201 protein-coding genes, 2 tRNA genes and 17 pseudogenes (2 of these 220 running past the window's edge) are annotated in these 229,321 nt (G+C 62.8%); 118 read left to right on the top strand and 102 right to left on the bottom strand.

All coding sequences use genetic code 11. The features are described 5' to 3' along the window. The 4 genes and pseudogenes from tnpC to ACVDG8_RS26735 form a co-directional block, all read right to left on the bottom strand. Window positions 1–209: pseudogene (tnpC, locus tag ACVDG8_RS26750) on the bottom strand (IS66 family transposase); its annotated part reaches 776 nt to the left of the window's first position; the annotation flags it as partial. A 389-nt stretch (window positions 210–598) separates the two neighbouring features. Next, window positions 599–1,843, bottom strand: a complete 1,245-nt coding sequence (locus tag ACVDG8_RS26745; RefSeq protein WP_447251118.1) for a DegT/DnrJ/EryC1/StrS family aminotransferase — start codon at window positions 1,841–1,843, stop codon at window positions 599–601. A 63-nt stretch (window positions 1,844–1,906) separates the two neighbouring features. After that, the gene (locus tag ACVDG8_RS26740) at window positions 1,907–2,722 is read right to left on the bottom strand and encodes a shikimate dehydrogenase family protein (protein ID WP_447251117.1); all 816 of its coding nucleotides are present in this window, start codon (window positions 2,720–2,722) and stop codon (window positions 1,907–1,909) included. Between the two features lie 126 nt (window positions 2,723–2,848). Then, window positions 2,849–3,770 (bottom strand): annotated as a pseudogene (locus ACVDG8_RS26735) (dihydrodipicolinate synthase family protein). A gap of 106 nt (window positions 3,771–3,876) precedes the next feature. On the opposite strand from ACVDG8_RS26735, the gene ACVDG8_RS26730 reads away from it, so the two are divergent. Both ACVDG8_RS26730 and ACVDG8_RS26725 read left to right on the top strand, forming a co-directional pair. Beyond that, window positions 3,877–5,406: a UxaA family hydrolase gene (locus ACVDG8_RS26730; protein WP_447257099.1), complete on the top strand. Its 1,530-nt coding sequence runs from the start codon at window positions 3,877–3,879 to the stop codon at window positions 5,404–5,406. 18 nt (window positions 5,407–5,424) lie between these two features. Continuing rightward, complete coding sequence (locus ACVDG8_RS26725; protein WP_447251115.1) at window positions 5,425–6,390, top strand: GntR family transcriptional regulator; 966 nt, start codon at window positions 5,425–5,427, stop codon at window positions 6,388–6,390. 24 nt (window positions 6,391–6,414) lie between these two features. Here the strand turns inward: ACVDG8_RS26725 and ACVDG8_RS26720 are convergent, their stop codons facing one another. Genes ACVDG8_RS26720 through ACVDG8_RS26695 form a run of 6 tightly spaced genes read right to left on the bottom strand, consistent with a single transcriptional unit; the run spans window position 6,415 to window position 11,900 of the window. Beyond that, a complete protein-coding gene (locus ACVDG8_RS26720; RefSeq protein ID WP_447251114.1) occupies window positions 6,415–7,074 on the bottom strand; it encodes a helix-turn-helix domain-containing protein in 660 nt (219 codons plus the stop codon). Between the two features lie 45 nt (window positions 7,075–7,119). Next, entirely contained in the window at window positions 7,120–7,917 is a 798-nt protein-coding gene (locus ACVDG8_RS26715; RefSeq protein WP_455707278.1) for an ABC transporter permease, read from the bottom strand. Further along, window positions 7,914–8,813 (bottom strand): ABC transporter permease, encoded by a 900-nt coding sequence (locus tag ACVDG8_RS26710; protein WP_447251112.1) that lies wholly within the window; start codon window positions 8,811–8,813, stop codon window positions 7,914–7,916. Before ACVDG8_RS26710 ends, ACVDG8_RS26715 begins: the two co-directional genes overlap by 4 nt. Window positions 8,814–8,817: 4 nt before the next feature. Continuing rightward, window positions 8,818–9,927 (bottom strand): ABC transporter ATP-binding protein, encoded by a 1,110-nt coding sequence (locus ACVDG8_RS26705; RefSeq protein ID WP_447251111.1) that lies wholly within the window; start codon window positions 9,925–9,927, stop codon window positions 8,818–8,820. Further along, on the bottom strand, window positions 9,924–10,970 hold the full coding sequence (locus ACVDG8_RS26700; RefSeq protein ID WP_447251110.1) for an ABC transporter substrate-binding protein: 1,047 nt from the start codon (window positions 10,968–10,970) through the stop codon (window positions 9,924–9,926). The genes ACVDG8_RS26705 and ACVDG8_RS26700 overlap by 4 nt, the downstream gene beginning before the upstream one ends. A gap of 24 nt (window positions 10,971–10,994) precedes the next feature. After that, window positions 10,995–11,900 (bottom strand): aminotransferase class IV, encoded by a 906-nt coding sequence (locus ACVDG8_RS26695; protein WP_447251109.1) that lies wholly within the window; start codon window positions 11,898–11,900, stop codon window positions 10,995–10,997. A 160-nt stretch (window positions 11,901–12,060) separates the two neighbouring features. Between ACVDG8_RS26695 and ACVDG8_RS26690 the strand changes: the two genes are divergently transcribed. Genes ACVDG8_RS26690 through ACVDG8_RS26675 form a run of 4 tightly spaced genes read left to right on the top strand, consistent with a single transcriptional unit; the run spans window position 12,061 to window position 14,980 of the window. Then, a complete protein-coding gene (locus ACVDG8_RS26690) occupies window positions 12,061–13,047 on the top strand; it encodes an aldo/keto reductase (protein WP_447251108.1) in 987 nt (328 codons plus the stop codon). 16 nt (window positions 13,048–13,063) lie between these two features. Continuing rightward, the gene (locus ACVDG8_RS26685; RefSeq protein WP_455707277.1) at window positions 13,064–13,915 is read left to right on the top strand and encodes an amidohydrolase family protein; all 852 of its coding nucleotides are present in this window, start codon (window positions 13,064–13,066) and stop codon (window positions 13,913–13,915) included. A 26-nt stretch (window positions 13,916–13,941) separates the two neighbouring features. Beyond that, window positions 13,942–14,526 (top strand): DUF1349 domain-containing protein, encoded by a 585-nt coding sequence (locus ACVDG8_RS26680; RefSeq protein ID WP_447257098.1) that lies wholly within the window; start codon window positions 13,942–13,944, stop codon window positions 14,524–14,526. Window positions 14,527–14,539: 13 nt separating this feature from the next. Further along, window positions 14,540–14,980: an RbsD/FucU family protein gene (locus ACVDG8_RS26675; protein ID WP_447251106.1), complete on the top strand. Its 441-nt coding sequence runs from the start codon at window positions 14,540–14,542 to the stop codon at window positions 14,978–14,980. A 375-nt stretch (window positions 14,981–15,355) separates the two neighbouring features. Here ACVDG8_RS26675 and ACVDG8_RS26670 read toward each other — a convergent pair. Together ACVDG8_RS26670 and ACVDG8_RS26665 are read right to left on the bottom strand one after the other, a co-directional pair. Then, a pseudogene (locus ACVDG8_RS26670) lies at window positions 15,356–15,733 on the bottom strand (amino acid ABC transporter ATP-binding protein); the annotation flags it as partial. Window positions 15,734–15,944: 211 nt separating this feature from the next. Next, a complete protein-coding gene (locus tag ACVDG8_RS26665) occupies window positions 15,945–16,364 on the bottom strand; it encodes a hypothetical protein (RefSeq protein WP_447257434.1) in 420 nt (139 codons plus the stop codon). Window positions 16,365–16,370: 6 nt separating this feature from the next. Here ACVDG8_RS26665 and ACVDG8_RS26660 point away from each other — a divergent pair. Beyond that, a pseudogene (locus tag ACVDG8_RS26660) lies at window positions 16,371–16,676 on the top strand (amino acid synthesis family protein); the annotation flags it as partial. 304 nt (window positions 16,677–16,980) lie between these two features. Here ACVDG8_RS26660 and ACVDG8_RS26655 read toward each other — a convergent pair. Then, window positions 16,981–17,398 (bottom strand): annotated as a pseudogene (locus tag ACVDG8_RS26655) (IS481 family transposase); the annotation flags it as partial. Between the two features lie 79 nt (window positions 17,399–17,477). Here ACVDG8_RS26655 and ACVDG8_RS26650 point away from each other — a divergent pair. From ACVDG8_RS26650 to ACVDG8_RS26640, 3 genes and pseudogenes are all read left to right on the top strand, one after another. Beyond that, window positions 17,478–18,055, top strand: a pseudogene (locus ACVDG8_RS26650) (TetR/AcrR family transcriptional regulator). A gap of 46 nt (window positions 18,056–18,101) precedes the next feature. Next, window positions 18,102–19,403: a beta-ketoacyl-ACP synthase II gene (gene fabF, locus ACVDG8_RS26645; protein ID WP_447251105.1), complete on the top strand. Its 1,302-nt coding sequence runs from the start codon at window positions 18,102–18,104 to the stop codon at window positions 19,401–19,403. Between the two features lie 70 nt (window positions 19,404–19,473). Further along, window positions 19,474–20,289: an oxidoreductase gene (locus ACVDG8_RS26640; protein ID WP_447251104.1), complete on the top strand. Its 816-nt coding sequence runs from the start codon at window positions 19,474–19,476 to the stop codon at window positions 20,287–20,289. Between the two features lie 174 nt (window positions 20,290–20,463). Here ACVDG8_RS26640 and fghA read toward each other — a convergent pair whose 3' ends face one another. The 3 genes from fghA to ACVDG8_RS26625 form a co-directional block, all read right to left on the bottom strand. Next, window positions 20,464–21,300 carry an S-formylglutathione hydrolase gene (gene fghA, locus ACVDG8_RS26635; protein WP_447251103.1) on the bottom strand — a complete coding sequence of 279 codons (837 nt, stop codon included), beginning with the start codon at window positions 21,298–21,300 and terminating at the stop codon, window positions 20,464–20,466. Window positions 21,301–21,640: 340 nt separating this feature from the next. Next, on the bottom strand, window positions 21,641–21,853 hold the full coding sequence (locus tag ACVDG8_RS26630; RefSeq protein ID WP_447251102.1) for an alkylphosphonate utilization protein: 213 nt from the start codon (window positions 21,851–21,853) through the stop codon (window positions 21,641–21,643). Further along, a complete protein-coding gene (locus ACVDG8_RS26625) occupies window positions 21,850–22,122 on the bottom strand; it encodes a hypothetical protein (RefSeq protein WP_447251101.1) in 273 nt (90 codons plus the stop codon). The genes ACVDG8_RS26630 and ACVDG8_RS26625 overlap by 4 nt, the downstream gene beginning before the upstream one ends. Before the next feature lie 39 nt (window positions 22,123–22,161). Here ACVDG8_RS26625 and ACVDG8_RS26620 point away from each other — a divergent pair, with 39 nt between their 5' ends. Both ACVDG8_RS26620 and ACVDG8_RS26615 read left to right on the top strand, forming a co-directional pair. After that, window positions 22,162–22,422, top strand: coding sequence for a helix-turn-helix domain-containing protein (locus ACVDG8_RS26620; RefSeq protein ID WP_447251100.1), 261 nt, complete (start codon window positions 22,162–22,164; stop codon window positions 22,420–22,422). A 115-nt stretch (window positions 22,423–22,537) separates the two neighbouring features. Next, window positions 22,538–23,305: pseudogene (locus tag ACVDG8_RS26615) on the top strand (YoaK family protein); the annotation flags it as partial. A 59-nt stretch (window positions 23,306–23,364) separates the two neighbouring features. Here ACVDG8_RS26615 and ACVDG8_RS26610 read toward each other — a convergent pair. Next, a complete protein-coding gene (locus tag ACVDG8_RS26610; RefSeq protein WP_447251099.1) occupies window positions 23,365–23,550 on the bottom strand; it encodes a hypothetical protein in 186 nt (61 codons plus the stop codon). Between the two features lie 153 nt (window positions 23,551–23,703). Here ACVDG8_RS26610 and ACVDG8_RS26605 point away from each other — a divergent pair, with 153 nt between their 5' ends. The 7 genes and pseudogenes from ACVDG8_RS26605 to ACVDG8_RS26575 all read left to right on the top strand — a co-directional run bounded on the left by ACVDG8_RS26605 (window position 23,704) and on the right by ACVDG8_RS26575 (window position 31,180). Then, complete coding sequence (locus tag ACVDG8_RS26605) at window positions 23,704–24,018, top strand: helix-turn-helix domain-containing protein (RefSeq protein ID WP_013893336.1); 315 nt, start codon at window positions 23,704–23,706, stop codon at window positions 24,016–24,018. Then, the gene (hyfB, locus tag ACVDG8_RS26600) at window positions 24,015–26,036 is read left to right on the top strand and encodes a hydrogenase 4 subunit B (protein ID WP_447251098.1); all 2,022 of its coding nucleotides are present in this window, start codon (window positions 24,015–24,017) and stop codon (window positions 26,034–26,036) included. The genes ACVDG8_RS26605 and hyfB overlap by 4 nt, the downstream gene beginning before the upstream one ends. Continuing rightward, a complete protein-coding gene (locus tag ACVDG8_RS26595) occupies window positions 26,027–26,983 on the top strand; it encodes a respiratory chain complex I subunit 1 family protein (protein ID WP_447251097.1) in 957 nt (318 codons plus the stop codon). Before hyfB ends, ACVDG8_RS26595 begins: the two co-directional genes overlap by 10 nt. Continuing rightward, the gene (locus ACVDG8_RS26590) at window positions 26,983–27,645 is read left to right on the top strand and encodes a hydrogenase-4 component E (RefSeq protein WP_447251096.1); all 663 of its coding nucleotides are present in this window, start codon (window positions 26,983–26,985) and stop codon (window positions 27,643–27,645) included. The genes ACVDG8_RS26595 and ACVDG8_RS26590 overlap by 1 nt, the downstream gene beginning before the upstream one ends. Beyond that, window positions 27,642–29,093 (top strand): hydrogenase 4 subunit F, encoded by a 1,452-nt coding sequence (locus ACVDG8_RS26585; RefSeq protein ID WP_455707276.1) that lies wholly within the window; start codon window positions 27,642–27,644, stop codon window positions 29,091–29,093. The genes ACVDG8_RS26590 and ACVDG8_RS26585 overlap by 4 nt, the downstream gene beginning before the upstream one ends. Window positions 29,094–29,112: 19 nt before the next feature. Beyond that, window positions 29,113–30,628 (top strand): annotated as a pseudogene (locus ACVDG8_RS26580) (hydrogenase large subunit). 12 nt (window positions 30,629–30,640) lie between these two features. Next, the gene (locus tag ACVDG8_RS26575) at window positions 30,641–31,180 is read left to right on the top strand and encodes an NADH-quinone oxidoreductase subunit B family protein (protein ID WP_447251093.1); all 540 of its coding nucleotides are present in this window, start codon (window positions 30,641–30,643) and stop codon (window positions 31,178–31,180) included. A 275-nt stretch (window positions 31,181–31,455) separates the two neighbouring features. On the opposite strand, the gene ACVDG8_RS26570 is transcribed toward ACVDG8_RS26575, so the two are convergent. The 6 genes and pseudogenes from ACVDG8_RS26570 to ACVDG8_RS26545 form a co-directional block, all read right to left on the bottom strand. Beyond that, complete coding sequence (locus tag ACVDG8_RS26570) at window positions 31,456–32,118, bottom strand: TetR/AcrR family transcriptional regulator (RefSeq protein ID WP_447251092.1); 663 nt, start codon at window positions 32,116–32,118, stop codon at window positions 31,456–31,458. Window positions 32,119–32,169: 51 nt separating this feature from the next. Further along, window positions 32,170–32,694 (bottom strand): hypothetical protein, encoded by a 525-nt coding sequence (locus ACVDG8_RS26565; RefSeq protein WP_447251091.1) that lies wholly within the window; start codon window positions 32,692–32,694, stop codon window positions 32,170–32,172. Further along, window positions 32,687–35,566, bottom strand: a complete 2,880-nt coding sequence (locus tag ACVDG8_RS26560; RefSeq protein ID WP_447251090.1) for a sarcosine oxidase subunit alpha family protein — start codon at window positions 35,564–35,566, stop codon at window positions 32,687–32,689. The genes ACVDG8_RS26565 and ACVDG8_RS26560 overlap by 8 nt, the downstream gene beginning before the upstream one ends. Then, window positions 35,563–35,832, bottom strand: coding sequence for a sarcosine oxidase subunit delta (locus tag ACVDG8_RS26555; protein ID WP_447251089.1), 270 nt, complete (start codon window positions 35,830–35,832; stop codon window positions 35,563–35,565). Before ACVDG8_RS26555 ends, ACVDG8_RS26560 begins: the two co-directional genes overlap by 4 nt. 13 nt (window positions 35,833–35,845) lie before the next feature. Further along, window positions 35,846–37,083 (bottom strand): annotated as a pseudogene (locus tag ACVDG8_RS26550) (sarcosine oxidase subunit beta family protein). A 146-nt stretch (window positions 37,084–37,229) separates the two neighbouring features. Then, complete coding sequence (locus tag ACVDG8_RS26545; RefSeq protein ID WP_447251088.1) at window positions 37,230–38,063, bottom strand: GNAT family N-acetyltransferase; 834 nt, start codon at window positions 38,061–38,063, stop codon at window positions 37,230–37,232. A gap of 526 nt (window positions 38,064–38,589) precedes the next feature. Between ACVDG8_RS26545 and ACVDG8_RS26540 the strand changes: the two genes are divergently transcribed. Further along, window positions 38,590–39,456, top strand: coding sequence for a hypothetical protein (locus ACVDG8_RS26540; RefSeq protein ID WP_447251087.1), 867 nt, complete (start codon window positions 38,590–38,592; stop codon window positions 39,454–39,456). A gap of 111 nt (window positions 39,457–39,567) precedes the next feature. Continuing rightward, complete coding sequence (locus ACVDG8_RS26535) at window positions 39,568–40,107, top strand: hypothetical protein (RefSeq protein WP_447251086.1); 540 nt, start codon at window positions 39,568–39,570, stop codon at window positions 40,105–40,107. 21 nt (window positions 40,108–40,128) lie between these two features. Here the strand turns inward: ACVDG8_RS26535 and ACVDG8_RS26530 are convergent, their stop codons facing one another. After that, window positions 40,129–41,331 carry an ROK family protein gene (locus ACVDG8_RS26530; protein ID WP_447257096.1) on the bottom strand — a complete coding sequence of 401 codons (1,203 nt, stop codon included), beginning with the start codon at window positions 41,329–41,331 and terminating at the stop codon, window positions 40,129–40,131. Window positions 41,332–41,557: 226 nt separating this feature from the next. Between ACVDG8_RS26530 and ACVDG8_RS26525 the strand changes: the two genes are divergently transcribed. The 6 genes from ACVDG8_RS26525 to ACVDG8_RS26500 all read left to right on the top strand — a co-directional run bounded on the left by ACVDG8_RS26525 (window position 41,558) and on the right by ACVDG8_RS26500 (window position 47,625). Further along, the gene (locus ACVDG8_RS26525) at window positions 41,558–42,796 is read left to right on the top strand and encodes an extracellular solute-binding protein (RefSeq protein WP_447251085.1); all 1,239 of its coding nucleotides are present in this window, start codon (window positions 41,558–41,560) and stop codon (window positions 42,794–42,796) included. 79 nt (window positions 42,797–42,875) lie between these two features. Next, window positions 42,876–43,760: a carbohydrate ABC transporter permease gene (locus tag ACVDG8_RS26520; RefSeq protein WP_447251084.1), complete on the top strand. Its 885-nt coding sequence runs from the start codon at window positions 42,876–42,878 to the stop codon at window positions 43,758–43,760. Further along, window positions 43,760–44,605 (top strand): carbohydrate ABC transporter permease, encoded by an 846-nt coding sequence (locus ACVDG8_RS26515; protein WP_447251083.1) that lies wholly within the window; start codon window positions 43,760–43,762, stop codon window positions 44,603–44,605. Before ACVDG8_RS26520 ends, ACVDG8_RS26515 begins: the two co-directional genes overlap by 1 nt. Before the next feature lie 2 nt (window positions 44,606–44,607). Beyond that, window positions 44,608–45,624, top strand: a complete 1,017-nt coding sequence (locus ACVDG8_RS26510) for an SIS domain-containing protein (RefSeq protein ID WP_447257095.1) — start codon at window positions 44,608–44,610, stop codon at window positions 45,622–45,624. Next, the gene (locus tag ACVDG8_RS26505) at window positions 45,624–46,562 is read left to right on the top strand and encodes a PfkB family carbohydrate kinase (protein ID WP_447251082.1); all 939 of its coding nucleotides are present in this window, start codon (window positions 45,624–45,626) and stop codon (window positions 46,560–46,562) included. Before ACVDG8_RS26510 ends, ACVDG8_RS26505 begins: the two co-directional genes overlap by 1 nt. Continuing rightward, window positions 46,549–47,625 (top strand): ABC transporter ATP-binding protein, encoded by a 1,077-nt coding sequence (locus ACVDG8_RS26500; protein WP_447251081.1) that lies wholly within the window; start codon window positions 46,549–46,551, stop codon window positions 47,623–47,625. Before ACVDG8_RS26505 ends, ACVDG8_RS26500 begins: the two co-directional genes overlap by 14 nt. A gap of 243 nt (window positions 47,626–47,868) precedes the next feature. Here the strand turns inward: ACVDG8_RS26500 and amaB are convergent, their stop codons facing one another. The 8 genes from amaB to ACVDG8_RS26460 all read right to left on the bottom strand — a co-directional run bounded on the left by amaB (window position 47,869) and on the right by ACVDG8_RS26460 (window position 60,763). Beyond that, window positions 47,869–49,383 (bottom strand): L-piperidine-6-carboxylate dehydrogenase, encoded by a 1,515-nt coding sequence (gene amaB, locus ACVDG8_RS26495; protein ID WP_447251080.1) that lies wholly within the window; start codon window positions 49,381–49,383, stop codon window positions 47,869–47,871. Window positions 49,384–49,567: 184 nt separating this feature from the next. After that, window positions 49,568–50,842, bottom strand: a complete 1,275-nt coding sequence (locus ACVDG8_RS26490) for an RNA polymerase sigma factor (protein ID WP_447251079.1) — start codon at window positions 50,840–50,842, stop codon at window positions 49,568–49,570. Further along, entirely contained in the window at window positions 50,839–51,213 is a 375-nt protein-coding gene (locus tag ACVDG8_RS26485; protein WP_447251078.1) for a YciI family protein, read from the bottom strand. The genes ACVDG8_RS26490 and ACVDG8_RS26485 overlap by 4 nt, the downstream gene beginning before the upstream one ends. A 110-nt stretch (window positions 51,214–51,323) precedes the next feature. After that, window positions 51,324–52,424, bottom strand: coding sequence for a DNA topoisomerase IB (locus tag ACVDG8_RS26480; RefSeq protein WP_447251077.1), 1,101 nt, complete (start codon window positions 52,422–52,424; stop codon window positions 51,324–51,326). A 131-nt stretch (window positions 52,425–52,555) separates the two neighbouring features. Next, the gene (locus tag ACVDG8_RS26475) at window positions 52,556–53,440 is read right to left on the bottom strand and encodes a transglutaminase family protein (RefSeq protein ID WP_447251076.1); all 885 of its coding nucleotides are present in this window, start codon (window positions 53,438–53,440) and stop codon (window positions 52,556–52,558) included. 1 nt (window position 53,441) lies between these two features. Further along, window positions 53,442–55,853 (bottom strand): circularly permuted type 2 ATP-grasp protein, encoded by a 2,412-nt coding sequence (locus tag ACVDG8_RS26470; RefSeq protein ID WP_447251075.1) that lies wholly within the window; start codon window positions 55,851–55,853, stop codon window positions 53,442–53,444. A gap of 6 nt (window positions 55,854–55,859) precedes the next feature. Continuing rightward, entirely contained in the window at window positions 55,860–59,219 is a 3,360-nt protein-coding gene (locus ACVDG8_RS26465; RefSeq protein ID WP_447251074.1) for a transglutaminase family protein, read from the bottom strand. Between the two features lie 347 nt (window positions 59,220–59,566). Next, the gene (locus ACVDG8_RS26460; protein ID WP_447251073.1) at window positions 59,567–60,763 is read right to left on the bottom strand and encodes an acyl-CoA dehydrogenase; all 1,197 of its coding nucleotides are present in this window, start codon (window positions 60,761–60,763) and stop codon (window positions 59,567–59,569) included. A 161-nt stretch (window positions 60,764–60,924) separates the two neighbouring features. Between ACVDG8_RS26460 and ACVDG8_RS26455 the strand changes: the two genes are divergently transcribed. Continuing rightward, window positions 60,925–61,836 (top strand): LysR family transcriptional regulator, encoded by a 912-nt coding sequence (locus ACVDG8_RS26455; protein ID WP_447251072.1) that lies wholly within the window; start codon window positions 60,925–60,927, stop codon window positions 61,834–61,836. Here ACVDG8_RS26455 and ACVDG8_RS26450 read toward each other — a convergent pair. From ACVDG8_RS26450 to ACVDG8_RS26415, 8 genes and pseudogenes are all read right to left on the bottom strand, one after another. Then, window positions 61,837–64,157: pseudogene (locus ACVDG8_RS26450) on the bottom strand (Tex family protein). Between the two features lie 125 nt (window positions 64,158–64,282). Then, window positions 64,283–65,459, bottom strand: a pseudogene (locus ACVDG8_RS26445) (serine hydrolase domain-containing protein). Between the two features lie 27 nt (window positions 65,460–65,486). Continuing rightward, the gene (locus tag ACVDG8_RS26440; RefSeq protein WP_447251069.1) at window positions 65,487–66,683 is read right to left on the bottom strand and encodes a serine hydrolase domain-containing protein; all 1,197 of its coding nucleotides are present in this window, start codon (window positions 66,681–66,683) and stop codon (window positions 65,487–65,489) included. A gap of 104 nt (window positions 66,684–66,787) precedes the next feature. Continuing rightward, window positions 66,788–67,819, bottom strand: coding sequence for an extracellular solute-binding protein (locus tag ACVDG8_RS26435; protein WP_455707275.1), 1,032 nt, complete (start codon window positions 67,817–67,819; stop codon window positions 66,788–66,790). 41 nt (window positions 67,820–67,860) lie between these two features. Continuing rightward, window positions 67,861–68,673: an ABC transporter permease gene (locus ACVDG8_RS26430; RefSeq protein ID WP_447251067.1), complete on the bottom strand. Its 813-nt coding sequence runs from the start codon at window positions 68,671–68,673 to the stop codon at window positions 67,861–67,863. Continuing rightward, on the bottom strand, window positions 68,666–69,613 hold the full coding sequence (locus ACVDG8_RS26425; RefSeq protein WP_447251066.1) for an ABC transporter permease: 948 nt from the start codon (window positions 69,611–69,613) through the stop codon (window positions 68,666–68,668). Before ACVDG8_RS26425 ends, ACVDG8_RS26430 begins: the two co-directional genes overlap by 8 nt. Continuing rightward, a complete protein-coding gene (locus ACVDG8_RS26420) occupies window positions 69,613–70,716 on the bottom strand; it encodes an ABC transporter ATP-binding protein (RefSeq protein WP_447251065.1) in 1,104 nt (367 codons plus the stop codon). Before ACVDG8_RS26420 ends, ACVDG8_RS26425 begins: the two co-directional genes overlap by 1 nt. Window positions 70,717–70,845: 129 nt before the next feature. Then, window positions 70,846–72,504, bottom strand: a complete 1,659-nt coding sequence (locus ACVDG8_RS26415) for an amidohydrolase (protein ID WP_447257094.1) — start codon at window positions 72,502–72,504, stop codon at window positions 70,846–70,848. Between the two features lie 171 nt (window positions 72,505–72,675). On the opposite strand from ACVDG8_RS26415, the gene ACVDG8_RS26410 reads away from it, so the two are divergent. From ACVDG8_RS26410 to ACVDG8_RS26400, 3 genes are all read left to right on the top strand, one after another. Continuing rightward, entirely contained in the window at window positions 72,676–73,707 is a 1,032-nt protein-coding gene (locus ACVDG8_RS26410) for a histone deacetylase family protein (protein WP_447251064.1), read from the top strand. A 443-nt stretch (window positions 73,708–74,150) separates the two neighbouring features. After that, complete coding sequence (locus ACVDG8_RS26405; protein WP_447251063.1) at window positions 74,151–74,861, top strand: helix-turn-helix transcriptional regulator; 711 nt, start codon at window positions 74,151–74,153, stop codon at window positions 74,859–74,861. Continuing rightward, window positions 74,858–75,631, top strand: a complete 774-nt coding sequence (locus ACVDG8_RS26400) for a helix-turn-helix transcriptional regulator (protein ID WP_447251062.1) — start codon at window positions 74,858–74,860, stop codon at window positions 75,629–75,631. The genes ACVDG8_RS26405 and ACVDG8_RS26400 overlap by 4 nt, the downstream gene beginning before the upstream one ends. Window positions 75,632–75,653: 22 nt before the next feature. Here ACVDG8_RS26400 and ACVDG8_RS26395 read toward each other — a convergent pair whose 3' ends face one another. Genes ACVDG8_RS26395 through motA form a run of 6 tightly spaced genes read right to left on the bottom strand, consistent with a single transcriptional unit; the run spans window position 75,654 to window position 80,556 of the window. Beyond that, window positions 75,654–76,091, bottom strand: coding sequence for a hypothetical protein (locus tag ACVDG8_RS26395; RefSeq protein WP_447251061.1), 438 nt, complete (start codon window positions 76,089–76,091; stop codon window positions 75,654–75,656). 20 nt (window positions 76,092–76,111) lie between these two features. Beyond that, window positions 76,112–77,194 carry a flagellar biosynthesis protein FlhB gene (flhB, locus tag ACVDG8_RS26390; RefSeq protein ID WP_447251060.1) on the bottom strand — a complete coding sequence of 361 codons (1,083 nt, stop codon included), beginning with the start codon at window positions 77,192–77,194 and terminating at the stop codon, window positions 76,112–76,114. 24 nt (window positions 77,195–77,218) lie between these two features. Beyond that, window positions 77,219–78,241: a flagellar motor switch protein FliG gene (locus ACVDG8_RS26385; RefSeq protein ID WP_447251059.1), complete on the bottom strand. Its 1,023-nt coding sequence runs from the start codon at window positions 78,239–78,241 to the stop codon at window positions 77,219–77,221. Window positions 78,242–78,284: 43 nt separating this feature from the next. Then, window positions 78,285–78,659 carry a flagellar motor switch protein FliN gene (gene fliN / locus ACVDG8_RS26380; protein WP_447251058.1) on the bottom strand — a complete coding sequence of 125 codons (375 nt, stop codon included), beginning with the start codon at window positions 78,657–78,659 and terminating at the stop codon, window positions 78,285–78,287. 30 nt (window positions 78,660–78,689) lie between these two features. Then, window positions 78,690–79,628 carry a FliM/FliN family flagellar motor switch protein gene (locus ACVDG8_RS26375; RefSeq protein WP_447251057.1) on the bottom strand — a complete coding sequence of 313 codons (939 nt, stop codon included), beginning with the start codon at window positions 79,626–79,628 and terminating at the stop codon, window positions 78,690–78,692. Window positions 79,629–79,680: 52 nt separating this feature from the next. Further along, entirely contained in the window at window positions 79,681–80,556 is an 876-nt protein-coding gene (gene motA / locus ACVDG8_RS26370) for a flagellar motor stator protein MotA (protein WP_447251056.1), read from the bottom strand. A 147-nt stretch (window positions 80,557–80,703) separates the two neighbouring features. Between motA and ACVDG8_RS26365 the strand changes: the two genes are divergently transcribed. The 33 genes and pseudogenes from ACVDG8_RS26365 to ACVDG8_RS26205 all read left to right on the top strand — a co-directional run bounded on the left by ACVDG8_RS26365 (window position 80,704) and on the right by ACVDG8_RS26205 (window position 110,724). After that, window positions 80,704–81,825, top strand: a complete 1,122-nt coding sequence (locus ACVDG8_RS26365) for a DUF1217 domain-containing protein (RefSeq protein ID WP_447251055.1) — start codon at window positions 80,704–80,706, stop codon at window positions 81,823–81,825. 7 nt (window positions 81,826–81,832) lie between these two features. Beyond that, window positions 81,833–82,555, top strand: coding sequence for a flagellar basal-body rod protein FlgF (flgF, locus tag ACVDG8_RS26360; protein ID WP_447251054.1), 723 nt, complete (start codon window positions 81,833–81,835; stop codon window positions 82,553–82,555). 4 nt (window positions 82,556–82,559) lie between these two features. Continuing rightward, complete coding sequence (gene fliI, locus ACVDG8_RS26355) at window positions 82,560–83,981, top strand: flagellar protein export ATPase FliI (protein WP_447251053.1); 1,422 nt, start codon at window positions 82,560–82,562, stop codon at window positions 83,979–83,981. Further along, the gene (locus ACVDG8_RS26350) at window positions 83,962–84,630 is read left to right on the top strand and encodes a hypothetical protein (protein WP_447251052.1); all 669 of its coding nucleotides are present in this window, start codon (window positions 83,962–83,964) and stop codon (window positions 84,628–84,630) included. Before fliI ends, ACVDG8_RS26350 begins: the two co-directional genes overlap by 20 nt. A gap of 86 nt (window positions 84,631–84,716) precedes the next feature. Then, window positions 84,717–85,097: a flagellar basal body rod protein FlgB gene (gene flgB, locus ACVDG8_RS26345; protein ID WP_447251051.1), complete on the top strand. Its 381-nt coding sequence runs from the start codon at window positions 84,717–84,719 to the stop codon at window positions 85,095–85,097. 2 nt (window positions 85,098–85,099) lie between these two features. Then, a complete protein-coding gene (flgC, locus tag ACVDG8_RS26340; RefSeq protein ID WP_447251050.1) occupies window positions 85,100–85,516 on the top strand; it encodes a flagellar basal body rod protein FlgC in 417 nt (138 codons plus the stop codon). Further along, window positions 85,516–85,845: a flagellar hook-basal body complex protein FliE gene (locus ACVDG8_RS26335; protein ID WP_447251049.1), complete on the top strand. Its 330-nt coding sequence runs from the start codon at window positions 85,516–85,518 to the stop codon at window positions 85,843–85,845. The genes flgC and ACVDG8_RS26335 overlap by 1 nt, the downstream gene beginning before the upstream one ends. A 4-nt stretch (window positions 85,846–85,849) precedes the next feature. Beyond that, window positions 85,850–86,638 (top strand): flagellar basal-body rod protein FlgG, encoded by a 789-nt coding sequence (flgG, locus tag ACVDG8_RS26330; protein WP_447251048.1) that lies wholly within the window; start codon window positions 85,850–85,852, stop codon window positions 86,636–86,638. Window positions 86,639–86,644: 6 nt separating this feature from the next. Next, a complete protein-coding gene (gene flgA, locus ACVDG8_RS26325) occupies window positions 86,645–87,166 on the top strand; it encodes a flagellar basal body P-ring formation chaperone FlgA (protein ID WP_447257093.1) in 522 nt (173 codons plus the stop codon). Further along, on the top strand, window positions 87,163–88,407 hold the full coding sequence (locus ACVDG8_RS26320; protein ID WP_455707274.1) for a flagellar basal body P-ring protein FlgI: 1,245 nt from the start codon (window positions 87,163–87,165) through the stop codon (window positions 88,405–88,407). Before flgA ends, ACVDG8_RS26320 begins: the two co-directional genes overlap by 4 nt. Before the next feature lie 8 nt (window positions 88,408–88,415). Next, complete coding sequence (locus ACVDG8_RS26315; protein ID WP_447251047.1) at window positions 88,416–89,021, top strand: MotE family protein; 606 nt, start codon at window positions 88,416–88,418, stop codon at window positions 89,019–89,021. Continuing rightward, on the top strand, window positions 89,018–89,722 hold the full coding sequence (flgH, locus tag ACVDG8_RS26310; protein ID WP_447251046.1) for a flagellar basal body L-ring protein FlgH: 705 nt from the start codon (window positions 89,018–89,020) through the stop codon (window positions 89,720–89,722). Before ACVDG8_RS26315 ends, flgH begins: the two co-directional genes overlap by 4 nt. Window positions 89,723–89,739: 17 nt before the next feature. Further along, window positions 89,740–90,234, top strand: a complete 495-nt coding sequence (locus tag ACVDG8_RS26305) for a flagellar basal body-associated FliL family protein (RefSeq protein ID WP_447251045.1) — start codon at window positions 89,740–89,742, stop codon at window positions 90,232–90,234. Then, on the top strand, window positions 90,231–90,962 hold the full coding sequence (gene fliP / locus ACVDG8_RS26300) for a flagellar type III secretion system pore protein FliP (RefSeq protein WP_447251044.1): 732 nt from the start codon (window positions 90,231–90,233) through the stop codon (window positions 90,960–90,962). The genes ACVDG8_RS26305 and fliP overlap by 4 nt, the downstream gene beginning before the upstream one ends. Before the next feature lie 224 nt (window positions 90,963–91,186). Further along, window positions 91,187–92,182 carry a flagellin N-terminal helical domain-containing protein gene (locus tag ACVDG8_RS26295; RefSeq protein ID WP_447251043.1) on the top strand — a complete coding sequence of 332 codons (996 nt, stop codon included), beginning with the start codon at window positions 91,187–91,189 and terminating at the stop codon, window positions 92,180–92,182. Window positions 92,183–92,454: 272 nt separating this feature from the next. Then, entirely contained in the window at window positions 92,455–93,525 is a 1,071-nt protein-coding gene (locus ACVDG8_RS26290) for a flagellin N-terminal helical domain-containing protein (protein WP_447251042.1), read from the top strand. A gap of 178 nt (window positions 93,526–93,703) precedes the next feature. Then, the gene (gene fliF, locus ACVDG8_RS26285; protein ID WP_447251041.1) at window positions 93,704–95,356 is read left to right on the top strand and encodes a flagellar basal-body MS-ring/collar protein FliF; all 1,653 of its coding nucleotides are present in this window, start codon (window positions 93,704–93,706) and stop codon (window positions 95,354–95,356) included. A 3-nt stretch (window positions 95,357–95,359) separates the two neighbouring features. Continuing rightward, on the top strand, window positions 95,360–95,977 hold the full coding sequence (locus ACVDG8_RS26280; RefSeq protein ID WP_447251040.1) for a hypothetical protein: 618 nt from the start codon (window positions 95,360–95,362) through the stop codon (window positions 95,975–95,977). Continuing rightward, a complete protein-coding gene (locus ACVDG8_RS26275) occupies window positions 95,974–97,347 on the top strand; it encodes a MotB family protein (RefSeq protein WP_447251039.1) in 1,374 nt (457 codons plus the stop codon). The genes ACVDG8_RS26280 and ACVDG8_RS26275 overlap by 4 nt, the downstream gene beginning before the upstream one ends. Then, a pseudogene (locus ACVDG8_RS26270) lies at window positions 97,344–98,766 on the top strand (chemotaxis protein MotC). The gene ACVDG8_RS26275 and the pseudogene ACVDG8_RS26270 overlap by 4 nt, the downstream one beginning before the upstream one ends. Window positions 98,767–99,139: 373 nt before the next feature. Beyond that, entirely contained in the window at window positions 99,140–100,129 is a 990-nt protein-coding gene (locus ACVDG8_RS26265; protein ID WP_447257091.1) for a flagellar hook-length control protein FliK, read from the top strand. Continuing rightward, a complete protein-coding gene (locus ACVDG8_RS26260) occupies window positions 100,059–100,649 on the top strand; it encodes a transglycosylase SLT domain-containing protein (protein WP_447251037.1) in 591 nt (196 codons plus the stop codon). Before ACVDG8_RS26265 ends, ACVDG8_RS26260 begins: the two co-directional genes overlap by 71 nt. After that, window positions 100,613–100,795, top strand: a complete 183-nt coding sequence (locus ACVDG8_RS26255; protein ID WP_447257433.1) for a hypothetical protein — start codon at window positions 100,613–100,615, stop codon at window positions 100,793–100,795. Before ACVDG8_RS26260 ends, ACVDG8_RS26255 begins: the two co-directional genes overlap by 37 nt. Window positions 100,796–100,868: 73 nt before the next feature. Continuing rightward, window positions 100,869–101,537 carry a response regulator transcription factor gene (locus ACVDG8_RS26250; protein WP_371009236.1) on the top strand — a complete coding sequence of 223 codons (669 nt, stop codon included), beginning with the start codon at window positions 100,869–100,871 and terminating at the stop codon, window positions 101,535–101,537. 91 nt (window positions 101,538–101,628) lie between these two features. Beyond that, window positions 101,629–102,878: pseudogene (locus ACVDG8_RS26245) on the top strand (flagellar hook protein FlgE). A 30-nt stretch (window positions 102,879–102,908) separates the two neighbouring features. After that, window positions 102,909–104,363 carry a flagellar hook-associated protein FlgK gene (gene flgK / locus ACVDG8_RS26240; protein ID WP_455707273.1) on the top strand — a complete coding sequence of 485 codons (1,455 nt, stop codon included), beginning with the start codon at window positions 102,909–102,911 and terminating at the stop codon, window positions 104,361–104,363. 3 nt (window positions 104,364–104,366) lie between these two features. After that, entirely contained in the window at window positions 104,367–105,416 is a 1,050-nt protein-coding gene (locus ACVDG8_RS26235) for a flagellar hook-associated family protein (protein WP_447251035.1), read from the top strand. A gap of 31 nt (window positions 105,417–105,447) precedes the next feature. Further along, the gene (flaF, locus tag ACVDG8_RS26230; RefSeq protein WP_447251034.1) at window positions 105,448–105,795 is read left to right on the top strand and encodes a flagellar biosynthesis regulator FlaF; all 348 of its coding nucleotides are present in this window, start codon (window positions 105,448–105,450) and stop codon (window positions 105,793–105,795) included. Then, window positions 105,792–106,229 carry a flagellar biosynthesis repressor FlbT gene (gene flbT, locus ACVDG8_RS26225; RefSeq protein WP_447251033.1) on the top strand — a complete coding sequence of 146 codons (438 nt, stop codon included), beginning with the start codon at window positions 105,792–105,794 and terminating at the stop codon, window positions 106,227–106,229. The genes flaF and flbT overlap by 4 nt, the downstream gene beginning before the upstream one ends. Before the next feature lies 1 nt (window position 106,230). After that, window positions 106,231–106,638 (top strand): flagellar hook assembly protein FlgD, encoded by a 408-nt coding sequence (flgD, locus tag ACVDG8_RS26220; protein ID WP_447251032.1) that lies wholly within the window; start codon window positions 106,231–106,233, stop codon window positions 106,636–106,638. 13 nt (window positions 106,639–106,651) lie between these two features. Further along, a complete protein-coding gene (gene fliQ, locus ACVDG8_RS26215; protein ID WP_371009243.1) occupies window positions 106,652–106,918 on the top strand; it encodes a flagellar biosynthesis protein FliQ in 267 nt (88 codons plus the stop codon). Between the two features lie 165 nt (window positions 106,919–107,083). After that, entirely contained in the window at window positions 107,084–108,949 is a 1,866-nt protein-coding gene (asnB, locus tag ACVDG8_RS26210; RefSeq protein ID WP_447251031.1) for an asparagine synthase (glutamine-hydrolyzing), read from the top strand. A gap of 131 nt (window positions 108,950–109,080) precedes the next feature. Continuing rightward, window positions 109,081–110,724 carry an MFS transporter gene (locus ACVDG8_RS26205; protein WP_447257090.1) on the top strand — a complete coding sequence of 548 codons (1,644 nt, stop codon included), beginning with the start codon at window positions 109,081–109,083 and terminating at the stop codon, window positions 110,722–110,724. A gap of 15 nt (window positions 110,725–110,739) precedes the next feature. Here ACVDG8_RS26205 and ACVDG8_RS26200 read toward each other — a convergent pair whose 3' ends face one another. The 11 genes from ACVDG8_RS26200 to ACVDG8_RS26150 form a co-directional block, all read right to left on the bottom strand. Beyond that, entirely contained in the window at window positions 110,740–111,807 is a 1,068-nt protein-coding gene (locus tag ACVDG8_RS26200; RefSeq protein ID WP_455707272.1) for a S1 family peptidase, read from the bottom strand. A gap of 250 nt (window positions 111,808–112,057) precedes the next feature. Then, window positions 112,058–112,426 carry a cupin domain-containing protein gene (locus ACVDG8_RS26195; protein ID WP_447257089.1) on the bottom strand — a complete coding sequence of 123 codons (369 nt, stop codon included), beginning with the start codon at window positions 112,424–112,426 and terminating at the stop codon, window positions 112,058–112,060. Between the two features lie 85 nt (window positions 112,427–112,511). Beyond that, complete coding sequence (locus tag ACVDG8_RS26190; protein WP_447251029.1) at window positions 112,512–113,897, bottom strand: NAD(P)/FAD-dependent oxidoreductase; 1,386 nt, start codon at window positions 113,895–113,897, stop codon at window positions 112,512–112,514. An 83-nt stretch (window positions 113,898–113,980) separates the two neighbouring features. After that, on the bottom strand, window positions 113,981–115,093 hold the full coding sequence (locus ACVDG8_RS26185) for an ABC transporter ATP-binding protein (protein WP_447251028.1): 1,113 nt from the start codon (window positions 115,091–115,093) through the stop codon (window positions 113,981–113,983). Further along, window positions 115,090–115,887 (bottom strand): ABC transporter permease, encoded by a 798-nt coding sequence (locus ACVDG8_RS26180; RefSeq protein ID WP_447251027.1) that lies wholly within the window; start codon window positions 115,885–115,887, stop codon window positions 115,090–115,092. The genes ACVDG8_RS26185 and ACVDG8_RS26180 overlap by 4 nt, the downstream gene beginning before the upstream one ends. Continuing rightward, complete coding sequence (locus ACVDG8_RS26175) at window positions 115,887–116,753, bottom strand: ABC transporter permease (RefSeq protein WP_447251026.1); 867 nt, start codon at window positions 116,751–116,753, stop codon at window positions 115,887–115,889. Before ACVDG8_RS26175 ends, ACVDG8_RS26180 begins: the two co-directional genes overlap by 1 nt. A 22-nt stretch (window positions 116,754–116,775) precedes the next feature. Continuing rightward, window positions 116,776–117,852: an extracellular solute-binding protein gene (locus tag ACVDG8_RS26170; RefSeq protein ID WP_447251025.1), complete on the bottom strand. Its 1,077-nt coding sequence runs from the start codon at window positions 117,850–117,852 to the stop codon at window positions 116,776–116,778. A 39-nt stretch (window positions 117,853–117,891) separates the two neighbouring features. Further along, complete coding sequence (locus tag ACVDG8_RS26165; protein WP_447251024.1) at window positions 117,892–118,557, bottom strand: helix-turn-helix domain-containing protein; 666 nt, start codon at window positions 118,555–118,557, stop codon at window positions 117,892–117,894. 122 nt (window positions 118,558–118,679) lie between these two features. After that, entirely contained in the window at window positions 118,680–120,461 is a 1,782-nt protein-coding gene (locus ACVDG8_RS26160) for a chloride channel protein (RefSeq protein ID WP_447251023.1), read from the bottom strand. A 551-nt stretch (window positions 120,462–121,012) separates the two neighbouring features. Beyond that, on the bottom strand, window positions 121,013–121,516 hold the full coding sequence (locus tag ACVDG8_RS26155; protein ID WP_447251022.1) for a cupin domain-containing protein: 504 nt from the start codon (window positions 121,514–121,516) through the stop codon (window positions 121,013–121,015). A gap of 16 nt (window positions 121,517–121,532) precedes the next feature. Then, window positions 121,533–122,261 carry an NAD-dependent epimerase/dehydratase family protein gene (locus ACVDG8_RS26150; protein WP_447251021.1) on the bottom strand — a complete coding sequence of 243 codons (729 nt, stop codon included), beginning with the start codon at window positions 122,259–122,261 and terminating at the stop codon, window positions 121,533–121,535. A gap of 62 nt (window positions 122,262–122,323) precedes the next feature. Between ACVDG8_RS26150 and ACVDG8_RS26145 the strand changes: the two are divergent. Continuing rightward, window positions 122,324–122,572: pseudogene (locus ACVDG8_RS26145) on the top strand (MarR family winged helix-turn-helix transcriptional regulator); the annotation flags it as partial. 228 nt (window positions 122,573–122,800) lie between these two features. On the opposite strand, the gene ACVDG8_RS26140 reads toward ACVDG8_RS26145, so the two are convergent. Beyond that, entirely contained in the window at window positions 122,801–123,100 is a 300-nt protein-coding gene (locus ACVDG8_RS26140) for a putative quinol monooxygenase (protein WP_447251019.1), read from the bottom strand. A 120-nt stretch (window positions 123,101–123,220) separates the two neighbouring features. Between ACVDG8_RS26140 and flhA the strand changes: the two genes are divergently transcribed. The 8 genes from flhA to ACVDG8_RS26100 all read left to right on the top strand — a co-directional run bounded on the left by flhA (window position 123,221) and on the right by ACVDG8_RS26100 (window position 132,203). Continuing rightward, window positions 123,221–125,308 carry a flagellar biosynthesis protein FlhA gene (gene flhA, locus ACVDG8_RS26135; protein ID WP_447251018.1) on the top strand — a complete coding sequence of 696 codons (2,088 nt, stop codon included), beginning with the start codon at window positions 123,221–123,223 and terminating at the stop codon, window positions 125,306–125,308. Then, the gene (gene fliR / locus ACVDG8_RS26130) at window positions 125,305–126,057 is read left to right on the top strand and encodes a flagellar biosynthetic protein FliR (RefSeq protein ID WP_447251017.1); all 753 of its coding nucleotides are present in this window, start codon (window positions 125,305–125,307) and stop codon (window positions 126,055–126,057) included. The genes flhA and fliR overlap by 4 nt, the downstream gene beginning before the upstream one ends. Before the next feature lie 4 nt (window positions 126,058–126,061). Continuing rightward, a complete protein-coding gene (locus ACVDG8_RS26125; protein ID WP_447251016.1) occupies window positions 126,062–126,445 on the top strand; it encodes a hypothetical protein in 384 nt (127 codons plus the stop codon). A gap of 156 nt (window positions 126,446–126,601) precedes the next feature. Then, the gene (locus ACVDG8_RS26120; protein ID WP_447251015.1) at window positions 126,602–129,907 is read left to right on the top strand and encodes a hypothetical protein; all 3,306 of its coding nucleotides are present in this window, start codon (window positions 126,602–126,604) and stop codon (window positions 129,905–129,907) included. Between the two features lie 279 nt (window positions 129,908–130,186). Further along, the gene (locus ACVDG8_RS26115) at window positions 130,187–130,726 is read left to right on the top strand and encodes a rod-binding protein (RefSeq protein WP_447257088.1); all 540 of its coding nucleotides are present in this window, start codon (window positions 130,187–130,189) and stop codon (window positions 130,724–130,726) included. Between the two features lie 8 nt (window positions 130,727–130,734). Continuing rightward, on the top strand, window positions 130,735–131,157 hold the full coding sequence (locus ACVDG8_RS26110; RefSeq protein ID WP_447251014.1) for a hypothetical protein: 423 nt from the start codon (window positions 130,735–130,737) through the stop codon (window positions 131,155–131,157). Window positions 131,158–131,188: 31 nt separating this feature from the next. Beyond that, the gene (locus ACVDG8_RS26105; protein ID WP_447251013.1) at window positions 131,189–131,719 is read left to right on the top strand and encodes a hypothetical protein; all 531 of its coding nucleotides are present in this window, start codon (window positions 131,189–131,191) and stop codon (window positions 131,717–131,719) included. A 199-nt stretch (window positions 131,720–131,918) separates the two neighbouring features. Next, window positions 131,919–132,203, top strand: coding sequence for an SCP2 sterol-binding domain-containing protein (locus ACVDG8_RS26100; protein ID WP_447251012.1), 285 nt, complete (start codon window positions 131,919–131,921; stop codon window positions 132,201–132,203). Between the two features lie 59 nt (window positions 132,204–132,262). Here ACVDG8_RS26100 and ACVDG8_RS26095 read toward each other — a convergent pair whose 3' ends face one another. Beyond that, the gene (locus ACVDG8_RS26095; protein ID WP_447257087.1) at window positions 132,263–132,805 is read right to left on the bottom strand and encodes a GNAT family N-acetyltransferase; all 543 of its coding nucleotides are present in this window, start codon (window positions 132,803–132,805) and stop codon (window positions 132,263–132,265) included. Between the two features lie 286 nt (window positions 132,806–133,091). After that, entirely contained in the window at window positions 133,092–134,225 is a 1,134-nt protein-coding gene (gene odc2 / locus ACVDG8_RS26090; protein WP_447251011.1) for an ornithine/lysine decarboxylase, read from the bottom strand. Between the two features lie 542 nt (window positions 134,226–134,767). On the opposite strand from odc2, the gene ACVDG8_RS26085 reads away from it, so the two are divergent. The 4 genes from ACVDG8_RS26085 to ACVDG8_RS26070 all read left to right on the top strand — a co-directional run bounded on the left by ACVDG8_RS26085 (window position 134,768) and on the right by ACVDG8_RS26070 (window position 138,983). Continuing rightward, window positions 134,768–135,970, top strand: coding sequence for an amidase (locus ACVDG8_RS26085; RefSeq protein ID WP_447251010.1), 1,203 nt, complete (start codon window positions 134,768–134,770; stop codon window positions 135,968–135,970). Between the two features lie 3 nt (window positions 135,971–135,973). Continuing rightward, the gene (locus tag ACVDG8_RS26080; protein WP_447251009.1) at window positions 135,974–136,873 is read left to right on the top strand and encodes a LysR family transcriptional regulator; all 900 of its coding nucleotides are present in this window, start codon (window positions 135,974–135,976) and stop codon (window positions 136,871–136,873) included. A 110-nt stretch (window positions 136,874–136,983) separates the two neighbouring features. Next, entirely contained in the window at window positions 136,984–137,652 is a 669-nt protein-coding gene (locus ACVDG8_RS26075) for a DUF1007 family protein (protein ID WP_447251008.1), read from the top strand. Between the two features lie 158 nt (window positions 137,653–137,810). Then, a complete protein-coding gene (locus ACVDG8_RS26070; RefSeq protein WP_447257086.1) occupies window positions 137,811–138,983 on the top strand; it encodes a nickel/cobalt transporter in 1,173 nt (390 codons plus the stop codon). Between the two features lie 6 nt (window positions 138,984–138,989). Here ACVDG8_RS26070 and denD read toward each other — a convergent pair whose 3' ends face one another. The 4 genes from denD to ACVDG8_RS26050 all read right to left on the bottom strand — a co-directional run bounded on the left by denD (window position 138,990) and on the right by ACVDG8_RS26050 (window position 141,952). Further along, complete coding sequence (denD, locus tag ACVDG8_RS26065) at window positions 138,990–139,964, bottom strand: D-erythronate dehydrogenase (protein WP_447251007.1); 975 nt, start codon at window positions 139,962–139,964, stop codon at window positions 138,990–138,992. A 3-nt stretch (window positions 139,965–139,967) separates the two neighbouring features. Beyond that, window positions 139,968–140,174: a hypothetical protein gene (locus ACVDG8_RS26060; RefSeq protein WP_447251006.1), complete on the bottom strand. Its 207-nt coding sequence runs from the start codon at window positions 140,172–140,174 to the stop codon at window positions 139,968–139,970. A gap of 19 nt (window positions 140,175–140,193) precedes the next feature. Further along, a complete protein-coding gene (locus ACVDG8_RS26055) occupies window positions 140,194–141,195 on the bottom strand; it encodes a cation diffusion facilitator family transporter (RefSeq protein ID WP_447251005.1) in 1,002 nt (333 codons plus the stop codon). A gap of 70 nt (window positions 141,196–141,265) precedes the next feature. After that, window positions 141,266–141,952, bottom strand: coding sequence for a GNAT family N-acetyltransferase (locus ACVDG8_RS26050; protein WP_447251004.1), 687 nt, complete (start codon window positions 141,950–141,952; stop codon window positions 141,266–141,268). A gap of 83 nt (window positions 141,953–142,035) precedes the next feature. Here ACVDG8_RS26050 and ACVDG8_RS26045 point away from each other — a divergent pair, with 83 nt between their 5' ends. After that, window positions 142,036–143,220 (top strand): pyridoxal phosphate-dependent aminotransferase, encoded by a 1,185-nt coding sequence (locus tag ACVDG8_RS26045; RefSeq protein WP_447251003.1) that lies wholly within the window; start codon window positions 142,036–142,038, stop codon window positions 143,218–143,220. Window positions 143,221–143,231: 11 nt separating this feature from the next. Here the strand turns inward: ACVDG8_RS26045 and ACVDG8_RS26040 are convergent, their stop codons facing one another. After that, entirely contained in the window at window positions 143,232–144,002 is a 771-nt protein-coding gene (locus ACVDG8_RS26040; protein WP_447251002.1) for an SDR family oxidoreductase, read from the bottom strand. 238 nt (window positions 144,003–144,240) lie between these two features. Further along, window positions 144,241–144,972: a tellurite resistance TerB family protein gene (locus ACVDG8_RS26035; RefSeq protein WP_447257085.1), complete on the bottom strand. Its 732-nt coding sequence runs from the start codon at window positions 144,970–144,972 to the stop codon at window positions 144,241–144,243. A gap of 197 nt (window positions 144,973–145,169) precedes the next feature. Between ACVDG8_RS26035 and ACVDG8_RS26030 the strand changes: the two genes are divergently transcribed. Next, on the top strand, window positions 145,170–145,532 hold the full coding sequence (locus ACVDG8_RS26030; protein ID WP_447251001.1) for a YybH family protein: 363 nt from the start codon (window positions 145,170–145,172) through the stop codon (window positions 145,530–145,532). Here the strand turns inward: ACVDG8_RS26030 and trhO are convergent. Continuing rightward, entirely contained in the window at window positions 145,529–146,461 is a 933-nt protein-coding gene (trhO, locus tag ACVDG8_RS26025) for an oxygen-dependent tRNA uridine(34) hydroxylase TrhO (RefSeq protein ID WP_447251000.1), read from the bottom strand. The genes ACVDG8_RS26030 and trhO overlap by 4 nt on opposite strands. Before the next feature lie 148 nt (window positions 146,462–146,609). Between trhO and ACVDG8_RS26020 the strand changes: the two genes are divergently transcribed. Beyond that, on the top strand, window positions 146,610–147,245 hold the full coding sequence (locus tag ACVDG8_RS26020; protein ID WP_447250999.1) for a 2-dehydro-3-deoxy-phosphogluconate aldolase: 636 nt from the start codon (window positions 146,610–146,612) through the stop codon (window positions 147,243–147,245). A gap of 62 nt (window positions 147,246–147,307) precedes the next feature. On the opposite strand, the gene ACVDG8_RS26015 is transcribed toward ACVDG8_RS26020, so the two are convergent. Continuing rightward, window positions 147,308–148,033, bottom strand: a complete 726-nt coding sequence (locus ACVDG8_RS26015) for an SDR family NAD(P)-dependent oxidoreductase (RefSeq protein ID WP_455707271.1) — start codon at window positions 148,031–148,033, stop codon at window positions 147,308–147,310. Window positions 148,034–148,227: 194 nt separating this feature from the next. Here ACVDG8_RS26015 and ACVDG8_RS26010 point away from each other — a divergent pair, with 194 nt between their 5' ends. Beyond that, complete coding sequence (locus ACVDG8_RS26010; RefSeq protein ID WP_447257084.1) at window positions 148,228–149,121, top strand: AraC family transcriptional regulator N-terminal domain-containing protein; 894 nt, start codon at window positions 148,228–148,230, stop codon at window positions 149,119–149,121. Between the two features lie 74 nt (window positions 149,122–149,195). On the opposite strand, the gene ACVDG8_RS26005 is transcribed toward ACVDG8_RS26010, so the two are convergent. From ACVDG8_RS26005 to ACVDG8_RS25990, 4 genes are all read right to left on the bottom strand, one after another. After that, entirely contained in the window at window positions 149,196–149,366 is a 171-nt protein-coding gene (locus tag ACVDG8_RS26005) for a hypothetical protein (RefSeq protein WP_455707270.1), read from the bottom strand. Window positions 149,367–149,499: 133 nt separating this feature from the next. Beyond that, a tRNA-Gln gene (locus ACVDG8_RS26000) sits at window positions 149,500–149,573 on the bottom strand. Between the two features lie 74 nt (window positions 149,574–149,647). Continuing rightward, the gene (locus ACVDG8_RS25995; protein ID WP_447250996.1) at window positions 149,648–151,498 is read right to left on the bottom strand and encodes a DUF882 domain-containing protein; all 1,851 of its coding nucleotides are present in this window, start codon (window positions 151,496–151,498) and stop codon (window positions 149,648–149,650) included. A 378-nt stretch (window positions 151,499–151,876) separates the two neighbouring features. Continuing rightward, window positions 151,877–153,421 carry a sigma-54-dependent transcriptional regulator gene (locus tag ACVDG8_RS25990; protein ID WP_447250995.1) on the bottom strand — a complete coding sequence of 515 codons (1,545 nt, stop codon included), beginning with the start codon at window positions 153,419–153,421 and terminating at the stop codon, window positions 151,877–151,879. Window positions 153,422–153,581: 160 nt separating this feature from the next. Between ACVDG8_RS25990 and ACVDG8_RS25985 the strand changes: the two genes are divergently transcribed. From ACVDG8_RS25985 to ACVDG8_RS25935, 11 genes are all read left to right on the top strand, one after another. Next, a complete protein-coding gene (locus ACVDG8_RS25985) occupies window positions 153,582–155,420 on the top strand; it encodes a M3 family oligoendopeptidase (protein WP_447250994.1) in 1,839 nt (612 codons plus the stop codon). A 352-nt stretch (window positions 155,421–155,772) separates the two neighbouring features. Continuing rightward, complete coding sequence (locus ACVDG8_RS25980) at window positions 155,773–156,441, top strand: proton-conducting membrane transporter (RefSeq protein WP_447250993.1); 669 nt, start codon at window positions 155,773–155,775, stop codon at window positions 156,439–156,441. A 161-nt stretch (window positions 156,442–156,602) separates the two neighbouring features. Further along, window positions 156,603–157,748 carry an aminodeoxychorismate synthase component I gene (locus ACVDG8_RS25975; RefSeq protein WP_447250992.1) on the top strand — a complete coding sequence of 382 codons (1,146 nt, stop codon included), beginning with the start codon at window positions 156,603–156,605 and terminating at the stop codon, window positions 157,746–157,748. Next, the gene (locus ACVDG8_RS25970; protein ID WP_447250991.1) at window positions 157,697–158,368 is read left to right on the top strand and encodes an aminotransferase class IV family protein; all 672 of its coding nucleotides are present in this window, start codon (window positions 157,697–157,699) and stop codon (window positions 158,366–158,368) included. The genes ACVDG8_RS25975 and ACVDG8_RS25970 overlap by 52 nt, the downstream gene beginning before the upstream one ends. 7 nt (window positions 158,369–158,375) lie before the next feature. Next, entirely contained in the window at window positions 158,376–159,311 is a 936-nt protein-coding gene (locus ACVDG8_RS25965; protein ID WP_447250990.1) for a heme-dependent oxidative N-demethylase family protein, read from the top strand. 151 nt (window positions 159,312–159,462) lie between these two features. Further along, complete coding sequence (locus tag ACVDG8_RS25960) at window positions 159,463–160,908, top strand: homospermidine synthase (protein WP_447250989.1); 1,446 nt, start codon at window positions 159,463–159,465, stop codon at window positions 160,906–160,908. 189 nt (window positions 160,909–161,097) lie between these two features. Next, window positions 161,098–161,475 carry a hypothetical protein gene (locus ACVDG8_RS25955; RefSeq protein ID WP_447250988.1) on the top strand — a complete coding sequence of 126 codons (378 nt, stop codon included), beginning with the start codon at window positions 161,098–161,100 and terminating at the stop codon, window positions 161,473–161,475. A 189-nt stretch (window positions 161,476–161,664) separates the two neighbouring features. After that, entirely contained in the window at window positions 161,665–163,725 is a 2,061-nt protein-coding gene (locus ACVDG8_RS25950; RefSeq protein ID WP_447250987.1) for a 5'-nucleotidase C-terminal domain-containing protein, read from the top strand. Window positions 163,726–163,866: 141 nt separating this feature from the next. Next, window positions 163,867–164,931: a ferrochelatase gene (hemH, locus tag ACVDG8_RS25945; RefSeq protein WP_447250986.1), complete on the top strand. Its 1,065-nt coding sequence runs from the start codon at window positions 163,867–163,869 to the stop codon at window positions 164,929–164,931. A 118-nt stretch (window positions 164,932–165,049) separates the two neighbouring features. Further along, window positions 165,050–166,000: an SPFH domain-containing protein gene (locus tag ACVDG8_RS25940; protein ID WP_447250985.1), complete on the top strand. Its 951-nt coding sequence runs from the start codon at window positions 165,050–165,052 to the stop codon at window positions 165,998–166,000. 110 nt (window positions 166,001–166,110) lie between these two features. Continuing rightward, window positions 166,111–166,575 (top strand): NfeD family protein, encoded by a 465-nt coding sequence (locus ACVDG8_RS25935; RefSeq protein WP_447250984.1) that lies wholly within the window; start codon window positions 166,111–166,113, stop codon window positions 166,573–166,575. Between the two features lie 171 nt (window positions 166,576–166,746). Here the strand turns inward: ACVDG8_RS25935 and ACVDG8_RS25930 are convergent, their stop codons facing one another. Then, a complete protein-coding gene (locus tag ACVDG8_RS25930; RefSeq protein ID WP_447250983.1) occupies window positions 166,747–167,748 on the bottom strand; it encodes a KpsF/GutQ family sugar-phosphate isomerase in 1,002 nt (333 codons plus the stop codon). 159 nt (window positions 167,749–167,907) lie between these two features. Between ACVDG8_RS25930 and ACVDG8_RS25925 the strand changes: the two genes are divergently transcribed. After that, on the top strand, window positions 167,908–169,704 hold the full coding sequence (locus ACVDG8_RS25925) for an outer membrane beta-barrel protein (protein ID WP_455707859.1): 1,797 nt from the start codon (window positions 167,908–167,910) through the stop codon (window positions 169,702–169,704). A gap of 47 nt (window positions 169,705–169,751) precedes the next feature. Here ACVDG8_RS25925 and galU read toward each other — a convergent pair whose 3' ends face one another. Beyond that, on the bottom strand, window positions 169,752–170,657 hold the full coding sequence (gene galU / locus ACVDG8_RS25920; RefSeq protein WP_447250981.1) for a UTP--glucose-1-phosphate uridylyltransferase GalU: 906 nt from the start codon (window positions 170,655–170,657) through the stop codon (window positions 169,752–169,754). Window positions 170,658–170,880: 223 nt separating this feature from the next. On the opposite strand from galU, the gene ACVDG8_RS25915 reads away from it, so the two are divergent. The 3 genes from ACVDG8_RS25915 (at window position 170,881) to ACVDG8_RS25905 (ending at window position 173,922) form a co-directional block, all read left to right on the top strand. Beyond that, window positions 170,881–172,098 carry a lytic murein transglycosylase gene (locus tag ACVDG8_RS25915; protein WP_447250980.1) on the top strand — a complete coding sequence of 406 codons (1,218 nt, stop codon included), beginning with the start codon at window positions 170,881–170,883 and terminating at the stop codon, window positions 172,096–172,098. 108 nt (window positions 172,099–172,206) lie between these two features. After that, the gene (locus tag ACVDG8_RS25910; RefSeq protein ID WP_447250979.1) at window positions 172,207–173,427 is read left to right on the top strand and encodes an SGNH/GDSL hydrolase family protein; all 1,221 of its coding nucleotides are present in this window, start codon (window positions 172,207–172,209) and stop codon (window positions 173,425–173,427) included. A gap of 150 nt (window positions 173,428–173,577) precedes the next feature. Beyond that, window positions 173,578–173,922 (top strand): MAPEG family protein, encoded by a 345-nt coding sequence (locus ACVDG8_RS25905; RefSeq protein ID WP_455707858.1) that lies wholly within the window; start codon window positions 173,578–173,580, stop codon window positions 173,920–173,922. Between the two features lie 180 nt (window positions 173,923–174,102). On the opposite strand, the gene ACVDG8_RS25900 is transcribed toward ACVDG8_RS25905, so the two are convergent. Both ACVDG8_RS25900 and gltB read right to left on the bottom strand, forming a co-directional pair. After that, on the bottom strand, window positions 174,103–175,557 hold the full coding sequence (locus tag ACVDG8_RS25900) for a glutamate synthase subunit beta (protein ID WP_447250977.1): 1,455 nt from the start codon (window positions 175,555–175,557) through the stop codon (window positions 174,103–174,105). 141 nt (window positions 175,558–175,698) lie between these two features. After that, window positions 175,699–180,435 (bottom strand): glutamate synthase large subunit, encoded by a 4,737-nt coding sequence (gene gltB / locus ACVDG8_RS25895; RefSeq protein ID WP_447250976.1) that lies wholly within the window; start codon window positions 180,433–180,435, stop codon window positions 175,699–175,701. Between the two features lie 493 nt (window positions 180,436–180,928). Here gltB and ACVDG8_RS25890 point away from each other — a divergent pair, with 493 nt between their 5' ends. Then, entirely contained in the window at window positions 180,929–181,978 is a 1,050-nt protein-coding gene (locus ACVDG8_RS25890; protein ID WP_447250975.1) for a threonine aldolase family protein, read from the top strand. Between the two features lie 23 nt (window positions 181,979–182,001). Further along, complete coding sequence (locus ACVDG8_RS25885) at window positions 182,002–182,895, top strand: MBL fold metallo-hydrolase (protein ID WP_447250974.1); 894 nt, start codon at window positions 182,002–182,004, stop codon at window positions 182,893–182,895. 6 nt (window positions 182,896–182,901) lie between these two features. On the opposite strand, the gene ACVDG8_RS25880 is transcribed toward ACVDG8_RS25885, so the two are convergent. Then, on the bottom strand, window positions 182,902–183,654 hold the full coding sequence (locus ACVDG8_RS25880) for a sulfite exporter TauE/SafE family protein (protein WP_447250973.1): 753 nt from the start codon (window positions 183,652–183,654) through the stop codon (window positions 182,902–182,904). Between the two features lie 161 nt (window positions 183,655–183,815). Further along, complete coding sequence (locus tag ACVDG8_RS25875) at window positions 183,816–184,283, bottom strand: Hsp20 family protein (RefSeq protein WP_447250972.1); 468 nt, start codon at window positions 184,281–184,283, stop codon at window positions 183,816–183,818. Window positions 184,284–184,819: 536 nt separating this feature from the next. Between ACVDG8_RS25875 and ACVDG8_RS25870 the strand changes: the two genes are divergently transcribed. The 4 genes from ACVDG8_RS25870 (at window position 184,820) to ACVDG8_RS25855 (ending at window position 187,274) form a co-directional block, all read left to right on the top strand. Next, window positions 184,820–185,776, top strand: coding sequence for an alpha/beta fold hydrolase (locus ACVDG8_RS25870; protein ID WP_447250971.1), 957 nt, complete (start codon window positions 184,820–184,822; stop codon window positions 185,774–185,776). A gap of 164 nt (window positions 185,777–185,940) precedes the next feature. Next, the gene (locus ACVDG8_RS25865; protein WP_447250970.1) at window positions 185,941–186,090 is read left to right on the top strand and encodes a hypothetical protein; all 150 of its coding nucleotides are present in this window, start codon (window positions 185,941–185,943) and stop codon (window positions 186,088–186,090) included. Window positions 186,091–186,093: 3 nt separating this feature from the next. Beyond that, complete coding sequence (locus tag ACVDG8_RS25860) at window positions 186,094–186,348, top strand: DUF1127 domain-containing protein (protein ID WP_447250969.1); 255 nt, start codon at window positions 186,094–186,096, stop codon at window positions 186,346–186,348. 95 nt (window positions 186,349–186,443) lie between these two features. Continuing rightward, complete coding sequence (locus ACVDG8_RS25855) at window positions 186,444–187,274, top strand: helix-turn-helix domain-containing protein (RefSeq protein WP_447250968.1); 831 nt, start codon at window positions 186,444–186,446, stop codon at window positions 187,272–187,274. 14 nt (window positions 187,275–187,288) lie between these two features. On the opposite strand, the gene hisN is transcribed toward ACVDG8_RS25855, so the two are convergent. Both hisN and ACVDG8_RS25845 read right to left on the bottom strand, forming a co-directional pair. After that, the gene (gene hisN / locus ACVDG8_RS25850; RefSeq protein ID WP_447250967.1) at window positions 187,289–188,062 is read right to left on the bottom strand and encodes a histidinol-phosphatase; all 774 of its coding nucleotides are present in this window, start codon (window positions 188,060–188,062) and stop codon (window positions 187,289–187,291) included. Between the two features lie 362 nt (window positions 188,063–188,424). Beyond that, window positions 188,425–189,366 (bottom strand): N-formylglutamate amidohydrolase, encoded by a 942-nt coding sequence (locus tag ACVDG8_RS25845; protein WP_447250965.1) that lies wholly within the window; start codon window positions 189,364–189,366, stop codon window positions 188,425–188,427. A 164-nt stretch (window positions 189,367–189,530) separates the two neighbouring features. Here ACVDG8_RS25845 and cpdR point away from each other — a divergent pair, with 164 nt between their 5' ends. Both cpdR and ACVDG8_RS25835 read left to right on the top strand, forming a co-directional pair. Further along, the gene (cpdR, locus tag ACVDG8_RS25840; protein ID WP_006199474.1) at window positions 189,531–189,893 is read left to right on the top strand and encodes a cell cycle two-component system response regulator CpdR; all 363 of its coding nucleotides are present in this window, start codon (window positions 189,531–189,533) and stop codon (window positions 189,891–189,893) included. 116 nt (window positions 189,894–190,009) lie between these two features. Continuing rightward, a tRNA-Val gene (locus ACVDG8_RS25835) sits at window positions 190,010–190,084 on the top strand. 111 nt (window positions 190,085–190,195) lie between these two features. Here the strand turns inward: ACVDG8_RS25835 and ACVDG8_RS25830 are convergent. From ACVDG8_RS25830 to ACVDG8_RS25800, 7 genes are all read right to left on the bottom strand, one after another. Continuing rightward, window positions 190,196–190,489: a DUF1330 domain-containing protein gene (locus tag ACVDG8_RS25830; protein WP_447250964.1), complete on the bottom strand. Its 294-nt coding sequence runs from the start codon at window positions 190,487–190,489 to the stop codon at window positions 190,196–190,198. A gap of 28 nt (window positions 190,490–190,517) precedes the next feature. Beyond that, the gene (locus ACVDG8_RS25825) at window positions 190,518–191,282 is read right to left on the bottom strand and encodes an SDR family NAD(P)-dependent oxidoreductase (RefSeq protein WP_447250963.1); all 765 of its coding nucleotides are present in this window, start codon (window positions 191,280–191,282) and stop codon (window positions 190,518–190,520) included. 219 nt (window positions 191,283–191,501) lie between these two features. Further along, entirely contained in the window at window positions 191,502–192,950 is a 1,449-nt protein-coding gene (locus ACVDG8_RS25820) for a hypothetical protein (protein WP_447250962.1), read from the bottom strand. 35 nt (window positions 192,951–192,985) lie between these two features. Continuing rightward, entirely contained in the window at window positions 192,986–194,392 is a 1,407-nt protein-coding gene (locus ACVDG8_RS25815; protein ID WP_447250961.1) for a hypothetical protein, read from the bottom strand. Between the two features lie 31 nt (window positions 194,393–194,423). Further along, a complete protein-coding gene (gene fcl / locus ACVDG8_RS25810) occupies window positions 194,424–195,395 on the bottom strand; it encodes a GDP-L-fucose synthase (protein WP_447250960.1) in 972 nt (323 codons plus the stop codon). A gap of 112 nt (window positions 195,396–195,507) precedes the next feature. Next, complete coding sequence (gene gmd, locus ACVDG8_RS25805; protein WP_447250959.1) at window positions 195,508–196,575, bottom strand: GDP-mannose 4,6-dehydratase; 1,068 nt, start codon at window positions 196,573–196,575, stop codon at window positions 195,508–195,510. 102 nt (window positions 196,576–196,677) lie between these two features. Next, window positions 196,678–197,832 (bottom strand): dihydrodipicolinate synthase family protein, encoded by a 1,155-nt coding sequence (locus ACVDG8_RS25800; protein WP_447250958.1) that lies wholly within the window; start codon window positions 197,830–197,832, stop codon window positions 196,678–196,680. 229 nt (window positions 197,833–198,061) lie between these two features. Between ACVDG8_RS25800 and ACVDG8_RS25795 the strand changes: the two genes are divergently transcribed. From ACVDG8_RS25795 to ACVDG8_RS25730, 14 genes and pseudogenes are all read left to right on the top strand, one after another. Continuing rightward, on the top strand, window positions 198,062–199,114 hold the full coding sequence (locus tag ACVDG8_RS25795; RefSeq protein WP_455707269.1) for a LacI family DNA-binding transcriptional regulator: 1,053 nt from the start codon (window positions 198,062–198,064) through the stop codon (window positions 199,112–199,114). Next, on the top strand, window positions 199,111–200,127 hold the full coding sequence (locus ACVDG8_RS25790) for a Gfo/Idh/MocA family protein (RefSeq protein WP_447250956.1): 1,017 nt from the start codon (window positions 199,111–199,113) through the stop codon (window positions 200,125–200,127). The genes ACVDG8_RS25795 and ACVDG8_RS25790 overlap by 4 nt, the downstream gene beginning before the upstream one ends. Before the next feature lie 47 nt (window positions 200,128–200,174). Further along, window positions 200,175–201,725, top strand: coding sequence for an acyl CoA:acetate/3-ketoacid CoA transferase (locus ACVDG8_RS25785; RefSeq protein WP_455707857.1), 1,551 nt, complete (start codon window positions 200,175–200,177; stop codon window positions 201,723–201,725). Beyond that, window positions 201,718–202,494: an enoyl-CoA hydratase/isomerase family protein gene (locus ACVDG8_RS25780; protein ID WP_447250954.1), complete on the top strand. Its 777-nt coding sequence runs from the start codon at window positions 201,718–201,720 to the stop codon at window positions 202,492–202,494. Before ACVDG8_RS25785 ends, ACVDG8_RS25780 begins: the two co-directional genes overlap by 8 nt. A gap of 10 nt (window positions 202,495–202,504) precedes the next feature. Beyond that, window positions 202,505–204,016 carry an aldehyde dehydrogenase family protein gene (locus tag ACVDG8_RS25775; protein ID WP_447257083.1) on the top strand — a complete coding sequence of 504 codons (1,512 nt, stop codon included), beginning with the start codon at window positions 202,505–202,507 and terminating at the stop codon, window positions 204,014–204,016. Window positions 204,017–204,074: 58 nt separating this feature from the next. After that, window positions 204,075–205,328 carry an ABC transporter substrate-binding protein gene (locus ACVDG8_RS25770; protein WP_447250953.1) on the top strand — a complete coding sequence of 418 codons (1,254 nt, stop codon included), beginning with the start codon at window positions 204,075–204,077 and terminating at the stop codon, window positions 205,326–205,328. Window positions 205,329–205,476: 148 nt separating this feature from the next. Next, window positions 205,477–206,427, top strand: coding sequence for a carbohydrate ABC transporter permease (locus tag ACVDG8_RS25765; RefSeq protein ID WP_447250952.1), 951 nt, complete (start codon window positions 205,477–205,479; stop codon window positions 206,425–206,427). Further along, window positions 206,424–207,368 carry a carbohydrate ABC transporter permease gene (locus ACVDG8_RS25760; protein WP_447250951.1) on the top strand — a complete coding sequence of 315 codons (945 nt, stop codon included), beginning with the start codon at window positions 206,424–206,426 and terminating at the stop codon, window positions 207,366–207,368. The genes ACVDG8_RS25765 and ACVDG8_RS25760 overlap by 4 nt, the downstream gene beginning before the upstream one ends. 22 nt (window positions 207,369–207,390) lie before the next feature. Continuing rightward, on the top strand, window positions 207,391–208,506 hold the full coding sequence (locus tag ACVDG8_RS25755; RefSeq protein WP_447250950.1) for an ABC transporter ATP-binding protein: 1,116 nt from the start codon (window positions 207,391–207,393) through the stop codon (window positions 208,504–208,506). 68 nt (window positions 208,507–208,574) lie between these two features. Next, on the top strand, window positions 208,575–210,077 hold the full coding sequence (locus ACVDG8_RS25750; RefSeq protein ID WP_447250949.1) for a GMC oxidoreductase: 1,503 nt from the start codon (window positions 208,575–208,577) through the stop codon (window positions 210,075–210,077). Beyond that, entirely contained in the window at window positions 210,074–210,835 is a 762-nt protein-coding gene (locus ACVDG8_RS25745) for a 3-ketoacyl-ACP reductase (protein ID WP_447250948.1), read from the top strand. The genes ACVDG8_RS25750 and ACVDG8_RS25745 overlap by 4 nt, the downstream gene beginning before the upstream one ends. Before the next feature lie 12 nt (window positions 210,836–210,847). Beyond that, window positions 210,848–212,475 (top strand): annotated as a pseudogene (locus ACVDG8_RS25740) (GMC family oxidoreductase). A gap of 10 nt (window positions 212,476–212,485) precedes the next feature. After that, a complete protein-coding gene (locus ACVDG8_RS25735; protein WP_447250947.1) occupies window positions 212,486–212,803 on the top strand; it encodes a Dabb family protein in 318 nt (105 codons plus the stop codon). A 93-nt stretch (window positions 212,804–212,896) separates the two neighbouring features. Next, a complete protein-coding gene (locus ACVDG8_RS25730; protein WP_447250946.1) occupies window positions 212,897–214,114 on the top strand; it encodes an MFS transporter in 1,218 nt (405 codons plus the stop codon). A 9-nt stretch (window positions 214,115–214,123) separates the two neighbouring features. On the opposite strand, the gene ACVDG8_RS25725 is transcribed toward ACVDG8_RS25730, so the two are convergent. The 15 genes and pseudogenes from ACVDG8_RS25725 to ACVDG8_RS25655 all read right to left on the bottom strand — a co-directional run. Next, window positions 214,124–214,969 (bottom strand): EamA family transporter, encoded by an 846-nt coding sequence (locus tag ACVDG8_RS25725; protein ID WP_447250945.1) that lies wholly within the window; start codon window positions 214,967–214,969, stop codon window positions 214,124–214,126. Further along, window positions 214,966–215,886, bottom strand: coding sequence for an endonuclease/exonuclease/phosphatase family protein (locus ACVDG8_RS25720; protein WP_447250944.1), 921 nt, complete (start codon window positions 215,884–215,886; stop codon window positions 214,966–214,968). The genes ACVDG8_RS25725 and ACVDG8_RS25720 overlap by 4 nt, the downstream gene beginning before the upstream one ends. Window positions 215,887–216,088: 202 nt before the next feature. Next, window positions 216,089–217,641: pseudogene (locus ACVDG8_RS25715) on the bottom strand (cation:proton antiporter). A gap of 86 nt (window positions 217,642–217,727) precedes the next feature. Then, window positions 217,728–218,792, bottom strand: a complete 1,065-nt coding sequence (locus ACVDG8_RS25710) for an ABC transporter ATP-binding protein (protein WP_447250942.1) — start codon at window positions 218,790–218,792, stop codon at window positions 217,728–217,730. A 30-nt stretch (window positions 218,793–218,822) separates the two neighbouring features. Further along, entirely contained in the window at window positions 218,823–219,614 is a 792-nt protein-coding gene (locus ACVDG8_RS25705; protein WP_447250941.1) for an ABC transporter permease, read from the bottom strand. Beyond that, a pseudogene (locus ACVDG8_RS25700) lies at window positions 219,611–220,497 on the bottom strand (ABC transporter permease). Before ACVDG8_RS25700 ends, ACVDG8_RS25705 begins: the two are co-directional and overlap by 4 nt. A 93-nt stretch (window positions 220,498–220,590) precedes the next feature. Further along, window positions 220,591–221,697, bottom strand: coding sequence for an ABC transporter substrate-binding protein (locus tag ACVDG8_RS25695; protein WP_447250940.1), 1,107 nt, complete (start codon window positions 221,695–221,697; stop codon window positions 220,591–220,593). 243 nt (window positions 221,698–221,940) lie between these two features. Further along, window positions 221,941–223,113 (bottom strand): iron-containing alcohol dehydrogenase, encoded by a 1,173-nt coding sequence (locus ACVDG8_RS25690; RefSeq protein ID WP_447250939.1) that lies wholly within the window; start codon window positions 223,111–223,113, stop codon window positions 221,941–221,943. Between the two features lie 18 nt (window positions 223,114–223,131). Beyond that, window positions 223,132–224,517: an aldehyde dehydrogenase family protein gene (locus ACVDG8_RS25685; protein ID WP_455707268.1), complete on the bottom strand. Its 1,386-nt coding sequence runs from the start codon at window positions 224,515–224,517 to the stop codon at window positions 223,132–223,134. A 13-nt stretch (window positions 224,518–224,530) separates the two neighbouring features. Beyond that, window positions 224,531–224,950 carry a type II toxin-antitoxin system VapC family toxin gene (locus ACVDG8_RS25680; RefSeq protein ID WP_447250937.1) on the bottom strand — a complete coding sequence of 140 codons (420 nt, stop codon included), beginning with the start codon at window positions 224,948–224,950 and terminating at the stop codon, window positions 224,531–224,533. Continuing rightward, entirely contained in the window at window positions 224,940–225,389 is a 450-nt protein-coding gene (locus ACVDG8_RS25675; RefSeq protein ID WP_447250936.1) for a helix-turn-helix domain-containing protein, read from the bottom strand. Before ACVDG8_RS25675 ends, ACVDG8_RS25680 begins: the two co-directional genes overlap by 11 nt. A gap of 60 nt (window positions 225,390–225,449) precedes the next feature. Next, the gene (locus tag ACVDG8_RS25670; protein ID WP_447250935.1) at window positions 225,450–226,820 is read right to left on the bottom strand and encodes a glutamine synthetase family protein; all 1,371 of its coding nucleotides are present in this window, start codon (window positions 226,818–226,820) and stop codon (window positions 225,450–225,452) included. A gap of 79 nt (window positions 226,821–226,899) precedes the next feature. Further along, the gene (locus ACVDG8_RS25665) at window positions 226,900–228,456 is read right to left on the bottom strand and encodes an amino acid permease (RefSeq protein WP_447250934.1); all 1,557 of its coding nucleotides are present in this window, start codon (window positions 228,454–228,456) and stop codon (window positions 226,900–226,902) included. Then, window positions 228,453–228,581, bottom strand: coding sequence for a hypothetical protein (locus ACVDG8_RS25660; RefSeq protein ID WP_447250933.1), 129 nt, complete (start codon window positions 228,579–228,581; stop codon window positions 228,453–228,455). The genes ACVDG8_RS25665 and ACVDG8_RS25660 overlap by 4 nt, the downstream gene beginning before the upstream one ends. Before the next feature lie 83 nt (window positions 228,582–228,664). Further along, window positions 228,665–229,321: the final stretch of an amino acid permease gene (locus tag ACVDG8_RS25655; RefSeq protein ID WP_447250932.1), read on the bottom strand. It continues 882 nt past the right edge of the window; only the last 657 of its 1,539 coding nucleotides appear in the window; its start codon lies off the right edge, out of view; its stop codon occupies window positions 228,665–228,667.

Here is a 229,321-nt window from a genome sequence, read left to right as displayed (position 1 = left end):
AAGACCCGCTCGCCCTGCTTGATGCGGGTCAGCGCGTACTCGGCCAGCGGCTCAAGCTCGAAGCCGATCTTGCCCATCCATTGCACCATCTGCGACCGGTCGATCTCGACCTGGTCGCGGGCATAGATCGCTTCCTGCCGATAGAGCGGCAGACCATCGGCATATTTCGACACAGCGATCTGCGCCAGCAGTGCTTCGGTCGGAATGCCAGTTTGTCCCCAGAGCGTCTAAGAGGCAATCCTCAGTTAAACTTAAATTGGGACGTCCGCCGGGGTCGCCCACTCCGGACTCACCCAAGTGCGGCACGTGCTGCATCGGAGGACGAATATGGCCACCAAGCTAAAGCATCTTACTGTGTTCGCGGCGCTTTGGGATCGAAAAATAGCTGATAACCGCATGGACAAGGCGCACGCGGCGCCACGCTGTCAGGCTCTTAGCAAGCGACGGGGGGTTGGCTGCACAGCTCCAGCGGTGCATGGGCACAGGGTGCCGATTTCATCGAGCCAAAGGGGCGCGCGCTACGCAACGGCTGTTTCAATCTCGCGTCGATGAACAGTTTGAAATTTCCCCGCGAACCACGTCGCGTCGCCATGAAATCCTATTTGCGATAAGCCGTGATCACCTTGCGGATCGCATCGGCGATCTGTCCGAGATGACGTTCCTCCATTCTATCCGTCCACCACATGCAGATGGTCTCTCGGCAGGCACGCTCGGCCGCCGGACAAAGTTCGGTGTCGAAGTCGTCCTTGCGAACGCCATCGAGCGTGAACGGCAGGCCGGAATTGCCGAACGTTTTGTGTTCCTTGATCAAGGGATATCGATAGAGCGGGATCTGACCGGGATAGCCAATGAAACCGTCGATGCCCTCGGCCGTCAGGGCTTTCATGATTTCCGAGATCGGACGCGACAATCTTTGGGAATCTAAGCGAAATGAATAGAAGAAATAGACGCCAGCTGTCTCTGGCAATGGTAGGACCGGAATCACATCGGCACCGGAAAGCAGCGTGGTCAGCCTGTCGGCGGCGCCGACCCGCGCCTTGACAAACTGGTCCAGCTTTTTCAGCTGGGCTAGGCCCACCGCTGCCTGCAACTCCGTCATGTGGTAGTTCGGCGCGAGGAACAAATGGTCGCGCCCTCCCCTTTCGCGCGGCCAACCCTTGTCGCTGCAGTGTCTGAGCCCGCGCCCGAAACGCCCGTCTTCATTGCTGATCACCATGCCGCCGTCGCCGGTGGTCATGTGTTTCGACTGCTGGAAACTGAAACAGCCGAGATTACCCAAGGTGCCGCACAGCTTTCCCTTGTACAAGGCAAGATGGGCTTGCGCGCAGTCCTCGATGACGAAGAGGTTGTGTTTTTTCGCGATCGCCATGATCGCATCCATGTCCGCAGGATGACCGTAGACGTGCGTGACGATGATCGCCCGGGTACGCGTGCTGATGTTCCGCTCGATGGACGCCGGGTCGATGTTCTGGGTGTGTGGATCGACATCAGCAAAAACCGGGATGGCGAGCTGGGAAATGATCGGGATGACCGTGCCAACGTCTGTAATGGGAGAGAGGATGATCTCATCGCCAGGCTCGGGGTTGAGGTAGATGACTGCCGTGTGAAGTGCTGCAGTCCCGCTGCTGACGGCTACCGCGTGGCTGACGCCATATCTCGCCGCAAATTGCCTTTCGAACTCACCCGTTTTCGGGCCAACAAGAAAGGAAAGGCTGCCAGACTTGAGGACTTCCGACAACTCTGCCATCTCTTCGTCGCCGAGCGTGCGCCCCGATGCATCGCGAAAGCTCGGAAGGGTCCCCTCGATGGCGCGGGGGCCACCATTGATGGCCAGGTCTTGCATTAGGATGTCTCTCTTCGGGTTCTGGAGCATTTGTTTGCTGGCGGCTTAAGGCCTGATGAATACCTAAAGGCCGAGGAAATTGGCCATGAGTTGAAGCTGATGCTCGAGCATGTGTCGGCCGAGATGGATCCTGCATCCGATTGCGCGCGCGGCATCGAGGAGTGGTGTTATCTCCGGCTCCATGATGACTTCGGCGACCACCATGTCCGCAGTTAGCAGGAGCGTGTCGAGCGGAAGCGGATCGGATGCATTCATGCCCAGCGTCGTTCCGTTCACGATAAGGTCGTGGCCGGTCGGGTTACCGGAACCCAGTTGGACGTCGATCTGACCGTAGGTTGCGATCAGCTTTTCGCGAAGCGCCTCGATCTTGCCTCGCGTGCGGTTGGCGAGGGTTAGACGCCGCACGCCTGCTTCGACAAGTGCAAAGGCAATGGCATTCGCTGCTCCGCCCGCGCCCGCGATGTAGACAGACCTGCCCTCGACCTCGATGCCGGCGTGCCGCAGTCCCTCCACGAAACCGATCCCATCGAGTTGGTCGGCTATGATCCGGCCATCATGATCGCGGCGCAGCACATTGGCGGCGCCGACGGCGCGGGCTTGCGGGCTGACCACATCGCAAAGACGGATGATTGCCTGCTTGTGCGGGACCGTGACGATTGCTCCGTCAAAGCTCTTCAGCACGCGCAGTCCGCCGACAAAGCTCTCCAGATCGGCCGGCGCCACATTCAGAGGCACCATGACGGCGTCGGTGCCCCTCAGCCGCGCAATGCGGTTGATCTCAGGCGGCGCTTTGACATGTTCGGTTGGATGCGCCAGGATTCCAAGAAGGCGTGTCCTACCGGTAATTTCGCCATTTTGGCGCTCAAGACCTGACAGCATTTAAGGTAAGTCCCTTCAAAGGGCAGAGCGGTTCTGCTTCGAAACAGACCAGTCGACTTCCATCCGGCATGCGGTTTCATGCCCTGTCTGTGACGGCGTCATGTGCTTGGACTCTCGCGCCAAGCGTCACTTGCCCCAATGCAGGGCCAGGAGGTCGACGCTGCGGGCAAGTTCGAGCAGACCATCGCGCGTCGACGGATGCAGGGCCTTCAGTGGATGCCTGACATGGTCGGAGTTGATAACCTTGCCTTCGGCCATCACCGTCTTCGTCGCCCGCAATCCGCATTGCCGGTTTTCGTAGTTGATCAGAGGTAGGATGCGCTCGTAAGCCTTCATCGCCTCTTGTCGCCGGCCGGCGCAATGATGCTTGATGACCGGACGAATGAGATCAGGAAGCAATGCGCTCGACATGACGCCGGTTGCGCCGGCGTCGAGATCGGCCATCAAGGTGATCGCTTCTTCTCCATCGAATGGACCCTCGATCGCGTCGCCACCCTTTTCGATCAGGTCGCGCAGCTTGGCGGCCGTGCCCGGCACCTCGATCTTGAAATAACGGACGAGCGGAAGGGTCTGCGCCAGGCGCACGAGAAATTCGACAGAGAGAGACGCCGCTCAATGGAGCGTCCTGGACCATGACCGGCAACTGCGCTGCGTCCGCGACCCTGGCGAAATGCTCATGGATCGACGCTTCGTCGAGCTTGATGCCGGCGCCATGATAGGGAGGCATCAACATGATCAGCTTGGCACCGCGATCAGCCGCGTGGCGCGCGCGCGCACTGGCGATCCCGGTGCTGAAATGGCTGCAGGTGACCATCACCGGCACGCGACCCGCTACGTGCTCCAGGCATAGGTCGGTAAGCTGCGCCCTCTCGTCGTCTGAAAGCAGGAACTGCTCTGAGTAATTGGCCAGAATGCAGATGCCGTCGACCTTCTGATCGATCATGCAATCCAGCACGCGGCGCTGGCCAGCTAGGTCGACTTCCCCGGCCTGCGTGAATGGTGTCGGTGCCACCGGAAACAGGCCCGAATACGGTTGGTCCTTAGCCATTTTCGGAAAATCCCCCAAGAATCTTCGTGATTCAAAGTCTTCTCTTGACTTTCATCTGCCTAGCATGAATGATTTTTGCATGCAATACTCGTTAATGGAGATGACTATGCCAGTTCGTCGATCGGCCCCGGCCATCATCCGGCTGCACGACGCGGACAATGTCGCGGTTGCCACGAGGCGGATTGAAATAGCTGAAGACCTCGGCGTGGTTATCGCTCAAGCCGAGATTCCCAGTGGTCACAAGATTGCCCTGCGAGCGATCGGCGCAGGCGAACCGGTGTCCAAATACGGACAGGTCATTGGCCGCGCGAGCACCAACATCCTTCCCGGCAGCCACGTCCACCTGCACAACCTGGCAATGCTCGACAGCGCCGTTTCGCATGAATTCGCCGTCGACGGCGGACCGACGCCTCTGCTCCCTGAAAACGAACGCAAGACCTTCCAAGGGTACCGGCGCGCATCGGGACTGATCGGCACCAGGAATTATATCGGCATCGTCACCTCGGTGAATTGCTCGGCCACGGTGGCTCGCGCGGTCGCCGATCATTTCAAGACAAACGGCTTCGGCGAATTCACCAATGTCGACGGCGTCGTAGCACTCACTCACGGTACGGGATGTGCGATCCCCACGAACACCGAAGGGTATCAGTATCTGCGCCGAACGTTGAGTGGCTACGCGAGGAACCCGAATTTCGCCGCCATCCTGATGATCGGGCTCGGCTGCGAGACCAACCAGATCAGCCACCTCGTCAAGGCCTTCGACCTGGAGGAAGGGCCCATGCTGCGGACCATGACGATCCAGCAGCTTGGCGGCACGCGCAAGACGATCGAAGAGGCGATTGGCATTATTCGCGGGATACTGCCGGCCATCAACGCCGAGCAAAGGACGACCGTTTCGCTTTCCGGCATCAAGCTGGCGCTTCAGTGCGGCGGATCCGACGGTTACTCCGGCATCACTGCCAATCCGGCACTCGGCCATGCCGCCGACCTTCTGGTCAAGCATGGCGGCACCGCGGTGCTCAGCGAAACGCCCGAAATCTACGGCGCCGAACACTTGCTGACGCGCCGCGCGGCGACGCCTGAGATCGCGCGCAAGCTGATGGCGCGAATTGAATGGTGGCGCGCCTACACCGCGAAGAACGGCGCGGAGCTCAACAACAACCCCTCGCACGGAAACAAGGAGGGCGGCCTCACGACGATCCTCGAGAAATCCCTGGGTGCGGTCGCCAAGGGCGGATCGATGCCGCTGCGGGAAGTCTATGAGTATGCCGAACCGATCCGGGAACCCGGTTTCGTCTTCATGGACACGCCCGGCTACGACCCGGTTGCTGTCACCGGACAGGTCGCGGGCGGCTGCAACCTGATCGTATTCACGACGGGTCGCGGTTCTGTTTCCGGGTTCAAGCCAGCGCCTTGCATCAAGGTTGCGACGAACAATGCCATGTTCGAGCATATGAGCGAGGACATGGACATCAATTGCGGCGGCATCATCGATGGAAGCGACAGCATCACCGAGGCAGGCGAGCGCATTTTCGAAAAGATCGTCGCCATAGCTTCGGGCGAACGCACGCTGAGCGAGGGCTACAATTATGGTGACTCCGAGTTCGTCCCTTGGCAAATAGGGGCGGTAACCTGACGTCTCGGAAGGGGTCGCATGGGGCATCGCCCGCTCGCTTATGAATCCATCGCCGACAACCTCAGAAGGGCTGTCCTTGGCGGATCTGTTCCGGAAGGCACTGTCTTGCTCGAGGGACCGATTGCCGCCCTCTTTGGTTCGAGCCGGTCGCCCGTCAAGCAGGCGCTTGCCACGCTGGAGGCGGAAGGGCTGGTGCGTCGGTTCGAGGGCCGTGGCGTGCTGGCTGGAAAGGGCGGGCCGCCGCTGCGGCTGAAGATAACGGGCGAGATGCTCGATCTTGAAGCGCCGAAGAGCGCCAAGGCCTTCGCCTGGCAATCCTACTATTATGACTTCGAGGAAACGGTCGTCCTGCGCGCCGTGTTTGGAAGCTGCCGCATCAACGAACTTGCCCTGGCGCGCCACTACAAGGTCGGCAGGACTGTTGCCGGCGACATACTGAACCATGCGGCGAAGAACGGCATCGTGATAAGCGACGAGAAATCCCGTTGGTGGATAAATCCGCTCGACGAGCGCCGGTTCCAGGATTTGTATGAAATACGGCTGTTGCTCGAACCGGCGGCTTTGCGCACCGCCATGACCCGCATTCCTTCCGACGCGCTTTCCAAAATGCGCGGGCGCCTGACGCAGGCCTCGGCAAGATTTCCCTTGGTGGAGCCGGCCGAGTTGGATGGGCTCGAGGAGGACCTGCACGTGAACCTGCTGCAGTACAGCTCCAATTCCGACATACTGGAAACTCTTGTCCGTACGCGTGGCATCCTCGTCGCCGGCAAGCACATCCAAAGGGCTGTGCGGGGCGATTTGCCGATCGATGCCTTCATGGACGAGCATCTGGAAATCATGGACGCCATCAATGCAGGCGATCCGGCTTCGGCGCAGGACGCGCTTCGCGAACATCTGCAGCGGTCGAGCGACAAGGCCATTGAGCGCCTGCGGGCGTTTCGCAAAATCAGCGTTGTCTCGCATATGTCTTATCTGCTGGGTTAGCGCCGGACACGCACGCATCGCCGCTCAGTCAGCCTTCGGGCCAGACTGCGTTTCCTGAATGATCTGGTCCTTGATGATCTCCCGCAATGTCTGCGCCAGGTTCGGCGTGGCGCTGGAGCAGCAAACGAGAATGGAACTGGTTGGCTCCTGTAGCGACATGTAGCCGTGTTTCATGGTGCTATCGAGATAGACGCTATCCCCCTGCTCCAGATCCATAGGCTCATAATACTCGCTGTACAGACGCACCTTGCCACTCAGGACGAGCATGAATTCCTCGCCCACATGCGCGGTCAGCGGTCCCATCTCCTCGGGGGTCATCGCCTGCACCTCGATATAGATCGGGATGATGCGCTTGTGCGCCACATCTGCGGACAGATAGCTGTAGCTGTAGTGCTGGCGCTCGAGCCTCTGGCCTTCGAAATTGCGACTGATGCTGCGCCGGGCAACCACAAGCGGTGGCGTGGGCTCGCTGGGCGCTGAATTCAACAGGTCGCCGATCTCGACGCCAAGGCCGTGCGACAGCTTCAATATGGTGTCGAAATTCGGCGAGATATGACCGTTCTCAATTTTCGACAATGTCGAAGTGGCAATGCCAGTCATGGCGCTGACTTCGGCAAGCGTCCATCCATGATAGGCGCGCCGCTCCTTCAGCAGTTTTCCAAGGTCTTTGGTTTTTTTGTTCATATCTTGCCGTCGTTTCCAATTGCCTAGACCACAATCTTCGCCACGCTATGGCTTGCGTTCAATACTTTCGCGAAGCGACATCGCACCCAACGCCGCGAACAACAAGGTTACGCACAGCACGATCGAAACGAGCGCATTTATCTCAGGGGTAAAGCCGGTTCGCATCATTGCCCAGAGCCGCATGGGCAGCGTCGTCTCTCCGCCGACGAGAAAGAACGTGACCAATGTTTCATCGAACGACAGCGCAAAAGCAAGCAGCGAACTGGTCAACAGTGCCGATCGCAACTGCGGCAGAACAACATAGAGGAAGGTTTCGAGACCGTTTGCGCCGAGATCGAGAGATGCCTCTATCTGCGAATTCTCAAGTGTGTCGAGCCTGATTGTGACCATGCGATAGACCACCGCCAGGATCAGTACGACGTGGCCGATTGTGACCGTGATCAGGCTTCGCTCCAGCCCGATTTCTCGGAATGCGACCAGCAGCGAGATTCCGGTGATGATAGCCGGCAGCACGAACGGCAGAAAGATGATGAACTCGACATAGGCGCGGCCGCGCCGCGCACCGGTTTTCATGTAGTAGGCCAGCGCCAATGATATGATCGTCGCGCTGACCACAGCGCAGATCCCGACGACGATCGAATTGTAAAGGGCCGCCAATAGCTGCGAATTGTCCGCCAGCCGTCCGTACCATTCCAGACTGACGTTCGACCAGTCGATCTGATGGTTCTTCATGGCGAAAAATGAAAACAGGATTACGATCAGCGCTGGCGCGTAGAGTACCGCGAAAGTAAGGCCGGCGATGACCCAGAGACACGCGACGGTTAGACGTTCCAGCCTGGTCATTTCACCCTCGCATTTCGCAAGATGAGAGACGCAACGCTAATCAGCGTGACGACGGTAACGAGAAGCACAACAGCCAATGCAGCGCCGAAAGGCCAGTTGAAGGCCATGCCGAACTGGCTCCATATGGCGCGGCCGAAAGTGAAGCCCTCGCTTCCGCCTACCATCTGTGGGGTGAGGTAGTCGCCGAGCGCAAGCACCATCACGAACAGCGCGCCGGCGATCGACCCGGGCAGACTTAGCGGTAGGACAACACTGAGGAATATCTGGCCAGGCTTGGCGCCGAGATCGGCCGCTGCACTCAGAAGCGATTGCGGTATGCGCTCCAGTGCCAGAAAGATCGGAAGGATTCCGAATGGCAGATAGATCACTGCCATCGTTAGCATCACGGCGGTCTGGTTGAAGATGAACAGTTTGCTCGGCGCATCGATGATGCCAGCCGCGAGCAGGAAGGAATTCAGGAAGCCATTGAAGCCGAGAATGCTGCGCATTGCATAGATCTTGACCACATAGTTCATGACCAGCGGCAGTGCACTGAGCAGCAGCAAAAGATAGCGCACTGAGCCTTCCAGCCGCCATATCAGATAGGAGATGATATATCCCAGAATGAGCGCTACCGCCGCGACGACAAAGGCAAGCTTTACCGTTCCGAAGAAAACATAGAGATAGCTGGCACTTTGGAAAAATGCCGTATAATTTGACAGCGTCAGTTGCCCCGTAACCTGGTTGTCCTTCATCTCGAGAAAGCTGTAAGTCAGAAACGACAAAAGCGGCATTAGAATCAGGAGCGTGGGGACACCATAGACCAGTATCCTTGCAGCAAGTCTTCCGAACGACAGGCGCCAATATAGCGGGCCGCCATTGTTGGCGTGCACGATGTCGGCGGTAGACACGGTCATCGCATCATCCTCTCGGCAGAAAGCTGACGTCTGCTTCAGACCATCGAAGCAGCACATCGTCGCCCGAAATCAGATTCTTCCCTGACTGGTCTGTTGGCACCCTGACCTTGATCCTGTGTTCTGCCCCCGCCATGGCAAGCGACAATTGGGTTGTAGCACCGAGGAAGGTGACGTTCTCCAGACGCGCCTTGGAAACACGCTGATCGCCGCGCAATTCGTTGCCGTCGTGGATCGCGAAACTTTCCGGTCTTATGGCGAGCAAGAGGTCAGCGCCACTGTTCGCCAATGCGGGGATGGGATGCCTCCCAAGCGGGCTTTGGACAACGCTCGTAGGACCATCGGTATCGAGCCGCGCGGGCAGCAGATTGTTCTCGCCAAAGAACTTCGCCACGAATTCACTCCGCGGCTTGTAGTAGATTTCTTGAGGCGTGCCGACCTGAACCAGATTGCCGTGGTCCATGACGGCGATGCGATCCGACATTGAGATCGCCTCTTCCTGATCATGGGTAATGAAAACGAATGTCGTGCGGATGCGCCGCTGCAGGTTCTTCAGAAATTCCTGCATCGAACGCCGCAACTCGGCGTCCAGCGCTGCCAGCGGCTCGTCCAGGAGGATGACCTGCGGCTCGCACACGATGGCTCTCGCCAGTGCCACGCGCTGGCGCTGGCCACCGCTCAATTCGTTGGGATAGCGCTCGGCCTTGTCAGTCAGATTGACGGTGTCAAGGACGGCAGAGACCTTTGTCTTGATCTCCTCAGCCGGTCTGCGCCTGATCCGCAACCCGTAAGCCACGTTCTTTGCCACCGTCATATGAGGGAAAAGCGCGTAGTCCTGGAACACCGTATTGAACGGCCGCCTGAAGATCGGCACCTGGGAGATATCGGCGCCGCGCAGCAAGATGCGGCCGGATGTCGGCGGCGTGAAGCCGCCGATCATCCGCAAGATGGTCGTCTTTCCCGATCCGGATGGTCCAAGGATGGTGAGGAACTCACCATCCTTGATGTCGAGATCGACCGGTTTCAGAACGTTGAGGTTCCTATAGGACTTGGTTACGCCAACCAGCTGGATGACGTTCGGTCTGACGACCTCTTCTTCGGAGAGTGCAGCAGTCATTGTTGAACCGGAGTTGCCTTGATCTCGTTCCACAATTCGATGCGACGGCCGAAATCTTCGGGCGCCTGGAGGAAGACAAGCCTGTCGGAATAGGTCAAGCCGATCTTGTCATTGGCGTCACCATTGGTGGTGTTGCCGTAACCGGTCTTTTCGCTGATGTAGGTTCCAATCGCCTTTTCAAGCATGGCGTCGACCCATGCATGAGCGAGTTCGGGATCGCGGGCCTTGGCGCTGATCGCCCAGCAATCGATCCAGCCGATCGCACCTTCCTTCGGAATTGTAAGCCCGACATTGGCGCCACGGCTGCGCAACATCGGCGCCTGAGGCTCACCCATCGACATCATTAGATCGATGCCCCCTTGAGCGAAGATACTGACGCCGTCGTCGAAGCCGGCATAGTAGCTTGCGACATTGGCTTTCTGCTCCAGAAGCTTGGCCTTGACCTGTGAGAACTGGTCGGCAGAGAGGTTGAAGGGATCCTTGATGCCGAGCAAAAGCGCCGTGGTGACGATCGCGTTGTTGGCATCATCCATCACGATGATGCGACCCTTGTATTTCTTGTCCCAAAGAATGTTCCAGCTATCAGGCGCGGTTTTGAACGTGTCGGTGCTGTAGATCAGCGGAATGGAACCCCACGCGAAGGGAACCGCGTATGGCTTGCCGTCGAAAATAATTGCCGACACTGAACGGAACGCCGGCAGAAGATTGCTCGACTGCGGGACTTTGGCGAGATCGACAGGCTGGAGAAGCTTCTCCTGCGTCAGCCGCTTGTAGGATGACGTCTCGATGGCGATGACGTCGAAATCCGCGCCACCCGACGCTGTCATCTTGGCGAAGATCTCATCGACACTGCCCGTATAGCTGATGCTTACGGTCGACCCGGTCTTTTGTTCGAAGGCCTTAACCCACTGGTCGTCGGCATATCCTTCCCAGGTCAGGATGCGCAGCTCCTTGCCGGCCGCTTTGGCTGGCTTGAACGCGGACGATGCCAATGCGCCAGCCGCCATAGTGGTGGTCAGAGACAGAAATTCACGTCTTTTCATTTTGATTCCCCTTCGTTGAGTCGTCTATGCGGAGTAGTTAACTGGTGTCTGGTACCAACCTGCCTTGTGCTGTTCCCAATAGAATGACTTGAGCCGAGCGCTTATTTTTCCTGGTTTGCCGCCGCTCATGATGTGATCGTTGATGCGCGATACGGGCATGACGCCGCCCGCCGTCGTTGTGCAGAACATCTCATCCGCCGACAGCAGATCCTGCTTCCGCAACGGCGCAATCCGCGCCGGAATGGCGAGCATTTCGCAAAGTTCGAGCACAGAGCGGCGCGTGATCCCCTCCAGCGCGCCGCGATCGGGGGTCAGCACTTCGCCGTGGCGCACGATGAAGACGTTGAACCCGGGCCCTTCGGTGACATAACCGTCGCGATCCAGCAGGACTGCGGTGTCGGCTCCTGCATCATGGGCCTCGAAGAGGCCGCGGGTCAGGTCGCCCCAATGGTAGTTCTTGACGGCCGGGTCAATGGAGGCCGGGGGAATCCGTGGCACTGAAGCGATATGGATATGGGCGCCGCGGGCTTGCACATCGAGCGGGATGACGTCGATCCATGGAATGGCATAAACGATAAGCTTGTTGTCGCAGTCCTGCGGCCGCCTTGAGCCGAACACGCGAGGGCGACCTCGGGTGCAGACCATAGCCACATAGGCATCCCGCAACCCAGAAAGGGCAACGCATCGCTCTGCTATCGAAGCAATCTCCGCCATCGAATGAGGTGGAGTCAGCCGGACGCTCAGCATCGATCGCTCGAACCGCGCAAGGTGATCGTCCAAACGAAAGAAACTTCCGTCCCGCACATGCACGACGTCGTAGGTGACATCCGAACGGGAGAAACCCCAATCCAGAACGGATATCCTGGCTTCGCCGGCTGGGACGAACTTGCCATCGCTAAAGGCGACGCCGTTTGCATGCTTAGCGTTCATGGATGCAATCTACACTTCCTGAAATGGCCATACACAAGCTGACAAGAAAATTGCTCGCTTGCAAGATAATTTTCTTTAAAGAAATTTATTGACACACGAGAAAGAGAGTGGGAATTAGCTGCCCAGCGGACTTCAGGGCGCGTTTTGGGACGAATCTTTCATGCAGGAAACATCTGAACGGAGGCCTCTGGGCCGCACCTCGCTCAAGGCCACAGCCTTGGGCCTGGGGACAACGGCGATCGGCGGACTATACTCCGCGACCAGCGAGGCGGCGGCTTTTGAGACAATGGAAGCTGGCTGGAATCTCGGCATACGATTCTTCGACACGGCGCCCCAATACGGTAACGGTATGGCCGAACAACGTCTGGGTTCCTTCCTGAAAACCAAACCGCGCGACAGCTATGTTCTGTGCACCAAGGTGGGCAGGCTGCTGCGGCTTCCCGAAGAACCCGAGGGCGAGGACGCGTACTATAAGGGAACGCCCCCGGAACGCCCAGTCTTCGATTTTAGCTACGACGGGGTCATGACTTCGGTCGAAGAAAGCCTGCTGCGTCTGGGCCTCGACCGCATGGATGTGCTGCACATCCACGATCCGGACGCGCATTATGCGCAGGCGATGGACGGCGCCTACAAGGCATTGGACAAACTGCGCTCGGAAGGCCAGATCGGCGCAGTCGGTGCCGGCATGAACCAGAGCGAAATGCTGGTGGAGTTCGCGCGCGACGGCATCTTCGACTGCTTCCTGCTTGCCGGCCGCTACACGCTGCTCGAACAGGGTGCGCTCGACGAGCTCCTTCCGCTTTGCGTGGAAAAGCAGATATCCATCATCATTGGCGGCGTGTACAACAGCGGCCTTCTCGCAAATCCGGGGGCTGGCGCGAAATTCAATTACCAGGAGGCCGACAAGGCGCTGATCGACCGCGCCCTGGAACTCGAAAGGGTCTGCTTGCGTCATGGCGTGCCGTTGAAGGCCGCCGCCATTCAGTTTCCGACACTGCATCCAGCGGTCGCAAGCGTCCTGACCGGAGCCCGAAGCCGGGAGGAGATCATCGAAAACGACGTGCTTTTCCGGCACCCCATCCCGGCGGCCATGTGGGACGACCTACGATCCGTGGGGCTGATCTCACCCCAAGCCCCCACCGCTTGACCGCATGCGACCGCGCGTGATCGACGCTCACCAGCATTTCTGGAATCTGGCGACAGGCTGCTACCCGTGGATGGCGGGCGACGCCATGCGCCCGCTACGGCGTGATTTCGGCCCCGACGACCTGTTGCCGCTGCTGGCGGAAGCTCACATCGATTCAACCATCTTGGTGCAATGCCGTCATGATCAGGAAGAGACCCGCGACTTTCTCGCGATAGCGCAAAAGCATGCCTTCGTTACCGGCGTTGTCGGATGGATCGATCTTCAGGCGAACGACTGCCTGCGCCAAATCGAGAAGCTGCGTGCTCTTCCCGGCGGGGACCGGCTTATCGGCATCCGCCACAATGTTCACGACGAGCCCGATGCCGATTGGCTGCGACGGCCCGCGGTCCGCGCTGGCGTCTCGGCCGTTTTCGAGGCGGGATTGACCTTCGATCTGCTCGTGCGGACCCGGGAGGTGCCTGCCGCCATCGACCTGGTGCGAGAATTTCCAGGCGGGCGGTTCGTGCTGGATCATATGGCCAAGCCCCCGATCGCGTCCGGGGTCAAGCTCCCCTGGCAATCCCGCCTGAAAAGGCTCGCCGCGCATGGAAATGTCTGGTGCAAGATTTCCGGCCTCGTTACCGAAGCGGAATGGGGATCATGGCGGGCCGAAGATTTCGATCCATACATGCAGTCGGCATTGGATGCTTTCGGGCCGGAGCGCATAATGTTTGGCTCTGATTGGCCGGTTTGCACATTGGCGGCTGGCTACAAGGACGTGAGAGATATCGCAGGCCGGCTGGGCGATGCCAATCCCGAATTGGCCGACCGATTTTTCCATCGCAACGCGATCGATGCCTATCGTCTGCGGCAGGTGGCGGGGCCATGACCATCATTCTCACCAGAGGAAACGGAATGAACGTTAACTTCAAGGACGGCACATGGCTCAACCAGCCGGCAAACTGGTTGGCGGAGGATGCCAGCCTCACCATGACGACTGATGCCAAGACCGATTTCTGGCGAGAAACCCATTACGATTTCACCCGGGACAGCGGTCATTTCCTCGGCTTTCCGGCGACCGATGACTTCACCGCCAGAATTCGCATCCAGGGCGAATCTCGCACCCTGTATGATCAAGCAGGCCTCATGGTCCGTATTGACGAGAAACGCTGGGTCAAGACCGGCGTGGAGTTCACCGATGGCGAACTCTTCCTCAGCACCGTCATCACCGATGGCAAATCCGACTGGTCGGTCTCGCAGCCTTTCAAGGAACTGGAGGACTTCCACATCCGGGTGACGCTTGCCAAGGGCGCCATGCGCATTCAAGCCTCGCGGGACGGTAAATTCTGGCCGCTGTTACGCCTCGCGCCCTTCCCGGCGGCCACCTCTTACGCGGTCGGCCCGACGGCCTGTACACCGGAGCGCAGCGGGCTGAGCGTCCGCTTTTCGGAATTCTCGATCGGTCCGGCCATCACCACCGATCTCCACGACCTGAGCTGAAGGATACTTCATCATGCTGATTGGCATCGACCCTATCCTGAATGCCGACATTCTCCACGCATTGCGTGCCATGGGCCATGGCGACGAAATTGTTATCGCCGATGGGAGCTTCCCCGCACAAACGGTGTCGAAGCGTCTTGTCCGCATGGAAGCGAGCGACTTGCCGCGTATGTTGAAGGCGGTGCTATCGGTGATGCCAGTGGACGATTCCGAGCCGGATCCGGTGATGGGCATGGAAGTCATCGGCGATCCTGACAAGATCGTAGCCGCACATATCTCAATACAGGCGGTGCTCGATGCCTTGCCCGGCCAGCCGACAAAGCTTGCCCGGATTGAGCGTTTCGCATTTTACGAGCGTGCCAAGCAGGCATTCGCCGTCATAGCCACTGGCGAAACCTTGTTCTACGGCAACGTGATTATTCGCAAGGGGACCGTCGACCTGGGCGGGAACTGACCGACATAAACGAATGGACCGACATTAGCCTCCCTCGATTAGATTGAGGGCGCCGGGGCTGGTGGGCCCCGAGGGACGTGGTCTTTTCGGCCAAATCAATACGTTAGCGGCTGGTTCGCCAATCCGTATCCCTCGTATTCCCTCATGTGATCTGGCGAACCAAAGGACCAAGAAGAGGGACTGGTTTTCCATGCACGCGGTGTCTCTGCTGTCCCCACAGAAAGGATCGATGGAGGCACGTTGACCACAAGGGTGTGAGCGCGTTCGGTTTGGGCCGGAACTGGACCGACAGATGTCGGGACGAAGTCGTGTTTACTTGCCTTTCAGCATGCGACCGCGACCATAGAAGATCCGAACAACCTCCTTCTGGATTGGCTAATGCTTCAAAATCTGGCTGAGGAACAACTTCGTCCGATCATGGCGCGGGCCGCTGAAGAAATCGTCGGGCGTGCCCTCTTCGACGATCTGTCCGGCGTCCATGAAGATGACACGGTCGGCGACTGCGCGGGCAAAACCCATCTCATGGGTCACACAAACCATGGTCATGCCGTCGCGGGCCAGCCCCGTCATCGTCTCCAGCACCTCCGAGACCATTTCCGGGTCAAGCGCTGAGGTCGGTTCGTCGAACAGCATGACATCGGGTTTCATGCACAGGCTGCGGGCGATCGCCACCCGCTGCTGCTGGCCGCCGGAAAGCTGGACGGGGAACTTGTTCGCCTGCTCGGGAATGCGCACCCGCTCCACGACTTCCAGAAAGAGTTCCGTCAGGGAGCGCGTCTCGAAGCGGAAGCGGACGAAGCTGCGCATCATCTGCACGCTGAGCGCGAATTTGGCGCTGTCCAGCAGCATCTGATCGAGCTGGCCGGACTGCTGCGGCGTCGGAAAAATCATCAGCGCGCCAACCACTTCGTCATCAATGGTAAGCGGCTCGATACGCACCGAAAGCTTAAGCCGGTGCTTGCCGTCATCGACGAACAGCGTCTCGGCGTGGCGTCCGTCGGACGCTGCGCGCAACCTTGAAGATCTGCCGGCTGAGTGTTCCACTCACGGCCTGCTGCCAGGAAGCGGCATCGAAATGCGCCTCACTTGGGGAACGGCCGGCCACGACCAGATTGGCATGGAAATCGATCACCACCACCGGATTGGGCAACAGCTCGCCGACCTTGTCGGCGAGCGAGATCACCGATCCTTCCGACAGGGCCTGCTGCAGAAGCGAGGTGTGCGCCGAGAGGGCGCGTTGCAAGCGTTGACCGGCCTGCTTCTCCTGGCGCAGACGATGCTGCTTCTCAACCGCAATCTCGCCCAGATGCACGATCATTCCGATGAAGGCGATATCCTCGGCGCTCACTTCGGTGATTTCGCGCGAGACGACGGTCAGCACCATCGGCCGGCCTCGGCCATGATCCACACGCTGCGCTTCAGCAACGTGTTCCGCGACGCCGTCGGCGGCACGACCTACCTCGAATTCTGCAACACGCGCAATGCCCCGGGCGCGCTGCTGTCGCTGCCGATGATGCACAAGAGCGAGAACGGCCGCCGCTCGCATTTCATCACTGCCAACTTCCAGATCGCCGACGGCCCAGCCGCTGACGAGATCGTCGTCGCCATCGGTGCAGCGGATGGCGGCCGAGTCCACCCCCGGATCGCGGACCGCTTTCAGGACATGACAGAGATGGAGCACGAGCACGCTATGTAGTGTCGTGCGCGATACCCCCGCTTGTCGTCGATCTGTCCGCTTTCAGGAACCCAGCAAAGCAATCTCTACAGTCAAGATCGAGGCGCGTTGCAAGCATTCGCTTTGTGGAACTGATATCAGCACCGGCCGGATCCAAACCAGCGTGACCTCCGTCCCTCCGGGGGGCAGGCACTCAAAACCCTTGGCTCAACCGTTGCAGCGAAGTCTGAATTGGCAGTCTGATGAGTGTAGGGAAAGGCGGTTGCGCTCTCCCGCTACCACTGTCTCGATTGTACAGCCCGGAGACATGGGTAACAGTTTGTACCTAAGACATGGGTGACAACCTCGTGCCGAACGGGTTGTCGATGGTCTGCAAGGTCCTCTGTTCCAAGTCGATATATCCCAGATCATAATGCATGAAGCTGACGAGCCAAATGCCATCGTCGACTTCGGTGATGCCGAGCCTCTGGCCGGCGAACATGGTGGAGATGTTTATCTCCTTCCTCATCATGCAGATGCGGCCGCAGGCGGTGACGAGAATGTCCTTGTCGTGGAAGGGATATTCCAGCTCGGGTAGGGCCTTGATAGGCTCTTGAAGAAGCTGCGCAGAGCTCGGCTGGCACCTTCATTTGGATCGCCTCGTGTGGCCTTTCGTCATTGAATTCGCTGATGAAAGCATCGAACCTGGCCTGCTGCTGCAGAGCGTTCATGCAGGGCGGCCGGGTTCTCTTTTTCACGCTCGTCGCCTCATCTCAAAATAGATTGCATTCATGCTCTATATCGATCATAGATTACTGCTGCAATCTAAAAAGGAGATCGATGATGCGCGTGAGTCGAATTCAAGCCGCAGAAAACCGCGAGACCGTCATCAACGTGGCAAGCCGCCTCTTTCGCGAGCGCGGCTTTGACGGCATCGGCCTGAAAGATCTGATGAAGGAGCCGGGCTGACCCAAGGCGCCTTCTACAAGCAATTCGAGTCAAAGGACGATCTGGCGGCGCAAGCGTCCAGGCGGGCGATGGAGAGCGTGGCCCAGCGATGGGCGGAGGCAATTGCGTCGAAACCCGAGGATCCGTTTGGTGCGGTAATCGAGTTTTATCTTAGTACCGGACATCGCGAAGAAAGGATGGACGGCTGCCCGGTCGTTTCGCTCGGCTCGGATGCCGCGAGACAGGGCAGCGATGTCAAAGCGTCATTCGAGGCCGGGATCAGGGAATACCTTGAGATGCTCGGCGGTTGGGTTGGCGAGGCCGATGCCGAGAGGGCCGGCGGCAAAGCCCTGGCCGTTCTCTCGACCATGGTCGGCGCGGTGCTCCTCTCGCGCGTCGTCAACGACCCCGACCTTTCGCAGGCCTTTCTGGATGCGGCGACCGATCGGGTTCGCGAAGCGGTCGCAGCCTGAACCGTCCGGCTAGCGCAGTTCGGGCACCATAACGATAGGAGAGCAGATGCGACGGATTGTCGTCACAGGCATGGGAGCGGTCACGCCCCTGGCCGCCAATGTCGAAGCGTCCTGGTCGCGTCTGCTGGCCGGCCGTTCGGGCATCCGTAGGCTTGCGGACGACATGGTGGGAGACCTGCCGGCGAAGATCGGCGGCGTGGTTCCCTCCTTGGAAGAAGATCCGGACGCTGGTTTCGATCCCGATGTCATCCTGTCTGCGAAGGATCAGCGCAAGGTAGATCGGTTCATTCTCTTTGCACTGGCGGCTGCAGAAGAAGCGCTTGCCCAGGCGAAATGGAAGCCTACCTCGGAAACGGATCGCCTGCGCACGGCCACGATCATCGCTTCAGGTATCGGTGGGTTCCCCGCCATCACCGAGGCGGTGCGCACGGTCGACCTGCGTGGCGCCCGCCGCTTGTCGCCCTTTACGGTGCCGTCCTTCCTGGTGAACCTCGCGGCGGGCCACATCTCGATCCGTCATGGCTTCAAGGGTCCCCTCGGCGCACCGGTGACAGCGTGCGCGGCCGGCATCCAGGCGATCGGCGATGCGGCGCGCCTTATCCGCGCGAACGAAGCCGACATCGCCGTGTGCGGCGGAACAGAAGCGTGCATGAACACCGTCAGTCTCGGTGGTTTCGCCGCGGCTCGCTCTCTTTCCACCGGCTTCAACGAGATGCCTGCTCAAGCCTCACGGCCTTTCGACATGTCGCGGGACGGCTTTGTCATGGGCGAAGGAGCCGGCGTGCTGGTTATCGAGTCGTTGAGCCATGCGCTGGCCCGCGGCGCAAAACCGCTGGCCGAGCTCGTCGGCTACGGCACGACGGCGGACGCCCACCACGTCACCTCCGGTCCCGAGGACGGCGACGGCGCGCTGCGTGCCATGCAGATCGCGATTGCGCAAGCAGGGATTTCACCGCGCGAGGTTCGTCATCTCAATGCGCATGCGACCTCCACGCCAGTCGGCGACCTCGGCGAGATCGAAGCGATCAAGAGCCTGTTCGGACGCGATTTCGCGATAGCGGTCAGTGCGACGAAATCGGCGACCGGACATCTGCTCGGAGCGGCCGGCGGGCTTGGTGCCATCTTCGCGATCCTGGCTCTCCGCGATCAGGTGGCGCCGCCGACACTTAATCTGAACGCTCCCGATCCGGCCGCCGACGGCATCGATTTCGTCGCAAACGAGCCCCGGCCAGTGGAGATGGAGTACGCGCTCGTCAACGGCTTCGGCTTTGGCGGCGTGAATGCCAGCGCCTTGTTCAGGTACTGGACCGCCCCGGTGGCCCGACGGAAGCGCCAGAGCCAGTCATGAGTGACGCCCTGCGCTCCGGACTTTCATGCTTCTCGAACTCCGACCCAACACAAAGAAAGAAATGATTTCCATGAACAAGACCAACCCTGGCGTAGCCCTCGTCACGGGGGCATCCTCCGGCATCGGGCGCGCAACCGCCGACGCCTTGCTGAGAGCCGGCTTTCGCGTATTCGGAACCAGTCGTCGCGCCGGCTCCAAACAATCCGACGGCGTTACCATGCTGACCTGCGATGTGACCGACGACGCCTCCGTTGCGCAAATGGTCGACGACGTTCTGGCCAAGGCCGGACGCATCGACCTGCTTGTCAACAATGCCGGCATGGGTCTGTTTGGCGGCGCGGAGGAGTCCTCGACCGCCCAGGCCCAGGCGCTGTTCGACGTGAACGTCTTCGGCGTTTTCCGCGCGACCAACGCAGTGTTGCCGGCAATGCGACGCCAGGGAAAGGGCAGAATCGTCAATTTGAGTTCGGTACAGGGGTTCATCCCCGCTCCCTATTTCGCGCTCTACTCGTCGACCAAACATGCAATCGAGGGCTATTCCGAATCGCTCGATCACGAATTGCGCCCGTTCGGCATTCGCGTTTCGCTGGTGGAGCCCGCCTATACCCGCACGTCATTCGAGGACAATCTCGCCGCCCCCGATCAGTTGCTTGATATCTATGATTCCGCGCGCGCCGGCATGGCCATGGCCGTGCGCAAAGCAATGGAAAAAGGCGATGCGCCCGAAGTGGTGGCCGAGACCGTTCTGGCCGCTGCGACCGATCCCGCGCCGAAAAGACGCTATGCGGCGGGGAAAATGGCGCGCCAAGTCAGTTTCCTGCGCCGTTTCGTCCCCGCGTCTGCATTCGACAAAAGCCTGCGAAAGCAGCTCGGGCTCCCGGTCTGACGATTTCGGCAGCAGATAAAACGAGATATTGAACCCAGATGCTGGTGTTAGATAACCCCTCTTGTACATTGAGTAGAGTGGGGCAATTCAAAATGAATCCTTGTCCAAGACAACGGAGCACGAACTGTTGAGTGTGGGAAAAGGTGGTAGCGCGCTCCCTGCACATTTCGAGGCCTACGTGGCCAGCCGCGCGGCGTGCCACCACAAATGGTCGTCCATGAAGGTCGAGATGAAGTTGTAGGAATGGTCGTGACCTTCCTGCATGCGCAGCGTGAGATCGATGCCAGCCTGCCTGCAGGCCTCTTCTAGCAGCCACGGGCGAAGACCATCCTGCAGGAACCCGTCCGCCGTGCCCTGGTCGACGAGCAAATCGGGAAAGCGCTTGCCGTCCTCGATCAAAAGCGTCGCGTCATAGGCGCGCCAGCTTTTCTCGTCTGACCCGAGATATTTTTCGAAGGCAGGCCGCGACCAGCCGGCCGTGCTCGGCTGCACGATCGGCGCAAGGGCCGAGCAGCTCTTGAACCGTTCGGGATGTTTCAGTGCGATCGTCAGCGCGCCGTGGCCGCCCATCGAATGGCCGAAGATCGATTGGCGCGACATGTCGACCGGGAAATTGGCGGCGACGAGCGCCGGCAGTTCCTCGGTGATGTAGGAATACATCCGGTAATTCGTGGCATAGGGTTGCTCGGTCGCGTCGAGATAGAAGCCGGCGCCGCAGCCGAACTGCCAATTGTCCTTCTCGTCCGGAACCTCAGCCCCGCGCGGGCTGGTGTCGGGGCAGACGATGATGAGCCCGAGCTCCGATGCCAGACGCCGGTATTCGCCTTTGTCCATCACATTGGCATGGGTGCAGGTGAGGCCAGACAGATACCAGAGAACCGGCACAGAACTGTCCTTGGCCTGGGGCGGCACGAACACCGCGAAGGTCATATCGCAGGCGCAGACCTCGGACGCGTGCGAATAAACGCCCTGGACACCGCCATGCGATTTCGACGTGGAAACGACCTTCATCAATTCTGCCTTCTCGTCAGCATATCTCAATCCGGCATAGCCGCCGGCCAAGCCGCTCGCAACCTGGCGGCTGGCAAAACTGCACCGGCGGCGCGATCGAGCTACGCTGGCTCGACGCACGCCGCCGGTCTTACGCCATTGCTCGGAAGGCACGGTAGTTTGGGAACACAGAACCTTCGGCCTGGCGTATGGCTCAGCTACCGGGACCTTCAATGACATATTTCGACAGTGGCGACATGTCGCCCATGGCGACCCTGCGAGCGCCTATCACGTTTCGGTGCTCTAGATTGCACTCGCGGACAAGCCTCCAGACAACATCGCGATCGAAGCGGTGGCTCTCCTACGCTTTCTTCAGAAATTCCGTTCGCAGAACCAGATTTTTGACCTTTTCAGCCCGACACTCGACCTCATCTTCGTTGCCCGTGAGGTGGATGTTCTTGATCAATGTTCCGCGCTTCAGAGTGACGGAAGTACCCTTGACTTTAAGATCCTTGATGAGCGTGACGGAATCTCCGTCACTCAAAGGGGCGCCATTGCTGTCTTTGACTTTCATGATTTCGCTTCCTGCCGTTGTGCATTCAGCCCATTGAGGAGATCGGCGAGTTCCTCGGCATCGTGCTGGTTCATTCCAACGATGGTTCGGCTGCCCATCTCGGCGGGCCGCCCGGTAAGAGCATCGTTTACGGTCCAGGTGCCGGCCGGCTCCCGGCAAAGTTTGTAGCGTTGAATCATGCAGGCATGGTAATGGCGCCAGTTTGCCATGCCAAGGGTGGGTCCATATTTTTCGGTTTGTATTGATGTTCTGAGCATCAATGATACCATCCAGATTATCATTTCTCATACCCAGACACTGATGCCTCGATGATCCCTTCTTCCCAGCTCCATGCCGACCGCGCCCTCCAGAAAACCCTAGCGGAAATGGCAGGCGTCTCCGCGCCGACAATCCAACGAATGGAGGCCAGCCAAGGCGATGTGCGAGGCGTTGTCGACAGTTTGATGAAAGTGATCAACGCGCTGAACCGTGCCGACGTCGACCTTCTCAGCGAACATGTGAGCAGCAATGATGGCGGCCGTGGCGCCGGGTTCCGGCATCCAGATACGCTGTTGGGCAGGCCGAACTAGATCACACAAAATACGCCCTCGGCGCCACCCATTTACCGTCCTTCGTCTTCCTTTTCTTCCCGAAACACCCAATGAGCCTCTCCCGGCATGTCAGCTTGCGGTCCCGCTTTTCCGCATGGAAAGGCAAGGTTCGCTCATGATCCTGTATCTGCGCCGGTTGACCGGAAAGGAGCGAAGCGAGAGAACCGACCGACACCTCGCTCGCTTTCTGACGTTCATCGCAGGAGCCGCCAATGCGGGCGGCTTTCTGGCAGTTCAGCAGTATACGTCCCACATGTCAGGCATCGTTTCCTCGATGGCTGATCATCTGGCATTCGGCAATGTCGAACTGGTGCTTTCCGGATTGGGAGCCTTCTTGTCGTTTGTTGCCGGGGCCGCCTGTTCGGCGGTCTTGGTCAACTGGGGAAGGCGGCAGGGCCTACAGAGCGAATACGCGTTCCCGCTTGTCCTGGAAGCGATCCTGCTGATCTGTTTCGGTCTACTCGGCAGCCATCTTGCACGTCACGAAGCGCTGTTCGTGCCGATGACCGTGATGCTGCTTTGCTTCATCATGGGGCTGCAGAACGCCATCATCACCAAGCTGTCGGAAGCCAGAATCCGGACGACGCATGTCACTGGCCTGGTGACTGACATGGGCATCGAACTTGGCAAGCTGCTTTATTGGAACATCTTAGGGAATGACTCGGACGGACTGTTCGTGAAGGCGGATCGAAGGAAGCTGAGACTGCTCGCGTCGCTTGTAGCACTGTTCTTTATCGGCGGCGTCATCGGCGCAGTGGGTTTCAAGCACGTCGGCTTTGCCGCAACGCTGTTTCTCGCAGCCATTCTCCTCGTTCTGGCCACCATGCCGGTCCTGGAGGATGTCTCCGTTCGCATGAAGCGGTTCTGGCAGTAGCTCGGCAGTCCTGCCTCAGGACCACCAACCTCCAACGGACGCCCGCCCTAAGCCTTATGGTCGCACTCGCTTTGATAGCAGCCACCCTGGCGATAAATGAACGAACCGGAGTCCTTGATCGGCAGAGCTTCGATGTTGCCGAAATCGGTATGATATTTCGCAATCCGGATCATGACCCTGTCGCCACAGCCAATGTCGAAATCCGCCGCTCGGCTGGCTTCACGTACTTCCATCTGTCAGGGGCCTGCGCGGGGCCGAGAGATACCTCCATCATTGCCGCTCGCCTCGCAGATGCGTCACGCATCATTATTTGAATGCTCCCCATTTTAATATATGCTCCAACGCGCAGAGATAATACCTCAAAGCTGACAAAAGAGGATGCGACCGTGATAACCGCTCCACAGTTGCGTGCCGCGAGGGCGCTCCTTGGCATCGACCAGCGCAGACTTGCCGAATTGTCCGGCCTTTCCGTGCCGACAATTCAACGTATGGAGGCCAGCGAGTCGATTATCCGGGGCAACGTCGATTCCCTCATGAAGTTGATCGGAGCACTTGACCTCGCCGGCGTCGAACTGATCGCCGATGGCGCCTCAAGCCAGATCGGCGGGCGCGGCGTGCGGCTGAAGGCAGACTTTGATCCTGCCAAGGTTCTTGGCCGGGCAGATGCGGACGCCAAATTCCCTGTGAGGAGCGTGGCGTGATCCCGGGGGCCGCGGTCCTTCTGTGGAGCGTTGCCGCGCTCCTGGGGACCGCGGTGCTTGCGGTTTCGGAAAGCCGCAGAGCGGGATCGGCAACACGCCTGATCTACAGCTTGACGCTAGGCATATCGGCGGCCGTGCTCCTGGTTCTCGCGAGCCGCATCGCCGATGACCCAGTCGCCCTGTCGACTGCCGTGCTGCCCCTTGGGTTGCCGTGGATCGGCGCTCATTTCCGCTTGGATGCGCTCTCGACCTTCTTCCTCGTCGTCGTCAATTTCGGCGGCGCCATGGCCAGTCTTTACGGCCTCGGCTACGGCAGGCACGAGTCTGCGCCGCATCGGGTGCTGCCGTTCTTCCCGGCATTCCTGGCCGGAATGAACCTTGTCGTGCTGGCCGACGACGCCTTCACTTTCCTGCTTTCCTGGGAATTCATGTCGCTCGCCTCCTGGGCGCTCGTCATGGCGCATCATCGCGAGCGGGACAATGCGCGGGCGGGCTACATCTATCTCGTGATGGCGAGCTTCGGCACGCTCGCGCTGCTGCTTGCGTTCGGCCTTCTGTCCGGCCCGGGTGGAAACTACACGTTCGAAGCGATGCGTGCCGCCGCCCCCACGCCGCTCGTCACCGCTTTCGTCCTGGCTCTCATGCTGCTGGGAGCAGGCTCCAAGGCTGGCCTCATACCGCTACACGTTTGGCTGCCTCTCGCTCATCCGGCCGCACCAAGCCACGTCTCGGCGCTTATGAGCGGCGTCATGACCAAGGTCGCCGTCTATGGCTTCATACGCGTTATTTTCGACCTGCTCGGCGAGCCGGCATGGTGGTCGGGCGTCGTCGTGCTTTTCCTCGGCGGCCTGACGGCGGTTCTCGGCATCCTCTACGCGCTGATGGAAAAGGACCTGAAGCGGCTTCTTGCCTACAGCACCATTGAAAATGTCGGCGTGATCTTCGTGAGCCTCGGCCTTGCGCTGGCCTTCAAGGCGAACGCCATGCCATCAGCAGCAGCGCTGGCGCTCACCGCCGCGCTGTTCCATGTCCTCAACCATTCCTTTTTCAAGAGCCTGCTGTTTTTCGGTGCCGGCGCCGTACTGACGGCAACTGGCGAGCGGAATATGGAGAATCTGGGCGGCCTCATCCATCGCATGCCCCTTACAAGTTTTGCCTTTCTCGTCGGCTGCGTCGCGATCTCGGCACTTCCTCCCTTTAACGGGTTCGTCTCCGAATGGCTGGCGTTTCAGGCGATATTGCAGAGCCCCGATCTATCGCAATGGGGCTTGAAGGTCATGGTGCCAGCCGTTGGCGGTCTGCTGGCGCTGTCGGCGGCATTGGCTGCAGCCTGCTTTGTAAAGGCGTTCGGGATCACATTCCTCGGCAGGCCACGGACTGTTGCGGTGGAACGCGCGCACGAGGTCGACCGCTACTCGCTGACGGCAATGTTCATCCTCGCCGCCCTTTGTCTCCTTGCCGGCGTTCTGCCGGGTCTTGTGATAGACGGCCTCTCATCGGTGACGCTGCCACTCATTGGCAGCCGGATGCCTGTGCAGATGGCGCAGCCCTGGCTGTCTATCGTGCCGATCGCAGCGAGCCGCAGTTCCTACAACGGCTTGCTGGTGTTTCTGTTCATTGCCTTTTCCGCATCCGCTGCAGCATATGTGATCCACCGCTTCGCGTCGCATGCAATCCGTCGGGGTCCAGCCTGGGCTTGCGGCTTCCCTGATGTAGTCCCAAGCTCGCAATACACGGCCGTCAGCTTCGCGCAGCCTATCCGCCGCGTCTTTGGCACGTTCGTATTCCGTGCGAGGGAAACGGTCGAAATGCCGCCGCCAGGCGAGACCGGCCCAGCTCGCTTGAATGTCGAAATGCATGATGTGATCTGGGAGACACTGTATCTGCCTATCGGCAAGGCCCTCGATTTTGCGACCGACCACCTGAACCACCTGCAGTTCCTGACGATCCGGCGTTACCTGACCCTCGTCTTTCTCTTTCTCATTATCTTGCTCCTGGTGCTCGCACTATGGCCTTGATCATTGAGTTGGCCATTCAAGGTGCGCAGTTGCTGCTGGTGCTCTTGCTGGCGCCTCTCCTGACTGGCTTCGTGCGCAAGGTAAAGGCACGACTGTTGCGCCGCCGGGGTCCTTCCTTGATCCAACCCTACCGCGATCTCCTGCGGCTGATGCGCAAGGAAGTCGTCCTGGCGGACAACGCATCCTGGCTGTTTCGTGTGACACCGTATCTGATCTTTGCCGCTACCTGGGTCGCCGCAGCACTCATCCCTACATTCGCTACCGGCCTCACCTTCAGCTGGACCGCCGATCTGATAGCCATCGTCGCACTGCTTGGAAGCGCCAGGTTCTTTCTGACGCTGGCGGGGATGGACGTCGGCACGAGCTTTGGCGGCATAGGATCGAGCCGCGAGGTCATGATCGCTTCCCTGGCCGAGCCCGCCATGCTGCTGATCGTGTTCAGCCTGGCGCTCGTTGCCGGAGCGACGCAGCTGTCCACGGTCGCCGCCTTCATGGGCTCGCCGCAGGTTGGGCTGCGGGTATCGCTCGGGATGTCGCTCATTGCTCTCGTGATGGTGGCGGTCGCCGAAAACGCGCGCATTCCGGTGGACAATCCATCGACCCATCTGGAACTCACCATGGTTCACGAGGCGATGGTGCTGGAATATTCCGGTCGCCATCTGGCGATGATCGAGTCCGCAGCCTTCCTCAAGCTCCTGCTCTATGTGTCGCTGATTTCCTGCGTCTTCCTGCCTTGGGGACTGGCGAGCGCCGGGGCAGGACCGAAGTCGCTGCTTCTGGGTGCCGTCACCTATCTCGGCAAGCTTGCCGTCTGTGCCATCCTGCTTGCCATATTCGAGACGGCGATTGCCAAGATGCGTGTCTTCCGCGTCCCGGATTTCCTCGGCGCGGCGTTGATGCTGGCCCTGCTCGCCACGCTCCTCCGATTTGTCTCGCGGAGCCTGTGATGAACGGTCTCACCTTCGACATCGCTCATCTGCTCGCCGGCGGCCTGGTGCTGGTCAGTTTCATGATGCTGTATCAGGATCGCCTCTTTGCGCTGATCAACGTTTTTGCGCTTCATGCAATCGTGCTCGCCATGTCCGTAGCTTGGCAGGCATACATTCAGGACGCCCATCATCTCTACGTCACGGCGGCAATCGCCCTCATTTTCAAGGCGATCGTCATTCCCGTCGGGCTTCATCGCATCATTCAGCGACTCGGCATCCATCGCGATATAGAGACTGCCGTCGGGATCGGTCCGACCATGCTTGCCGGAATAGGTCTGGTGACCCTGTCCATGGTCCTGATGCTGCGGGTAACACCCGAAGCCAATCCCCTCGCCCGTGAGGATCTGGCCTTCGCGCTATCCATCATTTTGCTGGGGCTGCTGGTGATGGTCACCCGCCGGAATGCCGTCAGCCAGGTTGTCGGCTTCATGTCGCTCGAGAACGGCCTGGTGCTTGCCGCCACGGGGGCAAAGGGCATGCCGCTGGTCGTCGAGATCAGTGTCGCCTTCTCCATCCTGATCGCATTCATCGTCATCGGCCTCTTCCTGTTCCGCATCCGCGAAAGGTTCGATTCGGTGGATGTCGGTGCGCTCGACGACTACAGGGGAGAACACCATTGACCGCGTTTTCCCTCGATGCGGTGGCCGCCATTTTGCTGATCCCAGTCGGCGCGGCGGCGCTTTTGGCAGTGCTTCCGAACTACCGGATATCGGCAGGTCTCAATGTCGCCGCGAGCTTACTGACCTTGCTCGCCGCACTGTCGCTCTTCGTCGCGGACCGGCCAGAGCCCGGTCAATACCTGCTCGTCGACGATCTTAACATCGTCTTCATCGTGCTCAACGCATTCGTCGGTTTCACGACGAGCGTCTTCAGCGCCTCCTACATTGCGCACGAGCTGGAGACGGGACGGCTGACCGCACCAAACCTGCGATTTTATCACGCGATGTACCAGATCATGATGTTCGGCATGAACCTGGCGTTCGTGTCGAACAATATCGGCTTGATGTGGGTGGCTGTGGAACTCGCCACGCTGACCACAGTGCTCATGGTTGGCATCTATCGCACGCATGAGGCGCTGGAGGCCGCCTGGAAATACTTCATTCTGGGAAGCGTCGGCATAGCGCTCGCGCTCTTCGGCACCATCCTCGTCTACATGGCCGCGCAGCCGGTTGTTGGCGAGGGCACGAATGCCATGGTCTGGACCGTGCTCATCGAACATGCGGCGCGCTTCGACCCGGCTTTGCTCAACGTCGCCTTCGTCTTCCTGCTGCTCGGCTATGGTACGAAGGTCGGCCTTGCGCCCTTGCATGCCTGGCTGCCCGATGCCCACGCGGAAGGCCCGACGCCGATTTCCGCGGTGCTGTCGGGCTTGCTGCTGAACGTCGCGCTCTATGCAGTGCTGCGCTTCAAGTTGCTGCTCGCGGCAAGCCCGGAAGCGATCGCGCCGGGGCCATTGATGATCACGATGGGGCTGACGTCGCTTGTTTTTGCTGCCTTCATGCTCTACCGCCGCCGCGACATCAAACGCCTGTTTGCATACTCCTCGATCGAGCACATGGGCATCATCGTGTTCGCGTTCGGCATGGGAGGTCCACTCGCCAATTTTGCCGGACTGCTGCACATGGTCATGCACAGTCTGACCAAGTCGGCGATCTTTTTCACGGTCGGCCACATTGCCCAGATTAAGGGAACACAGAACATCGCCGAGATCCGGGGTCTGACGGAAACGCATCCGGGGCTTGGCTGGGCGCTCGTCATCGGCGTCGTTGCCATTGCCGGCCTCCCTCCGCTCGGCATCTTCATGAGCGAATTCCTGGTCGTGAGTTCGACATTCGCAAGACACCCCCCTTTGGCGATGCCGCTGGTATTCGGGATTCTGCTGGCTTTCGGAGCCCTGCTACTTCGATTGACCGGCGTCGCTTTCGGCGAACCGCGCGGCAGCACTGCACCCGCCGAGGCGTCCTACATTCCGATGTATTCCCATTTGGCGTTGGTGTTTGCCGCCGGCATCTATCTGCCGCCACCGCTGGTCACCTGGTTCCAGCATGTCGCAAGTATCCTGGGGTGAAGCAGAGGAGAGAAAGAGCATGCCCGCGCTGATCGATCTCATCCTTGCCGGCCAACGTGTCGAAAATCATTTCCCATGGTCGCGCGCCGTGGTGACTCCGAAAAAATGGGGCTTTGCCGCCGAGCAATTGGCCGCGGGCCACTGGAGCCTGCTCGGCCTATGGGGTGAGCCAGGCGCCGTCCACATGGCACTTCTTGACGAAACCGCCGGGGACATCGGCGTTGTCAGCCTGGAATGCCCGAATGGCCGCTACCCATCCGTCGGCAGGCTGCATCCGCCCGCCTTGCGGCTCGAACGTGCGGCTGCTGACCTGTTCGGGCTCCTGCCACAAGGCGCGCCCGATACGAGACGGTGGCTTGATCATGGCTATTGGGGTGTCACCTATCCGCTGAGTACCGTCCGGACGTCTGCTGCGACAGCCTCCCCCTACCCTTTCCTGCCGGCCGAGGGAGAAAGCCTGCACCAGATCCCCGTCGGACCTGTGCATGCCGGCATCATCGAGCCGGGGCATTTTCGATTCACGGCGAGCGGCGAAACGGTCGTCCGGCTGGAGGAACGTCTCGGATACACTCATAAGGGCATAGAAGGGCTGATGGCGGGATCCGATATCGACCGCGCAGCCAAACTGGCGGGCAGAACCTCCGGCGACAGTACTGTGGCATACTCCCTGGCTTTCGCCCGCGCGGTCGAGGTGGCGCTGGGCATCGAGGTTCCCCCACGCGCAGTCTGGTTGCGAGCGCTCATGGCCGAACTGGAGCGCCTGGCCAATCATCTGGGCGACATCGGCGCCATTTGCAATGATGCCGCCTTCGCGCTGATGCATGCCCACTGCGGGGTGCTGCGCGAGCGCGTATTGCGGGCAAGCGATGTTGCCTTCGGCCATCGTTTGATGCGCGACCGCATCATACCCGGAGGCGTGGCAAGCTTCCTGAGCGATGAGGGCACGGCAGCGCTCAGGTCCCTGATCGCTGAGATCAGGCAGCGGTTTCCTGCGCTGGTCGAACTCTACGACAACACGGCGTCGCTGCAGGATCGGACAGTCGCAACTGGCCGGCTGAAAGTGGAACTTGCCCGTCAGTACCGCGCCGGAGGGTATGTCGGCCGGGCCTCCGGCCGGGACTTCGATGCCCGCCGCGATGTCGCCTATCCACCCTATGACGAACTCGCTTTCGATGTGCCTCTCCTCCAGGAAGGCGACGTGAACGCCCGTGTATGGATTCTGCATCCACGAGGTCGAACAAAGCCTGTCCCTCATCGAACAAGTCCTGCGACAACTGCCAGACGGACCGATCCGCGTCGATTTCGCGCAGACAGACCAAGCGCATGAAGGCATGGCGCTGGTCGAAGGTTTCCGCGGCGACATTCTGGCCTGGCTGCGCGTTGGCAGGGGCGGGCTGGTCGAACGCTGTCACCTGCGCGATCCCTCTTGGTTTCAATGGCCGCTGCTTGAAGCCGCTATCGAAGGAAATATCGTTGCCGACTTCCCGCTGTGCAACAAATCGTTCAACTGCAGCTATTCCGGACACGATCTCTAAAGGCACGCCGTCATGCGCAAGCTTCTTTTTGAAAGCCTGATACGCCCCCCTCTCACCGAGCGTCCGCCGTTGGCAAGCGGCACGGCGGTCGACGAACTTGCGCGCGCGCTCGATGGGGCCGCTCGCAAACGATTGGGACGAAGCCTGTCGATCCGGGCGGTCGATGCCGGTTCCTGCAACGGCTGCGAACTTGAGATGCACGCGCTGAACAATGCCTTCTATGACATCGAGCGTTTTGGAATCCGGTTCGTCGCATCGCCGCGCCATGCCGATGTACTGCTCGTTACCGGACCGGTCACAAAAAACATGCGAGAGGCATTGAAGCGGACCTACGACGCAACACCCAACCCAAAATGGGTAGTCGCACTTGGAGATTGCGCAGGCAATGGCGGCTGTTTTGCCGGCAGCTATGCCGTGCTGCGCGGGGTGTCGGAGGCCTTGCCTGTAGATCTGCACATTCCAGGTTGTCCGCCGCCGCCAATCGAAATTCTGAAAGGCCTGCTCGCCTTGCTTGAGGGCGTGAATTCAAAGACCGGTGTTTCCCGAAGGTGACTATCGAAGTAGGGGCTTTGCCAGGGTTGGCCTTGTCGCTGCATCGATCCAACCGCTGCATAGATCCAACCAATGCGTAGCCGTGAGTTAAGGGCATCAGCCAGCCTCGGTCCCAAATTTCGACTGAGCCGAGTGCCACGGCGCATTGGCCGATCGTCTTCCCGGTCCCCGAAAACGCAACGCTTCCGATCCACTGCGCCGGAAGCAGGCTGATCCTGCCGGTGCGCAGGCCGCAGCCGCTCGATACGACACTTGCGGCGTTCGAAGCCCCTTGCTTACTTACGGCTTCTCGGCAGCATCTTTTCGGCAAAGGCCTCCACCTCGCCCGCACCCGGTTCCTCGCCTGTGTGCGTGAGCAGGTAGGATGGCGTGAGGAAGAGACGGTTGCTCACCGGCTCGACGATCTCCAGCGAGTAGTAGCCGATCTGCGTGAAGTAGAGCACGCGCGCCCGCACGAACGCCTCCGTCTCCGCATAACCGTGCCGCGAAAACATCGCGCGAATGGCGTCGACCCGCGCATCGTCCTCCTCATGGACGATCCGATGCACCTTGGCTGACTGGCGCGACCAAGCGCGCACGGCGAAATCCAGCCGCGGGTTGAACAGCGATTCATCCAGCCAGCACTCGAAGATATTGAGCACCGCCTGCGTTATCGTCGCGGCCGGCCGCCCGGCCTGCTCGACGATGAAGCGCGTGTTGTTGTTGCGCCAAAAATCCAGCAGCTGGTCAAGCAGATCCTGGCGGCTCTTGAAATACCAATAGAAACTGGAACGGGAGACGTTCAGTTTCTGCCCGAGCGCCAGCACGCGCACCGCCTCGACGCCCTCGGAGATCAGCGTCTCCAGCGCGAGTTTCATCCAGTCCTCGCGCGTCACCTTGGTGTTGCCGACCAGACCGGACCGCCGCACGACTTCTTCAGCACTGGAATCAGAAAGCATTGCGAGCCGGCCAAGATTGAACGCCGGCTAGATAGACCTGAAACCGCGCGGCTACAATACTGCTGATTGCTGGAACCATTCCCAAAGATATGGCGCAAAACCACGCTCTACATGGAGACGCGCACGATCGACGTTGCCGAACCGATAGAACAGAACGCTGACACCGGCGAACAGCACCGAAGCCGAGCGGCTCGTCTGTGTCGGATCGAGCGACGTGGCTCTTGCGACAAGGGCCGTCAGACCTGGCCCTTCGATCTCGAACACATGCAGCCCGGCATCCACGACCGAGACCGCGAACCCGCCCTCGTGCCAGCCGGCGGCTATGGGAAACGGCTGTTCGCCGACCGCAAGGATGCGATCGCGCGCGATCCGCACCATGTATTTTTCGCCCCTCGCAACCGCGCCGGCTCCCACCCCCTCGCCGGCAAGCCCCGACGCCTTCGACCAGGCCGTCAGGTCACCGCTGACCAGGAGCTGGCTTAGCCCGCCAAGCGTTCGTATGGTCACGCCGTCCTTGTTCAGCGTCGCGGTAGCGAAGTCGGGCGCCGCCGGCCACTTTTCTGCGAGATTACGCATTGAGGCGCCTCCCTTCCGGATCGAAGGCGCAGGGCGCGACGATGGTCGCTTGCCGCACGGCGCCGAGATGTTGAACGTCGATCGTTTCGCCGTGCCGGGCGGCGCCCCTCTCGATGAGCGCCAGGGCAATCGGCCGGCTGAGCGTCGGGCTCTGATAGCTGGAAGTGACGAAGCCGATGCTTCTGAGGCGTTCTTCCTTTTTCTCCACGCCATGCGCGCCCGTCGCCAGTGGCGCCTCGCCCTCGCCTACCGCAAGGCCGACAAGCTGATTGCGATCGGAACCGTTTGCCGCTTCCGTGAACAGCGAGCGCCGGCCGACGAACTCACTCATGCGTTTGGTCCTCGGCCCCGCGACGGCGAGATCCTGCGGCATGGTGGTGCCGTCGGTATCCTTGCCGATGACGATGTAGCCCTTTTCGGCGCGCAGGATCATCAGCGACTCCAGGCCGAGCAGAACGGCGTCGAACGCGTGGCCCTCCTGCTGCATCCTTGCCCACAGCGCTTCGGCCTGATCGGCGCGGATTGAGATTTCGTAGCTCCTGTCGCCGGTGAAGGAGACCCGGGTGATGCGCACCTCGTCTCCGCCAAACCGCCCAGCGGCGACAGCCATGTGCGGCAGGCTGGTATCGTCCAACGCAATACCGAGATCGAGCGCCCCCATCAGCCCCCGCGCGTTTGGCCCTGACACGGTCAAGGTGGCGTATTGCGCCGTGGCATTGTGGATATAGACCGCCTCGCGGCCGAACCGGTCCTGCCGCCACTCTTCCAGCCGGGCGTGGACGGCGGTGACATGCGAGGACGAGCAGGACACGACGAAGCGGTGTTCATCCAGGCGAACCAGCACCCCGTCATCGAAGACAACGCCATTTTCCGACAGCATGAAGCCGTAGCGGCAATGTCCAGGCTTCAGGGTCGACATGGTGTTGTAATAGATGAAGTCGACGAACTCGGCCGCGCGCGGGCCGATCACCTCGATCTTGCCGAGCGTCGAGCCGTCGAAAAGCGCGACGGACTGCCGGGCGCGCCGCACCTCCTCCTGGATTGCGGCGCCGGCTTCGCCGCTTCCGTAAAAGGCAGGCCGCAGCCAGCCACCATATTCCTGGAACACGCCGCCCGCGGCGCGATGGGTCGCCTCCAGCGGCAGGCGGCGGATCGGCGCGTGCATGCTGCCGCGGCGTGCTCCCACAAGGCTCGCGAACGGCACCGGCGTGAATGGGGGTCGGTAGGTCGTGGTGCCGACCTCGGGGATGGCGCGTCCGGTGATATCGGCCAGCAGCGCCAGGCCGTTCAGGTTCGACGTCTTGCCCTGGTCGGTCGCCATGCCGAGCGTCGTGTAGCGCTTCAAATGCTCGACGGAGACAAAATTCTCGCGTGCCGCAAGTTCGACGTCCTTGGCGGTGACGTCGCTCTGGTAATCGATCCACACACGGCCCTTGGCCTTGGGCTTCGGCCACAGGCCGACGACGCCAAGCGATGCCTCGGCCCCCGTGCTGCGGGGCGCCGGCGACGATGCGCCAAACCGACCGAGCGCCGCAACGCCGCCGGCTAAAGTCTCGGAGAGCGCGACCGTCCCAGCCACGGCGCCGGCAACGGCGATCCCGTCAATGGCTTCGCCCGGAACGAAAGCCGCGAGCTTGTCGCTCCAGGCAAGCTTGCCCCTCGCCTGCGAGAACAGATGCACGGTGGGTGTCCAGCCGCCCGAGACGAGCACGCAATCGGCGGTAAGCGCCGTGCCGTCGTCGAGCAGCACACCCTCGACGGCGTTGCTGCCACGCGCCGCAGTAACCGTGCGCCCCGCAAGAACGCGAATGTCGGCACTCGCTGGCGAACTGCCATCATGCCGGCAATCGACCACCGTCACCGACGCGCCGGCTGCCGCGAGCGCCGCCGCAGGTTCGTAGGCGCTGTCATTGTTGGTCGCGATCACGATCTGGCGACCGACCAGCACGCCATGCCGGCGCAGATAGCTGAGCGCCGCATCGGCGGAGAGGATACCCGGAAGATCGTTGTTGGCGAACGGAACCGGTCGCTCGATCGCCCCGGTCGCCAGCACGATGCGGCGCGGCCGTACCCGCCACAACGTGTCCGGCCGGCCATCGCCATGCCGCTGGTTGAGCGCGACCAGATTGTGATCGTAGAGACCGAAGGCGGTGGTATCGCCGAGCACGAGCTGGCCGCCGCTCTTCAGCTTCGCGACAACAGCCTCGACCCAGCCCGCACCCTCCACACCGTCGACTTCGCCGGCGCGATGGCGCAGCGACCCGCCGGGATGCGTCCGCTCATCGACCAGGACAACCGAATGCCCTGCCGCCGCCGCACTTGCAGCCGCGGCGAGGCCGGCCGGTCCGGCGCCGACCACCAGCACGTCGCAGTGATGGTTGATCTGGTCCGAGACACGACGCGGCTTCCAGCCTCTGTCGACGACGCCCAGGCCGGCCATGGCGCGGATGCGCGGCTCGAACAGGTGCCAGTCCGGCCACATGAAGGTCTTGTAGTAGAAGGCTGCCGGCAGGAAGCGGGCAAAGCGGTCGAGCACCGCGTTGCGGTCGGCAACCGCCGTCGGCGATGCGTTGACGCTCTTGACCACGAGACCGTCCGCAGCCGGCACCGTCGTTGCCCGCGCATTCGGTACCCGGCCGTCGGCACTCTCGACATCGACCAGCGCGTTGGGCTCCTCGACGCCGGCGCCCCAGATGCCGCGCGGCCGGTGATATTTGAAGCTGCGGCCGACAACGACCTGGCCGCTGGCAAGCAAAGCCGAGGCGATCGTGTCGCCGGCAAAGCCCTCGACACGCCTGCCGTCGAAAGTGAAGGATAGCGTGCAAGCGCGATCGATGTCGCTGCCGCCGGTGGCAAGACGGGACGCGCTCATGCGCCGTGCTCCGCTTCGCCGAGAACGGAAGAACCCGACACCTGATGATTGACGCTGTCGCGGTTCATCGCGAAGAACTCGCCGCAGGTCAGATGCACCCAGATCTCGCGGGTCGCGCCCTTGGGATTGTCACGCATATGGAGATAGCCGGCCCAGCGTTCGGCCGTCACGTCTGTGCCGTCGGGCCGAAGATTGCCGGCCTCTCCGCCATAGTGAAATTCGCTTTCTTCGCGCGGCCCGCAGAACGGGCAGGGAAAGAGCTGCATCTTCTTTACACCTTCAATGGGCAATGCCGGAGCCGGCGGCTTCGTCGACCAGGCGGCCGCGGGCGAAGCGGTCGAGATCGAAAGGCCGGCTGATGTCGTGGTGTTTGCCGGTGGCAAGCAGATGGGCAAGCAGCGTGCCCCCGGCGGGGATCGCCTTGAAGCCGCCCGTGCCCCAGCCGCAATTGAGGAACAGGCCGGGCAGCGGCGATTCACCGATGATCGGCGAGGAATCCGGGACGACATCGACGATGCCCGCCCATTGCCGCATCATCTTCAGCTGGCCGAAGATCGGAAACATTTCGAGCATGCCGGCGATCACGCCTTCCAGCACCGGCAGATTGCCGCGCTGGCCGTAGGACGGGATGCGGTCGAGCGCGCCGCCGATCACCAGTTCGCCCTTGTCCGACTGGCTGACATAGACTCCGGTGTCCGGCGAGATCACCACCGTGTCGATGATCGGCTTGACCGGTTCGGACACGCAGGCCTGCAGCGCGTAGGAATTGATCGGCAGCCGAAATCCCGCTTTCGCCGCCAGCACGGAGGAATGGCCGGCCACCGCCATTCCCGTGCGCTCGGCGCGGATCGCGCCGCGCGAGGTGACGACGCCGCGGCAGCGTCCGTCCTCGATGATGAAATCCAGGATCTCGCAGTTCTGGATGATGTCGACGCCGAGACGGCCCGCCGCGCGCGCATAGCCCCAGGCGACGGCATCATGCCGGGCGGTGCCGCCGCTCGGCTGCCAGGTGCCGCCGTAGACCGGGAAGCGGGCGTCCGGGCTGAAATTGTAGATCGGCACGACGCGGCGCACATCCTCGACGGAATAAAGCTCGCAGTCGACACCGTTGACCTGGATGGCGTTGACAGATCGCGCCGCGGTTTCCGTCGCCGCTTCACTGTGCGCAAGCGTGAGGACGCCGCGCTGGGAAAGCATCACATTGTAGTTCAGGTCCTTCGACAGCGTCTTATAAAGGCTGTGGGCCAGGCCGTAGATCGCCACGCTTTCGGGGTAGAAATAGTTCGAGCGCACGACGGTCGTGTTGCGGCCGGTGTTGCCGCCGCCGATCCAACCCTTTTCAAGCAGTGCGACGTTGGTGACGCCGTGATTCTTCGCCAGATAGTAGGCGGTGGCAAGGCCGTGGCCGCCACCGCCTATGATGATGGCGTCATAGCGCAGCGCCATGCCTTTTCCCAGCCGGTCTGGCCGGCAAGGCCTTCCTTGAACAGCGAAAGCGCTGAATAATGTCTGGTCATGCCCGCTCCGGACCAACGAACGCCGATCTTGCGGACGTATTTAGCGTGAATGGACATATGTGTCCATTCAACTGCAGTCGTCTTCTGAAAGATATTTATCGGGACCGGGACGTGACTCCTCGCAACTGGTCGCCATGCAGCCGCGATCAGCCCAATTCCAGCGTCGTGATGCCGAAAACTCGCGACGCCTCAAGTCCAGGATCGCCTCCCTTGTACATGCGGGTGGTGGCGAAGCCTGGAACCAGGCCGGCGGCCTGAAGGATGGCGGTGAACCCGGCCTGGCTCGCCGGCACGTCGATATGCAACGTCGCATCGGCGGTCGCGGCGCAGAGATGAGCCATCATCGCCAAGGCCGCGTCAACACCGTCCGCAAACAGCGGCCCGATCTTGAAACCCTCCCGGCAACGGCGCGCCACGCCATAGCCGGTAATGCCGGATGGACCGGCAGACATGATCGCGATCCTCGGCGGCTGCAGCCACTCCCGAAGGAATGCCTCTCGCGGTGCCGCGAAGCACTGGCGATCGTAAGCGAGTATTTCCGCCATGTCGGCTGACGTCACCGGCCGTATGTCGCCATCGCCAGGCAATCCTGCGGGGCGACCGCTGTAGCGGACAGTCTCATAGGCGGGCACGAAGCCCATGCGCTGGTAGTTGGCGCGTTGCTCGGCGACACCGTCCAGACCGATGATGCGGTTGCCGAGGCGTGCCATGCCGGCATACCAGACCGCCTTGCCGTGGCCTTCGCCACGCCGTTCGGGCCGGCAGATGTAGAGGCCGATGAAGCCGAAGCTCGAGCCGTATGCGACGGCCGAAATACCGGTCACCATCTCGCCGTCGGCGAAGGCGCCGATAAACCCTTCCGGATCGGCTGCCCGCAACGCGGCGGCGTCGCCGAGCCCGGGATTCCAGCCTTCACTGGCCGCCCAGTCGACAAGTGTTTCCACTTCGCTGGCCGTCAGTGTCCGGATCGTTCTTGGCATCGTTTGACTCAAGGATGTGTCTTGGTAAGAGACCTCAAGCCGTCAGGATAGGCCACCACTTGCAGGCTGCAAGGCCTCCATTGACGTCCCACTATTGACCGGCACCGGCCGGCTCGGCCGACGCCACGACGCATACGGTGGAAATCATTCCAACGGAGCGGCAGAACGTGGCTTCGTCGAAGCGCGGGTCCTCGGCCATCGTCTGCGGATCGGCGCCGACGTAACTGATCGCCTAGTTGCCGTTGTAGAGCGTTCCTTGCGTGATGCCGTAGCTGTCAACGCCGGATACGTGCCGGGAAAGCGCTCCCCGCGGCCCCGATGGCTAAAACCCTATGCCCGCTCACCGGGACTCGTCAATTTGCCGGCCGGACTATTATTGGGACGGGTTTTGCAAATCGATGCAAAGGGTTAGCCGGGAACATGCCCGATGCTTGGGTGTTGTTCCAATGGGCAACTGGACACGACCGGCGAAGACTGGGAATCTTCCTTTGTCGTTGCTTTGGAATCGCATGGAGTACCGCAGGAAATGCCGCTGAGTGCCGAAAAGATCGCCAGTCATCCAGCCACCCTTCGTGGTGTCCAGGAGCAATCGCGCGCGCTCATCCATATCTATGAAACAAGTCCACGGCTCGCGGCCGTCTTTGCGACCCAGCAGCGCTGGCTGCTCGGTCATGTCGGTCTTGCCATGCACTTTCGGCGCGATCCCAACGACCGCCGCACCGAGCTGACGACCGCGCGCTTCATTGAGGTCGTGCGGCGCAATTCGGTGGCCAGCCGCAACACCGCCGAAGCCTTTCTCAAGGAGATGCTGCACTACAACATCGCCGAATATCTTTCGACGAGCGGGGACGGTCGTGCCCATCCCTTGCGACCGACTTCTGCCACCATCGAGACCTTCACCGGCTGGATTCATGCGCATTTGAGGACGCTCGACCGCGTCGATGGCGGGATCCGGCTGGCAACCTTCCTCGATCGGCCAGAGATGCTATCCACCTTGCAGCCCTTGATCAGCGACGGGCTGTTGACCAGCACCGGGGTACGGGAGCCAAAGCAGACCTTCTCCTTGTTTATCTGGCTAAACAATGGCGGGATTGTCATGGACTGGCTGATGTCCGGCATCGACCCGGAGGACGCCCATCTAGACAAGATTCCGACCAGCGTCATTTCGGTCGGCGAATTCGCGCATTGGCTGAAGCTCTCGCGCACCCATCTGTCGCGAAAACTCCGTGATGCCGAGGCACTCGGCAGCATCGGCTGGGTCGGCCAGCGCGGCCATTCCGTGATGTGGGTTTCGCGCCAGTTCTTCGACGAATACATGGCCGTGCAGTCCGCCAAGCTCGCCGTCGTCGACGTGGCCTTCGAGGCCTGTCTGTCCAGCTTCCCGCAAAGCTGACCGCCGCACTCTACTAATACACGCGAAAAACCAGCGGTTGTGCTGGCGGTTGTGGATCGAACCTGCTATCGGCTTCCCAGCATCATGGGATTTTGGGTTGGATTCTGGAGGATGGTGCTGAACTTCGAAGACATAGCTGGCCATCCCGCACTGCATGCTTGTGTGCGGGCGCAAGCCTTGGCGCTTCTGCAGGCCCTTGAAGCGAACCCGCGGGCATCTGCGGTCTTTGCCACCCAGCAACGCTGGCTGATGGCTCATATCGGCCTTGCGTTGCATTTCCGCCGGGACCCCGGTGACTACCGGAAGGAGATGACGGCGGCGCGTTTCGTCGATGTCACCGTCCAGCATCGGGTGGCGACCCGAAATACGGCCCATGCCTTCATCAAGGAGATGGAGCACTACAATTTCATCGAGGTCGGCCCGAGCGGCGACGATGCACGCATTCGCCCTTTGCTGTTGACCGCCGCGACCCTGGAGGCGTTGACGGGTTGGGTTTATGTCCACCTTGGCACGCTCGGCAGCGTCGGTTGGCTTGGCCAGCGCGGCCATTCGGTCATGTGGATCTCGAATGAGTTCTACGGTGAATATGTGGCCGCGCAGGCGGTGAAGCTCGCCATCATCGACGCGGCATTCGGCGGGTGCCTGGCATAGCCGGCAAACCAATTCCTCAACCTACCCGGCCTTCAGGATGGCCGAGAAGCGCGGGTCGAAGGCCCGGCTGATCGGTTCGGCCGCCGCGCCCACGGCGATCGCCCAAGGGTCGGTGGTGCCGAGTTGCAGGCGCGGCAGGCGCCGCGCAGGACGATCGGCAATCGACGGCAAGAGGGGCTGCATGGCATCCAGCAGGCGGCGCGCCAGGGCTTCCGGCGCGCTGCTGGTGAGAATGACGGTCTGCGGATCGAAGATCGTCTCGATCAGATGCACGCTCCAGCGCAGGTCGCGCGCGGCGTCTTTGATCCAGTCCATGACCTTGGGGTCTTCAGCAATCGCCAATTCGCCGATCTTTTCGTAGAGGTTTGCCCCGGTCGGATCGAGCCCGAGATGCTGATAGAGCGAGGCCAGCGATGCGCGATGTTCGAGCGGCGTCGAGCCGGCACCGGCAGGCGAAAGCAACGCCATGCCGACTTCGCCGGCATTGCCGTTGCCGCCGCTGTAGAGTTCGCCGTTGAGGATGAGCCCCGCCGCGATGCCATACCCGACATAGAGGCAGACGGCGTGGTCGACGCCATGCGCGGCGCCGACGATGCGCTCGGCCGTCGCGCAAGCCGCGGCGTCGTTCTGCAGGCCGACATTCAGCCCGGTTCCGGCCGCGAGCGCCTCGACCAGGGGAAATTGCTGCCAGGCCGGCATCATCCATTTGTTGTCGGAATTCTTCAGGCCGAACGGTCCCGGCATGGCGACGCCGAGCCCGACCAGCCGCGGCTCGGATTGGGCGAACAATCCCGCCAGCTCGCGCCTGACATCGGATATCAGCGCGAGGATGATCGCCACGCCTTCCGACGGTTCGTCGAACGGCAGGCCGGCATCGGCGCGGGCGATGACATTGCCGACGAGATCGACGACCACGACGCGCGTCAGATGCCGGTCGATCTGCAACCCGATCGCAAAGGCGCCCTCGGGCACCAGCCGGTAGGGTGTGAACGGTTGCCCCCTGCCCTTGCGCACCGCGTCCAGCGCCACGACCAGCCCGTCGCGCTCAAGATCCTCGATGATGTTGGAAACAGCCTGCTTGGTGAGCTGCGTCGCCCGCGCCAGGTCGGCACGCGAAAGCGCGCCGTTGAGCCGCAACGCCTCGATCATGACGCGGCGGTTATGTGCGCTTGTGCCTTCCTGGTTGGTGCCGCTCTTGGCGCGGATCGGGCTGACGTCGTGCACCTTCATTTTCCCCTCTTGACTCCATTAAAGGATTGATCGACTAATTAAGTCAAGCGAATTGACTTAATGGTGAAGTCAGGGCGGTTCTGAGAAAAAAAGACGGCGGGGCCAAGCCTCTCGCCGCTGACCGCTCCGGCAGATCCGGTCACACGCGATATGGAAATTCGAGGAAGTGGCAGTACCTTCGCCGCCTCCTGTGAACCTGTCGAAAAATGGGAGAACACAAATGCTGAAATCTATCGGAAAGACACTTCTGGGCGCGGTGTTCGCGGGCGGGCTGCTTGTCCCTCACGCCTTCGCCGACACCACGCTTAACGCGCTGTTCATGGCCCAGGCCGCCTATAGCGAGGCCGACGTGCGCGCCATGACGGAAGCCTTTACCAAGGCCAATCCGGACATCAAGGTCAATCTTGAATTCGTTCCCTATGAGGGCCTGCACGACAAGACAGTGCTCGCCCAGGGCTCCGGCGGTGGCTACGACGTGGTGCTGTTCGACGTCATCTGGCCGGCCGAATACGCCACCAACAAGGTGCTGGTCGATGTCTCGTCCAAGATCACCGACGACATGAAGAAGGGCGTGCTGCCCGGCGCCTGGACCACCGTCCAGTATGACGGCAAATATTACGGCATGCCGTGGATCCTCGATACCAAGTACCTGTTCTACAACAAGGAAATCCTTGAGAAGGCCGGCATCAAGACGCCGCCGAAGACCTGGGAAGAGCTTGGCGAACAGGCCAAGATGATCAAGGACAAGGGCCTGTTGAAGACACCGATCGCCTGGAGCTGGTCGCAGGCCGAGGCCGCTATCTGTGATTACACCACGCTGGTCAGCGCCTATGGCGGCGACTTCCTCAAGGATGGCAAGCCGGACTTCCAGAATGGCGGCGGCGTCTCGGCGCTGAAATACATGGTCGACAGCTACAAGTCGGGCCTTACCAATCCGAACTCCAAGGAATTCCTCGAGGAGGACGTCCGCAAGGTGTTCGAGAACGGCGACGCCGCATTCGCGCTGAACTGGACCTACATGTACAACATGGCCAACGATCCGAAGGACTCCAAGGTCGCCGGCAAGGTCGGCGTCGTGCCGGCGCCCGGCGTTGCCGGCACCAGCGAGGTGTCGGCCGTCAACGGCTCGATGGGCCTCGGCATCACCGCAGTGTCGAAGCACCAGGACGAAGCCTGGAAGTACATCGAGTTCATGACCTCGCAGGCGACGCAGAACCAGTATGCCAAGCTCTCGCTGCCGATCTGGGGATCGTCCTATGACGACCCGGCCGTCACCAAGGGCCAGGAAGAACTGATCGCCGCCGCCAAGCTCGGTCTCGCCGCCATGTATCCGCGGCCGACCACGCCGAAGTACCAGCAGCTGTCGACCGCCCTGCAGCAGGCCATTCAGGAGTCGCTGCTTGGCCAGACGACGCCGGAAGACGCGCTGAAGACGGCGGCGCAGAACAGCGGCCTCTGATCTGCCATTTCCGTATGTGCGGGCGGCTTGATGCCGCCCGTGCTATTTCTGACCCGTCGAAGGAAGAGAGGCGCCCTGCATGTCAGGCACCTGGATGACGACTCGCGCGTGGCTCTTGATGCTGCCGCTCCTGGTGATCATGGTCGCAATTATAGGCTGGCCACTGGTCGATACCGTTCGGCTTTCCTTCACCGATGCCCAACTGGTCGGCACGTCGGGCAATTATGTCGGCTTCGACAATTACACCAACATGCTGGCCAGCTCGAACTTCACCCGCACGCTGGCCACCACCACCTGGTTCGCGGTCGTCTCGGTTGCGGCAGAGATGGTGCTCGGCGTTCTGGCAGCACTGCTGTTGAACCAGCAATTCCGCGGCCGCGCGGTGCTGCGCGGGCTGATGATCCTGCCCTGGGCGCTGCCGACCGTTGTCAACGCGACGCTGTGGCGGCTGATCTACAATCCCGAATATGGCGCGCTGAATGCAGCATTGACGCAGCTTCATATCATTGGCGACTACCGCTCCTGGCTCGGTGAGCCGGGAACGGCGCTGGTGGCGTTGATCGTCGCCGACTGCTGGAAGAATTTTCCGCTCGTAGCGCTGATCGCGCTCGCCGCCCTGCAGGCGGTGCCGCGCGACATCACCGCCGCCGCGCTTGTCGATGGCGCCGGGCCGTTCAACCGCTTCCGCTTTGTCATCCTGCCCTATCTCGCCGGCCCGCTGATGGTGGCATTGGTGCTACGCACCATCGAGGCCTTCAAGGTCTTCGACATCATCTGGGTGATGACGCGCGGCGGTCCGGCCAACAGCACGCGCACCTTGTCGATCCTGGTCTATCAGGAGGCCTTCTCGTTCCAGCGCGCCGGCTCCGGCGCCTCGCTGGCGCTGATCGTCACCTTGCTCGTCACCGTGCTCGCCGTCGCCTATGCGGCGCTGGTGCGCAAGACCGCGGGGAGTGCGGCCTGATGGAACGCCAGAACCCGGTCTTCACCGCTTTCATCTACATCTGCGGCATCCTGCTTGCCGCGCTCATCCTGGCGCCGCTCGCCTGGCTCTTCATCATGAGCATATCGCCGGCGGCCGACCTCGCCGACAAGCCGCTGCGCTGGTGGCCGCAGAGCGTCGACTTCTCGCGCTACGCGCAACTCCTGTCGACGGCCGAGAACAGCGCCGGCGCCGCCTTCACCGCATCGTTGCGCAACAGCCTGGAGATTGCCGGCATGGCGACGCTTGCCGCGATCCTGCTGGCGGTGCCCGCCGGCTGGGCGGTCTCGCGCACGCCTTCGGTCGGCTGGTCGTTGTCGATGGTGATCGCCACCTACATGCTGCCGCCGGTAGCGCTCTCGGTGCCGCTCTATATGGGTCTCTCCTATCTCGGCCTGCTCAACAACGTCTTTGGCCTGGCGCTGATCTATCTGACGATCCTGGCGCCCTTCACCACCTGGCTGATGAAATCGGGCTTCGATTCCATCCCGCGCGAGATCGAGGCCGCCGCCATGATCGACGGCGCCGGATTGCTCCAGACCTGGCGCATCATCACTCTGCCGCTGGCCGCGCCCGTGGTCGCGACATCGGCGCTGTTTGCCGTGCTGCTTGCCTGGGACGAGTTCTTCTATGCCTTGCTCTTCACCTCGGACCAGCGAGCAAAGACGCTGACCGTCGCCATTGCCGATCTCGCCGGTGGCCGCGTCTCCGACTACGGACTGATCGCCACCGCCGGCGTGCTGGCGGCCTTGCCGCCGGTGCTGATCGGCCTCGTCATGCAACGCGCGCTGATCTCGGGCCTCACCAGCGGCGGCGTGAAAGGATAATGATGACTGCAGAACGACCCCGTCCCTCCGGCCTCGTCGCGATCGACCGCGAGATGGCGCGCCAGCATCAGGATGCGCTCGCTTCCTTCGAAAGCAACAAGGATGTCGCCGCTGAAGTTGCCGCCTCGATCAAGCGCAACGGCAAGCTGATCCTGCTCGGCATGGGCGCCTCGCATGCCGTCGCTCGCGCCGTCGAGCCGCTCTATCGCGCGCATGGCATCGAGGCCATCGCCTTGCCGCTCTCGGAACAGCTTGGACAGAAGCTGCCGCTTGAAGGCAAAACGGTGATTGTCAATTCGCAATCCGGCGAAAGCGCCGAAGTCGTGCGCTGGTTCTCTGAAACGGGCCAGCACGCCGACATTTTCGGACTGACATTGGAGGCCGGCTCCTTCCTTGGCCGCACCGTGCCTTGTCTCGTCGGCGCCGGCGGCACCGAGCTTGCCTTTGCCGCGACGCGCAGCCTGACCGTGACCTTCGCCCTCCATCTTGCAATCCTCGCCGCGCTTGGCGAGGATCCTGCCGCGGCGCTGGCGGTACTCACGGCGCCTGAAGCGGCTGAGATCGACGCCGCCTTGGCTGCGTTGGACAAGGTGCAGACTGTCGTCACGTCTGGTCGCCGACTGCAGGGCTTGGCCGAGGCGCTGGCGCTCGGCCTGACGGAGCTGTCGCGCCTGCCGTGCTATTCGCTCGAAGGCGGCCAGTTGCGCCACGGGCCGATGGAAATGCTGGACCCGAAAATCGGCGTCGTGCTGTTCCGCGGCGACGACCCGACCGCCGACCTCGTCACCGCCATGGCCGTTTCCGTGGTCGAGACCGGCGCGCCGCTGATCGTGTTCGACGCTTCGGGCGGGCCGCCGGTCGCGGGCGCGGTCACATTGGCCTTCAGGCCGGCATCCGGACTTGCTGCGATCTTCGCCATGCTGCCGGTCGCCCAGCGCCTGATGATCGCCTTCGCCGACGCTCGCGTCGACAATGCCGGAACGCCGGTGCGCACCACCAAGATCACGCGGAGCGAATGATGCGGCCGCTTGCAGTGATCGGCAACGTCAATGTCGACCTGATCGTCGGCCCGGTCGCGCCATGGCCGAAGGCCGGCACCGAGACCGTCGTCGACCACGACGATCTGCGTGTCGGCGGCCAGGCCGGCAACACAGCGCTGGCCTGGCAGGCGCTGGGTATCGATTTCGAGATCGCGGCCAACATCGGCGACGACCAGTTCGGCCGCTGGCTGAGCGAGGCTTTCGGCGCGCGCGCGCAAAAATGGCCTGTATATCGCGAAGGCACGACCTTATCGGTCGGCATGACTCATCCCGATGGCGAGCGCACCTTTTTCACCACGCGCGGCCACCTGCCGCGTTTCAGCCTGGGCGACGTGGTGTCCGTGCTGGATGGCGATCGGCTTTCCGGCGGCTACGCACTGCTTTGCGGTTCGTTCCTGACCAATGACCTGACCCGTGACTACGATGCCTTCTTCGACTGGGCGGAGGCGCACAGCATCGCTGTTGCGCTCGATACAGGCTGGCCGATCGACGGCTGGACGGAGGCGAGCTGCGCGGCCACCCGCGGCTGGCTGTCGCGCTGTGAACTCGCCCTCTTCAACGAGGTCGAGATGACGACGCTTGCCGGTCTCGAGAACCCGGTGGAAGCCGCGCGCAAGATCCGTGACGGCATGAGGAACGGCGCCACCGCCGTGGTCAAGCGCGGACCCGATGGCGCGATCGCGATCGGCCCCGACGGCGAGCTCATCGAAGCAGCCGCGCCGCGCGTGAAAGTGGTCGACACGATCGGCGCCGGCGATGTCTTCAACGCTGCCTTCCTGGCGGCACTGGCGCGAGAGCAGCCGCTGGACAGCTGTCTCTCCGACGCCATTCGGGTGGCGTCGCGCGCCATCTCAACCCTGCCCCGCGACTATAGCGGGCCGATTGAATTCGAGGACGTTGTCAATGAGCGCGCTTGAAATCCGTGATATCCGCAAGAACTACGGCAGCATCGAGACGCTGAAAGGCATCGACATCACGCTGGAAAGCGGCGAGTTCCTGGTGCTGCTCGGCTCGTCGGGCTGCGGCAAGTCGACCTTGCTCAACATCATCGCCGGCCTCGCCGAAGCGACCAGCGGCGACGTGCTGATCGGTGGCCGCTCGGTGCTTGGCGTGCATCCGAAGAACCGCGACATCGCAATGGTCTTCCAGTCCTATGCGCTTTATCCGAACCTGACCGTGCATCGCAACATCGGCTTCGGCCTGGAAATGCGCAAGGTTCCCGCGGTTGAGCGCGACAAGGCCGTGCACGAGGCGGCACGGCTTCTGCAGATCGAGAACCTGCTCGAGCGCAAGCCCGGCCAGCTTTCCGGCGGCCAGCGCCAGCGCGTCGCCATCGGCCGGGCGCTGGTGCGCAAGCCGCAGGTGTTCCTGTTCGACGAGCCGCTCTCCAACCTCGACGCCAAGCTGCGCCTCGAAATGCGCACTGAGTTGAAGCGCCTGCACGAGATGCTGCACACCACAGTCGTCTACGTAACGCACGACCAGATCGAGGCGATGACGCTGGCGACCCGCATCGCCGTGATGCGTGACGGCCGTATCGAACAGCTCGGTACCCCGGAAGAGATCTACAACAATCCGGCGACGCTCTATGTCGCGGGCTTCGTCGGCGCACCGTCGATGAACATGCTGGAAGCGACCGTCGAGGATGGCAAGCTTGCCATTGCCGGCGCGGATGTGCGGCTGGCAGTCCCTGCGCGTTACGCAAAGGCCGCTCAAAACGGCGCGCCGGTCGTCGTCGGGGTGAGGCCCGAGGCGCTCCGCCTTGGCCAGGGCAACGATGCCGGCCTGTCGCTGCCGGTCGAGATCGACGTCGTCGAACTGACCGGTCCCGAACAGGTCACCACAGCCCGTATCGGCACGCAAAGGTTGACGGCAACCTTGCCGCCGCGGCTCCGTATCGCCAAGGGCGATGCATGCCGCCTCGCCTTCGACGACGACGCGCTTCGCCTGTTCGACCCGGCGACCGGCAACGCCTTCTGAACAACGAAACATCCCCCGTGCGGGAGATGCCTCTATCGGTGCGAAGGCGGTATGACGCCCATGTTGCGCACATTTGGCAACGACGCGCGCGAGGGGCCGCATGAAGAAGACTTATGAAAAGCCGACGCTGGACAAGCGTCGGAAACTGTCCAGCGTCACGGCCTTCTGCACGCCTTCCACCTGCGTGAACTGATACGTATCGGCCAATAGCAGGCGCCGTTTTCCGCCGGCGCCTTGCCGCGTTCAGTCGATGTCGAACGACACGCCTTGCGCCAGGGGCAGTGCCTTGGAGAAGTTCACCGTGTTGGTGGCGCGGCGCATATAGGCCTTCCAGGCATCCGAGCCGCTCTCGCGGCCGCCGCCAGTTTCCTTCTCGCCGCCGAACGCGCCGCCGATCTCGGCGCCCGACGTACCGATGTTGACATTGGCGATGCCGCAATCCGAACCGTCGACGCCGAGGAAACGCTCCGACTCCTGCAGGTCGCGGGTGAAGATCGACGACGACAGCCCGGCGCCTACCGCGTTGTGCTCGTCGAGCACCGCGTCGAAGTCGGAATATTTCATCACGTAAAGGATCGGCGCGAAGGTCTCCTCAGTGACAGGAGCCACCTGCTTGGGCATTTCGACCAGTGCCGGATGCACGTAATAGGCGTCCGGATGGCCGTTCTCGACGCGCGCGCCGCCCGTCACCTTGCCGCCATGGGCGCTGGCTTCCTTCAGCGCCTTCTGCATGTTGTCGAAGGCTGCCTTGTCGATCAGCGGACCGACCAGCGCCTTGCCTTCGAGCGGATTGCCGACCGAAACACTCTGATAGGCCTTCTTCAGGCGTGGCAGCAAAGCGTCATAGACGCTGTCATGCACGAACAGCCGCCGCAGCGTCGTGCAGCGCTGGCCGGCGGTGCCCATGGCGCCGAAGGCGATGGCGCGCAGCGCCATGTCGAGATCGGCGGTCGGGCAGACGATGCCGGCATTGTTGCCGCCGAGCTCAAGCACCGCGCGCGCGAACCGCTTGGCAAGCCGAGGGCCGACCTCGCGGCCCATGCGGGTCGAACCGGTGGCCGAAACCAGCGGCACCTTCGGATGGTCGACCATCACTTCGCCGACGACGCGGTCGCCGATCAGCACCTGCAGCAGGCCATCGGGCGCATCGGCGCCAAAGCGCTTGGCGGCGCGCTTGAAGATCGCCTCGCAGGCAAGTGCGGTCAGCGGCGTCTTTTCCGACGGCTTCCACACCACGGCGTCGCCGCAGACGAAGGCGAGCGCCGAATTCCACGACCACACCGCGACCGGGAAGTTGAAGGCCGAGATGACGCCGACGACGCCAAGCGGGTGCCAGGTCTCCATCATGCGATGTCCGGGACGCTCGGTGGCGATGGTCAGGCCATACAATTGCCGGGAGAGACCGACGGCGAAATCGCAGATGTCGATCATCTCTTGCACTTCGCCGAGGCCTTCGGACGGGATCTTGCCGACCTCGATCGACACCAGCCGGCCGAGCTCGTCCTTGTGGGCGCGCAATTCCTCGCCGAGCAGGCGCACCAGCTCGCCGCGCTTTGGACCCGGCACTAGCCGCCAGGCCTGGAACGCCTTGTGCGCGGCATCGATGGCCTTGCCGGCATCGGCGGCCGAGATCGACTTCAGCGCCGCGATCTGTTCGCCGGTCACCGGGCTGCGCACGATGAGGTCGCCGCCGGTCAGCGCATCCTTGGCCACGCCCAGTTTCGCCAGAAGTTCAGCCGTTTCCATCGCTATCGTCATTTTTATCCCTTTCAGATCCCGCCTCTCATAGGGCGGGCGTGGACGCCACGCGCCATGTCCTGTCCGTGCCGCGGGGCACGCTTGGGCGCTTTCATGGCGTGGCATTACTCGTTTCAAGGAAAAACCGCCACCCCGGCATGGTCCAAGGCCGGAGCGCGAAATTAGGCCAGGCAGCGCAAACGGCTCAATGTGCCTTCTCGATCGAGGACTTCCCGGCGCTTTCCTTGATCAGCCGGTCGATATGCATGCGGATATGCGCGGCCTCGGCGGCGGTATTGGCCAAGGCGATGGCGCGGTCGAAGGCGACGCGCGCCTCCTCGTTGCGGCCGAGTTGCATCAACAGTCCGCCGCGCAGGCCGAAGAAGTGGAAATAGCCCGAAAGCCGGTCTTCCAGCGGTTCGATCATGGCAAGCGCCGCTTCCGGACCACGCACCTTGCTCACCGCGACCGCACGGTTCAGCGTCACCACCGGTGACGGCTGCATCTGCTCGAGCAGGCTGTAAAGCAGGTCGATCTCGGTCCAATCGGTGTCCTCGGGCTTCGGCGCCCGCGCATGCAGTGCCGCGATCGCTGCCTGCACCTGGTAAGGGCCAGGTTTGCGGTGGCGCAGCGCCTTGTCGACCAGCGCCAGCCCCTCGTCGATCATCTTGCGGCTCCACAGCGACCGGTCCTGGTCGTCGAGCAGGATGATCTCGCCATTTGCGTCGAAGCGCGCCGGCGCCCGCGCATGCTGCAGCAGAAGCAACGCTGTCAGCCCCATGATCTCTGGCTCCGCCTGGAACAGCCTGAGCAGCAGGCGGGCCAGCCGGATCGCCTCCTCGCAGAGTGGCGCGCGGGCCGGCGCCTCGCCGCTGTTGGTCGAATAGCCTTCGTTGAAGATCAAATAGACCATGGCGGCAACCGCCGCGAGCCGCTCGGAGCGCTCGACCGCGCCCGGCGTCTCGAACGGCACGCCGGCGTCGGCAATGCGCGCCTTGGCCCGCGTGATGCGCTGTTCCATGGCGCTCTCGCCGACCAGGAAGGCGCGCGCGATCTGTTTGACGGTGAGGCCGGAGACGATGCGCAGCGCCACCGCGATCTGCTGCGTTGCCGGCAGGTCCGGATGGCAGCAGATGAACAGCAGTCGCAGGATGTCGTCGCGGTAATGCGCTCCATCCAGCCGCTCAACCATGTCGCCCTCGGCATCCTCCAGATCGGAGATCTGGTCCTCTTCCGGCATCGGCGCCTGTTTGGCGCCCTTGCGCACCGCGTCGATGCCGCTGTTGCGGCCGACGAAGATCAGCCAGGCCGCTGGGTCACGCGGCGGCCCGTTCTTCGGCCAATTCTTGAGCGCCCTGAGGCACGCGTCCTGGAAAGCCTCTTCCGCCGCGTCGAGGTTGCGGAAGTAGCGCAGCAGCGCGCCCATCGCCTGCGGGCGGGCGTTGCTGATCGCGGTGCTTATCCAGGCAAGCTCGGTCATACTGCAACTTTTGTCGGATTGAAGACCGAAACCGGTCGGATTTCATAGGAGCCGCCGCTCGGATTGACCTCGGAAAGCTCGCGGGCAAACTCGACCGCTTCGTCGAGGTGGTTGCATTCCAGCGTGTAGAAACCGAGAAACTGCTCCTTGGTCTCGGCGAAGGGGCCGTCGAGCACGATCGACTCACCCTTGACCTTGCGCAGTGTCGTCGCCGCCGTCGTCGGCAACAGCCGCGCTACTGGTCCGAGACGGCCGGCCTTGGCGTATTTTTCCTGCACATCGAGGATCTTCGCCATGACCTCGTCGTCCTGTTCCTTGCTCCAGGAGCTGACGACGTCTTCGGAGGCATAGCAGAGGATGGCGTAGAGCATTGGCGGGTCCTTTCCATATCAAAGGACGCGACAGTAGGGCCCTTCCCGACACCAGGTCGATAAAAAAGTTTGGTTGGCGATCACCGGCCCGGCTGCATTCTTTTCTGTCTTCAGGCGCCGTGCGCCTGCAACCATCTGAGAACCAGCGTTTCCTCCTCGTCGAGGCCGGCTATCAGCCGCTTTCGCTTGTTGGCCTCGGCCATTTCGCTCAGCAACCGCCCCTCGGACCACGCGTCGAAAACGAGCGGGTGGATGTAGCATTTGCGGCAAACCGCGCGGGTGTTGCCAAGTCGCTCGGCCACCTTGTCGATGATGCTGTTGATGACCCGCTTTTGCTGGGCCTTGCTTTCGGGAAGCTCGGTTTCGGCAAACAGAGACGCCGCGTGGATGGTGCCGCCCCAGGTGCGGAAATGCTTGGAGCTGAATTCGGCGCCGATGGCATCGCGTATGTAACGGTTGACGTCGTCGGAGCGCAGCTTGCGCCTCTCGCCGTCCTCGTCGAGATACTGGAACAGCTGCTGTCCGGGAATGTCCTGGGCGCCGCGCACGATCCGGGCGATGCGCCGGTCGACCAATTTCAGCTTCCATTCCTTGCCGGACTTGCCCTTGAAGGCAAACCGCAAGCTCGACCCTTTGATGTCGACATGGCGGTCACGCAGCGTGGTGAGCCCAAAACTCTTGTTGTCGCGCGCATAGGCGGCGTTGCCGACACGGATCATCGTGTTGTCGAGCAGCCAGACGACCGCCGCGACGACGCGTTCGAACGGCAGGCCGTGGCGGCGCAGATCGGCATCGATGCGGCGGCGCAATTCCGGCAGGCTCTCCGCAAAAGCGACCAGGCTCGAATATTTGGCGCCGTCGCGCTCGGCGGCCCAAAGTGCATGGTAGCGATACTGCTTGCGTCCACGCTGGTCGCGTCCGGTCGCCTGGATATGGCCGGCTGGATCGGGTGAAATCCAGACATCCGTCCACGCCGGCGGAATTGCCAGCGCCTTGATACGGGCGATCGCCGAAGCGCTGACAGCCTGTCCTTTTGCCCCTTTGTAGGAAAACCCCTCGCCTGCCTTGAGACGGCGGATACCTGGCTCGCTGTCGCTGACATAAATCAGCGAGGCTTGGTCGGCCGAGGTCTGGGCGCCGTTCTTCGGCGCACCATTGCATGCCTGCCCGGCAGACGATCGGCCGGATGGCGTCCGGGATCTGTCCAGCATGCCCCCTCCACGAGAATTTCTCAGAGATAAGCGCCGGACTCGCCACTGGTTCCGTCACGCCCTTCAGAATGGCGTCAGGCCACAAGCAGGCTTCGCGAGATCGCAGCCGCCGCACAACGGATTCATGGCCGTCAGGCCTTTTCCAGCGCGACTGGAATGACATCGACCGCCTGTTCGCCGACCTGGCCGCCCGTCGTCTTCAGCACGCCGACGATCGGCGCCACATCGGAATAGTCGCGGCCGTAGCCGACGGTGATATGGTCGTTGCTCGCCCGTATGCCGTTGGTCGGGTCGAATTCCTGCCAGCCGGCATCGCGCCCGCACCAGGCTTTCACCCAGGCATGCATGGCATCGGCGCCTTCGAGTCGTGGCTTGCCCTTGGGTGGAATGGTGCGCAGGAAGCCGCTGACATAACCGGCCGGAATGCCAAGTCCGCGCAGGCCGGCGATCATGATGTGCGAGAAATCCTGGCAGACGCCGCGCTTCAGGGCAAAGGCGTCGCTGGCCCGGGTCTGCACGGTCGTCGCTTTGCCGTCATAGCTGAAATCCCGGTGGATGCGGTTGCACAGGTCCATGACCGTGGCGGTGGTCGAACCGGCAAGGCTCTGCCGCGCATAGGCGGTGATCGCGGCATCGATGCCGACATGATCGCTGGCGGCGAGAAAGTGGTGCGGCGTATCCGGCGCCAGCGACTGCACCGCACCGAGTTCTTCCCTCAGGCGCTGCAGATCGGGCGACACATCGAGCCCAGGCTCCGGACGCGATACCGATACGCGCGCGCTCATCCTTATGTCGAGCCCGTCATGGACATCGCGAAAGGCGATCGCCGTGACATTGTTGCCGAAGAAATCGGAAAAATCGGTGCGCTCCGAAGGAGTCGGTACAAACGAAAGCGAGGCGGCGATCACACGCTGCACGCCCGCGATGGTCGGCGGCAACACACGCACCTGATGTCGGCTGCCACCGGCCGCCGCGTCATAATCGTAGCTGAGATGAAGCCTGATATCGTACAGCATGTTAGCTAAAATACGCTTTGGCGAGGCTGCTGTAGAGGTTGCCGATCTCCGTGGCGAGATCGTCCAGCACGTCCGCCGACATCTGCGACGGCTCCATGACGGCAATTGCCGTGTTGAGCTGCAGGATTTCCTTGGCCGCCACCGACATCTGCCCCTCAGGACCGACAGATGGCAACAGCCCGATTTCCGCCTTCAGCCGCTCAAGCTGGAACAGGATCGAGCGCGGATTGAGCGGATCGAGCGCCAAGAGGTCGATCACCGTGCGCCGCCCGGCCCGCACCGGATATTGCCGGCGGTGGGTCATGACGCTGTCGCCGATCTCCAGCATCATGTCGAGTGCGCCATCGGGTGCTTTCGCCCTGGTCAGCCAAGCAAGCGTGCGCGCGATCTGGATGCCGCGCTCGATGCGCCGGCCGATTTCGAGGAAGCGCCAGCCGGTGAAACGGTACATGTTCTCGTGCAGCAGGCCGGAAAAACCGGCGAGCTTGCGCAGCATCACAGTCATCGCCCGCGTCGCATCGTCGCCCGGCGCCACTGTCGTTGCGAATTTGTGGACTGTCTTCGACAGATCTTTCAGCGCCAGCCAGCCGTCGGGCGAAAAGCGATCGCGGATCTGCCCGGCGCTATAGACGGCGCTGTCCAGCGTGCCGATCAATCCGGGTGGAATGGCGGCTTCGAGGTCGATGCCGAACGGCTCGAGATAATCCCTGATATCGGCGAGCAACGGCATGTCCGGGTCGGACGTTTCGGCCAGCCGCACATGATAGGCGCGCAGGATGCGCACCGTGTCTTCCGAGCGCTCGATATAGCGGCCGAGCCATGTCAGGTTTTCCGCCGCGCGGCTTGGCAGGCTGCCCGGCATGGTGCGGGCAAAGCTGTCGTGCTCCTGCGGCAGCAGCGTCTCGCGCTCGACAGGCTTGTCGCTGACCACCCAGACGTCAGCCGCCTGGCCGCCGCGTTGCATGGCGATCGCCGTCGGATCGAGCGACAGGCCGACACGAGCGAAACCGCCCGGCATCACCGTCCAGCCATCCGGCGTGCGCGCCAGATAGACGCGCAGGCTTGCCGGCCGCGGCTCCAGCCAGCCGCCGACATAGACCGGCGTCGTCGACAGCGTCACCGCCTCCTGGCCAACGAAACCGCCGCCATCGCTTTCGATGCGCGCGGCCAGCGCGGTCCGTTCCTCCGGCGTCAGTGCCGAACCGAGCCTGGTCTGGTCGTCATCCTCGAAGGCAAGCCGCGTCGACAGCGCCGGGCCGACGACCATGCGGTCGAGATTGGCGAGCACATGCTGGCGTTCGCTGTCCTGCCCGCACCACCAGGTGGCGACGCTTGGCAATAGAAGTTCCTCGCCCCGCAATTCGCGCGAAATCTTCGGCAGGAAGGCGAGCAGCGCCCGCGTTTCCATCAGGCCCGAACCCAGCGCATTGACTGTCGAAACAGTACCCCGGCGGATCGCCTCGACCAGGCCGGGCGTGCCGATCTGAGAGTCTGGCCGCAGCTCCAGCGGGTCGGCGAAGGCGGCGTCGAGCCGGCGCCACAGCACGCTGATCGGCATCAGCCCGGACACGGTGCGCACCATCAGCTTGCCACCGGAGACGGTCAGATCCTCGCCCTCGAGCAGCATGATGCCGAGATAGCGCGCGATATAGGCGTGTTCGTAATAGGTCTCGTTGAGCGGTCCGGGCGTCAGGATGGCGACCCGGCCGTCATTTTCCCTGGCCATGCCGATCAGCGCGTCACGAAAGCGGCGGAAGAAGCCGGCCAGGCGATGCACATGCATCTCACCATAGATGTCGGACAGCGCGCGCGTGGTGGCGACGCGGTTTTCCAGCGCAAAGCCGGCGCCCGATGGCGCCTGGGTGCGGTCGCCCAGGACCCACCAGCTTCCATCCGGTCCACGGCCGAGCTCGAAGGCCAGCATATGCAGGAAATGGCCGCCGGCCGACACGGTGCCGACGACGGGGCGCAGATATTCGGGGCTTGCCGCGATCAGGCCGGCGGGCAGGATGCCTTTCTCGATCAGTCGGTTTGGCCCGTAAATGTCGGCGATGGTTTCTTCGAACAGATCGGCGCGCTGGACGAGGCCGGCGCTGATCTCGGCCCATTCCTTGTCCTCGATCAGCAGCGGGATATGCGCCAGCGGCCATTCGCGCTCATTGGCGCCGGCCTTGTCGTAGACGCGGTAATAGACGCCGGCATCGCGCAGATACTGGTCGGCGCGGGCGAAGCGCTGGCCGAGCTTTTCCGGGCCCAGTTCCTCCAGCGCCTCGATGAAGGGCGCCCAGGCCGGACGCGGATTGCCCGAGGCATCGACCATTTCGTCGACGACGCCGTCAATCGGCTGGTAGTGCTCCAGCAGACTGTGCCTCAGCGGCTTGCCGCGCAGCTTTTTCTGATTCCCCTTTGCCATTGCTGATCAGAGTCTTGCTGGCCGCCTGAGGTCAAGGGTCATCGGGAAGTCTTCAGAGGCTTCTTCGTTGCGCAGCACGTAGCTGCCGGCCGTATGGCCACGCGGCTCGAAGCGGGCGAGCCTTCGCGCCTCGGCCTCATTGCCGTTGACCGGGAACGTGTCATAGCTGCGCCCGCCGGGATGCGCGACATGGTAGACGCAGCCGCCCACCGCCCGCCCCGACCAGCGATCGTAGATATCGAAGACCAGCGGCGTGTTGACCGGCAGCGCGGGATGCAGGCCCGACGCCGGCTGCCAGGCCTTGAAGCGCACGCCCGCCACCGCCACTTCCCTGTTGTCGGTGACCTTCATCGGCACGACGCGGCCGTTGCAGACGATGGCGTGACGTTCCGGGTTCAAGCCTTCGGTCTTGACCTGTAGCCGTTCGACCGAGGAATCGACAAAGCGCACAGTTCCGCCAATCGCGCCCTGCTCGCCCATTACGTGCCACGGCTCCAACGCTTGCCGCAGTTCCAGCTTGATGCCGGCATGCTGCACGTCGCCGCAGAAAGGAAAGCGGAACTCGAGCTGGGCGTCGAACCATTCCGGCCGGAACTCGAAACCGTTGAGCTTCAAGTCCTCCAGCACATCGAGAAAATCCGCCCAGACATAATGCGGCAGCATGAAGCGGTCGTGCAGCGAAGTGCCCCAGCGCACGAAGCGGCCGTCGAGCGGGTTCTTCCAGGCACGGGCGATGATCGCCCTGACAAGCAATTGCTGCGCGAGGCTCATGCGCGCATTGGGCGGCATCTCGAAGCCGCGGAATTCGACCAGGCCGAGACGACCCGTCGGCCCGTCCGGCGAAAACAACTTGTCGATGCAGATTTCCGAGCGATGCGTGTTGCCGGTGACATCGGTCAAAAGGTTGCGGAACAGCCGGTCGACCAGCCAAGGCAACGGTGAATTGCCCTGATCCGGGTGCGGCACCTGCGCCATCGCGATTTCGAGCTCATAGAGCGAATCGTGCCGCGCCTCGTCGAAGCGCGGCGCCTGGCTCGTCGGGCCGATGAACAGGCCGGAGAACAGATAGGACAGCGACGGACGCCGCTGCCACTGCAGCACCAAGCTTTTCAGCAGGTCGGGCCGGCGCAGGAAGGGGCTGTCGTTTGGCGTCGCGCCACCAACGACGACGTGGTTGCCGCCGCCGGTGCCGGTGTGGCGGCCGTCGATCATGAACTTGTCGGCGCCGAGCCGCGTCTGCCGCGCCTCCTCGTAGATCGCCGTGGTCGTCGCCACGCAGTCCTGCCAATTCGAGGCCGGGTGGATGTTGACCTCGATGACGCCGGGATCGGGCGCGACGCGGATGACGTTGAGGCGCGGATCGTGCGGCGGGCCATAGCCTTCGATATGCACCGGCAAGCCGATCGCCTTTGCCGCGTTTTCGGCGGCCGCGATCAATTCGAGATAGTCCTCCAGCGCCTCGACCGGCGGCATGAACACGCAGAGCCGCCCATCGCGCGGCTCGACGGAGAGCGCCGTGCGCACCGCGCCGCCGATCTCGGTGATTTCTTGCTCAACGCGGTCTTGCTGGCCCGTGGTAGCGGTAAAGGATACCGCCTGCTGGCGCCGCGCCATTTCGTCGGCGCCTTCGCGTTCTGCCGGTGCCGCTGTGGGCAAGATCGCCTCACGCGCCGGCAACGCACCGCGCGGCAGCGATGGATCGACCGGTACAATGTAAGGAAATTGCGCCGGCGGCACATAGGGCAGCGTTCCGAGCGGCAGGCGATAGCCGACCGGGGAATCCCCCGGCACCAGGAACAGCCGCCCGCGCCGTGTCTTCCACTTCTCAGAGCGCCAGCGCGGATCCGACGCCTGGCTGTTCCAGCGCTGGACCGGCAGCACATAGCCGGACGGCTTGGTCAGCCCGCGCTCGAACACTTTCGCCATGCGGCTGCGCTCTTCCGGGTCTTCCAGCTTGGAGTTGGAAGGATCGACATTGTCCGGCAGCTTGCCTTCCTTGAGCAGCCATTCGGCCGGGTCCTCATAGGCTTCGCTGACCATCGCCTTGTCGATGCCGAGTTCGCCGGCGATCGCCGTCAGCAGGCTCTCGGCCTGCTGCGGACCAACCTTGGCCTCGCTCTTTTCGCGCGCGATCAGCGACGGATCGCTCCACACCGGCTCGCCATCGGTGCGCCAGTAGAGCGAGAAGGTCCAGCGCGGCAGGCTTTCGCCTGGATACCATTTACCCTGGCCATAATGCAGAAAGCCGCCCGGCGCGAAGCGTTCGCGCAGCCGTCGGATCAGAACGTCGGCCTTTTCGCGCTTAGTCGGGCCGACGGCGGCGGTGTTCCACTCGGCCGATTCGAAATCGTCGATGGAGACAAAGGTCGGCTCGCCGCCCATGGTCAGCCTGACGTCGCCGGCTTGAAGCGCGGCATCGACCTTGTTGCCCAGCGCATCGAGCGCTTGCCAGCTTTCATCCGAGAAGGGCTTGGTGATGCGCGGATGCTCGGCGATGCGGTCGACCCGCATGTCGAAGCCGAACTCGACATTGGCAAAGCTAGCCATGCCGGAGATCGGCGCGGCGTTGCGGAAATGCGGCGTTGCCGCCAGCGGCACATGGCTTTCGCCGGTAAGCAGGCCCGAGGTCGGATCGAAGCCGATCCAGCCGGCGCCGGGAAGATAGACCTCGCACCAGGCATGCAGATCGGTGAAGTCGACCGCAGTTCCAGCCGGGCCATCGAGCGCCACCAGATCGGGCTTCAACTGGATCAGATAGCCGGAGACGAAACGCGCCGCGATGCCGAGGTTGCGCAGGATCTGCACCAGCAGCCAGCTCGAATCCCGGCAGGATCCCTTCTTCGCCGCCAGCGTCTCTTCCGGCGAGAACACACCGGTCTCCATGCGCACGATATAGGCGATCTCGCGCTGCAGCCGCGCATTCAGGTCGACGAGAAAATCGACCGTGTTTTTCGCCCTGGTCTCGACTGTTTTCAGGAAGGCCGAGAGCAGCGGACCTGCCGGCTCCGGTGTGCGGTAGATGGCGAGATCGTCGCGTATCTCTTCGGGGTACTCGAACGGAAACGCCTCCACCGACGGCTCGACGAAAAAATCGAACGGATTATAGACCGTCATGTCGGCGACGAGATCGACCTCGATCTTCAGTTCCGTCACCGGCTCCGGGAAGACGAAGCGGGCGAGGAAATTGCCGTAAGGATCCTGCTGCAGATTGACGAAGTGGTTGGCCGGCTCGACCTTCAGCGAATGGCTGAGCACCTTGGTGCGCGAATGCGGCGCCGGCTGCAGCCTGATCACCTGGGGCCCAAGAACGACCGGCCGGTCATATTTGTAATGGGTCAGATGGTAGACGGCTGCCAGAATTGCCATGGGGCCTCGGAGATCGGCGTTTCAAGAACGCTGGACCCTGACACAGATAGTAGCCGATCTCCAAGCGGATGTTGCGGTGCACCACCCAATCGAACGCCTTGTTTCGTCTCCCCGAGCAGGTCGACCCCCACTCCGTCTCGGCTTCGCCGAGCCACCTCTCCCCGGTCGACGGGGAGAGGAAGGGCACGAACCTCTCCCTTCCTCTCCCTCCGGAGGGCTCCGGAGGGGAGAGGTGGCGCTGCGAAGCAGCGACGGAGTGGGGGAAGGCGGTTCTCGGTCGCGCGGCCCTTGATAGCGCGATCAGCAATCCATTCAGGCGCGCACATTGTCTGCATGCGCCGCCCGGCTTAAAAGAACGCCTGAATACCCGTCTGCGCCCGTCCCAGGATCAGCGCGTGCACGTCATGCGTGCCCTCATAGGTGTTGACCGTCTCCAGGTTTTGCGCGTGGCGCATGACGTGGTAGCCGATCTGGATGCCGTTGCCGCCATGCATGTCGCGGGCCTGGCGCGCGATGTCGAGCGCCTTGCCGCAATTGTTGCGCTTGACGATCGAGATCATCTCCGGCGCCATCTTGCCTTCGTCCATCAGCCGGCCGACGCGCAGCGAGCCTTGCAGGCCAAGCGCGATCTCGGTTTGCATGTCGGCGAGCTTCTTCTGGAACAATTGCGTGCCGGCGAGCGGCTTGCCGAACTGTTTTCTGTCGAGGCCGTACTGCCGGGCGCGGTGCCAGCAATCCTCGGCAGCGCCCATCGCGCCCCAGGAAATGCCATAGCGCGCCCGGTTGAGACATCCGAACGGGCCACCGAGACCCCTGGCGTTGGGCAATAGCGCGTCTTCGCCGACCTCGACGCCTTCCATCACCACTTCGCCGGTGATCGAGGCCCGTAGCGACAGCTTGCCGCCGATCTTCGGCGCAGACAGCCCCTTCATGCCCTTTTCCAGCACGAAGCCTCGGATCTCGTCCTTGCCGTTGTCACCCTTCAGCTTCGCCCAGACGACGAACACATCGGCGATCGGCGCATTGGAGATCCACATTTTCGAACCGGAAATCTTGTAACCGTTCGCCGTCTTCTCAGCGCGCGTCTTCATGCCGCCCGGATCGGAGCCGGCATCCGGCTCGGTCAGGCCGAAGCAGCCAATCCATTCCCCCGACGCCAGCTTTGGCAGGTATTTCTTGCGCTGCTCCTCCGAGCCATAGGCATGGATCGGATACATCACCAACGACGACTGCACGCTCATCATCGAGCGGTAGCCGGAATCGATGCGCTCGACCTCACGTGCCACCAAGCCGTATGTGACGTAATTGGCGCCGAGCCCGCCATATGCCTCGGGAATGGTGATGCCGAGCAGGCCCGCCTCGCCCATTTCGCGAAAGATGCCGGGATCCGTCTTCTCATCGAGATAGGCTTCCTCGATGCGTGGCGCGAGCTTGTCGGCGGCAAAAGCCGTGGCGCCGTCGCGCACCATGCGCTCGTCCTCGGAAAGCTGGTCCTCGATCAGGAAGGGATCCTCCCAGACGAACGCGTTCTTGTCGGCGGCCATGGCTCTCGGTCTCTCCCAACTGCATGTCGCCCAAAGTGTTCAGCGGTTTTGGGACACGACATGCGCAAACAAAAAATCTTGGATGCCGCGGCTTATCCGCCTCCGCCTCGAAAAAATCAAACGAAATTGCATCATTGATCAATGAGGTTTAGTAATGGATCATGAATGTCCAGCGCCGCCTTTTGCCCAATATCGGAGCCCTTGCAGCTTTCGAAGCGGTGGCGCGCCTCGGCTCCTTTACCGCCGCAGCCCGCGAACTCGATCTGACCCAGGGCGCGGTCAGTCGGCAGATCGGCCTTTTGGAAGATCAGTTCGGCCGCCGGCTCTTCGAACGCGACAGCCGCAATGTCAGGCTGTCCACGGCGGGCGAGATCTATGCGGAAGCGGTCCGCTCGGCACTTGGCCAATTGCGCGACGCCGCTCTTGGATTGATGAGCAATCGGCATAGTGGCTCTTTGAACCTTGCCATCCTGCCAACCTTCGGCACACGCTGGCTGATGCCGCTGATCCCCGATTTCGTCGCCCGCCACCCCGACATCACCATCAACTTCGCCACTCGCATCGGCCGCTTCGACTTCACCCGCGAACGGCTCGACGCCGCGATCCACCACGGCATGCCCGATTGGCCGGATGCCGACTGCACGCTCCTGATGCATGAGACCGTGATGCCGGTGGCTTCACCCGAATTCCTCGCCAGCCGCGCCATCGCCGCGCCGGCCGATATCGGTCGACTGCCGCTGCTGCATATGGCGACGCGCCCCGGCGCCTGGAGCGAATGGTTCGAAGCGCAAGGCCTCAGCGCGCCGACCGGGCCCGGCATGCAGTTCGAACAGTTCGGCACCGTCGCCCAGGCCTGCATGGCCGGACTTGGCGTCGCGCTCCTGCCGCAGGTTCTGATCGCAGGAGAATTGCAGCGCGGCCAGTTGGTGCCGGCGCCCGGCACGCCGATGCAGAGCCGCAGCGCCTATTACCTCGTCGTGCCGCACGACAAGCGCGGCCATCCGCCGGTCGCGAGTTTCCGCGAGTGGCTGCTGGACCAGGTCGAGAAGGAGCCGGCCTTCCTGGCCTGGTAGCTACTTGCGCTTCATCGCCTCGGCGAGTGCTGCGCCGAATGCGCCCTGCGACGGCCGTTCCGGCTGGCGCTGCGGCGCCGGCGAGCGCGGCGCCGGCTTGTTGCCGCCATTATCGCGCGGCCCGCTGCGTGGTGCGCCACCCTCGCCGCCATCCTTGCGCATCGACAGCCCGATGCGCTTGCGCTTGATGTCGACCTCGACGACGCGCACTTTCACCACGTCGCCGGCCTTCACCACCTCGTGCGCGTCCTTGATGAAGCGATCGGCGAGTTGCGAGACATGCACCAGCCCGTCCTGGTGCACGCCGATATCGACAAAGGCGCCGAAGGCGGCGACGTTGGTGACGGTGCCTTCGAGCAGCATTCCAGGCTTCAAATCTTTGATGTCGTCGACGCCGTCGGCAAGGTCGCCGTCTTGAAGCCGGGGCGCGGATCGCGTCCGGGCTTTTCCAGTTCGGCGATGATGTCGCGCACCGTCGGCAGGCCGAAGCGCTCATCGACGAAGACGCGCGGATCGAGCGCCTTGAGTGCAGCACTGTCGCCCATCAGCGAGCGCACATCACGGCCGCAAGCGGCGACGATCTTCTTGGCCACGCCATAGGCTTCTGGATGCACCGATGACGCATCGAGCGGCTCGCTGCCATTGGCAATGCGCAGGAAGCCGGCGGATTGTTCGAACGCGCGCGGCCCGAGCCGCGCCACCTTGAGCAGCTCCTTGCGGCTGGCGAACGGCCCAGTCGCGTCGCGATGCGCCACGATTGCCTCGGCGAGCGACGCGCCAAGGCCCGAGACCCGTGCCAGGAGCGGCGCAGACGCCGTGTTGAGATCCACGCCGACGGCGTTCACCGCATCCTCGACCACCGCTTCCAGCGAACGGCCGAGGCGGTACTGGTCGACATCGTGCTGGTATTGGCCGACGCCGATCGACTTCGGCTCGATCTTCACCAGTTCGGCCAGGGGATCCTGCAGGCGCCTGGCGATCGACACAGCACCCCGCAGCGACACGTCGAGACCAGGGAACTCGGCCGCCGCCGTTGCCGAGGCGGAATAAACCGAGGCGCCCGCTTCGCTGAGTATGACCTTGAGCGGCTTCGGGCCTGAACCTGCGGGCATATCGGACAGCATGTCGGCGACCAGCTTCTCTGTCTCGCGGCTGCCCGTGCCGTTGCCGATCGAGATCAACTCGACCTTGTGCTGCCGGATGAGCGCCGCAAGTTCGACTTGCGTGCCGCGTACATCGTTCCGCGGTGGAAACGGATAGACAGTCGTCGTTGTCAGCACCTTGCCGGTGCCGTCGACCACCGCCACCTTGACGCCGGTGCGGATGCCGGGGTCGAGCCCCATCGTCGGCCGCGAGCCGGCGGGCGCCGCCAGCAGCAGATCCTTCAAATTGCGGGCAAAGACATGGATCGCCTCTTCCTCCGCCCGCTCGCGCAGGTCGCGCATCAGGTCGAGCGTCAGGTGCAGCGAAAGCTTGATGCGCCAGGTCCAGCCGGCAACCTCCATCAGCCAGCGGTCGCCGGGCAGAGTGCCGCCGATCGCATAGGCATTGGCGATCATGCGCTCGACCGGCTTCACCGGCGATTGATCGTCGGCATCGACCTCGATGTCGAGCGACAGCACCTCTTCGTTGCGGCCGCGCAGCATGGCCAGTGCACGATGGCTGGGCACGCCCGACCAGCGCTCGACATGGTCGAAATAGTCGGAGAATTTCGCGCCGGCCTCCTGCTTGCCGTCGACGACCTTGGCGCGCAGGAAAGCGCGCTCCTTCATATAGCCGCGCAGCTTGCCGACCAGATCCGCATTCTCGGCAAATTGTTCGGACAGGATGTCGCGCGCGCCTTCAAGTGCGGCCTTGGCATCGGCCACCTCTGCGGTCACATAGGCCAGCGCCAGTTCGGCGGGCACGAGTGAACGGTTCGCAAGAATGGCCTCGGCCAGAGGCCCCAGCCCACGCTCGCGAGCAATCTCGGCCTTGGTGCGGCGCTTCGGCTTGTAGGGCAGATAGATATCCTCGAGCTCCGCCTTGGTGGCCACCGCCGCGATCTTGGCCTCGAGCTCCTCCGTCAGCTTGCCCTGCTCGCGGATCGAGCCGAGGATGGTGTCGCGGCGCGCGTCGAGCTCACGCAGATAGGCCAGCCGCTCGGCAAGGTCGCGCAATTGCGTGTCGTCTAGCCCGCCGGTGACTTCCTTGCGGTAGCGCGCCACGAACGGCACCGTGGCGCCCTCGTCGAGCAGCCCGATCGCCGCCGCTGCCTGTTCCGGCCGCGAACCGATCTCGGCCGCGATGATTGCTGCGATGCGCTTGATATCCGATGCCATGCCGATCCCTGTCGAAAAGAGCGGCGACCATAGGCCGTGAGACCCGCTCCGCCAACAGCGGTGTTTTCATCCGGCAGTGAAGGTCCACAGGAAACAGCGGCACAAATCGCGAGGCGGCCGCCGGCTCAAACCATCGCGCTCAGCGCATCGAGGAAGGCCACGATATCGCCGTCGAGCTTGTCGTCCACCGGCTCGGGCTGCGACGACATCTTGGAGATCACCACTTCGGTCTTCGGATTGACGTAGAGCCATTGGCCATGGATGCCGATGCCGCAGAAGGCGCCGCTGTCGTGCCCGGTCTGGTACCATTTGTTGCGGTAGCGCCCCTTCGGGAACAGGAACACCATGGTGCCGCGCTGCCAGGCCTCGTGGCTGCCGCCGGTGGCGATCGTGTCGCGCACCCAGGCTTCCGGCAGGATGCGGCGGCCATCGACTATCCCGCCCTGCCGCATCATCTCGCCGATGCGGGCAAGATCACGCGGCGTCATCGACATGCCGCCGGCGGTGCGCGCCGTGCCTTCCATATCAACGGTCAGAGACATCTCGCTGGCCGCACCCAACGGTAGCCAGAGTTTCTCGCTGAGCAACTCGCTGACCCGTTTGCCGGAGGCGCACTCGACCAGGATGCCCAGCATGTCCGAATTGGGCGAGCGATAGCGGTAGGTCTGGCCATGCGGCTCGGCGAGACGCTGGATCGTCATGAGGAATGCCGTGAGCGTTTCCGAGCCGCCGCCCGGGTTCCACAGCGTCGAGCGGCGATAGCGGGCAAAAGCGCTTTCAGGATCGAGATAGGCCTCCTCGAAATCGAGGCTGACGGTCATGTCGAGCACATGGCGCACGCTGGCATCGCCATAGGCCGAACCCTTGGCTTCCGGGATGTAGTGCATCACCGGTGCTTGCGGGTCGAACACCCCCTCGCCTTCCAGAATGCCGGCCAGGATTGCCGTGACGGATTTGCTGATCGAGAAGATGATGTGGCGGGCGCCGAACGCCATGTGCGGCGCCGACCAGTCGCCAACCGGCTTGCCGGCTTTCAGCACCGTCAGCGCGTCGGTGTCGGATCGCTTGAGGAAGGCCTCGACGGTTTCCGGGCCATTGGCGAAGGTCAGCTTCTCGCCGAGCAGGCCGCCAAGCGGTTTCGCCGGCTCCTCGCCGCCGGACGCGGCGGCGATGTGCGCTCGGCACCAACTCACCGACATTCTGGAACGCCCATCGGTTGAACGGCGTCTGCCGCCAGGTTTCGAGCCGCACATCCTTGCGGGCAAAGCCATATTTGGTTTCGAACGCGGTCTTGCCGGTCACGATAGTCTCTCCGATATCTCGATGAGGTCAAGCCAGCGCGGCGGCGATGGCGTGCACGGCCTTCAGCGTCGCCACCGAATAGGCCGAGTTGAGGAAATCCGGATAGGTCGAGAGCTTGACCACGACCATCCGGTGTTCCCAGCTGATGTGGATCATCTGGCCGAACACGCCTCGGCACATCAGCGAGCGCGAGCGCGCATCCTCGATCCAGAACTGGTTGCGATAGCTGCCGTCCGGCAGGCTGGGATTGAAATTCGGCGTGTGCTTGCCGGTGCGCGTCGCCTCGATCCAGTCGGCGGGGATGACGCCGCCGCCATTGTCGAGGATCAATTGGCCGAAGCGACCATAGTCGCGCAGCGTCGCGTTGAAGCCGCCATCGGCCAGCGCATAGCCGGCGCTGTCGACGGTGAAGCAGGCGCTCTCGTCGGCGCCGAGTTTCTGCCAGAGCTCTTCCGAGACGAGCTGCGCCAGCCGCTTGCCGCTCACACGCTCCATGATGAAGGCGAGCACATCGGTCTCGATCGAGCGGTATTCGAAGGCCGCGCCATGCGGGCGCACCTTGTCCTTCAGCCGCAGGATCAGCTCGAACAGATGCGACGGCCACGGGAAATCCGGATCGCTGCCCGGCGGGATCGGCTTCCAGCCGGTGGCGACATCGACCTGGCCAATCTCGGAGTAGCGGTCGGTGTATTCTTCCGAGAAGCGCACGCCGGTCGTCATGTCGAGCGCGTGCTGCACGGTGGCGCCGGCCCAGCCGGTTTCGCCGAGTTCGGGAAGATAATCCGTCACCAGCCTGGCCGGATCGATCAGGCCGCGCCCGACCAGAATGCCGCACACCGACCCGGTGACCGATTTCGCCATCGACTGCGACAGATGCAGCGTGCGCTCGTCCATGCCGTTGAAGTAGCGCTCATAGGCAATTCTGCCGTCCTTGAGCACCAGGAAGCCATCGGCATAAGTCTCGTCGAGCAAGCCGGCGAGCGTCGTCGCCCCACCCTTGCTGTCCACCACCGGCAGACCGTCAAGATCGACCTCCGCGCGTTCGAGACGATGACGATGGCCGTTGCCGCGCCAGACTTCGACCGTCGGCAGGAACTCGCGGATATGCTGGAAGGCCCAGCGGTTCCACGGCGGCCGGTCCCAATCGAGCTTCGGCGGCACAAGCTTCGGCGGCGAGCCCTGCATGATCGGCGGGCGCGGCTCGGAATTGCGATAGGACGTCAAGGCTTCCTCCCGAATGCATGCCGTGGCCATTTAAAAACGACATGCACAGAACGAACACGAAGGGGAGGCCGGAGCCTCCCCTCCCTTCATGCGTTCCCGCGGATTTACTTGCGCAGGTTGGTCCAGATCTTGTTGTAGATCTCCACCACATCCGGCGGGCATGGCGGCACGAATTCCGGCGTCGGCGAACCGGCTGGCGGATTGATTTCCGGCGAGTTGGCGAAATCAGCCGACAGGAATTTATGGCTGCCGGCAATGCCGTTGTCGTAGCCGGCAAACTCCGAGATCAGCGCGGCGTTTTCCGGTGCCATCAGGAAGTCCTGGAACAGCTTGGCATTGTCAAGGTTCTTGGCGCCTTTGAGCACCGCGACATTGTCCATCCAGCCCTCGATGCCTTCCTTCGGATAGGCGTATTTGATCGCCGGGATTTTCTGCCGCGAACGGTAGGTCGCTCCGTTCCACTGTTCGGTCACGATCACGTCGCCGGAGGTGATCTTGGTGATGGTGTCGTAGCTGAACGTCTTCCACGACGGCTTGGCGGCCATCAGGATGTCGTTGACCTTCTTCAGATTGGCCTTGTCGGCGCCGCAGCGCGGCACGCCGGCATAACGCTCGGCCGCATGCATGACGGTGTTGACGTCGTCGAGCACGTTGATCTGGCCCTTCAGTTCATCCGGCGGGTTGAACAGGATGGCCAACGTGTCGATGTCGCCCTTGAACTTGTCGGTGTTGACGGCGAATGTCGTGGTGCCGAACTGCCACGGCACGGTGTAGTGGCGGCCCGGATCCCAGTAGATGTTGAGGAAGCGCGGATCGATATTCTTGCCGTTCGGCATCGCATTGGGCTCGGTCTTTTCGAGCAGGCCCTCATCGATCATGATCTTCACGGTGTAGTCGGACGGCACCACGATGTCGTAGCCGGAATTGCCGGCGCGCACCTTGGACAGCATCGTTTCGTTGGAATCGTAGTCGTCCAGCGTCACCTTGATGTTGTACTGCTTTTGGAACTTATCGATCAGCTTTGGATTGGTGTAGTCACCCCAATTGTAGATGTGCAGTTCACCGTCGGCGAGTGCCGGAACGGCCCATAGCAGCACGGCCGTCGAAACGGCCGCCATCAGTTTTTCTCTAGACATTTTATGTTTCTCCTTGCCTTCCCATTGTTGTGTCTTGGAGCTCATTTGGCGCGTCGGCGCGCAATCAGGAACGAGACCGAGACGAACAGGATCGACACCATGAGCAGGATGGTGGAGATCGCGTTGATCTCCGGTGTCATCGGTCGCCGGATCTGGTTCCAGATATACAGCGGCAGCGTCGTCTGGCCGGGGCCGGCGACGAGCTGCGTGATGGTGAAATCGTCGAAAGAGACGATGAAGGCGAGCGCCGCGCCCGACATGATGCCGGGCACCAGCAGCGGCAGGGTGATGCGCCGGAACGCGTTCCACGGCGTCGCGTAGAGATCGGCCGCGGCATATTCCAGCGTCAGGTCCATATCCTCCAGCCGCGCCCGGATCGGCATATAGGCAAAGGGGATGCAGAACACGGTGTGGGCAAGGATCAGATTGCCGATGCCGAAATTCAGCCCGAACGTGCCGGCGATCAGCGCGAAGAAGGACAGTGTCGCCACCGCCGTGATGATCTCCGGCACCATCAGCGGCAGGTTGATGACCATGAAGGCCGCGGCGAGCCCGCGCCACGGCTTGACCCGCGTCATGCCGATCGCGGCAAGCGTGGCGCAGATGGTCGAGACGATCGTCGCCGTCACCGAGATGATCATCGTGTTCTTGGCGGCGCTGTGGAACTCTTCGTTGAGCAGCGCAGTGCCGTACCAGCCGAGCGTGACGCCTTCCCAATGCGTGACCAGCGAACCGCTGTTCAGCGAGAAGATCATCAGGATCAGCACCGGCACGTAGAGCACCAGCAAGCAGATGATGGCGATGGTGCGAAAGCCGGGCTGGTCCTTGATGTCCATGATGCGAGGCTCAGCCATGCTGCACCTTGCCCGACGTGTTACGGACATAGAAGTAGAGCGCGACCAGCACCGCGGCCATCAGGATCAGCGCCTGCGCACAGCCCAACGGCCAATTGCGCCCCGAGCCGAACTGCTGCGCGATCAGGTCGCCGATCATCAGGTGGATGCCGCCGCCCAGGATCAGCGGCGTCACATAGGCGCCCAGCGCCGGGATGAAGACCAGCAGGCAGCCGGCGATGATGCCAGGCTTCGACAGCGGAATGATCACCCGCCACAGCACCTGGCGGCGCGTCGCATAGAGATCATAGCCCGCTTCGATCAGCCGGAAATCCAGCTTCTCCAGGCTCGAATAAAGCGGCAGCACCATGAACGGCAGGAAGGCATAGAGCAGGCCGAGCTGGATGGCGAAATTGGTGTAGAGCATGGTGATCGGCTTATCGATCACGCCAAGCCCGATCAGCGCGTTGTTGATCAGGCCTTCGTCGCGGATGATGAACATGATCGCCAGCGTGCGCACCAGAAGGTTCGACCAGAACGGGATGGTGATCATAAGCACCCACCAATTGCGCTGCGCCGGCGGCCGTGTCGCCATGAAATAGGCGGTCGGGAAGCCGAGCAGCAGGCAGATGACCGTCGTCACCACCGCAAACAGGAACGAGCGCAGATAGATGATCAGGAAGTCGGGCGTGAACTGCAGCGTGTCGTCGAAAATGTCGCGCTGGAACAGGAAGTTCAGATAGGCGTCGGCCGAGAAGTGCCATTGCACGCCGCCATAGGGCGCGGCGACAAGGAACGAATAGACGCAGATGATGAGGAGCGGCAGCACGCCGAAGATGCCGATGATGACCAGCGCCGGCAGCGACAACAGCCGGTTGCGCCGCGCGCCGGTCTTGGCCGCCTGAGCCTCGAACAATGCGGCCTTGGAAATCGTGGTTGGGGAGAGGGTTGCTGTCGCCATCAGTCTTTCAGGACGCGGGCGGCGTCCTCCTCGAACTGGATGCCGACCTTGGCGCCGGTCTGATAAGTCACCGCGCTCGAGCGGCTGTTTTGATGGCGCACGATGAAATCCTCGCCGCCGCCGTCGAGCTTGACGTGGTAGTGCGTGTCGGTGCCGAAATAGACGATGTTGGATAGCGTGCCGGCGATCGTGCCCTTGCTCGGATCGGGCACGAGATCGGCATGTTCGGGGCGCATCACCACAGTGACCTCACCCGACGGATCGAACCCCTCCGGATAACCGGCATTGATCGTTGCATCGCCGCCAAGTTTGACGGTCGCAACACCCGGTTTCTTCGACACCACCGTGCCCGGCAGGAAATTGGTCTCGCCGATGAAGTCGGCGACGAAACGCTCGGCCGGCCGGTCGTAGATGTCGCGCGGTGAGCCGACCTGCAGGATCTTGCCGGCCGACATCACCGCGATGCGGTCCGACATGGTCAGCGCTTCTTCCTGGTCGTGGGTGACGAAGATGAAGGTGATGCCGGTCTCGTGCTGCAGGCGTTTGAGCTCGATCTGCATTTCCTTGCGCAGCTTGTAGTCGAGCGCCGATAAAGGCTCGTCGAGCAGAAGCACCTTGGGCTGCGGCGCCAGCGCCCGGGCAAGCGCCACGCGCTGCTGCTGGCCGCCGGAGATCTGGCTGGTGCGGCGGGCCTTGAGCGCCTCCATCTTGACCAGCTTCAGCATCTGGGCGACGCGCGCCTCGATCTCCGCCTTCGGCTTGCCCAGCATCTCCAGCCCGAAGCCGATGTTCTGCGCCACCGTCATGTGCGGGAACAGCGCGTAGCTCTGGAAGACCGTGTTGACCGGGCGTTTGAAGGGCGGCAGCGGCGCGATATCCTGGCCGTGCAGCAGGATTTCGCCGGCGGTCGGGAAATCGAAGCCGGCAATCAACCTGAGAAGCGTCGTCTTCCCGCATCCGGAGGGGCCGAGCAGCGTGAAAAACTCATTCTCCCGGATCGACACCGACACCGTGTCGAGGGCGGCTACCTGGCTTTCGCCCGTTCCAAAAACCTTACGTACGCCGCGAACTTCGATCGCGTTCTTACCCGGTTGTTCCGGCACGATTACCCCATTGAGAAAGCCTGCTCTTGGCGGCAGGTGTGTTCCTGTTTGATTGTCACCACAAGCCAACCGGCTTGGCAACTGCGGAGCTGTATTAGCTTGACTTGAAAAGCAATTCCCATGCCATCGTCAGGCCTGATAGGTAACCTTTCCGCCACAGATGGTGGTCACCGGGCGCACCGTATGCAGTGCTTCCGGCGCCGTCGCCTCGATATCAGCCGACAAAACGACGATGTCGGCGAGGTACCCGGTCTTCAGGCGACCTTTGCGATGCTCCATGAATTCCGCATAGGCGCCCTCGACCGTATAGCCCTCGATCGCTTCCTGCAGCGAAAAGCTGTGGTCCGGCATGCCTTCTGCCCAAGGTTTGCGCATGACTGCCGCCTGGATGCTCAGGATCGGATCAACCGGCGAAACCGGCCAGTCGGAGGCAAACACCACCCGTGCGCCGGCATTTTTCAGCGTGCGCCAGGCATAGCTCAGTGGCCATTTCTCGCGGCCAATGCGCGAGAGCGTCGGCTCCAGTGGGAAGTTCAAAGCCCCCGGCGGATGCGCCGGCTGCATGGAGGCCAGCACGCCGAGCTCGGCGAAGCGCGGCACGTCGGACGGCGTGGTCACTTCTATGTGTTCGACGCGGTGGCGGCTGTCGCGCCTGCCATTCTTCTTCAGCGCCGCCTGGTAACCGTCGAGCACTGCCCGCACCGCGCCATCGCCGATCGAATGCACGGCGATCTGCAGGCCGCGCCGGTCGGCCTCGACCGCCACTTCGGCAAAATGCTCCGGCGAGAACAGCGGCTCGCCGCGCCAGCCCGGGCGGTCGGCATAGTCGTCGACCATCACCGCCGTCCAGGAATCCAGCACGCCGTCATAAAAGACCTTGACCAGTCCCGACGACAGAAACTCGGAATTGTAGCTCGCCGCCATGTGCGAGGCTTTTTCCAGCATGTCCAGCTTCATGAAATTCTTGAAGTGGAACGGGATCTTGGTGCGGCAGAGAAGCCTTCCCTCTTTCTCGAGCCCGGCCAGCAACTCGAGCTGGTAGAGGTTGCCGTCCATGTTCTGGATCGAGGTGATGCCGTGTTTGGCGCACCATTGCAGCCCGCGATGCATAAGGTCGCGGTCAGCCGCAAGCTCGGCCGCTGACGGATAGGGATCGGGCTCCGCGCCTTCGAGGCCGAGCCGCGTCCGGTTTGCGCCGAAATGGTCAAGGACGGGACCGAAGGCCTCGCCTTCGCGCAATTCGCCGGCCGCAAGCCCATCCGCGCCCATGACGATCTCGTTGCCTGGCCCGACCTGCCTGCCATGCAGCAGGCCGGCTTCCTCCAGCGCCTTGGTGTTCGCCCACATCGTGTGGTGGTCGGACGCCGACATGGCGAACGGCCGGTCGGGGATGATGCGGTCGAGATGGTGGCGCGTCACCGGCTCCGGCAGGATTGCGTAGTCGACGCCGGCGCCGATCAGCAACCTGGCGTCCGGACGGTTGGCGGCGAAACCCTGGATCGCGTCGCGCAGCGCGTCGAAACCATGCACGCCGGCCAGATGCAGATTGTCGAGCTCGGCCGCGCCACCGAAGAGATGCATATGCGCTTCGATGAAACCCGGCAGGACAGAGCCGCCCTGGGCATCGATCACACGCGTGCCCGGACCTTTGTAATCGCGCACGCTGTCGCGATCTGCGATCGCAATTATCTGGTCGCCCTTGATGGCGATCGCCTGGGCGCGAGGGGTATCCGGATCAATCGTCAATATGCTGGCGTTCTCGACGATCAGATCGGCCGTTAGCGGCATCATTTTCTCCCATTTGCGCCTAGGCTAGCAGAGTATTGGCGTCTGGCAAGCCGTCCCATGCTGGCCCCAGACAACAATTTGCGATGCCTCTTGGCGCAACCGAAAACCTCTGCCACAAAGCTGTTTGACACCTGCAGAGACGCAAACTCGAAGAGCGAGCCAACTCCCAAAATGAAAACAGTTTTCTCTCCTCTCCACGCCGGTCACTCTGGGCAGATGGAACTGATCACCGCGGCGATCGTGCCGGGTTTCGAGAAGCCGTCGCGAGCCGAATTCATCAGGGCGCGGGTGGAAAGCGAGAAGCTCGGGCCGATCATCGCGCCGGTCGAGCACGACGTCGCTGCGGCCAAGCGCGTGCATGAAGCTCACTACATCGACTTCCTGCCGACGGTGTGGCCGCAATGGGTCGCTGCTGGCTTCAAGGGTTCGGCCATGGGCTTCACCTGGCCGACGCGCGGCCTGCGCGGCGACGTGCCGCCGAAGCGTGTCGATGCCCTGCTCGGCTATTATTCCTTCGATGCCGGCGCCACCTTCGTCGAAGGCACGTGGGCGGCGATCAAGTCGTCCTATGACGTCGCGCTGACCGGTGCTGCCCTGGTCAAGGGCGGCGAGCGCAGCGCCTTCGCGCTTTGCCGCCCGCCCGGCCACCATGCGGGCGCCGCCTTCATGGGCGGCTACTGCTTCATCAACAACGCCGCCGTCGTCGCGCAATGGTTCCGCGACCAGGGCGCCAAACGCGTCTCGATCCTCGATGTCGACTACCATCACGGCAACGGCACGCAGGAGATCTTCTATCGCCGCGGCGACGTCCAGGTGCTCAATCTGCATGGCGACCCGATGGTCGAATACCCCTTCTTCCTCGGCCATGCCGATGAGCGAGGCGAAGGTGAAGGCGAAGGCTTCAATATCAATTATCCGATGCCGTTCGGCACCAATTGGGATGCCTGGAATGCCTCGCTCGAAGACGCCTGCGACAGACTTGCCGCTTACGCGCCCGACGTCGTCGTGGTGTCGCTTGGCGTCGACACCTTCGAGAAGGACCCGATCAGCCAGTTCAAGCTGAAGAGCGAGGACTATCCGAAGATCGGCGGCCGCATCGCCAAGCTTGGGCTGCCGACTTTGTTCGTCATGGAAGGCGGCTACGCCGTTGAAGAGATCGGCATCAACGCCGTCGGTGTGCTGACCGGTTTCGAGGGGCGCTGAGGCGCCGAAACGCCCAAGAAAGAGCGCCGCCCGACCGCTCAAAGGACGCATTTTCCGATGATCCCGCCCCGGGATCATCGGCTTAACTCAGGCCGGACATCATCTTCAAATAACGCCAGGAACGGCAACTGAGTCGCAAAGCGAGTCCGCCAGATTCGATTTTGTCAAATCGCGTTTGATGTCGGATTCATCTGCGGGTAGATTAGACCCGAATCAGCCGGTCCTCGGGGGGCACGGCGACCACCCAGAGTCTCAAGTTCCGGCATTTGGCCGGTGCCAGACGCGGACGGCTTCGCGTTCCCTGAATGGATTCGGCGATCCGCGCGACCTCGCGCTGTGCGTGTGCTTCGTAAACGTGATGCGTATTCAAGCTCGGCCGCTGGCGACGTCAGCATCCGGGCTCAAGAAAAGATTCCGGCCATGACATACAACCAAAGCATCCAATGAGCAGCTCCGCCGCGCTCCTGCAATCAGACATTTTGGGCGCCCGCCTGACGTCGCGCGGCGATCTCACCACTTTCTTCATGCAGCTTGCCGCCGATATCGGCGCCGACAACTATATGCTGGTCGCCATCGTGCATGACCAGGACCGCAACGATGCCCGCATCGTGTCCTCGAACTGGATCTTCGACGGCATCGAGTTGATCGGCAAAAGGCTGATCGCCAGTTTGGCGCTGGGTCCCCTGACGACAGCCCCCGGCGTTCGCCCCACGCCCTTGGTGACGGCGCACGCGCCTGACGCCGGCGCGCTGCTGACCGGCGAAGAGGCCCGCCTGCTCGACGTGCTCGGCCATGCCGAGATTTATTCCCTGCGGCTGAATGTCGGCCGCCAGCGCTTGTTCGTGTTGTTTTCCGCCAACGAGCCGGACAAGATCGAGCTGACCGCCTTGATGAAGGCGCAGCTCAAATGCTGCTACGCCCTTTCCAGCATTCCGCAGCTGATCGCGGCGGCGTCCATGCAGGATCCGTTGTCGGACCGGGAGCGGCAATGCCTGTTCTGGGTTTCGGAAGGCAAGACCACCGATGAGGTGGCCGTCATCCTTGGCGTCTCGTCCAACACCGTCAACAGCTACATCACGCACGCCATCCAGAAGTTCGCGGCCAGCAACCGCGCGATGGCGATCGCAACGGCGATCAGGAGCGGCATCATTTGAAGCATGCACAGATAAGAGAGGCGGCGGCCGCCCTTTTCAACGATCAGCGCAATCCGTTCGGCGCTTTCTCGCTCGGCTCGGAGACGCATCACGCCGCCACGATTCCGGATGCCGTGCGCCGTTGCCGCTGGATCGCCGTCGACATCAACGCCTCGGCGTTTGGCCTCTATTTCGTCAGCCCTTCGCCGGAACGCGCGCGTCTCGTCGCCGGTTTCGATTCCGACTATCCCGGCACCGCCGTCGCGACCAAATTCATCTCCGGCGCCAATGGCGAGGATATGGTGCGTCACGCCAGCATTTCGACGGCGCCGCGCTGGTGGGCCGACGACGGCGTTCCCGGTTCCAGGCAGGCCTTTCAGTCACTCGCCTGGGCCGAACCGACCGCGCCGCTGGCGCCCGGCACCAATGGCATCGCCTTTCCGGTGCATGCCGATCGCGGCCAATGCGGACTGGTCGTTTTCCTGGGCTCGGAAATCACGCTTTCGGACGAAATGCTCTGCGAAATCCACGCCCGTTGCTTTGCGCTGTTCGCGGCGGTCGCGCGCATCCGCCCCGGCGACAACACCGGCCGGACACGCTCGATCTCTAAGCGCGAGCTCGAATGCCTGAAGCTGACCGCGAACGGCAACACCAGCGAGGAGATCGCCAAGCTCCTCAAGCTCTCGGTGCACACCGCCAACCAGTACCTGACCCAGTCGACGCAGAAGCTCAACGCCACCAACCGCAACCAGGCGGTGGCCAAGGCGTTGCGGCTCGGCCTGATCGAATAATCGAACGCTCCGAAAAGCACCCTCAGGAAAAGGCGAGTGGCTCAGGCTTGCGGATACGGGCCTCGTCGATCGCATCCTTGAGCAAGGCGGTGTTGTGCTCGGGCGTCTCGCCAGGCTTCTCGAACGACACGTAGTTGACCACAACGGATGTGCCCAGGCCGGTCAACGTCAGTTGGAAATAGATATTGACGCCGCGCGGCCGAAGCTCGAGATCGAGCACGATACGCGGGCTGCCACCCCAGTCGACATGCGCTTCCCCGCCATGGCCGAGCCGCAGCGTGCCGGGATGAAAGTAAAGTTCGGCGGCCGAATCCACCAGGTCCGACAGGCAGGCGATATGCTCCAGCCGGATAAAGGCGATGTAGTCGGCCACCTCTATCAGTCTGAGTTCGCCCACCACCGGCTCGATGGCCTCGCCGACGATCAGCTCACGGGAATTAGCGTGTGGTTGCCGGTCCATGGATTATAAGCCGCGTCCGTTCATTGAGTTACTTTGCGCCCGGTCTTCTTCGAGTAGACGATCCGCACCAGCTCGGCGACCGCCTGGTAAAATTGCGACGGGATCACGCTATCAACCGAAACTTGCTTGTACATGGAGCGTGCAAGCGCCACGTCCTCGAAGATCGGGATGTTATTCTCCCTGGCGATCTCGCGGATCTTGAGAGCGACAAGGTCCTGGCCCTTGGCGAGCACCACCGGAGCGGAGTCCTCCTCGCGCACATATTTCAGCGCGATCGAATAGTGCGTCGGGTTGGCGATGATCAGCGTAGCGCGCGGCACCGCCGTCATCATGCGTTTGCGCGCCCGGTCGCGCGCCAGCGAGCGCAGCCGCGACTTGACGATCGGATCGCCTTCCGACTGCTTCATCTCGTCCTTGACTTCCTGCTTGCTCATGCGCAGGTCGCTGCGCCAGTGGAAGCGCGACCAGACGATGTCGATCACCGCGATCAGCCCCATGACGAAGACGATCGCCACCAGTATGTCGACAAAGATGCCGCGGATGACCATGCCGAAGGCCATCGGATTGGTGATCATGCCGGCGAGCAGCTTGCGATGGTCCTGTGACAGCGTGAAGGTCAGCACCGCGATGGCGAAGCCGAGCTTGGCCAGCGACTTCAGGAACTCGACCCAGCCCTGTACGCCGAACAGCCGGCTCCAGCCCTTGGCGATCGAAATGCGCGACAGCTGCGGCCTGATGCGCTCGCCGACGATCTGCGGCATGTTCTGGAACACCGAGGCGCCGACGCCCGCCACCACCAGAAGCACCAGCAGGCTGAGGACAGCGCTGCCGATTTCGGTCATCACCTGTTTGTAGAGCGAGATGACGTCGGTCTCGGTCTCCATCGGCCAGGCCTCGGGTTTCTCCAGAAATGACGACAGGAACACGCCGAGATCGACGATGGTGTCCTTGGCGTAGAAGACGGTGAAGACCAGGATGGCGAGGAAGGATGCAAAGAGTGCGGTCTCACGCGAAAGCGGCAGCTTGCCCTGTTCGATCGTGTCGCGGATTTTCTTTTCTGTGGGTTCCTCGGTTTTGGAATCCTTGTCGACCGCGTCAGCCATGGTGCCCTGACCGTCTTTCTATCGTCAGGCGGCTTCGGCGGCGAGCGTCTGCGTCGAAGGCAGATCGAACGCCCCTTCGCGCGACAGCCGGATAGTCGCGACCGATATCGTCTTGCGGGCTGCCATGATGTCGGCCAGCGCGATGCCTTCCGACCCTTGCCCCAGTTCGGATTCGATCATGCGGCGCGAACGTGCGCCGATCGCCGACAGCACCGCTTCGGCAAGCTCCGGCGGCGCGCCGCGCAACGACAGCGTGACCAGCTCGGTCGACAGTCCGTCGAACAGGAGCACCCTGGCCTTCTGCGGCAGCAGCGGCAGATCGTCGAAGGCGAACAGCCGAGACTTGACGCCGGCGAGATCGGGTGTGCCGGCGTCCTCCAGATCCTGCATGAGCTCGTCGAGTTCGGGCTTGGCCATTTCGTTGAGCATGCTGGCGACCCGCTCCTGGCCGGCCGAAGTGTCCTTGGTCGCTTTTTGCGACAATACGCTTGCGCGCAGCTGGTTCTCGACGATCCTGGCCGCGGCATCCGGGATGTTGGCCATCGTGACCATGCGCTTGATGATCTGGCCGCGCATCGACTTGTCCATGGTGAGCAAGACATTCGCGGCCGTCTGCGGCGCGAGTTTCGACAGCACCATGGCCGACGTCTGCGGATGCTCGCCGGCAAGGAAGGCGCCGAGCCGCGAGGGCTCAAGCTTTTCGAGGTCCGGCCAGATCGGCGGCGGCCCTTCCTGGACCGGCTCGAACTTCCTGTCGCCCATGATGGCGCTCATTTCCTCGGGCGAGAGCGACTCGTTGAGGATCGTATCCATCCGGTCGGCCGAATCGAGCAGGCCGGCGCCCTCGGTGAACTCGGCCTCGAATTCGGCGACGATGCGCTCCAGGTCTGCCTGTGGGATCGTGCGCAACAGACGAGCGCCCTCGATCAGCGCCTTCAACTCATCCTGCTTGAAGAATTTGAGCAGGCGGCTCGCGGCGGGCTTGCCCATCGCCACCAGTATGGCGGCCGCCTTTTGCGGACGTGTCAGCGCCAAAGCTGTCGTCATGCGTGTTGCCCTCGCTGCCGATTGGTCCGCCCGCTCATCACCTTCAGGCGCTCTTCGTCGCCGCGATGATTTCGGTCAGCCTGATGCCGAAGCGCGTCGGGTCGCTCTCCAGCACCGTGATCTCGCCGCGTGCGATTTTGCGGCCGTTGACCACGACATCGACCGGTTCGCCGATACGGCGATTGAGCGCGACTGTCGAACCCTTCTGCAGCGCCATCAAGTCCGAGACCGGCATCTCCGTGCTGCCAAGGATGATCTGCACGTCGACCGGGATGGTCATGATGATCGAGGAATTGGCGCCCAGGGCGACATCGGGGCGGCTCTCCTCTTCCCGCAGCACACCGCGCAATTCCTCGATGGCGCGATCGAGCTGTTCTTCGGGCTGATCAGGTTCGGCTTCCACCTTGGTCTTTGCCATTTGTCGTCTCCATAAATCCCGGACCTGGCGTCAGCCTGGTATCAGTCCGTCGATGAAATCCTGCCCGGCATCATGAGGGTGGCTGATGCGGACGGTGTAATTCTGCCCGAGCTTGCCGAACTCGCAAACGAACAGGGTCTTGTCGCGCGCGCTGAGCCTGGCGTTGATCTGGGCGTTTTCCTCGAATTCGATGATCTGGCCAGGTTGGAAACCCGCAAGCTCGCCCAGTGTCAGCCGGGCAAGCGGCATGGTGGCTTCAAGGCGCACGGTCGAGCGCATTACCTCTTCGGAAAAGCGGGCTCGCCAGTCGAATTCGGTGGTCTTGTCATCCTCGCCCTTATCGGCGACGGCGCCACGCGTGGACAGGAGAATTCGCTGCGGGATCATCACCGTGATCGTACCGCTGTCGGACGGTGTCGACACGCCGTAGACGATGCGCACCGCAGCGCCATCACGCAGCACACGCCGCCTCGCATCGCTGCCGGCCATTGCCTTCGGCACCGGCAGGCGCAGGTCGAGCGAGCGCTTGCCCGATCCGTTGAGCGCCGCTGCGACCTCCTGGAACACGCGGGTCGCGACATCGGCCTCGATCTGCGACAGGTCGCGTTCGATCGGCGAGACCGGCTGGTCGGGATCGCCGCCGAACAGCGCGCACACCATGACGGCAACGGCCTGCGCGTCCATGACCAGGGTCATGGCGTCGGCCGAGGCCGGCGATGCCACGATGCTCAGCGCAAAAGCCTCGCCGGCGTGCGATCGCGCATCGGGAACGCGGCCGACCTCCACCGTTTGCAGGTCGACCGTAACCGGCGCGCCAAGCTCGCCGGCAAGCGCCTTCTGTAAGAGCGGCAAAGCACGCTCGGCCATGCCGCGGCCGACGCCGATCACCTGCGCGGCCTCGCCGCTGTCGCCGACGAGGCGTTCGATGATCAAGGCCCGGGTCTGCGACGGATTACCCGGACTGGTCATGACGGCAAGCGGTCCAGTCTGTCTTTGCGCATGTCTTTGTCTTCACGCATGCTTACGCCGCCTTCTTCTCGGCGTTGCCGGTGTTCATCGTGCTCTGCTCGACGGCATCGATCGTCGGGCGCTCATAGGAGGAGATGGTCTTGCGGCCGAACTCGATCGCCACCTGCGGCAAGGCGCCGTTCATGTAGGCAAGCAGCGTCTGCTTGACGATGATGTAGAGCCGGTTCTTCTTTTCGCGCACCGTCTTGATCTTGGTCGCGACCGGGCCGACCACGGCATAGGACAGGAAAATGCCAAGGAAGGTTCCGACAAGGGCTGCGCCGATCAGGCCGCCGAGGATTTCGGGCGACTGGTCGAGCGCGCCCATCGCCTTCACCACGCCGAGCACGGCGGCGACGATGCCGAGCGCCGGCAGGCCGTCGCCGACCGCGACCATGGCGTGATAGGCCTTCATCTTGTCGGTGCGGATGGTCTGGATCTCTTCATCCATCAGCGCCTCGATCTCGTGCGAGCGGGCATTGCCGATAATGATGATGCGGCAGTAGTCGCAGATGAAGTTCATCAGATCGTGGTTCTTGAGCACGGTCGGAAAGGCCTGGAAGATGGCGGACTCTTCCGGATTGTCGATATGCGCCTCGACCTCGCTGCGCGACTTCGAGCGCAGCTCGCGCATCAGGCTATGCAGCACGCCCAGCGTCTCAAGATAATCGCGTTCCTTCGGCACGGCCTGCTTGAAGGCTTCAAGGATGCCCTTGCCGGTGTCCTTGACCGTCTTCATCGGGTTGGCGACGAGGAAGGTGCCGAGCGCGGCGCCGCAGATGACAACAGCTTCCCATGGCTGCATCAGCACGTGCAGATGGCCGCCCATGGCCATGAAGCCGCCGAGAACGCAGCCGAGCGTTACCACAAGTCCAATCAGAATACCCACGACAGGTCCTTCCGCATGTCACATCGTGGATCAGGGATAGTCCTCGTGCCTTGTGTGAGGCTTGAATCGAAACCGGCGGATGCGATTCAGTTTCGCGCAAGGAAGTAAGTTTATTGTGCCGGGATAGCTTCGGCCGGAGGCGTATCCTTGCTCAGTACCTATCTCAGCTACCAGTTGATCACCAAAGATATCAACAAATCGATCGACCGCGTCGAGCAACAGCCGACGGTCGATCGGGATACCCAATATTATCTGGCCAACATCGGTAAGGCGAAAACGATTGACGATTTCGTCAACAACGACCGCCTGTTCAAATACGCCATGAAGGCCTACGGGCTGGAGGACATGGACTACGCCAAGGCCTTCATGGTCAAGGCGCTCAAGGAAGGCGTTACCGACCCCGACAGTTTCGCCAACAAACTGACCGACAAACGTTACGCCGCCTTCGTCAGCGCCTTCAATTTCGCCGCGGATGGCGCGGATGCGACGGTTTATAATCCGGCGCAGCAGTTGGTCACGAAGAACTATGCCACGCAGGCCCAGATCGCCGGACTCGACCCGAATTCGGACTATGTGAAGGGCGAGACGACCTACTATCTCGCTAATATAACCAAGGTGAAATCGGTCGACGACCTGATGTCGAATGACCGCCTCTACACGTATGCGCTGGCTGCGTACGGCCTGGATTCAACGACCGAGGACAAGGACCTAATCAAGTCGGTCCTGCAAGGCGGCATCCGCGACCCCAACAGCGTCGCCAACAAGATGACCAACAAGGCCTATGCCGGGCTCGCCGTCGCCTTCAACTTCGAACAATATGGCGAGGCGGCCACCACCATCAATCCGGCGCAGCAGCCGACCGTCGACATGTATATGCGCCAGACCCTCGAGGAAGATGCCGGCAAGACCAATGAGGGCGTCCGGCTGGCGCTGTATTTTCAACGCAAGGCGCCCGACATCACCAGCTGGTACGATGTGCTGGCCGATACCGCGCTCGCCAGCGTGGTCCGTACCGCGCTCGGTCTGCCCGATTCCTTCGCCACGGCCGATATCGACAAGCAGGCGCAGCTGTTCGGGCAGAAGCTCGACATCACCGATTTCACCGACCCCGCCAAGCTCAGCAAATTCCTGACCCGTTTCACCAGCATGTATGAGATCAACCATCCGACCTCGACAGCCGTCTCGTCCGTCGCCGTGCTCTTCGCGCAACCGACCAGTGTCGGCATCTCCACCGACCTGATGATGGCCATGCAGCAGCTGAAGTTTTGAGAAGATCATGCAGGACAGTCTTTACGTCGCCCTTTCCTCGCAGATCGCGCTCGAGCGTCGCCTCGACACCATTGCCGACAACGTCGCCAATGCCTCGACCATCGGCTTTCGCGCCACCGGCGTGAAGTTCGAGGACGTTGTCTCCGGCACCGGGCAGAAATCGGTGTCCTTCGCCTCCTCCGGCAAGACCTATCTTTCCACCGCGCACGGCGCGATGACCCAGACCGGCAATCCCTTCGACTTCGCCATCCAGGGCGACGCCTGGTTCGCCATCGAGACGCCCGCCGGCACGGTGATGACACGCGACGGCCGTTTCTCCATGACCGAGAATGGCGAGTTGATGTCGATCGAGGGCTATCCGGTCCTCGACAGCGGCGGGGCGCCGATCCAGCTCGATCCGCGCAGTGGCCCGCCCAAGGCTGGCGCCGACGGCTCGCTCAGGCAGAACGGTCAGTTGGCCGGCGCCATCGGCCTCTATAATTTCGACCCCGGCGAGAATTTCGTCCGCTACGGCAATTCGGGCGTCGTCCCGGCGCGAACGCCCGAACCCGTCACCGATCGCTCCGACGTCGGTATCGCGCAGGGATTTCTCGAAGAGTCCAACGTCAACCCGGTGCTCGAAATGACCAAGCTGATCCAGGTGCAGCGAGCCTTCGAAAATACCGCGGCGCTGATGAAGAAGGCCGATTCCTCCACCGACGACGCGATCAAGACCCTCGGCTCGAAGTAACGGCATGGCGACCGGCTCGTCCCTGCTGCGCGCTTCCGAGGCTCCGGCGGACACCGGGCAGACGGACCGACTGGCCGCGCTCGAACGCGTCTGCCAGCGTTTCGTGGATCCGGAAATGCTGCTGTCGCGCGGCGGCCGGATCGTCGAGATATCGCCGACGCATTACAAGGTCCGCGGCCTGTCCGAGATTGCCAGGTTGGGCGATATCGTCGAGCAGCGCGGCAACACCGGCACCCGTCGCGGCGAGATCGTCAAGATCGGCAGCGATGAAGTGGTGGTCGCGCCGTTCGAGCGCAGCGCCGATGCCGGCATTGGCGACGCCGTCTTTCGCCGGGGTCCGCTTGCGGTGACGCCGCATGTCTCCTGGCGCGGACGCGCCATCGATGCCTTGACCCGCGCCATCGACGGTGGCCCGCCTTTGATCAGGCCGAATGCCGCCGACAGTGCCGCCACGGTCACGCCCGGCGCCATGTCGCGTCAGCGCGTCGACACCGGCTTCATGACCGGTGTGCGTGTCATCGACATTTTCACTCCGCTCTGCCTCGGCCAGCGGCTCGGCATCTTCGCCGGCTCCGGCGTCGGCAAGTCGACGCTGCTTGCCATGCTCGCCGGCGCCGAAGCCTTCGACACGGTGGTCGTCGCGCTGATCGGCGAGCGCGGCCGCGAGGTGCGTGAGTTCCTCGAGGATACGATCGGCGTCGAGAGCATGGCCAAGACCGTCGCCGTCGTCGCCACCAGCGACGAAAGCGCCATGATGCGCCGGCGCGCGCCCGACACCGCCATGCGCGTCGCCGAACATTTCCGCGACCAGGGCCACCGCGTGCTGCTGGTGCTCGATTCCATCACGCGCTTCGCGCATGCCTTGCGTGAGGTGGCGACCGGAACCGGCGAGCCGCCGGTGGCGCGCGGCTATCCGGCCTCGGTCTTCACCGATCTGCCGAAGCTGCTTGAACGAGCCGGGCCGGGCGCGGAAGGCCCGGGTGTCAAGGGCATGGGCTCGATCACCGCAATCATTTCCGTGCTGGTCGACGGCGACGATCACAACGATCCAGTCGCCGACTCGGTGCGCGGCATCCTCGACGGCCATGTCGTGCTCGATCGCGCGCTTGCAGAGCAGGGCCGCTATCCGCCAGTCAATCCGCTGTCGTCGATTTCGCGTCTGGCCGACAAGGCCTGGAGCGCGGAGCAGCGCATGCTGGTGACCAAGCTGAAGTCGATGATCGCGCGCTTCGAGGATACGCGCGACATCCGCCTGCTGGGTGCCTACCAAAGCGGCGCCGATGCCGAACTGGACATCGCGGTGCGCCAGGTGCCGCTGATCTACGAAGCGCTGACGCAGTCGCCGAGGGACCGTGCCTCCGCCGATCCTTTCGCCGATCTTGCCCGCCACCTCAAGGGGAAGCCGAATGGCGATCAAGGAAACTGAACTGCAGCAGACCGAGCGCTTGCTGCACGAGATGATCGCCGAAGCCAAGGCCGCTGAGGAGGCTGACGCCAGCCGGGATTCGCTCATGGACGGCCTGTTCCCGAAAGTGGAGTGGCCACAGCCGCCAAAAGCCCAGTTCCCGCGCCTGATCGACAAGAAAGCCGATCGGCGCAGTGATTTCGTCATCGCTGCGCTCGGCATCACGCTTGGCCTGATCTGCGCGCTGTTTCCCTGGTACATCTTCTTCAACCAGGAGCAGTTCGGCGTGCAGACCATCAAATTCGGCGGCAGCGGCAGCAATGACGGCCGTGTCGTCGGCGGCACTCAGATGGAAAATCCAGGCGCGACGGCGACCGCCAAGACCGTTCCCGATCTCGACCTGTTCGCCACCGGAACCTTGCCGGACGGACCAGAGGACCCCGACAAGACGCCCGGGCTCGACCAGCAGCCTTTCCCAGCCGCCACTTCGGACTTCAAGATGGTGCACGTCGCCAATGGCCGCGCCATGATCGAGGACGATACCGGGCTGTGGATCGTCCAGCGCGGCTCAGTACTGCCTGATTCCAGCCGCGTTGCCTCGATCGAGCAGCGTGGCGGTAAATGGGTGATCGTCACCAGCGCCGAGAAGGTTATCCAGCTTTCTAAGTAACACCTGCGGCGACATAGCCCCTGCCCGCGCAAGGTCCGCGCAAGACTGGCCGCCTAGTCTTATGCGTACTTGCCCGGGAGATTCCCATGGAACCCGTAAATCTTTTTGATCTCGCCACGCGGCAGTCGCAGTGGCTGGCCGTGCGCCAGTCGGCGATCGCCTCCAACATCGCCAATGCCAACACGCCAGGCTACACGGCCAACGACGTCGAGCCTTTCGAGAAGGTTCTAGACCGCACCGCCGTGACGCTGGCGGCGACAGCGCCCGGCCACCTTGGCGCCGAGGCGGCCAATGCCGGCTTCAACGTAAAGCCGGAGGATCCCACCGGCGCGATCATGCCGTCGAAGAACACCGTGGTTCTCGAGGACCAGCTGATGAAGGCTGGCGAGGTCCGCCGCTCTTTCGAGCTCAACACAGCGATCGTCAAGGCCTTCCATTCGATGATGTCAATGGTGGTGAAGAGCTGACCATGGACGCCCTTGCAGCAGCCCTCAAAGTCGCGGCATCCGGCCTTGGCGCCCAGTCAGAACGCATGCGCGTGGTCTCGGAAAACCTCGCCAACGCTCAGTCGACCGGCAACACGCCGGGCGCCGATCCCTACCGCCGCAAGACGATCACATTCCAGTCCGAGGTCGACCGCGCCAGCGGCGGCTCGCTGGTCGAGGTCAGCTCGATCGCCCACGATCCGTCGGACTTCCCGGTCGAGTTCCAGCCCGGCAACGAGGCCGCCGACGGCAAGGGCTACGTGAAGATGCCGAACGTCAACACGTTGGTCGAAATGTCCGACATGAGCGAGGCGAACCGCTCCTATGAAGCCAACCTGCAGGTGATCAAGCAGGCTCGCGATCTGATTTCCATGACCATCGACCTGATGAGGAACCAGTAATGATCGGCGGTATCGGGGCAATACAATTCAAGACAGCAGTTGATGGCGCCGAATCGGCGTCACCCAATCTGCTGCAGGGCGGGCTCGGCACGCAGGCCAGCGAAAGCGTCGGCAGCAGCTTCGCCGACGTTCTCAGCCAGGCGGCGACCAAGACCGTCAATACGTTGCAAGGGGCCGAGCAGGCGTCGATTCAGGCGCTGAAAGGCGACGCCGACACCCGCCAGGTGGTCGATGCCGTGATGAGCGCCCAGCAGGCGCTGCAGACCACCATCGCCATCCGCGACAAGGTTGTCTCGGCCTATCTCGAAATCAGCCGCATGAGTATCTAGCGTCATGAAAGCACTCGCCATCGCCGCCACCGGCATGAATGCCCAGCAGACCAACCTGGAAGTCATCGCCAACAACATCGCCAACATCAACACCACCGGTTACAAGCGGGCACGGGCCGAATTTTCCGACCTGCTCTACCAGGTCGACCGTACGCAAGGCGTGCCCAACCGCGCCAACAGCTCGATTGTGCCCGAAGGCGTCTCGATCGGCCTCGGCGTCAAGACGACCGCGGTGCGCAACGTCCACACGCAAGGCGAGCTCGCCAGCACCGGCAACAGCTTCGACATGGCGCTGACCGGCAGGGGCTGGTTCCAGATCGAGGGCGCCGACGGCGGCACGCTCTATACCCGAGCCGGCGCTTTCAACACCAATGCCACCGGACAGTTGGTCACGGTAGACGGCGCCAATGTCATTCCGGCCATCACCGTGCCAACCAACGCCGTCGAGGTCATCGTCAACAAGACCGGCCAGGTCTTTGCCCGCATCGACGGTCAGACCAACCTGCAGCAGCTTGGCCAACTCCAGATCGCCAACTTCGCCAATGAGGCGGGGCTGGCGCCGCTTGGCGACAACCTCTTCCAGGAAACACCGGCTTCCGGCCCGGCCAATGTCGGCGTGCCCGGAGACCCGGGTTTCGCAACCATCCAGCAGGGCTATCTGGAGTCCTCCAATGTCGATCCGGTCAAGGAAATCACCGAACTGATCTCGGCGCAGCGCGCCTATGAAATGAACTCCAAGGTCATCCAGGCCGCCGACGACATGGCCTCGGTGGTCTCCAAGAACATGAGCTAACGGATGATGGCGATGCCGATCTCCCGCTCCGCATTCCGCCGCGCCGCACTGGCCATCGCGCTGGTGGCCGGCGGCACGCCGGCATTGGCGCAGGAGACGGGCCAATCGGCGGCCGATATCGCCGCCAGCCAGGCCGTCGGCGAGGCGGTACTGATCCCCAACCGGGTCATCTATCCCGGCGAGACCATCGAGAGCGCCTCGCTCAAGCAGGTGACGCTCATTCCCGGCAAGCACAAGCCGGACGGCATGGCGACCAGCCTTGAAGAACTCCAGGGCAAGGTCGCCAAGCGCACGCTGGTGCCTGGCCGCTATATCCCGATCGCCGCCATCCGCGACGCCTGGCTGGTCGAACAGGGCGCGTCCGTGCAGGTCTATTTCACCGCCGGCGCGCTGACCATTTCGGCCGCCTGTATCACGCTGCAGCCGGGTGCCGCCGGCGATCTCATCAAGATCCGCAACGTCGACAGCGGCAAGATCATTTCCGGCACGGTGATGGCCGACGGCACTATCCAGGTCGGCGCATCGTGATGCGTGCCTTTGCCCTTTTGCTAGCGATTGTAGTCGCCGGCGTTCAACCGGCATCGGCCGATGGGTTGACGCCCAAGGCTAAGCGCGATCTCGCCGCCAAGAACGGCGGCGTCTATGACGATCCGCAATACGACCCAGCCACCACCACGCGCATGTTCCGCGTGTCGACCGGACCAAGCACGCTGCCGCCCGGCCAGGTCGCCGCGCGCATCAAGGACATCGCCCAGTTGCAGGCATCGCGCGACAACCAGCTTGTCGGCTACGGCCTGGTCATCGGCCTTGCCGGAACCGGCGACAGCCTGCGCAATTCGCCGTTCACCGAACAATCGATCCGCGCCATGTTGGAAAATCTCGGCATCGCCACCGAAGGCGGCAGCGCACGCGCCAAGAATGTCGCCGCCGTCATTGTCACCGCCAACATGCCGCCCTTCGTCCAGTCGGGCAGCCGTATCGACATCGACGTCTCCTCGATGGGCGACGCCACCTCGCTTGCCGGCGGCACGCTGGTGATGACGCCGTTGAAAGCGGCCGATGGCGAAATCTATGCCGTCGGCCAAGGCTCGGTGATCGTCGGCGGTTTCGTTGCCAAGGGCCAGGCCGAGCAGTTGACACAAGGCGTGCCGACCGCCGGCCGCGTGCCGAACGGCGCCATTGTCGAGCGTTCCGTGCCGGCCGAGTTCGACGACCAGAACGTGCTGACGCTGCAGCTGCGCAATCCCGATTTCTCGACCGCCATCCGCATCGCCGACGCCATCAACGACTACACCTCGCAGCGCTTCGGGGCGCGCGTGGCCGCCGAGCGCGATGCCCGCACCGTTCAGATTAGGCGGCCGAAGAATATCTCCGCTGCGCGTTTCTACGCCGAGATCGAGAACCTCGTGGTCGAGTCGGATGCCCCTGCCCGCGTCGTCATCGACGAGCGCACCGGCACCATCGTCATCGGCAGCAATGTCAGGATTTCGCGCGTGGCGATCAGCCATGGCACGCTCACCGTGCGCATCACCGAGGCGCCGCGGGTCGTCCAGCCTGAGCCCTTCTCCAAGGGCGAGACCGCGGTGGAGCCATCCACCGCCATCGAGGCGACCCGGCCCAACGCGCGCGTCGCCGTGCTCGACGGCCCCGACCTCGAAACCCTTGTCTCCGGCCTCAACCGCCTCGGCGTGAAGCCCGACGGCATCATAGCCATCCTGCAAGGCATCAAGTCGGCCGGCGCCCTGCAGGCCGACCTGGTCCTCCAATAGGCACGCCGATGATTGAGCTCTTCTCCTCAAGACCGCATCATCACCTCAGCCTCTGCGCCGCCGGGGCGATCGTTGCTTTGCTGAGCGGCACCGCCGGCCACGCGGACGAGGTCCGCCAGGTGCTGCCCGGCGGCCAGGCGCCGCTTGAGCAGGCGCAGCTGACGCGCGAAAGCCAACCGGCCCAACCGGCCGCGCTCGCAGGCGGGAAGGCGCCGGACGAAAGCGAGATCCAGCGCTTCTGCTCCAACATCGCCGACGCCGCGCGCGACAGGCGCTACGCGCTGCAGGCTGAGGAATTGAAACAACTGCAGGCCGGCATCGACGAGCGCATGAAAGCGTTGGATGCAAAACGGGCCGAATACGAGGAATGGCTTAAGCGCCGCGAAGTGTTCCTGGCGCGCGCCGAGGACGGCGTCGTCAAGATCTATGCCCGCATGAAGCCCGATGCCGCGGCCGAGCGGCTGGCGATGGTCAATGCCGAGCTCGCGGCGGCCATCCTGATGAAGCTCGATTCGCGCAAGGCCAGTGTCATCCTCAATGAAATGGACCAGAAGGCGGCGGCGACGCTCACCGGCATCATGGCCAGCGCGGCGCGAAGGGTTGATCCGTCATGAAGTTGAAATTGCCGACCCTTATCGCGCTTGCGGCCCTGACCGGCTGCGGCACCAACTTCAAGGAGATCGGCAGGGAACCATCCTTGTCGCCGGTCGGATCCGGGCTCGGCAATGGCGGCTCTGGCCCCTACAGCTATCCCGAGCCGCCGTCAGCGCGACCGAAGAAGTTTTCGCTGTGGGACGATCGTCAGAGCAGGCTGTTCACCGATCCGCGCGCGTTGAGCGCCGGCGACATCCTGACCGTTAACATCAAGCTCAACGACAAGGCCAATTTCAAGAACCAGAACGATCGCAGCCGCACCGCCGCGCGCAAGCTCGGTTACGACATTTCGCTCGGCTGGGAAAAGGCGACCACCAGCGGCAAGGGGGATGCCGGCCTGAGCTCCAGCACCGAGACCAATGCCGACGGCGAGATCAAGCGCTCGGAGGATATCGAGCTCAATGTCGCGGCCGTCGTTACCGACGTGCTGCCCAACGGCAATCTGATGATCAGGGGCTCGCAGGAAGTGCGCGTCAATTACGAGCTTCGCGTGCTCACCATCGCCGGCATGGTGCGTCCATCCGACATCGGCGCCGAGAACACCATCCCCTACGAACGCATCGCCGAGGCGCGCATCTCTTACGGCGGGCGAGGTCGTGTGAGCGAGGTCCAGCAGCCTGCCTATGGCCAGCAGGTCCTCGACCAGGTTCTTCCTTTCTAGGATAGAGATACGCCGCCGTGGCCAATGTCGAGCAGGCACGACCCAAGAAGGGACCGTCACTGGTCATCCAGCTCGCCATGCTTTTGGCGGTGACGGGCGCGGCCATCGGCATGGGCTGGGTTTCCGGCGGCTATCTCAAGCAAGGCGACGCGCCGGCGCCGGTGCCCGCCGCCCCTGAAAACTCAGGCACCGCCGAAAAGCCCGCCCAAGACGGCAAGCCGGTGCCCGGGCCGACCGTGGTCCAGATGGCGCCGATCACCACCAATCTCGCTTCACCGTCGGATATCTGGATCAGGCTGGAGGCGTCGCTGCTCTATGATGCCCCGCAACCGCCGGAAATGACGGAACAGATCCAGCAGGATCTGCTGGCCTTCGTGCGCACGCTCAAGATGCATCAGATCGAAGGCGCCAGCGGCTACCAACATCTCAAGGCCGATCTCGAAGAGCGCGCGGCGTTGCGCAGCGGCGGTCATGTCAAACAGGTTCTCGTCAGGACGATGCTGCTCGAATGAGAAAATTCCTCGTCGCCACCACGCTCATCATCGCCACCACCTCGGTCGCCGCGGCCCAGCAGCTCGACCTCGGCGGCATCGGCAAGGCTGACGGCACCACCGTCGGCTATCTCATCCAAATGTTCGGCCTGCTCACCGTGCTCTCGGTGGCGCCGGGCCTTTTGATCATGGTGACGAGCTTCACCCGCTTCGTCATCGCGTTCTCGATCCTGCGCGCCGGCATCGGCCTGCAATCGACACCCGCCAATTTGATCCTGATTTCGTTGTCGCTGTTCATGACCTTCTATGTCATGGCGCCGACCTTCGACCAGGCCTGGAACACCGGCGTCAAGCCGCTGATGGACAACCAGATCACCCAGGCCCAGGCGTTCGAGAAGATCTCCGACCCGTTCCGCGCCTTCATGCTGCACAATGTGCGCGACAAGGATTTCGATCTCTTCGCCGACCTCGCCCGCGAACGCGGCCAGGTCGTTGCAAAAGAAACCGTCGACCTGCGCATTCTGGTCCCGGCCTTCATGATCTCGGAAATCCGGCGCGGCTTCGAGATCGGCTTTCTCATCGTGTTGCCTTTCTTGGTCATCGACCTCATCGTCGCCACCGTCACCATGGCCATGGGCATGATGATGCTGCCGCCGACGGTGGTGTCGCTGCCGTTCAAGATCCTGTTCTTCGTGCTGATCGACGGCTGGAACCTGTTGGTCGGCAGCCTGGTGCGGTCCTTCACCTGACGGCGCCGAAATAGCCGCCGGACGTCGCTATTATTCCGCTCAGATTTTACACAATATATTTTCGATTAACCGTCCGATTTAGCCCTTTGGTAGGGACTTGCCGCCATAGTCGCTCGCAGATGGCGGGTGACCCAACGCAACGGTCATTGGCATGATGCCGCTCCGTCATACCGGACATGCCGGTATGTCAAAAAAATCCGTGTAAAAACAAGGTACGAGTAGCCATGTCCAGTATCATGACGAACAGCGCAGCGCTGACTGCACTGCAGAGCCTTAACAATACCCAGAACCAGCTCCAGACCACCCAGACCCGCATCTCGACGGGCTATCGCGTCTCCCAGGCTTCCGACAACGCCGCCTACTGGTCAATCGCTACCACGATGCGTTCCGACAACCAGGCCATGTCCACCGTCTCGGACGCTCTCGGCCTCGGCGCCTCGAAGGTCGACACCGCCTATACCGGCATGGACAGCGCGATCTCCACCATCAACCAGATCCAGCAGAAGCTGACTGGCTCCTATGGCCAGACCGACGCCGCCAAGGAAAAGACCCAGGTCGAAATCGCCGCGCTTCAGGCGCAGTTGAAGGGTTACGCCGATGGCGCCACCTTCTCCGGCACCAACATGCTGTCGGTCGACAGCGGCGCGACCGCCACGACTGCGGCCGACGTGAAGATCGTTTCGGCCTTTAACCGTAGCTCCGCCGGCGCGGTTTCGATCTCCACGATCGACGTCAACGTGGACAGCATCAAGTTGTATGAAGCCGGCACCGCTGCAGGCGTATCGAAGGGCATCCTCGACGCCGACCGTCTCGGCGCCGATGGCAGCGTTGTGGCGGCGGCCTCGAACCCGACCCTGGGCGCTGCCGCAGCGGCTACCGACACATATTCGGTCGCCAGCTTGAAGATCTTCTCGGGCACCACCGCTGCCAGCGACAGCCAGATCGCGCAGATGATGAACGTCGTCGATGCCGCGCTCAAGGGCATGACGACCGCCGCCACCAAGCTCGGCGCCGCCAAGAGCTCGATCGACCTGCAGAAGACCTTCACCTCGAGCCTGATGGACTCCATCGATCGCGGCGTCGGCCAGCTCGTCGATGCAGACATGAACAAGGAATCGACCCGCCTCCAGGCGCTGCAGGTTCAGCAGCAGCTCGGCGTCCAGGCGCTGTCGATCGCCAACGGCTCGTCGCAGTCGATCCTGTCGCTCTTCCGCGGCTGATCGCTCTAGACCGACCAAACCAAGCAAACGGGCCGCGCCAAAAGCGCGGCCCGTTTTGCGCTTGTTCTTGCGTTGGCTCAAGGCTCGCGCAACCCTCATTTCTTAACCTCTCGAAAGCCCACTTTTAACAGGCCATTAACCATATCGAGCTAGGTATGGTTAACCAATGACTTACGACAGGTTGTCGATCGGCCCGACCGGCACGATGGCAACCCGATGGGCAGGCCAATCCGGCCTGAGTGGCACGCCGGCTTAGAGAAGGAGCGAGTTTCTTGGCGAGCATCATGACGAACGCTGCGGCGTTGACGGCACTTCAGAGTCTCAACGCCACCAACAAATCGCTCCAGCAGACGCAGGCCCGGATCTCGACCGGCTATCGCGTCTCCGAGGCTTCCGACAACGCTGCCTACTGGTCGATCGCCACCACCATGCGCTCCGACAATCAGGCGCTCTCGACCGTGCAGGATGCGCTCGGCCTCGGCGCCTCGAAAGTCGACACCGCCTATACCGGCATGAACAACGTTTTGACGACGATCGGCAACCTCAAGACCAAGCTGCTGTCGACCATCGGCCAGACGGACGCCAGCAAGGCAAAGACGCAGACCGAGATCACCTCGCTTCAGGCGCAGATGAAGTCGTTTGCCGATGCGGCCACTTTCTCCGGCTCGAACTATCTGTCGGTGACATCCAAGCAGGTCGCCGCCGCCAATGACGGCGTCCAACCTGACTCCCAGATCGTGTCCTCGTTCAATCGCTCTTCGTCGGGCGCGATCTCGCTCGGCACGATCGATATCAATGTCGAGAGCACCAAGCTTTTCGACAGCGGGCTTCCCACCGCGGTCAAGAACCAGGGCATTATCGATCGTGCAACCTCGGTCTACGCCACGGCCGCGGCCCAGGACCTTTACGATACCGCCTATGCCGCCTCGATCGCCAGCGGCAGCACCGACATCGCGGCCAACACCGCCGGCCAGACCGCCGCCGGCACGACGGTTGCCAGGATCGACAACGTCTCGGCCTTCAATCTCGACATCACGGCGCCTGGCGTGACCGACGACATCATCACGCAGATGGTCAACAAGATCGACAAGGTGATGAGCCAGCTCACCGACTCCGCCACCATCCTTGGCGCCGCCAAGAGCTCAATCGACCTGCAAAAGACGTTCACGCAGAGCCTGATGGACTCCATTGACCGTGGCGTCGGCCAACTCGTCGATGCCGACATGAACAAGGAATCGACCCGCCTCCAGGCGCTGCAGGTCCAGCAGCAGCTCGGCATCCAGTCGTTGTCGATCGCCAACAGCTCCTCGCAGTCGATCTTGTCGCTGTTCAAGGGCGGTTAAGCCGCCACCTTCCTCGACAAACGAAAAGGCCGCGCTTCAGACGCGGCCTTTTTCATTAAAGGTCGCAGGTTTACCGGTTCGGTACTTACCGGTTCCTTCGGCGGCACGACCTATCATCCTCGCACAAGCTTCGCAGTCTAGTCTCCCGGCGGACAGTCATGCTGGGGCCAGTTGAATCGTGCCGGAACAGATCCAAAGCATCATCGCGAATTTGAAGGGCTTCGGCGTCAGGCGCCTGGCGCTCATGGGCGGCATCGCGGCCCTGGTCATGGCCGTCATCGGCATCACCTCGATCTATCTCAACCGCCCGGCCTATGAGACGCTCTATGTCGGCCTCGATCGCTCCGACGTCAACCAGATCGGCCTGGTGCTGGGTGATGCCGGCATCGGCTTCGATGTCGGTTCGGACGGAACCTCGGTGCTGGTGCCCGCCGGCACCACCGCCCAGGCGCGCATGCTGCTTGCCGAAAAAGGTCTGCCGACCAGCGCCAATGCCGGCTACGAGTTGTTCGACAATGTCGGCTCGCTCGGCCTGACCTCCTTCATGCAGCAGATCACCCGCGTGCGCGCCTTGGAGGGCGAGATCGCGCGCACCATCCAGTCGATATCCGGCGTCAAGGCGGCACGCGTCCATATCGTCATGTCCGAGCGCGCCAATTTCCGCCGCGACGAGCAGCAGCCTTCCGCATCGGTGGTCATCCGCTATGCCGGCAACGACGCCGAAAAAAGCGCCATGTCGATCCGCCACCTGGTTGCGGCGGCGGTTCCGGGCCTCTCGGCCGACAAGGTCACGGTGCTCGATTCCAACGGCAATCTGCTGGCGGCCGGCGACGACCCCTCCAACACCAGCGCCGCGCGCACTTTGGGCGTCGAGCAGACCGTCGAAACGCAGATCGGCGACAACATCCGCCGGGCGCTGGCCCCCTATCTCGGCCCCGACAATTTCCGCGCCTCAGTCAAGGCCGACGTCAACACCGACACGCGCCAGACCGAGGAAACCATCTTCGATCCGGAATCGCGTGTCGAACGTTCGGTGCAGTCCGTGCGCACCAACGAAGCCAGCAACCAGAAACAGGCCTCGACCCCGACCAGCGTCGAGCAGAACCTGCCGGAGACACAGACGACCAGCACGGAAGGTCCGCAGTCCACCTCGCAGAACGACCGCAAGGAAGAGATCACCAATTACGAGATCAACTCGAAGAAGATCGCCACCGTCTCCAACGGCTACACGGTCAACAAGATGTCGATCGCCGTCGTCGTCAACCAGGATCGTCTGAAGACCATCCTGGGCAAGGACGCCACACCGGAGCAGATCGCCAAGCGCGTTGCCGACATCCAGAAGATGGTGGCCTCGGCGACCGGCTTCGACGACAAGCGCGGCGACGTCATCGATGTCTCGGCGGTCGAGTTCATCGGCGGCCTCGACGGCGAGCCGGTCGACCAGCCGGGCATCCTCGCCTCGATCGGCACCTATACCGGCACGCTGATCAATGCCGGCGCCTTCATCGTCGTCGTTTTCCTGGTTGCCTTCTTCGGCCTGAAGCCGATGGCTGCCGCGCTGACCGCGCAGGCCAAGCCCGCGGCCATCGCTGGCCCGAGCTTCGACGATGTCCAGCGCTCGCTGCCAATGCCCGACCCGGTCGCCGCAATTACCGCGGAGACGTCGGCCGGCGCGGCGTTGCCTGGCGCCCGCACCAACCCGCTCGACGATCTGCGCCAGAAGATTCGACCGGCGCCGCAGGAACGGCTGGCGCGCATGGTCGACCTCAACGAGGAGCGCACCGCGCAGATCCTGCGCAAATGGGCAGCCGTTCCGGAGGCCGTGGGTTAGGCCATGGTCTCGGCAGCCCTCTTCGATCTCTTGCCTGATTTCGCTTCGCGCGCCTCGCCCGCTGCCCAGGCGCCGGCCGCCGAGCAAATGCCGGCCGCACCGGCGCCACAGGCCGATATCGGCGCGCTGATCGCCGAGGCCGTGGCCGATGCCGAAGCCGCGCTCGCAGCGCGCCTTGCGCTTGCCCATCAGGCGGCGCTGGAAGCCGAACGTCAGGCCAATGACGATGCGGCGAAGGCTTTCCTCGAAAGCTTCGGCGGCGACCTCGGCACCGCGGTGGCGGCGCGTATCGACGCCATGGAAGCACAGGTTGCCGAGTTCACCGCCGCTGCCGTTGCCCGTATCGTTGGCGGCATTGTCAGCGATGATCTGCAGAAGCGCTCGCTCTCGGCTCTTGCCCGCGCCATCAGCGCGGCGGTTGCCGACAGCGAAGCCGTGCGCATCGGCGTTCGAGGGCCACCGTCGCTCTTCGAGCCGCTCAAGGCGGCTCTCGGACCGCGCTCAGTCAATCTCGATTTCGCCGAAGCGCCGGGCCTCGACCTGACCGTGACCATCGACGAAACGGTATTCGAGACGCGTGTCGCCGAATGGTCGGCTTCGCTGTCGGAGGTCTTGTCGTGAGCGCTGTCGATCACGCCGAACCGCGGCACGAAATCATCATCGTCAGGCGCAACCATGGCGATCACGACGACGCCCATCACGGTGGTGTCTGGAAGATCGCCTTCGCCGACTTCATGACCGCGATGATGTGTTTCTTCCTCGTCATGTGGCTGATCAACGCCGCCAACGAGCAGACCAAGGCAGCCGTCGCCAGCTATTTCAATCCGGTCGAGCTCATCGATCGCAACTCGAGCCGCAAGGGCCTGGAAGATCTCGGCGACGGCCCGAGTAAGGTCGGGCTGACCGCCGACAATCCGCGGGATGGCGCGACCAAGGCGGGCGACGACGGCAAGGGCGGCGCGGGGTCCTCCGAGCGCAGGCAGACCAAGGAAGGCAAGCAGGACGCTGATCTTTCCGATGAGCATCTGTTTGCCGATCCTTACGCGGTGCTGGCGGAGATCGCCTCCGATACCGGGGTGATGCAGAATGTCAGCGCCAAGGGCGATGGCGGCGCGCAGACTGCAGGTCCGGCGACCGGCGCCTCCGGTGGCGAGTCCTATCGTGATCCATTCGCGCCCGACTTCTGGTCGCAGCAAGTGGCCGCACCCGGCGCCGAGGCCACGGCCGAACGCGCCAAGATCGATGGCGAGCCGGTCAAGCCGGGCGACAAGGTCGCCACAGCCGCGGTGCCGAAAGTACAGGCGGTTCCGGCTGCTCCCGCGCTGGAAGCAGCACCGCTGGAGCCCCTGGCGGCACCGGACAAGACCGACGCCAAGAACAAGCAGGCGGCAACCGAAGGCAAAGCCGGCAAGCCGCAAGGCGAACAGAGCAAGAGCGAAAAAGCCGAAAGCAAAACGGCCGACGCCGAGACGGCAACGGCCGAGCCCGCGCAAGCCCCTGACAAAACCGACAGGGCGCCGAGCAAAGCCGTTGTCCAGGAAGCCGCGCAGATCAAGCAGGAGCTCGCAAAAGCCTTCCTGCCCGGCGAGAAGCTCGCCGATGGCGTCTCCGTCGAGGCGACCGACAAAGGCGTCGTCATTTCGATCACCGACCAGCTCGACTTCGGCATGTTCGAGATCGGCTCGGCTTTGCCGCGCCGCGAACTGGTGCTGGCGATGGAAAAGATCGGCCGCATCATCAACGAGAAGAAGGGCACCATCACCATCAGCGGCCATACCGACGCACGGCCGTTCCGCAGCGACACTTATGACAACTGGCGGCTTTCAACGGCTCGTGCCCATTCCGCCTATTACATGCTGGTGCGCGGTGGCGTCGACGAGAGCCGCATCACCGAGGTCGCGGGCTTTGCCGACCGGCAACCCAAGATCGCGTCCGATCCGATGGCGGCCGCCAATCGCCGTATCGAAATCCTGATGGCGGCCGGCGGATGAGAGGCAGAGGCGTCATCGGTGGGGCGATAGCACTGCTGTTGCTCGCTGCGGGGCCGCCATCGGCGGCCTTGGCGCAAGACGCGCTGCAGCCCTATCAGCTGGTGCGTTCGCTGCAGCTGATGCAGGACCGCATCGCCGCCGGCGACCATGCCGCTTTGCCGATGCAGGCCAAGTTGCTCGAAATGATCGACGCCCGACTGCGCGATGCCAGTGCCGAGGATTTCAAGGAACCTAAGAATTTCCGCGCTTTGCTCGTCTATGGCATGAGCGGCGGCAATCCCGTGACGGTCGAGATCGGCGGCTTCGCGCGCGACCAGCGACCCGCAAAACCTTGCCATAGCCAAAGGCATCGTCGCCTATTTGAACGGGCAACCCGCCGCGGCAATCGAAATCCTGAAGCCGATCGATCCGATGACCGTGCCGAGCGACCTCGGCGCCTTCCTCGCGCTGGTCAAGGGCTCGCTGCTTGCCGCCGATCAGCCAGCCGCCGCGCTCGTTCTCCTGGATCAGGCGCGCCTGCTCAGCCCGGGCACATTGGTCGACGAGGCAGCGCTTCGCCGATCGGTCGGCATCGCGGCCGCGCAAGGCGACGGCGCCCGCTTCGCGCTGGCCTCGACCCAATATGTCGCGTCCTATCTCTATTCGCCCTATGCCAGCCAGTTCGCCGATGCCTTTGTTTCCGGCATCATTACGCTGCATATGGCGATCAGCCAGGACAAGATCGCCGACATCACCTCGATGATGGACCCCGAGCGTGAGAAGGTGATCTATCTGCGCATCGCCCGCCGCGCTGCGATCGACGGTTTGGCCGAGCTCTCGGCTTTCGCCTCGGCCAAGGCGGAACAGGGCCGCGACGGTAACGGTAACCAGGACGACCCACGCGCACAGCTCTATTCCAGCCTGTCGACGGTGACCTCGGCCACCATAGACGACGTGCGCGCCAAGCTCGGCAAAATCGATCGCGGCAAGCTCTCGCAGAGCGACCGCGACTTGCTTGACGCGGCGCAGGCTGTCGCCGGCGAAGTGGTGGCGCCGGTGAAGCCGGCGGCCAAGCAAAAGACTGCGCCGGTAGCCAAAGCCAAAGGCGACAAGACGAAAACCGAGGTCAATGCGTCCGCCAATGCAGACCTGCCGCCAGTCGAGGGCGCGATGCCCGAGCAGCCGGCGATCGCCACACCAGCCAAACCCGCGGCGGGCGGACAGGCAGCAGTGCCGCCGGCAACAGCGCAGCAATCCGGCCAGGCGCCGGCCACAACTCCAGCATCGGCCGTCGCAACCGCTGCCGCACCCGTGCTGCCTGCGTCGGCGCCGGCGTCGAGCCCGGGCGTCGACGCCCACGACCCCGTCGATGCGGCGATGACCAACACACGCCGTCAACTCGACGAGATCGACCAGCTACTGGGAGCCGCACCGAAATGACCAGCGTCAGCCCGGCCCTGCCGGGGTTGCTTCGACCCAATCCCAGCCCAGGCAGAACGCCGCCGGTGGCAATGATAAGGATCGAGATTTTGGCGAGATGGTGCATGGCAGCGAGAAGCCCGACCGTGCGCATGACAGGCACACGACCGCGCCGGTCCCGCCTGACGCGCATCCGTCCAAGCGTACATCCGCCAATGCTGGCAAACAGGAGGCGGATCAGGGCGCGCAGGGCAGACCCGCCTCACTGAAAGCGACCACCGGCAAGTCGGCAAAGGGCAACGCCCAAGCCGAGCATGGCAAAGCGGCGACTGCTGCGGACACATCTCCACAAGCCGACAATTCGGCGCCGCTGCAGGATCGCCTGCCGTTGCTGATGGCGTTGAGCGACATGAAGCATTTTGCTGCATCGGCCGCTGGCGGCAAGGACACCGCCGCCGGCGAACAGGCCGATGGGGTCAGCCAACCCGGATCGCTCGAACTGCGGCTGCGTCAGGGAAAAGGCGCGGCGATCGACAATTCCACCGAGCTGCCGGCGCGATCCGGCCGCTCAACCGCCGCGCAAGAAGCAGGGCCCGATTTCGGGCAGAAGCCGGTAAAGGCGGCCGCGGATCTCAAACTGCCGGGCCGCTCCGCCGGCGACGGTTTGTCCGCGCAAGGAGATCAGGCGCAAGCCGACAGTGTGCCGCCGCAAGGCTGGCGCCCGGTCTTGGCCAAGGTCTCGCAGCAGCCCCAATCCGCGACGCAGCAGGCTCAGGGCAAACCGCCTGCCTCTGCCAGCCGCACGGAAGTCGTCAGCCAGCAGAGCTTCCCCGCCCCGGCGCAAAACCCGATGAGCCAGACCGCATCGGTCCTGGTTGACGCGATTGCCTCGGACAAGGGCGTCCAGCAGAGCTTCTCAAGCACCCCGGCGGGTTCACAAACGAACAATTCTGTTGCCGTTCCGACACATGTCCTGAAGATCGAGCTCCACCCGGCGGAGCTTGGCGCGGTCACCGCCAGCCTGCGACTCTCGGGTGAGCAACTTTCCATTGAGATGAAGCCGGAAACGCACGAGGCATATCGGCGTCTCACCACCGACAGCGATGCCATCATCAAGTCGATGCGCAGTCTCGGTTTCGACGTCGACAAGGTGACCATCCTGCAACCCTCGATAGCAGCGCATGCAGCCAGCCGTGCTGATTCAAACAGTGCGATGCCGATGTCGACAGGTCGTGACCAGCCCTCGTTCCAGCCGGGAAACTCGGGCGGCAGCAACGCCGGCGGCGGCCGGCAATCGGGAAGGAACGACGGCAATGGCGCACAGGAATTCGGCCGCGCCGCTTCGCCTCTGCGCGAGCGTGCTGGCGACGATATTTATATCTAGCTTCGCCGCCAACTTCGCGAACGCCGCCGCCAATCCTTGCGAGCCGGAAATCCTGCGCGCCGCCGATCGCTACGGCGTGCCCGCCGGAATTCTCTACGCGGTCGGCCTGACCGAAACCGGGAAGAAAGGCAGCCTTCAGCCTAACGCATTGAATATAGAGGGGAAAGCTGTCTTTCCGCGCAGTCGTGGCGAAGCCCTTGCCACATTCGAAAATGCCCGTCGCGAGGGCAAGACATTGATCGATCTCGGCTGCATGCAGATCAACCATCACTATCATGGCGACCATTTCCGCAGTGTCCAGGACATGCTCGACCCGCATCAGAACGTCGACTACGCGGCACGCTTCCTGGCGAGCCTGCATGCCCGTCACATGACCTGGTCGATGGCTGTCGCGCGCTACCACGCCGGCCCCGACAATGACCCGGCGCAGAAGATCTATGTCTGCCGCGTAATTGCCAACATGGTCGCCTCTGGCTTCGGCAAATGGACGCCGAACGCCAGCGCTTTTTGCAATCAATAGTTGTGCACCGTCCGATCGCTGAACGCCACCTTGCCGACGCATCTGCCGGCATCAATGCGGTCTGCACGTTGCTATCGAAATACACCCGCACACCCTTTTATTACGCCTCCCAAAAAAACTCCCAAGAAAATAGCTACAAGAAATGACGGTTTTTCAGGATTCGCCGCGCCGGGTACCCCTTTTCGCACGGGGCAGATGAGCTGATTCGGGGGCGGGTCGATGATCGTGATTGTTGATGAGCGAGAGCTCGTAACGGAGGGCTACAGCTCGCTGTTCGATCGCGAAGGCGTCGCCACCGCGGGCTTCGCTCCAGGCGAATTCGGCGAGTGGGTCAGCTCCGCCGCAGATACCGATCTCAGGTCCGTCAGGGCATTCCTCATCGGCGACTGTCGCGAAGGCAGCGTGTCGCCACGCCAGATCCGCGACCGCACCGGCGCGCCGGTGATCGCGCTGAGCGAACAGCATTCGCTCGAGCACACGCTGCGCCTGTTCGAGAGCGGCGTCGACGACGTCGTGCGCAAACCGGTCCACATCCGCGAGATTCTCGCCCGCATCTCCGCCATCCGCCGCCGCGCCCATGAGGAGGCGGCCTTCACCGAGGTCGGCGCGATGCGCATCTTCATGGACGGTCGCGATCCTGAGATCAACGGCGAGCCGCTGCCGCTGCCGCGCCGTGAGCGGCGCATCCTGGAATATTTGGCCAGCAACCGCGGCCGGCGCGTGACCAAGACGCAGGTGTTCAACGCCATCTACGGGATCTTCGACGAAGAGGTCGAGGAGAACGTGGTGGAAAGCCACATCTCGAAGCTGCGCAAGAAGCTGCGCGAGAAGCTTGGCCACGATCCGATCGATTCAAAGCGGTTCCTCGGCTACCGGCTGGTGTTTTGATGACCATCGCCGACGCATGTCGCGCCAGCCTCGCGCAAGACACGAGGCATAGCTTTAAGGCCTCCTATCCAGGCACTGCGGAGATCAATCGATGAGCCTCTATGGAATGATGCGGACCGGCGTTTCCGGTATGAACGCGCAGGCCAACCGCTTGTCCACCACGGCCGACAACATCGCCAATTCGGACACCACCGGCTACAAGCGCTCTTCAGCCGAGTTTTCGACGCTGATCATGCCGGGCACCGGCGGCGCCTACAATTCCGGCGGCGTGACGACGACGATCCGCTCCGCGATCAGCTCGCAAGGCGTCATGCAGTACACGACCTCGGTCTCCGACCTCGCCGTCAATGGCGACGGTTTCTTCGTCGTGCAGGATGCCGGCGGCACGCCCTATCTAACGCGCGCCGGCTCGTTCGTTCCGGATGCCCAGGGCAGGCTGGTCAACGCCGCCGGCTACCAGCTGATGGCCTACAGCTACGCCAATGGCGAGCCGGCCGCGACTGCCAACGGCTTCGAGGGCCTGGTGCCGGTGCAGATCTCCGACCAGCAAATGACGGCGACGCCGAGCACCGCGGGCAATTTCGCCGGCAACCTGCCGGCAGGCGCGACCCCGCCTTCCGGCCCGCTGCCCTCCAGCAACGCTGCGAACGCGCAGTACACGTCGAAAACCTCGCTGGTTGCCTATGACAATCTCGGCAACAAGAAGCTGCTCGACGTCTATTTCACCAACACCGGCGCCGGCACATGGGAGGTCTCGGTCTTCGATCAGTCGAAGGCTACCGCAGGCACCTCCTTCCCCTATACGGGCGGCGCGCTGGCATCGCAGACCCTCACCTTCGACACCGCCCGGGCAAGCTCACCGGCACCGGCAACATCTCCTTTACGGTGCCGGGCGGCTCGGCCCTCACCCTCGATCTTTCCAAGCTGACCCAGCTCGGCACCGGCTTCACTGTCGCCGACGCCAAGGTCAACGGCAACGCGCCGAGCTCGATCCAGAAGGTGCAGATCGGACAGGACGGCGTCATTTACGCGCAGTTCGAGGACGGCTCGACCAAGGCGCTCTTCAAGATCCCGCTGGCCGACGTTCAGAGCCCCGACAACCTCACCGCAATGCCGGGCAACGTCTATGTGCAGAGCACCGATTCCGGCGCCGTCCGGATCGGCTTCGCCAATGAGGGCAAGCTCGGCTCCATCGTCTCCGGAGCGCTTGAAAATTCCAACGTCGATATCGCCGAGGAACTGACCAACATGATTGCGGCGCAGCGCAGCTACACCGCCAATTCGAAAGTCTTCCAGACCGGTTCCGACCTGATGGACGTCCTTGTCAACCTGAAGAGATAAACGACGGGCGCCGGCCCGTGAAAGATCCGCATGTCGCTTTCCTCCGCACTAAGCATTGCCCAGTCGGCGTTGCTGGCCACGTCCAAGCAGACCAGCATCGTGTCGCGCAATGTGGCCGACGCCTCCAATCCGGACTACACCCGCCGCATCGCCGTCGTCACCAGCACGTCGCCCGGCGCCCGGGCGGTGGACATCCAGCGCGCCGCGAACGATCTTCTGTTTCGTCAGAACCTGTCGGCGCTTTCAGCATGGAGCGGGCAGAGCACGCTCTATAACGGCATGGATCAGCTCGGTGTGTCGGTCAACGGGGTCGACAATGCGTCTTCCCCGTCGAGTGCCATCACCGATCTGCAAAAAGCGCTGCAGCTCTATGCCACCACCCCGTCGAACCAGAACCTCGCCACCAGCGTCATCGACGCCGCCAAGCAGGTGGTGAATTCGCTGAACAGCGGCACCCAGGCGATCCAGGACTTCAGGACCCAGACCGACAGCCAGATTTCCGCCGCCGTCAGCGATCTCAACTCGCTGCTCAGCCAGTTCCAGGACGCCAACAAGGCTGTCATCTCCGGCACCCGATCGGGCACCGACGTATCCGACGCGCTCGACCAGCGCGATGCCCTTCTGAAGAAGATATCGGAATACGTGCCGGTCTCGACTTTCACGCGCGGCGACAACGATATGGTCGTCACCACCAAGGACGGCTCGACGCTGTTCGAGACGGTGCCGCGTTCAGTCACGTTCGCACCGTCGGCGGGCTACAGCGCCGGCGCCCCTGGCAACTCGGTCTATATCGATAATGTGCCGGTTTCGGCCGGCACCAGCGACAACACCACCGCGGACGGCAAGCTGGCCGGCTTGCTCAAGCTGCGTGACGGCGTTGCCTCGACCATGCAGAGCCAGCTCGACGAGACCGCGCGTGGTCTGATCACGGCCTTCGCCGAAACCGCGCCGTCGCAGCCCAACGCGACGGGCCTCTTCACCTGGTCAGGTGCGCCGGCAATTCCCGCTGCCGGCACCTTGGTCAATGGCCTCGCCGGCTCGATCAAAGTCAACGCGGCCATGGATCCAAGCGCCGGCGGCAACCCGTCGCTGCTGCGCGACGGCGGCGCCAACGGCGCTGCCTATGTCGCCAACACCACCGGCGGCGCCTCCTATTCGGACCTGTTGATCGCCTATGGCAACAAGCTGGATCAGCCGATGACCTTCGACACTTCGGCCGGCATCGCCGTCAACGCGAGTGTCTCCGACTACGCCGCCAATTCCATCGGCTGGTTCGAAGGCGTGCGCCAGCAGGCGTCGACCAATTCCGACGCCAAGGAGGCGCTGGCCTCGCGCACGGCCGAGGCTCTGTCCAACGACACCGGCGTCAATGTCGACCAGGAAATGTCGCTGCTTCTCGACCTCGAACACACATATCAGGCCTCCGCCCATATGATGAAAACGGTCAGCGACATGCTGGACTCCCTATTGGCCGCAGTAGGATAAACCATGAAAGCGACAGGCGTTTCCTCAGCCGCCATTTCCAACGCACTGCGCTATCAGCAGGCCAAGATGCAGGCCGACCTCATCAACGCGACGAAGGAATCCCAGACCGGCAAGGTCGCCGATGTCGGGCTGGCGCTTGGCAACCGCACCACACAGGCAGTGACCTTCCAGCGCGACCTCGACCGGCTGAACGGCATCGTCGATTCCAATGCCTTGGTCGCGGCCCGCCTGACGTCCACGCAGGATTCGCTTAGCCAGCTCTCCACCACCGCGCAGAAGTTCCTATCGGCGCTGACCACTGGCGTATCGGGCGATTCCTCCACCAATATCCTGCAGACCGCCGGCTCCACGGCGCTGCAGCAGATGACCGGCATCCTCAACACCAGTGTCAACGGCGAATATCTGTTTGCCGGCACCAACACCGACGTCAAGCCGATGGACGATTTCAGCGCCGCCGGCTCGCCGGCCAAGGCGGCCTTCGACACCGCTTTCACCGGCTATTTCGGCTTCGCCCAGACAGACCCTGCCGCCGCAAACATCACGGCCGCGCAAATGGACGACTTCATCACCACCACGGTCGAGCCGCAATTCCTTGGCGCCGGCTGGCAAGCCAACTGGTCGAGCGCCACCGACGAACAGATCACCAGCCGCATCTCCTTGAACGAAACCACCCAGACCTCGGTCAGTGCCAACGAGCAGGGCATCCGCAAGCTCGCCATGGCGGCCGCCATGGTCAGCACGCTCGCCACCGGCAACATCAGCCAAGCCGCTCAAAGCACGCTGATCGACCGCGCGCAAAAGATGGTCGGCGAGGCGATCGGCGGCCTTACCCAGGTGCAGTCCGAGACCGGCCTTGCCCAGCAGCGCGTTACCGACGCCAGCGATCGCATGAAGACGCAGGTCGACCTGTTCGAGAAGCACATCCTCGACCTCGAAGGCGTCGATCCCGCCGAAGCTGCGACCCGCGTCGCCGACCTGACGCAGCATATCGAAACGTCCTTCGCCTTGACCGCGCGCATACAGCAGCTCAGCCTGCTGAAATACCTGACCTGAATACTTTCACCGGAACGTTAGAGCGCCGACGATGTATCAATTCTCCTACGCAGACGTCCAGACCGACTCCGTCGCCGATGCCAAGGACAGGGAGCGGCAGCTTCTCACGCGCTCGATCGACATGCTGGCGGCGGCCGCCGCCGTCGGCCCCGAATCGATGGAAGCGATCGAAGCGTTGCACTTCACCAACCGCGTCTGGACCACCTTCGTTGAGGACCTGGGCTCCAGCGACAACGCCTTGCCGAAAGAGCTGCGCGCCAATCTCATCTCCATCGGCCTGTGGCTGCTGCGTGAAACGGAAGACGTCCGCCAGGGCCGCACCAACAATTTCGAAGGGTTGATCGAGGTCTCGCAGATCATCCGAGACGGCATCCAATGACCAACACGCTGAAGATCTCGCTCAAGCCGAACGAGAAGATCTACATCAACGGCGCCGTCATCCGCGTCGACCGCAAGGTCACCATCGAGCTGATGAACGACGTGCAGTTCCTGCTCGAAAGCCATGTCATCCAGGCAGAGCAGGCCTCGACGCCGCTCAAGCAGCTTTATTTCATCGTGCAGATCATGCTGGTCAATCCGGCCGGCGCCGCGGAAGCCCGCGACATGTTCCGCCGCTCGCTGCCGATGTTGATTGCAAGCTTCGACAATGAGGCCATCTGCAAAGCTTTGAAGCAGATCGACCGCATGGTCGGCGAGGATGACATCTACGAGGCGCTGAAGGCAATCCGGGCGCTTTATCCGCTCGAGCGCAAGGCGCTCGAGGACAATGACGATAGTCCTGAAGCGCCGCGCGCATTGGCTGTAGGAGCATGACATGACCGTGGACATGACAACGACGATCCCGGTTGGCGCCAACCAGGCCAGCCAGCAGACCTCCAAGACGGCGGTCGACTACCAGTCGTTCCTGAAGCTGCTAATCGCCGAGATGAAGAACCAGGACCCGACCAAGCCGATGGATTCGACGGCTTATGTGGCCCAGCTCGCCACCTTCTCGCAGGTCGAGCAATCGGTGCAGACCAACACCAAGCTCGACCAGATCATGTCATCGTCGGCGCTATCGCAGGCCGATGCGATTATCGGCCGCTCAATCACGTCGGCCGACGGCAAGACCACCGGAATTGTGGCTTCGGTGACGCTCGCCAGCAGCGGACTGATCGCCGTGCTGCAGGATGGCACCCAGGTCCCCGTCGGCGCAGGCGTGTCGATCAAGCCGGCAAGCTAGGCCAAGCACTCGCATGAATGAGGCCGACGCCCTCGATATCGTCCAATATGCGGTGTGGACGGTGCTCGTCGCTTCCGCCCCGGTGGTGCTGGTGGCGATGGCCGTCGGCATCGGCATCGCGCTTATCCAGGCGCTGACGCAGATCCAGGAAATCACCCTCACTTTCGTGCCGAAGATCGTCGCCATCATGCTGGTGGTGGCGCTGACCGGCCCGTTCATCGGCAGCCAGATCTCGGCCTTCAGCAACGTCATCTTCGAGCGTATCGAGCACGGTTTCTGAGGCCTGGCAGCGGCAAGTGCGGAAGCGGCATCCGTGCGAGCCGCAAGATCGCTTGCGGCCGAGCCTGTTGCGGCTAGATTGTAGATCGGGCTGTTATCAGCCGGCATCTTGGATTTCAGGCGCTCCTCGGGAAACGATGGATCAGGCAAAAGCGGCCGGCGGGTCATGTGCGGAATAGCCGGCGTCTGGCGAAAGCGCGATCCGATCGGCACGGGTGATCTTTCCGATGTTGCCCGCATGATGCAGGCGCTGGCGCATCGCGGCCCCGACGATCACGGCAACTGGAACAATGCCCGCCTGGCGCTCGGCCACCGACGGCTGACCATCATCGACCCGTCGCCTGCCGCGCGCGAGCCGATGCTGACCGCCGCTGGCGATGGCGTGCTGTGCTACAATGGCGAGGTCTACAATTACCGCGCGCTGCGCAAGGCGCTCGAAGCGGAAGGCCTGACCTTCCACACGGTTTCCGACACCGAGGTGATGCTGCAGGCGCTGCATCGTTGGGGACCGGAAAAAGCGGTGCCGTTGTTCGACGGCATGTTCGCATTCGCCTACTTCGATGTGCGCGATGGCGCCTTGTGGCTTGCCCGCGACAGGCTGGGCATCAAGCCGATGTCGGTTGCCGAGACAGGCGACAGGCTGCTGTTCGCATCCGAGGACAAGGCGATCCTGGCCTGCACCGATTTTCCGCGCCGGATGGACACGCGCGAGCTCACCTTGCGGCTTGCCTGGCAAAGCCGCGATTCCAGCTACAGCGTGTTCGACGGCATCGAACGGCTGCCGCCGGCCGGCCTCTGGAAGATCAACGGCGATGGCATCGAGAAGCGTTGTTATTGGCACGTGCTCGATGTGCTGGAAACAGAGCGTATTGTCAGCGACAAGGCTTCCGACGCCGACCATATGGCGAGCCTTCAGACCTTGCTCGAGGAAAGCGTCGAGATGCATTGCATCGCCGATGCCAGTCTCGCCACGGCGTGCAGCGGCGGCATCGATTCTGGCATGATCACAGCACTTGCCAAACGCTTCCGGCCCGAGATGCACGGCTATGTCGTCGACCCGAAGCTCGGCCACAGCGAGGCCGCGGATGCCGAGCGGACCGGCCGCCACGTCGGCGTCAGCCTGCGCCGGGTGCCTGTCGATCGGGACCGTTTCTTCGAGCTTTGGCCGCGCGCGGTGTGGCACCTTGAGACCGACGGCTGGCATCCCAGCCATTCCGGGCTGCTCGCGCTTGCCGAGCAATGCCGAGCCGACGGCGTCAAGGTGCTGCTCACCGGCGAGGGTTCCGACGAGCTCTTCGGTGGCTACAAATGGCAGGCCTCGACGATGAAACTGTGGCGCCAGTCGTGGCTGCGACGGCTGTTCCGATCGAAGGCCAGGAACGACCGAAAATTTGCCGAGCTTCGTCGCGCACCGTTCCGCAATTCGCTCGGCCGCGCCTCGTCCTGGGACCGCAACGTCGTGCTGCGGTCGCTGTCGCCGGAGCTGAACTTCCTGCAGACCAAGCTGTTCGACAGGTTGGACGGCGTCGCGCCGCCAGGCGACCGCGCCTTTCTTGCAAGCTGTTTTTACGACCTCTATTCGCACCTGCAGGACCTGTTGCACCGACACGACCGGCTGAGCATGGCGGCATCGGTCGAGCTCAGGGTGCCGTTCCTCGAGAACCGGCTTATCGACTTTGCCATCCACCTGCCGAGGCGGCACAAATATCGTGGCGGAACGAGCAAATGGCTGCTGAAAAGGGTCGCCGAAACGCACCTGCCGGGCGAAAACATCCGCGCGGCAAAGAACGGTTTTGAGATGTCGGAAGCCTTCTCGGCCGGCACCCAGGGTCTGCTGCGTGGCGGCCTGCTGCGTGACGCGATGCGATGGTCCTCTTCCGAAGTGGAAGACCTCGTCGCGATGGCGCGGAGCCAGGAGCCGACAAGGCTGCGTCTCGTCGGCATGGAAATGCTGCTCAGGCTCTATCTGGGCGGCGAGACGCCGGACCGCCTCACCGAGGAGCTGCACGCCGAAGCGGCAAGCGTAAAATAAGTTGGTCCAGACCGGCGAGATGCTTGGTTTAAAGCTTCGCCGACGCATTTTCGCCTTTGCCTTCCTGTTGTTGGGCCGCACTCTTTGACGACTCGCCTAAGGCGAGGCAGGCAGAAGGCGAAGCAGCAGTGATGATAGACGACGAGCCGGAAAGCGAACGCGTTTCGGCGCTGGCGCCATTCCGGCACGGCATCTTCCGCGCCGTCTGGTCGGCCAGCCTGGTGTCGAATTTCGGCGGCCTGATCCAGGGCGTCGGCGCCGCCTGGATGATGACGACGATCGCTACGTCGTCTTATCAGGTCGCGCTCGTCCAGGCCTCGACGACCTTGCCGATCATGCTGTTCGCCCTGGTGGCCGGCGCCGTTGCCGACAGCTTCAACCGACGCAAGGTCATGCTGGTGGCGCAGACCTTCATGCTGGTCGTCTCGGCGCTGCTCACGGTCTTCACCTGGTATGGCTGGATGACGCCGTGGACGCTGCTTGCCTTCACCTTCCTGATCGACAGTGGCACGGCGCTGAACAGCCCGGCCTGGCAGGCGTCGGTCGGCGACATGGTGCCACGCGCCAAGGTGCCGGCGGCGGTCGCGCTGAACTCGCTGGGCTTCAACATCACGCGCAGCGTCGGCCCGGCCATCGGCGGCGTCATCGTCGCCACGGCGGGTGCCGCGGCTGCCTTCGCGGCCAACGCCATCAGCTATATCGGCCTGATCGTCGTGCTCGCCCGCTGGAAGCCCGAAGAGCCGGCGCAGACCTTGCCGCGCGAGTCGCTGGGCGCCGCCATGGGCGCCGGCCTGCGCTACGTCGCCATGTCGCCCAACATCGCCAAGGTCCTGGTCAGAGGATCGGCCTTCGGCTTCAGCGCCGGTGCCGTGCTGGCGCTGCTGCCGCTGGTGGCGCGCGACGTCGTCAAGGGCGATGCGCTGACCTACGGCATCATGCTGGGCGCTTTCGGCATCGGCGCGGTCGGCGGCGCGCTGATCAGCGTCAGGCTGAGGCAATTGCTGTCCAGCGAGACGATGGTGCGCATGGCCTTTGCCGGCTTCGCCGTCTGCGCCTTCAATGCCGCCGTCAGCCACAATGCCTGGCAGACAGCGGCTGGCCTGCTCATCGGCGGTGCCTGCTGGGTGATCGCGCTGTCGCACTTCAACGTGACGGTGCAGATGTCGACGCCGCGCTGGGTCGTCGGCCGCGTGCTGTCGATCTACCAGACGGCGACCTTCGGCGGCATCGCGCTGGGCAGCTGGATCTGGGGCGTCGTTGCCGACGCGCATGGCGCCGAGACAGCGCTCACCGCGGCGTCGATCGCGATGCTGGCCGGCGGCGCCATCGGCCTCGTCCTGCCGTTGCCGCGCCAGACGGTGCTCAACCTCGACCCGCTCAACCGCTTCAAGGAGCCGATGCTGGCGCTCGATCTGAAGCCACGCAGTGGGCCGATCGCCATCATGATCGAATACTTCATCCGCGAGGAGGACGTGCCGGAGTTTCTCGCCACCATGGCCGAGCGCGGCCGTATCCGCCGCCGCGACGGCGCGCGCAACTGGACGCTTGCGCGCGACCTCGAAAATCCCGGCATCTGGATCGAGCACTATCATACGCCGACCTGGGTCGAGTATATCCGCCACAACCGGCGCGCCACCCATGCCGATGCCGTTGTCGGCGAGCGCATCCGCGCGCTGCACAGCGGCGACGACCCGCCGCGCGTGCGGCGCATGATCGAGCGCCCAACGATGGCCGGCACAACCCTTGTCTCGCCAAAAGGCCCGATCGACCACTGACCATAGCGGGAACTGCTACCTACGGTAGATCAGTCTACTGTTCCAGCAAATCGATGACTGAGATCGGCATGATCGAATGGTCTTCAGTCGACTGAGCCGTTGCCAGCTTTTTGCGCCATGAGTTAGTATGCCCATCACTTCGCCGCTTCCGGATATCGCTGGCCCACCGCTCATTCCCGCAACAATGGGTGCATTAGTCAGGAACCGACGTACCCCGCTTACTACCCTATGAGCGACCACAAGACCTGGAGAAAGAAAGCAAGAATCCCCTTTACGGAAGTTAGGGTAGCCACAAACAGCGACATGAGCGAGAATTGGAAAATCGTCGTTTGCCGATCGAACCAAACTCCCTTCGGGCTTTGCGTCCGACTGAAATACTGCGAGATCCAGGAATCGATGTAGCCTAAAATCCTTTAAGCTATATTCTGCAGATGTTTGCGTGGGGTGAAACAATTTTATGTCGGTCGCTATACTGTCTTGATCACCCAGAACGACATGCGCGCATGTCACGAAGCCAACTCCTTCAAGAAAGAACGCTGTGCCTTGGCTCAGCGTAGTTTCGTTTTCTACAACCCAACAACTATCTTGGATGCACCCAACGTCGAAAGCGGGTGGGGTCGGTATTGCTCTTTGGATCCGAGCGCGGTTCGCCGCCTCAGCACCGGGAAGAGCATATTGATAAAACCATTCGGCAACTTGATTTGCCAGAAATTGTAAGTTTATGGAATTATTTCTGACTTCCGTAAATATCAATAGTTTTTTAGTAGAGAAATAATTTGATAAAAAAATGTCTTCCATCATCTCTTTATAGGTGGAATGCCTTCCAGAGTCATATTTAGCCCTATAAAAAATTTCCTCTTTCATGCTTCCAAAAGTGTCAACCCTCGACGTGTGGCTGGATTCCTCCCAAGTAAACGCCAGGAAATCACTATCGTGTAAACCGTGCGCGACATATGGCAGTCGGCCCGGAAAATCACTTGCCAAGTCTTGCATGTTGTTTGAGTTGACAAGCTGCGCAATCCAGGTGCGAATTGTGCGGCTAATAGCACCAACCCAGTCTTCGGCTAATGTGTATTCGGTCAATGCTCACTCATCCATAGGGTGCCGACGAACGGAATTCCTAGGCGTTACCCCTAGCACTGCCGCCGCCAATAGCGAAGCGGACGAACCGCGCTGAGCTTGAGCGCGCCCACGCCGATGCCGTTGTCGGCGAACGGGTGCAGGCACTGCACAGCGGCGAGGGTCCGCCGCGCGTAAGGCGAATGATCGAACGTCCGACGACGGCGGGCACGACCCTCGTGTCACCGAAGGGCCCGATCGACCACTGAGACAGTCAGTTTCCCGACTGGATCATATAAAGTTTGCGCGTCGTCTCGTGGATCCGCCACTCGCCCTTCCAGCCCTGCGGCAACACGAGAAGATCGCCGGGTCCGAGCTCGCGCATCTCGCCATCGGCGCGGCTCACTTCGAGGCGGCCGGAAATGATGTGGCAGATTTCGGACGAGTCCGAGCGGTCGGCGGTGAAACGGCCGGGCGAGCATTCCCAGATGCCGATATCGACGCTGCCGTCCGGCGACTGGAAGAAGGACCGCACCGCCTCGACCTGATCGCCCTCGATCGAGGTCGGCTTGCGCGAAAAGGCGCCGATGTCGGTCTTGGCAAGGTCATGGAAAGTCGAAAGGTCGATCAAGCTGGTCTCCATCAATCAGGTGCAATTCCACAAAGGATGCTTGTCCTTTCGGAATCGCGCGTGAGAAAAATTGAGGCGGCCCGGCGAACGCCGGCCGCTAGTGGCCCGTGATGCTGTCGGCCAGGGCGGCAAGCTTCGAGGTGTGCGCAAGCCCGGCGGCTTCGCGAGAGTCGGCGATGCGATAGAGCTGGTACATCGAATGCACGCCAAGCCAGCGGAAGGGCTCCGGCTCCCACGGCCTGACCTTGCGGTTGACCCAGGGCAGGCGCGTGAGCTCGGTGTTCTGACCAAGCACCAGATCGGCAAGCGTGCGCCCCGACAAATTGGAGCTCGACACGCCGAGCCCGACATAGCCGCCGGCCCAGCCGATGCGGGTGGCAGGATCGAGGCCGACCGTCGTGCACCAGTCGCGCGGCACGCCGAGCACGCCGCACCAGGCATGCTCGATACGGCTTGCCGCCGTCTGCGGCAACAGCGTCGTCAGGATGGTGTGCAGTTGGTCGATCGTTGCCTGCTGCGTCTGGCCGTTGACGTCGGTGCGCGAACCATAGCGGTAAGGCACGCCGCGCCCGCCCATCGTGATGCGCCCTTCGCGCGTGCGCTGCGCATAGCAATAGGCGTGCGCCGCATTGCCGAGCAACTCATGGCCGTCCCAGCCGATCTGCCGCCACAAATCTTCGGACAAAGGCTCGGTGACGATCTGCGCGCTGTTCAAGGCCAGCCAGGTGCGCTCCTCGCCCGGAATGCCGGCGGTGAAACCTTCGGTGGCGCGGATGATGGTTTCGGCGCGAACCGTGCCGCGATCCGTGGTGACGTTGCCCTTGGCAATCGCCGTCACCGTCGTCTTTTCATAGATCGTCACGCCGAGACGTTCGACCGCTTCCGCCAGACCGCGTACCAGCTTGGCCGGCTGCACCCGCGCCTGGCCATGGATGACGAAGCCGCCCAGGACATTGTCGATGTTGATGCGGGCGCGTGTCGCCGCGGCATCGAGCAGTTCGATGCGGTCAGGGTTGACATCCCAGGCGCGGATCGTCTCGCATTCCTCGCGCACGCGCTCCAGCTGGGCCGGGTTGGTGGCGACCGTCAGATTGTCGACGCGGCGGATGTCGGCGTCGATACCTTCCTCGGCCGCCACCCGGATCACTTCGTCGACGCAGCCGGCCATCGCCTGCTGCATGTCGACGACGCCCTGCCTTGTCGAGGTCTTGAGATATTTCTCGCGCGACCAGCCGAACCCGCCCGACAACCAGCCGCCATTGCGCCCCGAGCCACCGAAACCGGCGAACTCGCGCTCGACGAGCACAATGCGCAGCGCGGGTTTTGCCTTCTTCAGGTAATAAGCGGTCCAAAGCCCGGTATAACCAGCGCCGACGATTGCGACATCGGCCTCGATGTCGCCGGGCAGAGACGGACGTGGGGCTGGAACCGCACCGAGATCCGCATACCAGAACGAGATGTCGCCGTTGCGCTTGACTTGCATGGGGATGATTCCGGCAGAGCAATTCCAGGAAAAAATGTGAAGCGGTTTTCCGTCCGGGGATTGCGTTAAAACAAAGAGATGGATCAGGTGAGTGTCGTGTCGGCCGTGCTGTCATCGGCCAGAAGCTTGGCGTCGGCGCCGTCGAAACAGAGCTCGACCTTGTCGCCGAGACCAAAGCTCTCGCCGGTCAGCGGCGAGCGCACGATCGCAATCGAGCCGTCGCCAAGCTTCACTTCGTATTTCGATCCAGAGCCAAGATAGATCACCTCGGCGATGGTGCCCGACAGCTGGTTGGCGCCGGCAGCGCCTTGCCCCGGCCGGCGGATGGCGAGCTTCTCCGGTCGCAGCAGCATCACCGGACCGGCCTCGCCATTGAGGCGGCGCGGCGCGGTGACGGTCTCGCCGGCGATGGTGAGCGCGGTGCTGGTGCCGTCGCTTCTCGCCTCGCCGCGCAGCACGGTGGAATCGCCGACGAAGCGGCCGACGAACAGCGTCGCCGGCTCGTCATAGAGCTGGCGACCGGTGCCGACCTGCTCGATGCGACCGCGGTTGAAGACGGCGATGCGGTCCGATAGCACCAGCGCCTCTTCCTGATCGTGCGTGACATAGACGAAGGTTGTGCCGAGCTCGCGATGGATGCGCTTGATCTCGAGCTGCAGCCATTCGCGCAGCTTCTTGTCGAGCGCGCCAAGCGGCTCGTCCATCAACAGCAGCGGCGGATCGAAGACGATGGAACGGGCGAGCGCGACGCGCTGCTGCTGGCCACCTGACAGCTCGCTTGGATAGCGATGCGCGAAATCGCCCATCTTGACCATGTCGAGCGCTCTCGCCACGCGCGCCTTGCGCTCGTCCTGCCTGATGCCGCGCAGCGTCAGCGGATAAGCGACGTTGCGGCCGACCGTCATGTGCGGGAACAGCGCATAATGCTGGAACACCACGCCGATGTTGCGCTTATGCGCCGGCACGCCGACGACACTTTTTTCGCCAACCAGCAGGCTGCCGCTGGTCACATCGGTAAAGCCTGCGATCACGTTGAGCGTCGTCGTCTTGCCCGACCCGCTGGGACCGAGCAGCGTCATGAATTCGCCGGGCTCGATGCGCAGCGACACGCCGTCCAATGCCTTGAACGTTCCATAGGCCTTGCTGACCGTGGCGAGGTCGATCGCGGCGCCCCGATTTTGCGGTCTCGGGCTCATAGAAGTCCTTTCCGCTCGCGACCAAGGAGAAGCATGCCGCCGCCGATCAGCAGTGTCGTGGCGAACAACAGGATGGTGCCGACCGCGGCCACTGTCGGATCGGCATCGCGCGTGATCGACGAGAAAATCTGCACCGGCAGCGTCTTGAGATAGGGGTTGGTGATGAACAGCGACACCACGATCTCGTCGAAGGACGTGGCGAAGGCAAAGAGCAGGCCGGAAAGGATGCCGGGCAGGATCAATGGCAGCGTCACCGTCCGGAAGGTGGTGAGCGCACCGGCGCCGAGACTTGCCGCCGCCGTCTCCAGCCGCCTGTCGAACACTTCGAGATTGGCCGAGACCGCGATCAGCACGAAAGGCAACGCCAGGATGGTGTGCGCAAGCACGAAGCCTGTCAGCGTTCCGACCAGGTGGGTGTCGAGATAAACGGCGTAGATGCCGATCGCCAGCACCACGCCCGGCACCACCATGGGTGTCAGCATCAGCATGCGTAGAAGGTTCGCCGGCCGCGCCTTCATGCGGTCGAGACCGAAGGCGGCAAGCGTGCCCAACACCGTCGCCAGCACCGCCACGATCGAGGCGACCTTGAGCGAGTTGAGGAAGCTCGACGACCAGTCCGGATTGGTGAAGAAGTTCTGGTACCACTGCCAGGAAAAGCCTTGCGGCGGGAAGGCGAGCGACTTGTTCCCGTTGAACGACATCGGCACCACGACCAGCGTCGGCGCCACCAGCCAGATCGCGACCAGCAGGCAGACGAGGCCGAGGATGACGCGGGTGAGCGGTTTCATTTCCATCAGCGCCGCCCCGTTTCCCGATAGCGTGAGCGCATCACGGGTGCCGCCAGTGCCAGGAGCACGAAGGTGGTGATCAAAAGCACCACGCCCATGGCGCCGCCGCGGCCCCATTGCAGGAGGCTCAGCACCTGCGTCTGCACCAGCGTCGACAGCATGGTCGAGCGCGGCCCGCCGAGCAGCGCCGGCGTGATGTAGAAGCCCAGCGCCAGGATGAAGACGATGATCGCGCCGGCATAGACGCCCGGCAGCGACAGCGGCAGGTAGACCGTGAAGAACGCGCGCGAAGGCCGGGCGCCCAGGCTCTGCGCCGCCCGCATCAGCCTGAGGTCGATGCCCTTCATCACCGAATAGAGCGGTAGGATCATGAAGGGCAAAAGCACCTGCGCCATGCCGATGACCACGCCGGTCTGGGTGCGGATCAGCCGGATGCCGTCAAAACCCGCCGATCTGAGCAGCGAATTGATGACGCCGGAATCCTGCAGCAGAATCACCCAGGAAAGCGTGCGCACGACGCCGCTTACCCAGAACGGGATCAGCACGCAAAGTATCAGGACAAGCCGCACGCGCGGCCCGACGGCGGTCATCAGATAGGCGTAAGGGTAGGCGCAGACCACGCAAACCACCGTCACCCAGGCCGAGATCACAAAGGTGCGCTGCAGCACAGTGAGATTGACGGGCGCGCCGAAGAACCAGAGGTAATTCTGCGCGCCCCATTGCGGCTCCGACAAGCTGCGCAACACGATGGTGAGCAGCGGATAACCGATCACCGCCGCCAGCAGGATGAGCGCCGGCAGCGTGAGCGCGAGCGGCCGCCAGGCCCAACCCCGTTTCGGGACGGAAGGCGTTGTCGGTTCGAGCGCGCTCACTGGTTTTGCCTCTGTCAGCCGATCAGTTGCCGGCCATCAGCGCCGCCCACTTTTCCTGCGCCACCGCAAAGTTCGGCACCCAGAACTTGAAGTTCTGCTTGTAGCCCTGCTTCTGGCGTTCCGGCGTGTTGGTCAAGAAGGCGGCGACGGAAGCGTCGACCTTGGGCTGCGCGTCGTTGTTGATCGGCGTGTAGGAGGTCTTCTCTGCCAGGATTTCCTGCGACTGCTTGCCGAGATAGGCATTGAGCAGCGCATAGGACGCGTCCGTATCCTTGACGCCGACCGGGATCGTCATCTGGTCCATCACCACCAGCCAATCCTGCCATGCAGGCGCGTATTTGGCGCCGTTCTTGACTGCGGTCATGGCGCGGCCCGTCCACATCATCAGCATGTCTGCCTCGCCGGACTCGGCGAGCTGCTGCGATTCAGCGCCCGTCTTCCAGAAGATGGTATCAGGGCCGAGCTTGCGGACCACGTCGATGGCCTTGTCGATATCGGCCACCGTCATGGCTTTCGGGTCGCCGCCGGCGACCTTGAACGCCTGTTCGAGCAGGCCGCCGGTCGGGCTGCCCGAGCCGTCGATGCCGCGCACACCGGGGAATTTCTGCGTGTCGAAGAAGTCGGCCCAGCTCTTTGGCGGGTTATCCTTGTACTTCTCCTTGTTGTACATCAGCACGACGCCGTAGTTCATGGCCGGCACCGAGCATTCGCCAACCTGGCCTTCCGGGATTTTCGAGACGTCGAGCTTCGTCAGGTCGAGCTTCTGGAACAGTTTGCCGCAATAGACGTAAGGCGGCAGGTCGTCGGTATCGACAACGTCCCAGGTGACATTGCCGGACTCGACCTGCGCCTGCAGCTTGGCGATCTCCGTCGGGCCGTCATTGAGCAGCTTGACGCCGGACTTGTCGACGAACTCCTTGAGCGCCGCCGCCTGGCCGTCCTGGTAGATACCGCCATAGGACACCAGCGTCAGGGTCTTGCCCTTGAGCGAGCCTTCCTTCACATCGCCAGCCACCGGCTTGTCCTGCGCGAACGCCACGCCGGCCACAACGCCGAGCGCCAGGACAGCGCCAAGGCCTGCATATCTCGATTTAAACATCACGCTAACTCTCCCATTCATGCCCGCGTGTTTGATCTGTTACCTGGCCGCGAGCGGTTTCCAGGCCGTGTATTGATCGAGCTCGGCGCGTACCGATGTCGGCGGCGCGATGACCCACATCACCTCGGCCCGGCCGCTGCCGACGTTCTCGGTACGATGCGGGGTCGATGTCGTGTATTCGACGCTGTCGCCCTCTTCCAGGATATGGCGCGCCTCGCCCAGCCAGACCTCGACGACGCCGCGCAGCACGATCAGCATCTCATGCGCGTCGCCATGCGTGTATTGTTCGGGGCCGGTGGAGCCGCCAATGTCGAACTCGCCGACATAGACTTCCATGTCGCTGAGCGGCGGTCGCGACAAAAGCATCTTACGGCAGCCGTCGCCGGGCGGCAGGCTTGGCCGCTCGCTGCGCCGCAGAACGCCATGGCTTTGCGCGGTGCTTTCGGCAAACAGCATTGCCACGCTGACCCCCAGCGCCGAGGCCATCTGGTTGAGCGAAGCGGTGCTCGCGCCCGTCAGCCCGCGCTCAAGCTGGCTGATGAAGCTGGCGCTGGTCCCGGTCGCCTCGGCGAGATCGCGCAGTGACAGCCGGCGGGCAAGGCGAAGGCTCTTGAGCCGCATGCCCAGCACCTGTTGCGCAAGCGTGGCGGCCGAAGCCGTTCCATGTGCTGACTGCGCCTGGCCGTTGCCGGAAGCCTTGGGCATCTCATTTCTCCCACTGAACAGTTTGTACAGTGGCACTGTACAGATGACAAGCAATAAGAATCCACCCGCGGCGGCTGTCGCCCGCCTCAGGTCGATCCATAGTCACAGGAGGAAAGCCGCGGCTAGCCTTCGCCGGCCAGATCCCGGCGCGCCTTGTCGAGCTCCTCGGCATAGCGGCGCATCAGATGGCTTTCGGTGAGCAGGCCGAGAACGATGCGCTCGTCGAAATCCTCGACCACCGCCAGCTCTTCGGCGCCCGCACGCTGGAAGGTTTCAGCGGCGGACTGGACGTTCATCGACGGCACCAGCACCGAATCCTTGAACTGGGCCAATGCCTCGACCGGCGTTTCGCCATCGGACCGGTCGCTGTGGAGTTCAGCCACCAGCAGCACGCCGACATAGCGATCCTCCTGCTCGACGGCGATGACGCGCTGCGCCGAGCCGAGCGGGATCTGCCTGCGGAATTCGTCCAGCGTCGTCGAGGCATCGATCATTCGGATGTCGCTGCGCATCATCGAGCCGACCGTGAGGCTACGCATCCAGCCGACGTCATGGGCGCTGCGGATCGTCTCGCCACGCAGATGGAAGCGCCAGGTCGAGAACGAGTAGCCGAAGGTTTCGCGCACCAGGATCGCCGACATGATCGACGCCGCCAGCACCACGCCGGTCAGCGTCAGGTCGCGGGTGGATTCCAGCGCCAGGAAGGTCATGGTCAGCGGGCCGCCGACGACGCCGACGGCAAGCGATGTCATGCCGACGACGGCGGCGACCGACGGGTCGAGGCCGGTCGACGGCGCCGCCAAAACCATGACGCCGGCAAAAAGCTTGCCGAGCAAGGCTCCGAGGAACAGCGAGGCAAAGAACAGGCCGCCGCGGAAGCCGGAGCCGAGCGAGATGGCCGAGGCCGCCAACTTCAGCACGAAGACGCTCGCCACCACCGGCAGCGCGTAGTTCATCGCAAACTCGCGGTGCAGCGCGCCATGGCCGCTGGAAAGCACCTGCGGCGTGACCAGCCCCAAGAGCCCGACAAGGATGCCGCCGATGAACGGACGGACCGACGCATCGATCGACAGCCGCACGAAGAGGCGCTCGATGAGGCTCACCAATTGCATGATGGCGATCGATGCCGCGCCGCCGAGCAAGCCGAGCAGCAGGAACGGCACATACTGGCTGGCGGTCAGCGCCGGCAGCCCGGCAAGTTCCAGCGGAAACGGCACGCCGCCGAAGACTTCCGCCGTCAGCGAGGCGGCGATCGCCGCTGTCATCACCGGCGCCACATTGGCCACCGAATAGATGCCGATGACCAGTTCGAAGCCATAGAAGGCGCCGGTCAGCGGCGCGTCGAAGGCGGCAGCGATGGCGCCGGCAGCGCCGCAGCCGACCAGGATGCGGACATCGTTGCGGCGCAGGTGGAAGGCGCGGGCGAGCCGGGACGCTATGCCGGAGCCGATCTGCGTGTAGCCGGCTTCCAGACCGACGGAGGCGCCGAAGCCGCTGGAGATCATCGTCTGCGCGACGATGATGAAGGTATCGGTGAGCGACATGCGCCCGCCATAGAGCGCATTGGCCTCGATCGGATCGACCGGGGTGCGGAATTTGTAGCGCCGTAGCCAAATCACCGAAAGGCCGAGCAGCAGGCCGCCGATGGCCGGAAACATCGCCTGCACCGGGTTGGCCAGTGCAAACATCGCCGAAAGCCGGCCGCCCGGCTGCACGTCGAAGAGCAGATAATGCATGCCCTGAACCAGCGCGCTCATGCCAGTGACCAGCAGGCCGGCAATCACGCCAACCACGCCAGCCATCAACACGATCACGATGCCCCGCGCCTCGAGCACGGGGATCGAGTTGATCAGCACCGCGCGAAGCCGGCGGGCGTAGACTTGCGGTTCGTTTCTGGCAGGCAACGGATCGGCTCGCCGATGTGCAGAGGAATGGAAGCTGCCGTGCCTGATACGCCCGGCGGCATTGCGTGGCAATCGCAATGCCGACCGCTTGTGGCGCCATTTTGGCTATCGCTTACGCAATCGACGCAACGCATCGACCGTGGTATTTTAGCACGATCTTATTTTCTATCACGAAGGGGGAAACCATGAGTGCGCGAGAGTTCTTTTCGCTGGCTGCCTGCGCGATCTTTTTTGAGCTCATCCGCAATGAGCAATTCAAGTGTGGATCTTCCAGCTAGGCTGAGCAATTTTTTGGGAAGAAACGTCGAAAACCAAAGCCGACCGACAAGAGGGTTTCTTCAAACCGCTCAGCAGCAGGATGTCTGCTGCCCTGGTGGTTACCCATGGTACCGTAACTCAACAAACACATGTTACGGAAACTATGAAGATTGCCACGATACCGATGGCGGCGGTTGGTCCTGCAGACAGGTCAACGCCTGCTAGGCCTTCTTGGCTATCATTACCGAGTCCGATGGGACGGCAGAAGTACTGCCGCAACGCCGGCGAAAGCCTCAGTCCGGAACAGGGATCGTCAGCGGGCCGCAATCATCTTCGGCGACGAAGATCGCCAGCAGCTCGGCCGGCTCGGTCGCGCTGGCATTCTCGGCGAAGGCGTGGATCGCGCCCGGTGCTTCGAACCAAGTCTGACCCGTTGTGTAGGTCACGGCCGGTCCGCCGTCCATCTGCGAGCGCAAGGCTCCCTTGATGACGAAGGCGGTGACCGAGCCAGGATGCTTGTGTCTCGGCGTATAAGCGTTCGGTGGGAATTCGACCAGCGCTGTGGTGATCGAATGCCCTGGAACGTTCGGCAGCTTTTCGCAGGACAGCGGCTTGACCGTTGTGGTCGGGCGCGCCGCGGCCCCGACATCAGCCGCCATCATGTGAACATGCGCATCCAGCCCGACGGGAGCGGTGATTGCGAAATTGCCGTGGACGATGACCATGCCAAGCAGCCCGGAGACGATTGCGGCGACGCCGAGCAGCGCCAGGTTTCGGGAAGAAGCGATTTCGATCATGGCGGCAGCTCCTTGCTCACTTGCCCAACCGAAAGTCGGCGCGCCAGCCGAGCTCACTGGCGGCCTTGTCGGTCGTGACATGACTATTGGGCTCCGCGACATTGAACGCGCCCTGCGACCCCTTCTCCACGGCAAGCAGTGCCGCGAAGGCCGCCGCGTCGACATGCAACGCCGGATCGGCGCCGGTCTCAGTGCCGGTGCCCGGTCCGTAGAGATGTCCGTAGCGCAGCACGATGCCGGTGATCGGCGAGGCTTCCAGCACATGCCGTTCAAGTGCGATGACGCCGCCAACGCTGACGGCGCGGCCGCCTTCGGCATTGCTGTCGAGCGGATCGGTCTCCGCATGCGGCTCGGCTCCGGGCGCATAGGCCCAGGCGATACTCTGCGCGATCAGCCGCTGGACGCCCGCCGCCTTCGCGGCGTCGATCAGGTTGCGGGTGCCCTCATTGCGGATGCGCGCATTCCGCGCAATCGCCTCGCCCATACGCGACGGATCGAGCCCGGCCGGCAGGTCGGTGAGCTGATGGATGACGATCTGAGGCCTGGCGGCCACCACCGCGTCGCGCAGCCCTCCGGCATCGAAGACGTCGACCACCACCGGATCGGCGCCGAGCGTACGCAGCTCTTCGGCCGTCGCCGCCTGCCTTGTCGAGGCGGTCACCTGATGGCCTGCCGCCAGAAGCTGCGGTATCAGGCGGCGGCCGATCGCGCCCGAGGCTCCAGCAAGAAAAATACGCTTGCCCATCGTCTTTCGTTCCTTGTTGCGGTAATATCAGTGTACGAACAACATATAAGAGCACTGACATCATGCGCAAGGGGAATCCGCCTGTTCCAGCTCCCGGAGAAGGCAAGCGCGGCGAGCAGGGCTATCTCGGTTATCTGCTGCGACAGGCGGCCGGCGCCTATCGGCTGAGGGTGGAACGGGCACTTGACGAGTTCGGGGTCACGCAGGCGCAGTTTGCAGCCCTGACCATGATTTCGGCTTATCCCGGTCTGTCCAACGCCGACCTTGCCCGGCTCGCGGTGCTGACGCCGCAGACAGTGAGCGTGATCGTCGGCAATCTGGAGAAGGCCGGCTCTCTCGTTCGCACGCCTCATGCCGTCCACGGCCGCATCCAGCATCTCGACCTGTCCGACGGCGGTCGCGCCTTGCTGAAAAAATGCCGTGAGCGGGTCTACAGACTGGAGGAGACCTGGCTGCGGAGCTTTCCGCCGACGATGAACGCGCAGTGCGGCGTTGGCTGGTCAACGTTGCGACCGCGGAGGCGACGCAGACGTAGTCTGTCAGGTCGGCGCGCCGCCATCCGTTTCGTGGAGCGTGAGCTTGCGATCGCCGATCCCAAGCGCCGCCCAGCTCGCGCGCCATTCGGCGATATGCGCCGACTTGAAATGCGCTTTGAGCGCGGCGCGATCGCTCCACGCTTCCGAAACACGGATAAGCCCGGGGTCCAGCACGTCTTGCGCATAGGAATAATCGAGACAGCCGGGCTCAGCACGGCTTGCCGAAATCATCCGTTCCATCGCCGGCTTTGCCTGTTCGATCCTGTCGGGCGGCAGCCTGACCGTGCCGATGAGCAGCAGCATGCGAATTCCTTTCAGGTGGCCAGCTCAAAGTCCCGTAACCACTCTCCCACCTTCGCGCAAGCTTGGCCGGTTACGGTTGAGGGCCTGCCATGCCGTGGCGGCTGTGGATTTGGGGACGATATGGCGATCAGCGAAACACTTGCGCCCGGCGCGGTAGCCAAGAACGGCCGCGACGTCTTCTTCGCGCTCGGCATCGTCATCATCCTGGCTGTGCTGTTCCTGCCGATCCCGGCCTTTCTCATCGATATCGGCCTCGCCTTCTCGATCGCGCTGTCGGTGCTGATCCTGATGGTGGCGCTCTGGATCCAGCGCCCGCTGGATTTCTCGTCCTTTCCGACGGTGCTGCTGATTGCCACCATGCTCAGGCTATCGCTCAACATCGCCACCACGCGCATGATCCTGTCGCATGGCAATGAGGGCACGCATGCCGCCGGCTATGTCATCAGCGGGTTCTCCAAGCTGGTGATGTCGAGCGATTTCGTCATCGGCCTCATCGTCTTCATGATCCTGATCGTGGTGAATTTCATCGTCATCACCAAGGGCGCCACCCGTATCGCCGAGGTCGGCGCGCGCTTCACCCTCGACGCCATCCCCGGCAAGCAGATGTCGATCGATGCCGACCTTTCCGCCGGCATGATCGACGACAAGACGGCGCAGCTGCGCCGCCGCGAGCTGGAGGAAGAATCCTCCTTCTTCGGCTCGATGGACGGCGCCTCGAAATTTGTGCGCGGCGACGCCATCGCCGGCCTCATCATCACCGCCATCAACATCGTCGGCGGCATCGCCATCGGCTACATCAGGCACGGCATGGGCCTCGGTCAGGCGGCCGACGTCTTCATCAAGCTGTCGGTCGGCGACGGCCTCGTCACCCAGATCCCGGCGCTGATCGTCTCGCTCGCCGCCGGCATGCTCGTCTCCAAGGGCGGGACGCGCGGCTCGACCAACCAGGCGGTGTTCGGCCAGCTTGGCGCGCATCCGCGCGCGCTCTATGTCGCGGCCTCGCTGCTGGTTATCCTGGGCCTGATGCCTGGCCTGCCGTTGTTTCCGTTTTTCGCGCTTGCCGGCGGCATGGCCGCTCTCGGCTACATCATTCCGCTGCGTGCCAACCGCGCGTTGGCCGCCGCCGAGGCTGTGAAAACCCAGGAGAAGGCAAACAAGGTCGAAGAGGAAAAGAACTCGGTCAAGGCATCGCTCGCCACTGCCGAGATCGAGCTCCTGATCGGCAAGCAGCTCTCGACCAGGCTTCTGGTGGCGCATCAGGAGCTGGTGTTCCGCATGTCGAAGATGCGCAAGAAATTCGCCCAGCAATATGGTTTCGTGGTGCCCGAAATCCGCGTCGCCGACGACTACGCCATTCCGCCGAAGAGCTACCAGATCAAGGTCCACGGCACGGTGGTCGCCGAATATCAGATGCGCGTTGGCGAGATCATGGTGCTGCTTGGAACGCGCGGCGTGCCGGAGATCCCCGGCGAGGAGATCCGCGAGCCGGCCTTCGGCATGCGCGCCTATTCCGTGCTCGAAACCTTCTCCGAGGATCTGAAGCGCGAGAACTTCACCTTCGCCGACAACATGTCGGTGCTGCTCACCCATCTGTCGGAGGTCATCCGCAACAACCTGCCGCAGCTTCTGTCTTACAAGGACATGAAGGCGCTGCTCGAGCGGTTGGACCCGGAATACCGCAAGCTCGCCGACGAAATCTGCACCTCGCATATCTCCTATCCTGGCCTGCAGGCGGTGCTGAAGCTTTTGCTGGCCGAGCGCGTCTCGATCCGCAATCTGCATCTGATCATCGAGGCCATCGCCGAGATCGCGCCGCATGTGCGCCGCACCGAGCAGATCGTCGAGCATGTGCGCATCCGCATGGCGCAGCAGATCTGCGGCGATCTTTCCGAAGGCGGCATGCTCAAGGTGCTGCGCCTCGGCAACCGCTGGGACCTCGCCTTCCATCAGAGCCTCAAGCGCGACGCCAAGGGCGAGGTGCGCGAGTTCGACATCGACCCGCGCCAGCTCGAGGAATTCGGCCAGGACGCGACCAAGGCGATCCGCAAGCATCTCGAGGCCGGCGAACGCTTCGTGCTGGTGACGGCGCCCGACGCGCGGCCTTATGTGCGCATGATCATCGAGCGGCTGTTCACCACGCTGCCGGTGCTCAGCCACGTCGAAATCGCCAAGGGCGTCGAGATCAAGGTGCTCGGGACGATCTCGTGAACGCACTCTCGCAAGGCGTCGTCATCGCCGCCTTCCTCGCCTTCTGCCGCATCGGCGCCTGCTTCATGCTGATGCCTGGACTGTCGAGCGCGCGCGTGCCGCTGCAGATCCGCCTGTTTGTCTCGATCGCCGCGACCGGCGGCCTGCTCGCCTTCCTGTGGGACAAGATCTTCCCCTACGTCGATACACGCCCGCAGATCCTGGCGCCGATGATCGTCTCCGAGCTGCTGGTCGGCGGCCTGATCGGCGCCATGACCAGGCTTTACATGGAAGCACTGCGCTTCATGGGCTCGGCGATCGCCATGCTGATCGGTTATGGCGGCTCAGGCGGGCCGGCGATCGAAGAGCCGGAACCGCAGGCCGCCCTTGCCGCCATCGTCTCATTTTCGGCGCTGCTTTTGCTGTTCGTCTTCGACTTCGACCACGAGATCATCCGGGCTCTCGTCGCATCTTACACGGTCGCGCCGGTCAACGTGTTCTTCAATCCGCAGGCCGCCCTCGTCGACGTCACCGACACCGTCTCCGACGCCTTCTTCCTGGTCATCCGTCTCGGCAGTCCGTTCGTCGCCTATGCCATCCTGGTCAACATGACCATCGGCTTCGTCAACAAGCTGACGCCGCAGATCCCGGTCTATTTCATCTCGCTGCCCTTCGTCATCGCCGGCGGCCTGATCATGTTCTATTTTGCCGTCGGCACCTTGTTGTCGCTGTTCGTCGACGGCTTCGTCGATCTCACGCTGGCGAGATAGGCCAATGACCGCGCGCAAGGACCGCCTGAAGAAACTGGTCAAGGTGCAGGAGCAGTTGCAGGCGCTGCACGAGACCCGGCACGCCGGCTTCCTCGCCGGCGCCGCCAAGGCGGAATCAGAGGCCAAGGACATGATCGAGCACTTCGACACCGAAAGCTCGCTGGGGAGTCTTTTCCCGGAAATCTATCATCGCCGCATCACCGACGCGCTCGGCCGCCAGAAGAAGAACCTGGACGACGCCCAGCAGGAAGCAACGCTGGTCGCCACCGCGACGGCGCGCACCAACATGGTCGAGCGTGCCTACAAGGACGTGCGCCGCCGCGACGAGCGCGAACGCTCCGACCGCGAACGGCTCGACCTGATCATGCAGAAGCGGGCCGAAGACTAGTTCGGTAATTCTGCCTGTAACCCGAAGTTGACTCACGGACTGCACCACGTGAACGGCCACTTCGCGCCGCTAGTCTGCCGTTCCGGGGCCGTGGCGGACGTATGTTTTGCGACTTGCCGTAGGCTAAGAGAGATGTGCAATAACCGGACTGCAATCATGGAGTTAGGGCAAGGGAATCTGCTATGCTTTCAGGTAGAGGAAGCAAAGATGAGTCGATTCCCCACACCGTCTGAAATGATGCGGGCCACGCGCCCGTATCTTTATTCAGATAGTGAATGCACTGACGCCTATAGGCTGAGCGAATCCGAGCTGAGCCACCATCTGGACACGCTCACCGATCGCAACCAGCACAAGGATTTCGAAATCTTCTGCCGCAAATTGAGCGAGCGGGAACTTTGCCCCAACTTGCGCCCCCAAACAGGGCCGGAAGGCGGGGGAGATGGCAAGGTGGACACCGAGACCTATCCGGTTGATGAGCGAATTTCAGAACGTTGGTATGTTGGCGACGGGAAAAGCGGCACAGAGCGATGGGGATTTGCATTCAGCGCAAAGAAAGCCTGGTCCGACAAGGTGCGTTCCGATGTCAAAGGGATCGTTGGAACAGAGCGTAGCTATGACCGGATCATCTTCTTTACAAACCGCCCGGCACGGCAGCGTGATCGTCTTCGAGTAGAAGACGAATTGCATCAGGAACATGGCGTTAAGGTCACAATTCTCGACCGGGAGTGGATTGTTGACCGAATATTTTCCCACGGTCATAAAGACCTCGCCTATGAGCACTTGAAAGCCGGAGAACATCAACCCGACAACATCAAGCTCGGACCGAGAGATTTCAAGCGCCAGCAGGCACTGGATGAACTGGAAGCCGGCCTGAAAAAACTGGGCTCAACCGCTCAAGAGCAGACGCAGGCGGTCTCTGATACGTTTGAAACTGCACGGCTCTCAAGAGAACTCGAAAGGCCTCGGTTTGAAACAGAAGGCCGCTTTAAGCGAGCAATTGACCACGCAAAGAAATACGGCGCGAGCTACCAGCATCTACGCGCAGTGTATGAGCATGCTTGGACGGCGTTTTGGTGGTTCGATGATATCGAGACCATGCAGGATAAATACGAACAGGTCGAGGCCATTGCCTTTGCGAGCGGGCACGCCGTCCACATCAGCAAAGTCTGCAATCTCCATCAGCTTTTGGTGGGCAGGATCTTCCAAGGTCATGAAACACCCGAAGAATTATCCTTTGCCGATAGGTCAAAACGGCTGAAGGAAAAACTCTTAAAACTGACTGCCGATAAATCCCGACCCAACAATGCCTTGCATGCGGAGACGCTGCTTATCTTTCACCGTATGAGTGAAATGTCGATTTCCGGGGAGCGGGAAAATCTGGACGAAATTTGGCAGGCCCTTTGCGGGATTATCGATAGAGCAGGGGGCTTGGGAGAGTTTCCGGCTGATATGCTGGAAACCATGGTCGAGGCAATTGGCGAAAGCGCACCCGATAGCCAAGCTTTCGATACTTTGGTCGAAAAGCTTGCGGAATTCATGGCCGAGCGCAGCAAAGAGATTAAGGCCGGAAGCCTTTATTTGCAGCAAGGTGAACGCAAGCTCGATGCTGAAAAGCCTATCGACGCTATAAAATGGCTTGGCCGTGCCGTCATACATCTTTCGAAAGACGAAAGCAGGGAGGATCAGGCCAAGGCGCTTTACTACCTGGCGGTAGGCTATCGCGGAGCCGGTCTTCGTTGGGCGGCCCGCGCTACTGCTCTGGCATCAGTCATCCAGTATCTGGCGATGTCAGAAACTGAAGGGGATTTGCGGGTCGAAACGATCCCGGCGCTGAATCTGTTTGCAATGCTGTCTTTGCAACTAGGCCATATCCTGGATGTCCTCAGCGCCATTCGTTTTCTACAGGCTATCGGAAGCAATGCTCCGCTGGATGATGAAAGCGGGGAGAGGCTGAAGAACCAGGTCACCCAGTTTGATCAGTTGCTCGCTTGCCTGCTTATAATTCAGCCGCCCGGAGAAATCCGCAGATTGGCAAGCTTGCCCGATGTTCTGGACGGGTTGACACTGTTTTCAGCACGTATGGCTCTGCTTTACCGCCTCGGACACATTGATGAACTGAAGGCGGACGGTTCAATTCCCGAGGAGACAGACGATCGCGAAATCCATGAAATGATGACGTTCCTGGCTTCACAGCCCGCATGCGGCAGCCTTCCGAACAAAGTCGTACTCTTTGATGAGGCGTTCAGCGGCGTCGGAACCAAAATACTGGGTGTGGAGATTGAAATTGAGGCCTCGAACACGCTTGAAGGGGTTCTACAAGCCGAAACGTATGCCGCAGCATTTGAGGGATTTGCGGCAACGCTGCTCAATGCCGGGGCATTTCCGCATACAGAAAGGTTCACGGTTCGGATTCGGCAGCTTGATGACATTCAGGAAGCATCGGTCGCCGAAGACGATGATTTCATGATGGAGGTTCGTGTTCCGGTGAATTGGCAGCTTGCTGAAGTAGGCCATATTGGGAAATACAACGAGCACCTCATTTTCTCCTGCATTCATGCTTTGGCGAGCGTGGCTATGCTGCGTGATGCTACCGAGACTATCGGAGAATTGGTCAGAACCGAGAACGTCTTCGAGCGCGCCACATTGTTTTGCCGAGCCGGCATTTCCAGAAACAGGGTGTTCGGTACCCATGCAGGTCGTATTTCCGATTGGGGTGACTGCATCAATCAGAATTTTCCAATGGCACCGAACGCATCTGCGAGGCCAGCAGCAATGGACCTACCGGCGCTCCCAGGCGACGATGAAGAAGAGATGCCGCAGGTTTTCGGTGAAATTCGCAGCCACAGGGATGTGATTGTTCGAGCAATCATCAATCCACGGCTTTGGGACGCTGCCGAGTGGAAAGGTATGATGTACGGCGTTACAATGCCGGGCCAACCACCGTTTCTAGGCTTGATGTTCGCAAATGCATCAAAGGGCGAAGCAATTTTCAAGGACTGGCATGCCCGTTTTGGCAGAGAAGACAGCCAAGATGAAATTCATATTTCTGTCATCAAAGGCATAGATCGCCAGAACCCGTTTCATTACAGAGGGCACGTAACAAAAGACTTCGACACGCTGTCAGAGCAACACGGTAAGGTATTCGTCAATACGTCCCGTATGAATACGATGATGGCGGATAATCATCGGAATCTTGAGATGTTCTTGGAACACCTGAAGGCCTGCGGAGCCTATTTTCTCGTTCCCGCTTTTTTTGGTGAGTCAGGCCTACCGGAACTTCGCTTGGAACTTGCGATCCTCAAGAAAAAATTTCATGTGCGGGAAGCCTGGCAGATCGGTCCGCATGATGTCGATATGATGGCGGTACGGCCCGACGACGACGTTATCATACCGGAAGGGGAAACCGCTCCACCTGTTCACGAGCTTGCCAAAATCCGTGAGAAACGGCGTCGGAAAAGGTGAGATTGAAGCTTTGCTTCTTTGCCCTCGGGGAAGGTTGAATAACAGCTATCTGCCACACTCTGCCAGATAGCGGACCTTGACCTCCCGGCCCCAAAACCCGACATCAGAACACCCGCTCGGGCTCCCCTCGTGGCGCGAAGCAGGCAACCGACCCACACATCCGCATTCCGCCTCCTCTTTTCGCGCAAGCCTGCCACAAGCTTGTTCAGTCATTGTGCGGACGACAAAACCGGTAAAGGACGGACTTTCTTGGCCATTTCCCCACCCAGCGACATCGTCATGGACGTTGCCCGCGCGGCGGAGCCGGCCGATGTCGAGGCCGCACGGGCAGCGCTTGCCAAACGAGCAAATGGCGCCGCGGTGCCCTTCTCGGTCGATCCATCCGCCACGGTCGATGCCGGTTCCGTGCTGTCACGCGCCACGGCCGACAAGGCGGAAGCGGCAAATCCGGCAAAGAAGTTCCAGCGCTTCGAGGCGATGGTGCTGACGACCTTCATCCAGAACATGATGCCCAAGGATACCGAAGGCGTTTACGGCACGGGGCTGTCCGGCGACATGTGGAAGTCGCAGCTGGCCGAGAAGGTTGCCGATGTCATGGCTTCCCACGGCGGCATCGGCATCGCAAAATCGATGCTGGCCGACCATTATCTCGACGGCGAGCGCAAGGTGCCGGTCGGCCCTGCCGGCGGCGGGCCGCAGAAAACGGAGATCGATCAGCAGACGCGGCTTTCGACCTCCATGGTCGAGGAGCTTGAGCGCAAGGCCGCCCGGTCGATGACCGGCGACGATACGACCATAAAAACGGATATCAAGATCTAGGGACCTACATGGCCGACCAAACGGACCTTTCCAAACTGCCTGCACCGACCCCCGCAACGGAGGCGCCGGTCGTATCCGCACGCCCCGGCAACCTCGCCGCCATCATCGGCCGCATCGAGGAAGTGGTGGAGGAGGAAACCGCCGGTATCCGCAACGGTGTCGGCTACGACCTCAAGGCCTCGAACGCCCGCAAGAGCCGGTATCTCTATGAGCTGAACCGCGCGTTGAGGGGTGCCAACGAGATCGAATTCCTCGAGCAGCACCGCGAAGGTCTGCTGCGGCTGCGCCAGAAGCTGGCGAAGAACGAGGCGGCGATCCTTGCCCACCTCAACGCCGTCAACGAGGTCGCCACGCTTTTGAAGAACGCCATCCAGCGCGCCGATACCGACGGCACCTATTCGGCGGGCGAATTCGGCATGGCCCGGGCCTGATCGAGATGACCGAGGCGCAAGGAAAGCTCAGGTGATCAAGTTCATCGCCGCCGCGCTGTGGATCTGCGCCGTGACGCTGGGCGCGGTGTTCTACTCTTTCCAGGCGGCGGGCGAGCGCGGCGTCGGCGAAACGCCGAAGCCGATGCTGGGCGGCCTCGACTATGTCAAGACCGATATGATTTCGGTACCGCTGCTGCGCAACGGCACCATCGACGGCTATTTCCTGACCAAGCTCGTCTACACGGTGGAACCGGAACAGATAAAGAAGCTGTCGATCCCGGCGCAAGCGCTGATGACCGACCAAGTCTATTCCTATCTCTACGCCAACCCGCAGATCGATTTCACCAAGAAGGAATCGATCGATCTCGACGCTTTCCGCAAATCGATCCGCGACACCATCAACACCCGGGTCGGGGTCGAGCTGGTGCATGAAGTGCTGATCGACCAGGTCAATTTCCTGTCCAAGGACGAAATCCGCGACAACGCGCTTCGCCGCCGCAAGAATGCCGGCGAGACTGCGGCAGCGATGACCAAGGCTTTTGAGCCGGCGCCAGAGCATTGATTGCCTGGCTGTCGTCCGGCCATGCGGTTTCCGAGACCCTACCCCTACCGCAATATGACGCATCGTCACCGCGTTGACGTTAACGTCAACTCACAGCTATATGCGCCGGTGACCTGTGACCGCGCGCTCGCGCGGCGCACCCTCGCCCAGCGGCTCGACAAGCCGGTGCGCGTCAACGCAACCAACGAGGAGAACCGCCATGGGCGTTCAGGAGATTGCCGACAAGATCAAGTCGCGCGTGGCAAGCGCGGGCTTCGAGCACTCGGTCAAATTCGATACCGGCAGCGACGGCGTCATCGTCATCGACGGCGCGACCGTCTCGACCAACGACGCGCCGACCGATTGCACCGTCAAGCTGTCGCTCGACGATCTGGATTCGCTGATTGCCGGCGAGCTCAACCCGACCATGGCCTTCATGGCCGGCAAGCTGAAGGTCGAGGGTGACATGACCGTCGCCATGGCGCTCGGCCAACTGCTCGGCTGATCCTTCGCAAAAACACAACGCCCGATGGGCGGCGTTGTGTTTCTTGTCGAACCGAAGGCTCAGGCGACAAACCCGAGCGCCTGCCCCTTGAGCTTGCGGCCGGCGGCCTTGATCGTGCCTTTGGCGCCATCCAGCGCGCCGTCCTTCAACTCCAATGCCAGCAGCCGGTGCCGCTCATAGGGTCCCGGCATGGCGAGCGCGCCGGTGCGATCGGCCGAAAAGCCGAAGCGACCGTAATAGGGCGCGTCGCCGACGAGCAGGACCGCGCCATGACCAAGCCGCGCGGCTTCGCCAATCGCATGCCGCATCAGCGCCGAACCGATGCCGCCGTCCTTCAATCCTGGGTCGACCGCGAGCGGGCCAAGCAGCAGTGCCGCCGGACCGCCCTCGCCCAGCCTCACATCCCACAGCCGCACCGTGCCGACGAGCGCGCCGGAAGCGTCGCGCGCGACGAAGGCCAGGCCTTCCGAAGGCCGGCGGCCGCGCCGCAGCTTCTCGGACGACTTGGTCCTGCGCTTCGGCCCCATGGCCTGGTCGAGCAGCGTTTCACGCGCCTCGACATCACCGGCGCCTTCGCCAACGATGACGAAGGCGCGGGCGATCTCCCCTCGAGGGGGAGATGTCGCCGAAGGCGACAGAGGGGGTCATAGCGCGTGAAGCGCCAACATCTTTCTGGCGCACGAGGCCAAGTCCAGTCGAACCGACCCCCTCTGGCCTGCCGGCCATCTCCCCTCGAGGGGGAGATTCCGCGCGCAGCGCCGTCAACGATGAAATTTGCCATATCCATGTCCGCGATCCTTCACGAGCGGAGATCTGTTCCACAAGCGAGCCGAGGCGGGCGATCAGCATCGCCCGCGCCGGATGATCTGGCCAACTCTTGCGAGCCGGTCAGATCACGTAGGATCGGAGGGGCTCGAAGCCGTTGAAGGCGACCGCCGAATAGGTGGTCGTGTAGGCGCCGGTGCCTTCGATCAGCACCTCGTCGCCGATGGTCAGCGACAAAGGCAGCGGATAAGGCGTCTTCTCGTACATGACGTCGGCAGAATCGCAGGTCGGACCGGCGAGCACGCACGGCGCGGTCTCCGAACCGTCATGCCGGGTCACCAGCGGGTAGCGGATCGCCTCGTCCATGGTCTCGGCAAGACCACCGAACTTGCCGATGTCGAGGAACACCCAGCGCACATTGTCGTTGTCGGCCTTCTTGGAGATCAGCACAACTTCAGACTTGATGACGCCGGCATTGCCGACCATGCCACGGCCCGGCTCGATGATCGTCTCCGGGATCGCGTTGCCGAAATGCTTGCGCAGCGCCGAGAAGATCGCCTGGCCATAGGCCTGCGCCACCGGCACGTCCTTCAGGTAACGGGTCGGGAAACCGCCGCCCATATTGACCATCTTCAAGACGATGCCTTCGTCGGCAAGCGTCGCGAACACCGTCTTGGCATCGCCCAGCGCGCGGTCCCAGGCCGACAGGTCGGTCTGCTGCGAGCCGACATGGAACGACACGCCATAGGCATCGAGGCCGAGCCCCTTGGCATGGCGCAGCACGTCGACGGCCATCGCCGGCACGCAACCGAACTTGCGCGACAGCGGCCATTCGGCGCCCTCGCCGTCGGTCAGCACGCGGCAGAACACGCGCGCGCCAGGGGCGGCCCGGGCGATCTTCTCGACCTCCTCGACGCAGTCCACCGCAAACAGGCGGATGCCGAGCTGATAGGCGCGTGCGATATCACGCTCCTTCTTGATGGTATTGCCGAAGGAGATGCGGTCCGCCGGCGCACCGGCGTCCATCGCCATCTCGACTTCGGCAACGGAGGCGGTGTCGAAGGACGAGCCCATCGCAGCAAGCAGGCGCAGGATTTCCGGCGCCGGATTTGCTTTCACCGCATAGTAGATCCTGGAATCGGGCAGCGCCTTCTCGAAGGCGCGGAAATTGTCGCGCACCACGTCGAGATCGACGACGAGGCAAGGGCCGTTCGGACGTCGGGTGGCGAGGAAGTCAAGGATGCGCTGGGTGGCCATCGGGGTCTCTCCATAAACGCCTTGCGGCGCGCAATAAGGCTGCGGGACGCGGGCTGTCGGCCTCGCGAACTCGCGGTGGACAAAGGCGGGACGTCAAATTCATGGAACCAGCCGGTGGAGACCCCGGAACCATGAAACGCCGTCTCGCGGCGGTGAACCTTGGCCTTGCCCGGCCTCGGTTCGCTTTGTCTGCCTTGGCTTGGATGGGAGACCCGTCCGCACTGCCGGCAATGAAGGTGTGCCTCTTTAGTAACCCCGGTCTTTGGACAACCGGAAGAGAACCAGAAAGGCCCGCACCGTCGTTGCTTCAAGGTGTCCTCGGGCTGGCGGTTGGCCGCTAGACCGACTGGAGGGGTTGGCTCCAGTTACCTTACCGATTGCCCTCACCATTCGAGGATCGGCGGACACCCACAGGCACGTGCGACTTTGGGCAAGCGCGATATAGGAGCGAAGAGTTTCACAATCAATAAAAATCGTAAGCGCAGGTTGTAAAATTTCCGGCATCGAACAATGTACGCATCACCGTATCCGGATATCGAACGATGCCAGGCACCCAGGGTCCACTCAACGCCTTCCTCGATCTGCGCCAAATGCCTGTGGCGAATGCACAATTAGGCCCGCTGGCCGGCCTGCGCCTGGCCGTCAAGGATATCTACGACGTCGCCGGCTACCGCACCGGCTGCGGCAACCTGCAAAAGTTCGAGGAAGCGCATGCCGCCTCGCGGACGGCTGAGGCCGTGCAGATGATTCTCGATGCCGGCGCGCGTTTCGTCGGCAAGACGCAGACAGACGAGCTTGCCTTCTCGCTGTTCGGCCAGAACGCGCATTTCCCTTTTCCGGTCAATCCCGCAGCGCCCGATCGTGTCACCGGCGGCTCGTCGTCGGGCTCGGCGGCGGCGGTTGCCGGCGGCCTTGCCGATATCGCCACCGGCTCAGACACCGGCGGCTCGATCCGAGCGCCTGCAAGCTTCTGCGGCCTGATCGGACTGCGCACCACGCATGGCCGCATCTCGCTCGAGGGTGCAATGAAGCTGGCGTCGAGCTTCGACACCTTTGGCTGGTTTGCCGACGACATCGAGACCTATGAGACGGTCGGCAAGATCCTGCTTGGTCGCGATCCGCACCAGCACCCGCTCAACCGGCCGCTATCCATCCGCTGGCTCGATGCGTTCGTCACCGGCCCGGCGGAAGCCGCGGCGTATGCCCGCATGAAGGCGCTGGCCGCCTCTATCATTGGTCAACCGGCGGAGACCGAATACACCTTCGCCTCGTTTCCCGACGAGCTCTATTGGTGCTTCCGCCGCTTGCAGGCCTTTGAGGCCTGGCGCGAGCATGGCGGCTGGATTTCGGCCGGCGGCGGCCCCCACCTCAACCCGGGCGTCGAGGAACGCTTCGGCTTCGGCCGCACCATCGACGCCAGGGTGGCCGCAACCGAGGCAACGCGGCGGCTGGCGTTCCGGGCCGAATTGGGCGCTTTGCTCGGTAACAACGGCTTTCTGGTCCTGCCGACCGTTCCCGGAGCGGCCCCGCTGGCCACCGGCACGCCGGAGCAGTTCCAGGCCTATCGCGAACGCGCTCTGCATTTGCTTTGCCTTTCCGGCCTGTCCGGCTTCCCGCAAATCACCTTGCCGATCGGCTCGGTCGATGGCGCTCCCTTCGGTCTCTCGCTGCTCGGCCCTTCCGGCAGCGACGTTGCCCTGATACGGCTCGGCCGCAAGATTCTCGACGCGGCTCGAAAGGTCTGACCGATGGATACACTGACCCGCATGCGCGCCTTCATCGACGTCGTCGAGGCCGAGGGCTTTTCGGCCGCCGCGCGCAAAATCGGCCGCTCCAAGGCGCTGCTGTCGAAATATGTGCGCGAGCTGGAGGACGAGCTCGGCGCGCTGCTTTTGAACCGCACCACCAGGCAGTTTTCGATGACCGAGTCGGGCCACACCTATTATCAACGGGCCTCCGAGATCGTACGCGAGGTCGACAGCCTGGCCGACGCGGTGCGCGAATCCTCCGGCGATGTGCGTGGCAGGATCAAGCTTTCGGCGGCGCGCACCTTCGCCGACGCGCCGATCGGCCAGTCGTTGATCGATTTCGCCAAGCAGTATCCCGACATCGTGCTCGACGTCCATCTCGACGACCGTTTCGTCGATCTGGTCGAGGAGGGTTTCGACCTTGCCGTACGCATCTCGCGGCTCGAGAACTCCTCGCTGATCGCGAGGCGCCTGGCGCCGTTTTCGGTCAGGCTTTGCGCATCGCCTGAGCTGATCGCCAAACATGGCGCGCCGACGCGTCCGCAGGACCTCGCCAACATGCCCTGCATCGTCGACACCAACGGCCGGTCTTTGGCCAACTGGCGTTTCAAGGGGGAAGGCGAAGAGTCCATGAGCGTCACCGTTTCAGGCCCGATCGAGGTCAACAGTCCGATCGTGGCAAGAGCCGCGGCACTCTCCGGACTGGGCTTCGCCATGCTGCCGGACTTCATTGCCGCCCCCGACATCGCCTCGGGCCGCCTGGTCACCGCGCTGGACGACCGCTTGCTATCGGGCACCGGCATCTTCGCAGTCTATCCGCATCGCCGCTATCTGCCGGCGAAGGTGCGCGTCTTTGTCGATTTCCTGGTGCAATGGTTCAGGACGCGCGACACTGTCTGATCCTTGTTGCCCGGACGTACGCGGCGGTTGAATCCGAGGCACGTCCCAATTTCGCCCCCTTTCTGTTAACTCTCAGGTTCGCTCCCGAGTGGATGGAATCGCGGCTCAGAATGCACCTTAAACGGCAAGCAACCATGCTGGCTTCGGCCCTTGCGGCGACATTCGCCGCGGTCGAGCCGGCCGAGGTGCATCCGCACGTTTTTGCCGAGGCCCGTCTCGACGTCATCCTGAGCAAGGATCACCAAAGTGTGACGGCGCTGCGCCACCTTTGGCGCTTCGATGACCTGTTTTCGAGTACAGTGATGATGGAGTTCGATAAGAATTCCGATCTGAAGCTTGACGACAATGAGCTCAAGGAAGTGGCCGACACCGTCCATTCCTCGCTGGCCGAGTTCAACTATTTCCAGCTGGTCACGCAGGACGGCAAGGACGTGCCCATGATCCCGCCGCCGCATCTGATGGCGAACTTCGACAACGATCAGTTGATCATCCTGTTCGAATCGCAGCCGAAAACACCGATCAAGCTCACCGGCAAGATCGATATCGGCGTCTATGATCCGACCTTCTACACCGCGATCGACTTCACCGAGGATTCCAACATCACCGTCGAAGGCCTGCCCTCGAACTGCACCAGCAAGGTCATCCGGCCCGACCCGGACGAGGCGATCAAGGAAAACCAGAAGACCCTGACGGACGCGTTCTTCAACGACCCTACAGGCACCGACATGAGCAAGATCTTCGCCACAAAGCTCGAACTGAATTGCTCGCCGGAAGGATAATTTTGGTGATGAAACCGTCGCTGCGCGCAAGCAGGTTCCGCAAAAGTGTCCCATGGTTTTGCGATCGGAACCTGCGACAAACAAAGGAATCTAAGCGAATATTCGTGGGACATCGCACGAATATTCGCTTAGCGCTCGGCCTGTTGGCCGCCACCTTGATGATCATCCACCTGCCCGTCGCGGCGCACGCCCAGAGTTCGCTCGGCATCGGCGTCAATGACGGCATGGCGCCCACCACCGGCCCATTTGCCCATATCCTGATGTGGATCAATCTGCGCCAGCAGGAATTCTACCATGCGCTGGCCGCGGCGATGAAGGCGATGCGCCAGGACGGCAGCAAGCTCTGGGTGCTGATCGGCTTGTCCTTCGCCTATGGCATTTTCCACGCCGCCGGCCCCGGCCACGGCAAGGCGGTGATCTCCTCCTACATGGTCGCCAACGAAGTGGCGCTGCGGCGCGGTATCATGCTCTCCTTCGTCTCGGCGCTGCTGCAGGGCCTGACCGCGGTCATCGTCATGATGCTTGCCTATTTCGTGCTGCGCGGCACCGCCATCTCGATGACCGACGCGGCATGGTTCCTCGAAATCTCGAGTTATGTGCTGGTGACCCTATTCGGCGCCTGGCTGTTGTGGCGCAAACTCGGTCCATCGATCCTGCGCCTGCTCGGCAGGGCCCCTGCCTACAGCCTGTCGGCGGCGCACGCCGGCCATTCGCATGGGGGCCACTCGCATGCCCATGCGCATTCCCATGTAGGCCACGCGCGTTCGCATTCCGCGGCGCATTCCCATGCGCTGCAGGTGCATGACGATCATGATCACGATCATCATGACCATTCGCACGCGCATGGCCACGATCACGGCGCGCACGATCACCGCGATCACGGCGCGCACGATCACCGCGATCACGCCGGGCATGATCACGCTCAGCACGACCATGGCGCCGGCGAAGTCTGCGAGACCTGCGGCCATTCGCATGCGCCGGATCCAGCGATGCTTTCAGGCGATCGCTTCGACTGGAAAACCGCCTGGTCGGCGGTGGCCGCCGTCGGCATCCGCCCCTGCTCCGGCGCGCTGATCGTGCTGAGCTTCGCGCTGCTCAATGGCCTCTGGGTGGGCGGCCTGCTGTCGGTGCTCGCCATGTCGATCGGCACCGCGATCACCGTCTCGACGCTGGCGACGATCGCGGTGCTGGCCAAGAACTGGGCGGTCTATTTCGCCGGCGACGGCCGCATCGGTAACAGCATCCATTCCATCGTCGAGATCGGCGGCGCCGCCTTCATCTTCCTGGTCGGCCTGCTGCTGCTGTCGGCCAGCCTGTCGGGCACCGTCTGACGTCGATCAGGAGATCTTTCCGCTCAGTTCGTCCTCGATATGCGCGCGGATGATCTCGTCGAAGCTGCTCTCGGCTGTAAAGCCTAGCTCCCTCGCCCGCTTGGCCTCGAAGCGCGTCGGCCAGCCCTTGACGATCGCCCAGATGGTTTCGTCGGGCTGCTCGCGGATCCGTTTCGCGACATCGGTGCCGGCAAGGCGCTCGAGCGCTTCGATCTGCTCGCCAACGGTGACGGCAACGCCCGGCATGGTGAGGTTGCGACGCGGCCCGATCGTGTCGCCGTCGATTTCGGCCGCATGGATGAGGAAGCCGACCGCCGAGCGCGGGCTGGCATGCGTGTGCAGCACCGAGCGCGGCACCGGCAGGATCGCTTCCTGGCCGGCGAGCGGCTCGCGGATGATGCCCGAGAAGAAGCTTGAGGCCGCCTTGTTCGGCTTGCCGGGGCGCACGCAGATGGTCGGCAGACGGATGCCGACGCCGTCGAAGAAGCCACGCCGAGTATAGTCGGCCAGCAGCGCCTCGCTCATCTGCTTCTGCGTGCCGTAGGAGGTCAGCGGCGTCGGGTGGAAGTCGTCGGGGATGACATCGGGGAACGGCGCTCCGAACACCGCGATCGACGAGGTGAAGACCAGGCGCGGCGCAAATGCCGCCAGACGCACGGCGTCGAACAGCGCACGCGTGCCGTCGAGATTGACCCGGTAGCCGAGATCGAAATTGGCCTCCGCTTCGCCCGAGACGATGCCGGCCAGATGGAAGATCACATTCGGCCGCGCAGCGACGAGCTTTGCTGCCGCGCCGGGTTCGGAAAGATCGCCGGTATGGATCGCGACATCGACGCCCGCCAATGCGGGTGCTTGCGGCGGCACGATGTCGTGCAGGTCGAGCGCCTTTATCTTGCGCCCGCGCAGTGACCCGTCCTTGGCCAGCCGCGCGATCAGCTTGCGGCCAACCATTCCCGCCGCGCCCGTAATCAGAATTCGCATGCTCTACAGACCCTTCTTGCGCTGGCTGCGCCCGCGCAGCCACAGGACGACAAACAGCCCAAGTACAAAGACGATCGCGACCAGCGCGGCAAGCACCGTCGACACCTGGCCGACGGCGAGCATGATGGTCGGCAGGTAATAGGCCGCAAACCCGAACACCAACAGCACGCAGGCTGCTGCGATCGCCGCGTTGCGTGTTTCGCTATCCATGTTTATCCATTCAACGCGGTCAATGAAGATGACGGCGATCGCGCGGCGCGTCATGCGCGTGATCATGATCATGGTGATGGTCGTGCTCGTCGTGACTGTCTGCGCACTGGCCGAACTCGGGTTCGACCGTCGTATGCTCGATACCGTGCTTGACCGCCAGCCGCTTCTTGATGGCGCTCACCGCCATGTGCTGATCGACGCCGTCGTTCAGGCAGGCGTGCAGCGTCGCCATGTTGGAGGTGCCGTCGAGCGACCAGACATGCATGTGATGCACCTCGCGCACGCCCTTGACCGTAGCCTGGATATCCTTGGCGATGAGGTCTCGGTCCAAGCTCGCCGGCACGCCTTCGAGCAGCACATGGGCGGCCGCGCGCATCAGCGACCAAGCGGTGGACAGGATAAGCAGCGACACCAGAACCGAGAGGATCGGATCGATCGGCGTCCAGCCGGTGGCAAGGATGATGATCGCCGCCGCGATCGCCGCCGCCGAGCCGAGCAGGTCGCCAAGCACATGCAGGATGGCGCCGCGCATGTTCAGGCTTTCGCGGTCGCCGCCATGCAGCACGAAGAAGGAGGCGATGTTGACCAGGAACCCGACCACGGCAACCACCAGCATCGGACCGCCAAGCACCGGCGCCGGGTTCATCAGCCGCCCCCAGGCCTCGTAGACGATCCAAAGCGCGATGACGAATATGGCGATGCCGTTGGTGTAGGCGACCAGCGTCTTCACCCGGGCAAAGCCGTAGGTAAGGCGGCCGGTGGCCGGACGTCCGGCGAGATGGAAGGCGTACCAGGCGAGGCCGAGCGCGATCGCATCCGCCAGCATGTGGCCGGCGTCGGCGACCAGCGCCAGCGATCCGGTCAGCCAGCCGCCGAGCGCCTCGGCGACCATGAAGCCGGCGGTCAGCAAGGTCGCGATCAGCACCCGCTTCTTGTCGGTCGAGCCATGCACATGGCCAGGACCATGGCTATGACCGGCCGCGTGTGAGCCATGGTCATGCGAACCGTGGTCATGCGCCATCGCTGAACTCCTCGTTACTGACCATGATCTGTCCGAATACCGGTTTCCCACACTTTTTCGGGATCATGATCTATGCGCCAAAGTCGGCGCGGAAATCCTCGAGCCGTCGCTTCTGGCCGCCTTCACTATCGAAATTCGCCGGATCGAGCCAGGCCTCATAGGCTTTGCGCAGTGCGGGCCATTCCTTGTCGATGATCGAATACCACGCGGTATCGCGGTTTTCGCCTTTTACCACAAGATGCTGGCGGAAGATGCCTTCGAACTTGAAACCGAAGCGATCTGCCGCGCGCTTCGACGGCTCGTTGCGGTTGTTGCACTTCCACTCGTAGCGGCGGTAGCCGAGATCGTCGAACAGATATTTTGCAAACAGGAATTGCGCTTCGGTCGCGGCTGGCTTGCGCGAGATCAGCGGACCCCAATAGATGTTGCCGATCTCGCCGACCCCGTTGTTGGCGTCGATGCGCATCAGCGTCTGCCGTCCCGCGATCTTGCCGCTCGCCTTGTCGAAGACGGTGAAGAACAGCGGATCCTCGCTGGCCTCGGCCTTGTCCAGCCAGGGTTGGAAGGCGGCGCGCGTCTCCGGCGGATAGTCGGGCAGCCAGGCGAAGCGGCCGCCGGCGTCCGCCACCGACGAGGCTTCGTAGAGCCCATCGCCATGCCTGGCCGCGCTCAGCGGCTCGAGCCAGACCGTGCGCCCCTCGATCGCCTTGCGTTCCGGACGCGGGCGCGGCTGCCAATTCTTCAGATTTTCCGACACGCAAAGCTCCAATCCGTTTGACATTTCCTGGCGGACGTTCACAAAAACGCTCGCTTACAGAAAGAACCACAGGAACGGGAAAAATGCTCCACACCATCGCGGCCTTCGACCGGCTCGGCGAGGAAAACGCCTTCGCGGTGCTCGCGAGAGCGACATCGCTGGCGCAACAGGGTCGCGACATCGTCAATCTCGGCATCGGCCAGCCGGACTTCAAGACGCCGCAGCATATCGTCGAAGCGGCGATCAAGGCGCTGCGCGACGGCCATCATGGCTATACGCCGGCAAACGGCCTGCTAGCCACCCGCGAGGCGGTGGTACGCCGCACGCTGACCACCACCGGCATCGAGGTCTCGCCGGAAAACGTCATGATCTTGCCCGGCGGCAAGCCGACGATGTTCGCCGCGATCCTGATGTTCGGCGAGCCAGGCGCCGAAATCCTCTATCCGGATCCCGGTTTCCCGATCTATCGCTCGATGATCGAATTCACGGGTGCTACGCCAATCCCGGTGCCGATCCGCGAGGAGAACGGCTTTGCCTTCTCGGCCGAAGAGACGCTGGCGCTGATCACCCCGAAGACGAGGCTGTTGATCCTCAATTCCCCGGCCAATCCGACCGGAGGCGTCACACCCCGCGCCGAAATCGAGAAGCTGGTCAAGGGCCTGGAGAAGCACCCCCAGGTCGCGATCATGTCCGACGAGATCTACGACGTCATGACCTATGACGGCGAGACGCATTTTTCGCTGCTCAATTTCCCCGAAATCCGCGACCGGCTGATCGTGCTCAATGGCTGGTCGAAGACCTGGGCGATGACCGGCTGGCGCATGGGCTGGTCGATCTGGCCGAACGGCGACAAGGGCGCGCATCTCTATGACAAGGTGCGCAAGCTCGCGGTCAACTGTTGGTCCTGCGTCAACGCGCCAAGTCAGTTCGCCGGCATCGCGGCGATCGACGGCCCGCAGGACGATGTTGCAAAGATGATGCGCGCCTTCGACAACCGTCGCAAGATCGTCGTCGAGGGCCTGAATGCGTTGCCAGGCATTTCCTGCATCACGCCGAAGGGCGCTTTCTACGCCTTCCCCAACGTTTCGAAGACCGGTTGGAAGGCGAAGAAGCTTGCCTCGGCATTGCTCGAGGATGCCGGCGTGGCGCTGATCGGCGGCCCGGATTTCGGCATCCTCGGCGAAGGCTATATCAGGCTCTCCTACGCCAACTCCGAGGAGAACATCCTGCGCGCGCTGGAGCGCATCGAGGCTTTCCTGAAGAAGTGACCGTCGGGCGTTCAGCCGCGCCCGACAAACGGCATCTTCGTCGCCATCACCGTCATGAACAGCACATTGGCGTCGAGCGGCAGGCTGGCCATATGGAGGACGGCGTCGGCGACGCGCTGCACGTCCATCACCGCTTCGGCGGCGATCGAGCCATTGGCCTGCGGCACCCCCACGGTCATCGGCTGCGCCATCTCGGTCAGCGCATTGCCGATGTCGATCTGGCCGCAGGCGATGTCGAAGGACCGGCCGTCGAGCGCCAGCGTCTTGGTCAGCCCGGTGATGGCATGCTTGGTCGCCGTATAGGGCGACGATCCCGGGCGCGGCGCATAAGCCGACACCGAGCCGTTGTTGATGATGCGGCCACCCATCGGCTTTTGCCGGCGCATGGCGCCGAAGGCAGCGCGGGCGCACAGGAACGATCCGGTCAGGTTGACGCCGACGACATCGTTCCAGACCTCGACCGGGATCTCGTCGATCAGCGTCGATTTGTAACCCATGCCGGCATTGTTGAAGAGCAGGTCGACACGGCCGAAAGCCTCGACCACCGTCTCGAACATGTCCTCGACTTCATTGGCCTTGCTGATGTCGCAGGCGACGGCCAGCGCCTTGGCCTCGGTCCGGCCGGCATCAGCGATCGCCTCATCCAGCACGTTCTTGCGGCGGCCGCAGAAAACCGTGTTCCAGCCGGCCTTGAGCAGCGCCGTGGCGACGCTCTTGCCGATGCCGGTCCCGGCGCCGGTAACGATGGCGGTCTTCTCTGTGATGGCTGTGATGGCTGTCATCGCCGTCCTCCCGGTCATGGATGGAAAGACGTGGCATCGCAAATGGCGCAGATGATGGCAAGCGACTGTCGGCGGTAAAGATTGGCCGACAAAAAGGGCGGCCATTGGCGACCGCCCCGATCTGAACCGCGCTTGGGAGGAGGATAAGCCGGCCCGACTGTTTAGAATCATGCGCTTCCTGGGTTAACGAAGGATTGACGGTCAGCAACGCGGCTCGGCCTCAGTTTACCAACCGGATCTACCAGCGCGGGTTGGGTGCAGTCCCGACCGGCGCCTTCGCCGCCGAGACGGTCGCTTCGACATGGTCGACCAGCGCATCCGGCAGGCCGAGGCGCCCGGCGAGCAGATCGAGATAGCCGCGCTCGGTGCGGGTGTCAGGATCGATGGTCAGGCGCGAGGCCGTGTAGAGCTCGAGCTTCTGCGCGTCGGTCTTGGCGCCGGCGACCAGCGTATCGAGATCGAGCGGGCTTTCGAGTTCGGCAAGCAGGAACTTTTCCGCCTCGACGCCGATGCCGGCAAGCTTCAGCTTATCGGCGATCTTCTTGCGTTCCTCGTCATCGACATGGCCGTCGGCTTTCGCCGCCGAGATCATGGCCCGCACCAGCGTGAGCGTGAATTCAGCCTCGCCTTGCGGCGCCTGCGAGGGATGGAACGCCGTGTCCGCCGGCGGCGGCAGCAATTCCGGCTCGCTGGCTGGCGGCGCCTGCTCCGGCGCGTTGCCGGCCTTGTAGTTCTGGTAGGCCTTGTAGGCGAGGCCGCCAATCGCTGCCAGGCCACCGAGCTTGATGGCGGTGCCGGTCACCTGCCGTCCGGTGCCGGTGCCGAGCAGCACCGCCGCCAGCGCGCCGGCGGCGAGTGGATTGTCCTTTGCCATCTGCACCGCTTGTCCCGCCTTGTCGCGGACAGTCGAGCCGGTCCCAGGGATTTGCGAGCCGAGAAGGTCGTCGAGCAGCTTCTTGGGGTCGAGCATCATGCCTCCAGAATTGGCCCGGCCGAATGCGCGCGGGCAAGGTTTCGGACGGGCAAGAGGTAGGCCCGGCGCCTTGACATTACAATGACGAGGGACATTTCGCCGCCCGATCAAGGCAGCGAAAACAGGCTCGTCAGGTGTCGAAACGGCGGATCGCTTCGGCTAGGATCCCGCCGATTTCCGAAGGGGACGATCAGATGACCAATGCAGAAAACCGCGAGCCGGCGCTCGACCCGCAGGATCTCGAGCGTTTGCTGATCGACCGCCAATGGGCCGGCGATATCGAGGGAATGCTGGCGTTGTTCGAACCCGATGCCGTCGTCGACAGCGGCGGTGGCGAATTCACGCGCGGCAGGCAGGCAATCCGTGTGCTTTTCGAGCAGGGTCTCGCGGCGGGACGCAAATTCCAGCGCGGCGAACAGCGCCCTGCCCTCATCAATAGCGACCTGGCGCTGACCTCCACCAAGCTGCCCGACGGCAGCATCACCAGCGAGGTCGCCCGTCGGCAGAGCGACGGCACCTGGCTTTGGGCGATCGACCGTTATTCAGTATCGTTTTAGCTGCCGATGTGGCGCTTGCCGCCTCGCACCTGCGCCAGTTCAACCTGGCGATGGCGCTCGGCATAGCGGGCGCGGTCCTCTTCCGAGCGAACCTCGAAGCAATGCGGACATGAGACGCCGGCGGTGAATTGCGGCGACAGGCGGTCTTCGGCCATCAGCGGATGCCGGCAAGCGCGGCAGAGTTCCGCCTCGCCCTCGGCCAGGCCATGCGACACCGACACGCGCTCGTCGAAGACGAAACACTCGCCTTGCCACAGGCTGTCTTCAGCCGACACCTCTTCGAGATATTTCAGAATGCCGCCCTTCAGGTGGAAGACGTCCTTCAAGCCGAGCGACTTCACATAGGCGGTCGCCTTTTCGCAGCGTATGCCGCCGGTGCAGAACATCGCCACCTTGCGGCCCTCGAGCTCCTCGCGGTGCTCTTCGACCCAGGCCGGAAACTCGCGAAAGCTGGCCGTCTGCGGATCGACGGCGCCCTGGAAGGTACCGATCGAGACTTCATAGGCGTTGCGGGTGTCGATGACGATGGTGTCGGCGTTCGAGATCAGCGCGTTCCAGTCGGCCGGCGCGACATAAGTGCCGGCGCTGTTCGCCGGATCGATGTCCTCGACGCCCAAGGTGACGATCTCGCGCTTCAACCGCACCTTCATGCGATGGAACGGCATTTCGGCAGCGATGCTGTACTTCACCTCCAGCCCGGCAAGGCCTTCGATCGCCTGGAGATGGTCGATCAGCCCGACGATCGCCTCTTCGCTGCCGGCGACCGTGCCGTTGACGCCCTCATGGGCGAGAAGCAGCGTTCCCTTGATGCCGCGCCCGCAGCAGAACGCCGCGAGCGGCGCGCGCAATGCTTCGTATGCGTCGAGCCGCGCGAATTTGTAGAGTGCGGCGACGCGAACAGGCTGCTGGGTTACTTTGGTCGTTGTCATAGCAATGCCACTAGACCGTGCTGAAAGCGGTTTCAAGGCGGAGCAAACGAACGGGGTGGGCGCGTGACATCGCGACACGCCTGCTTTCGTGGACTCGGCATACCCCTTCTGCTAATCGGTTGAAATCGACCGCAACGGAGACAGCCCCATGACCAGCAAGACCGAAAAGCTCCTGTCGCTTCTCAACGGTCAACCGGTCATCCCGGTGCTGAAGATCGCCAATGTCGCTGATGCCGTGCCGCTTGCCCGCGCGCTGGCGCGTGGCGGCCTCGGGGCTATCGAGATCACGCTGCGCACCGCCGACGCGCTGGAAGCGATCCGCCGTGTCGCGGCCGAGGTCGAGGACGCAATCGTCGGCGCCGGCACCATTCTCGATGCAAAACAGTTCGACGAAGCGGCCGCCGCCGGCTCGAAATTCATCGTCAGCCCCGGCATCACCAGCCAGCTTCTCGATGCGGCCAAGGGCAGCCCGGTGCCCTTGCTGCCGGGCGCCATCACGCCCGGCGAGATCATGGCCGCGCGCGAGGCCGGCCTGCGCTTCCTGAAATTCTTCCCGGCCGAGCAGTCCGGCGGCATCGCCTCGCTGAAAGCTTTCGCCTCGCCGCTCGCCGACGTGAAATTCTGCCCGACCGGCGGCATCACGGCCAAAAATGCCGCCGACTATCTTAGCCTGCCCAATGTCATCTGCGTCGGCGGCTCGTGGGTCGCGCCGGACGATCTGATCAAGGCGGGCAAGTGGGACGAGATCGAAGCGCTCGCGCGCGAAGCGAGCAAGCTCACATAAAGCAATTCCAGGAAAGTGGACGCCGGTTTTCCGTCCGGAATTGCGTCGAAAAACACCCCTGCCTACCAGGCCAACGGACCGTTCTCGTCGAAATAGCCGCCGGTGGGTCCGCCGGGCTCCAGCGTCGCCAGGCGCACGATGACCTCGGCCGCCTGTTGCACCGTGCGGCCACCCTTGTGCGCATTGAGGTCCGTCGCGGTGTAGCCAGGCGCCGCGGCGTTGACCATGATGCCGCGCGGCGAAAGCTCCCTGGCGAAGGCGATCGTGATGGCATTGAGCGCAGTCTTCGAGCTGCCATAGCCCATGACATTGGGCGACTGGCTGTTGCCGGCCGCGCGCGCCATCGAACCGAGATAGCTGCTGACCATGACGATGCGGGCGGCGGGCGCCGCCAAGAGCAGCGGCAGCAACGCCTGAGTGACACGGACCGGGCCGAAGACATTGACGTCATAGGTCGCTTTCATGTCCGCGACATCCTCCCGGCTTGGCGGCCGCTCATAGCGGCCGTCCGGGCCGAGCGCGTCGACATAGCCGGGGGCTATGCCGGCATTGTTGACCAGCACATCGAGGCTCGATGTCCGCGCCGCCAGGGTACTGGCGGCAGCCGCCACGCTGTTATCGCTGGCGACGTCGAGCTCCAGCCATTCGACGTCGAGACCATCGTTGCGCAACGCCTGTGCCGCGGCCTCGCCGCGCTTGGCATCCCGCGCCCCGAGCCAGGTCTTGTATCCCATCGTTGCCAGCCGCCGGGCGGTCTCGAGGCCGATACCTTTGTTGGCGCCGGTCACCAGCGCGTTCTTTGCGTTGTCATGTCCATGTCTCCTTTGGTGACTTAGACATGACGTGCGTAGAGCAACCGCGCGCGCCTGATTCTCGCGCCTTCTTGCCTATTCCTCTCAACCACGTGTTTGCTCGCCAACGGCGTATGCGCCTCCGCGTTGCCCTGCTTGCGCAGCCAGCATGGATCGGCAATGCTGGAGCGATGGACGAAGCCTTGCAGGAATTGATCACGATCGCCGGCCGCCACGCGCACGGACGGCGGACGAAGACGGCCATCCCGCGCGTTACCATTGGCCGCAGCGAGGTTCCGATGCCGCCACTGCCCGAGCTTTGCCAACCGACCGTGCTGTTCGTGCTGCAGGGCACCAAGACGGTGCTGATCGGCGACCGCACGCTGGCCTACAGCGCCGGCAGCTACTTCGTCTATGCGCTGGAAACGCCGGCCACCAGCCAGCTGATAGAGGCGAGCAGCGCCCGTCCCTACGTGGCCATCGCTTTCGCTCTCGATATCGAGCTGATCGCCACCTTGATCATCGACCACAAGTCGGCGGTGGGCGGCGACAGTTTCGTGACCAATCGGGCCGATGACGAGCTTCTCGACGCATGGCGCCGGATGCTGCGCCTGCTCGACCGGCCGGCCGAGATTCCCGTGCTGGCGCCGATGCTTGAACGCGAGATCGCATTCCGGCTGCTGCAGGGCCCGCAAGGCGGCAAGCTGCGCCAGCTCGCGCGCGCCGATGGTCGCCTGTCGCAGATCCGCCGCGCCACCACCTGGATCCGCCGGCACTACAACGAGCCGATCGACGTGGCGGAACTGGCGGCGCTCGCGCATATGAGCAACGCTTCGTTTCACCGCCACTTCGAGGCGGCCACCGCCATGAGTCCGATCCAGTACCAAAAACAGGTGCGCCTGCTCGAAGCGCGCCACCTGTTGATCGCGGAGCCGGGCAACGCCGCGCGCGTCGCTTTCACGGTCGGCTATGAAAGCGCTTCCCAGTTCAGCCGCGAATATGCGCGCCAATTCGGATTGCCGCCCGGGCGTGATGCCGCGCGGCTTCTGGCAAGAGGCGAACCGCCAGCGCTGGAAGTGGACTAAGCCACATCAGGAATTTGGCTATGAAAAAACCCGGCCGGCTTGCGCCGACCGGGTGGTTCTGCATGAAACGCGATTTACTTGCAGACCGTGACCTTCTCGGAGACCTTGCGGTGGTTCTTCCAATGCGTGACCCAGGTGGTCTTGCAATGCTTTCTCATATGCATGTGATCATGCATATGGCCGTTGGTCTTCACGACGACCATGGCCGCCTGTGAAGGCGCGATGGCCGCGGAAACCGTTGCCAATGCGATAGCGGATGCCAGTAGAATTTTTTCATGAATATCCCGGGTTGGAACGGACCGACCTTAACCCGGGAAAGTGCGACCTGCTCCGTCTTCACGAGAAGTTCAGGACCGCGTGAACGTTTGACGACGGACCTGGTTCCCGCTCATGGATTCGAACCACGATTCACGCCTTCAAAGGGCGCTGTCCTACCTTTAGACGAAGCGGGAGAGCCTAGCGAACAGCGCAGCCTATCAAACAAAAGGCCGCGCGCCAGCATGGCCCTTGGACGAAGTTGAGTTTCCTACTTCGTCTGGAAGCGGGCGACCGACAGGAACTTTACGGCATTGCCGGTGAAGCGGCTGGCGTCGGGCGCCTGGGCATCCGATTGGAAGCCGGCTGTATAGACCTCGCTCGGCGGCGTGTGCACGATGTTATAGGCATAGCGCGGCGCCGTCGTCGGGCTGGAAACGGTGGCGATGGTCTCGCCGCTGCCCAGTGCCCAGCGCGCGGCCTGCGGGGGTGCGGCCACCACCATGGCCTTCGGCCCTGGCTTCAAGTCACGCGTCGAAGCCCTGGCTTCCTTGGCTGTCGTCTTCACGCCGGCGCCGATCGCCTGTGCGGGATCGCTGCCTGCCGGCAGGGCGGCGATGGCCTGGCGCGGCGACGCGGCATCGACGCCCGACGGGTCGTTGAAGGCCGAGCGCGGTTCCGGTTGCGTCAGCGACGCGAGCTGATACTGCGCGCCGCCGGCGTCGGTCGTGGCGCTGACCTGTTCGAGCACGGCCTTGATCTCATCCTGCTTGGCCGGTTGCGGCCTTGCCGTCGGCAGCACCGAGAAGGCGTCGGTAGCATTGTTGTTCTGCTGAGCCGTGTCCGCCAGCGCCAAAAGCACATTCTGGTCCTTCGACGCCAGCTCCGCCGGCGTCGTGCGGTCGGGACGCCAGGTCGGCAGCGGAATGTTGTTGACGGCAACCTGAGCCGGATCGGCTGAAGCGGCCTCTGCCGCGCTGGCCGTGCCGAACGGCACCTTATCCGGCGCCGGAGCCTGCGCGGTCGAAACCGCCTGCTCGGTCGTCGCCGAGGCATCGGCCATGGCAAACGGCACGTTCTGCGGCGCCTGCTGGCCGACATCGGCCTTCGGACGCGGCGCGAAATCAGGCAGCGGAACTTCCTTCGGCGGCAAGGCGGCGATGATCGTCTCCGGCGTGTCCTGCTGCGGCTGCGAATCGTCGGCGCTGTCATCCGCGACCTGCGGGATGTCGGCGCGCTTGGCATCCTTCGGCGACACGATCGCGATGCCTGGAAGATTGCTGCTGCGGGACGTGGCGGCGGAAGCGACCTGAACCTGCTTCACGGTCTTGGCCTGCGGCGTCGGGTTGCTGTCGTCGGCCTCGTCGTCCGCCTCGTCAGAGCCGCCACCGAACCAGGCGGCCAGCAGTCCGCCGGACCGTTTGGTCGAGCCGCCGGCGCTGGCCACTTCGATATTGGGCGTGCCGGAGCCCTTGCGCGATTGATAGGCGGCCAGCGCCTGGTCATAGCCCGGCAGCGGCCGGCCGTCGCTCGGCACATGCAGCGTCTTGCCGTTCGGGAACAGGCTGACCAGTTCCTGGCGGCTGATGCCCGGCCAGTGGCGCACATTGCCGACATCCATATGGACGAACGGCGAACCGGAAGTCGGATAATAACCGACGCCGCCGCCTTGCATCTTGAGGCCGATGTTGCGCAACTTCTTCAGCGGCACGCCAGGGATGTAGAAGTCCATGGCCTTGCCGAGCATATGCTGGCTTTTCTCGGCGACGCCGCGGCTGCGCGAGCGCAGCATCGCATTGGTCGACGGCGAGCGATAACCGCAGACGACCTGGATGTAGTCGGTCGCGCCGGCTTCGCGATAGGCTTCCCAGACGAGATCGAGCAACCGCGGATCCATCTTGGTCGGCTCGTTGCGGCGCCAGTCGCGCAGGATGATGTTGATTTTGCGGAGGCCTTCCGGATCGTAGCGACCGTTGCGCTTGTAGACGATCTCGGCCTTCTCATGCGTGTGCAGGTGATAGAGCTTCAGCGTACGAACTTCGGCCCTGGCGCCCGACATGGCCGCCGACAAGAACCCGACAGCCAAAATCACGAACGCCAGCCACCTCGGCCAGACGCTCATGTGAAAATGCCGCCCGTTTTTATGTCGTTCGACTTTGTTCAAATCAAATGGCCTTGCAGGCTGCCGTTTGTCCCCGGATTTGACCAACGGATGTCTGATTTTCACATCCGAGTATCAATCCTAATGGTTAATCATCGTTTATTGAAGCCGAAATGCGGTAACACCGTGGCGATATCCCGTCAAAAATGATCCCGAACATTTCGTGGTAAACCGCTGGTTTAGATCAGGAATCCGACTTCGGCCAGAACACGATCTGTTACCGTTGGCCGCAAAGCGTGATCTATGGTCGCGATAGCCCGCGAAAACCGGCAATCCTGAACCGGAAAGCGACAATTTGACTCGGATTTTAAGCCTGCAAGCTGGCTCGAAGCTTGTCTGTCACGACGCCAGCCGGTCGACGCGGCCAGCTTCGGGATCAATGCCATATTCCTTCAACTTGCGGTAGAGCGTCGAGCGCCCGATGCCCAGGCGACGCGCGACCTCGCTCATCTGGCCGTTGTAATGGTCGATGGCGAGCTTGATCATTTCGAACTCGACCTCGGCCAACGCCCGCACATTGCCGCGTTCGTCGAGCGCCCTGAGCGTTCCAAAACGAGGCTGCAGCCTGGCCGGCGCCTCGCCGTCCCGCAAGGCGGCCCCTGCTCCATCGGGAGCCATTTCGTCCGTGGGTTGGGAGAGATCCAAAGCCGTCTCAGCAGCTGCCGATGCCGGTTCCGCGTCAAGACTGACCGTTCCTTCCACCTGCGCCCGGATCTGCGGGAATTCCTCCTCGGTGAGCAGGTCCTCCTCGGCCAGGACCGAGGCTCTGAACACCGCATTCTCCAGCTGGCGGATGTTGCCCGGCCAATCATAGGCCTCAAGCATGGCCAGCGCCCTGGCGGAAATGCCGGTGGGACGGCGACGCGGATCGGCCGACGCCACCTTCTCCATGAAATGGCGGACCAGGTAGGGGATGTCGTCGCGGCGCTCGCGCAGCGGCGGCACGAAGATCGGATAGACGTTCAGCCGGTAGAACAGGTCCTCGCGGAACTTGCCGTCCTTGACCTGCTGCAAAAGATTGCGGTGCGTCGCCGAGATCAGCCGGATGTCGACCTTGACGGTCGAACGGCCGCCGACCGGATCGACCTCGCCTTCCTGGACGGCGCGCAGCAGCTTCACCTGCACGTCGAGCGGCAGGTCGCCGATCTCGTCAAGGAACAGCGTGCCTGAATTTGCCTCGACGAACTTGCCGGTATGCTTGTCGCTGGCGCCGGTAAAAGATCCTTTTTCATGGCCGAACAGGATCGACTCGACCAGGTTCTCGGGAATGGCGCCGCAATTGACGGTGACGAATGGCTTCGAGCGGCGGTCGCCGCTGCCCTGGATGGCACGCGCCACCAATTCCTTGCCGACGCCGGATTCGCCTTCGATCAGGATCGGGATGTTGGAAGCGGCTGCCTTTTGCCCGAGGCGTATCACCCGGTCCATCGCCGGGCTGCGGGTGATCAGGTCCTTGAAGCTGAGATGGCCGCCGCGGCGCCGCGCCGTCCGCTTGACCTCGTCCTCGACCGCCTCGACCTTCAACGCGTTGGAAATCGCGGTTTGCAGCCTGTCGGGCGATGCCGGTTTGACGACGAAGTCGAAAGCCCCATGACGCATCGCCGAGACGACGGTCTCGATACCGCCTTGCGCCGTTTGCACGATGACGGGGATGTTGATGGCACGCTCGCGCATCGCCTTCAGCACGCCAATGCCATCCAGGCCAGGCATGACGAGATCGAGAATGACCACCGACACGTCGCGCGTATTGGGTCCATCGAGCACATCGAGGCCCGCCTCGCCGCCATCCGTGACGATCGCGGCATGGCCGAATTTCGTCACCGCGGCCTCGAGCAGCCTGCGCTGCACCGGATCGTCATCGACTATGAGTATGGAACCTGTCATGAGTGTTTGAAGTTGCCTGCCCGAGAAAATCCCCGTGGATCATCTTGGCACAGGGTTCTAAATAAGGTTTCAAAAAACCCGGTGAACGAATTCCTTAGGATTTGACCGGCTTGTTTTTTCCCCTTCGATTTTGGCGACCTCACTCAAAAAAGGATTGTCGATGCGCATGATGGTTGATCAGCGGCTTGCGGCGGTGGCGTCCGGTCAGGGCGCGGCCGGGCTTGGCGATCTGCCGGAATGGAACCTCGCCGACCTCTATGCCGGCATGGAAGCGCCCGAACTCAAGCGCGACATCGCCAAGGCCGCCAATGACGCCATCGCCTTCGAGACCCGTTGGAAAGGCACGCTCGCGGCCGAGGCCGGGCGCGGCAGCTCCGGCAAGCTCGGCGAAGCCCTGAAAGCCTATGAGGCTCTGGAGGAGCTCATCGGTCGCATCGTCTCCTATGCGGGCCTCGTCTATGCCGGTAACACCGCCGATCCGCAGCGCGCCAAGCTCTATGGCGACGTCCAGGAGAAGATGACCGACGCCAGCGCGCATCTTTTGTTCTTCGCGCTCGAGCTCAATCTGATCGACGATGCCGCGATCGAAGGCGCTCTGGCCGCCGATCCGGCCTTCGGCCACTACCAGCCCTGGGTGCTCGATCTCCGCAAGGACAAGCCCTACCAGCTCGAGGACCGCGTCGAGCAGCTGTTCCATGAAAAATCGGTCACCGGACGCGGCGCCTGGAACCGCCTGTTCGACGAGACGATGACCGACCTGCGTTTCGATATCGACGGCGAGGAGCTGACGCTGGAGCCTGCGCTCAATCGTCTTCAGGATGCCAATGGCGAGGTGCGTCACCAGGCCTCCGAAGCGCTGGCCGCGACCTTCCGCAAGAGCCTGCGCACCTTCACGCTGATCACCAACACGCTGGCCAAGGACAAGGAAATCTCCGATCGCTGGCGCGGTTTCCAGGACATCGCCGATTCGCGCCATCTCGCCAATCGCGTCGAGCGCAGCGTGGTCGACGCGCTGGCGGCCGCAGTGCGCGAGGCCTACCCGCGGCTGTCGCACCGCTATTACGCGATGAAGGCGCGCTGGCTCGGCATGGAGGTGATGAACCACTGGGACCGCAACGCGCCATTGCCCGAGACCCCGCAGGCGGTGATCCGCTGGGACGACGCCAGGGACACGGTGCTGTCGGCCTACCAGCGCTTCGCGCCTGAGATGGCCGAGATCGCGCGCGGCTTTTTCGATCACAACTGGATTGACGCGCCTGTGCGTCCAGGCAAGTCGCCCGGCGCCTTCGCTCATCCCACGGTGCCGTCGGCCCATCCTTACGTGCTCCTCAACTATATGGGCAAACCGCGCGACGTGATGACGTTGGCGCATGAGCTTGGCCACGGTGTGCACCAGGTGCTGGCCGCGGGCCAGGGCGCGCTCATGGCGTCCACGCCGTTGACACTGGCCGAGACCGCTTCCGTCTTCGGCGAGATGCTGACCTTCCGCTCGCTGCTCGACCAGACCACCGACAAGCGCGAGCGCAAAGCCATGCTGGCGCAGAAGGTCGAGGACATGATCAACACGGTCGTGCGCCAGATCGCCTTCTACGAGTTCGAGCGCAAGGTCCATGCCGAGCGCAAGAACGGCGAGCTGACCTCGGACAGGCTGGGCGAGTTCTGGCTGGAAGTGCAGGCCGAGAGCCTGGGGCCGGCGATCAAGCTTCGCGAGGGTTACGAGGTCTTCTGGACCTATATCCCGCACTTCATCCATTCGCCCTTCTACGTCTACGCCTATGCCTTCGGCGACTGCCTGGTGAACTCGCTTTACGCCGTCTACCAGAACGCCGAGCGCGGCTTTCAGGAGAAGTATTTCGAGATGCTGCGCGCCGGCGGCACCAAGCATCATTCCGAGCTGCTGGCGCCCTTCGGCCTCGACGCCACCGACCCTGCCTTCTGGCAGATCGGCCTGGGCGTCATCAGCGCCCTGATCGACGAGCTGGAGGCACTCGACAAGTGACGGGCGCTTCGGCGGTCAGCAGGACCAGAACAGTTTAGCTGGAATGCATATTCGCGACTACGCTATTCTTGGTCTAAATATCTGTTCCTGAATAACTCTCCGCCCACATTTTTCAATTAGCTTTCGCAAGGCCATATGATAGCGTCCCGCCTCAAGCTCAGCCGGCGCCAAGGCCATAGACGGCCAGTGTGGCGCTTCGGCGAATGCGATGATGGCTGCCGGTCACGGACGCAAAGCCGCAGCCGATAGCCCGATTGAGGCCGGCAGTTCCGCGACAGCGGAATGATTGACGATCCTTGGCGGTAGGCTCGCCACTCCGGGCCGCGGCCGACAGATCGGACTGGAGAGAGAAATGAGCACTTTCTTCTACATCCTCCTGGCGTTCATTGTGGGTGTTCTGGTTGGCTGGTTCATCTGGGGCCGCCTGCGCGGTGAGCTCGACAGCCTGCGCGGCGATCTCGACCGCACGCGCAGCGAACGCGACAGGCTGCGCGCCGATACCGATCGCCTCAAGGGCGAACTCGACGCCTGCGGCCGCGCCCGAGCCGACCTCGAGAGCAAGCTTCGCGCAACGCCAGCCGGGGCCGGAACAAGCAAGGCCGCCGCGCCTGCTTCGGCTGCGCTGACGTCGACGTCGTCGTCCGCCGGTTCGACGGCCGCCAAACCGGCGCCGAAGGCTGCTGCCGCCAAGAAGCCGCCAGCGGCCAAAACCGCGGCGCCAAAGCCGGCGGCCAAGAAAGCAGCGGCGCCCAAGGCAGCTGCCGACAAGGCCGACAATCTGCGCCGCCTGATCGGCATCGGGCCGGTCAATGAGAAGTTGCTCAAGGGCCAGGGTGTTACGACTTACGCCCAGATCGCCGCCTGGACCGAGGCCGACGTCAAGCGCATCGAGGAGGTGCTCAATTTCGACGGCCGTATCGCGCGCGAAAAATGGATCGAGCAGGCGAAGCTGCTTGCTGCCGGCAACGAGACGGAATTTGCCAGGCAGTTTCCGACAGCCGGCACCGCCAGCAACACCTGAACCATCCGCCATCGCGACCGGCTGCAAGGCGGCGCCCGCCACGGGCGCCGTCTTTGTTTTGGGCCACAGTCAGCTTTGCGCCGCCCGACGCCGCTCCCTCGATTGCGCCTCGCCGAACCCCCATATAGAGCGGTCGACGTTATCGACCGCATCCGAGGCTCATGTCCCTTCCCGCAGCCATCTTCCGCAACGACGACACAGCTCGGCAGCTGGTCTTCGACCGGCCGCGCGAGGTCATCGTGGCGCGCGACGCGGAGGAATTCACACCCGCGCTTGAGAGAGCGCAGGCGGCTTCCGACGCCGGCAAATGGCTGGCCGGGTATTTCTCCTATGAAGCCGGCTATCTGCTCGAGCCGAAGCTGGCGCCACTGCTGCCCGAGGGCCGCCGCGCACCGTTGATCTGCCTCGGTGTCTTCGACACGCCGCTTGAAGAGGCGGTGCCATCAGCGGATGGACAAGCGACCAACGGTCCGATCTTCGATGCCCGGGCAACATGGTCCGCGCAGGATTATGCCGCCCGCTTCGCACGCCTGCACGACCATATCCGCAAGGGCGACTGCTACCAGGGCAACCTGACCTTCCCGGTCCAGGCGCACTGGTCCGGCGATCCGCTCGCCGCCTTCAACGCGCTGACCGAAAGGCAACCGGTGAAATACGGCGCACTGGTCTCGCTCGGCGATCCGATCGTGTTGTCGCGCTCGCCGGAGCTGTTCTTCGAGATCGATGCCGAGGGCATGATCGAGACGCATCCGATGAAAGGCACCGCGCCGCGCGGCGCGACCAGGGCCGAGGATGCGCGGCTCAAGACCTTCCTGCGCAACGACGAAAAAAACCAGGCCGAGAACCGGATGATCGTCGACCTGTTGCGCAACGACATTTCGTTGATCAGCGAGGTCGGCACGCTGGAAGTGCCGGAGCTATTCCGCATCGAGAGCTACCCGACGGTCCACCAGATGGTAAGCCGGGTGCGGGCGAAGCTTTTGCCGGACCTCGGCATTCGCCGGATCTTTGCAGCACTCTTTCCCTGCGGCTCCATCACCGGCGCGCCGAAAATCCGCGCCATGGAAATCCTGCACGAGCTGGAGCATACGCCGCGCGACGTCTATTGCGGCGCTATCGGCTGGATAGCGCCTGACGGCAGGATGCGCTTTTCGGTGGCGATCCGCACCATCTCGCTCTTTGCCGATGGCGAAGCCGTCTACAATGTCGGCGGCGGCGTCGTTTTCGATTCCACCGCCGAGGAGGAGTATCGGGAGTGTCTTTTGAAAGCGCGCTTCGCGACGGGAACAGCGCCGGCTTCGAGCTGATCGAAACCATGCGCTGGGAGCCGGGCGCCGGCTTCCTGCGCTTCGAGCGGCATCTGGCCAGGCTCTACGCGTCGGCTGCCGAACTCGGCTTTGCCTGCGATCCCAAGCGGATCGGCCAGGTTCTGTCGCGCATCGTGGGTGGGCATGAGATTGCGTTGCGCGTGCGGCTTGCCTTGCAACATGGCGGAGAAGCGTCGGCGGCAGCGCAGCCTTACGAACCGCTTGCCGCCGACAAGGTCTGGCATCTGCAGCTGGCGCGGGTCCGGCTCTATTCCGGCAACATGCTGCTGCGCCACAAGACCAGCCGCCGGGAGATCTACCAGCAGGCGCGCGCCGAATATCTCGCCACCCGCGCCGACGAGGTGCTGCTTGCCAATGAGCGCGGCGAACTTTGCGAAGGCACCATTACCAACCTTTTCGCCGATTTCGGCGATGGCGTGCTCGCCACGCCCCGCCTCGACTGCGGCTTGTTGCCTGGAATATTGCGCGGCGCGCTTCTGGACGAAGGCCGCGCCGCGGAAGCGATCTACAGCTTCGAGGATCTGACGTCGGCGAAGGCGATCTTCGTCGGCAATTCGCTGCGCGGACTGATCCCGGCGCGGCTTGGCTTTTCTGTTTGAAGAACGCATGAACATTCGCCAGCCAACCCACACGCCCTATGATGGGTCCTCGAAACTCTTCACCGTCGGGCTGAAGCCGCTCGAAATCGACCGCTGGATCGAGGTCGATGCGTTTCTCCTGCCGCATCTTGCCGAGAAGCAGCGGCTTTACGCCGGCATCCCGGAAAAGGTGTTTGTCGAGGAAGACGGCACCCGCGACGCCCAACGCGAGGTGCTGGATCTGCTTGGCCAACATCTCACGGCGAAACACCCGCGCACCCATCGCGCCGCAGGCTCGGACGTCGAGGTCGCCGGCCTTGAAAGCACGATCGAAAGGCTACCTCACGTCTTGCGCCAGGCACCGCTCGCAAAGGCGTCCCTGCTCGTCCAGGAAGACCTGATCCTCATGCGCCGCGACGAACGCGGCTGGCGGCTCGCCGCCGGCTCGCTGTGCTTTCCCTCGTCCTGGTCGCTCACGGAAAAATTCGGCAAGCCGCTGCAGGAGATCCATGCGCCCGTGCCCGGCTTCGGCCCCGGCACGCGACCCGCAGAGCTCATCAATCGCATGTTCGACGGCCTGCAGGGGCAAGCGGTCGAGCGGTTCAACTGGTCGATCCAGGCCAACGATGCGCTCTATCACCCGCTTTCCAATGTCGAACGCATCGATCGCGCCACCAGCCGCCCGACGCGCTTCCCGGACGGCGACATCAACGCCCACGCCTTCATCCGTGTCGAACGCCAGACGCTGCGCAAGCTGCCCGTTTCGCGCGATATCCTGTTCACCATCCGCATCCATCTCGACCCGCTCAAGGTGCTTGCCCGCCACCCGGACCGTGCCACCCTTGCCGCCTCCTTCGCCGAGCAGCTCAACGCCCTCGATCAGGCCCAGCTCGACTACAAGGGCATGACCGCCGACCGGGACCGCCTGGTCGCATCGCTGAACGCGATGACCGGATCGGCTTAACCACAGGCCAAAACGGCTTGGCCGGCGATTGGCGCTTTTCACTGGTTTATGACAATGATCTGTGGTGTAGCGCTTGACCGCTGGGCGAAAAACATCCGGTTTTGCAGGTGTTTGCCCGGTCTTGCATGTGTTTGAAGGAGTGCGCGAAAAAATGGCGAATGAAAACTGGCCCGTTTACGGTGAGATCACCGGCCCTGTCGTGATGATCGGCTTCGGCTCGATCGGCCGGGGAACGCTGCCGCTGATCGAGCGCCATTTCCAGTTCGACAAGTCGCGCATGACGGTCATCGACCCGCTCGACACCGACCGCAAGCTGCTCGACGAGCGCGGCATCGCCTTCGTCCAGGAACACGTAACCGAGAAGAACTACAAGAAGCTCTTGACGCCGCTTCTGACCAATGGCGGCGGCCGGGGCTTTTGCGTCAATCTGTCGGTCGATACCGGCTCGGTTGACCTGATGCGGCTTTGCCGCAAGCTCGGTGTGCTCTACATCGACACCGTGGTCGAGCCGTGGCTCGGCTTCTATTTCGACGCCAAGGCCGACAATGCCAGCCGCACCAACTATGCGCTGCGCGAAGCCATGATCAAGGAAAAGCAGGACAAGCCCGGCGGCGCCACGGCGGTGTCCACCTGCGGCGCCAATCCGGGCATGGTTTCGTGGTTCGTCAAGAAGGCGCTCGTCAACCTCGCCACCGATCTTGGCCTGGAGTTTTCCGAGCCTGCGCAGGAAGATCGCGAGGCCTGGGCCAAGCTGATGAAGAAGGCCGGCGTCAAGGGCATCCACATCGCCGAGCGCGACACCCAGCGCACCAAGAAGCCGAAGCCGATGGACGTGTTCTGGAACACCTGGTCGGTCGAGGGCTTCATCTCGGAAGGCCTGCAGCCGGCCGAGCTCGGCTGGGGCACGCATGAGACCTGGATGCCGAAGAACGGCAAGAAGCACAAGCATGGCTCCAAGGCGGCGATCTATCTGGAACAGCCCGGCGCCAACACGCGCGTGCGCAGCTGGTGCCCGACGCCGGGCGCGCAATACGGCCTGCTGGTGACACATAACGAGGCGATCTCTATCGCCGATTTCTTCACCGTGCGCTCGAAGAAGGGCAAGCTTCAATACCGCCCGACCTGCCACTACGCCTATCACCCATGCAACGACGCCTTGCTGTCGCTCGATGAGATGTTCGGCGCCGCGGGCAAGCCGCAGCCGGTCCACCACGTGCTCGACGAGAACGAGCTGGTCGACGGTGTCGACGAACTCGGTGTGCTGCTCTACGGCCACGCCAAGAACGCCTACTGGTACGGCTCGCAATTGTCGTTGGCCGAGGCGCGCAAGCTCGCGCCCTATCAGAATGCCACCGGCATGCAGGTCACCTCGGCGGTGCTCGCCGGCATGGTCTGGGCGCTGGAAAACCCGGAGGCCGGCATCGTCGAGGCCGACGAGATGGACTACAAGCGCTGTCTCGAAGTGCAGTCGCCTTATCTCGGGCCGGTCCGGGGCTACTATACCGACTGGACGCCGCTGGATAACCGCCCCGGCCTCTTCCCGGAGGACCTGGACAAGGACGATCCGTGGCAGTTCCGCAACATCCTGGTGCGATAGCAGCGGGGCCCACCGGCCTCACCGCCTTGCAATCGCCCGGAAATCGGGCGATTGAGAGTGTGCGGCCTAGAGCGACGTGCGTCCCTTCGGACGCACAAAGTACGCTCTAGCACTTTGAGTGAACGCATCGTGCTTTCCGAAATCGGGAATCCGATTTTCGGGCCGATGCGAGAGGAGAGGATTTTGATCATGACCATTGCGCGCAAACTGCTTTCGGCAGGCGCCGCCGCAAGCCTTCTGGCCGCGGCCGCCTGCACCACCACCGGTCCTTCCGACCAGCCCTCCATGGCGGCAGCGCCCAAAGGCGTCGAAGGCAACTGGATCGACGCCAAGGGCACCGGGCTTTCGACCTTCAAGGCCGGCAGCTTCGCCACCGTCGCCACCGACACCGGCCAGAAGCTGTCGGAAGGCAGCTACACCATGACCGGTGCGACCTCGGTGGAGATCCACGGCACCTCGCTGATCCGCCAGACGCCAGTCAGCTTCAACTGCCTGATGGTTTCCACCAGCCAGCTCAACTGCACCAGCGCCAGCGGCCAGAATTTCGTGCTGACCCGCCGCGCCTGAGTAACGCAGGCATTGATGTTTTGCAGGGACGGCGACGCGAGCCGCCGTTTTTTTGCGCCGGCAAACATCTTCCTGATTTCCGCTTGCATCGACCGGGACCCGATGTGAACATGACCCAAGGCTGGCTGTTATTTTCCAGTCAAGCGAGGGCTTTAAGCACCTTCAGGCCAGCTCATCCGGGAGACGAAGATGAAGAAGATTGCCGCCATTCTGGCTCTGTCCGCCTCGACGCTTGGCCTGTCGGCCGGCGTATCTTTTGCCGACTACACGCTGAACATTCTGCATTTCAATGATTGGCACAGCCGCATCGAAGGCAACAACAAATACGAATCCACCTGCTCGGCGGACGAGGAGACCAAGGGCGAATGTATCGGCGGCGCCGGCCGGCTGATCACGGCGATCGCCCAGGAGCGCAAGAAGCTCGAAGGCCAGAACGTGCTGCTGCTCAATGCAGGCGACAGTTTCCAGGGCTCGTTGTTCTACACCACCTACAAGGGCGCCGTGGAAGAGGAATTCCTCAACCAGATCAAACCCGACGCAGTCACGCTCGGCAACCATGAATTCGACGATGGCGAGAGCGCGCTGGTGCCTTTCCTCGACAAGGCGAAGTTTCCGATCATCAGCGCCAATGTCGTGCCCAACGACAAGTCCAGCGCCGCCGGCAAGATCAAGCCATCGATCGTCGTCGAGGTCGGCGGCCAGAAGATCGGCATCATCGGCGCGGTCACCAACGACACGCCGGAACTCGCCTCGCCCGGCCCCAACATCGCCATCACGGACGACGTCAAGGCGATCACCGCCGAGGTCGAGAAGCTCAAGGCGCAAGGCGTCAACAAGATCATCGCGGTCACCCATATCGGCTACAGGCGCGAACGCGACGTGATCGCCAAGATCCCGGGCATCGATGTGGTGGTCGGCGGCCACAGCCACACGCTGTTGTCCAACACCGATCCGAAGGCGGAAGGCCCCTATCCGACGATGGTCGACAATCCCGACGGCTCCAAGGTGCCGGTGGTTCAGGCTGCGTCCTATTCGAAATATCTCGGCGAGTTCAAGGTCGTGTTCGACGACAATGGCGTCGTCAAGGAAGCCAGCGGCGCGCCGATTTTCCTCGACAAGTCGATCCCGCCCGATCCCGCCGTGCTCGCCCGCATCAAGGAGCTCGGTGCGCCGATCGAGGCCTTGAAGAACAAGGAGGTCGCTGAGACCACCAAGCCGATCGACGGCAGCCGCGAGAGCTGCCGCGCCCGCGAATGCGAGATGGGCAATCTCGTCTCCGACGCCATCCTCGACCGCACCAAGGGCCAGGGCGTCGAGATCGTCATCTCGAATGGCGGCGGCCTGCGCGCCTCGATCGACCAGGGCACGGTGACGATGGGCGAGGTGCTGACCGTGCTGCCGTTCCAGAACACGCTGGCGACGTTCAAGATTTCCGGCAAGGACCTCGTCGCCGGGTTGGAAGGCGGCCTCAGCCAGATCGAGGACGGCGCCGGCCGCTTCCCGCAGGTGGCGGGCCTCAAATATTCTTTCGACAAGTCGGTCGCGCCCAATGCCGGCCGGCTGAAGTCGGTTGAGGTGATGGAGAACGGCGCCTGGGCGCCGATCAATCCGGACAAGCAGTATCTGGTGGCCACCAACAACTATGTCCGCCAGGGCGGCGACGGCTACAAGGTCTTCGCCGACAAGGCCACCGATGCCTATGACTATGGTCCGGGTCTCGAGCAGGTGGTGGCCGACTATCTCGGCGCGCATCGGCCCTACACGCCAAAGATCGACGGCCGCATCACCGAGATAGCGGCAACGACGGCGGCTGAGCCGGCAAAGCCGGCCGAAGCTGCTCCGGCAACGCCTGCACCTGCAGAAGCAGCAAAGCCGGCCGAGGCAGCGCCCGCAATGCCCGCATTGCCGGCCAACTCGGGCGACATCGCCAACACGCCGCCGGCCATTTCGACCGAGGCAGCACCTCCCCCGCCAGCGCCGCCGGCAACGGCAGAGCCGGCAAAACCGGCCGAAACGGCAGCGCCTGCTCCTTCAGCCGAGCCGGCAAAGCCAGCCGAAACAGCACCCGCCGCGACCAAGCCGGCTGAGACCAGCCATGTGATCGCCGCCGGCGACACTTATTGGGAGCTGGCCAAGAAGGCCTATGGCGACGCCACCAAGTGGAAGCTCATCTCCGACGCCAACAGGGACTACAAACCGCGCCGCCTGCCGCTCGGTGCGACGCTGACCATTCCGCCTGCCGCGAAGTAACGCTTCGTCACTCATTGCTGCACCCGTCCGGGCAACCGGGCGGGTGTTTTTTCGGGCCGTAACGCGATAAGGTGCGGCCAGACGCAGCATTGAAAACCGGCAGGGCATCGCTAGTTTCTCGCCGATACCCGGAGACCGTTGATGACGCTTGCCAACCCCGCCGATGTCAAAGCCGCCAAGGCCGTCGGCCCGCTGTCGGCCAGCGCCGCGCCGGCCAGGCCGGGCAAGATCGGCGTCATGCTCGTCAATCTCGGCACCCCCGACGGCACCGACTTCAAGCCGATGTGGCGCTATCTGCGGGAATTCCTGTCCGACCCGCGCGTCATCGAGCTCAACAGGGCGATCTGGTATCCGATCCTCTATGGTCTTGTGCTGACCACAAGGCCGAAGAAGTCGGGCGCCAATTATGCCAGGATCTGGAACCGCGACAAGAACGAGTCGCCGCTGCGCACCTTTACCCGGGCGCAAGGCGAGAAACTTGGCCAGGCGCTGCGTGACCTGCCGGATGTCGTGGTCGACTGGGCCATGCGCTACGGCGACCCCTCGACCGCGAGCGTCGCTGAAAGGCTGGTCGCGCAAGGCTGCGACCGTATCCTTTCGTTTCCGCTCTATCCGCAATATTCGGCGACGACGACGGCGACCGCCAACGACCAGCTGTTTCGCGCGTTGATGAAGATGCGGGCGGCACCGGCGGTCCGCAGCGTGCCTCCCTATTATGACGAGCCGGTCTATATCGAAGCGCTTGCCCGCTCGATCGAGAAGCACATCGCAACGCTCGATTTCGTGCCCGAGGTGGTCATCACCTCTTACCACGGCATCCCGAAACCCTATTCCGACAAAGGCGATCCTTATCGGGCGCATTGCCTCGAGACGACGCGTCTGCTGCGCGAAAAACTCGGCTGGGACGAGAAGAAGCTGATCACCACTTTCCAGTCGCGCTTCGGCGCGCAGGAGTGGCTGCAGCCCTATACCGACAAGACCGTCGAGAAACTGGGCAAGGACGGCGTGAAGTCGGTCGCCATCGTCAATCCGGGCTTTTCCGTCGACTGCATCGAGACGCTGGACGAGATCGGCCGCGAGGCGGCCGAAACCTTCCATCACGCCGGCGGCAAGAACTTCGCCCACATCCCTTGTCTCAACGACAGCCCAGAGGGCATGGCCGTGATCGAGGCGCTGGCGCGGCGGGAACTGTCGGGCTGGATTTGACCGAAAACCGGTGCGCAAAAGCCTTCGCTAACCAATATTCGCGATCACCTGATTGTAACGCTACGGAAACACACTTAAGTGATTTCGTGAAGTCGGCGCCTATTGAGGGAGAAACGAAATGGGCTTCAGCGGTTTCGATATTGCCATCATAGTTCTTGTTTTCCTGGTTATCATACTTCTTTTCAAAGGCATCAAAACGGTGCCGCAAGGCTATAATTACACGGTGGAGCGCTTCGGCCGTTACACCAAGACGCTGACCCCCGGCCTCAACATCATCAACCCGATCTTCGAGCGCATCGGCGCCAAGATGAACATGATGGAGCAGGTGCTGGATGTCCCGACGCAGGAAATCATCACCCGCGACAACGCCATCGTCGGTGTCGACGGCATCGCCTTCTACCAGATCCTGAACGCCGCCCAAGCCGCCTATCAGGTCGCTGGCCTGCAGAACGCCATCCTCAACCTGACCATGACCAACATTCGTACCGTCATGGGCTCGATGGATCTCGACGAGTTGCTATCCAACCGCGACGCCATCAACGAACGCCTGCTGCGCGTTGTCGACGAGGCTGCGCATCCGTGGGGCATCAAGATCACCCGCGTCGAGATCAAGGACATCAACCCGCCCGCCAATCTGATTGAATCGATGGGCCGGCAGATGACCGCCGAGCGTAACAAGCGCGCCCAGATCCTCGCCGCCGAGGGCCTCAAGCAGTCGCAGATCCTCGAGGCCGAAGGCCGCAAGGAAGCCGCCTTCCGCGACGCCGAAGCGCGCGAGCGCTCGGCCGAGGCCGAGGCCAAGGCGACGCAGGTCGTGTCGGAAGCTATTGCCAAGGGCGACGTGCAGGCGCTCAACTACTTCATCGCGCAGAAATACACCGAGGCGCTGACCAAGATTGGCTCTGCGACCAACAGCAAGGTGGTGCTCATGCCGCTGGAGGCCTCGTCACTGATCGGCACGCTTGGCGGCATCGGCGAAATCGCCAAGGAGGTCTTCAGGTCTGAAGGCACCGCCGGCTCGCAAAGGCAGGCAGCGCGCCCGCCGGTGGTCCGCCCGAGCGAAAGCTGATGTCTGGAGCGGTTCATCGTTTCATAAAAACACAGAACCGCTCTCCCTTTGCTTTGACGCAATTCCGGACAGAAAACCGTTCTCTGGAATTGCTCCGATAGGTGGGCATTATGATAGATCGCATCGTTTCCGAACTCGGCCCCTGGAACTGGATGGTTCTGGGCTTCGTGCTCATTCTGATGGAGATCGTCGCGCCCGGCGTCTTCATGCTGTGGATCGGTATCGCCGCGCTCATCGTCGGCGCGGTGTCGCTGGCGATCTGGGACGCGGCCTTCTGGACCTGGCAGATCCAGGTGCTGGTTTTCCTGGTGCTGTCGCTGATCTCGGCCGTTGTCGGCAGGAAACTGATGGCCGGCCGCCACGATGACGCCGACCAGCCGCTGCTCAACCGCCGCGGCGCGCAGATGGTGGGCAAGCTGGCGACACTGGCCGAGCCGATCAAGGACGGTCGCGGCCGCATCAAGCTTGGCGACACGCTGTGGCGTGTTTCCGGCCCCGACCTGCCCGCAGGCACGCAAGTGCGCGTCATCAGCGCCGCCGACACCGACCTGGAGCTGACGGTCGAAGCAGCCTGAGGTTCCTTTTAAGCGCACCTCGCCTGGGCAAGGTGTGTTGAGATTCAGGTCAGGCCGAGCCGAAAACGATGGTTTTCGAGTACCGGAGCGGAGCGTACTTAAAGTACGTGAGCACCGGAAGCGCAGAAAACCAACGTTTGCAGGCCGGCATCACCTGAATATCAGCACACCTTAGGCGGCGCCGATGCGGAGCAGATCATGCAGATGGACAAGCCCGACCGGGCGTCCCTTTTCGACCACCATCAGGCTGGTGATGGCCGAGGTGTTGATCGTCTGCAGCGCCGTTGCCACCAGCGTGTCGGGGTCTGCCGTCTTCGGCTTTTTCGTCATCACCTGATCGACGCTCATCGACAGGAGATCGCTGCCGATATGCCGGCGGATGTCGCCGTCGGTGATGATGCCGACCAGCGCGCCGTCGGCGCCGGTGATCGCCACGCAGCCAAAACCCTTGCGCGACAGCTCGGCAATCGCCTCCTGCATGCCGGTGCCGGACGGGACCAGCGGCAGGCGTTCGCCGACATGCATGATCTCGCGCAGTTGCATCAGGTTGGCGCCGAGCTGGCCGCCGGGATGGAAGGTGCGGAAATGGTCCGGCGTGAAGCCGCGCGCTTCGAGCAGCGCAATCGCCAATGCATCGCCCACAACAAGCTGCAGCAAGGCCGACGTCGTCGGCGCCAGCCCATGCGGACAGGCCTCCGGCACGGCCGGCAGCAAAAGCACGACGTCGGCCGCACGCGCCAGCGCCGAGCTTTCGCCCGAGGTGATGGCGATCAGCGGGATCGAAAAACGCCGGGAATAGGCGACGATGCCCATCAGTTCCTTGCTTTCGCCCGACCACGACATGGCGATGATGGCATCGTCATGGCCGATCATGCCGAGATCGCCGTGATTGGCTTCCGCCGGATGGACGAAGAAGGCAGGCGTGCCGGTCGAGGCAAGCGTGGCGGCGATCTTGGAGCCGATATGGCCGCTCTTGCCGACGCCGGTGACGATGACGCGGCCTTCGATGTTGGAAATGAGCCCGATGGCGCGTGCGAACGGCTCGGCCAATCCGTTTTCGAGCGCAGCGGCCAAAGCCGCCACGCCGGCCTGTTCAGTCGCCACCGTTCTCAGCGCCGATTCGATCGCAGCCTGACCGTCCGGCTGCTTTCTTTCTGGGGACCCCGCATGCATGGCGCAAGCGATTAGCGCTTTGGCGCGCCCCTGTCCAACAGAATTGCCGCGAGCCGCCTTTCGGGGCCTGACAGGGCGGCTCTCTCAACCCTCCGTTAACCATCTGCATTTACGGTTCGGTAAGGATGGCGCGCCTGCGCCGCGCAAGCAGTGGTGACGATGTCCGGGGGCCAGCCTGAAACGAAATTCGGTCGAAAGGGCATTGCCGTCGCGGCATTGCTGCTGACGGCAAGCGCGCTTGCCTTGCTGCGGCCGGCGCCGGCCTTTTCCCAGGAAACCGAACTGCGCGGCGAAGTCTCCGAATCGGCCATCCTTGCCGACCAGCAGCGCAAGGCCAGGCAGATGCGTGCGCAGGGTTCGCAGGACCAGGCGCCGCCACCGGCGAGCCCGGTTCTGGATACGCCCGCAGCCACCTACCAGCCGGCAAGCCCAGGCGCCGTTCCCGATGACGACCAGGCGGCCGGCGCCGCGGGCAGCGTTTTCGACCAGCCGCAGGCGAGCGACGATCCGCTGGCGGCCAATCCGACGCCGGTAAAGCCCCGCAGGCCCTCGACGGCAAAGCAGCGCGCCGACGATACCAAGGCAAAGGCCGATACCAAGACCGCCGACAAGAAAAAGGCCAAAAAGAAGACCGGCGACACCACGGATACCACGGCCACCGGCGCCACGGCCGCGACCGGCGACCAGACCGGCGCCGCGACGGCTGACGACGACGGCAGCAACCGCCGCGCCGTGACGATCGACAGCGTTGACAAGCAGAAGCTCGACCCCGGCCAGGAACGCACGGCCTCGATCGATGGCCAGAAGATCAAGCCCGAAGACGACCCCTTTGCCGCTCCCGGCATCAAGGTCGGCACCTTCGTCTTCCGGCCGACGCTGGAGCAGGGTTTTACGGCGACCTCCAACGCCGATTCCAGCAGCACTGGCAAGTCGGCGGTGCTGTCGGAGACGAATTTACGCTTCTCCGCGGCCTCCGACTGGCGCGAGAATTCGGCTCTGATCACCGGCTATGGCCTGTTCCGCAACACGGTCTCGGGCGAAAAGATCAATGACGGCCAGGGCCGCATCGAAGGCAAGCTCAATGTCGACCTCGACAACGAGCTGCGCGCCATCGCCAAGCTCGGCTATGAAGCAGCGCCGGAATCGGCCTCTTCGCCGGACGCGATCGCCGGCGTCAACGAGCAGCCGCTGCGCCAGACCGTGGACGGCAGCCTCGGCATCGAAAAGAGCGTCGGCAAGATGCGCTACGCGCTGACCGGGGCGATTTCGCATGACTTCTACGGCGACGCCACGCTCACCGACGGCACCAGCATCTCGCAGAAGGATCGCGACAACACGCTCTACACAGCGACGCTCCGCACCGGGTACCAGATATCGCCCGCGCTGACGCCCTTCGCTGAGGTCGAGACTGGCCGTCGCGTTTATGATCTGCGCATCGACACCGACGGCTTCGAGCGATCCTCGACCAGGCTCGGCGCGCGCGCCGGGCTCGAGCTCGACATGGGTGAGAAGCTTTCGGGCGAGTTCTCCGCCGGTTGGCTGCGCGAGGCGCTTGACGACAGCCGCCTTCCGGCGGTCGCCGGCCCGACGATCGACGCCGACCTCAAATGGTCGCCCGAGCGCGGCACCACCATCGGCCTCACCGGCAAGACCACCGTCGAGACCACCACGACAGCCGGCGAGAGCGGCGACATCCTCTATTCGGGCCGGCTCACCGGCGAGCGGCAGATCCGCGCCAACCTGACGGCCAATGCCGCGCTCGGCCTGGATTGGCGCCACTACACCGGCATCGACGGCCATGATCGCATCCTGAGCGCCGAGGCCGGCCTGACCTGGTGGCTGAATCGCTACGCCGGCCTCACCACCCGCGTCAGGACCGAGAAGCTGACCAGCAACCTGCCCGGCCGCGACTATGTCGCCAACAGCATCTATCTCGGCCTGAAGGTGCAACGTTGACGCCGAGGCCTGCCACCTCGGCGGTCCTGGCCTGACTGGAATATAGGCTAAGAAGCGGCGCCGCGCCGCTCCGACGGCTTCATCTCGTCGAGCAGCGTGCGGATAACGCCAGCCATGTTTTCGTTCATGTCGTTGCGCCAGAGCGCGAAGGCGACATTGGCTTCGACGAACCCTTCCGGCGAACCGCAGTCGAAGGTGCGTCCCTGATAGTGATACCCATAGAAGGACTGCTGCTTTTCCAACTTCAGCATCGCGTCGGTAAGCTGGATCTCGTTGCCGGCGCCCTTTTCCTGGCTTTCGAGGATCTTGAATATCTCAGGCTGCAGAATGTAGCGGCCGTTGATGTAGAGATTGGACGGCGCGGTGCCCTGCTTCGGCTTTTCCACCATTTCCGTGATGCGGAAGCCGTGATGCGTGTCCTCGCCGCGGCCGACGATGCCATATTTATGGGTTTCGACCGGATCGCATTCCTGCACGGCGATGATGTTGTTGCCGGTTTCCTCGTAGAGTTCGACCATCGCCTTCATGCAGCTCTTGTCCGACTGCATGATCATGTCGGGCAACAACAGCGCGAACGGCTCGTCGCCGACGAGTTCGCGCGCGCACCAGACGGCGTGGCCAAGGCCCATCGGCACCTGCTGGCGGGTGAAGCTGGTTTGGCCCGGCGCCGGCTGCAGCCGCTGCAGACGGGCGAGCTGCTCATCCTTGCCGCGCTGCGCCAGCGTGTCATAGAGCTCGAACTGGATATCGAAATGATCCTCGATGACCGCCTTGTTGCGGCCGGTCACGAAGATGAAATGCTCGATCCCGGCCTCGCGCGCCTCATCGACCACATATTGGATGACCGGCCGGTCGACCACGGTCAACATCTCCTTCGGAATGGCCTTGGTGGCCGGAAGAAACCGCGTGCCGAGGCCGGCGACCGGGAAAACTGCCTTGCGAACTCGCTTCATGCTGCGCCACCCATCTGTTTGGCCAATTATCCGCTCGGCACTGTGCTCCGCAATCCCCCCGGACATTTTCACGCCGGAATGTTGGACTAGCAAATCGCCGAATTGAACGTGCAGGCTAAAAGCCGCGACACCAATTTTCGTTCCCGGCGGCACCTATGGTAAACTAAATACTAACCCGGTTCGGCGTTGAATGATCCTTCATGATTTGACGAAGGAGGAAAAGATGTCGGTTCGAAACACGGCCAGGCGCCTGACGGCCCTCGCGACGGCCACCGGCCTCGCGCTCGCCTTGCTGATGCCCGGACCGGCTTTCGCCGACGCCGGGTTCCGCCAGTGGATCGCGGGCTTCCGCGCCACGGCCGTCGCAGGCGGGGTCTCGGGAGCTGTCTACGACCAAGCCATGAGAGGCATCGAACCCGATCCTGTGGTGCTGGAAAAGGCCCGCACGCAGCCGGAATTCACGGCTCCCGCCTGGGACTATTTCGACAACCGCGTGCACGACCAGTCGGTGGCCGATGGCCAGGCGATGGCGAAGAAATGGAAACCCTGGCTGGACCGGATCGAGGCGCGCTTCGGCGTCGACCGCAACATCCTCCTCGCCATCTGGTCGATGGAATCGAACTACGGCGAAATCCTCAAGCGCGACGACATCATGCGCAATGTCGTCCGTTCGCTGGCGACGCTTGCCTATGGCGACCCGAAACGCTCGAAATACGCCCGCACCCAATTGGTCGCGGCGCTGAAGATCCTGCAGACCGGCGACATTGACGAAAGCCATCTGATGGGCTCCTGGGCCGGCGCGATGGGTCAAACGCAGTTCATTCCGACCAGCTACCAGCACTACGCCATCGACATGGACGGCAACGGCAAGCGCGACATCTGGAATTCGATCCCCGATGCGCTGGCCACCGCCGCCAATTTGTTGAAGAAGAACGGCTGGCAGGCCGGCAAGACCTGGGGCTACGAAGTGACCATCCCGGCCGGCAAATTGCCGGGCACGGCAAAGACGATCGCACAATGGCAGGCGCTCGGCGTCGTCAGGGCCAGCGGCAAGCCGTTCAAGAACCTGACCGACCGGGCAACACTGAAAGTGCCGGACGGTCGCGGTGGGCCGGCGTTTCTGATGATCAGGAATTTCTCGGTCATCAAGGCCTACAACAATGCCGACAAATACGCTTTGGCCGTCGGCCTGCTGGCCGACGAGATCGCCGGCGGCACTGGCCTGGTGCAGGATTGGCAGCGCCCTTTCACCAAGCTCAGCTTCGAGGAACGCCAGGAATTGCAGAAGCGGCTGTCCGAGCATGGCTATTATGACGGCAAGTTCGACGGCAAGATCGGCGATGGCTCGAAGGCAGCCATCATGGCATATCAGGCCAAGGCCGGCTTGACCCAGGATGGTTATCCGAGCATGGAAGTGCTCAAATGGCTTCGCAAGAAGTAGAGAAGGCGGAAGCGCCAGGCATCCTTTTTCGAAGACGGCCGGGATGCGGTAGCGCCTCGTTTGCCATGGCCTCCGATACCGGTCATGCGCCAAGGGATGGAGAGGTGATTGGTTTCGGTTGCGCGTATCCGGCTGCTTTTTCGCCGCGTGCCGATCCTGGTTCTCGCGCTGGCCGTGCTTGTAGTCGCCGTCGCCGCATCCATCCACACGCCCGCTTTCGCACAGGAGCAAAGCCGCGGCTGGTCGCTGCGCGACCTCTTGTTCCCGCGCCGCAGCGAGCGCGTCGAGCCGCCGCTCGATATCGAAAAGGCCAGGCCGAAACCGAAGAAGAAATCCAAGCCCCGCCCGCCGGCCGAGCCGGAGACGCCGATCGTCGAAAAGACGACGGACGCCAAGGTCGTGCTGGTGGTCGGTGATTTCATGGCCAGCGGGCTTGCCGAGGGCCTTGACACCGCCTTCGCCGACAATCCGGCCGTCAGGATCGTCGCGCGCAGCAACGGTTCGTCCGGCTTCGCGCGCGACGATTTCTACAATTGGCCGGTTGAGATCAAGTCGCTGATCGAGACAGAGAAGCCCGCGGCGATCATCGTCATGCTCGGCTCCAACGACCGCCAGCAGATGAAGATCGGCGACGTGCGCGAGCAGCCGCGCTCGGAGAACTGGACCAAGGAGTATGAGCGCCGCACCGATGCGCTGGGCAAAGCCATCCAGGACGCCAAGGTGCCGTTCCTGTGGGTCGGCATGCCGGCTTTCCGTGTCAGCAAGATGAACTCCGACATGCTTGCCTTCAACGACATCTACCACTCGGCCGCCCAAAGCCACGGCGGCGAGTTCGTCGATGTCTGGGACGGCTTTGTCGACGAGAACGGCGCTTTCGTCACCTCCGGTCCCGACATCAACGGCCAGCCCGTGCGCCTGCGCTCCGACGACGGCATCAACGTCACCAAGGCCGGCAAGCGCAAGCTTGCTTTCTATACGGAAAAGCCGCTGGCCAAGATCCTCGGCCTGGCGGCGCCCGGAAGCATCACCACGCTTTCCGCGCCGGCCGGCGCGCCGGTCGAAGCGCCGAAGCCAGCAGCGGCTCCCGTCATCGTCGACCGCACCGCGCCGATGCTGCTCGGCGACCCGGCGCTGGACGGCGGAACGGAATTGCTCGGCGCCGCGCCGGCAGCCAAGGCTGATCCGAACCTGCCCGGCGAAAAGCTGATCGTGGAAGGCAAGGCGCCGGCGGCCTCGCCCGGACGCGCCGACGATTTTTCATGGCCGCCAAAGACGCAGCCGCCGGCGACGGCGGCAGCCACGCCCGACGCGGCGACGGCAACTCCTTGACCGACGGTCCTGCCTAACGGCAATTCCGCGCCGAGCCGAACAATGGCATTATCGGTTTTTGGCCGAAGTCAAAGTCGGGGGGCGAATATGTCGGCAACGGGCCATGCATTGCTTGGGTTCGTGGCTTGGACCCTTTTATTGCTCACATGGATGGAGATCTTGCGCACGCATCTCGTACTGAGCGGCCGCATCCCCGCAAATGGATTCGCGCCGGATAACGCAGGTCTTTCGCCCTTTTTGCAGCGGCTTGCGCGAGCTCACGCGAATTGCATCGAGGGACTCCCGATCTTCGGAGGTCTCATGGCCTTGGCCATGATGACTTCGCGGACCGGGATCACCGACCCGCTTGCATACTGGTTTCTCGTTGCGCGATTGATCCAGTCCGCCATTCATTTGACGTCGACCAGTCCAAACGCGGTCAAGGCTCGATTTTCCGCGTTTGCGGTCCAGATGGGCATCGGCCTCTATTGGACGACCAAGCTGCTGATCAGCTAGAGCAATTCCAGGAAAAGTGTGATCGGTTTTCCGTCCGGAATTGCGTAAAAACAAAGAGATAGAGCGCTTCGCCGTTTCCGTGAAACGGTGAAACGCTCTAAGCGCCTCGGCAGGCACAGACAGCGATTCGGCCGCAGATATCGCCAAGCCGAGGAAATGTCTCCAGCGCTGTTATGAATATCAGCGCGGCAGCACCGTCGAGCCCATCAGCGCCTCGTCGATCGAGCGCGCCGCCTGGCGGCCTTCGCGGATCGCCCACACCACCAGCGATTGACCGCGGCGGACATCGCCCGCCGCATAGAGCCTGTCGACGCTGGTCCTGTAGTCGCGGTCGTTGGCATCGACATTGCGCGATCTGCGGCTATCGGTGACGATCTTCATCTGCCCGTCCAGTTCCGCCGCCACGCCGGCTTTCGCCGGGCCGGCAAAGCCGATGGCGATGAAGGCGAGATCGGCGCGGATAACGAACTCGGTGCCAGCGATCGGCTTGCGCTTCTCATCGACCTCGCAGCAGCGCACGCCAGTCAGTTGGCCCTCCTCGCCGATGAATTCGAGCGTCGCCACCTGGAATTCGCGCTCGGCGCCTTCGGCTTGCGACGACGACGTGCGCATCTTCGTTGCCCAGTAAGGCCAGACCGCGAGCTTGTCTTCCTTCTCCGGCGGTTGCGGACGGATGTCGAGCTGGGTGACGCGCACCGCGCCTTGCCGGAAGGCCGTGCCGACGCAGTCGGATGCGGTGTCGCCGCCGCCGACCACCACGACATGCTGGCCGCTGGCGATGATCGGGTGCGACGGCCATGCCACCGATTGGATCGGCTCGCCGCCGACACGGCGGTTCTGCTGCACCAGATAGGGCATGGCGTCGTAGACGCCGCTAAGATCGTCGCCCGGGATACCCGCCGGACGTGGCGTTTCGGAGCCGCCGCAATAAAGCACCGCGTCATGTTCCTCGAGCAGCTCGGCGACCGTCTTGTCGACGCCGACATTGACGCCGCAATGGAAGGTGACGCCCTCGCCCTGCATCTGCTCGATGCGGCGGTCGATATAGTGCTTCTCGATCTTGAAGTCGGGAATGCCATAGCGCATCAACCCGCCTGGACGGCTCTCGCGCTCATAGACATGGACATCGTGGCCGGCGCGACCGAGCTGCTGGGCGGCCGCCATGCCGGCCGGACCCGAGCCGATGACGGCGACGCGCTTGCCGGTCTTCTTCTCCGGCGGATAGGGCCGGATATGGCCGGTCTCATAGGCCTTGTCGGCGATCGCCTGCTCGACCGTCTTGATAGCGACCGGAATGTCCTCGAGGTTCAGCGTGCAGGCTTCCTCGCATGGCGCGGGACAGATCCGGCCGGTGAATTCCGGGAAGTTGTTGGTCGAGTGCAGGTTGCGGATCGCGTTGTCCCAGTCGCCATTGTAGACGAGGTCGTTCCAGTCGGGGATCTGGTTGTGGATCGGACAGCCGGTCGGCCCGTGGCAGAACGGAATGCCGCAATCCATGCAGCGCGCGGCCTGTTTCTCGACCTCTTTGTCCGACATCGGCAACGTGAATTCGCGGAAATGCCGGATGCGGTCGGAAGCCGGCTGGTACTTGTGCACCTGCCGGTCGATCTCGAGAAAGCCTGTTACCTTGCCCATGGTCCAGTTTCCTGCTGTCCAGATGGTGCGGGTTTCGCCGCACCCGTTAACCCCTTGAGGCTGCCGTGGCAACCTTGCCGTGAGGGGTCAAGCTGTCGATGAAGGGGCCGGGAAGCTGGGCTCCCCGGCAATTGCGAAAGTCTATTCGGCCGCGACGCCCATGCGCATGCGTTCCATCTCGATCAGCGCGCGGCGGTATTCCACCGGCATGATCTTGCGGAATTTCGGCCGGAAGTTCTGCCAATCGTCGAGGATTTCGCGGCCGCGCACCGAACCCGTGAAATGAACGTGGTTCGAGATCAGCTGGTAAAGCCGCTCCTCATCGTGGCTGGTCATGTCGCCTGACACGTCGACGCGGCCCTTGTGATCGAGGTCGCCGCCATGATGGAGCAGCTTCTCCATCAAATCGTCCTCTTCGGGAACCGGCTCCAGCTCGACCATGGCCATGTTGCAGCGCTCGGCGAAGTCACCCTTCTCGTCCAGCACATAGGCGACGCCGCCCGACATGCCGGCCGCGAAGTTGCGTCCGGTTTTGCCAAGAACGACGACGATGCCGCCGGTCATGTATTCGCAGCCATGGTCGCCGACGCCTTCGACGACGGCCGCCACACCGGAATTGCGCACCGCGAAACGCTCGCCGGCGACGCCGGCGAAGTAGGCCTCGCCCTCGGTGGCGCCATAGAGCACGGTGTTGCCGACGATGATCGATTCAGCCGCGACGATCTTGGATTCCTCCGGCGGCCGGATAATGATGCGTCCGCCTGACAGGCCCTTGCCGACATAGTCGTTGGCGGCGCCGACAAGATCGAACGAGATGCCGCGCGCCAGGAAGGCGCCGAAAGACTGGCCGGCGGTGCCGGTGAGCTTCACCGAAATCGTGTCCTCGCGCAGGCCCTTGTGCTTGAAGCGCTTGGCGACTTCGCCCGACAGCATGGCCCCGGTCGAACGATTGACATTGCGGATGTCCACCTCGATCTTGACCGGCTGCTTGGCTTCGAGCGCCGGCTTTGCCAGCTCGATCAGCTTGCGGTCGAGCACATCGTCGATCGGGTGCTTCTGCCGCTCGGTCCAGTGCAACGCCTCATGCGGCGCATCGGGCTTATAGAACATCTTGGAGAAGTCGAGCCCGCGCGCCTTCCAATGCTGGATGACGTCGCGCTTCTCCAGAAGGTCGGCGTCGCCGATGATCTGGTCGATATGGGTAAAGCCCATTTCGGCGAGCAGCCCGCGCACCTCTTCCGCCACGTAGAAGAAGAAGTTGATGACGTGCTCGGGCGCGCCCTTGAAGCGCTTGCGCAGCACCGGGTCCTGCGTCGCGACGCCAACCGGACAGGTGTTGAGATGGCACTTGCGCATCATGATGCAGCCGGCCGCGATCAGCGGCGCGGTCGAGAAGCCGAACTCGTCGGCGCCGAGCAGCGCGCCGATGATGACGTCGCGCCCCGTGCGCAGACCACCGTCGACCTGCAGCGCCACGCGTGAGCGCAGGCCGTTCAGCACCAGCGTCTGATGCGTCTCGGCAAGGCCCATTTCCCATGGGCTGCCGGCATGCTTGAGCGAGGTCAGCGGCGAAGCGCCAGTGCCGCCGTCATAGCCCGAGATGGTGATGTGGTCGGCGCGCGCTTTGGCCACACCTGCCGCCACCGTGCCGACACCCACTTCCGAGACCAGCTTGACCGAGACGTCCGCCGCCGGGTTGACGTTCTTCAGATCGTAGATCAGCTGCGCCAGATCCTCGATCGAATAGATGTCGTGATGCGGCGGTGGCGAGATCAGGCCGACGCCGGGCATCGAGTGCCTGACCTTGGCGATGGTCGCGTCGACCTTGTGTCCAGGCAGCTGGCCGCCCTCACCGGGCTTGGCGCCTTGTGCGACCTTGATCTGCATGACGTCCGAGTTGACGAGATACTCGGCGGTGACGCCGAACCGCCCCGAGGCGACCTGCTTGATCGCAGAGCGTTCCGGGTTCTTGCCGCCGCCGGGCAGCGGCAGATAACGGTCGGCCTCTTCGCCGCCCTCGCCGGTGTTCGACTTGCCGCCGATCTGGTTCATGGCGCGCGCCAGCGTCGTGTGCGCTTCACGCGAGATCGAGCCGAACGACATCGCCCCGGTCGAGAAGCGCTTGACGATCTCGGCCGCCGGCATGACGTCCTCGATCGCGACCTTCTTGCGGCCGGTCTCGTCCGCCAGCCTGATCTTGAACAGGCCGCGGATGGTCTGGGCTTGGGCCGTCGCGCTGTCGATCTGCGCGGAATACTCCTTGAACGTGTCCCAAGAGCCCTGGCGCACGGCATGCTGCAAGGTAGCGACCGCGTCGGGCGACCACATATGCGCCTCGCCGCGCATGCGAAACAGATATTCGCCACCGACTTCCAGGCTGTTGCGCAGCACCGGGTCGTTGCCGAAGCCGTCCGTGTGACGGCTGACCGTTTCGCCCGCGACCTCGTCCAGCCCGACGCCTTCGATCAGCGTTGCGGTACCGGTGAAATACTGCTGCACGAAATCGGTCTTCAGCCCGATGGCGTCGAAGATCTGCGCGCCGCAATAGGATTGATAGGTCGAGATGCCCATCTTGGACATCACCTTGAGGATGCCCTTGCCGATCGACTTGATGTAGCGGGTGACGACTTCGTACTCGTCGACCTCTTCGGGCAGCTCGCCGCGCTTGTGCATGTCGAGCAACGTGTCGAAGGCGAGATAGGGGTTGATCGCTTCGGCGCCGTAACCGGCCAGGCAGCAGAAATGGTGCACTTCGCGCGGCTCGCCGGATTCGACGACGAGGCCGACGGAGGTGCGCAGACCCTTGCGGATCAGGTGATGGTGCACCGCCGCCGTCGCCAGCAGCGCCGGAATGGCGATGCGGTCCGGGCCGAGCTGACGGTCGGACAGGATGATGATGTTGTAGCCGCCGGCGACCGCCGCCTCGGCCCGCTCGCAGAGCCTGTCGATGGCACCCTGCATGCCGGCCGCGCCCTCGGTCGAACCGTAGGTGATGTCGATCGTCTTGGTGTCGAAACGGTCCTCGGTGTGGCCGATGGAGCGGATCTTCTCGAGATCGCCATTGGTCAGGATCGGCTGGCGCACCTCGAGCCGCTTGCGGCGCGACGTGCCGACCAGGTCGAAGATGTTCGGCCGCGGGCCGATGAACGACACCAGGCTCATCACCAGCTCCTCGCGGATCGGGTCGATCGGCGGGTTGGTGACCTGGGCGAAGTTCTGCTTGAAATAGGTATAGAGCAGCTTCGACTTGTCCGACATCGCCGAGATCGGCGTGTCGGTGCCCATCGAGCCGACGGCTTCCTGGCCGGTGGTCGCCATCGGCGCCATCAGCAGCTTGGTGTCCTCCTGGGTGTAGCCGAACGACTGCTGGCGATCGAGCAGGCTGACATCCTTGCGCAGCGCGCGCGGCTCGACCGGCTTCAAATCTTCGAGGATAAGCTGCGTGTTGGCGAGCCAGGTCTTGTAGGGATGCCTGGTCGCGATCTCCGACTTGATCTCTTCATCGGGGATGATGCGGCCCTTGACGAGATCGATCAACAGCATGCGGCCAGGTTGCAGCCGCCACTTCTGCACGATCTTTTCCTCGGGCACCGGCAGCACGCCGGCTTCCGACGCCATGATGACGCGGTCGTCGTCGGTGACGATGTAGCGCGCCGGGCGCAGGCCGTTGCGATCGAGCGTGGCGCCGATCTGGCGCCCGTCGGTGAAGGCGACCGCCGCAGGGCCATCCCAGGGCTCCATGAGTGCTGCGTGGTACTCGTAGAAAGCCTTGCGATCGGCGCCCATGAGCTTGTTGCCGGCCCAGGCTTCCGGGATCAGCATCATCATGGCGTGGCTGAGGCTGTAGCCGCCCTGGAACAGGAACTCGAGCGCATTGTCGAAGCACGCCGTGTCCGACTGGCCTTCATAGGAGATCGGCCACAGCTTCGAGATGTTGTTGCCGAACAACTCGGAATCGACCGACGCCTGGCGCGCCGCCATCCAGTTGTTGTTGCCGCGCACCGTGTTGATCTCGCCATTATGCGCGACCATGCGGTAGGGATGCGCCAGCTTCCACGACGGGAAGGTGTTGGTCGAGAAGCGCTGGTGCACCAGGATCAGCGCCGTCTCGAAGCGCGGGTCCTTGAGGTCCTTGTAATAGGCGCCGACCTGGTAGGCCAGGAACATGCCCTTGTAGACGATGGTGCGCGCCGACAGCGACACGCAATAGGAACCGATATCCTTGTTGTTGTTCTCGGCGTAGATGCGGCCGGAGATCACCTTGCGCAGCAGGTAAAGCCGCGCCTCATATTCCTCATCGTCCGGGATGTCGGCCGTGCGGCCGATGAACACCTGCCGGTGGAACGGCTCGGACGCGACGATGTCGGGCGCCTTGGACAGCGAGGAATTGTCGACGGGGACGTCGCGGAAACCGAGCAGCGGCAGCCCTTCCGACTGCGCCGATTCAGCGATGATTTCTTCGATGTGCGCGCGCAGCGTGGCGTCTTGCGGCATGAACCAGTGGCCGACGCCATATTGGCCGGCCGGCGGCAGCTCGACGCCCTTGGCCGCCATCTCCTCACGGAAGAAACCGTCCGGGATCTGCACCAGCACGCCGGCGCCGTCGCCGACCAGCGGGTCGGCGCCGACGGCGCCGCGATGCGTCAGGTTTTCAAGCACGGCAAGGCCGTCCTCGACGATCTGATGCGACTTCACGTTCTTCATGTTGACGATGAAGCCGACGCCGCAGGCATCATGCTCGTTGCGCGGATCGTAAAGGCCTTGCGCAGCTATACCGTTGGCAGTTCGGAGATTTTTGGTCAGGACGGTATTTTTTACGGCTGCCGCTTTCGTCTGCGCGGCCTGGCCGTAGATCGCAGATGGCGTCAGTTCCGTCATCGTCCTATCCTCCGTTCTTCACCTTGACCTGATTTGTCTCAGGGCGCTGGTTTGCCTTGGGAAGCGAGAATGCTTCCCCTTGATCTTTGCTGCACGTCTCGCGAAATCGAACCGAACCATACGGCCACACGCCCGGTTCGCATCCGGTATCGTACAGGCCAGAGCCGGGCCGTCTACCCGCCGCTCGCGACAATAGCCGGAATGGCACTATGATACGCCAGTCCAGCCAGTTTTGTGCGACAAAATAAGACAGCACTACTGTCCTAAATTTTTTATGACAGAAATCGGCGGCCCGTACAAGACCGATTCACAAAAAACTTGGCCGCGCCGCGACACAAAATTTCGTGAGGGGCGCCGTAAACGTAAGCTTTGGTCTCGGCCGTTTTCGGATGATCGGCTGGCTTCACCACTTTGCGAAGCGTTGGCCCTTGCGCTTCAACCGCCGAAGCGGTCAAGTCGCGCCGCTTTTGCCAACCATGATATGGACTTCTCAATGTTCTTTGCATCCGACAATTGGGCGGGCGTCCATCCCACTATCGCCGCCGGTCTATCAGCCAATGCCGGCGGCTTTTCGACCGCTTATGGCGATGGTGAGCTTGACCGCGCCGTCTACCGGCATTTCAGCGAGGTTTTCGAGCGCGAGGTCGCGGTGTTCTTCGTCGCCACCGGCACCGCCGCCAACTCGCTCTCGCTGGCTGCCTACAGCAAACCCGGCGGCATTTCTTTCGCGCACCGCGAATCGCACATCATCGAGGACGAATGCGGCGCGCCGGAATATTTTTCCGGTGGCTCACGGCTGCATGCCGTCGACGGCGCACTGGGCAAGATCGACCCGCACAATCTTGACCGGGCCATCGCCCGCTTCGCGCCCGAGATCGTTCACTGGGGACGGCCGACGGCAGTGTCGATCACCCAGTCGACCGAGGTCGGCACGATCTATGGGCTCGACGACATTTCCGCGATTTCGCAAATCGCAAAGCGGTATTCCTTGCCGCTGCATATGGACGGCGCCCGTTTTGCCAACGCGCTGGTCGCGCTTGAGACGACGCCTGCCGAAATGACCTGGAAGCGCGGCGTCGATATCATTTCCTTCGGCGGCACGAAGAACGGCTGTTGGTGCGCCGAGGCCGTGGTGCTGTTCGATCTCGACCGCGCCAAGGAACTGGCCTTCCTGCGCAAGCGGGCAGCGCAGCTGTTTTCCAAGTCGCGCTTCATCGCCGCGCAGTTCGACGCTTATTTCAAGGACGGGCTGTGGCTCGACACGGCCCGCCACGCCAACGCCATGGCCGCGCGCCTGGCGGCGGCGATCGAGGACTCGGTAACCGCTAAGCTCGCCTGGTTGCCGCAGGCGAACGAGGTTTTCGCCGTGATGAAAAAGTCGGAGGCCGAAACGCTGCAGGCAGCCGGCGCCGCCTTTTATGATTGGCACAAGCCGCACGGCTTCGAAGGCCATATCGGCGAGGACGAATTGCTCTATCGTTTTGTCACCAGCTTCGCCACGACTTCAGATGAAGTCGACCGCTTCGGCCAGTTGATCGCCTGAGCGCCCTCGGATCGAGAACGCAGATGACCAAACCGCCCCTCGGCTCGACCATGCGGCTGGTTCGCCCGGCACCAAACGTGCTCGGTTTCTACGACGGCCGCATCGAGGGCGCTCGCGCCTGGTCGGACGGGCCGAATTGGCTCGACGACGGCGCCTATGCGCTCGGCATCTGCACCTATGCGATTGTCGATGGGCCGCAAGCTCTGGTCTATGACACGCATGTTTCACTGCCCCACGCGCGCTATATCAGGCAGACGCTGGAAGACATGGGCGTGAGTTCGATCCGCGTCGTGCTCAGCCACTGGCATGACGACCATATTGCCGGCAACGAGGTGTTCCAGGATTGCGAGATCATCGCCAACGGCTTGACCGCCTCGGCCCTGGAGCGCGGCCGCGCCGAAATCGAAGCCGCCGATCCGCCGATCAGGCCGCTGATCCTGCCCAACAAAACGTTCGAGAACAGCCTCAGCCTCACCGTCGGGACGATCCCCGTCGAGCTCCGCCAGGTGGAAATCCACAGCCATGACGGCACGGTTTTGCTGATGCCCGAAGCCGGCCTGCTGCTAGCGGGCGACACGCTGGAGGACCCGATCACCTATGTCTCCGAGGCGGAGCGCCTGGCGCAACATCTGATCGACCTTGAGCGCATGGCCGGTTGGCGGTTCGATCGGATCCTGCCCAACCACGGTTCTTTGGAAGCAATCGAGGCGGGCGGCTATGACAAAAGCTTCATCGCCGCGACGCAGACCTATATCCGCAAGCTGCTTGGTTGCCGGCACGACCCCGATCTGGCCAGGCGGGACCTGAAGACTTTCGGCGCGGACATGTTCGCGGCAACAGCGGTTCAGTACTTCGCGCCATACGAGGCCGTTCACCGACAGAACGTCGAGGCCGTTGTCGCGGCAAACGGCCAATAGGTTGTGTCAGGCCAGGAAGGGCCGCGCCAGCAGCTCGAGGCCGAGCAGGATGAGGAAGATCAGGAACCAGCGGCGGAAGGTCGCCGGGCTGATTTTCTGGCGCAGCACCTGCCCGAGCCACATGCCGAGCAAGGCCGGCAGCACGGCAAGCGAGGACATCGCCAGATGCCCTGCCTCGAACGCACCGTGCGAGGCAAGGCCCACCGCCAGCGCGATGGTCGACACGGTGAACGACAGGCCGAGCGCCTGGATGAGATCGTCGCGGCTCAAGCCGAGAGCCTGGATGTAGGGCACGGCAGGCACCACGAACACGCCGGTGCCGCCCGTGACGAGGCCGGTGAGGAACCCGATAATGGGTGACGACCAGCGCTCCGCCGACGCCGGGACCGTTAATTGTCGAGCCAGCAGCGTATAAACGGCATAGATGATCAGCGCCGCGCCGAGCCCCGCGGTCGTCCATTTGACGTTGTCGCTGGCCAGCAGCCACGAGCCGGCCAGCGTGCCAACGACGATGCCGATCATCATCAGCCAAAGCCGTTTGAGAATCGCACCGAAGCTCGGTCCGACAAACAGCTGCCAGATATTGGTGACGAAGGACGGCACGATCAGCAGCGAGGCGGCGGTGACGGGCGGCATGATGGTGCCGAGAAGTCCCATTGCCAGCGTCGGCAGGCCCATGCCGGTGACGCCCTTGACGATGCCTGCGAGCAGGAAGGTGACGGCGATGGTGGCCGTCAGCGTCAGCGAGAGATCAGACATCGCCCTTCATGGGAAGACGACGCGCGCCGCAAAAGAGCCAGAACTCTTCGTTGTGGATGACAGAAGACTTGGGCGCAACAAAAAAAGCGGCGCCTCGCGGCGCCGCTTTCGTCTCGGGAGGAGACGCTTGTGTCCATGGGCGATGCGCGCAGCCGTCGTGATTACGCGGCGGCCTTGGCCTCGATCTGCTTGGCCTTGTCCGAGGACTGGGTGATCGCGATCTTGCGCGGCTTCAGCTCCTCGGGAATGTTGCGCGTAAGGTCGACGAAGAGCAGGCCGTTCTTCAGCGTGGCGCCCTGGACCTCGACATGATCGGCAAGCTGGAAGCGGCGCTCGAAGGAACGCGAGGCAATGCCGCGATAGAGCAGCTCGGAGCCTTCGCCATTGTTCTCTTCCTTGCGCTCGCCCTTGACGGTGAGCACGTTACGGTGGGCTTCGATCGAAATCTCGTCTTCCGAGAAACCGGCAACGGCCATCGAGATGCGATAGGCATTCTCGCCGGTGCGTTCGATATTATAGGGCGGATAGGTCTGCGTCGTCTCGGGCTGGCCGAGCGAGTCGAGCATGGTGAACAGCCGGTCGAAGCCGACGGTCGAACGATAAAGCGGGGAAAAATCAACGTGACGCATGAGGTGTTCTCCTTTGAGCAACATGGTTTGCGTATGACCCGGTGCGAAGCCCTCGAGAGGCGCTTCGGTTAGGCCAGCGGCCCCGGTATCGGCGGCCGCAACCCTCATTTGGGAAGCGGAAAAACCCATTTCAAGGTTTTCCTGACTGACGCGAAGCCGCCACGTTCATGAACCGCGGATGAACCGTGGCTTCGGCATCCGTTCAGCCAGCAGGCATTAGGGTTTGGCCAAGTTCGAGCAATTCCAGGAAAAGTGTGAAGCGGTTAAGTTCGGCGACTTCGCCGTAACCCTCCGTCCGGAATTGCTCAAGACAGAGAGACAAGCGGCGCTTCGATCCCCGCGCTGCGAAGAGGCCGAACCGGGTGTAACGTCCCTTCCTCCCGGATCGACAGAGGCCGGAAGTGCGCCGCAGGCACTTCCGGCCTTACCCGTCTTCACGGCACCCGCTAAATCCGCGCAGCGCCTTTGCTTTTGCCGCATGGCCGTCTATCACCATGCCGATGCCTGCGGGCCGGTAACAACCAACGACGCGCCGAATGACGGATCTCTTCCACCAGACCGAGGGCAATCCAGAGCCGAAGAACGCCGCCGGCGGTTTCTTCACCACCCGCGACGGCAAGAAGATACGCTACGGCGTCTTCGCCGCTGTTGCCCGCCCGCTGCAGGGTACGGTGGTGCTTTTGACCGGCCGCAACGAGTGCATCGAGAAATATTTCGAGACGATCCGCAACCTAGCCGATCGCGGCTTCGGCGTCGCCATCCTCGACTGGCGCGGCCAGGGCGATTCCAGCCGGCTGCTGCGCGACCGCCAGCGCGGCTATGTGCGCTCCTTTCGCGACTACACGCGTGACCTGGAGCAGTTCTTCGAGGAGATCGTGCTGCCCGATTGCCGCGGCCCCTATTACATCCTCGCTCACTCGACCGGAGCGGTGATCGCGCTGCTTGCCTCGCCCTTCATGGTCAACCGCGTGCGGCGCATGGTGCTGCTCGCGCCCTTTCTCGAGGTGCCAGACCTTCCGGTCTCGATCGCCACGGTCCGCCGCGTCTGCTCGGTGTTTTGCGCCATCGGTCTCGGCCGGCTTTATGCCGCCCTGGGGCCAAGGCCGAAATCGCCACTGTCCTTCGAGGCGAACAAGGTGACCTCGGATCGGGAGCGCTATCAGCGCAATGTCGCGATCTACGAGGCTTGGCCGCAGCTCGCGCTCGGCGGCCCGACCATCCGCTGGCTGAGGGCGGCCGCGGCAGCCGCCGAAGCGGTCAGCGATCCCGACTTCATGAAAGGGATCCAGGTGCCGATGCTGATCGTCGCCGCCGGCGCCGATCGGGTGGTCTCGACCAAGGCGGTGGAAGCCTATGCCAGACGGCTGCGTGTCGGCTCGCTGCTGATGATCGACGGCGCCGAACACGAGCTCCTGCAGGAAAAGGACCTCTACCGCGAGCAGCTTCTGGCGGCCTTCGACGCCTTTATTCCCGGCACCGGCGACGCCCCCTGATCTGATCCCGTCCCGACAGCCCGGCTCCTGCAACTGACACCCTTCTGTCAGGAGCATCGGCAGGCCACGCTTCCGGCACATGCAGTGCTAAAGATTCTGACAGCGGCGACTGCGCCGAACTGCTCATCTCGTTGGCGTCAACCGCACCCCGAGGAGATGAAATCATGACCGAGAAAACCTGCGCCGCTTGCGACTGTCAGCTGGACGCCAATCCCATCCGCGTGAAGGTCGGTGGCAAGACCGTGGAGGTCTGCTGCGAGGAATGCGCCGTGGCGCTCAACGAAGCCAACGCTTCGACAGCCAGCGAGGATTGAGCCATGCGCCGCGATCAGACAGCGGTGGCACGACATCCGGCCGCAAAAATGGCCCTGCCGGCACCGGCGGATCGCGCCGCCACCTTGGGGCAGATCCTGCGGTCCGGGCTTCTCGCAACAGCGCGCTGGGTGGGCCGCCAATTGGAAAGGCGCCGAAGCCGCCTGGCCTTGCTCGAGATGACGGACGAACAGCTCAAGGACATCGGCCTGTCGCGCGGCGCGGCCTATTCGGAATTCAAGCGCCACCCGTGGGAATGAGATGCCCCTGACAAGTCTCCTGACAGGATTGGGCCGGGCCGTCGCATAGAGTGTCGTTCGCCGCGCCAGGCGCGATTGGAAGGAACGCAACGGCCATGTCGCAATTCAAGGTGGAGACGCTTCTCGACACCGGCACGATCCGGGTGCGGGACATAGTCTGCAGCGGCGAGTGCCGGCATAGAAGCGCGGAAGAATGCACCTCGGCCACGCATCTGGTGTTTCCGTATCGCGGTGTCTTTGTGCGCCATGTCGGCCGCAACGATGCGGTTGCCGAAGCCAACCAGCTTCTGTTCTTCAACCGGGACGAGGCCTACCAGGTCAGCCACCCCGTCGAGGGTGGCGATGCCTGCCTCGATCTCGTCATCGAGGAGGAGCAGCTCAGAGAGCTGGTGGCCAGGGAACAGCTGCGGTCAGCAGGTGATACGCTTGCGTTTCGCCGTCAACGCCGGCGCATCGACCCAAGGGCGCAGGCGCTCGTGGCGCTGCTGCGCCACAGCCTCAGCCGTAGGCTTGCCGAGACGCTCGAAGCCGAAACGCTGGCGCTCACCCTGGTGCGGCGTTCACTTGGCGATCGCACGTCGCATGAATCCTGTGCAAGCGCCGGTCGGCAAAAGCTGGTCGACCGCGCCAAGCTCATCTTGTCGTCGGACCTGTCGCGGCGCTGGACGCTTGCGGAAATCGCCGCCGAGGTCGGCGTCTCGCCGGTCTATCTCACCCAAATGTTCCAGCAGGTCGAGGCCATGCCGCTCTATCGCTATCATTTGCGCCTGCGGCTGGCGCGCGCGCTCGACCTTCTAGGCAGTTACGAGGACCTGACGACGTTAGGCATGGATCTTGGCTTCTCAAGCCACAGCCATTTCAGCGCCACGTTCAAACAGGTCTACGGACGAACGCCGGCCGAATTCCAGCGTTCGATCAAACGCTGAGAATATCTACTCGCCTAGCCGCGAAGTGCAGCCATCGCGGCGGCATGCAGCTCCGGGGTTGCCGCCGCAACTATGTCGCCACCCTTCTCCGCCGGCCCGCCTTCGAAGGTGGTGATGACCCCGCCGGCCTTCTCGATGATCGGGATCAGCGCGACGATGTCGTAGGGTTTCAGGCCGGGATCGGCGACGATATCTATGCTTCCGGCCGCGAGCATGGCGAAGGCATAACAATCGGTGCCGTAGCGGGCGAGCTGGACCTTTGTCTCGAGCTGGTCGTAGCGTTTGCGCGCGTCGCCCTTGAACAGCGCCGGCGTGGTGGTGAACAGCGTCGCGCCTGCCAGCTCCGTCGTCTTGCGGGTCGCGAGCTTGCGTGGTCCACCCGGGCCTTCGTAATGCGAGCCTGAAGCGTTGGCGTAAAACAGTTCGCCGGTGAAAGGCTGCGACATCATGCCGGCCACGGCATCGCCATCGACGGTCAGCCCGACCAGCGTTCCCCAGACCGGAATGCCGGAGATGAAAGCGCGCGTGCCGTCGATCGGATCGATAACCCAGACATGCCGGCTCGACATGTTCTCGCTGCCATGCTCCTCACCGAGGATACCGTGCTCAGGATATTCGGCCGATATCAGAGCCCGGATCACCCGCTCGGACTCGCGATCGGCCTCCGTCACCGGGTCGAAGCTTCCGGCTTCCTTGTTGGCCACCGCGCCCTGGCTGCGAAAGCGCGGCAAGGTCTCGGCGGCGGCCGCATCAGCGATGCGCCGGATGAAATCGATGCTGATATCCAACCCATTCTCCCATGGCGGTGGCGGTCGCCAACGCTGTTTTTCCGCCGAATTTAGAGGCACAAAGCCGTTTATGGCCGATTTTTCTGTTGCTCGAATATCACACTTCAGCCGCCGGAGCGGAGTTTCCACATCATATTGAATTAAAAACCCTGATGCCGATTGACATTTGTGCGGCGCACAATAATTTTGTCATCGGACAGGTTTTCCTGTCCATGCCCTCCTTGGGCGTTTCCTCCCTAGACTTCGACCGTGTCGTGAAAGCGATGCGGTCTTTTTTTAGAGCAATTCCAGGAAAAGCGGGAAACGGTTTTCCGTCCGGAATTGCGTTAAAACCGAAGAGCCAGAGTGAACGCTGGCTGCCGTCACTCGGCCGCAAGCGGCAGATCGACGAAATGATGGTCGGGCATCGACATCAGATCGGCCGAAAATCGCGTCAGATCATCAGCCAGGGCGTCGAAGCCGGCCGATTTCTGAAACGTCCTCTCGTCCATGTAAAGCCCGCGATTGACCTCGATCTGCAGCGCATGCAGGTGCCGCGCCGGCCGGCCGTAATGCTCGGTGATGAAACCTCCGGCATAAGGCTTGTTGTGCGCCACCGTGTAGCCCATGCCGGTAAGCAGATTGATTGCTGTGTCGGTGAGCGCCGGGCTGGCGGAAATTCCGAACCGGTCGCCGATGATGAAGTCGGGCCGCGCGCCGTTGTCGCCGACCCGGATGCTGGCCGGCATCGAGTGACAGTCGATCAGCACGGCATAGCCGAACCTGGCATGGGTCCTGGTCAAAAGCCTTTTCAGCGTTTCGTGATAGGGCTTGTAGACGGCCTCGATGCGGGCGATCGCTTCGGCCAGCGGCAAACGGCCGGCGTAGATGTCGAGCCCCTCGCCGACAAGCTTCGGCACGGTGCCGAGGCCCCCGGCCACCCGCGCGGAGCGGATGTTGCAGAAGGACGGCACCGGCTCGGCGAACATACGCGGGTCGAGTTCCCAGGGTTCGCGATTGACGTCGAGATAGGCGCGCGGGAAATTCGCCGAGAGCATCGGCGCGCCAAGCGCCACGGCGCCGCCGAAAAGCTCCTCGACATAGCAATCTTCCGAACGGCGGATGGCGTTGCGGTCGAGCCGCGCCATGGCCAGGAAGCGTTCGGGATAGTGGCGGCCGCTATGCGGTGAACTGAAGAGGAAAGGTACGCGCTGTTCGGCGCCCGATCGGATCTCGAAGGGTGGAACGACCGAAAAGTCCTCGGCTGCCGTCTTCAATTTGAACGAACCAGGAAACAGCACTGCATCATCCCGTAAAACTGCCACCGAGCGGGCGGCATGTCCAGCATTTCAGATGGCAAAACCGCGCATCGGACCGGAAGTACAATGCCCGGCATTCACTTGATGTTTACCGACACCTCCTCATATACAGGATGGTTAACAGGCTTGCCCGACGGCAGGCTCGGGGCGGGTGATTCGGACGGGATATGATGGCACGCATTCTCTTGGCGGAAGACGATGACGATATGCGCCGCTTCCTCGTCAAGGCGCTGGAGCGCGCCGGCTACCAGGTAAGCGATTTCGACAATGGCGCCAGCGCCTATGAGCGGCTGCGCGAAGAGCCCTTCTCGCTGCTCTTGACCGATATCGTCATGCCGGAAATGGACGGCATCGAGCTCGCCCGCCGCGCCACCGAGATCGATCCGGATTTGAAAGTGATGTTCATCACCGGTTTCGCCGCCGTGGCGCTCAACCCGGACTCCAAGGCGCCCAAGGACGCCAAGGTGCTGTCAAAACCCTTCCATCTGCGCGATCTCGTCAACGAGGTCGAGAAGATGCTGCAGGCTGCCTGAGCCAGCTTTCGGCAGGCGTCGGCGCCCACCGCGCCGATGCGGCAAAGAGAAGCTTTCTTTCCACATTCCCGCTATTGACGCGCCGGACCAAAAATGGTGTATGCGCGGCTTCGGATGGGCGTGTAGCTCAGCGGGAGAGCACTGCATTGACATTGCAGGGGTCACAAGTTCAATCCTTGTCACGCCCACCATCCTTTCAATAACTTAGACGTCCGGCCGACGCCGAACGCCGCGCTTAGTCCTCGCTGCGTTCTCTGAGGGACGTGGAGCTGACGTCGTCCAACGGCACTTGCCGAGAGCAGTTACCCGAGATCCCCCTCGAACATCACCAGAACGCGATTCGATGCCTTAAGCGCGAAGCGCTTGGCTTCCTCATAGGCAGGGTCGGCATAGCAGGCCTTGGCGATCTCCAGGGACGGAAATTCCACAAGGATCATGCGACGGGCATCCCGCGCTTCTATGAGCAAAGGCGGCTCTTTTGTCGTGTTGATCCTCCCCTGGTATTTTTCGCCGATCGGCTTCCAGAGGCGGCTGTATTCGGCCTGCGCATCCTGATCCGAAATCTCGGTTCCGACAATGAGCCAATATCCCTTCACGCTGAAACGCTCCCTCTCGATTGCAGTCCTACACCATGAACTCGCCGCCGTTGATGTGCAACAAATGGCCGGTGATGAACTTGCCCATGTCCGATGCGAGATAGAGGCAGCCATTTGCGACGTCCTCGGCAGTCCCCAGCGTCCTTAGCGGCACCGTCGCCCTCACATGTTCGTAGGTCTGCTCGAGATCGGGGTACCAGGCCGCGTTCCTGTCGGTATCCAGCCACCCCGGCGCAATGCTGTTGGCGGTCACCCCGTCAGGGCCGCATTCCAGCGCCACGGCCTTGGCCAGCCCATGCATGCCGTGTTTTGCGGCGACGACATGGGCCCGGTTTGCCAGCGGGAAAAGCGCATCCGTGCCCGCCATGTAAAGTAGGCGCCCATGCTTCCTGCCGCGCATATGGGGAAGCACCGCCTGGGTCAGGATGAAAGCCGATCCGAGGTTGGTGTTGATCACGTTCTGCCAGTCTTGAAGGGTGATCTCGTCCAGCCGCTGATGCGGTCTGATGCCCACGCAGGATACCGCGATGTCGACGCTGCCCAGTTCGGCCACCGCCCGCTCGATCAAGGCGCTGGTGGCAGCCTCGTCGGTGCCGTCGCAAATCGAGGCTATCGCCTTCACACCGAAAGATCGCGCCTCGCCCGCGACGGCCTCGATCTTGGCCGGGTCGCTGCCACCGGTAATAACGACGTGCGACCCTGCCCGAGCGAACGCCAGCGCGGTCGCCTTGCCGATGTTTTGGCCGGCAGCGGTTATGACCGCCACCCGCCCCTTCAGGCCGGGAATTTCCATTTACTCACCTGACGATCGCGTTGATTGGATCGCGTCCTGTTCGGACCAAGTTATAAAGGGAGAAACCAGAGCCGAGGCTCTGCCAGTAAGCAAGCCGCAACAGGTCCACCCGGAGCCGGGGCCAAACGTTCCGGCGAATTCCATTCGAACTTGACGTCTGCCGGCCTTCCATTCGGACGGCGCGATCCCACCATTCTGGATCTGGCGACCGCGCTGGCCTCAGGTCGACGCCAGCGCGCGTAGCCCGGCCAATCGCCATCTTGCCTTGGCAAGCAGACCCGATCTCGGCTTCTTGCCCTGCAGGATCCGCCGCCTGACCTTCCTCAGCATCGGATCGGAGGGCGAAGCCTTGACTGCAAGGTCGGCCATCGCCAGCGCCCGGTCGCGGTCCGTCGCGGTTTGTTGGAGGATCCACGCCGAACAGGCCGCGGCATAAGGGCAGCCTGCTTCTGCCGCGGTGAAGAAAAGTTCGAAATCCTCGGCTATCGGATATCTTTCGCCCACGGTGTCGCCAAGCAGCCCCATCACCCTCAGCGGGATTCTCGGACGATCCCTGAACTGCCGCGTCATCAGGGATTTCAGCACAGCCTCGCCGGACGCAAAGTCGCGCTCGCGAAAATAGGCGGCGGCGATCTTGAGGGCATAGGCATCGTTTTCCGGATCGAGCGCATAGGCCTTCTCCAGGATCGCGCGCGCCTTGCCGGGAGCCACCTTGCCTTCGACGGCCAGGAACGCAGCCTGGTAGCCGAAGGCCGCCTCGCGCGGGTCATAATCGACCTGCCGCGCCTCCAGCTCATCCAGGATGATCCCGGCGGTGCGCGACGCGTCGAACAACGCGGACGCTTGCAGCAGCGGAACATCGCCCATGAGCGAGGCTATCTCGGCATAGCCGCTGCTGCCCGCATAAATCCGCTCGCAACGTGCCATCAACGCCATCTCGAAAAACGCTTTCAGGGTTTCACCCTGGAATGCGTCGGCACCGAAATCGCTGGTCAGCATCGCCCCGGTTTCGGCCTTGAGATAGTCGAGCGTGGCTCGATGCTGTCCGATCAGCAACGTCGTTAGACCCGCCGAGGAAAGTTCGGTGACGATCGCCCTGGCAAGCGTCGAAGGGATCACTTTTCCCGCGAAGACCAGGGTGGTGCGATACTTGCCGTGCACGATGTCGCCGCTGCGCAGATGCAGCGCCGCCATGGGGCGGGTAAACCGGCTGCCGTTGGCGGCGGCGATCGCCTCCTTCACTGCCGGTGAATAATCGAAACCACGCAGTGTCTCCGTCATACGAACGGGCTGCGTGGCATCTTTCAGGATGTCAAAATCGTTGCAGGTAAAGCCGCGCAGTTTCCTTTCTTTGGCGATCTCGCCAAGGCTGTTCCCGGCGGCAAGAGCGGCGACGTCGAGAACACCGAAATCGGACTTGCTGATTTCCTCGCCCAGCCAATACCTTTCGATGAAGTCGGCCGAAAAGATTTGGTCGGCGAGATCGATGATGTGAAACGACTGGTTGGTGATGGCCCTCCTGTTCCAGGTGAACCCGAAACGGTAGCCCAGGCTGTCGGCCAGCGTCTTGGCATTCGCCATTGCCAGGAGACGGCCGCCCAACCCGTCCGTCCTCGTGGCGGCGATCAGTATTTGACCGGACGCGGGGACCGGCGCTTTCTTCGACATGCTTGTTAAACCTCGGACGCCCCCGCGCCGAATGCTTAATTCGATATTGCGACCGCAGACGACCGGATCGCCAACTCGTTTTCCTGGAAAAGCCTGTTGGCAGGGTCTGCCTTCAAGGGCAAGGCCGCCATCGCCAATGCCGCTTCCGTTCTTCCCAAAGCCACATGAAGAATGTGCGCCGCGCATGCCGCGGCATAGACATGGCCAGCCCTGGCCGCGGCAAGATAGAGCGCGAAGTCATTACCCATGACAAAGCCGCGCCACGACCGACTGGTCAGAAGTTGCATGATCTCGGTCGGCATTTCACCGGAAGCATCGAATTCCTTGGCCATGAACGCTTTTAGGATCGCCTCCCCATACAGGTAATTCTTTTCGCGGAAATGGCTGGCCACGATCTTCAGCACATAGGCACGGTTCTCCGGGTCGAGCGCCAGTGCCTTTTCAAGGATTTGTCTGGTGCCAGCAGGCTTGATCCTGCCTTCCCTTAGGCGGAAGGCCCATTGATAGGCAAAGGCCGCCTCCAGCGGATGGTAGTCGGCGCCCCTCATCTTCAATTCCTCCAGGATGAGGCTTGCCGTCCGGCCTTGGTTGAACAGGGCCTTGCTCCTCAGCACCGGTGCACCGCCTATCGCCGATGCGATCGTCGCGAAGGCGCTGCTTCCAGCGTAGATTCGACGACACCGCGCCATCAGCGCCATTTCGAAAAAGGCCTTGAGCATCTCGTCCGTGAACTCGCCCGCCCCGAAATCTTCCGCCAGAAGAGCGCCGGTCTCCGATTTCAGATAGTCGAGCATCGCCTGGTCCTGCCCGATAAGCAGGGTCGCCAGACCCTTCGATGCAAGCTTCGATACGATCCCTCTGGCCAGCGGCGCGGGGATGACCTTCTCGCCGAACTCCAGCCGCGAGCGATAGCTGCCATAGACGATGTCGCCACTGCGCAAATGGAGCGCCGCCATCGGCCGCGAAAACCGGCGTTCGTCAGCAGCGGCAATGGCCGCCTTCACGGCGGGGGCAAAGCCGAGGCTGGCGAATGCCTGACGTCTCCATCTGGCCGGCTTGTTGACCGGCAGTCGCGCCTTGAACCAGCCTTGCCGCAGTGATCTCAGAATGCCGAACTCGTTGCAGGTCCACCCCTGCAGACCGGGCGTTCTGGCCTCGGCCTCGAGGCTGTGTCGGGTGAACGTGCCGCCGAGAGCGCTGAACCGGGTGACATCGATCTCGTCGCCCAGCCAGTGCTTTTCGACGAAATCAGCGGAAAACACCTCGTCGACGCGTTCGACCGCATGGAATTCCATCTGTTCGACCGACTGGCCGTTCCAGGTGAATCCGAAACGGCATCCCATCCTGTCGGCGAGGCTCTTTGCATTGACCATGGCCAGCAGACGCCCGCCAAGGCCGTCGGTTCTGGTCGCCGCGAAAATCTTCGTGGAGAAGTCGCTCAAGCGCTGTCGGCCTCACATGCTCGGGCCGCGCCTAACCAGGCTGCCCAAGCCGGATCTGCCCGGTCTCGACATGCTCGAGAAACCACGCATAGGTTTGCTCCAATCCGCCGCGAAGCGAGTAGCGCGGACGCCAGCCCGTGGCAAACAGCCGTGACACATCCATCAGCTTGCGCGGCGTGCCGTCCGGCTTCGTTGCATCGAAAATGATTTCGGCATCTGCGCCGACGACCGATACGACGGTGCGGGCAAGCTCGGCGATGGTGACGTCCTCCCCGCATCCGATGTTGAGGTGACTGTCGCCGGCATAGTTCTTCAACAGCCAGACGAATGCGTCGGCGGCATCGTCGACGTGCAGGAATTCCCGCATCGGCTTGCCCGATCCCCACACCTGTAACGTCTTTTGACCGGTGCGCCTGGCCTCATCGGCCTTGCGCATCAGCGCCGGCACGACATGGCTGCTGTTGAGATCGAAATTGTCACCGGGACCATAGAGATTGGTCGGCATGGCCGAAATGTAATCGACGCCATATTGCCGCCGATAGGCCTGGCAGAGCTTCAACCCGGCGATCTTGGCGACCGCATACCATTCGTTGGTGGGTTCAAGCGGACCGGTGAGCAACGCGTCTTCCTGGATCGGCTGCGGCGCCAGCTTCGGATAGATACACGATGAACCCAGGAACAGCAGCTTTCGAACCTCGCTGCGGAAGGCAGCTTCGATGACGTTGTTCTGCACAACGAGGTTTTCATAGAGAAAGTCCACCGGGAGGCTGTCATTGGCAAGGATGCCGCCGACCTTGGCGGCCGCCATGACCACCGCATCCGGCCGCCGATCGGCCATCCAGCGCCGTACGCCGGCCTGGTCGAGAAGGTCGAGCTCGCTGCGCGCGACGGTCAGTATCTCGCAATCCTCGCTGACCAGGCGGCGCACCAGCGCCGAGCCGACCATGCCGCGGTGTCCGGCCACGAAGACACGCTTTCCTTTGAGATCGAAAATCTTGTCCATCGCAATCCTATCAGAGCAATTCCAGGAAAAGTGTGAAACGGCTTTCCGTCCAAAATTGTGTCAAAACAAAAAGATAGAGCGGCTCGCCGTTTCCGGGAAACGGTGAAGCGTCCTAGGAATGGTCGCTGCGCCAGCCGCCGGCGGCGGCACGCGCCAGATCGGCCTGCACCATTTCCGTTACCAGATCCTTGAATCCGACGGTGTGCGACCAGCCCAGCCTGGTTCGCGCCTTGGAAACATCGCCGATCAACATGTCGACCTCGGTCGGACGGAAATAACGCGGATCGACGCGCACCACAACTGCGCCCGAGCCGGCGTCGATGCCCACCTCGTCGACGCCTTCGCCTTGCCAATGGATGGTGCGCCCGGCTCCGGCAAAGGCTAGTTCGGCAAATTCGCGCACCGAATGCGCCTCGCCGGTCGCCAGCACGAAATCGTCAGGCTCATCATGCTGCAGGATGCGCCACATGCCCTCGACATAGTCACGGGCATGGCCCCAGTCGCGCCGGGCATCGAGATTGCCGAGATAGAGCGTGTCCTGCAATCCATGATGGATCGCCGCCACCGCGCGCGTGATCTTGCGCGTGACGAAGGTTTCGCCGCGCGTCGGCCCTTCATGGTTGAACAGGATGCCGTTGGACGCGAACATGCCATAGGCCTGGCGATAGTTGATCGTGATCCAGTAGGCATAGAGCTTGGCGGCCGCATAGGGCGAACGCGGCCGGAACGGCGTGTTCTCGCTCTGCGGAATTTCGGCCACCTGACCGTAAAGCTCCGAGGTCGAGGCCTGGTAGAAACGCACCGATTTCTCGAGGCCGAGTATGCGGATTGCTTCGAGCAGCCTGAGCGTGCCCAGCGCATCGGCGTTGGCCGTGTATTCCGGCGTCTCGAAACTCACCTGGACATGGCTTTGGGCGCCAAGATTGTAGATCTCGGTCGGCTTTGCCTCCTGCACCAGGCGGATCAGGTTGGTCGCGTCGGTCAGATCGCCGTAATGCAGGAAGAAGCGCGCGCCGCTCTCATGCGGATCGACATAGAGGTCGTCGACACGCTCGGTGTTGAAGGAGGACGAACGGCGTTTGACGCCATGGACTACATAGCCCTTCCCAAGCAGAAGCTCGGCGAGATAGGCCCCGTCCTGCCCGGTCACGCCAGTTATAAGGGCGACTTTCTCTACCACTGCTGCGTTCGTCCGCGTTGAGTCCGGCAAAGCGATACAGGTTTGCCGGCGGAACGCAAATCCCCCGAGCGGGAGAGGCTTTCGTGATTTGCCTTGCCGGGTTCAGACGCCCGCCACCTCGCACAGGGTCTTCATCCTGGCCGTTGCAAGCTCCGGGTCGGCCAGCAGGCCCGCCTGATCGGCAAGGCGGAAGACTTCGGCATAATGGCATATGCCACGCGCGGACTGCATGCCGCCCACCATGGTGAAGTGGCTTTGGTGCCCGTTCAGCCAGGCCATGAAGACGATGCCGGCCTTGTAATATGCCGTCGGCGCCTCGAAGATCTTGCGCGACAACGGCACGGTCGGCGCCATCAGCGCGTCGTAGCCGGCCCGGTCACCTGCCGCGAGCTTTGCCAGTGCCGCATTGGCGGCCGGCGCGATGGCGTCGAAAATGCCGAGCAACGCGTGCGAATGCCCCTTCCCATCGCCGGCGATCAGCTCCGGATAGTTGAAGTCGTCGCCGGTGAACATCACCACGCCCTCGGGCAACCGGTCTCGCAGAGCGACCTCCTTGTCGGCGTCGAGCAGCGATATCTTGATGCCTTCGACCTTGCCGGCGTGGCGCTCGATGATGGCAACGACGGTGTCGAGCGCGGCCTCGAAGCTCTCGCTGCCCCAGTAACCTCTCAGCGCCGGGTCGAACATGTCGCCCAGCCAGTGCAGGATCACCTTGCCTGAGGCCTGGCCGAGAATGCGGTCATAGACCTTGATATAGTCATCCGGCCCCTTGGTGACCGCGGCAAGCGCGCGGCTGGCCATCATGATCGCCTTGCCGCCCTCGCCTTCGATGAAGGCGAACTGTTCCTCATAAGCGCGAATGACGTCGTCAATCGTCCGTGCGCTCGCCGGCGCCAAATGATCGGTGCCGGCGCCCGAAGCGAGATCGGCGCCAGGCACGCTGCGCGCCTCGGCGATCGAGCGCCGGATCAGTTCCTTCGCGCTCTCCCAGTCGAAGCCCATGCCGCGCTGCGAAGTGTCCATCGCTTCGGCAATGCGGAAGCCCAGCCGCCACAGATGGTGGCGAAACGCCATGGTCTTCTCCCAGTCGATCGCCGATCGCGACCACGGATCGGTCATCGCGATCGGGTCTGCAACGACATGCGCGGCTGCATAGGCGATGCGCGGGAAGGACGCGCCAATGCTAGGCTCGACCGGCACGCCGACAAGCCGATAGCTGGCGCGGCCGCCATTCTCGACAGGCAGGATGATGTCCATGAAACTCTCCCTTTGCGGCTGCCTATAAATGGAACGTTCCAATAAATCAAGAACCTTTATGATTCCGGGAATGAACCGGTTCAATGCTTCATCGCATCCCAGGAATCATACGTTTGAACGCTAGTTATCAATTTTTCTGATTCCATAAGAAACCCGGTTGACTCCGATTTTGAGTGGTGATTAGAACGTTCCAATAGATTTGGCGCCTGAAGCGGAGGAAAGCACGGACATGGCCAGCAGGGCCAAGGCAACGATCCTGGACATCGCCCGCGAGGCCGGCGTGTCCAAATCGACGGTATCGCTCGTGCTGCAGGGCAGCGGGCTGATCCGGCCTGAAACCGCTAGCAAGGTCCGCAAGGCGATCGAGGATGTCGGCTATGTCTACAACCGCGGCGCCGCCAATCTGCGCAAGGCTCATTCCAACGTCATCGGCATGGTCATCAACGATCTCACCAACCCTTTCTTCGCCGAGCTTGCCGTTGGCATGGAGCGCGTCTTCCAGGCGGCGGGCGTGGTCCCCTTCATCGCCAACACGGCCGAGAACCCGGTGCGCCAGGAAGAGGTGCTGAAATCGCTCATGGAACAGGGCGTGGCCGGCCTCATCGTCTCGCCGGCGCGCGGCACCGTGCCCGGCGCCTTCCGCCGCATCGAGGCTGCCGGCGTGCCGGTCGTGTTTGCCATGCGCCGGCTACCCGAAAGCCGCATTCCGGTGATCGCGCCCGACAACCACCGCGGCGCCTTCATTGCCACCGAGCATCTGATCGGCAAAGGCCATCGTCGCCTCGCTTTCTTCGGCGGCTCGTCCGACCTCGTCGTCTATCAGGAGCGGCTGGGCGGCTTCATCGAGGCCTGTGAGGCGTTCGGCATCCCATCAACCAACCGGCTGATCGTCGAGGACGAGACCAGCCGCAAGGGCGGCATGGCCTGCCTGGACACCGCCCTTGCCGCGCCGCAGCCGCCGACGGCCGGCTTGTGCTTCAACGACGCGGTCGCCTTCGGTGTCATGCTGGCCCTGCGCAAGCGCGGGCTCGAGGCGGGAGCGGACTTTGCCGTCGTCGGCTTCGACGACGTCGCCGAGGCCGAGCACTATATGCCGGCGCTGACCAGCGTTGCCGTCGATACCGCCGGCCTTGGCGAGCGCGCCGCCCACGTCATGCTCAAGATGATCCAGTCGCGCACGACGCGCGCTGAAGACCACATCGGCGCCGTCAATCTCGTCGTCCGCGAAAGCAGCGGCCCGGATCGCGGCAAGCAAAACATTGCAGCGGGGAACGCGGCATGAGCGTGCGGTGGGGTCTGATCGGCGCGAGCACGATCGCAAAACAATTCATGATCGACGCCATCCGCGCGCAGGCCGATGGCGAAGTCGCCGCCGTGATGAGTTCCAGCCCGGTGCGGGCCAAGGCCTATGCGGAGGAAAATGGCATTCCTCTCGCCGTCTCGACCGTCGATGCGCTGCTTAGCGCCGACATTGATGCCGTCTACGTCTCGACCACCAATGAGCTGCACCTCGAACAAGGCCTTGCGGCGATCAAGGCCGGCAAGCATGTCATGTGCGAAAAGCCGCTGGCGCTGACCAGCGCCGATGCGAAGAAGATGGTCGCCGCCGCCCAAGCCGCCGGCATCGTCTTCGGCACCAATCACCATCTGCGCAATGCCGGCGCGCATCGCGCCATGCGCGGGGCGATCGCCGCCGGCCGTATCGGCAGACCGATCGCGGCGCGTGTCTTCCATTCCGTCTACCTGCCGGAAAACCTGCAGGGCTGGCGCATCACCAAACCTGAAGCCGGCGGCGGCGTGGTGCTCGACATCACAGTGCACGATGCCGACACGCTGCGCTTCGTGCTCGGCGACGATCCGGTCGAGATTTCCGCTTTCACGCAGTCGGCCGGCATGGCCGGCGGTGGGCTCGAAGACGGCGCCATGTGTGTCTGGCGCTTCAAGTCGGGCCTCATCGCGCAATCGCATGAGGGATTCACGACCAAATTCGCCGGCACCGGCTTCGAGGTGCACGGATCGGAAGGCTCGCTGATCGCTGCCAATGTGATGACGCAAAAGCCGATCGGTTCGGTGCTGCTGCGCACCGCAAACGGCGAGGAAGAGCTCCATTTCGATCGCGAAGACCTCTACACCCGCTCGCTCAGCCAGTTCCATGCAGCAATCCGCGGTGAAGGCCAGCCTTCCGCCACCGGTGAGGACGGCATCTGGTCGCTGGCATCGGCCGAAGCCGCCCTGCAATCGTCGAAGACCGGCAAGACCGTGACGATCGACCCACAACTCGGGAGCCTCCCGTGAGCAAGCTCGTCTCGGCGACTTACGCCGCCAGCCTGATCAAGGACGGCATGATCGTCTCGGTGTCGTCGTCGAGCGGCCTCGGCTGCCCCGATGCCGTGTTGGCGGCCATCGGCGAACGCTTCGACACGGAAGGCCATCCCAAGGGTATCACCACGCTGCATCCGATCGCCGCCGGTGACATGTATGGCATCAAGGGCATCGACCACCTGGCCAAGCCTGGCCTGTTGAAGCGTACGCTTTGCGGCTCCTACCCGTCCGGCCCCTCTTCGGCCGAACCGCCGCAGATATGGAAGATGATCGGCGACAATTCGGTCGCGGCCTACAACGTGCCCTCCGGCATCCTGTTCGACATGCATCGCGAGGCGGCGGCCAAGCGTCCCGGCGTGCTGACCAAGGTCGGCCTCGACACCTTCGCCGATCCGCGTCACCAGGGCTGCGCCATGAACGCCGCGGCCAGCGAGCCGATCGTCTCGGTGCAGCAGTTCGATGGCGAGGAATGGCTCTATTTTCGCTCGATCGTGCCCAACATCTCGATCATCCGCGCCACCTCCGCCGACGAGCGCGGCAACCTGACCTATGAGCATGAAGGCGCTTATCTCGGCGGTCTTGAACAGGCTTTGGCCGCCCGCAACAATGGCGGTGTCGTCATCGCTCAGGTCAAGCGAGTCGTCGAGAACGGCACGCTGAAGCCGCATGACGTGCGTGTTCCGGGCGTGCTGGTCGACCACGTCGTCGTCGCGCCCGACCAGCTGCAGACGACACTGACGCCTTACGATCCGGCGATTTCGGGCGAGGTCTTCCGGCCACTGTCGAGCTTCCGCAATGCCGAGATGAACGTGCAGAAAGTGATCGCGCGCCGCGTCGCCATGGAGCTGCGCGACGGCATGGCCGTCAACATCGGCTTCGGCATCTCGGCCAATGTGCCGCGCATTCTGTTGGAGGAAGGCCAGCACGGCAAGGTCACCTGGGTGATCGAACAGGGTGCTGTCGGTGGCGTGCCGTTGCTCGACTTCAAGTTCGGCTGCGCCTCCAACGCCGAGGCGATCATGCCCTCGCCGCACCAGTTCATCTATTTCCAGGCCGGCGGCTTTGACGCCTCGCTGCTATCCTTCCTGCAGATCGATCGCCACGGTTCGGTCAATGTGTCGAAGCTGTCAACCCGGCCGCATGTCACCGCCGGCGCCGGCGGCTTCGTCGACATCACCGCGCGGGCGAAAAAGATTGTTTTCTCGGGCTTCTTCAATGCAGGTGCAAAACTATCGCTTGCCGATGGCGCCATCCGCATCGACGCGGAAGGCAAGGTCAAGAAAGTGGTCAACGAGGTCGAGCACATCTCTTTCTCCGGCAAGCGTGCGGTCGCGCAAGGGCAGGACATCACCTATGTCACCGAGCGCTGCGTGATGAAGCTGACGCCCGATGGCCTGATGGTGACCGAGCTGGCGCCCGGCATCGACCTCGATCGCGATGTTCTGGCGCAGTCCGAGATTCCGCTCGGCGTCGCCAATGACCTGAAGGTGACGCCGGCAGCCCTTTACCAAGACCGGCCGATCGGCCTGTCGCTGAACGGCGGCGCCTCGCTCGGAGGCGCGCATGGCTGAGCCCCTCGTCACCTTCGAACAGGACGGCGCCATCGGCATCGTCACGCTGCGGCGGCCGGAAAAGTTCAACGCGCTCGACATCCCGATGCTGCGTGCGCTCGAAGCAGTGCTTGACGAAGCGGAACTGGCCGAAGGTGTGCGCGTCGTGCTCATTCACGGTGAAGGCAAGGGCTTTTGCGCCGGCGGCGACGTCGAGGCCTGGGCACAATTAAGCGCCGCCGATTTCCAGGTGCAATGGGTTCGTTATGGCCACCGTGTCTTCGACCGGCTGGCGCGGCTCAGGCAACCGACGATCGCCGTGCTGTCAGGCCATGCGCTGGGCGGCGGGCTGGAACTGGCGGCGGCCTGCGATTTCCGCCTCGCCGAAACCCAGGTAAAGATCGGTTTCCCCGAAACATCCATCGGCGTCGTTCCTGGCTGGTCGGGCACGCAACGCGCCGTGCGCCGTTTTGGCGCGCAAATCGTGCGCCGCATGGCGCTGGGAGGCGAGATTTTTCTGGCGCCCGACGCGCTCGTGCACGGCATCGTCGACCGTGTCGTCGAGACCGGTAAAGCCTTCGATGAAGCCGGGACCTGGGCGCAGAAAATCGCCGAACGCGGGCCGCTCGCCACCGAAGCCGCCAAGCTGATGATCGCTGTCGCCGAAGGCGAGGAAAGTGCGGCAGCGACGGAAGCCCTGGCCAGCGGTTTTATCGCACTGACCGGCGACCTCAAGGCCGGCGTCGACGCTTTCAAGGCCAAGCAGAAGCCGGCCTTTTCGAGATCCTAGAGAAAGAATGATGAACGCACCGCTCAACATTGCCATGCCCGCCGAAGCGTCTCAGGCGCCGAAGGCCTATAAGCTGCTGATCGACGGCAAGCATGTCGAGGCCCGCGACGGCCGCGCGATGGAGCGCGCCAGCCCAGGCCACGGTTTTATCGTATCGCGCTATGCGCAGGCGGGTGCCGCCGAAGTCGAGGCCGCGGTGCAGGCCGCGCACAGGGCGTTCGAAACCGGTCCCTGGCCGCGCATGAAGGCCTCCGAGCGTGCCGCGGTGCTGCTCAAGGCGGCCGACCTCATCGAAAGCCGGCTGGAGGATATCGCTCGGCTCGATGCGTTGGAATCCGGCAAGCCGATCGCCCAGGCGCGCGGCGAGATCGGCGGCGCCGTCGACATCTGGCGCTATGCCGCCTCGCTTGCCCGCACGCTGCATGGCGAAAGCTACGCCAATCTCGGCGATGCCATGCTGGGTGTGGTGCTGCGCGAGCCGATCGGCGTCGTCTCGATCATCACGCCATGGAATTTCCCGTTCCTGATCGTCAGCCAGAAACTGCCCTTCGCGCTTGCCGCCGGCTGCACGGCGGTGGTCAAGCCGAGCGAGATGACCTCGGCCTCGACCTTCGTGCTCGGCGACATCCTGCTTGAAGCGGGCCTGCCGGCCGGCGTCGTCAACATCCTCGCCGGTTTCGGCGCCGATGTCGGCGCGCCGATGGTCAGCCATCCGCTGGTCGAGATGGTGTCCTTCACCGGCTCGACCCGCGTCGGCAAGACGACCATGGCGACGGCCTCGGACTCGCTGAAAAAGGTGTCGATGGAGCTCGGCGGCAAGAACGGCCAGATCGTCTTTCCCGATGCCGACCTCGAAGCGGCCGCCGACGCGGCGGTGTTCGGCGGTTTCTTCAACGCCGGCGAATGCTGCAATGCCGGCAGCCGCCTGATCGTGCACGAGGCGATCGCCGACGATTTTCTTGGCGCCGTCAAAGCACTGGCGCAGAAGGTCCGGGTCGGCGATCCGCTCGACGATCGCACCAAGGTCGGCGCCATGATTTCCGCCGACCACATGGCAAAGGTAGCCGGCTATGTTTCGGCGGCGAAAACTGACGGCGGCAACGTTGTCAGCGGTGGCGCGCGGCGCGCCTCCAATGCCGGCCAATACCTCGATCCGACCATCATCCGTAACGTTACAGAAGATATGGCCATCGCCCGCGAGGAAGTGTTCGGTCCGGTGCTTTCCGTTCTCACTTTTGAAACGATTGAAAAGGCATTGCACATTGCCAACGACACGCCCTATGGTCTGTCCGCAGGGGTGTGGAGCGCCAGCATCGACACCTGCATGTCGGTGGCGCGGGGTGTGCGTTCGGGGACCGTCTGGGTGAATACATTCATGGAAGGTTATCCCGAACTGCCTTTCGGGGGCTACAAGCAGTCCGGTCTCGGACGCGAACTCGGCAAACGCGCCGTCGAGGACTATACCGAGGAAAAGACAATCCAGTTTCATCGCGGCCAGCGCACCGGTTGGTGGGTCGGCTGAGTTTGGAAGAACCCGGTGGGCTTCCACCGGTCGTGTAATGCAACAAGGGAGGTAGTACATGTTGCGCAAACTGCTTATCGGAACGGCTCTTGCGACGAGCTTTGCGTTCTCGGCGCATGCCGCGGATGTCAAGGAAGTGCAGATGCTGCATTGGTGGACGTCGGGCGGCGAAGCGGCTGCCCTCAACGTTCTCAAGGGCGATCTGGCCAAGGAAGGTTATGCCTGGAAGGACGTGCCGGTGGCCGGCGGTGGCGGCGACGCTGCCATGACCGCGCTGAAGGCAATGGTTGCCGCCGGCAATTACCCGACAGCCTCGCAGATGCTCGGCTACACCGTGCTCGACTATGCCGCTGCCGGCGTCATGGGCGACCTGACCGAGACGGCGAAGAAGGAAGGCTGGGACAAGTCGGTTCCGGCGGCCCTGCAGAAATTCTCGGTCTATGACGGCAAGTGGGTCGCGGCTCCGGTCAACGTCCACTCGGTCAACTGGCTGTGGATCAACAAGGCGGTGATGGACAAGATCGGCGGCACCGAGCCGAAGACCTTCGACGACTTCGTTGCCCTGCTCGACAAGGCCAAGGCGGCTGGCGTCATCCCGCTCGCTCTCGGCGGCCAGAACTGGCAGGAAGCCACCATGTTCGACTCGGTCGTGCTGTCGACCGGCGGACCTGAGTTCTACAAGAAGGCCTTCAACGACCTCGACGACGCTTCGCTCAAGTCCGACACGATGAAGAAGTCGTTCGACAACCTCGCCAAGCTCGTCACCTATGTCGACCCGAACTTCTCGGGTCGCGACTGGAACCTTGCCACCGCGATGGTCATCAAGGGCGATGCCCTTGTGCAGGTCATGGGCGACTGGGCCAAGGGTGAGTTCCACGCCGCCAAGAAGACGCCTGGCACCGACTTCCTGTGCTATCGCTTCCCGGGCACCGACGGCTCCGTGATCTACAACTCCGACATGTTCGGCATGTTCAACGTTCCGGACGACCGCAAGGCCGCCCAGATCGCGCTTGCCACCGCCACGCTGTCGAAGAGCTTCCAGTCGGCCTTCAACGTCGTCAAGGGTTCGGTTCCGGCCCGTACCGACGTTCCGGACACCGATTTCGACGCCTGCGGCAAGAAAGGCATTGCCGACCTGAAGAAGGCCAATGAAGGCGGCACGCTGTTCGGATCGCTGGCCCAGGGCTATGGCGCGCCTCCGGCGGTCGCCAATGCCTACAAGGACGTCGTCTCGAAGTTCGTCCATGGTCAGATCAAGACCTCGGACGAAGCCGTGACCGAGCTGGTCAAGGCGATCGACGACGCCAAGTAAGCGCTAAAACACCTTCCCCGCTTCGGCGGGGAAGGTTTCCATCTCGCAATTGGCCGGCTCGACACTATGCCGACCCAGGACCCGTATGCACCGGGCCGCCTTGCCGCCTGACGGCAGAGCACGGACGACCCTCGACGGGAGGAGCCTCATGAGCAGTGTAGCGACAACCCAGATCAAGCTGACGCCGGAGCGGTCGCGCCCCTCCGTGCGCTCGCGCCTGCAGGATGCCCTGCCGAAGATCGTGCTGGCGCCGAGCTTCGCCATCACCATCGTCTTCGTCTATGGCTTCATCCTGTGGACGATCTATCTGTCCTTCACCAATTCCAAGACCTTCCCGTCCTATGCGATAACGGGCGCGCGCGCCTATCAGCGTCTGTGGGGCTGGACCTTCGACACCGACCCGCCGTCGAGTTGGTACACGTCGATCACCAACATGGGCATTTTCGGCTTTCTCTACATCCTGATCTGCCTGGCGCTCGGCCTGTTCCTGGCGATCCTGCTCGACCAGAAGATCCGCGGCGAAGGCGTGCTGCGGCCGATCTACCTCTACCCGATGGCGCTGTCCTTCATCGTCACCGGCGTCGCCTGGAAATGGTTCCTCGATCCCGGCCTTGGGCTGGAGCAGACGCTGCATCAATGGGGCTGGACGAGCTTCCATTTCGACTGGATCAAGAACAAGGATTTCGTCATCTACACGGTGGTCATCGCCGGCGTCTGGCAGGCCTCCGGCTTCATCATGGCGATGTTCCTGGCCGGCCTGCGCGGCATCGACGGCGAGATCATGAAGGCGGCGCAGATCGATGGCGCCACCACCTTCCAGCTCTATCGCCGCATCGTCATCCCGCTGCTCAGGCCGATCTTCCTGTCGGCCTTCATCGTGCTCGCGCACCTGGCCATCAAGTCCTATGACCTTGTCGTGGCGCTGACCTCCGGCGGCCCAGGCGGCTCGGCCTGGCTGCCGTCCAACTTCATGTATGAGTACACGTTCAAGCGCAACGAGATGGCCGTCGGTTCGGCCAGCGCTGTGATCATGCTGATGACCATCGTCGCCATCATCGTGCCCTATCTCTATTCGGAACTGCGGGAGAAGCCGCGATGAGCGCCGTCGCCACACCTGCCCGCCAGGTCGCCGGCGGCATCAACACCAAGACCCTCAACCGCATCGTCATCTATGGGCTCTTGGCGCTGTTTGCGCTGTTCTACCTGATGCCGCTGTTCGTCATGCTGGTCACCTCGTTCAAGACCATGGACGAGATCCAGAATGGCAACATGCTGGCGCTGCCGCAATCGCCGACTCTCGAACCGTGGTTCAAGGCCTGGGGCGAGACCTGCGTCGGCCTGACCTGTGCCGGCATCAAGGGTTATTTCTGGAACTCCATCAAGATGGTGGTTCCCGCGGTGCTGATCTCGACCATGCTCGGGGCGCTCAACGGCTACGTGTTGACCAAGTGGCGTTTTCGCGGCGCAACCCTGGTGTTCGGGCTGATGCTGTTTGCCTGCTTCATTCCGTTCCAGTCGGTGCTGTTGCCGATGGCGACGATCCTGGGCAGCGTCGGCCGCTTCGGCGTGACGCTGCAGAATTCGGTCGGAACAAGCTTCGGTCTCGGCAATTCGACGGTCAACCTCGTCTTCGTCCACGTCGTCTACGGCCTCGGCTTCACCACTTTGTTCTTCCGCAACTATTACGAGGCGTTCCCGACCGAGCTGATCAAGGCCGCGCAGGTCGACGGCGCCTCCTTCTTCCAGATTTTCCGCCGCATCATGCTGCCGAACTCGATGCCGATCTTCGTCGTCACCGTCATCTACCAGTTCACCAACATCTGGAACGACTTCCTGTTTGCGTCAGCCTATGCCGGCACCGGCGACGCCATGCCGATGACGGTGGCGCTGAACAATGTCGTCAACACCTCGACCGGCGTCGTCGAATACAACGTCAACATGGCGGCGGCGATGATCGCCGCGCTCCCCACCCTGATCGTCTATGTCGTCGCCGGCCGCTATTTCGTGCGCGGGCTGATGGCGGGCGCGGTCAAGGGCTGACCTCTTTCTAGAAGGAACGACCATGGCTTTTCTTGAAATTGACGGGTTGAAGAAGCGCTTCGGGAATGTCGAAATCCTGAAGGGCATCGATGTCGATCTCGAAAAGGGCGGCTTTCTCGTGCTCGTCGGCCCGTCCGGCTGCGGCAAGTCCACCTTGCTCAACACCATCGCCGGCCTGGAGCAGATCACCGAGGGCGAGATCCGCGTCGACGGTCGCGCCATCAACGATCTGCACCCTTCGAAACGCGACATCGCCATGGTCTTCCAGAGCTACGCGCTCTATCCGAACATGACGGTGGCCGGAAACATCTCCTTCGGCATGGAAATGCGCGGCGTGCCGGCGGCCGAACGCCAGGCGGCGATCGACAAGGTGGCCAAGGTGCTGCAGATCGGCCATCTCCTCAACCGCAAGCCGAGCCAGCTTTCCGGCGGCCAGCGCCAGCGCGTCGCCATGGGCCGGGCGCTGGTGCGCGATCCCAAACTGTTCCTGTTCGACGAGCCGCTCTCCAACCTCGACGCCAAGCTGCGCGTCGACATGCGCATCGAGATCAAGCGCCTGCATGCAACGACCGGCACGACGATCGTCTATGTCACGCACGACCAGATCGAGGCGATGACGCTGGCGACCAAGATCGCGGTGATGCGCGACGGCGAGGTGCAGCAGTTCGGCACGCCGGCTGAAATCTACAACAATCCGACCAATTTGTTCGTCGCCGACTTCATGGGCTCGCCGGCGATGAACCTGATCCCGGCGACCGTGGCCAACTCGGGCAATGCGCTGTCGGTCGTGTTGCAGCGCGAGGCGCGTGAGCCGATCTCGTTGCCGATGGCCAATGCGCCGGCGGGTCTCTCGGCATTCCAGGGCAAGCCGATCATCTTCGGCGTACGGCCGGAAGCGCTGACCGACCCGGAAGGCGCCGAGCGCAATGCCTCGAACATCGCCACCGCCGACCTCCACATCGAGGTCGTCGAACCGGCGGGCTCCGACACGTTCGCGGTCACCAATCTCGGCGGCAAGGGCGTGGTGGCGCGGCTGCGCGCCGATGCCAACATCCATCCCGGCACCAGCACGCCGTTGGCATTCAATCTGAGCAAGGCCGTGTTCTTCGACCCTGCGACCGAGAAGCGTATTCTATGATGCATGTCGCCCAAAAGTGGCTCCGGTTTTGGGGCAACGACATGCATCAAAACAAAGACCCTTAGACTATGGCAAGTCCCGATATCGTCATCATCGGCTCCGGCATTGGCGGCGCCACGATCGCCTCCGGCTTGGCCGGCAGCGGCGCCTCGATCCTGATCCTGGAGCGCGGCGGGCCGCTGCCGGCAACGCCGCATGCGCGCGATACACGCTCGATCTTCGTCGACGGGCACTACCGGCCGAAGGAGATGTGGCGCGAAGCCGGCGGCGCGCCTTTCAATCCCGGCAATTACTATTACGTCGGCGGCAATTCGAAATTCTTCGGCGCCGTGCTGATCCGCTACCGCAAGGAGGATTTCTCCGAGCTCGAACATTTCGGCGGCGTGTCGCCGGCCTGGCCATTCTCCTATGACGAGTTCGAGCCCTGGTATTCCAAAGCCGAACAGCTTTTTCGCGTGCGCGGCACGTTGGGCGAAGATCCGACCGAGCCGTTCCACTCGGTACCCTATGCCTTCAGGCCGGTGCCGGACGAGCCGCCGATCGCGCGCGCCCGTGCCGAGCTTAAAGGCCTTGGCCTGCATCCCGCTTCGTTGCCGCTCGGCGTCGACATCGAGACCTGGCTGAAGGAAGGCAAGACGGGCTGGGACGCATTCCCCAACACCGGCCAGGGCAAGATCGACGCGCAGACCGGCCCGCTTACCGCGGCGCTGAACGACCCGAACATCAGGCTCGAAACCGGCGCCTATGTCGACTGGCTGGAAACCTCGCCGGATGGCAGGTCGATCGCCGCCATCCACTACACCCAAAACGGCGCGCAAAAGACGCTATCGCCGAAGCTGGTGATCCTGTCGGCCGGCGCAATCAACTCGGCCGCCATCCTGCTGCGCTCGCCCTCCGCGACGGGCAAGGGCCTCGCCAACAGCTCCGGCCAGGTCGGCCGCAATTTCATGAACCACAATTCAAGCGCGATGCTGGCGATCGACCCGCGTCGCCGCAACGACAGCGTTTACCAGAAGACGCTGATGCTCAACGACTATTATCTGTCCGACGGCAAGGGCGGCAAGCCGCTCGGCAATGTCCAGTTGCTCGGCAAGATCGACGGCAACATGCTGAAGGCCAATGTGAAGACGATGCCGAAATTCGCGCTCGACTACATGGCCGGCCACGCCGTCGATTGGTATTTGATGTGCGAGGACCTGCCCGACCCCGAAAGCCGCATCATGGTTGATGGCAAGGAGATCGTCATGCAGTGGCGCCGCTCCAACATGCAGTCGCTCGACGGCCTGACCAAGGTGATGCGCGAGAACCTTCGCGCCTGCGGCTATCCGATCGTCCTGTCGCGCCCCTTCGACAAGCGCACGCCGTCACACCAGTGCGGCACGGTGAAGATGGGCAACGACCCGGCGACCTCGCCGCTCGACCCCTTCTGCCGCGCCTTCGACCACCAGAACCTGTTCGTCGTCGATGGCGGCTTCCTGCCGACCTCGGCCGCCGTGAACCCGGCACTGTCGATCGCCGCCCAAGCGCTGCGGGTGGCCGAGCATATTCGCAAGACGGAGCTCAACACGTGAGCCGCCCGGCGGCTATCGTCACCGGCGGCGCGCGCGGCATTGGGCTGGCCTGCGCGGAAGCGTTGGCCGATGCCAAATTCGACATTCTTGTCGCCGACTTGGCGGAGAAAGCCGCAGACGGGCTGGCGGCGAATATCACCGCACGCGGCGCGAAATTCGCTTACGCCCAATGCGACATCGCCGATCTCGACAGCCACGCCGCGTTGGTCGATGCCGCCATCCGCGCCTTCGGCCACATCGACTGTCTCGTCAACAATGCCGGCGTGGGCTCCGTGGTGCGCGGCGATCTTCTGGAGCTGAAGCCGGAGAACTTCGACCGCGCGCTTGGTATCAACCTGCGCGGTACGGTGTTCCTCAGCCAGGCCGTCGCCAGAGCAATGCTGGCCACGCCGAGCGACCACACAAAATCGATCATCACCATCACCTCGGTCAGCGCCGAAATGGCATCGCCCGAACGCGCCGACTACTGCATCTCGAAGGCCGGGCTTTCGATGTGGGTGAAGAACCTGGCGCTGCGGCTCGCCCCCGAAAACATCGGTGTGTTCGAGGTGCGGCCGGGCATCATCCGCACCGACATGACGGCGGGCGTGATCGCCAAATACGATGCGCTGATCGATAGCGGCCTGGTGCCGGCCAAACGCTGGGGCGAAGCGTCCGACATCGGCGCCGTGGTGGCGACGCTCGCTGGCGGCAAGCTCGGCTTCTCGACCGGGTCGATCATTAATGTCGATGGCGCGCTGTCGGTAGCCAGACTGTGAGCAGGTGATACCATGACCGACTACATCATCGTTGGCGCCGGTCCGGCCGGCTGCGTTCTCGCCAACCGACTGAGCGAGGATCCATCGAATTCCGTGCTGCTCTTGGAAGCCGGTGGCAAGGACTGGCATCCTTACATCCACATGCCGGCGGGCTTTGCCAAGATGACCAAGGGCATTGCGTCATGGGGCTGGTCGACAGTGCCGCAGAAAAACATGAAGGACCGCGTCTTCTGGTACACGCAGGCCAAAGTCGTCGGTGGCGGCTCGTCGATCAACGCGCAGATCTACACGCGCGGCAATGCGCGCGATTACGATGCCTGGGAGAAGGAAGAGGGCCTGACCGGCTGGGGCTATCGTGACGTGCTGCCCTATTTCAAGCGCGCCGAGAACAACCAGCGTTTCGCCAATGACTATCATGGCGACCAGGGCCCGCTCGGCGTCTCCAACCCGATCTCGCCGCTGCCGATCTGCGAGGCCTATTTCCGCGCCGGCCAGGAGATGGGCATCCCCTTCAACCCCGACTTCAATGGCGCCGCCCAGGAAGGCGTCGGTTATTACCAGCTGACCCAGAAAGACGCCCGCCGCTCATCCGCCTCGGTCGCCTATTTGAAGCCGATCCGCGATCGCCGGAATCTGACTGTCAGGACCGATGTGCTGGTCACGCGCATCGCCGTCGAGAACGGCCGCGCCATCGGCGTCGAGATCGTCGACAAGCCGGGCGGCGAGAAAAAATCCTGCGCGCCGAGCGCGAGGTGATCGTGTCGTCCGGCGCCATCGGCTCGCCGAAGCTGTTGATGCAGTCGGGCATCGGCCCGGCCGATCATTTGAAGGCGGTCGGCGTGACACCGGTCCACGATCTGCCCGGTGTCGGCTCCAACTTGCAGGACCATCTCGACCTGTTCGTGATCGCCGAATGCACCGGCGACCACACCTATGACAATTATGCCAAGCTGCACCGCACGATGTGGGCCGGTCTGCAATATCTGCTGCTGAAGAAGGGACCGGTTGCCTCCAGCCTGTTCGAGACCGGCGGCTTCTGGTACGCCGACCCGACCGCCGCCTCGCCCGACATCCAGTTCCATCTCGGCCTCGGCTCCGGCATCGAGGCCGGCGTCGAAAAACTGAACAACCCCGGCGTGACCTTGAACTCGGCCTTCCTGCGCCCGCGCTCGCGCGGCACGGTGCGGCTGAAGAGCGCCGATCCGGCCGACCATCCGCTGATCGATCCGAACTACTGGTCCGATCCATACGATCGCGACATGTCGATCAAGGGACTGAGGCTGGCGCGCGAGATCATGCGCCAGAAGGCGCTGCAGCCCTACGTGCTGCGCGAAGTGCTGCCAAGTCCTGCCCTGCAAAGCGACGACGAGCTCTTCGACTATGCCTGCCGCACGTCGAAGACCGATCACCACCCGGTCGGCACCTGCCGCATGGGCAATGATCCGATGGCCGTGGTAACGCCCGATCTCAGGCTGCGCGGCATCGAAGGCCTGCGCGTCTGCGACGCCTCGGTGATGCCGCGCGTGCCTTCCTCCAACACCAACGCGCCGACCATCATGGTGGGCGAAAAGGGCGCCGACCTGATCCTCGGCCGCGAGCCGTTGCCGCCGGCCGTGTTCAAGGGCAACCAGGCGGCGTGAGGAACAAACGATGATCCGCCACTGTGTCTTTGTCCGCTTCCGCGACGATGTTCCGGCAACCGAGCGCGCGGCGATCCATGCCGATCTAGAAGCGCTGCGTTCCGTCATCGACGGCGTGGGCAAGGTGCATTTCAGCGCCAATGTCAGCCCCGAGTCTTTCGCGCGCGGCCTCACGCACGGTTTCACCATCGATTTCCGCGATGCCGCCGCCCGCGACGCCTATCTCGTGCATGAGGCACACCGGCGCGCCGGCGCACGCCTGGTCGCGGCGCTCGAGGGCGGTACCGACGGGCTGATGGTCTTTGATCTAGCGTTTACGGAAATGTGACCGCCGGCTTTCAAAAACCGACGGTCCAGCTGTTCTCTTTTGCGTGAGGTGGAACATATCCTTCCTTTTGGGGGAAACATAAGGAGGACCGCCTTGAACTTGACCACGGAGCAGAAGAAAACCGTACTTGCATCATTCCTGGGCTGGACGCTCGACGCTTTTGATTTCTTCCTTCTGACTTTCCTGCTCACGGATATTGCAGCTGAATTCCAGACCGACGTGCCGGCTGTCTCGAAAGCGCTGTTTCTGACGCTGGCGACGCGCTTTATCGGCGCCTTTTTCTTCGGCATGCTTGCCGATAAATATGGGCGCAAGCCCATCCTCATGCTCAACATCGTCAGCTATTCGGTGATCGGCGCTTTGGCCGCCTTCTCGCCCAATCTCGGTATCTTCCTGGCGCTGCGCGCGCTGTTCGGCATCGCCATGGGCGGCGAATGGGGCCTGGGCAGCTCGCTCGCCATGGAATCCATTCCGCCGAGCGCGCGCGGCATGGTTTCCGGCATCCTGCAATGCGGCTATCCGGCCGGCTACCTGCTGGCCGCTGTCGTCTACGGGCTGCTCTACGGCCAACGCATCGGCGAGTTCACCTTCGGCTGGCGCGCCATGTTCCTGCTCTCCTTCTTGCCGGCGCTGATCGTGCTCTTCATCCGCTCGCATGTGCCGGAATCGCCCGCCTTCGTCGACGCGCGGAAACAGGTCAGGCCGGGATTGCTGGAGACGCTGCAGAAGCATTGGCGCGTCGCGCTCTATTCGGTGGTGCTGATGATGTTCTTCAACTTCTTCAGCCACGGCACGCAGGATCTCTACCCGACTTTCCTGAAGAAGCAGCATGGCTTCGACCCGCACACGGTGAGTTGGATCACCATCGTCGCCAACATCGGCGCGATCGTCGGCGGCTTGGCGTTCGGCGCGCTGTCGGAGAGGATCGGCCGCATCAATGCCATCACGCTCGCCTGCCTGATCGCGCTGCCGGCGATCCCGCTCTGGGCCTATTCGAGCACGCCTTTCATGCTGGCGGTCGGCGCCTTCGTCATGCAGGTCGCGGTGCAAGGCGCCTGGGGCGTCATCCCGGTGCATCTCAACGAGCTGTCGCCGGGTCCAGTGCGCGCGACGCTGCCAGGCTTCATCTACCAGGCCGGCAATCTCGCCGCGTCCTATGGCGGCCCTTACCAGGCCGGCATCGCCGAGGCTCCAGGAGGCAGCTATGGCTACGCGTTGGCGCTGTTTGCCGGCGTGGTCGCCGTCTGCATCATCGTCGTCATCCGCTTCAGCCCGGAGCGGCGCGGCCAAGTGATGACCGTGCTTGGATAGCGGCGGCCGCTAGCCCATTCTGAGCGCCGCGACGCCGGCCACAATGCCGAGCGCCGCGGCGACACGCCATGCGGTCATCTTCTCGCCCAGCGCCAGCACCGAGATCAGCATGGCGAACAGGATCGAGGTCTCGCGCAATGAGGCGACCGAGGCGATCGGCGCCTTGGTCATCGCCCACATGACGATCCAGTAGGCGGCGCCGCTGAGCACGCCGGTGAACAGTCCTGCCTTCCAGTCGCGCGCCAGCACCGGCAGCGATTGCGGTCCGCGAAAGACGAGGCACAGCATAAGCGCTCCGGCCGCGTCGCAGACGAACAGCCAGGCCGCGTAGCTTTGCGCGGTTGCCGCCAGCCGCGCGCCGCTGCCATCGGAAAGCGTGTAGCTGGCGATGAAGATCGATGTGCCGAGCGCGAAGCCGACCGCGCGCAGATTGAGCTTTTCCAGATGCGCGCCGCCGCGAAACGACATCACCAGCGTGCCGACCGACAACAGCACGATACCGACGATGGCGAACGGCGCCGGAACTTCGCCGACCACGACGATGGCGCCAAGCGCCGAGAGCAGCGGCGCGGTGCCACGCGCCAGCGGGTAGGTCTGGGCGAAATCACCGGCCTTGTAGGCGCCGACCAGGAAGGTCCGGTAGCCGATATGGAAGATCACCGAGGCAATGATGTAAGGCCAGATTTCTGCCTTTGGAAACTCGACGAAAGGCAGCGCAAACAGCGCGGCAAAGCCCATGCCGAGCGTCATCAAGGTGATCGACAGGAAACGGTCGAGATGCACCTTGACCAGCGCATTCCAGATCGCATGCATGGCCGCCGCGCAGAGCACGGCGAGGAAGACGAACAGCGTCATGGCGGGGTCATCGACCCTTGCTGGCCGAACGGCGTTTCGAGATCGATATCGACCCTGAGCGGGAAATGATCCGAGGCGATCTCGCCGATATCGGCGCTGACCGAGCGCACGCGATCGGCCAGCCCGCCACCGACGAAGCAATGGTCGAGCCGGCGTTTTGCCAGTTTGCCGTCGATGATCTTTTCATGCGTATGGAAGTCCGCCGCCGGCTCTTTTGCGACGACAGCCGCGTCGACAAAGCCGTCGATATAGGCGGCGCCGCGATGATAGGGCGCCGAACCGACAATGCGCCGGTGTTCGGCGCTGCCCGGCTCCATGTTGAAGTCGCCCATCCAGATCGCCGCCAGCGGATTTTCCGGTTCCGGCTGGCCATTCGTCCAGTTGCGTTGCGGCTCGTCATCGACACCGCTCCACGGGCCGCCCTCTAGCGCAGCGCGGCGATGCTCGGCGAGCAGATAATCGATCTGCTCCAGCCGCTCCTCGGCCGCGATATGGGCCAAATGCAGAGAGAACACGCGCACCGGTCCCGCCGGCGTGCGGATCATGCATTCAAGCGCGGCGTTGCGCGTGTTGAGCGGCCTCAGCGTACGCCGCAGCGGCAGCGCGTGCAGGCGCGACCAGACGATCGGCACCCTGGATAGCAGCATCGTGCCGAATTGTCGTCGACGGTTCACGACACGGCCATCGCGCCTTTCGCTGGCATCCATGTCGAAGGCCGGGCCATAGACCCAATAGTAGTCGGGCAGCAGGCTGGAAAGAATCTCGGGCTGATCGTCCTGGTTGCTGCGCTGCCAGTGCCGCTCGACCTCTTGCAGGGCGATGATGTCGGCGCCGTCGACGAGACGCGCCATGCGCGCAAGATCGTAACGGCCGTCGCTGCCGAACCCATACTGGATGTTGTAACTGACCAGCTTCATCGATTAACCGGCTCACATTCGGTGTTGGCAGTAATGGTTCGGCGGATTGGTTGCAATGTGCAGCGAAACGACACCGGTTTGGGCCAGACGCTCCCTGCCCGCATTTTTGGAAAGACCATGCACCGGTTGCCGCACGCTGCGGTATCCTCTGTGCGCCGCAAAACGCCGCGAGACATCCGCAACCGGCGACGGCTTGAATTGTTCAGTAGGTCGTCAGCGGCTGGTAACTCCCCGCCGGCGAGGCTGCCAGTTCCGCCCAGTCGATCTCTTCTTCCAGGCGATGATAGGCCTCGTCACCGATCGTGCCGTTGCGGCGCAGTTCCTCGAGCGTGTCGCGCTGGCGGTTGATGGCATAGAGCCGCAACCGGTCGTATTCGGTCGCTGCTTGGGCGTCCTCCGGGTTCTCTGCGATCAGGCGTTGCGCCTCATATTGTTCCCGCACGACCGCCGCGGCGGCCGAAGTCTTGCGGCTCAGCACGTCGAGCGCGGCCTGCATGATGGCGACGCGCGCCTGCGCAACCTCAAGGTCGATCGTCGTATCGCGCGGGAAGTTGAGCCAACGAAGCAGGGGCTTCAAGGTCATGCCTTGCAGCACCAGTGTGCCGAGGACAACGGCGAAGGCGGCAAGCACGATCGGGTCGCGACCGGGAAAACCGGCTGGCAAGGCAACGGCCGCGACCAACGTCACCAGTCCGCGCATGCCGCACCATCCGACGAGCACCGCGCCGGCAAATGTCGGCGCATCCCGCCTCTCTTCCTCGCTATCGTGGCGGGCAAACCATCGGATGACAGCGACGTAACCCGCCACCCACACAAGGCGCGCAACGATGACGATGGCGAGCACCGTCGCCGCAAAGAGAAACGCTTCGCCCTGCCCGTCGCCGGCGAGCCGGCCGATGATCGATCGCGCCTGTAGGCCCATCAGCACGAAAGCCAGGACGTTGAGCACGAACACCGCCGACTCCCAGACCGAATAGGTGCTGACGCGGCGTCTGGCCGACATGCGCCGCGGTGCCCGGCGCGCAATGGTGATGGCGTAGACGACGATGGTGATGATGGCCGAAAGGCCGAGCTTGTCGGCGATAATCCAGACGGCGAAGGTTCCAGCAAACTGCACCACGGTGCTGCTTGCCGCATCCTCGATGCGGCCGAGCGCCAGCAGCGAGATGCGGCCAAACACATAACCCGCGACGAGGCTGCCGATGGTTGCCAACAGGATTGTCGGAATGGCGTTGCTCAGCATGATCGTGCCGAGCGCCGCCGAAACGGCCAGCCGGTAGATCAGCAGCGCAGTCGCATCATTGAGCAGGCTCTCGCCCTGCAGGATGGCAGTGATGCGATGCGGCACTTTGAACTGATTGAGCACCGCGCTCGCCGCCACCGCATCCGGCGGCGCGACGATGGCGCCAAGCGCGATCGCCGCAGCGATCGGCAGCCCGGCCATCTTCCAGCCGGCGAGCGCAACCACCACAGCCGTGAACACCACGGCACCGAGCGCCAGCAGGGCGAGCGACAACCGGTAGCGCTTGAGATCGCGCAACGAGGTGTCGTAGGCAGCGTCGAGAAGCACCGGAGCGATGAACAGCGCCAGCGCCAGCTCAGGATCGATCTCGATCATCGGCGCGCCGGGCACGAAGGCAAGGGCGACCCCGGCCAGAGCCAGCAAGGACGGATAGGGATCTCCAGCCGCCGCGAGAGCGCCGTCAGCGCGACGGCAGCCAGAAGCAGGACGAGGCTGAGTTCGAAAAGGGCCATGGCTCATCGTAGCGACGGAACAAGCCGATTGGCAGTGCCAAAGTCACCTCAGTGAGCAGTTACGCAACGTCTGCTGCTGCACAGCCTTAATGCAGCACCAGCATATCGCTCGACGAGAACGATATGTCGGCCTTTTCGCCAACAGCGGGCGGCGGCGTGGCCGGGCTGTTGAAGGTGTCGAGCGAGACGGTGTTGCCGCCGATGCCGACCCGAACCCGGATCACCGAGCCGAGGAAGTGCACTTCGGAGATTTCGCCCGACAGGCTGGAATCGCGGCCGGGTTGGCGTCCAAGCGAAATCGCTTCCGGTCGCAGCGCCAGCGACAGCGTGTCGCCGGACTTCGAACCGTTGAGCTTGCCCTTGAGCGAGACTTCCTGCGTGTTGACCTGCACCGTGCCGGATGCGGCATCGGTGACCTTGCCCTCGAGCACATTAAGCGTGCCGACGAAATTGGCGACGAACTTGGTTGCCGGCCGGTTGTAGATCTCGAATGGTGTGGCGACCTGCTCGGCCTTGCCGCCATACATCACAGCGATGCGATCCGAGATCGACAGCGCCTCTTCCTGGTCATGGGTGACGAAGATGGTGGTGATGCCGAGCTTCTTCTGGATCGAGCGGATTTCCTCGCGCAGCGAGACGCGCACCTTGGCATCGAGCGCCGACAGCGGTTCGTCGAGCAGCAGCAGCTTCGGTTTCGGCGCGATCGCCCGCGCCAGCGCGATGCGCTGCTGCTGGCCGCCCGAGAGCTGGTAGGGATACCGGTCCGCCATCTGCGGCAGCTTGATCATGTCGAGCATCTCGGCGACACGCCTGTCGGCATCCGGTTTGTTCATGCCGCCGACTTTCAGCCCGAAAGCGATGTTCTGCGCCACCGTCAGGTTCGGAAACAGCGCGTAGGCCTGGAACACCATGCCGACATTGCGCTGGTTGGGCTTGAGCCGGGTGATGTCCTTGCCGCCGACGACGATCTTGCCGGCGGATGGTTCCTCGAAACCGGCGACCATGCGCAGCACCGTCGTCTTGCCGCAGCCCGACGGTCCGAGGAACGAGACGAACTCGCCCGGCTCGACATCGAGGCTGAAATCCTGGACCACGGTGTTGGAACCGTAGGATTTTCGCACATGCTGGATGGACAGGAATGGCTCGGCCATGGCTTTTTCTCTCACGTCAGTGCTTGTCGTTCAGTTTGGGCGGTTCGATGATTTCGGCGCGAAACGGGACAGGATCTGGATCAGCGACATGCAGCCCCAGGTAATGGCGAAGGCGATAATGGCAAGGGCCGCCGGTTCATAGGCGCGGTTGGCGCCGATGTTCTGCAAATACGGACCAAATGCCGGACGGTTGAGCAGGCTGGCCATGGTGAACTCACCGATGACGATGGCAAAGGTCAGGAAGGCGCCAGACAACACGGCGATCAGCACATTGGGCAGGATGACGCGGGTTATGATCGTGCTCCAGCCAGCGCCGAGGATCTGCGCAGCCTCCGTCAAGGTCCGCACGTCGATGGTGCGCAGCCCGGTGTCGACGGCGCGATACATATAGGGCAGAGCCAGCGTCGCATAGCCGATGACCAGCAAGGCATTCGCACCCATGTTGCTGCCCAGGAACGGCAGCGGCGAATTCGAGCCGTACATCCTGATGTAGCCGAAGACGATGACGATGGCCGGAATGACCAGCGGCAACAGGGTGATGAATTCGACGATCGGCCTGAGCTGCGGCAGACGCAACCGGATCCAGTAGGCGGCCGGCACCACGATCAGCACACCGAGGATGATGGTGAAGACGGCAGCGATCACCGAATAGAGGAACGTGGACTGGAAGCGCGCATCGCCGAGCACGATCTGGTAGGCGTCGAAGGAGTGGACGCCGCGCCGCATGCGCAACGAGAACTCGACCGTCGCCGCCAGCGGAATGAAGAAATACGCGGCGCCGACGATGAAGACGACCCAGGCCCAGAATTTTCCCGACTTCATTTCAGCCACCTTTCGGAGCGAGTCCGGAACCAGATGTAGAAGACGTTGGCAAGCCCGGTGATGACGATCATGCCGAAGGCAATCGCATAGCCGAGTTGCGGGTTGTGCAGCACGTCGCCGTTGATCTGCGAGTAGAGCTTGATCGGAACGATGTTGAGCGCCGGGCCGGCAAAGGCGTAGGCCGTGGCGATGGCGCCGAAGGAATTGGCAAACAAGAGGATGACGGTGCCGAGGAAGCTTGGCCAAAGGACCGGTATGACCACCATGCGCCAATATTGCGATTGCGTGGCGCCGAGCGTAGCCGCGGCCTCGCCCCATTCCTTCTTGATGCCATCGATGGCCGGCACAATAATCACCACCATCAGCGGAATCTGGAAGAACAGATAGACCGCGATCAGGCCCGACGTGGTGAGGAAGTTGAAGCCCATCGCATAGATGTTGACGTTGAGAACGTCACGCAGAAGCGTCGTCACGATACCAACGCGGCCAAGCGTGGCCAGGAACGCGAAGGCCAGCGGCAGGCCGGCGAAATTCGAAGCGACCCCGAAAAAGTCAGGGTCGCAGAGCGGGTCCAACTCGGCAGTCCGCCGCGCACGATCGCGATGGCTATCGCAAGTCCGGCAAAAGCGCCGATGATGGCCGACCAGAAACTGATCTTGATCGAAACCCAGTAGGAAGCACTGATCGATGGATCGCTGACGAGCTGCAGGACGTTGTCCAGCGTCAGCCCACCTTCGCCATTCTGGAAAGCGCCCAGCACGAGATAGATCGTCGGCAGGATCAGGAACATCAGGACGAAAATAAAGAATGGCGCCACGCCAACCCATTGCATTGGGAAACGGAAAGCGGTCGCCGTCTTCGGCGGCACAGGCTTTGCCGTCATGGTCTGGTTGGAAAGCGTAAGATCGGTCATGCGCCGGCTACCGTCCTCGAGGAAGGCCGGGCGACCTTGCGGCCGCCCGGTGGATTCAAAGCCTTACTTGACGTTGGCGCCGACAACGGCGTCCCAGTTCTTGCTGATGGCTTCCTTGGCCTTGCCCTGCTCGTCGAGCGTCGGGAACGCGGCCGAGGCGTAGGATGCCGCCGGCGGCAGCTTGGCCAGCACGTCCGCCGGGATCTTGCCGTTCTTGGCGAGATCGTTGAAGCGGATCGGGTGGCAATAGCCCTTCAGCCAGGCGATCTGGCCTTCGTCGGAGTAGAGGTACTCCATCCACAGCTTGGCTGCATTCGGATGCGGCGCGAAGGCGCTGATCGCCTGCACGTAGACGCCGGCGACAACGCCGGTCTTCGGCACGATGACGTCGACGGGCGGGTTGCCCTTCAGCGTGTCGCGGCCGGCGAGCGCGTTGTAGTCCCAGTTGATCAGGATCGGCGTCTGGCCCTGGGCGAGCGTAGCGGGCTTGCCGACGACCGGGACGAAATTGCCGGCGGCGTTGAGCTTCTTGAAGAAGTCGAGGCCAGCGGTGCCTGCGGCTTCACCCGCGGCTGCGCCCGATGACAGACCGGAGGCGTAAACCGCCTGGATGGCCTGGTTCGAAGCGCGCGGATCACCGGCTACGGCAACCGCATTGGCGAATTCCGGCTTCAGGAGATCGGCCCAGTCTGCAGGCGATTCCTTGATCAGGTCCTTGTTCACCATGAACGACAGAACGCCGTAATAGTCGCCGTACCAGGCGCCGTCGGCATCCTTGGCGCTGTCCGGGATCGAATCCCAGGTCGACACTTTGTAAGGCATCAACAGGCCGGCGGCCTTGGCGGTCGGGCCGAAGGACAGGCCGACGTCGATGACGTCGGGAGCCTGCGGGCCCTTGTTGTCCTTGTTAGCCTTGATCGCCTCGACCTCGTCGCCGGAACCGGCATCGGGGTTCAGCTCGTTGATGGTGATTTCCGGATACTTCGCCTTGAAGCCGGCGATAACGTCACCGTAACCGCACCAGTCATGCGGAAGCGCGATGGTCGTGAGCTGGCCTTCCGCCTTGGCGGCCTTGACGAGATCGTCCAGCGAAGCCGCGGACGAAATCACCGTCGACGCGAAGAGCGCCGCGGCCGAAAGGGAAAGTACTTTCCCCGTGAACTTGAACATGTGTTCTCTCCGTTGAACTGGCGCGCTGAGCGCCTGTCGATGCGGGTATCGTTTTCGTGTGACAGCCAGATGAAGGCTTTTTGAAACCGGAGCCTCGCGGCGAAAAAAGTTAACTCTTTTTAACGGACTGTAGCAATTAGCCCGCGCTTAATTTTCCGGCTAATGGTTAGTTGCCTTGATTTTTGCCCCTTCTGCCCTCCCTTGGGTTCCCCTTTGTTCAACTTTTCGACATCCAAAGCCGGCTCAGATGGAGCCGGCAATAGCATTCTCGAGCAGCGTGAGCGCCGCTTTCTTGGTTAGCTTGACCGGGTTGCCGCCGGCAGTGGGGTCGACCACGGCCATGTCGGCGATCAGCGCCTTGCGCTTCTTGTCCATGTCCAGACCCTTGATCAGGCCGGGCAGCGCGTGCGGCACCTTGAGCTCCTTGCGCAGCTTGATGATCGCCTTGGCAAAGCCGTCGAAACCACCCTTGATGCCGCAATAGGCGGCGAGCCTGGCGATACGATCCTCGATCGCCTCGCGGTTGAAGGCGAGCACGTAGGGCATGAACACCGCGTTGGTCATGCCGTGATGGGTGTCGTAGAGCGCGCCGATCGGATGCGACAGCGAGTGGATGGCGCCCAGTCCCTTCTGGAAGGCAGTGGCACCCATGGCTGCCGCGCTCATCATATGCGCGCGGGCGACCAGATCCTTGCCGTTGGCAAAGGCCTTCGGCAGGTTCTCGAACACCAGCCGGATACCTTCGACCGCGATGCCGTCGGCCATCGGGTGATAGCCCGGCGCGCAATAGGCTTCGAGGCAGTGTGCCAGAGCGTCCATGCCGGTGCCGGCGGTGATGAAGCCCGGCATGCCGACCGACAGTTCCGGATCGGCAATCACGATGGCCGGCAGAAGCTTCGGATGGAAGATGACCTTCTTGGTGTGGGTCTCCTCGTTGGTGATGACGCCGGCGCGGCCGACTTCCGATCCGGTGCCGGCCGTGGTCGGCACCGCGATGATCGGTGCGATCGCATCGGAATTCGCCCTGGTCCACCAGTCGCCGACATCCTCGAAGTCCCACAACGGCCTGACCTGTCCCGCCTGGAAGGCGATCAGCTTGCCGAGATCGAGCGCCGAGCCGCCGCCGAAGGCGATGACGCCGTCATGCTTGCCCTTCTTGAACACGGCGATGCCGGCGGTGAGGTTCGACTCGACCGGGTTCGGCCTCACTTCCGAGAAGACGCCGTAGGGGATCTTGGCGTCGTCGAGGATCTTCAGCGTCGATGCGACGACCGGCAGCTTGGCCAGGCCCGGATCGGTGACGAAGAGCGGCCGCTTGATGCCGGTCGCTGCCAGCACATCCGGCAATTCCTTGATGCGACCGGCGCCGAAGCGGACGGTGGTGGGGTAGTTCCATTTGGAGATCAGTTTGGACATTTTCTATCTTTCGAAAGGTCAGATCGCTTCGCGCAAGTGGAATGATTTCGGCCGGGTCAGATTGTCATAGCCCAGCGCCGACAGGGCGACGCCCTTGCCGGTGTCCTTGACGCCGGTCCAGACCAGCGCCGGATCGAGATAGTCGCAGCGGTTCATGAACACCGTGCCGGTCTCGACGCGGTCGCCGATCGCGATCGCGTGCTCGGTGTCGCGCGTCCAGATCGAAGCCGTCAGGCCGTAAGGGCTGTCGTTCATGAGCGCGATCGCCTCCTCGTCGTTGCGCACCTTCATGATGCCGACGATCGGGCCAAAACTCTCCTCGCGCATGACGCTCATCTGGTGGTCGACCTCGGTCAGCACTTCGGGAGCCAGATAGGGCGATCCGGCTCTGTCGTTGGCCACCGTCATGTTGATATGCGCCTTGGCGCCCTTGCGCAGCGCCTCGGCCTTCTGCTCGCGGATCAGATCGGCGAAGCGCGCCTGCGCCATCGGCCCCATGGTCGTCGCCTGCTCCAGCGGATTGCCGACGACATAATTCCTGGTCTCGGCGATGAAGCCTTCGACGAATTCGTCATAGACCTTCTCATGCACATAGACGCGCTCGATGCCGCAGCAGCACTGGCCGGAATTGTAGAAGGCGCCGTCGACCAGATTGGCGACCGCATGGTCGAGCTTGGCGTCGGGCAGCACATAGGCGGGATCCTTGCCGCCGAGTTCGAGGCCGAGTGTCATGAAGGTGCCGGCGGCAGCCTTCTCGATGGCGCGGCCGCCTCCGACCGAGCCGGTGAAATTGACGTGGTCGATCTTGCCCGAGCCGAGCAGCTTCTCGGTCTGGGCGTGATTGAGCACGACATTCTGGAACACGCCCTTAGGCAGGCCGATCTTGTCGAAAGCCTGCTGAAACCGCTCGCCGACCAGCAGCGTCTGCGCGGCGTGCTTCAGGATGACGGTGTTGCCGGCCATCAGCGCCGGCACGATGGTGTTGACGGCGGTGAGATAAGGATAGTTCCACGGCGCGATCACCATGACGACGCCGAGCAGATCCTTCTTCACATAGCGCCGGAAGCCGTCCTTCGGGTTGGAAGCGGGCACGGATTTGAGTGCCTGTTCGGCGATCTCGACCATGTAATTGGTGCGTTCCTTGACGCCGCCGAACTCACCGCCGTAGCGAACGGGCCTACCCATCTGCCAGGCGATTTCCGGCACGATCTCGTCGGTCATCGCAACCAGCGCTTCGAGCATCGCCAGCATGTACTTGCCGCGCTCGACGATCGGTGTTTGCGCCCACTTCTCCTGTGCTGCCTTGGCGCGCTCGACCGCGGCATTGATCGCCTGGTCCGTCGCGATCGGCCGCTCGGCATAAACCGAGCCATCGATGGGGGTGATGAGTTTTACGCTTTCCAATTAGATCTCCAAATCAACAAGGGACTGTTTTGACGAAGCCGGCCGCGCCATAGGCAAGAATGGCACGATCGCGGGTGATGATTGCCAGGTTCCTTGAACGGGCCGTGGCTATGATAATTCTGTCCGCCGGATCGTTGTGAACGACGCCAGGCAGGAACGAGGACTCGACCAGGAGTTCGCTATCGATCCCCTCGACGCTCGTAGCGCCGGCTTGCACGAATCCTGCGAACCATGCGAGTGGCGACTTGATGAACGGAAGCCGGCCCTTCGAGACCAGCATCCCGATTTCCCAGGCCGACATGACGGAAACGGCGATCACGCTGCCACTTTTTCGCGCGCTGGTCACCTTGTCGACAGCCGTCCTTGCGACCGGCTGTTCCGTCGACAGCCACAGCATGAAGCATGTATCCAGCAATACGCCGTCAGTCGTCATATACTTTGCCCCAGTCAGGATCGGCAGGGGCGGTGTAGTCGACATCCGGAAGTAGCGTGAGCGTCCCGGCCATGCAACCGAACAAAGGATCGGCGTCCCGAGGCGGCACGATGTAATCTTCACTGTTGCCGCTCATGACGGATGCATTCTTGAAACCCACCTTATCCTCCATAAAGCCCTGGCGGAGTCCCGCATCTCCGGTACTCTGATGTCCGCCAGAAGATCCCAGATGAGCCAAGATTTCGCTGATCGGTTGGCCAAAGATTTCCGCGATCCTGCGTATTTCATCCACCTGCATCCGCCGCTCGCCGCTCAGGGTCCGCGACAGGGCGCTGTAGTGCATGTTCATACTGCTCGCCATGCGGCGCACCGTCAGACCGCGCTCCTTCATCTGGGCCGCAAACCACGCCTTGTCGATATCGGCTCGGCCTTGGGGCAATGCCGCCTCCTACTGTTGCGATGTGATAATCGCAACAGTAGTGCATAAACCGCAACAGAGTCAATATCGTTCGAATCCCCTGTGCAGCTCCCAATCCGTAATGCGGCGGTCGTATTCGAACTGCTCCCAGCGGGCGGTGTGCACATAGTGCTCGATCACCTCCTCACCGAAGGCCTGCTTCAGCATCTTGGACTTGGCCAGCGTCTCCGTGGCGTCGCGCAGCGTCTTCGGGATCTCCGGCAGGCGCGAAGCCTGGTAAGCGTCGCCGACGAACGGCTTCTGCAGCTCCAGCTTCTCGTCGATGCCGGCAAGGCCGGACGCGATCAGCGCCGCGAAGGCGAGATAGGGGTTCAGATCGGCGCCGCCGATGCGGCACTCCATGCGGATGCCCTTGGTGCCCTCGCCGCAAAGCCGGAAACCGGCGGTGCGGTTGTCCTCGCTCCACATGATCTTGGTCGGGGCGAAAGTGCCGGCCTGGAAGCGCTTGTAGGAGTTGATATAGGGCGCCAGGAACCATGTGAACTCCTTGGCGTACTTCAACTGCCCGGCCGCCCATTGCTGGCCGAGGCTGGACAGTGTCCAGTCGGCCTTCTTGTCGAAGAACAGCGGCGTCTTGCCGTCGGCGCTCCACAGCGAGTTGTGGATATGGCTGGAATTGCCGGCGAGCCCGTAATTGTACTTGGCCATGAAGGAGATGGCCTTGCCTTCCGAGTCCGCGATCTCCTTGGCGCCATTCTTCAGGATGACGTGGCGGTCGGCCATGTCGAGCGCCTCGGCGTAGCGCACGTTGATTTCTTCCTGGCCCGGACCCCACTCGCCTTTCGAGTTCTCGATCGGGATGCCGGCCGCTTCCATCTCGTTGCGAAGCCGGCGCATGACGCCTTCTTCCTTGCTGGTGATGCCGATCTGGTAATCGCCGATATAGGGCGAGGCGCTGTCGAGGCCCTGCCAATGCTTCTTGCGGGCGGAATCGTAGGTCTCGCTGAACAGATAGAATTCGAGCTCGGAAGCGAAATAGCCGATATAGCCGCGCTCCTTCAGGCGATTGACCTGCTTCTTCAGGATGGCGCGCGGCGAATGCGCGAGGTCCTCATGCGTATGATGATCGAGCACGTCGCAGATCACCAGCGCGGTCTTCTCCAGCCACGGAACGCGCCGCAACGTCGACAGGTCCGGCTTCATGACGAAGTCGCCATAGCCTTTCGACCAGCTTGCCGCCTTGTAGCCCGGCACCGGCTCCATATCGATGTCGCAGGCCAAGAGATAGTTGCAGCCATGCGTCTCGCCATGCGCGGAATCGACGAAATACTGGGCCAGGAAACGCTTTCCCGAGAGCCGGCCCTGCATGTCGACGATGCAGGCAAGCACCGTGTCGATCTCGCCATTGGAGACCGCTTTCTTCAACTGATCGAACGAGAAATTTCCGGCCATTCCTTTGGCACTCCAGTGCTTGATCGTTGAGGACGAACCACGGCCGGCAGAACGCCGGCCACGGCCATTATGATTGATGTCAGTGGCCGGTTTCGCCGACCGCCTGTTCGGCTGCCTTGATGGCTGCCTGGCGCGCCGCGATGATGTCGCCGAGCGGCGGGCCCTGGAACCGATTGCGTTCGAATGCAAACCACACGATCGCCGTCAGGATGAAAAAGCCGACGGTGATGTAGAGCGCCCAGTCGTTCGGCGGCTGGATGCCGATGATGAAGATCAGGATCATCGACACTATGGACAGGACGCCGAACAGCATGAAGATGCCGCGGCCCATGTTCCACGGGCCCATCTTGTCCCACTTCGGCGTCCCCCAGGCCAGCATGCCGAGCACGATCGGCACGATGAAGGACAGGAACAGGAAGATGACGGTGCACGACACCACGATCGTGTAGGCCGAGGTGCCGGCAACGGAGACCAGCGTCGAGCCCCAGACGAACAGCACCGACAGGATCGACGCTGTCCAGATCGCCGCCACCGGCGTGCGGTAGGTCGGGCTGACCTTGGCGAGCGCCGAAGAACCCGGCAGGCCGCCGTCACGCGAGAAGGCGAAGATCATGCGCGAAGCCGAGGTGACGGTAGCGAGGCCGCACAGCAGCTGGGCAAGGAACACGACGAGATATACGAACTCCTTGAGGCCGGGGCTGACGCGCTGGTCGAAGGCCCAGAAGAACACGTTCCAGCCCTGCTTGGCGGCGTCGTCCATGTTCGGAATCATCAGCACGAAAGCAGCCAGGAAGAGATAACCGAACAGTGCCGACCAGACCACCGACATGACCATGGCGCGCGGCACGGAACTGGCCGCCTTGATGGTTTCCTCCGAGGTGTGCGCAGAAGCATCGTAACCGGTGATGGTGTAGATCGGCAGCAGCAGGCCGAGCGCGAACACCCAGGCATTCGAAACCGACGGCCAGACGCCGGCGCCGGCATCGCCCGAGTAATTGTGGAAGGTGAACAGACGGCTGAAGTCCCAGGTCTCGGCCGAGAGCAGGCAGACGACTGCGATCAGGATCGAACCGAAGAAGATCAGATAGCCCGAAAAGTCGGTCAGCTTGGCCGTCAGCTTGATGCCGAGATGGTTGATCAGCGCCTGGGCGCCGGTGATGACGACCAGAAAGATCATCTGGTTGGTCAGCGAACCGTCGATTCCGAGCGCCGGTCCGAAGGCACCGACGAAAAACGTCCAGGTGCCGACATTGATGGCGCCGAGCACGGTGATGAGACCGAGCAGGTTGAGCCAGGCCGTCACCCAGCCGGTGCCGCGGTTGCCGAGGATCGAGCCCCAGTGATAGAGGCCGCCGGCCGTCGGATAGGCCGAGCTGATCTGCGACATGGCGACAGCGAAGGTGAGCGACACGAAGCAGCCGACCAGCCAGCCGATGCCGATGCCGATGCCGCCGGCGCCCGACGTCGCCTGCGCCAGCGAATTGATGCCGCCCGACAGGATGCAGATGATGGAGAAGGAAACCGCGAAATTCGAAAAGCGGCTGAGGCGACGCTCCAGTTCCTGGGCGTAGCCCATGCTGTGGAGGGCCTTTACGTCCTCCGCCTTGTCAACGTCGGTATAGTCCGGTGTTGTCATGTTGGAATTCCCTTACGGTTCTTGGCTGGCTGGTCCTGCATATCGACGATGCGGGCCAGCACGGTGTCGATCCCGTCGCCGGAGACTTTCTTCTTCAACTGATCAGACGGGAAATTCCCGGCCATAGGGTGACATCTTCAATGCTCAAAACTCACTGTCGAGGGGATGCCCGATCGGCCGGAGCCGATCGGGCGATATTGCGCTGCCGTTAGCCGGCTGTCTGACCGACGGCTTTTTCCGCGGCTGCGATCTCCGCCGCGCGACGAGCAATGTCGGCGCCGATCGGCGGACCTTTGAAGCGTCGCGATTCGATACCGAACCACAGAACCACCAGCAGAATAATCAAGCCGATGGCATAGTTGATCAGGATATCGAAGGGCGGCTGGATACCGGCATACATCAGCACCAGAACACCAAGCACGGTGATCACGGCGAACGGCTTGGACCAGATGCCGAGGCGGAACGGACCGAATTCGGTCCAGCTCTTGCCCTCGGCAAGCAGTCCTGCCGCGATCGGCATGGCGTAGGAGACATAGAGGAAGAGAGCGCAGCCGGCTGCCAGCGCCGCGAAAGCCGGCGAATAGAGCGTCGCTGCAATCGAGAGCACGACGCCGAGCCAGATGGCGGGCACCGGCGTACGCCAGGTCGGCGAAACCTGCTTCCATAGAGACGACCCTGGCAGGCCTCCGTCACGCGAGAAGGCAAAGATCATACGCGAGGTCGAAGTGAGGCCGGCCAGCGCGCACAGATAGTTCGACAGCACGATGGCGATGCCGAGCAGAGCCTTGAGCCAGGTTGGCGCCGGCAGGTTGTTGAACAGGTTGAACCAGGCATTGCCGCCGTCCTTGGCGGTCGCCACGAGATC

Source organism: Mesorhizobium sp. ORM8.1 (genome assembly GCF_053005525.2).
This window is presented reverse-complemented; position numbering and strand designations above follow the sequence as displayed.

What these genes read in the sequence shown, in the direction of transcription:
- ACVDG8_RS26745 (WP_447251118.1), bottom strand. Translation starts at nt 1,843, where the DNA reads ATGCAAGACCTGGCCATCAATGGTGGCCCCCGCGCCATCGAGGGGACC.
- ACVDG8_RS26740 (WP_447251117.1), bottom strand. Translation starts at nt 2,722, where the DNA reads ATGCTGTCAGGTCTTGAGCGCCAAAATGGCGAAATTACCGGTAGGACA.
- ACVDG8_RS26730 (WP_447257099.1), top strand. Translation starts at nt 3,877, where the DNA reads ATGCCAGTTCGTCGATCGGCCCCGGCCATCATCCGGCTGCACGACGCG.
- ACVDG8_RS26725 (WP_447251115.1), top strand. Translation starts at nt 5,425, where the DNA reads ATGGGGCATCGCCCGCTCGCTTATGAATCCATCGCCGACAACCTCAGA.
- ACVDG8_RS26720 (WP_447251114.1), bottom strand. Translation starts at nt 7,074, where the DNA reads ATGAACAAAAAAACCAAAGACCTTGGAAAACTGCTGAAGGAGCGGCGC.
- ACVDG8_RS26715 (WP_455707278.1), bottom strand. Translation starts at nt 7,917, where the DNA reads ATGACCAGGCTGGAACGTCTAACCGTCGCGTGTCTCTGGGTCATCGCC.
- ACVDG8_RS26710 (WP_447251112.1), bottom strand. Translation starts at nt 8,813, where the DNA reads ATGACCGTGTCTACCGCCGACATCGTGCACGCCAACAATGGCGGCCCG.
- ACVDG8_RS26705 (WP_447251111.1), bottom strand. Translation starts at nt 9,927, where the DNA reads ATGACTGCTGCACTCTCCGAAGAAGAGGTCGTCAGACCGAACGTCATC.
- ACVDG8_RS26700 (WP_447251110.1), bottom strand. Translation starts at nt 10,970, where the DNA reads ATGAAAAGACGTGAATTTCTGTCTCTGACCACCACTATGGCGGCTGGC.
- ACVDG8_RS26695 (WP_447251109.1), bottom strand. Translation starts at nt 11,900, where the DNA reads ATGAACGCTAAGCATGCAAACGGCGTCGCCTTTAGCGATGGCAAGTTC.
- ACVDG8_RS26690 (WP_447251108.1), top strand. Translation starts at nt 12,061, where the DNA reads ATGCAGGAAACATCTGAACGGAGGCCTCTGGGCCGCACCTCGCTCAAG.
- ACVDG8_RS26680 (WP_447257098.1), top strand. Translation starts at nt 13,942, where the DNA reads ATGAACGTTAACTTCAAGGACGGCACATGGCTCAACCAGCCGGCAAAC.
- ACVDG8_RS26675 (WP_447251106.1), top strand. Translation starts at nt 14,540, where the DNA reads ATGCTGATTGGCATCGACCCTATCCTGAATGCCGACATTCTCCACGCA.
- ACVDG8_RS26665 (WP_447257434.1), bottom strand. Translation starts at nt 16,364, where the DNA reads ATGGTGCTGACCGTCGTCTCGCGCGAAATCACCGAAGTGAGCGCCGAG.
- fabF (WP_447251105.1), top strand. Translation starts at nt 18,102, where the DNA reads ATGCGACGGATTGTCGTCACAGGCATGGGAGCGGTCACGCCCCTGGCC.
- ACVDG8_RS26640 (WP_447251104.1), top strand. Translation starts at nt 19,474, where the DNA reads ATGAACAAGACCAACCCTGGCGTAGCCCTCGTCACGGGGGCATCCTCC.
- fghA (WP_447251103.1), bottom strand. Translation starts at nt 21,300, where the DNA reads ATGAAGGTCGTTTCCACGTCGAAATCGCATGGCGGTGTCCAGGGCGTT.
- ACVDG8_RS26630 (WP_447251102.1), bottom strand. Translation starts at nt 21,853, where the DNA reads ATGAAAGTCAAAGACAGCAATGGCGCCCCTTTGAGTGACGGAGATTCC.
- ACVDG8_RS26625 (WP_447251101.1), bottom strand. Translation starts at nt 22,122, where the DNA reads ATGGTATCATTGATGCTCAGAACATCAATACAAACCGAAAAATATGGA.
- ACVDG8_RS26620 (WP_447251100.1), top strand. Translation starts at nt 22,162, where the DNA reads ATGATCCCTTCTTCCCAGCTCCATGCCGACCGCGCCCTCCAGAAAACC.
- ACVDG8_RS26610 (WP_447251099.1), bottom strand. Translation starts at nt 23,550, where the DNA reads ATGGAAGTACGTGAAGCCAGCCGAGCGGCGGATTTCGACATTGGCTGT.
- ACVDG8_RS26595 (WP_447251097.1), top strand. Translation starts at nt 26,027, where the DNA reads ATGGCCTTGATCATTGAGTTGGCCATTCAAGGTGCGCAGTTGCTGCTG.
- ACVDG8_RS26590 (WP_447251096.1), top strand. Translation starts at nt 26,983, where the DNA reads ATGAACGGTCTCACCTTCGACATCGCTCATCTGCTCGCCGGCGGCCTG.
- ACVDG8_RS26575 (WP_447251093.1), top strand. Translation starts at nt 30,641, where the DNA reads ATGCGCAAGCTTCTTTTTGAAAGCCTGATACGCCCCCCTCTCACCGAG.
- ACVDG8_RS26570 (WP_447251092.1), bottom strand. Translation starts at nt 32,118, where the DNA reads ATGCTTTCTGATTCCAGTGCTGAAGAAGTCGTGCGGCGGTCCGGTCTG.
- ACVDG8_RS26565 (WP_447251091.1), bottom strand. Translation starts at nt 32,694, where the DNA reads ATGCGTAATCTCGCAGAAAAGTGGCCGGCGGCGCCCGACTTCGCTACC.
- ACVDG8_RS26560 (WP_447251090.1), bottom strand. Translation starts at nt 35,566, where the DNA reads ATGAGCGCGTCCCGTCTTGCCACCGGCGGCAGCGACATCGATCGCGCT.
- ACVDG8_RS26555 (WP_447251089.1), bottom strand. Translation starts at nt 35,832, where the DNA reads ATGCAGCTCTTTCCCTGCCCGTTCTGCGGGCCGCGCGAAGAAAGCGAA.
- ACVDG8_RS26545 (WP_447251088.1), bottom strand. Translation starts at nt 38,063, where the DNA reads ATGCCAAGAACGATCCGGACACTGACGGCCAGCGAAGTGGAAACACTT.
- ACVDG8_RS26540 (WP_447251087.1), top strand. Translation starts at nt 38,590, where the DNA reads ATGCCGCTGAGTGCCGAAAAGATCGCCAGTCATCCAGCCACCCTTCGT.
- ACVDG8_RS26535 (WP_447251086.1), top strand. Translation starts at nt 39,568, where the DNA reads ATGGTGCTGAACTTCGAAGACATAGCTGGCCATCCCGCACTGCATGCT.
- ACVDG8_RS26525 (WP_447251085.1), top strand. Translation starts at nt 41,558, where the DNA reads ATGCTGAAATCTATCGGAAAGACACTTCTGGGCGCGGTGTTCGCGGGC.
- ACVDG8_RS26520 (WP_447251084.1), top strand. Translation starts at nt 42,876, where the DNA reads ATGTCAGGCACCTGGATGACGACTCGCGCGTGGCTCTTGATGCTGCCG.
- ACVDG8_RS26515 (WP_447251083.1), top strand. Translation starts at nt 43,760, where the DNA reads ATGGAACGCCAGAACCCGGTCTTCACCGCTTTCATCTACATCTGCGGC.
- ACVDG8_RS26510 (WP_447257095.1), top strand. Translation starts at nt 44,608, where the DNA reads ATGACTGCAGAACGACCCCGTCCCTCCGGCCTCGTCGCGATCGACCGC.
- ACVDG8_RS26505 (WP_447251082.1), top strand. Translation starts at nt 45,624, where the DNA reads ATGCGGCCGCTTGCAGTGATCGGCAACGTCAATGTCGACCTGATCGTC.
- ACVDG8_RS26500 (WP_447251081.1), top strand. Translation starts at nt 46,549, where the DNA reads ATGAGCGCGCTTGAAATCCGTGATATCCGCAAGAACTACGGCAGCATC.
- amaB (WP_447251080.1), bottom strand. Translation starts at nt 49,383, where the DNA reads ATGACGATAGCGATGGAAACGGCTGAACTTCTGGCGAAACTGGGCGTG.
- ACVDG8_RS26490 (WP_447251079.1), bottom strand. Translation starts at nt 50,842, where the DNA reads ATGACCGAGCTTGCCTGGATAAGCACCGCGATCAGCAACGCCCGCCCG.
- ACVDG8_RS26485 (WP_447251078.1), bottom strand. Translation starts at nt 51,213, where the DNA reads ATGCTCTACGCCATCCTCTGCTATGCCTCCGAAGACGTCGTCAGCTCC.
- ACVDG8_RS26480 (WP_447251077.1), bottom strand. Translation starts at nt 52,424, where the DNA reads ATGCTGGACAGATCCCGGACGCCATCCGGCCGATCGTCTGCCGGGCAG.
- ACVDG8_RS26475 (WP_447251076.1), bottom strand. Translation starts at nt 53,440, where the DNA reads ATGCTGTACGATATCAGGCTTCATCTCAGCTACGATTATGACGCGGCG.
- ACVDG8_RS26470 (WP_447251075.1), bottom strand. Translation starts at nt 55,853, where the DNA reads ATGGCAAAGGGGAATCAGAAAAAGCTGCGCGGCAAGCCGCTGAGGCAC.
- ACVDG8_RS26465 (WP_447251074.1), bottom strand. Translation starts at nt 59,219, where the DNA reads ATGGCAATTCTGGCAGCCGTCTACCATCTGACCCATTACAAATATGAC.
- ACVDG8_RS26460 (WP_447251073.1), bottom strand. Translation starts at nt 60,763, where the DNA reads ATGGCCGCCGACAAGAACGCGTTCGTCTGGGAGGATCCCTTCCTGATC.
- ACVDG8_RS26455 (WP_447251072.1), top strand. Translation starts at nt 60,925, where the DNA reads ATGAATGTCCAGCGCCGCCTTTTGCCCAATATCGGAGCCCTTGCAGCT.
- ACVDG8_RS26435 (WP_455707275.1), bottom strand. Translation starts at nt 67,819, where the DNA reads ATGTCTAGAGAAAAACTGATGGCGGCCGTTTCGACGGCCGTGCTGCTA.
- ACVDG8_RS26430 (WP_447251067.1), bottom strand. Translation starts at nt 68,673, where the DNA reads ATGGCTGAGCCTCGCATCATGGACATCAAGGACCAGCCCGGCTTTCGC.
- ACVDG8_RS26425 (WP_447251066.1), bottom strand. Translation starts at nt 69,613, where the DNA reads ATGGCGACAGCAACCCTCTCCCCAACCACGATTTCCAAGGCCGCATTG.
- ACVDG8_RS26415 (WP_447257094.1), bottom strand. Translation starts at nt 72,504, where the DNA reads ATGCCGCTAACGGCCGATCTGATCGTCGAGAACGCCAGCATATTGACG.
- ACVDG8_RS26410 (WP_447251064.1), top strand. Translation starts at nt 72,676, where the DNA reads ATGAAAACAGTTTTCTCTCCTCTCCACGCCGGTCACTCTGGGCAGATG.
- ACVDG8_RS26405 (WP_447251063.1), top strand. Translation starts at nt 74,151, where the DNA reads ATGAGCAGCTCCGCCGCGCTCCTGCAATCAGACATTTTGGGCGCCCGC.
- ACVDG8_RS26395 (WP_447251061.1), bottom strand. Translation starts at nt 76,091, where the DNA reads ATGGACCGGCAACCACACGCTAATTCCCGTGAGCTGATCGTCGGCGAG.
- flhB (WP_447251060.1), bottom strand. Translation starts at nt 77,194, where the DNA reads ATGGCTGACGCGGTCGACAAGGATTCCAAAACCGAGGAACCCACAGAA.
- ACVDG8_RS26385 (WP_447251059.1), bottom strand. Translation starts at nt 78,241, where the DNA reads ATGACGACAGCTTTGGCGCTGACACGTCCGCAAAAGGCGGCCGCCATA.
- fliN (WP_447251058.1), bottom strand. Translation starts at nt 78,659, where the DNA reads ATGGCAAAGACCAAGGTGGAAGCCGAACCTGATCAGCCCGAAGAACAG.
- ACVDG8_RS26375 (WP_447251057.1), bottom strand. Translation starts at nt 79,628, where the DNA reads ATGACCAGTCCGGGTAATCCGTCGCAGACCCGGGCCTTGATCATCGAA.
- flgF (WP_447251054.1), top strand. Translation starts at nt 81,833, where the DNA reads ATGCAGGACAGTCTTTACGTCGCCCTTTCCTCGCAGATCGCGCTCGAG.
- fliI (WP_447251053.1), top strand. Translation starts at nt 82,560, where the DNA reads ATGGCGACCGGCTCGTCCCTGCTGCGCGCTTCCGAGGCTCCGGCGGAC.
- ACVDG8_RS26350 (WP_447251052.1), top strand. Translation starts at nt 83,962, where the DNA reads ATGGCGATCAAGGAAACTGAACTGCAGCAGACCGAGCGCTTGCTGCAC.
- flgB (WP_447251051.1), top strand. Translation starts at nt 84,717, where the DNA reads ATGGAACCCGTAAATCTTTTTGATCTCGCCACGCGGCAGTCGCAGTGG.
- flgC (WP_447251050.1), top strand. Translation starts at nt 85,100, where the DNA reads ATGGACGCCCTTGCAGCAGCCCTCAAAGTCGCGGCATCCGGCCTTGGC.
- ACVDG8_RS26335 (WP_447251049.1), top strand. Translation starts at nt 85,516, where the DNA reads ATGATCGGCGGTATCGGGGCAATACAATTCAAGACAGCAGTTGATGGC.
- flgG (WP_447251048.1), top strand. Translation starts at nt 85,850, where the DNA reads ATGAAAGCACTCGCCATCGCCGCCACCGGCATGAATGCCCAGCAGACC.
- flgA (WP_447257093.1), top strand. Translation starts at nt 86,645, where the DNA reads ATGGCGATGCCGATCTCCCGCTCCGCATTCCGCCGCGCCGCACTGGCC.
- ACVDG8_RS26315 (WP_447251047.1), top strand. Translation starts at nt 88,416, where the DNA reads ATGATTGAGCTCTTCTCCTCAAGACCGCATCATCACCTCAGCCTCTGC.
- flgH (WP_447251046.1), top strand. Translation starts at nt 89,018, where the DNA reads ATGAAGTTGAAATTGCCGACCCTTATCGCGCTTGCGGCCCTGACCGGC.
- fliP (WP_447251044.1), top strand. Translation starts at nt 90,231, where the DNA reads ATGAGAAAATTCCTCGTCGCCACCACGCTCATCATCGCCACCACCTCG.
- ACVDG8_RS26295 (WP_447251043.1), top strand. Translation starts at nt 91,187, where the DNA reads ATGTCCAGTATCATGACGAACAGCGCAGCGCTGACTGCACTGCAGAGC.
- ACVDG8_RS26280 (WP_447251040.1), top strand. Translation starts at nt 95,360, where the DNA reads ATGGTCTCGGCAGCCCTCTTCGATCTCTTGCCTGATTTCGCTTCGCGC.
- ACVDG8_RS26265 (WP_447257091.1), top strand. Translation starts at nt 99,140, where the DNA reads ATGGCGTTGAGCGACATGAAGCATTTTGCTGCATCGGCCGCTGGCGGC.
- ACVDG8_RS26260 (WP_447251037.1), top strand. Translation starts at nt 100,059, where the DNA reads ATGGCGCACAGGAATTCGGCCGCGCCGCTTCGCCTCTGCGCGAGCGTG.
- ACVDG8_RS26255 (WP_447257433.1), top strand. Translation starts at nt 100,613, where the DNA reads ATGGACGCCGAACGCCAGCGCTTTTTGCAATCAATAGTTGTGCACCGT.
- ACVDG8_RS26250 (WP_371009236.1), top strand. Translation starts at nt 100,869, where the DNA reads ATGATCGTGATTGTTGATGAGCGAGAGCTCGTAACGGAGGGCTACAGC.
- flgK (WP_455707273.1), top strand. Translation starts at nt 102,909, where the DNA reads ATGTCGCTTTCCTCCGCACTAAGCATTGCCCAGTCGGCGTTGCTGGCC.
- ACVDG8_RS26235 (WP_447251035.1), top strand. Translation starts at nt 104,367, where the DNA reads ATGAAAGCGACAGGCGTTTCCTCAGCCGCCATTTCCAACGCACTGCGC.
- flaF (WP_447251034.1), top strand. Translation starts at nt 105,448, where the DNA reads ATGTATCAATTCTCCTACGCAGACGTCCAGACCGACTCCGTCGCCGAT.
- flbT (WP_447251033.1), top strand. Translation starts at nt 105,792, where the DNA reads ATGACCAACACGCTGAAGATCTCGCTCAAGCCGAACGAGAAGATCTAC.
- flgD (WP_447251032.1), top strand. Translation starts at nt 106,231, where the DNA reads ATGACCGTGGACATGACAACGACGATCCCGGTTGGCGCCAACCAGGCC.
- fliQ (WP_371009243.1), top strand. Translation starts at nt 106,652, where the DNA reads ATGAATGAGGCCGACGCCCTCGATATCGTCCAATATGCGGTGTGGACG.
- asnB (WP_447251031.1), top strand. Translation starts at nt 107,084, where the DNA reads ATGTGCGGAATAGCCGGCGTCTGGCGAAAGCGCGATCCGATCGGCACG.
- ACVDG8_RS26205 (WP_447257090.1), top strand. Translation starts at nt 109,081, where the DNA reads ATGATAGACGACGAGCCGGAAAGCGAACGCGTTTCGGCGCTGGCGCCA.
- ACVDG8_RS26195 (WP_447257089.1), bottom strand. Translation starts at nt 112,426, where the DNA reads ATGGAGACCAGCTTGATCGACCTTTCGACTTTCCATGACCTTGCCAAG.
- ACVDG8_RS26190 (WP_447251029.1), bottom strand. Translation starts at nt 113,897, where the DNA reads ATGCAAGTCAAGCGCAACGGCGACATCTCGTTCTGGTATGCGGATCTC.
- ACVDG8_RS26185 (WP_447251028.1), bottom strand. Translation starts at nt 115,093, where the DNA reads ATGAGCCCGAGACCGCAAAATCGGGGCGCCGCGATCGACCTCGCCACG.
- ACVDG8_RS26180 (WP_447251027.1), bottom strand. Translation starts at nt 115,887, where the DNA reads ATGGAAATGAAACCGCTCACCCGCGTCATCCTCGGCCTCGTCTGCCTG.
- ACVDG8_RS26170 (WP_447251025.1), bottom strand. Translation starts at nt 117,852, where the DNA reads ATGTTTAAATCGAGATATGCAGGCCTTGGCGCTGTCCTGGCGCTCGGC.
- ACVDG8_RS26165 (WP_447251024.1), bottom strand. Translation starts at nt 118,557, where the DNA reads ATGCCCAAGGCTTCCGGCAACGGCCAGGCGCAGTCAGCACATGGAACG.
- ACVDG8_RS26155 (WP_447251022.1), bottom strand. Translation starts at nt 121,516, where the DNA reads ATGATCGAAATCGCTTCTTCCCGAAACCTGGCGCTGCTCGGCGTCGCC.
- ACVDG8_RS26150 (WP_447251021.1), bottom strand. Translation starts at nt 122,261, where the DNA reads ATGGGCAAGCGTATTTTTCTTGCTGGAGCCTCGGGCGCGATCGGCCGC.
- ACVDG8_RS26140 (WP_447251019.1), bottom strand. Translation starts at nt 123,100, where the DNA reads ATGCTGCTGCTCATCGGCACGGTCAGGCTGCCGCCCGACAGGATCGAA.
- flhA (WP_447251018.1), top strand. Translation starts at nt 123,221, where the DNA reads ATGGCGATCAGCGAAACACTTGCGCCCGGCGCGGTAGCCAAGAACGGC.
- ACVDG8_RS26125 (WP_447251016.1), top strand. Translation starts at nt 126,062, where the DNA reads ATGACCGCGCGCAAGGACCGCCTGAAGAAACTGGTCAAGGTGCAGGAG.
- ACVDG8_RS26120 (WP_447251015.1), top strand. Translation starts at nt 126,602, where the DNA reads ATGGAGTTAGGGCAAGGGAATCTGCTATGCTTTCAGGTAGAGGAAGCA.
- ACVDG8_RS26115 (WP_447257088.1), top strand. Translation starts at nt 130,187, where the DNA reads ATGGACGTTGCCCGCGCGGCGGAGCCGGCCGATGTCGAGGCCGCACGG.
- ACVDG8_RS26110 (WP_447251014.1), top strand. Translation starts at nt 130,735, where the DNA reads ATGGCCGACCAAACGGACCTTTCCAAACTGCCTGCACCGACCCCCGCA.
- ACVDG8_RS26100 (WP_447251012.1), top strand. Translation starts at nt 131,919, where the DNA reads ATGGGCGTTCAGGAGATTGCCGACAAGATCAAGTCGCGCGTGGCAAGC.
- odc2 (WP_447251011.1), bottom strand. Translation starts at nt 134,225, where the DNA reads ATGGCCACCCAGCGCATCCTTGACTTCCTCGCCACCCGACGTCCGAAC.
- ACVDG8_RS26085 (WP_447251010.1), top strand. Translation starts at nt 134,768, where the DNA reads ATGCCAGGCACCCAGGGTCCACTCAACGCCTTCCTCGATCTGCGCCAA.
- ACVDG8_RS26080 (WP_447251009.1), top strand. Translation starts at nt 135,974, where the DNA reads ATGGATACACTGACCCGCATGCGCGCCTTCATCGACGTCGTCGAGGCC.
- ACVDG8_RS26075 (WP_447251008.1), top strand. Translation starts at nt 136,984, where the DNA reads ATGCACCTTAAACGGCAAGCAACCATGCTGGCTTCGGCCCTTGCGGCG.
- ACVDG8_RS26070 (WP_447257086.1), top strand. Translation starts at nt 137,811, where the DNA reads ATGATCATCCACCTGCCCGTCGCGGCGCACGCCCAGAGTTCGCTCGGC.
- denD (WP_447251007.1), bottom strand. Translation starts at nt 139,964, where the DNA reads ATGCGAATTCTGATTACGGGCGCGGCGGGAATGGTTGGCCGCAAGCTG.
- ACVDG8_RS26060 (WP_447251006.1), bottom strand. Translation starts at nt 140,174, where the DNA reads ATGGATAGCGAAACACGCAACGCGGCGATCGCAGCAGCCTGCGTGCTG.
- ACVDG8_RS26055 (WP_447251005.1), bottom strand. Translation starts at nt 141,195, where the DNA reads ATGGCGCATGACCACGGTTCGCATGACCATGGCTCACACGCGGCCGGT.
- ACVDG8_RS26045 (WP_447251003.1), top strand. Translation starts at nt 142,036, where the DNA reads ATGCTCCACACCATCGCGGCCTTCGACCGGCTCGGCGAGGAAAACGCC.
- ACVDG8_RS26040 (WP_447251002.1), bottom strand. Translation starts at nt 144,002, where the DNA reads ATGACAGCCATCACAGCCATCACAGAGAAGACCGCCATCGTTACCGGC.
- ACVDG8_RS26035 (WP_447257085.1), bottom strand. Translation starts at nt 144,972, where the DNA reads ATGCTCGACCCCAAGAAGCTGCTCGACGACCTTCTCGGCTCGCAAATC.
- ACVDG8_RS26030 (WP_447251001.1), top strand. Translation starts at nt 145,170, where the DNA reads ATGACCAATGCAGAAAACCGCGAGCCGGCGCTCGACCCGCAGGATCTC.
- trhO (WP_447251000.1), bottom strand. Translation starts at nt 146,461, where the DNA reads ATGACAACGACCAAAGTAACCCAGCAGCCTGTTCGCGTCGCCGCACTC.
- ACVDG8_RS26020 (WP_447250999.1), top strand. Translation starts at nt 146,610, where the DNA reads ATGACCAGCAAGACCGAAAAGCTCCTGTCGCTTCTCAACGGTCAACCG.
- ACVDG8_RS26010 (WP_447257084.1), top strand. Translation starts at nt 148,228, where the DNA reads ATGGACGAAGCCTTGCAGGAATTGATCACGATCGCCGGCCGCCACGCG.
- ACVDG8_RS25995 (WP_447250996.1), bottom strand. Translation starts at nt 151,498, where the DNA reads ATGAGCGTCTGGCCGAGGTGGCTGGCGTTCGTGATTTTGGCTGTCGGG.
- ACVDG8_RS25990 (WP_447250995.1), bottom strand. Translation starts at nt 153,421, where the DNA reads ATGACAGGTTCCATACTCATAGTCGATGACGATCCGGTGCAGCGCAGG.
- ACVDG8_RS25985 (WP_447250994.1), top strand. Translation starts at nt 153,582, where the DNA reads ATGCGCATGATGGTTGATCAGCGGCTTGCGGCGGTGGCGTCCGGTCAG.
- ACVDG8_RS25980 (WP_447250993.1), top strand. Translation starts at nt 155,773, where the DNA reads ATGAGCACTTTCTTCTACATCCTCCTGGCGTTCATTGTGGGTGTTCTG.
- ACVDG8_RS25975 (WP_447250992.1), top strand. Translation starts at nt 156,603, where the DNA reads ATGTCCCTTCCCGCAGCCATCTTCCGCAACGACGACACAGCTCGGCAG.
- ACVDG8_RS25965 (WP_447250990.1), top strand. Translation starts at nt 158,376, where the DNA reads ATGAACATTCGCCAGCCAACCCACACGCCCTATGATGGGTCCTCGAAA.
- ACVDG8_RS25960 (WP_447250989.1), top strand. Translation starts at nt 159,463, where the DNA reads ATGGCGAATGAAAACTGGCCCGTTTACGGTGAGATCACCGGCCCTGTC.
- ACVDG8_RS25955 (WP_447250988.1), top strand. Translation starts at nt 161,098, where the DNA reads ATGACCATTGCGCGCAAACTGCTTTCGGCAGGCGCCGCCGCAAGCCTT.
- ACVDG8_RS25950 (WP_447250987.1), top strand. Translation starts at nt 161,665, where the DNA reads ATGAAGAAGATTGCCGCCATTCTGGCTCTGTCCGCCTCGACGCTTGGC.
- hemH (WP_447250986.1), top strand. Translation starts at nt 163,867, where the DNA reads ATGACGCTTGCCAACCCCGCCGATGTCAAAGCCGCCAAGGCCGTCGGC.
- ACVDG8_RS25940 (WP_447250985.1), top strand. Translation starts at nt 165,050, where the DNA reads ATGGGCTTCAGCGGTTTCGATATTGCCATCATAGTTCTTGTTTTCCTG.
- ACVDG8_RS25935 (WP_447250984.1), top strand. Translation starts at nt 166,111, where the DNA reads ATGATAGATCGCATCGTTTCCGAACTCGGCCCCTGGAACTGGATGGTT.
- ACVDG8_RS25930 (WP_447250983.1), bottom strand. Translation starts at nt 167,748, where the DNA reads ATGCATGCGGGGTCCCCAGAAAGAAAGCAGCCGGACGGTCAGGCTGCG.
- ACVDG8_RS25925 (WP_455707859.1), top strand. Translation starts at nt 167,908, where the DNA reads ATGTCCGGGGGCCAGCCTGAAACGAAATTCGGTCGAAAGGGCATTGCC.
- galU (WP_447250981.1), bottom strand. Translation starts at nt 170,657, where the DNA reads ATGAAGCGAGTTCGCAAGGCAGTTTTCCCGGTCGCCGGCCTCGGCACG.
- ACVDG8_RS25915 (WP_447250980.1), top strand. Translation starts at nt 170,881, where the DNA reads ATGTCGGTTCGAAACACGGCCAGGCGCCTGACGGCCCTCGCGACGGCC.
- ACVDG8_RS25905 (WP_455707858.1), top strand. Translation starts at nt 173,578, where the DNA reads ATGGAGATCTTGCGCACGCATCTCGTACTGAGCGGCCGCATCCCCGCA.
- ACVDG8_RS25900 (WP_447250977.1), bottom strand. Translation starts at nt 175,557, where the DNA reads ATGGGCAAGGTAACAGGCTTTCTCGAGATCGACCGGCAGGTGCACAAG.
- gltB (WP_447250976.1), bottom strand. Translation starts at nt 180,435, where the DNA reads ATGACGGAACTGACGCCATCTGCGATCTACGGCCAGGCCGCGCAGACG.
- ACVDG8_RS25890 (WP_447250975.1), top strand. Translation starts at nt 180,929, where the DNA reads ATGTTCTTTGCATCCGACAATTGGGCGGGCGTCCATCCCACTATCGCC.
- ACVDG8_RS25885 (WP_447250974.1), top strand. Translation starts at nt 182,002, where the DNA reads ATGACCAAACCGCCCCTCGGCTCGACCATGCGGCTGGTTCGCCCGGCA.
- ACVDG8_RS25880 (WP_447250973.1), bottom strand. Translation starts at nt 183,654, where the DNA reads ATGTCTGATCTCTCGCTGACGCTGACGGCCACCATCGCCGTCACCTTC.
- ACVDG8_RS25875 (WP_447250972.1), bottom strand. Translation starts at nt 184,283, where the DNA reads ATGCGTCACGTTGATTTTTCCCCGCTTTATCGTTCGACCGTCGGCTTC.
- ACVDG8_RS25870 (WP_447250971.1), top strand. Translation starts at nt 184,820, where the DNA reads ATGACGGATCTCTTCCACCAGACCGAGGGCAATCCAGAGCCGAAGAAC.
- ACVDG8_RS25865 (WP_447250970.1), top strand. Translation starts at nt 185,941, where the DNA reads ATGACCGAGAAAACCTGCGCCGCTTGCGACTGTCAGCTGGACGCCAAT.
- ACVDG8_RS25860 (WP_447250969.1), top strand. Translation starts at nt 186,094, where the DNA reads ATGCGCCGCGATCAGACAGCGGTGGCACGACATCCGGCCGCAAAAATG.
- ACVDG8_RS25855 (WP_447250968.1), top strand. Translation starts at nt 186,444, where the DNA reads ATGTCGCAATTCAAGGTGGAGACGCTTCTCGACACCGGCACGATCCGG.
- cpdR (WP_006199474.1), top strand. Translation starts at nt 189,531, where the DNA reads ATGGCACGCATTCTCTTGGCGGAAGACGATGACGATATGCGCCGCTTC.
- ACVDG8_RS25825 (WP_447250963.1), bottom strand. Translation starts at nt 191,282, where the DNA reads ATGGAAATTCCCGGCCTGAAGGGGCGGGTGGCGGTCATAACCGCTGCC.
- ACVDG8_RS25820 (WP_447250962.1), bottom strand. Translation starts at nt 192,950, where the DNA reads ATGTCGAAGAAAGCGCCGGTCCCCGCGTCCGGTCAAATACTGATCGCC.
- fcl (WP_447250960.1), bottom strand. Translation starts at nt 195,395, where the DNA reads ATGGACAAGATTTTCGATCTCAAAGGAAAGCGTGTCTTCGTGGCCGGA.
- ACVDG8_RS25800 (WP_447250958.1), bottom strand. Translation starts at nt 197,832, where the DNA reads ATGGACATCATCCTGCCTGTCGAGAATGGCGGCCGCGCCAGCTATCGG.
- ACVDG8_RS25795 (WP_455707269.1), top strand. Translation starts at nt 198,062, where the DNA reads ATGGCCAGCAGGGCCAAGGCAACGATCCTGGACATCGCCCGCGAGGCC.
- ACVDG8_RS25790 (WP_447250956.1), top strand. Translation starts at nt 199,111, where the DNA reads ATGAGCGTGCGGTGGGGTCTGATCGGCGCGAGCACGATCGCAAAACAA.
- ACVDG8_RS25785 (WP_455707857.1), top strand. Translation starts at nt 200,175, where the DNA reads ATGATCGTCTCGGTGTCGTCGTCGAGCGGCCTCGGCTGCCCCGATGCC.
- ACVDG8_RS25780 (WP_447250954.1), top strand. Translation starts at nt 201,718, where the DNA reads ATGGCTGAGCCCCTCGTCACCTTCGAACAGGACGGCGCCATCGGCATC.
- ACVDG8_RS25775 (WP_447257083.1), top strand. Translation starts at nt 202,505, where the DNA reads ATGAACGCACCGCTCAACATTGCCATGCCCGCCGAAGCGTCTCAGGCG.
- ACVDG8_RS25770 (WP_447250953.1), top strand. Translation starts at nt 204,075, where the DNA reads ATGTTGCGCAAACTGCTTATCGGAACGGCTCTTGCGACGAGCTTTGCG.
- ACVDG8_RS25765 (WP_447250952.1), top strand. Translation starts at nt 205,477, where the DNA reads ATGAGCAGTGTAGCGACAACCCAGATCAAGCTGACGCCGGAGCGGTCG.
- ACVDG8_RS25760 (WP_447250951.1), top strand. Translation starts at nt 206,424, where the DNA reads ATGAGCGCCGTCGCCACACCTGCCCGCCAGGTCGCCGGCGGCATCAAC.
- ACVDG8_RS25755 (WP_447250950.1), top strand. Translation starts at nt 207,391, where the DNA reads ATGGCTTTTCTTGAAATTGACGGGTTGAAGAAGCGCTTCGGGAATGTC.
- ACVDG8_RS25750 (WP_447250949.1), top strand. Translation starts at nt 208,575, where the DNA reads ATGGCAAGTCCCGATATCGTCATCATCGGCTCCGGCATTGGCGGCGCC.
- ACVDG8_RS25735 (WP_447250947.1), top strand. Translation starts at nt 212,486, where the DNA reads ATGATCCGCCACTGTGTCTTTGTCCGCTTCCGCGACGATGTTCCGGCA.
- ACVDG8_RS25725 (WP_447250945.1), bottom strand. Translation starts at nt 214,969, where the DNA reads ATGACGCTGTTCGTCTTCCTCGCCGTGCTCTGCGCGGCGGCCATGCAT.
- ACVDG8_RS25720 (WP_447250944.1), bottom strand. Translation starts at nt 215,886, where the DNA reads ATGAAGCTGGTCAGTTACAACATCCAGTATGGGTTCGGCAGCGACGGC.
- ACVDG8_RS25710 (WP_447250942.1), bottom strand. Translation starts at nt 218,792, where the DNA reads ATGGCCGAGCCATTCCTGTCCATCCAGCATGTGCGAAAATCCTACGGT.
- ACVDG8_RS25705 (WP_447250941.1), bottom strand. Translation starts at nt 219,614, where the DNA reads ATGAAGTCGGGAAAATTCTGGGCCTGGGTCGTCTTCATCGTCGGCGCC.
- ACVDG8_RS25695 (WP_447250940.1), bottom strand. Translation starts at nt 221,697, where the DNA reads ATGTTCAAGTTCACGGGGAAAGTACTTTCCCTTTCGGCCGCGGCGCTC.
- ACVDG8_RS25690 (WP_447250939.1), bottom strand. Translation starts at nt 223,113, where the DNA reads ATGTCCAAACTGATCTCCAAATGGAACTACCCCACCACCGTCCGCTTC.
- ACVDG8_RS25680 (WP_447250937.1), bottom strand. Translation starts at nt 224,950, where the DNA reads ATGACGACTGACGGCGTATTGCTGGATACATGCTTCATGCTGTGGCTG.
- ACVDG8_RS25670 (WP_447250935.1), bottom strand. Translation starts at nt 226,820, where the DNA reads ATGGCCGGAAATTTCTCGTTCGATCAGTTGAAGAAAGCGGTCTCCAAT.
- ACVDG8_RS25665 (WP_447250934.1), bottom strand. Translation starts at nt 228,456, where the DNA reads ATGACAACACCGGACTATACCGACGTTGACAAGGCGGAGGACGTAAAG.
- ACVDG8_RS25660 (WP_447250933.1), bottom strand. Translation starts at nt 228,581, where the DNA reads ATGGCCGGGAATTTCCCGTCTGATCAGTTGAAGAAGAAAGTCTCCGGC.